The sequence below is a fragment of the Chryseobacterium amylolyticum genome (genome assembly GCF_051011775.1).
Lineage (GTDB): Bacteria > Bacteroidota > Bacteroidia > Flavobacteriales > Weeksellaceae > Chryseobacterium.
On record NZ_JBPCHX010000008.1, the window covers coordinates 1 to 226,864 of the forward strand.

At 37.8% G+C, this 226,864-nt stretch carries 196 protein-coding genes, 2 tRNA genes, 1 pseudogene and 3 riboswitches; of the genes and pseudogenes, 79 read left to right on the forward strand and 120 right to left on the reverse strand.

Annotated elements, in window-relative coordinates; translation table 11 throughout:
- Positions 1 to 377 precede the first annotated feature (377 nt).
- The 18 genes from ACR1PO_RS19895 to ACR1PO_RS19980 form a co-directional block, all read right to left on the reverse strand.
- Positions 378 to 1,058: a hypothetical protein gene (locus ACR1PO_RS19895; RefSeq protein ID WP_332385569.1), complete on the reverse strand. Its 681-nt coding sequence runs from the start codon at positions 1,056 to 1,058 to the stop codon at positions 378 to 380.
- An 8-nt stretch (positions 1,059 to 1,066) separates the two neighbouring features.
- A complete protein-coding gene (gene rfbD / locus ACR1PO_RS19900; RefSeq protein WP_433988048.1) occupies positions 1,067 to 1,945 on the reverse strand; it encodes a dTDP-4-dehydrorhamnose reductase in 879 nt (292 codons plus the stop codon).
- 29 nt (positions 1,946 to 1,974) lie between these two features.
- Positions 1,975 to 2,460 (reverse strand): acyl-CoA thioesterase, encoded by a 486-nt coding sequence (locus ACR1PO_RS19905; RefSeq protein ID WP_002983678.1) that lies wholly within the window; start codon positions 2,458 to 2,460, stop codon positions 1,975 to 1,977.
- Positions 2,461 to 2,530: 70 nt separating this feature from the next.
- On the reverse strand, positions 2,531 to 3,034 hold the full coding sequence (locus tag ACR1PO_RS19910; protein ID WP_002983679.1) for an OmpH/Skp family outer membrane protein: 504 nt from the start codon (positions 3,032 to 3,034) through the stop codon (positions 2,531 to 2,533).
- 65 nt (positions 3,035 to 3,099) lie between these two features.
- Positions 3,100 to 3,654: an OmpH/Skp family outer membrane protein gene (locus ACR1PO_RS19915; RefSeq protein WP_110009822.1), complete on the reverse strand. Its 555-nt coding sequence runs from the start codon at positions 3,652 to 3,654 to the stop codon at positions 3,100 to 3,102.
- Between the two features lie 8 nt (positions 3,655 to 3,662).
- The gene (gene bamA, locus ACR1PO_RS19920) at positions 3,663 to 6,197 is read right to left on the reverse strand and encodes an outer membrane protein assembly factor BamA (RefSeq protein ID WP_332385567.1); all 2,535 of its coding nucleotides are present in this window, start codon (positions 6,195 to 6,197) and stop codon (positions 3,663 to 3,665) included.
- Between the two features lie 28 nt (positions 6,198 to 6,225).
- Positions 6,226 to 6,975: an undecaprenyl pyrophosphate synthase gene (gene uppS, locus ACR1PO_RS19925; RefSeq protein WP_041462081.1), complete on the reverse strand. Its 750-nt coding sequence runs from the start codon at positions 6,973 to 6,975 to the stop codon at positions 6,226 to 6,228.
- A gap of 1 nt (position 6,976) precedes the next feature.
- Positions 6,977 to 7,867, reverse strand: a complete 891-nt coding sequence (gene porG, locus ACR1PO_RS19930) for a type IX secretion system protein PorG (RefSeq protein WP_332385566.1) — start codon at positions 7,865 to 7,867, stop codon at positions 6,977 to 6,979.
- A 213-nt stretch (positions 7,868 to 8,080) separates the two neighbouring features.
- A complete protein-coding gene (locus tag ACR1PO_RS19935) occupies positions 8,081 to 10,585 on the reverse strand; it encodes a polysaccharide biosynthesis tyrosine autokinase (RefSeq protein ID WP_433987931.1) in 2,505 nt (834 codons plus the stop codon).
- A gap of 2 nt (positions 10,586 to 10,587) precedes the next feature.
- Positions 10,588 to 11,466: a polysaccharide biosynthesis/export family protein gene (locus ACR1PO_RS19940; protein WP_332385565.1), complete on the reverse strand. Its 879-nt coding sequence runs from the start codon at positions 11,464 to 11,466 to the stop codon at positions 10,588 to 10,590.
- Between the two features lie 34 nt (positions 11,467 to 11,500).
- Positions 11,501 to 12,619 carry a glycosyltransferase family 4 protein gene (locus tag ACR1PO_RS19945; RefSeq protein ID WP_332385564.1) on the reverse strand — a complete coding sequence of 373 codons (1,119 nt, stop codon included), beginning with the start codon at positions 12,617 to 12,619 and terminating at the stop codon, positions 11,501 to 11,503.
- 112 nt (positions 12,620 to 12,731) lie between these two features.
- Entirely contained in the window at positions 12,732 to 13,733 is a 1,002-nt protein-coding gene (locus tag ACR1PO_RS19950; RefSeq protein ID WP_433987932.1) for a glycosyltransferase family 2 protein, read from the reverse strand.
- A gap of 3 nt (positions 13,734 to 13,736) precedes the next feature.
- Positions 13,737 to 14,807 carry a formimidoylglutamase gene (locus ACR1PO_RS19955; RefSeq protein WP_374464567.1) on the reverse strand — a complete coding sequence of 357 codons (1,071 nt, stop codon included), beginning with the start codon at positions 14,805 to 14,807 and terminating at the stop codon, positions 13,737 to 13,739.
- Between the two features lie 143 nt (positions 14,808 to 14,950).
- The gene (topA, locus tag ACR1PO_RS19960) at positions 14,951 to 17,512 is read right to left on the reverse strand and encodes a type I DNA topoisomerase (RefSeq protein WP_433987933.1); all 2,562 of its coding nucleotides are present in this window, start codon (positions 17,510 to 17,512) and stop codon (positions 14,951 to 14,953) included.
- Positions 17,513 to 17,581: 69 nt separating this feature from the next.
- A complete protein-coding gene (locus tag ACR1PO_RS19965; RefSeq protein WP_332385561.1) occupies positions 17,582 to 17,758 on the reverse strand; it encodes a hypothetical protein in 177 nt (58 codons plus the stop codon).
- A 27-nt stretch (positions 17,759 to 17,785) separates the two neighbouring features.
- Positions 17,786 to 21,205 (reverse strand): T9SS type A sorting domain-containing protein, encoded by a 3,420-nt coding sequence (locus tag ACR1PO_RS19970; RefSeq protein ID WP_433987934.1) that lies wholly within the window; start codon positions 21,203 to 21,205, stop codon positions 17,786 to 17,788.
- Between the two features lie 211 nt (positions 21,206 to 21,416).
- On the reverse strand, positions 21,417 to 22,556 hold the full coding sequence (locus tag ACR1PO_RS19975) for an EpsG family protein (protein WP_433987935.1): 1,140 nt from the start codon (positions 22,554 to 22,556) through the stop codon (positions 21,417 to 21,419).
- Between the two features lies 1 nt (position 22,557).
- Positions 22,558 to 23,565, reverse strand: a complete 1,008-nt coding sequence (locus tag ACR1PO_RS19980) for a hypothetical protein (RefSeq protein ID WP_433987936.1) — start codon at positions 23,563 to 23,565, stop codon at positions 22,558 to 22,560.
- A 192-nt stretch (positions 23,566 to 23,757) separates the two neighbouring features.
- On the opposite strand from ACR1PO_RS19980, the gene ACR1PO_RS19985 reads away from it, so the two are divergent.
- The 21 genes from ACR1PO_RS19985 (at position 23,758) to ACR1PO_RS20085 (ending at position 43,428) form a co-directional block, all read left to right on the forward strand.
- Positions 23,758 to 27,411, forward strand: a complete 3,654-nt coding sequence (locus ACR1PO_RS19985; RefSeq protein ID WP_433987937.1) for an MMPL family transporter — start codon at positions 23,758 to 23,760, stop codon at positions 27,409 to 27,411.
- Positions 27,412 to 27,453: 42 nt separating this feature from the next.
- Entirely contained in the window at positions 27,454 to 28,368 is a 915-nt protein-coding gene (locus tag ACR1PO_RS19990; protein WP_433987938.1) for a dialkylrecorsinol condensing enzyme DarA, read from the forward strand.
- Between the two features lies 1 nt (position 28,369).
- Entirely contained in the window at positions 28,370 to 29,509 is a 1,140-nt protein-coding gene (gene darB, locus ACR1PO_RS19995) for a dialkylresorcinol biosynthesis protein DarB (protein ID WP_433987939.1), read from the forward strand.
- Positions 29,509 to 29,940 (forward strand): hotdog family protein, encoded by a 432-nt coding sequence (locus tag ACR1PO_RS20000; RefSeq protein WP_332385552.1) that lies wholly within the window; start codon positions 29,509 to 29,511, stop codon positions 29,938 to 29,940. Before darB ends, ACR1PO_RS20000 begins: the two co-directional genes overlap by 1 nt.
- 6 nt (positions 29,941 to 29,946) lie before the next feature.
- Positions 29,947 to 30,390, forward strand: coding sequence for a hotdog family protein (locus tag ACR1PO_RS20005; protein WP_232723087.1), 444 nt, complete (start codon positions 29,947 to 29,949; stop codon positions 30,388 to 30,390).
- Between the two features lie 474 nt (positions 30,391 to 30,864).
- A complete protein-coding gene (DarG, locus tag ACR1PO_RS20010; RefSeq protein WP_332385551.1) occupies positions 30,865 to 31,269 on the forward strand; it encodes a flexirubin biosynthesis protein DarG in 405 nt (134 codons plus the stop codon).
- A 46-nt stretch (positions 31,270 to 31,315) separates the two neighbouring features.
- A complete protein-coding gene (gene darH / locus ACR1PO_RS20015; protein ID WP_332385550.1) occupies positions 31,316 to 32,311 on the forward strand; it encodes a BtrH-related acyltransferase DarH in 996 nt (331 codons plus the stop codon).
- A gap of 13 nt (positions 32,312 to 32,324) precedes the next feature.
- The gene (locus ACR1PO_RS20020) at positions 32,325 to 33,071 is read left to right on the forward strand and encodes an ABC transporter ATP-binding protein (protein WP_228445866.1); all 747 of its coding nucleotides are present in this window, start codon (positions 32,325 to 32,327) and stop codon (positions 33,069 to 33,071) included.
- Positions 33,058 to 34,326: an ABC transporter permease gene (locus tag ACR1PO_RS20025; RefSeq protein ID WP_433987940.1), complete on the forward strand. Its 1,269-nt coding sequence runs from the start codon at positions 33,058 to 33,060 to the stop codon at positions 34,324 to 34,326. The genes ACR1PO_RS20020 and ACR1PO_RS20025 overlap by 14 nt, the downstream gene beginning before the upstream one ends.
- Complete coding sequence (locus ACR1PO_RS20030; protein WP_332385549.1) at positions 34,316 to 34,744, forward strand: acyl-CoA thioesterase; 429 nt, start codon at positions 34,316 to 34,318, stop codon at positions 34,742 to 34,744. The genes ACR1PO_RS20025 and ACR1PO_RS20030 overlap by 11 nt, the downstream gene beginning before the upstream one ends.
- The gene (locus tag ACR1PO_RS20035; RefSeq protein WP_433987941.1) at positions 34,741 to 35,916 is read left to right on the forward strand and encodes a beta-ketoacyl synthase N-terminal-like domain-containing protein; all 1,176 of its coding nucleotides are present in this window, start codon (positions 34,741 to 34,743) and stop codon (positions 35,914 to 35,916) included. Before ACR1PO_RS20030 ends, ACR1PO_RS20035 begins: the two co-directional genes overlap by 4 nt.
- 10 nt (positions 35,917 to 35,926) lie before the next feature.
- Positions 35,927 to 36,466 (forward strand): 3-oxoacyl-ACP synthase, encoded by a 540-nt coding sequence (locus ACR1PO_RS20040; protein WP_332385814.1) that lies wholly within the window; start codon positions 35,927 to 35,929, stop codon positions 36,464 to 36,466.
- 99 nt (positions 36,467 to 36,565) lie between these two features.
- On the forward strand, positions 36,566 to 36,823 hold the full coding sequence (locus tag ACR1PO_RS20045) for a phosphopantetheine-binding protein (RefSeq protein ID WP_002983724.1): 258 nt from the start codon (positions 36,566 to 36,568) through the stop codon (positions 36,821 to 36,823).
- 82 nt (positions 36,824 to 36,905) lie between these two features.
- The gene (locus ACR1PO_RS20050; RefSeq protein WP_433987942.1) at positions 36,906 to 38,105 is read left to right on the forward strand and encodes a beta-ketoacyl-[acyl-carrier-protein] synthase family protein; all 1,200 of its coding nucleotides are present in this window, start codon (positions 36,906 to 36,908) and stop codon (positions 38,103 to 38,105) included.
- Positions 38,102 to 39,163, forward strand: coding sequence for a beta-ketoacyl synthase N-terminal-like domain-containing protein (locus ACR1PO_RS20055; protein WP_433987943.1), 1,062 nt, complete (start codon positions 38,102 to 38,104; stop codon positions 39,161 to 39,163). Before ACR1PO_RS20050 ends, ACR1PO_RS20055 begins: the two co-directional genes overlap by 4 nt.
- A gap of 178 nt (positions 39,164 to 39,341) precedes the next feature.
- Positions 39,342 to 40,097 carry a polysaccharide deacetylase family protein gene (locus tag ACR1PO_RS20060; RefSeq protein WP_433987944.1) on the forward strand — a complete coding sequence of 252 codons (756 nt, stop codon included), beginning with the start codon at positions 39,342 to 39,344 and terminating at the stop codon, positions 40,095 to 40,097.
- Positions 40,090 to 40,716: a flexirubin biosynthesis/transport protein LolA2 gene (gene lolA2, locus ACR1PO_RS20065; protein WP_332385544.1), complete on the forward strand. Its 627-nt coding sequence runs from the start codon at positions 40,090 to 40,092 to the stop codon at positions 40,714 to 40,716. The genes ACR1PO_RS20060 and lolA2 overlap by 8 nt, the downstream gene beginning before the upstream one ends.
- Entirely contained in the window at positions 40,682 to 41,317 is a 636-nt protein-coding gene (gene lolB2, locus ACR1PO_RS20070) for a flexirubin biosynthesis protein LolB2 (protein WP_433987945.1), read from the forward strand. Before lolA2 ends, lolB2 begins: the two co-directional genes overlap by 35 nt.
- An 80-nt stretch (positions 41,318 to 41,397) precedes the next feature.
- Complete coding sequence (locus ACR1PO_RS20075; protein WP_332385542.1) at positions 41,398 to 41,778, forward strand: ApeI family dehydratase; 381 nt, start codon at positions 41,398 to 41,400, stop codon at positions 41,776 to 41,778.
- Positions 41,775 to 42,251: a hypothetical protein gene (locus ACR1PO_RS20080; protein ID WP_433987946.1), complete on the forward strand. Its 477-nt coding sequence runs from the start codon at positions 41,775 to 41,777 to the stop codon at positions 42,249 to 42,251. The genes ACR1PO_RS20075 and ACR1PO_RS20080 overlap by 4 nt, the downstream gene beginning before the upstream one ends.
- 4 nt (positions 42,252 to 42,255) lie before the next feature.
- Complete coding sequence (locus ACR1PO_RS20085; protein WP_433987947.1) at positions 42,256 to 43,428, forward strand: DUF2062 domain-containing protein; 1,173 nt, start codon at positions 42,256 to 42,258, stop codon at positions 43,426 to 43,428.
- A 52-nt stretch (positions 43,429 to 43,480) separates the two neighbouring features.
- On the opposite strand, the gene ACR1PO_RS20090 is transcribed toward ACR1PO_RS20085, so the two are convergent.
- The 9 genes from ACR1PO_RS20090 to flxA all read right to left on the reverse strand — a co-directional run bounded on the left by ACR1PO_RS20090 (position 43,481) and on the right by flxA (position 53,411).
- On the reverse strand, positions 43,481 to 44,734 hold the full coding sequence (locus tag ACR1PO_RS20090; protein ID WP_433987948.1) for an alpha/beta hydrolase: 1,254 nt from the start codon (positions 44,732 to 44,734) through the stop codon (positions 43,481 to 43,483).
- Between the two features lie 7 nt (positions 44,735 to 44,741).
- The gene (locus ACR1PO_RS20095) at positions 44,742 to 45,107 is read right to left on the reverse strand and encodes a hypothetical protein (RefSeq protein ID WP_433987949.1); all 366 of its coding nucleotides are present in this window, start codon (positions 45,105 to 45,107) and stop codon (positions 44,742 to 44,744) included.
- Positions 45,104 to 46,792, reverse strand: a complete 1,689-nt coding sequence (locus ACR1PO_RS20100; RefSeq protein WP_433987950.1) for a C45 family autoproteolytic acyltransferase/hydrolase — start codon at positions 46,790 to 46,792, stop codon at positions 45,104 to 45,106. The genes ACR1PO_RS20095 and ACR1PO_RS20100 overlap by 4 nt, the downstream gene beginning before the upstream one ends.
- Positions 46,793 to 46,794: 2 nt before the next feature.
- Positions 46,795 to 48,321, reverse strand: a complete 1,527-nt coding sequence (locus tag ACR1PO_RS20105; RefSeq protein WP_433987951.1) for a phytoene desaturase family protein — start codon at positions 48,319 to 48,321, stop codon at positions 46,795 to 46,797.
- 171 nt (positions 48,322 to 48,492) lie between these two features.
- On the reverse strand, positions 48,493 to 49,377 hold the full coding sequence (locus ACR1PO_RS20110; protein WP_433987952.1) for a lysophospholipid acyltransferase family protein: 885 nt from the start codon (positions 49,375 to 49,377) through the stop codon (positions 48,493 to 48,495).
- A gap of 115 nt (positions 49,378 to 49,492) precedes the next feature.
- Positions 49,493 to 49,747, reverse strand: coding sequence for an acyl carrier protein (locus tag ACR1PO_RS20115; RefSeq protein ID WP_034692469.1), 255 nt, complete (start codon positions 49,745 to 49,747; stop codon positions 49,493 to 49,495).
- A gap of 4 nt (positions 49,748 to 49,751) precedes the next feature.
- Positions 49,752 to 50,972 carry a beta-ketoacyl-[acyl-carrier-protein] synthase family protein gene (locus ACR1PO_RS20120; protein ID WP_433987953.1) on the reverse strand — a complete coding sequence of 407 codons (1,221 nt, stop codon included), beginning with the start codon at positions 50,970 to 50,972 and terminating at the stop codon, positions 49,752 to 49,754.
- Between the two features lie 106 nt (positions 50,973 to 51,078).
- Complete coding sequence (gene flxB, locus ACR1PO_RS20125; protein ID WP_332385534.1) at positions 51,079 to 51,810, reverse strand: flexirubin biosynthesis SDR family reductase FlxB; 732 nt, start codon at positions 51,808 to 51,810, stop codon at positions 51,079 to 51,081.
- A gap of 80 nt (positions 51,811 to 51,890) precedes the next feature.
- On the reverse strand, positions 51,891 to 53,411 hold the full coding sequence (gene flxA / locus ACR1PO_RS20130) for a flexirubin biosynthesis tyrosine ammonia-lyase FlxA (protein ID WP_433987954.1): 1,521 nt from the start codon (positions 53,409 to 53,411) through the stop codon (positions 51,891 to 51,893).
- 98 nt (positions 53,412 to 53,509) lie between these two features.
- Between flxA and ACR1PO_RS20135 the strand changes: the two genes are divergently transcribed.
- A complete protein-coding gene (locus ACR1PO_RS20135) occupies positions 53,510 to 54,766 on the forward strand; it encodes an NAD(P)/FAD-dependent oxidoreductase (protein WP_233334154.1) in 1,257 nt (418 codons plus the stop codon).
- 32 nt (positions 54,767 to 54,798) lie between these two features.
- Here the strand turns inward: ACR1PO_RS20135 and ACR1PO_RS20140 are convergent, their stop codons facing one another.
- The 3 genes from ACR1PO_RS20140 to ACR1PO_RS20150 form a co-directional block, all read right to left on the reverse strand.
- The gene (locus ACR1PO_RS20140; protein WP_332385532.1) at positions 54,799 to 55,407 is read right to left on the reverse strand and encodes a hypothetical protein; all 609 of its coding nucleotides are present in this window, start codon (positions 55,405 to 55,407) and stop codon (positions 54,799 to 54,801) included.
- 73 nt (positions 55,408 to 55,480) lie between these two features.
- Positions 55,481 to 56,773 carry a flexirubin biosynthesis putative acyl-CoA ligase FlxY gene (flxY, locus tag ACR1PO_RS20145; protein WP_433987955.1) on the reverse strand — a complete coding sequence of 431 codons (1,293 nt, stop codon included), beginning with the start codon at positions 56,771 to 56,773 and terminating at the stop codon, positions 55,481 to 55,483.
- A gap of 92 nt (positions 56,774 to 56,865) precedes the next feature.
- Positions 56,866 to 58,554 carry a M23 family metallopeptidase gene (locus ACR1PO_RS20150; protein ID WP_433987956.1) on the reverse strand — a complete coding sequence of 563 codons (1,689 nt, stop codon included), beginning with the start codon at positions 58,552 to 58,554 and terminating at the stop codon, positions 56,866 to 56,868.
- Positions 58,555 to 58,929: 375 nt separating this feature from the next.
- Here ACR1PO_RS20150 and ileS point away from each other — a divergent pair, with 375 nt between their 5' ends.
- The 7 genes from ileS to trpS all read left to right on the forward strand — a co-directional run bounded on the left by ileS (position 58,930) and on the right by trpS (position 65,893).
- Complete coding sequence (ileS, locus tag ACR1PO_RS20155) at positions 58,930 to 62,325, forward strand: isoleucine--tRNA ligase (protein WP_433987957.1); 3,396 nt, start codon at positions 58,930 to 58,932, stop codon at positions 62,323 to 62,325.
- Between the two features lie 58 nt (positions 62,326 to 62,383).
- Positions 62,384 to 62,764, forward strand: a complete 381-nt coding sequence (locus ACR1PO_RS20160; RefSeq protein WP_002983772.1) for a TraR/DksA family transcriptional regulator — start codon at positions 62,384 to 62,386, stop codon at positions 62,762 to 62,764.
- A gap of 78 nt (positions 62,765 to 62,842) precedes the next feature.
- Positions 62,843 to 63,088, forward strand: a complete 246-nt coding sequence (locus ACR1PO_RS20165; protein WP_433987958.1) for a DUF6576 domain-containing protein — start codon at positions 62,843 to 62,845, stop codon at positions 63,086 to 63,088.
- Positions 63,089 to 63,104: 16 nt separating this feature from the next.
- Positions 63,105 to 63,299 carry a DUF2683 family protein gene (locus ACR1PO_RS20170; RefSeq protein ID WP_002983775.1) on the forward strand — a complete coding sequence of 65 codons (195 nt, stop codon included), beginning with the start codon at positions 63,105 to 63,107 and terminating at the stop codon, positions 63,297 to 63,299.
- On the forward strand, positions 63,299 to 63,937 hold the full coding sequence (locus ACR1PO_RS20175; RefSeq protein WP_002983777.1) for a lipoprotein signal peptidase: 639 nt from the start codon (positions 63,299 to 63,301) through the stop codon (positions 63,935 to 63,937). Before ACR1PO_RS20170 ends, ACR1PO_RS20175 begins: the two co-directional genes overlap by 1 nt.
- A gap of 16 nt (positions 63,938 to 63,953) precedes the next feature.
- The gene (locus ACR1PO_RS20180; RefSeq protein ID WP_433987959.1) at positions 63,954 to 64,598 is read left to right on the forward strand and encodes a SanA/YdcF family protein; all 645 of its coding nucleotides are present in this window, start codon (positions 63,954 to 63,956) and stop codon (positions 64,596 to 64,598) included.
- A 326-nt stretch (positions 64,599 to 64,924) separates the two neighbouring features.
- Positions 64,925 to 65,893: a tryptophan--tRNA ligase gene (gene trpS, locus ACR1PO_RS20185; RefSeq protein WP_433987960.1), complete on the forward strand. Its 969-nt coding sequence runs from the start codon at positions 64,925 to 64,927 to the stop codon at positions 65,891 to 65,893.
- 47 nt (positions 65,894 to 65,940) lie between these two features.
- Here trpS and ACR1PO_RS20190 read toward each other — a convergent pair whose 3' ends face one another.
- The 9 genes from ACR1PO_RS20190 to ACR1PO_RS20230 all read right to left on the reverse strand — a co-directional run bounded on the left by ACR1PO_RS20190 (position 65,941) and on the right by ACR1PO_RS20230 (position 73,680).
- Positions 65,941 to 67,236, reverse strand: a complete 1,296-nt coding sequence (locus ACR1PO_RS20190; protein ID WP_433987961.1) for a sensor histidine kinase — start codon at positions 67,234 to 67,236, stop codon at positions 65,941 to 65,943.
- Entirely contained in the window at positions 67,236 to 67,907 is a 672-nt protein-coding gene (locus tag ACR1PO_RS20195; protein WP_433987962.1) for a response regulator transcription factor, read from the reverse strand. The genes ACR1PO_RS20190 and ACR1PO_RS20195 overlap by 1 nt, the downstream gene beginning before the upstream one ends.
- Before the next feature lie 122 nt (positions 67,908 to 68,029).
- Positions 68,030 to 68,245, reverse strand: coding sequence for a PepSY-like domain-containing protein (locus ACR1PO_RS20200; RefSeq protein ID WP_433987963.1), 216 nt, complete (start codon positions 68,243 to 68,245; stop codon positions 68,030 to 68,032).
- Between the two features lie 25 nt (positions 68,246 to 68,270).
- Positions 68,271 to 68,720, reverse strand: a complete 450-nt coding sequence (locus ACR1PO_RS20205; protein ID WP_433987964.1) for a PepSY-like domain-containing protein — start codon at positions 68,718 to 68,720, stop codon at positions 68,271 to 68,273.
- Between the two features lie 231 nt (positions 68,721 to 68,951).
- A complete protein-coding gene (locus ACR1PO_RS20210; protein ID WP_433987965.1) occupies positions 68,952 to 69,647 on the reverse strand; it encodes a YjjG family noncanonical pyrimidine nucleotidase in 696 nt (231 codons plus the stop codon).
- 204 nt (positions 69,648 to 69,851) lie between these two features.
- Positions 69,852 to 70,442 carry an RNA polymerase sigma factor gene (locus tag ACR1PO_RS20215; RefSeq protein WP_002983793.1) on the reverse strand — a complete coding sequence of 197 codons (591 nt, stop codon included), beginning with the start codon at positions 70,440 to 70,442 and terminating at the stop codon, positions 69,852 to 69,854.
- A gap of 194 nt (positions 70,443 to 70,636) precedes the next feature.
- The gene (locus tag ACR1PO_RS20220; protein ID WP_433987966.1) at positions 70,637 to 71,128 is read right to left on the reverse strand and encodes a hypothetical protein; all 492 of its coding nucleotides are present in this window, start codon (positions 71,126 to 71,128) and stop codon (positions 70,637 to 70,639) included.
- A gap of 84 nt (positions 71,129 to 71,212) precedes the next feature.
- On the reverse strand, positions 71,213 to 72,493 hold the full coding sequence (gene metK / locus ACR1PO_RS20225) for a methionine adenosyltransferase (RefSeq protein WP_433987967.1): 1,281 nt from the start codon (positions 72,491 to 72,493) through the stop codon (positions 71,213 to 71,215).
- Positions 72,494 to 72,729: 236 nt separating this feature from the next.
- On the reverse strand, positions 72,730 to 73,680 hold the full coding sequence (locus ACR1PO_RS20230; RefSeq protein WP_193546727.1) for a LysR substrate-binding domain-containing protein: 951 nt from the start codon (positions 73,678 to 73,680) through the stop codon (positions 72,730 to 72,732).
- A gap of 132 nt (positions 73,681 to 73,812) precedes the next feature.
- Here ACR1PO_RS20230 and ACR1PO_RS20235 point away from each other — a divergent pair, with 132 nt between their 5' ends.
- From ACR1PO_RS20235 to ACR1PO_RS20255, 5 genes are all read left to right on the forward strand, one after another.
- Positions 73,813 to 75,300: a catalase gene (locus ACR1PO_RS20235; RefSeq protein WP_332388986.1), complete on the forward strand. Its 1,488-nt coding sequence runs from the start codon at positions 73,813 to 73,815 to the stop codon at positions 75,298 to 75,300.
- Positions 75,301 to 75,405: 105 nt separating this feature from the next.
- Positions 75,406 to 76,173 (forward strand): enoyl-CoA hydratase/isomerase family protein, encoded by a 768-nt coding sequence (locus ACR1PO_RS20240; protein WP_433987968.1) that lies wholly within the window; start codon positions 75,406 to 75,408, stop codon positions 76,171 to 76,173.
- 53 nt (positions 76,174 to 76,226) lie between these two features.
- Positions 76,227 to 76,649 (forward strand): deoxycytidylate deaminase, encoded by a 423-nt coding sequence (locus tag ACR1PO_RS20245; RefSeq protein ID WP_002983800.1) that lies wholly within the window; start codon positions 76,227 to 76,229, stop codon positions 76,647 to 76,649.
- Between the two features lie 6 nt (positions 76,650 to 76,655).
- Positions 76,656 to 77,570, forward strand: coding sequence for a site-specific tyrosine recombinase XerD (xerD, locus tag ACR1PO_RS20250; protein ID WP_002983801.1), 915 nt, complete (start codon positions 76,656 to 76,658; stop codon positions 77,568 to 77,570).
- Positions 77,567 to 78,079 (forward strand): NUDIX hydrolase, encoded by a 513-nt coding sequence (locus ACR1PO_RS20255; RefSeq protein ID WP_433987969.1) that lies wholly within the window; start codon positions 77,567 to 77,569, stop codon positions 78,077 to 78,079. The genes xerD and ACR1PO_RS20255 overlap by 4 nt, the downstream gene beginning before the upstream one ends.
- Positions 78,080 to 78,171: 92 nt before the next feature.
- On the opposite strand, the gene ACR1PO_RS20260 is transcribed toward ACR1PO_RS20255, so the two are convergent.
- The 8 genes from ACR1PO_RS20260 to ACR1PO_RS20295 all read right to left on the reverse strand — a co-directional run bounded on the left by ACR1PO_RS20260 (position 78,172) and on the right by ACR1PO_RS20295 (position 87,705).
- On the reverse strand, positions 78,172 to 78,630 hold the full coding sequence (locus ACR1PO_RS20260; RefSeq protein WP_433987970.1) for a heme-binding domain-containing protein: 459 nt from the start codon (positions 78,628 to 78,630) through the stop codon (positions 78,172 to 78,174).
- A gap of 3 nt (positions 78,631 to 78,633) precedes the next feature.
- The gene (locus tag ACR1PO_RS20265) at positions 78,634 to 80,448 is read right to left on the reverse strand and encodes an Ig-like domain-containing domain (RefSeq protein ID WP_433987971.1); all 1,815 of its coding nucleotides are present in this window, start codon (positions 80,446 to 80,448) and stop codon (positions 78,634 to 78,636) included.
- A 25-nt stretch (positions 80,449 to 80,473) separates the two neighbouring features.
- Entirely contained in the window at positions 80,474 to 81,736 is a 1,263-nt protein-coding gene (locus ACR1PO_RS20270) for a serine hydrolase domain-containing protein (protein WP_433987972.1), read from the reverse strand.
- Between the two features lie 169 nt (positions 81,737 to 81,905).
- On the reverse strand, positions 81,906 to 82,835 hold the full coding sequence (locus tag ACR1PO_RS20275; RefSeq protein WP_332388981.1) for a 2-hydroxyacid dehydrogenase: 930 nt from the start codon (positions 82,833 to 82,835) through the stop codon (positions 81,906 to 81,908).
- Between the two features lie 164 nt (positions 82,836 to 82,999).
- Complete coding sequence (locus ACR1PO_RS20280; RefSeq protein ID WP_002983813.1) at positions 83,000 to 83,542, reverse strand: acyl-CoA thioesterase; 543 nt, start codon at positions 83,540 to 83,542, stop codon at positions 83,000 to 83,002.
- Entirely contained in the window at positions 83,530 to 84,282 is a 753-nt protein-coding gene (locus ACR1PO_RS20285; protein ID WP_433987973.1) for a hypothetical protein, read from the reverse strand. The genes ACR1PO_RS20280 and ACR1PO_RS20285 overlap by 13 nt, the downstream gene beginning before the upstream one ends.
- 216 nt (positions 84,283 to 84,498) lie before the next feature.
- On the reverse strand, positions 84,499 to 86,616 hold the full coding sequence (locus tag ACR1PO_RS20290) for a TonB-dependent receptor (RefSeq protein ID WP_433987974.1): 2,118 nt from the start codon (positions 86,614 to 86,616) through the stop codon (positions 84,499 to 84,501).
- A gap of 318 nt (positions 86,617 to 86,934) precedes the next feature.
- Positions 86,935 to 87,705, reverse strand: a complete 771-nt coding sequence (locus ACR1PO_RS20295) for a WG repeat-containing protein (RefSeq protein WP_433987975.1) — start codon at positions 87,703 to 87,705, stop codon at positions 86,935 to 86,937.
- 287 nt (positions 87,706 to 87,992) lie between these two features.
- Here ACR1PO_RS20295 and ACR1PO_RS20300 point away from each other — a divergent pair, with 287 nt between their 5' ends.
- Both ACR1PO_RS20300 and ACR1PO_RS20305 read left to right on the forward strand, forming a co-directional pair.
- Positions 87,993 to 90,776, forward strand: a complete 2,784-nt coding sequence (locus ACR1PO_RS20300) for a bifunctional aconitate hydratase 2/2-methylisocitrate dehydratase (RefSeq protein ID WP_433987976.1) — start codon at positions 87,993 to 87,995, stop codon at positions 90,774 to 90,776.
- A 316-nt stretch (positions 90,777 to 91,092) separates the two neighbouring features.
- On the forward strand, positions 91,093 to 93,360 hold the full coding sequence (locus tag ACR1PO_RS20305; protein WP_002983822.1) for an aconitate hydratase: 2,268 nt from the start codon (positions 91,093 to 91,095) through the stop codon (positions 93,358 to 93,360).
- 148 nt (positions 93,361 to 93,508) lie between these two features.
- On the opposite strand, the gene ACR1PO_RS20310 is transcribed toward ACR1PO_RS20305, so the two are convergent.
- On the reverse strand, positions 93,509 to 94,186 hold the full coding sequence (locus ACR1PO_RS20310) for a LytR/AlgR family response regulator transcription factor (RefSeq protein ID WP_433987977.1): 678 nt from the start codon (positions 94,184 to 94,186) through the stop codon (positions 93,509 to 93,511).
- Positions 94,179 to 95,198: a sensor histidine kinase gene (locus ACR1PO_RS20315; RefSeq protein ID WP_433987978.1), complete on the reverse strand. Its 1,020-nt coding sequence runs from the start codon at positions 95,196 to 95,198 to the stop codon at positions 94,179 to 94,181. Before ACR1PO_RS20315 ends, ACR1PO_RS20310 begins: the two co-directional genes overlap by 8 nt.
- Before the next feature lie 188 nt (positions 95,199 to 95,386).
- On the opposite strand from ACR1PO_RS20315, the gene ACR1PO_RS20320 reads away from it, so the two are divergent.
- Positions 95,387 to 97,510 (forward strand): TonB-dependent receptor domain-containing protein, encoded by a 2,124-nt coding sequence (locus ACR1PO_RS20320; RefSeq protein WP_433987979.1) that lies wholly within the window; start codon positions 95,387 to 95,389, stop codon positions 97,508 to 97,510.
- A gap of 32 nt (positions 97,511 to 97,542) precedes the next feature.
- Positions 97,543 to 98,382, forward strand: a complete 840-nt coding sequence (locus ACR1PO_RS20325; RefSeq protein WP_433987980.1) for a DUF5694 domain-containing protein — start codon at positions 97,543 to 97,545, stop codon at positions 98,380 to 98,382.
- 57 nt (positions 98,383 to 98,439) lie between these two features.
- Here the strand turns inward: ACR1PO_RS20325 and ACR1PO_RS20330 are convergent, their stop codons facing one another.
- On the reverse strand, positions 98,440 to 101,184 hold the full coding sequence (locus tag ACR1PO_RS20330) for a TonB-dependent receptor plug domain-containing protein (protein WP_433987981.1): 2,745 nt from the start codon (positions 101,182 to 101,184) through the stop codon (positions 98,440 to 98,442).
- Between the two features lie 295 nt (positions 101,185 to 101,479).
- Positions 101,480 to 101,577, reverse strand: a riboswitch (SAM-I-IV-variant riboswitch).
- Positions 101,578 to 101,696: 119 nt separating this feature from the next.
- Here ACR1PO_RS20330 and ACR1PO_RS20335 point away from each other — a divergent pair.
- Positions 101,697 to 103,922 carry an outer membrane beta-barrel protein gene (locus ACR1PO_RS20335; protein ID WP_433987982.1) on the forward strand — a complete coding sequence of 742 codons (2,226 nt, stop codon included), beginning with the start codon at positions 101,697 to 101,699 and terminating at the stop codon, positions 103,920 to 103,922.
- Positions 103,923 to 104,138: 216 nt separating this feature from the next.
- Here the strand turns inward: ACR1PO_RS20335 and ACR1PO_RS20340 are convergent, their stop codons facing one another.
- The 13 genes from ACR1PO_RS20340 to ACR1PO_RS20400 form a co-directional block, all read right to left on the reverse strand.
- Positions 104,139 to 104,849: a HesA/MoeB/ThiF family protein gene (locus ACR1PO_RS20340; RefSeq protein WP_433987983.1), complete on the reverse strand. Its 711-nt coding sequence runs from the start codon at positions 104,847 to 104,849 to the stop codon at positions 104,139 to 104,141.
- Positions 104,850 to 104,993: 144 nt separating this feature from the next.
- Positions 104,994 to 106,112, reverse strand: a complete 1,119-nt coding sequence (gene thiH, locus ACR1PO_RS20345; RefSeq protein ID WP_433987984.1) for a 2-iminoacetate synthase ThiH — start codon at positions 106,110 to 106,112, stop codon at positions 104,994 to 104,996.
- 9 nt (positions 106,113 to 106,121) lie between these two features.
- On the reverse strand, positions 106,122 to 106,898 hold the full coding sequence (locus tag ACR1PO_RS20350; protein ID WP_332388969.1) for a thiazole synthase: 777 nt from the start codon (positions 106,896 to 106,898) through the stop codon (positions 106,122 to 106,124).
- The gene (locus ACR1PO_RS20355; protein WP_433987985.1) at positions 106,895 to 107,509 is read right to left on the reverse strand and encodes a thiamine phosphate synthase; all 615 of its coding nucleotides are present in this window, start codon (positions 107,507 to 107,509) and stop codon (positions 106,895 to 106,897) included. The genes ACR1PO_RS20350 and ACR1PO_RS20355 overlap by 4 nt, the downstream gene beginning before the upstream one ends.
- Positions 107,510 to 107,514: 5 nt before the next feature.
- Positions 107,515 to 108,252 (reverse strand): hydroxymethylpyrimidine/phosphomethylpyrimidine kinase, encoded by a 738-nt coding sequence (locus ACR1PO_RS20360; protein ID WP_433987986.1) that lies wholly within the window; start codon positions 108,250 to 108,252, stop codon positions 107,515 to 107,517.
- On the reverse strand, positions 108,228 to 108,815 hold the full coding sequence (locus ACR1PO_RS20365; RefSeq protein ID WP_332388966.1) for a thiamine phosphate synthase: 588 nt from the start codon (positions 108,813 to 108,815) through the stop codon (positions 108,228 to 108,230). Before ACR1PO_RS20365 ends, ACR1PO_RS20360 begins: the two co-directional genes overlap by 25 nt.
- Positions 108,812 to 110,623 (reverse strand): phosphomethylpyrimidine synthase ThiC, encoded by a 1,812-nt coding sequence (gene thiC / locus ACR1PO_RS20370; protein WP_332388965.1) that lies wholly within the window; start codon positions 110,621 to 110,623, stop codon positions 108,812 to 108,814. The genes ACR1PO_RS20365 and thiC overlap by 4 nt, the downstream gene beginning before the upstream one ends.
- A 24-nt stretch (positions 110,624 to 110,647) precedes the next feature.
- The gene (gene thiS, locus ACR1PO_RS20375; RefSeq protein WP_332388964.1) at positions 110,648 to 110,854 is read right to left on the reverse strand and encodes a sulfur carrier protein ThiS; all 207 of its coding nucleotides are present in this window, start codon (positions 110,852 to 110,854) and stop codon (positions 110,648 to 110,650) included.
- A gap of 57 nt (positions 110,855 to 110,911) precedes the next feature.
- Positions 110,912 to 111,008, reverse strand: a riboswitch (TPP riboswitch).
- A 109-nt stretch (positions 111,009 to 111,117) separates the two neighbouring features.
- On the reverse strand, positions 111,118 to 113,172 hold the full coding sequence (locus ACR1PO_RS20380) for an Ig-like domain-containing protein (protein WP_332388963.1): 2,055 nt from the start codon (positions 113,170 to 113,172) through the stop codon (positions 111,118 to 111,120).
- 277 nt (positions 113,173 to 113,449) lie between these two features.
- Positions 113,450 to 114,127, reverse strand: coding sequence for an RluA family pseudouridine synthase (locus ACR1PO_RS20385; RefSeq protein ID WP_332388962.1), 678 nt, complete (start codon positions 114,125 to 114,127; stop codon positions 113,450 to 113,452).
- Positions 114,128 to 114,139: 12 nt separating this feature from the next.
- Complete coding sequence (locus ACR1PO_RS20390; protein WP_332388961.1) at positions 114,140 to 114,454, reverse strand: hypothetical protein; 315 nt, start codon at positions 114,452 to 114,454, stop codon at positions 114,140 to 114,142.
- Between the two features lie 3 nt (positions 114,455 to 114,457).
- A complete protein-coding gene (gene panB / locus ACR1PO_RS20395) occupies positions 114,458 to 115,273 on the reverse strand; it encodes a 3-methyl-2-oxobutanoate hydroxymethyltransferase (RefSeq protein WP_332388960.1) in 816 nt (271 codons plus the stop codon).
- A gap of 62 nt (positions 115,274 to 115,335) precedes the next feature.
- Complete coding sequence (locus ACR1PO_RS20400; protein WP_332388959.1) at positions 115,336 to 116,049, reverse strand: Crp/Fnr family transcriptional regulator; 714 nt, start codon at positions 116,047 to 116,049, stop codon at positions 115,336 to 115,338.
- An 89-nt stretch (positions 116,050 to 116,138) separates the two neighbouring features.
- Between ACR1PO_RS20400 and ACR1PO_RS20405 the strand changes: the two genes are divergently transcribed.
- The 9 genes from ACR1PO_RS20405 to ACR1PO_RS20445 all read left to right on the forward strand — a co-directional run bounded on the left by ACR1PO_RS20405 (position 116,139) and on the right by ACR1PO_RS20445 (position 125,714).
- On the forward strand, positions 116,139 to 118,517 hold the full coding sequence (locus ACR1PO_RS20405; RefSeq protein ID WP_433987987.1) for a heavy metal translocating P-type ATPase: 2,379 nt from the start codon (positions 116,139 to 116,141) through the stop codon (positions 118,515 to 118,517).
- A 109-nt stretch (positions 118,518 to 118,626) separates the two neighbouring features.
- Entirely contained in the window at positions 118,627 to 118,839 is a 213-nt protein-coding gene (gene ccoS / locus ACR1PO_RS20410) for a cbb3-type cytochrome oxidase assembly protein CcoS (protein WP_002983864.1), read from the forward strand.
- Between the two features lie 21 nt (positions 118,840 to 118,860).
- Entirely contained in the window at positions 118,861 to 121,122 is a 2,262-nt protein-coding gene (gene ccoN / locus ACR1PO_RS20415) for a cytochrome-c oxidase, cbb3-type subunit I (protein ID WP_433987988.1), read from the forward strand.
- A 15-nt stretch (positions 121,123 to 121,137) separates the two neighbouring features.
- Complete coding sequence (locus tag ACR1PO_RS20420) at positions 121,138 to 121,338, forward strand: cbb3-type cytochrome oxidase subunit 3 (protein ID WP_002983870.1); 201 nt, start codon at positions 121,138 to 121,140, stop codon at positions 121,336 to 121,338.
- A gap of 10 nt (positions 121,339 to 121,348) precedes the next feature.
- Positions 121,349 to 122,230, forward strand: a complete 882-nt coding sequence (locus ACR1PO_RS20425) for a cbb3-type cytochrome c oxidase N-terminal domain-containing protein (RefSeq protein ID WP_002983871.1) — start codon at positions 121,349 to 121,351, stop codon at positions 122,228 to 122,230.
- Between the two features lie 94 nt (positions 122,231 to 122,324).
- Positions 122,325 to 123,779 (forward strand): cytochrome c oxidase accessory protein CcoG, encoded by a 1,455-nt coding sequence (gene ccoG, locus ACR1PO_RS20430; protein ID WP_433987989.1) that lies wholly within the window; start codon positions 122,325 to 122,327, stop codon positions 123,777 to 123,779.
- Between the two features lie 9 nt (positions 123,780 to 123,788).
- Positions 123,789 to 124,241, forward strand: a complete 453-nt coding sequence (locus tag ACR1PO_RS20435; RefSeq protein WP_433987990.1) for a FixH family protein — start codon at positions 123,789 to 123,791, stop codon at positions 124,239 to 124,241.
- Positions 124,232 to 124,957 (forward strand): sulfite exporter TauE/SafE family protein, encoded by a 726-nt coding sequence (locus tag ACR1PO_RS20440; RefSeq protein WP_332388957.1) that lies wholly within the window; start codon positions 124,232 to 124,234, stop codon positions 124,955 to 124,957. Before ACR1PO_RS20435 ends, ACR1PO_RS20440 begins: the two co-directional genes overlap by 10 nt.
- A 19-nt stretch (positions 124,958 to 124,976) precedes the next feature.
- The gene (locus ACR1PO_RS20445; RefSeq protein WP_433987991.1) at positions 124,977 to 125,714 is read left to right on the forward strand and encodes a hypothetical protein; all 738 of its coding nucleotides are present in this window, start codon (positions 124,977 to 124,979) and stop codon (positions 125,712 to 125,714) included.
- Positions 125,715 to 125,769: 55 nt separating this feature from the next.
- Here ACR1PO_RS20445 and ACR1PO_RS20450 read toward each other — a convergent pair.
- Positions 125,770 to 126,407: pseudogene (locus tag ACR1PO_RS20450) on the reverse strand (aminoacyl--tRNA ligase-related protein); the annotation flags it as partial.
- 295 nt (positions 126,408 to 126,702) lie between these two features.
- Between ACR1PO_RS20450 and ACR1PO_RS20455 the strand changes: the two are divergent.
- A complete protein-coding gene (locus ACR1PO_RS20455) occupies positions 126,703 to 127,260 on the forward strand; it encodes a DUF6705 family protein (RefSeq protein ID WP_433987992.1) in 558 nt (185 codons plus the stop codon).
- 93 nt (positions 127,261 to 127,353) lie between these two features.
- On the opposite strand, the gene serS is transcribed toward ACR1PO_RS20455, so the two are convergent.
- From serS to ACR1PO_RS20505, 10 genes are all read right to left on the reverse strand, one after another.
- Complete coding sequence (serS, locus tag ACR1PO_RS20460) at positions 127,354 to 128,622, reverse strand: serine--tRNA ligase (protein WP_131436545.1); 1,269 nt, start codon at positions 128,620 to 128,622, stop codon at positions 127,354 to 127,356.
- Positions 128,623 to 128,688: 66 nt separating this feature from the next.
- Positions 128,689 to 129,207: a hypothetical protein gene (locus ACR1PO_RS20465; RefSeq protein WP_433987993.1), complete on the reverse strand. Its 519-nt coding sequence runs from the start codon at positions 129,205 to 129,207 to the stop codon at positions 128,689 to 128,691.
- A gap of 38 nt (positions 129,208 to 129,245) precedes the next feature.
- A complete protein-coding gene (gene asnB / locus ACR1PO_RS20470) occupies positions 129,246 to 131,144 on the reverse strand; it encodes an asparagine synthase (glutamine-hydrolyzing) (RefSeq protein WP_433987994.1) in 1,899 nt (632 codons plus the stop codon).
- Between the two features lie 65 nt (positions 131,145 to 131,209).
- Positions 131,210 to 132,463 carry a lipopolysaccharide biosynthesis protein gene (locus tag ACR1PO_RS20475; protein ID WP_433987995.1) on the reverse strand — a complete coding sequence of 418 codons (1,254 nt, stop codon included), beginning with the start codon at positions 132,461 to 132,463 and terminating at the stop codon, positions 131,210 to 131,212.
- Between the two features lie 5 nt (positions 132,464 to 132,468).
- Positions 132,469 to 133,602, reverse strand: a complete 1,134-nt coding sequence (locus ACR1PO_RS20480; protein ID WP_433987996.1) for a glycosyltransferase — start codon at positions 133,600 to 133,602, stop codon at positions 132,469 to 132,471.
- A 98-nt stretch (positions 133,603 to 133,700) separates the two neighbouring features.
- The gene (locus tag ACR1PO_RS20485; protein WP_002983890.1) at positions 133,701 to 134,189 is read right to left on the reverse strand and encodes a hypothetical protein; all 489 of its coding nucleotides are present in this window, start codon (positions 134,187 to 134,189) and stop codon (positions 133,701 to 133,703) included.
- Positions 134,190 to 134,290: 101 nt separating this feature from the next.
- Positions 134,291 to 135,076: a (Fe-S)-binding protein gene (locus ACR1PO_RS20490; protein ID WP_002983894.1), complete on the reverse strand. Its 786-nt coding sequence runs from the start codon at positions 135,074 to 135,076 to the stop codon at positions 134,291 to 134,293.
- A gap of 78 nt (positions 135,077 to 135,154) precedes the next feature.
- Positions 135,155 to 136,492, reverse strand: a complete 1,338-nt coding sequence (locus ACR1PO_RS20495) for a 4Fe-4S dicluster domain-containing protein (protein ID WP_433987997.1) — start codon at positions 136,490 to 136,492, stop codon at positions 135,155 to 135,157.
- An 8-nt stretch (positions 136,493 to 136,500) separates the two neighbouring features.
- Entirely contained in the window at positions 136,501 to 137,451 is a 951-nt protein-coding gene (locus tag ACR1PO_RS20500) for an MlaD family protein (RefSeq protein ID WP_002983898.1), read from the reverse strand.
- A gap of 128 nt (positions 137,452 to 137,579) precedes the next feature.
- Complete coding sequence (locus ACR1PO_RS20505) at positions 137,580 to 139,733, reverse strand: SurA N-terminal domain-containing protein (RefSeq protein ID WP_433987998.1); 2,154 nt, start codon at positions 139,731 to 139,733, stop codon at positions 137,580 to 137,582.
- Positions 139,734 to 139,993: 260 nt separating this feature from the next.
- Here ACR1PO_RS20505 and lon point away from each other — a divergent pair, with 260 nt between their 5' ends.
- The gene (gene lon / locus ACR1PO_RS20510) at positions 139,994 to 142,399 is read left to right on the forward strand and encodes an endopeptidase La (RefSeq protein ID WP_433987999.1); all 2,406 of its coding nucleotides are present in this window, start codon (positions 139,994 to 139,996) and stop codon (positions 142,397 to 142,399) included.
- A gap of 207 nt (positions 142,400 to 142,606) precedes the next feature.
- On the forward strand, positions 142,607 to 143,719 hold the full coding sequence (locus ACR1PO_RS20515) for an AI-2E family transporter (protein WP_332388947.1): 1,113 nt from the start codon (positions 142,607 to 142,609) through the stop codon (positions 143,717 to 143,719).
- Positions 143,720 to 143,827: 108 nt separating this feature from the next.
- On the opposite strand, the gene ACR1PO_RS20520 is transcribed toward ACR1PO_RS20515, so the two are convergent.
- The gene (locus tag ACR1PO_RS20520) at positions 143,828 to 144,070 is read right to left on the reverse strand and encodes a bacteriocin-like protein (protein ID WP_433988000.1); all 243 of its coding nucleotides are present in this window, start codon (positions 144,068 to 144,070) and stop codon (positions 143,828 to 143,830) included.
- Positions 144,071 to 144,222: 152 nt separating this feature from the next.
- On the opposite strand from ACR1PO_RS20520, the gene ACR1PO_RS20525 reads away from it, so the two are divergent.
- Positions 144,223 to 144,600 carry a DoxX family protein gene (locus ACR1PO_RS20525; protein ID WP_332388946.1) on the forward strand — a complete coding sequence of 126 codons (378 nt, stop codon included), beginning with the start codon at positions 144,223 to 144,225 and terminating at the stop codon, positions 144,598 to 144,600.
- A gap of 115 nt (positions 144,601 to 144,715) precedes the next feature.
- On the opposite strand, the gene ACR1PO_RS20530 is transcribed toward ACR1PO_RS20525, so the two are convergent.
- Positions 144,716 to 146,074 (reverse strand): acyl-CoA dehydrogenase family protein, encoded by a 1,359-nt coding sequence (locus ACR1PO_RS20530; protein WP_433988001.1) that lies wholly within the window; start codon positions 146,072 to 146,074, stop codon positions 144,716 to 144,718.
- Positions 146,075 to 146,281: 207 nt separating this feature from the next.
- Between ACR1PO_RS20530 and ACR1PO_RS20535 the strand changes: the two genes are divergently transcribed.
- The 10 genes from ACR1PO_RS20535 (at position 146,282) to ACR1PO_RS20580 (ending at position 155,645) form a co-directional block, all read left to right on the forward strand.
- Positions 146,282 to 147,193 (forward strand): DUF4349 domain-containing protein, encoded by a 912-nt coding sequence (locus ACR1PO_RS20535; RefSeq protein WP_433988002.1) that lies wholly within the window; start codon positions 146,282 to 146,284, stop codon positions 147,191 to 147,193.
- A gap of 251 nt (positions 147,194 to 147,444) precedes the next feature.
- A complete protein-coding gene (locus ACR1PO_RS20540; protein ID WP_433988003.1) occupies positions 147,445 to 147,954 on the forward strand; it encodes an RNA polymerase sigma factor in 510 nt (169 codons plus the stop codon).
- Positions 147,944 to 148,549 carry a hypothetical protein gene (locus tag ACR1PO_RS20545; RefSeq protein ID WP_433988004.1) on the forward strand — a complete coding sequence of 202 codons (606 nt, stop codon included), beginning with the start codon at positions 147,944 to 147,946 and terminating at the stop codon, positions 148,547 to 148,549. The genes ACR1PO_RS20540 and ACR1PO_RS20545 overlap by 11 nt, the downstream gene beginning before the upstream one ends.
- A 204-nt stretch (positions 148,550 to 148,753) precedes the next feature.
- Positions 148,754 to 150,394, forward strand: a complete 1,641-nt coding sequence (pgi, locus tag ACR1PO_RS20550) for a glucose-6-phosphate isomerase (RefSeq protein ID WP_433988005.1) — start codon at positions 148,754 to 148,756, stop codon at positions 150,392 to 150,394.
- 48 nt (positions 150,395 to 150,442) lie between these two features.
- A complete protein-coding gene (locus ACR1PO_RS20555) occupies positions 150,443 to 151,327 on the forward strand; it encodes a bifunctional 5,10-methylenetetrahydrofolate dehydrogenase/5,10-methenyltetrahydrofolate cyclohydrolase (RefSeq protein WP_002983915.1) in 885 nt (294 codons plus the stop codon).
- A gap of 7 nt (positions 151,328 to 151,334) precedes the next feature.
- Positions 151,335 to 151,964 carry a 7-carboxy-7-deazaguanine synthase QueE gene (locus tag ACR1PO_RS20560; RefSeq protein WP_002983917.1) on the forward strand — a complete coding sequence of 210 codons (630 nt, stop codon included), beginning with the start codon at positions 151,335 to 151,337 and terminating at the stop codon, positions 151,962 to 151,964.
- 43 nt (positions 151,965 to 152,007) lie between these two features.
- The gene (locus ACR1PO_RS20565) at positions 152,008 to 153,378 is read left to right on the forward strand and encodes an exopolysaccharide biosynthesis polyprenyl glycosylphosphotransferase (protein ID WP_433988006.1); all 1,371 of its coding nucleotides are present in this window, start codon (positions 152,008 to 152,010) and stop codon (positions 153,376 to 153,378) included.
- Positions 153,379 to 153,482: 104 nt separating this feature from the next.
- Positions 153,483 to 154,235: an MlaE family ABC transporter permease gene (locus tag ACR1PO_RS20570; protein ID WP_002983919.1), complete on the forward strand. Its 753-nt coding sequence runs from the start codon at positions 153,483 to 153,485 to the stop codon at positions 154,233 to 154,235.
- Positions 154,235 to 155,050: an ABC transporter ATP-binding protein gene (locus tag ACR1PO_RS20575; RefSeq protein ID WP_002983922.1), complete on the forward strand. Its 816-nt coding sequence runs from the start codon at positions 154,235 to 154,237 to the stop codon at positions 155,048 to 155,050. Before ACR1PO_RS20570 ends, ACR1PO_RS20575 begins: the two co-directional genes overlap by 1 nt.
- Complete coding sequence (locus tag ACR1PO_RS20580; RefSeq protein ID WP_332388938.1) at positions 155,034 to 155,645, forward strand: outer membrane beta-barrel protein; 612 nt, start codon at positions 155,034 to 155,036, stop codon at positions 155,643 to 155,645. Before ACR1PO_RS20575 ends, ACR1PO_RS20580 begins: the two co-directional genes overlap by 17 nt.
- 37 nt (positions 155,646 to 155,682) lie before the next feature.
- On the opposite strand, the gene ACR1PO_RS20585 is transcribed toward ACR1PO_RS20580, so the two are convergent.
- On the reverse strand, positions 155,683 to 155,994 hold the full coding sequence (locus tag ACR1PO_RS20585) for a hypothetical protein (protein WP_332388937.1): 312 nt from the start codon (positions 155,992 to 155,994) through the stop codon (positions 155,683 to 155,685).
- Positions 155,995 to 156,080: 86 nt separating this feature from the next.
- Positions 156,081 to 156,887 (reverse strand): M48 family metallopeptidase, encoded by an 807-nt coding sequence (locus ACR1PO_RS20590; protein ID WP_433988007.1) that lies wholly within the window; start codon positions 156,885 to 156,887, stop codon positions 156,081 to 156,083.
- Positions 156,888 to 156,992: 105 nt separating this feature from the next.
- On the opposite strand from ACR1PO_RS20590, the gene ACR1PO_RS20595 reads away from it, so the two are divergent.
- On the forward strand, positions 156,993 to 157,541 hold the full coding sequence (locus ACR1PO_RS20595) for a DUF4251 domain-containing protein (RefSeq protein WP_433988008.1): 549 nt from the start codon (positions 156,993 to 156,995) through the stop codon (positions 157,539 to 157,541).
- Here the strand turns inward: ACR1PO_RS20595 and meaB are convergent.
- Positions 157,538 to 158,530 (reverse strand): methylmalonyl Co-A mutase-associated GTPase MeaB, encoded by a 993-nt coding sequence (gene meaB, locus ACR1PO_RS20600; protein ID WP_433988009.1) that lies wholly within the window; start codon positions 158,528 to 158,530, stop codon positions 157,538 to 157,540. The two genes, ACR1PO_RS20595 and meaB, sit on opposite strands and share 4 nt — an antisense overlap.
- Before the next feature lie 195 nt (positions 158,531 to 158,725).
- Here meaB and ACR1PO_RS20605 point away from each other — a divergent pair, with 195 nt between their 5' ends.
- Both ACR1PO_RS20605 and ACR1PO_RS20610 read left to right on the forward strand, forming a co-directional pair.
- Entirely contained in the window at positions 158,726 to 159,019 is a 294-nt protein-coding gene (locus ACR1PO_RS20605) for a c-type cytochrome (RefSeq protein WP_433988010.1), read from the forward strand.
- An 18-nt stretch (positions 159,020 to 159,037) separates the two neighbouring features.
- Positions 159,038 to 159,325, forward strand: coding sequence for a c-type cytochrome (locus tag ACR1PO_RS20610; RefSeq protein ID WP_227942672.1), 288 nt, complete (start codon positions 159,038 to 159,040; stop codon positions 159,323 to 159,325).
- Positions 159,326 to 159,369: 44 nt separating this feature from the next.
- Here ACR1PO_RS20610 and ACR1PO_RS20615 read toward each other — a convergent pair whose 3' ends face one another.
- The 14 genes from ACR1PO_RS20615 to ACR1PO_RS20680 form a co-directional block, all read right to left on the reverse strand.
- On the reverse strand, positions 159,370 to 159,876 hold the full coding sequence (locus tag ACR1PO_RS20615; RefSeq protein WP_433988011.1) for a tetratricopeptide repeat protein: 507 nt from the start codon (positions 159,874 to 159,876) through the stop codon (positions 159,370 to 159,372).
- Positions 159,863 to 160,561: a peptide chain release factor H gene (gene prfH / locus ACR1PO_RS20620; protein ID WP_433988012.1), complete on the reverse strand. Its 699-nt coding sequence runs from the start codon at positions 160,559 to 160,561 to the stop codon at positions 159,863 to 159,865. Before prfH ends, ACR1PO_RS20615 begins: the two co-directional genes overlap by 14 nt.
- A 2-nt stretch (positions 160,562 to 160,563) precedes the next feature.
- Positions 160,564 to 161,109: a nucleotidyltransferase family protein gene (locus ACR1PO_RS20625; RefSeq protein WP_433988013.1), complete on the reverse strand. Its 546-nt coding sequence runs from the start codon at positions 161,107 to 161,109 to the stop codon at positions 160,564 to 160,566.
- A 75-nt stretch (positions 161,110 to 161,184) separates the two neighbouring features.
- Positions 161,185 to 162,576: an RtcB family protein gene (locus ACR1PO_RS20630; protein WP_433988014.1), complete on the reverse strand. Its 1,392-nt coding sequence runs from the start codon at positions 162,574 to 162,576 to the stop codon at positions 161,185 to 161,187.
- Between the two features lie 27 nt (positions 162,577 to 162,603).
- Entirely contained in the window at positions 162,604 to 163,338 is a 735-nt protein-coding gene (locus ACR1PO_RS20635) for a hypothetical protein (RefSeq protein WP_433988015.1), read from the reverse strand.
- A 451-nt stretch (positions 163,339 to 163,789) separates the two neighbouring features.
- Positions 163,790 to 164,287 carry a hypothetical protein gene (locus ACR1PO_RS20640; protein ID WP_433988016.1) on the reverse strand — a complete coding sequence of 166 codons (498 nt, stop codon included), beginning with the start codon at positions 164,285 to 164,287 and terminating at the stop codon, positions 163,790 to 163,792.
- A gap of 56 nt (positions 164,288 to 164,343) precedes the next feature.
- Positions 164,344 to 166,461 carry a methylmalonyl-CoA mutase gene (gene scpA / locus ACR1PO_RS20645; RefSeq protein WP_433988017.1) on the reverse strand — a complete coding sequence of 706 codons (2,118 nt, stop codon included), beginning with the start codon at positions 166,459 to 166,461 and terminating at the stop codon, positions 164,344 to 164,346.
- A 142-nt stretch (positions 166,462 to 166,603) separates the two neighbouring features.
- The gene (locus ACR1PO_RS20650) at positions 166,604 to 168,706 is read right to left on the reverse strand and encodes a prolyl oligopeptidase family serine peptidase (RefSeq protein ID WP_433988018.1); all 2,103 of its coding nucleotides are present in this window, start codon (positions 168,704 to 168,706) and stop codon (positions 166,604 to 166,606) included.
- A gap of 91 nt (positions 168,707 to 168,797) precedes the next feature.
- The gene (locus ACR1PO_RS20655; protein ID WP_332388924.1) at positions 168,798 to 169,475 is read right to left on the reverse strand and encodes a hypothetical protein; all 678 of its coding nucleotides are present in this window, start codon (positions 169,473 to 169,475) and stop codon (positions 168,798 to 168,800) included.
- A gap of 74 nt (positions 169,476 to 169,549) precedes the next feature.
- The gene (gene prfA / locus ACR1PO_RS20660) at positions 169,550 to 170,635 is read right to left on the reverse strand and encodes a peptide chain release factor 1 (protein WP_002983952.1); all 1,086 of its coding nucleotides are present in this window, start codon (positions 170,633 to 170,635) and stop codon (positions 169,550 to 169,552) included.
- A gap of 159 nt (positions 170,636 to 170,794) precedes the next feature.
- Positions 170,795 to 172,093: an APC family permease gene (locus tag ACR1PO_RS20665; protein WP_433988019.1), complete on the reverse strand. Its 1,299-nt coding sequence runs from the start codon at positions 172,091 to 172,093 to the stop codon at positions 170,795 to 170,797.
- Positions 172,094 to 172,100: 7 nt separating this feature from the next.
- Complete coding sequence (locus ACR1PO_RS20670; protein ID WP_433988020.1) at positions 172,101 to 174,533, reverse strand: TonB-dependent receptor plug domain-containing protein; 2,433 nt, start codon at positions 174,531 to 174,533, stop codon at positions 172,101 to 172,103.
- A 92-nt stretch (positions 174,534 to 174,625) separates the two neighbouring features.
- A riboswitch (SAM riboswitch) is annotated at positions 174,626 to 174,730 on the reverse strand.
- A 264-nt stretch (positions 174,731 to 174,994) separates the two neighbouring features.
- Positions 174,995 to 177,832: an alpha-amylase family glycosyl hydrolase gene (locus ACR1PO_RS20675; protein ID WP_433988021.1), complete on the reverse strand. Its 2,838-nt coding sequence runs from the start codon at positions 177,830 to 177,832 to the stop codon at positions 174,995 to 174,997.
- Positions 177,833 to 178,024: 192 nt separating this feature from the next.
- Positions 178,025 to 180,103 carry a T9SS type A sorting domain-containing protein gene (locus tag ACR1PO_RS20680; RefSeq protein ID WP_433988022.1) on the reverse strand — a complete coding sequence of 693 codons (2,079 nt, stop codon included), beginning with the start codon at positions 180,101 to 180,103 and terminating at the stop codon, positions 178,025 to 178,027.
- A 154-nt stretch (positions 180,104 to 180,257) separates the two neighbouring features.
- On the opposite strand from ACR1PO_RS20680, the gene ACR1PO_RS20685 reads away from it, so the two are divergent.
- The gene (locus ACR1PO_RS20685) at positions 180,258 to 181,130 is read left to right on the forward strand and encodes a helix-turn-helix transcriptional regulator (protein ID WP_433988023.1); all 873 of its coding nucleotides are present in this window, start codon (positions 180,258 to 180,260) and stop codon (positions 181,128 to 181,130) included.
- 93 nt (positions 181,131 to 181,223) lie between these two features.
- On the opposite strand, the gene ACR1PO_RS20690 is transcribed toward ACR1PO_RS20685, so the two are convergent.
- Positions 181,224 to 181,505 carry a hypothetical protein gene (locus ACR1PO_RS20690; protein ID WP_332388915.1) on the reverse strand — a complete coding sequence of 94 codons (282 nt, stop codon included), beginning with the start codon at positions 181,503 to 181,505 and terminating at the stop codon, positions 181,224 to 181,226.
- A gap of 93 nt (positions 181,506 to 181,598) precedes the next feature.
- Complete coding sequence (locus tag ACR1PO_RS20695) at positions 181,599 to 183,206, reverse strand: fumarate hydratase (protein ID WP_433988024.1); 1,608 nt, start codon at positions 183,204 to 183,206, stop codon at positions 181,599 to 181,601.
- 225 nt (positions 183,207 to 183,431) lie between these two features.
- Between ACR1PO_RS20695 and fumC the strand changes: the two genes are divergently transcribed.
- Positions 183,432 to 184,826: a class II fumarate hydratase gene (fumC, locus tag ACR1PO_RS20700; RefSeq protein ID WP_232722991.1), complete on the forward strand. Its 1,395-nt coding sequence runs from the start codon at positions 183,432 to 183,434 to the stop codon at positions 184,824 to 184,826.
- 75 nt (positions 184,827 to 184,901) lie between these two features.
- On the opposite strand, the gene ACR1PO_RS20705 is transcribed toward fumC, so the two are convergent.
- The 12 genes from ACR1PO_RS20705 to ACR1PO_RS20760 all read right to left on the reverse strand — a co-directional run bounded on the left by ACR1PO_RS20705 (position 184,902) and on the right by ACR1PO_RS20760 (position 196,663).
- A complete protein-coding gene (locus ACR1PO_RS20705) occupies positions 184,902 to 185,942 on the reverse strand; it encodes a porin family protein (RefSeq protein ID WP_433988025.1) in 1,041 nt (346 codons plus the stop codon).
- Between the two features lie 28 nt (positions 185,943 to 185,970).
- Complete coding sequence (locus tag ACR1PO_RS20710) at positions 185,971 to 186,582, reverse strand: hypothetical protein (protein WP_433988026.1); 612 nt, start codon at positions 186,580 to 186,582, stop codon at positions 185,971 to 185,973.
- The gene (locus tag ACR1PO_RS20715; protein WP_433988027.1) at positions 186,569 to 187,129 is read right to left on the reverse strand and encodes an RNA polymerase sigma factor; all 561 of its coding nucleotides are present in this window, start codon (positions 187,127 to 187,129) and stop codon (positions 186,569 to 186,571) included. Before ACR1PO_RS20715 ends, ACR1PO_RS20710 begins: the two co-directional genes overlap by 14 nt.
- Before the next feature lie 173 nt (positions 187,130 to 187,302).
- Complete coding sequence (locus ACR1PO_RS20720) at positions 187,303 to 188,241, reverse strand: Dyp-type peroxidase (RefSeq protein ID WP_433988028.1); 939 nt, start codon at positions 188,239 to 188,241, stop codon at positions 187,303 to 187,305.
- An 18-nt stretch (positions 188,242 to 188,259) separates the two neighbouring features.
- Positions 188,260 to 188,976, reverse strand: a complete 717-nt coding sequence (locus ACR1PO_RS20725; protein ID WP_232722987.1) for an ABC transporter ATP-binding protein — start codon at positions 188,974 to 188,976, stop codon at positions 188,260 to 188,262.
- A gap of 3 nt (positions 188,977 to 188,979) precedes the next feature.
- Complete coding sequence (locus ACR1PO_RS20730) at positions 188,980 to 190,446, reverse strand: DUF5687 family protein (protein WP_433988029.1); 1,467 nt, start codon at positions 190,444 to 190,446, stop codon at positions 188,980 to 188,982.
- Between the two features lie 75 nt (positions 190,447 to 190,521).
- A complete protein-coding gene (locus ACR1PO_RS20735; RefSeq protein WP_433988030.1) occupies positions 190,522 to 192,171 on the reverse strand; it encodes a DNA repair protein RecN in 1,650 nt (549 codons plus the stop codon).
- 126 nt (positions 192,172 to 192,297) lie between these two features.
- A complete protein-coding gene (porD, locus tag ACR1PO_RS20740; RefSeq protein ID WP_332388906.1) occupies positions 192,298 to 193,203 on the reverse strand; it encodes a type IX secretion system protein PorD in 906 nt (301 codons plus the stop codon).
- 36 nt (positions 193,204 to 193,239) lie between these two features.
- The gene (gene coaBC / locus ACR1PO_RS20745; protein WP_433988031.1) at positions 193,240 to 194,445 is read right to left on the reverse strand and encodes a bifunctional phosphopantothenoylcysteine decarboxylase/phosphopantothenate--cysteine ligase CoaBC; all 1,206 of its coding nucleotides are present in this window, start codon (positions 194,443 to 194,445) and stop codon (positions 193,240 to 193,242) included.
- Between the two features lie 123 nt (positions 194,446 to 194,568).
- Complete coding sequence (locus tag ACR1PO_RS20750; RefSeq protein WP_332388904.1) at positions 194,569 to 194,892, reverse strand: DNA-directed RNA polymerase subunit omega; 324 nt, start codon at positions 194,890 to 194,892, stop codon at positions 194,569 to 194,571.
- A 42-nt stretch (positions 194,893 to 194,934) separates the two neighbouring features.
- Positions 194,935 to 195,930, reverse strand: coding sequence for an outer membrane protein assembly factor BamD (locus tag ACR1PO_RS20755; RefSeq protein ID WP_002983983.1), 996 nt, complete (start codon positions 195,928 to 195,930; stop codon positions 194,935 to 194,937).
- 103 nt (positions 195,931 to 196,033) lie between these two features.
- Entirely contained in the window at positions 196,034 to 196,663 is a 630-nt protein-coding gene (locus tag ACR1PO_RS20760; RefSeq protein WP_002983985.1) for a TetR/AcrR family transcriptional regulator, read from the reverse strand.
- 96 nt (positions 196,664 to 196,759) lie between these two features.
- Between ACR1PO_RS20760 and ACR1PO_RS20765 the strand changes: the two genes are divergently transcribed.
- From ACR1PO_RS20765 to ACR1PO_RS20780, 4 genes are all read left to right on the forward strand, one after another.
- Positions 196,760 to 197,386, forward strand: coding sequence for a TatD family hydrolase (locus ACR1PO_RS20765; RefSeq protein WP_433988032.1), 627 nt, complete (start codon positions 196,760 to 196,762; stop codon positions 197,384 to 197,386).
- Positions 197,379 to 198,107, forward strand: coding sequence for a tRNA threonylcarbamoyladenosine dehydratase (locus tag ACR1PO_RS20770; protein WP_433988033.1), 729 nt, complete (start codon positions 197,379 to 197,381; stop codon positions 198,105 to 198,107). The genes ACR1PO_RS20765 and ACR1PO_RS20770 overlap by 8 nt, the downstream gene beginning before the upstream one ends.
- On the forward strand, positions 198,107 to 198,478 hold the full coding sequence (rnpA, locus tag ACR1PO_RS20775; protein ID WP_433988034.1) for a ribonuclease P protein component: 372 nt from the start codon (positions 198,107 to 198,109) through the stop codon (positions 198,476 to 198,478). The genes ACR1PO_RS20770 and rnpA overlap by 1 nt, the downstream gene beginning before the upstream one ends.
- Positions 198,479 to 198,696: 218 nt before the next feature.
- Positions 198,697 to 199,305, forward strand: coding sequence for a DUF4126 domain-containing protein (locus tag ACR1PO_RS20780; RefSeq protein ID WP_332388901.1), 609 nt, complete (start codon positions 198,697 to 198,699; stop codon positions 199,303 to 199,305).
- 37 nt (positions 199,306 to 199,342) lie between these two features.
- On the opposite strand, the gene ACR1PO_RS20785 is transcribed toward ACR1PO_RS20780, so the two are convergent.
- From ACR1PO_RS20785 to ACR1PO_RS20840, 12 genes are all read right to left on the reverse strand, one after another.
- Positions 199,343 to 201,397 carry a DUF8458 domain-containing protein gene (locus ACR1PO_RS20785; RefSeq protein WP_433988035.1) on the reverse strand — a complete coding sequence of 685 codons (2,055 nt, stop codon included), beginning with the start codon at positions 201,395 to 201,397 and terminating at the stop codon, positions 199,343 to 199,345.
- Between the two features lies 1 nt (position 201,398).
- Complete coding sequence (locus ACR1PO_RS20790; protein WP_002983999.1) at positions 201,399 to 201,950, reverse strand: LptE family protein; 552 nt, start codon at positions 201,948 to 201,950, stop codon at positions 201,399 to 201,401.
- Between the two features lie 49 nt (positions 201,951 to 201,999).
- Positions 202,000 to 203,289, reverse strand: coding sequence for a sigma-54 interaction domain-containing protein (locus ACR1PO_RS20795; RefSeq protein ID WP_433988036.1), 1,290 nt, complete (start codon positions 203,287 to 203,289; stop codon positions 202,000 to 202,002).
- Positions 203,290 to 203,325: 36 nt separating this feature from the next.
- Positions 203,326 to 204,123, reverse strand: coding sequence for a tetratricopeptide repeat protein (locus ACR1PO_RS20800; RefSeq protein ID WP_433988037.1), 798 nt, complete (start codon positions 204,121 to 204,123; stop codon positions 203,326 to 203,328).
- Entirely contained in the window at positions 204,095 to 204,571 is a 477-nt protein-coding gene (locus ACR1PO_RS20805) for a hypothetical protein (RefSeq protein ID WP_433988038.1), read from the reverse strand. The genes ACR1PO_RS20800 and ACR1PO_RS20805 overlap by 29 nt, the downstream gene beginning before the upstream one ends.
- A 50-nt stretch (positions 204,572 to 204,621) precedes the next feature.
- Complete coding sequence (gene miaB, locus ACR1PO_RS20810) at positions 204,622 to 206,058, reverse strand: tRNA (N6-isopentenyl adenosine(37)-C2)-methylthiotransferase MiaB (protein WP_433988039.1); 1,437 nt, start codon at positions 206,056 to 206,058, stop codon at positions 204,622 to 204,624.
- 85 nt (positions 206,059 to 206,143) lie between these two features.
- Complete coding sequence (locus ACR1PO_RS20815) at positions 206,144 to 206,923, reverse strand: hypothetical protein (RefSeq protein WP_433988040.1); 780 nt, start codon at positions 206,921 to 206,923, stop codon at positions 206,144 to 206,146.
- 146 nt (positions 206,924 to 207,069) lie between these two features.
- Positions 207,070 to 207,552 (reverse strand): hypothetical protein, encoded by a 483-nt coding sequence (locus ACR1PO_RS20820; RefSeq protein WP_433988041.1) that lies wholly within the window; start codon positions 207,550 to 207,552, stop codon positions 207,070 to 207,072.
- Between the two features lie 132 nt (positions 207,553 to 207,684).
- Complete coding sequence (locus ACR1PO_RS20825; RefSeq protein WP_332388892.1) at positions 207,685 to 209,418, reverse strand: thiamine pyrophosphate-dependent enzyme; 1,734 nt, start codon at positions 209,416 to 209,418, stop codon at positions 207,685 to 207,687.
- A 284-nt stretch (positions 209,419 to 209,702) separates the two neighbouring features.
- Positions 209,703 to 210,905 (reverse strand): diaminopimelate decarboxylase, encoded by a 1,203-nt coding sequence (gene lysA, locus ACR1PO_RS20830; protein ID WP_433988042.1) that lies wholly within the window; start codon positions 210,903 to 210,905, stop codon positions 209,703 to 209,705.
- Between the two features lie 260 nt (positions 210,906 to 211,165).
- On the reverse strand, positions 211,166 to 212,389 hold the full coding sequence (locus tag ACR1PO_RS20835; RefSeq protein ID WP_433988043.1) for a 3'-5' exonuclease: 1,224 nt from the start codon (positions 212,387 to 212,389) through the stop codon (positions 211,166 to 211,168).
- 146 nt (positions 212,390 to 212,535) lie between these two features.
- On the reverse strand, positions 212,536 to 214,062 hold the full coding sequence (locus tag ACR1PO_RS20840; RefSeq protein ID WP_332388889.1) for a helicase HerA-like domain-containing protein: 1,527 nt from the start codon (positions 214,060 to 214,062) through the stop codon (positions 212,536 to 212,538).
- 1,153 nt (positions 214,063 to 215,215) lie between these two features.
- Between ACR1PO_RS20840 and ACR1PO_RS20845 the strand changes: the two genes are divergently transcribed.
- Positions 215,216 to 216,625 carry an MBL fold metallo-hydrolase gene (locus ACR1PO_RS20845; RefSeq protein WP_433988044.1) on the forward strand — a complete coding sequence of 470 codons (1,410 nt, stop codon included), beginning with the start codon at positions 215,216 to 215,218 and terminating at the stop codon, positions 216,623 to 216,625.
- An 18-nt stretch (positions 216,626 to 216,643) separates the two neighbouring features.
- Positions 216,644 to 216,943: a thioredoxin family protein gene (locus tag ACR1PO_RS20850; protein ID WP_002984022.1), complete on the forward strand. Its 300-nt coding sequence runs from the start codon at positions 216,644 to 216,646 to the stop codon at positions 216,941 to 216,943.
- Positions 216,944 to 217,044: 101 nt separating this feature from the next.
- On the opposite strand, the gene ACR1PO_RS20855 is transcribed toward ACR1PO_RS20850, so the two are convergent.
- Positions 217,045 to 217,797, reverse strand: coding sequence for a nitrilase-related carbon-nitrogen hydrolase (locus ACR1PO_RS20855; protein WP_332388888.1), 753 nt, complete (start codon positions 217,795 to 217,797; stop codon positions 217,045 to 217,047).
- 222 nt (positions 217,798 to 218,019) lie between these two features.
- Here ACR1PO_RS20855 and ACR1PO_RS20860 point away from each other — a divergent pair, with 222 nt between their 5' ends.
- The 6 genes from ACR1PO_RS20860 (at position 218,020) to ACR1PO_RS20885 (ending at position 226,810) form a co-directional block, all read left to right on the forward strand.
- Positions 218,020 to 218,460, forward strand: coding sequence for a DUF6646 family protein (locus tag ACR1PO_RS20860; RefSeq protein ID WP_002984025.1), 441 nt, complete (start codon positions 218,020 to 218,022; stop codon positions 218,458 to 218,460).
- Positions 218,461 to 218,566: 106 nt separating this feature from the next.
- Entirely contained in the window at positions 218,567 to 220,057 is a 1,491-nt protein-coding gene (gene rseP, locus ACR1PO_RS20865) for an RIP metalloprotease RseP (RefSeq protein WP_433988045.1), read from the forward strand.
- Between the two features lie 80 nt (positions 220,058 to 220,137).
- Positions 220,138 to 220,211: transfer RNA gene (locus tag ACR1PO_RS20870), tRNA-Asn, on the forward strand.
- A gap of 282 nt (positions 220,212 to 220,493) precedes the next feature.
- On the forward strand, positions 220,494 to 223,682 hold the full coding sequence (locus ACR1PO_RS20875; protein WP_433988046.1) for a S41 family peptidase: 3,189 nt from the start codon (positions 220,494 to 220,496) through the stop codon (positions 223,680 to 223,682).
- A 249-nt stretch (positions 223,683 to 223,931) separates the two neighbouring features.
- Positions 223,932 to 224,005 (forward strand) — tRNA-Asn (locus ACR1PO_RS20880).
- 273 nt (positions 224,006 to 224,278) lie between these two features.
- The gene (locus tag ACR1PO_RS20885; RefSeq protein WP_433988047.1) at positions 224,279 to 226,810 is read left to right on the forward strand and encodes a DUF5686 family protein; all 2,532 of its coding nucleotides are present in this window, start codon (positions 224,279 to 224,281) and stop codon (positions 226,808 to 226,810) included.
- Positions 226,811 to 226,864 lie beyond the last annotated feature (54 nt).

Below are 226,864 nucleotides of genomic sequence, written 5' to 3' on the forward strand. Positions count from 1 at the left end.
TTAATCCTTACCCAACATCTCAATCACCCTGCTCCTGCGCTCCGATTTATTCGGACTGCAAAGATACAAACTCTTTTTTATCCCGCAACTCTTTTTACAAAAAGTTTTGAAGTTTTTTTTCGTCTGTTTCTTTTCGGAGTCATAATGTCTCTGCCTATCCAAAGGCTCTTCTGCGCTTACTGATCTACTCTCGTTTTCAGTGGGGCAAAGATAGTAACTTCTTACAACGCAAAACAAGTTTATTTAACTTAAATTTTACCGTTTCGTAATATTTGCTCTTAAAGCGCTGGCAGGCAGGTAGAAAAATTTTAAACAAAAAAAATTATAGAATAGTTATTTTTTAAGATAAATCCTAAAATAACTCTTATCATTGATTTTTATGGGTTATTCTCTTTATAAATTACGCTTAAAAATTCCGCATAAGACTTTTCCAGACCAATAATATCTCCGGATTTCAGATTCAGACCTCCCACTCCTGTATTATCTGACTTTACTTTCAAAGATGAAACCTGGAAATAAAGATTATCATCATTGGCTTTTGGCTGAACTTTTACTGTAGAGCCTAACAATTTTTTTGTTGAGATGGTATAGATTTCTCCCGGGACAACTTTTAATTTTAAAAATGTTCTTGGCGGAATGGTATAGTCTTTACGGTTGATGTTTATTTTCTGATCTTTTTCAGAGGATGCAAATATATACATCTCTCCATGCTTAGTCCCCAATTTTTCTTTAGGTGTATAATATAAAGCAACTTTATAATTGGCAGCATTGAATGGCTGAGGCGTACCGTCAACATTCTCGAAAGGTTTTAACTGAAATGTGTTGGCACCGATCTCTTTTGCTTTTTTATATACGAGAGAAAATACAAGTGCATCATCTTTTGAAAATCCCTGTACTTCTACTTCTCCTAAATAAACAGCATCTGTGGCAGTGTCCTCTTTTCTGTAAAAGAATTTATCTGAGTTGTCATTTGTTTTTTCAACTCTGGTCATATAAACATTCTGGGCGCTCCACAGCTGGATCCATAACATGGAAAAGATGATTGCAATATTCTTCATATTATCTATTATTGGTGTGCAAGTATTTCAACACATTCTTCAAGACTGTTTTCCCAATGTTTGGGTTCTATTTTGTATGTCTCTTCAATTTTATCCAAAGACATAGTGCTTCTTACAGGCCTTTTGGCCGGAGTAGGATACTGTTCGGTGGTTATGGCATTTAATTTTACCGGTGATTTTGAAAACTCAGCAATTTTTTTGGCGAATTCAAACCAGGTTGTCTCCGGGTAGTTTGAGAAGTGGAAGATTCCATAGGTTTTTTGCGGAGCCTGGATGATCTGCATAATTGCTTCTGCCAAATCGTTCGCATTGGTAGGCTGCCCAAACTGATCAGCCACGATTCCCAACTCATCTTTCTGAGAGAAAAGGTTCAGCATGGTTTTCACAAAGTTCTTATTGAATTCAGAGTACAGCCATGAGGTTCTCAGAATAATCGTTTTTGGGTTGATTTCCAAAGCAAGCTCTTCTCCTTTTCTTTTTGATTCTCCATACACCCCTACCGGATTGGTAAAATCATCTTCGGAATACGGAAGATTGGTAGTACCATCAAAAACATAATCCGTAGAAACATGAATCAAAATGGATTTATATTCTGCACATGCCTGAGCAAGATGGGCTACTCCATCAGCATTTACAGCAAAAGCTTTATCTTTTTCCTTCTCTGCCAGATCCACCGCTGTATATGCAGAAGCATTGATGCAGTAATCAGGTTTGTTTTCATAAAAGAAATCGTTCACCTGTTCTTCACTGGTAACATCTAATGTAGAGGAATCGGTAAATAAGAATTCATATTGATGCTCAAAGTCAGGAGCTATCTTTTTTATGCAGTTGCCTAATTGTCCGTTGCTACCTATTACTGCTATTTTTTTCATTTGTTTATTATTAATTTCTAAATTGGAACCTTTAAGAAATAAGATTAAGAGTTTTTGGCATTCTGGCTCCTTAAGAACTTCACTCTTGACTGGAAGTCTTTCTGGATCAGATCTACATAGAATTTATCAAAAATTCCTTTGATCTCTTCAGGATGGACTTCAGATTTTCTTGTTTTGACATTAAAATAAATAACAGTCACCCAAAGTACGGCATGGATTGTTTTTTCATCCAGGCTTTTCATCAGAATTTCGACTTTTGCCGTTCTATCCTGAACGTCGATGGTTTTACTGCTGATTACTACCTGCGTATTGTATCTTACTTCTTTTAAATAGGCTATTTCATTTTGAATGGCAATCCAGGTACAGCCGGTTTTCTTGGTATATTCTTCGTAAGTGAATCCATAAAATGTTTCTACATGATCTTCTCTGGCATTGAACATATAATCCAGATATTTTACATTATTCAAATGTCCTATCGGATCGCAATCACTAAACCTAACCTTGACCGTTGTTGATACTTCTTTTTCCATTCCGCAAAAATAAAAAAACCACCTCTAAAAGAGGCGGTTGGTTTTATAAATCTTTGTTAATTTGCTGAAATTATTGAATTCCTAATTCTTTTTTTACAGCTGGAGTTGCATCCGGTCCTGCTTTATAAAGGAATGCTGTTGAGTTTGCATCCATAATATAATCGTATCCGTTAGCTTTAGCTACTTTTTCTACTGCATCATTTAATTTTTTCTCAATAGGTCCGAAAGCTACATCTTGCTTAGCCTGCAGGTCTTTTTGAGCTTTTTCCTGCATTTGCTGAATTTCATCAGCTAGTTTTTTCATCTCCTCTTCTCTGGCTTTGTTTTCATCAGCTGTTTTTTTAGGAGCTTCTGTCTGATATTGCTGATATTTAGTCTGAGCTGCGTCTGCTTTTTTCTTAATCTCAGCTTGTTTAGTATCTAAGAATGTTTTAAGATCAGCATCTGCTTTCTTTTTCTCCGGCATTGCGTTAAGAACTCCCATTACATCTAAAGTAGCAATTTTTTGAGCTTTTGCCATACCTACAGATACAACCATCATTACTGCTGCAAATAATACACTTAATTTTTTCATAACTGGTAAATAAATAATTTAATTTGTTTTTAGATTTTAAAATATAGCAAAAGTTAATTCTATCGTTATTTTTTGCCTTTGCTGTTTGTTTTTTCCTTCTTGTCTGTTCCTTTCAACAGAATAGACAATACTTTCTCGGTGTAATCATACTTTGACTGAAGGAAAATAACACTAATGTTATTGCTTTTATCAAGAACTATGCCCAAGCCATTTTTTTCGGACATTGTTTTGATGGCTCCCCAGATCTGATCCTGAAAAGGCTGGACCAGATTTGTTCTCAGTTTTGTAATTTCACCGTTAGCTCCAAAACGTAAGCTTGTTGTCGTTTTAATATTTTTATCAAGGTCTGTAACTTCTTTTTCCCGAAGTTTAAGCTGATCGCCTATCAATAATACTTTTTCACTTTCAAAAGCAGCTTTTTTTCTTTCGTATTCAGACTGAAGATTCTGAAGTTCAGACTCCCAGGTGTCGATCTGAGAATTTAATCTTGCTTCAGCTTCTTTATACTGAGGTAATTTATTCAGAATTTCGTTGGTATCCACTACTCCTATTTTCTGGGCATTGTTTAACCCGAAAAGCAAAAGTAATGCGAATGTGAAGATTATTTTAAAGTGCTTCATATCTGTAATTATAATGTTTGGTTCATCAAGAAGTGGTTTCTCCATCCGGACTTATCACCTGATAATGTCTTATCAAGACCTAATGCAAAATCAAATCCGATCAATCCAAATGCTCCCATATAAACTCTTACACCAATCCCCACTGATCTTTTCAGCTGGAACGGGCTGTAAGTGCTCCATGAATTCCATACGTTACCTCCTTCAGCAAATGTTAATGCATAGATTTTTGCAGTCTGGCTCATTGAGATCGGGTATCTTAATTCCAGAGTAAATCTGTTGTAGATTGTACCTCCTCCCTTCTGAGTAATATCTTCTGCCTGGCCTCCTTCTGTAGTGGCATTTTCATAACCTCTTAAAGGAATCAATTCTCTACCATCATATCTACCCCCGAAAAGACCTGTACCTCCCATATAGAACCTTTCAAATGGCGGAGCTCCCAACTGGTTGTTGTATCCATCCATGAATCCCATTTCAGCAGAAGACCTTAAGACAAGTTTCCCAATGATCTCATTGTAAACGTCTGCTTTAAATTTGATTTTGTAGAATTCCATCCACTTGTACTTGTCAATGGCTGACATTGATGAGTAGTCTTTTTTCTTAAACAATGAGTATGGAGGAGTCAGTTTTGCTGAAAGCTCTATATTGGATCCCATTGTCGGGAAAATCGGGTCGATACCTGCTGAATTTCTGCTCAATCCTAAATTGACACTAAAGTTATTGGCGGTACCATTATATTCTGTAGTTTCACCAAACTGGAACGGATAATTGTTGAAGTCATACTTCTGGAACTGTAATCCTGTATACAATGAGAAGTAATCATCAGGCCAGTTCAATAATCTGTTCAATCCTGCTGAAGCAGAGAAAATATTCAATTTTTGGGCACTTCCATATTGATCTGTATATCTTACTCTGGAGTTGTTCAAACTTACAGAAAGGGCTGTTGCTCTTGTACCAAATAACCAAGGCTCTGTGAATGATATTCCATAGTTCTGGAAGTATTGGCCGGCCTGCACCTGAATAGAGAATGTTTGTCCATCTCCCTGTGGTACCGGTTTGAAATCTTTAAATTTAAGGAAGTTCTTTAATGAGAAGTTATTAAATGTCAATCCTAAAGTTCCGATAAAGCTGTTACCACCGTAACCTGCCTGCAGCTGAACCTGAGAAGATCCTTTTTCTACAAGCTTCCAGTTAATATCAACAGTATTATCCACCTGGTTTGGCTGAATATCCTGACCGATCTGCTGAGGGTCAAAGAATGACATCCCTGCCAAATCGAAATACGTTCTCTTAATTTCTGTTTTCTTGAAAAGTTCTCCGGGTTTTGTTCTTAGTGCTCTAAGAATCACGTGGTCATGGGTTGTGGTATTCCCCTGCCATGTTACTTTGTTCCATGTAGCCTGCTCTCCTTCATTAATTCTTACTTCAAGGTTTACCGCATCTCCTGACACTGATTTTTCAACAGGGGTTACATTAGAGAAAAGGTAACCGTTATTCATGTAAACAGATTTGATATCTGAATCATCTTCTTTACCTCCGTCTTCTCCAACTTTTTTGTTGAATCCTACTGCATCGTAAATATCCCCTTTCTTATATCCTAATAATCTTTGTAAGTATTCTGTAGAATATACCGTATTACCCGTGAACGTAACGTCTCCAATGTAATATTTTTTACCCTCATTAAGTTTTACATTGATTTCGTAGTTATTTCTTTTGTTTCTCCATACTGAGTCTGAAACGATTTTCGCGTCTCTATACCCCAGAGAGTTATAATAACTGATAAGATTCTGTTTATCTTCCTGATATTTATCTTCAATGAATTTTGAGGATTTTAAAATACCTCCGATCCCGAAACGCTTTTGTTTAGTTTCTTTGAAAGCTTTGTTTCTAAGTTTTCTGTCGGTTACATTTTCGTTTCCTTCAAATTCAATATGGTCAATTTTAATTCTTTTACCCTTATCTACATTGATCGTCCAGTCTACCAAAGCAGGGTCTCCTGCATTTACTTTATCCTGAATCGTGATTTTGGCATCTGCAAAACCTTTTTTAATATAGTCTTTAGGGACATTGGTTTTAAGGCTTGAAACCAGGTTCTGAGTAATTTTGGTTCCCGGTTTAAGGTTATTATCCTTCGCCAGCTTTTCGCTTTTAGATTTACCGATTCCTTTCCCTGCAAATTTCACTTCTCCGAGTTCTTTCAGATCCTGTAGGTAAAATTTCAGGACGATAGTCTGTCCTTCAATGCTTTGAACATAAACTTCCACTTCAGAAAAAGATTGGGTATCCCAAAGTTTTTTTACAGCGTTGCTGATTTTCTGCCCCGGAATGTCTACACTTTCTCCTTTAGTAAGGCCCGTGAATCTCAAGATCTGAGCTGGTGTATATTTTTTTACCCCATCTACAACGATGTCTTTAAGTGTATAGGTTCCTGCCTCATTTTCTGCATGTACAGCATTATTTACTTTTGTGCTGTCTTGTGGAGTTACTTGTCCATAAAAATGTGCAGAAGCAGCAAACATAATGATGGGTAATAGTCTAAACTTCATTTTATCGAGTCTTTCTTTTCTTAAAATTTTATTGGCCTTTTACTTGCTCACCGGTTAAACCGTATCTTCTTTCTTTGTTTTGATAATCTACAATACATTGGAAGAAAATATCTTTGGTGAAGTCCGGCCACAGAACATTTAAAAACTGTAATTCTGCATAAGCAATCTGCCAAAGCAGGAAGTTGCTTATCCTTATTTCACCGCTGGTTCTGATCAGTAAATCTACAGGAGGAAAATCTTTTGTGTACAGATAGCTTTCGAATAAACTTTCGTTTATATTTTCTATCTCAACTTTTCCTTCTTTTACATCAGAGCTTATATTTTTTACGGCTTCCAGTATTTCATTTTGTGAGCCATAGCTTATAGCCAATACAAGGTTTCCTTTTGTGTTTTCTTTTGTGAGTTCTACCACACGTTCCAACTGCTCTCTTACCAATGGAGGCAGCTTGTCCAGATTTCCTATAACATGCATCCTTAAGCCTTTGCTGAAAATCTCTTCTGCTTCAAGCAGTAAGGTTTCTACCAACAGGTTCATAAGGGTATTCACTTCTTCAGCCGGACGACTCCAGTTTTCTGATGAGAAGGTATACAATGTTAAATAGGGGATATTGATCTCATTACAGGCATTAATGGCATTTCTTACAGCATTAATGGCATTTTTGTGACCGAAAGTTCTTTCTTCGCCACGAGATTTTGCCCATCTTCCATTACCATCCATAATGATGGCTACGTGTTTCGGTAAATTCTCAGAATTTATTTTATCTTTAATCAACGACATATTATTCACAATAACATGGAGGTCTTCCGAATGAATAAGTAAGTCCTAAGCTGAACGTATTTATCCAATCATTAGATCTGGTATCTCCAATATTTCTCTTTTTAATAAACTCTGCTTCTCTTTCTTTAGAAACTGCATAGTAATTTCCTGACTGTAATAATGAACCTCCCGTAGCAGGGTCCAGAATATCAGCATTAAAAGAACTTTTTACATCTTTGGAAAGGATTTTACTGTAATCCAGCTGATCCGTCAATGTATATCTGAATGTAGCTTCTGCAAATACAGCCCATGAGTGGTTGAATTTATACTTCAAACCTACACCAAAAGGGATATGCATGGTTACTTTTTTCCCTAATGAATAATTGGTTGTAGTGGTAAAATCCAATTCATTGATCGGAGCCTGTGCCACACCATCCGCATCTCTTCTGAAATCATTCACAAGAGTAGCCTTGGGAGCATCAAACATCAAAGCTCCTACCCCTCCAAAGATGTAAGGGCTTAACATGCTGATCTGCTCATTATTAACAGGAAAAAAGTTATATTCAAACATTAAACTCGCCTCATACACGTTATTTTTTCCGTATGAGTTTCTATTTCTTCTATAATCTTCTTTTGCCGCTTTATCACTAAACTGGATCTGGTTATATCCTAAATCCAATCTAACAGTCTGATGCGGGTTAAAATTAAATCTATATAATAAACCACCATAAAACGGGACACCCCAATCTGACGTTCTGCTTAAATCCAACGGCTTTTGTAAAATATAATTTGTCCTTCCTACATCTCCCACTAGGTTACTCATACCTAGACGAACTCCCAATTCGTTTCTTTGTGCTTTAACACCTACCACTCCAAGGAAGGCAAGGAAGCTAAACAATAATTTTTTATTCATAAAAGAATATGGATTTATGGTTATTTTAAAATTTAATTTTTGCAAATATAAAACATTTTTATATTAATGATAATCTTAATGTTTAGTTAAAAATAAACAAAAAAACATAATTTGTTATAAAGTAAACGGCAAAGTGGCAAAAATATTCTTTTTTTCATAGAATGAAAATACCGTATATATGAAAAAACCCCCATTAAATGAGGGTTTAATGCTTTATTTTTTATTAAATAATACCTGTACTCTATTTCTGATTCTTATCAATAACGGCTCTTTATAATTTTTATCTTCATCAAAATAGCCATAACCGTAACCATATCCGTAGCCATAACCATATCCGTAGCCATACCCCTGTTTCGTATTGTAGTCGTTATAAACAAGTCCCAAATTATCAATTTCATTATTGTGATACTTTTCGGTAATCATTTTCAGCATATACTTTTCTGTGTATTCATGGCGCACAACATAGAGGTTTGCATCAGAATACTTCATCAGTTCATATGAATCTGCCACTAATCCTACCGGAGGTGAATCTATTATAATGAAATCGTATTTTTCTTTAAGTTCTTCTATAAATTTGATATTTCTCTGGCTCATTAAAAGCTCAGATGGATTTGGAGGGATAGGTCCTGAAGTGGCAACATCAAGATTAGGAATTCTCGTTTTATTGATAATCTGATCTATTCCTACTTCTCCGGTCAGGTAGTTTGAGATACCATATTTATTATCAATCTTAAAATCACCAAAGATTTTTGGTTTTCTAAGGTCCATACCCAACAGGATTGTTTTTTTATCACTTAATCCTATAACAGACGCCAAATTGATAGAAATATAGGTTTTTCCTTCTCCTCCAATGGATGATGTGATCAAAATAACTTTTCCTTTTTTATTTTCATTATCCATCAGGAATCTCATATTTGCTCTTATTCCCCTGAAGGCTTCTGAAACAGATGATTTTGGCTGATCCAGCACGGTAAGCATATTTTCATTGCTGTTATTCCCGATCACTCCAAGAAGCGGGATTTTGGTAGCACTCAGAAGTTCTTTGATATTTCTGATTTTATTATCAAACGCTTCACCAATAAAGATAAACAATAACGGAAGCAGCAGCATTCCTGAGATAATAGCTGTCTTAGCCAGCTTTACATTAGGTCCGATAGGCCTCTGTCCCAGATTTTTAGCAGGGTCAATCACTGTAATATCGGATTGATTGGTAGCCATTCTCATCTGAGTATCACTCTGTCTGCCCAGTAAGCTGTTGTATGTGGCCTCAATCATATTATATCCTCTCTCTGCATCGAGATATTTTCTTTCTTTTTCAGGATAAGAAGCTAAATCTGAGTTGGCTCCTGAAATCTCACGGTCAATTTTATTAATTTCGTCGTAATATCTGTTATAATAGCCTCTTAAACTATTGGATGAGCCCATTCTTGCTTCATCAATCAGTCTGTTGATTTCTCTCATAGGCTCTGATGAAGGCTTATAAATGGTAGCCATTTCCGCTTTTTTGGCATATAAAGCTTTAAGCTCTGAAACCGTTGCGGAGAATATTCCATCTTCAAAACCGGCAGCATTGGTTCCAATCATTTTATCAAAATTCTGAGACTGCAGTGTGTTCTTGATATTGTTCAGGGAATTGATTTTGCTTATAATATCTGCTTTCTTAGCTTCCAGCTCTTTTATTTTTTCAAGAGATTTTTCATCCCTGTCCTTAATATTATAAAGCTTTTCTGAAGTTTTCAAATAATTCAGCACATTCGCACTTGAATCAAGTTTTTTACGAATGTTGGCAAGATTTTCTTTTAAAAAGATATCTGTATTCTTATTGACAACATTTTTGTCAGCCAATCTCTTTTTTTGTAGTTCTGCAACAGACTTATTAAGGAAATTAACTGTACTGTTAAGGTTATACCCTTGTTTAGTAATAATCATGATAGACCTGATTTCTTTATCAAAATCCACTCCTGTAGTAGAGATAATCTCATTCACACTCTCATTTACTGAGTTCAAACTTACAATGATATTGTCCAGCTGAATTTTAGTAGGAACAGGATTTTGGAGCAGCCTGAATCTCAGGTTAGGAGCATTGTACCACTCATTGACTTTAATAATTTTATCAGCCGGCCTGCTATAAGAGTTGATACTCTGAAAGCCTTCAACTTCATAATTATATAAATTGGTAGATTCTCCTTCTTCCGGTAAAACCACCTGATATGCCCCATTACCTTTTGGTATCAGGGTAATAGGATAATTGATCTGCTGAAGGTGTTTTTTATCAATCTGAAGAAAAACAGGTGAATCATTTTTATCCAGATAGGTAGATTTTATAAGTCCCTTTGTAGAATAGTTTACAAAAAGGTCTAGTTCTTTTACCAGAAATTCGTTATGTGTTCTGGATAAAAGCATTTTCTTCAGATAAAGACCATCCTGATTTCCGGTGTCTCCCCAAATAAAATTGATGGATTGGTTAGACTGTGTTGGTAGGAACTCAGAACCTTTACTGGAAGTACTTAAAGACAAATCAGATGCATAAATGTTCTGTGCATAGTATTTACTGTAAATCCATGCAATGGCATAGCCGATAAAAAACATGAGTACAAACCAGTACCAGTTTTTAAGGATTCTTCTTAAAAAGTGCTCTAAATCAAATAATGCAAACGACCCATACTTTTCTTTCTGAGAATTGCTCTTCTCTGCAGCGGTTACTCTTTCTGGAATCATGGCTAAAGATTTTTAAGAAGTAAATAAATAGACAATGCTGTAGTAATTACCGAAACTCCCGTAGTTAAAGTCTGAATAGGATCTTTTCCGAATCCATTCAAGCTTTTTGCTCTTGTGTTCAGATAGATTTCATCTCCGTTCTGTACATAATAGAAAGGAGAGTTCATAAGATCTTCACGGGTAAGGTCTATTTTAGCAATTTTGATTCCTTCCGGAAGTTTTCTGTGAATAACGATTTCTTTTCTGTCTATCGTTCTGTTCAGCCCACCATTAATGGCTAAAGCTTCGGTAATGGTTAGTGTATTTTTGTGAACTACTTTTTCTCCTGAAAGACCGGTAGTTTCCACATCACCAAGGATATAAAACGTAATACCATCTGTATTCAGACGTACTTCAGATTTACCTTCCTGGAAATTTTCATTTACTTTTTCCTGAATTTCTTTAGTAATATCATCTAATGTTCTTCCTTCGGCTTTTACATATCCGATACCAAAAACATTGATTTCACCATTGGCGTCAACTTTCAGACCATTGAAATAAAAATTTATATTCCCACCTCTGCTTCCTCCGCCATTTCCGCTCACTCCTGTTGCACTACCTCCAGTTATTGCAGGGCTGGCTGCACCTCCACCTCCAATACCTCCGGAGGTATTGTAAGAGGAGTAAAATTGTGCGGCATCTCCTTTGGGAGTGGTCACAATATTAAGGTTAAGGATATCGTTTTTGGTAATCCTGTACACAGGGATGTTGTAGGGAACAAGACCTTCTTCATTAATTACAAGACTCTCACTCGGCTGCAAGTATCTTACATCCTTTGTGGTAATACATGAGGTAACTAAAAGAGGGAATATTAAAAATAAATATTTAAAGTTTTTCATCATATATAATATTATTTACAAAAGTAATATTTAATTGTTAATTTTTGTTATTTCTCAGTCGATATAGCAAATCCGGCAGATAAGCGCCCAAAAAGCCCAGTGAAAGCACTACCAATAATAAAATATTGACATTAATGTGTCTCAGATAATACGCTACGGCAACAATCATCAGATAGTAAAGAATAATATAAAAAGTAGACCTTCTGTGGGTAAGATTCAGCTTCAGCAGCTTATGGTGAATATGGTTTTTATCAGCATCAAACGGTGATTTTTTGTTGTAAAGCCTGATCATAATCACATTTAATGTATCTACAATCGGAAGGATGAGAATGGCAACTGCAACCACCGGAGCAGACTGAAGGTGATACCTTGGTACATCCACCAGATTTTTATCGATGAAAATATCTATAAAACAAATAGAGGTAAAGGCCAGCAAAAAGCCAAGCAGCATAGATCCGGTGTCACCCATAAATATTTTACGGGTCCGGTAATTTGACAAATTATAGTATAAAAATGCCAGTACAGTCCCGATAATAACAACAGACAGCACTACCAGCGGATAATTATATTCTCCTAAACGGTAGTAGCTTATTCCAAACAAAGCGCTGCAGATGACAGAATATCCGCCTGCCAGGCCGTCTATCCCGTCAATCAGGTTGAAAGCATTAATCAGGATAATAAACGTTATGATACTGAAGATCACACTTACAAAATATTCCAGCTCATACACTCCCAATATCCCAAATAAGCTTCTAATTCTGATATCTGATCCGATAACGATCAATGCAGATACAACAATCTGCGCTACAAGCTTTTTGTAAGCCCTCATAACCACAATATCATCCATTACTCCGACATAAAGCAGAATAATTAGTGAGGCAAACAAAAACTTATAGAGATCAAATAACTCATAAGCAAAAATGGAAGCACAGATTCCTATGGAATAAAAAATGGCGATTCCTCCCAGATTGGGAATCTCTCTGAGATGCGAACTTCTTATTCCAGGCTCATCCATCAGGTTTTTTCTTCTGGAGATCTTGACAATGGTAGGAATAGAGAAAAATGTAATTAAAAAGGAGAAAACGAAACCCAGCCCTATTTTTACGTAGAAAATAGGTATTCCCGATCCGCTTAAGAACAATTCAAAGTTTTTCATTCTTTTCTTATTCAGCACTTGCATTTCTTCAATAAAACTTATAATGCAGGACTTATAAGGTCTTCATTATCATTTCTACTGGGCGAAATAACAGTACTTACATTTGTGTTTACTAAATTAATTTTCTTATCAACCTTTTCTGTCCGGCAAAAAATAACAGATAAAAAATCTTTTTCTTCAACGGCAAAGATAAAAGATAATTCTTACCAAAACGACTATACTTCAATATATCTTGAATTTTTATTTGTCTTTCCTTCATAAAAAGGGCCAATTGATCAGACATATTATAAAATATTCCTTCTTCTTTCACAAACGCCAGATAGGCCAGAAACGAATAAACCCCTTCAAAAATCTGAAAATTTTTCAATTCTTCTTTTTTATGGGAATATGAGGATTCTCTGAATACCTTTTCTACGTCGGAGACTGCTTTAAGCATGTCAAGCCCTTTTTCCGTATGGGTTTTTGTAATGGAATCGGTACGTTCAAGGTACTGATAATGGAAATTCTGGGTTTGTGCTATGGTTTCACATTCCAGCAAAAGTTGCGGAATAAGCTGGATGTCTTCAAAATGAACGCCTTTTTTAAATCTTTTCTGTTTAAAAAGTTCTTTTTTGAACAGCTTGTTGCATGCAAAATAACTGATATCTGCAAATACTGAAAAGTTCTCTTCAAGAGCTATCTTTTCAGGCATATTGGGAAGCTGAGTGAGCTTTTGGACAACCTTGCCGTTCTCATCCACTTTCTGGATATTTGCGATCACCATTTTAGCATTATGCTTTTCTGCTAAAAGAAGCATTTCCTCAAACATGGTTTCAGTAACATAATCATCACTGTCTACAAAACCTATGTAATCACCTGTTGCTCTGTCGATCCCGAAATTACGGGCATCGCTTAAACCTCCGTTTTCTTTGGCATACGCTTTTATTTTCTCCGGATACTTTTGCGCATATCCTTCAATAATTTTTTCAGAGTTATCCTTACTTCCATCGTTCACTACAATAATTTCAATATCCGGAAGGCTCTGCTTCACCAGAGAGTCAAGACATTTTGTCAAATAATTTTCGACATTGTAAACGGGAACGATAATGGATACTCTTGAGGGAACATTTGTCATACATTAAATTTTCGTCAGTCTTGCATTCAGCCATCCTTTTTTAGCTTCATCAAAATCTTTTCTGGAACAGGGAATACAGTTTTCTATATTTTCATCATCACCAAAATACCATAAATTACTGAAAGTATCACGCTTGAATGCATATTGCCTGTCATCTATCAACACATAGAACAGCTCATAGTTCCTTTCTTTCGGATGGGAATGCTGGATATTGATCCCTTCAATCAGATACCATAACATTTGTGCTAAAAGCTGGTGATTCAGCTGGTTTTCCGAATAAATATTATAATTAAAAATTCCTACGGACTTCAGATTTTCACTCAATCCTATTTCTTTCATGTAGGCGCAGATTTCCCTTCTGTTCAATCCATTTACCTGCGGATTCATTGAGAAAGGTTCGCTAAAGCTTTCGATAGCGTCACAGTTTACAGTTACCAGATCTGCTTTTCTGAAGAAAGGCTCTGTCTTTTCTGTGGAATTCATCATTTCAGCCAGTCTGATAATATCAAATTCTACTTCTTTGATCAGCCTTACGGAATCCATTTCGTTCAGATGTTTCTGATAACCTAAGTGATGATAATTTTTAATGGAGAAATTTTTGGCTCCGAAAATTTTGCTTAAAAAAGTATGTTCATTGATCGCTTCTCCCTGCTGAAGGGAAATGATGTTGCTGATCTGGGTATAATTGAGACTTTTCTTGTGAAAATTCAATGCTGAAAATAGTGAAAAGGCAAAATCGTTGGACCCACCGATAATCACCGGAATAGCTCTTTTATAATGACATGCCGACAGAACTTCCTGTAAGATGTAATGGGTATCCTGAACAGACTTCCCGGATACCAGATCTCCAAGATCTACCACAGGAATTTCGAAATCCATCTGTGAAAGCTTATAAAATTCTTTTCTCACAGCCGTAAAATCCTGAACCTCAGCATCACCTCCGGCACCTCTGTAATCTGACACAAACAGAAGAACAATACTGTCTTCTCTGATATCTTTAGTAATCCGACTTCCTATCTGCCAGCTTTCGGTTTTGAAATTTCTTGGTGAAATGATAAAGTCTTCGAAATCCATATTTTAATTTGAATGTAATAATTGATTAATTGCTTGATGAAACAAACATACAAAAAACATAGAAACTGAGTAAGACATGGATGCTTTTGTTCATAAAAAAAGCCGTCAACTGATGTTAACGGCTTTATATCATTATTTTACATTTACTTTTTCTTGGCTGCCGGCTTTTTGGCAGCAGTTGTCTTCTTCGCAGCGGTTGCTTTTTTGGCAGCTGGTTTTTTCTTTTCGGCAAAGGCTTTCGGATCCTGATCTGTAATCCATTTTTTCACCTCATCTAAAGAAAGTTCTTTCAATTCCTCAGCTTCATATTTTGTATCGTCTGCTTTTTTCGGAATTTTGAACATGGCTTTTCCAAATTTGATGAATGGCCCCCATCTTCCGTTTTCAATGGAAATTTTTTCTTTTTCCCACTGCTGGATGTATCGGTTGGCTTCTTTTTCAAGCTTGGCATCAATCAGTTCATTGATATCGCTTTGAGAAAGATTTTCAAAATCGTATTTCTTCGGAACATTCACGAAAATATCCCTGTACTTGATAAATGGTCCGAATCTTCCTGTTCCTTTTGTTACAGGTTCACCTTTATAAGTAGCAATAGGAGCATCAGCAATTTTCTTTTCACTGATAATTTCCTCAGCACGCTTCTGATCTACAGAAAGCGGATCTTCACCTTTAGGGATACTGATATACGTTTCTCCCCATTTTACATAAGGTCCAAATCTGCCTACCCCTACAGAAACCGGCTGTCCGTCAACTGCATTTAAATCGAAAGGTAATTTAAACAGTTCCAGAGCCTCTTCAAAAGTAATGGTTGCAATATTCTGACCTGCCATCAGGGATGCGAAGATCGGCTTTTCCTCATCATCCGTTTCTCCGATCTGGATCATCGCCCCGAATCTTCCGATTCTTGCATGTACATTTTTACCGGTCTTAGGATCTACTCCCAATAGCCTGTCTCCTGTTGCACGGTCTGCATTTTCTTCTACATCTTCAATCCTCGGGTGGAATTTTGAGTAGAAATTCGTCATCATTTCTTTCCACTTCTGATCACCACTGGCAATTTCGTCAAAGCTTTCTTCAACTCTTGCCGTGAAGCCGTAATCAAGGATTTCCCTGAAATTATCCGTAAGGAAGTCATTAACAACTTCACCGATATCTGTAGGAACGAATTTATTTTTATCGCCTCCGAATTTTTCCTCAAGAACTACTTTTTTGATCTTGTCTTTTACCAAAGACATTTTGATCACTTCACGGGTCTGTGGCTCGATTTCTCTTTTATCCACATACTCCCTGTTCTGGATAGTCTGAATAGTAGGCGCATAGGTAGATGGTCTACCAATCCCTAATTCTTCAAGTTTTCTTACCAATCCGGCTTCAGTATATCTTGCACTCGGTCTTGTGAACTTTTCAGTAGCAGTAATGGTTTTGTAGCTTAATACTTCTCCTACGCTTACTTTCGGCAGCAACTTATCGTTATTTTCTTCATCATCATCTTCAGTCTTCACAATTCCGTACGCTTTCAGGAAACCGTCAAATATAATCACCTCTCCCTGTGCCTCAAAATGATGTGGTAAAGATGTATTTCCAATTTCAATTACTGTCTTCTCGATCTTGGCGTTGGCCATCTGAGAAGCAAGTGTCCTTCTGTATATTAACTGATACAGCTTATTCAGCTGAGCATCTCCTATGCTTTTCACTCCAAAATCTGTAGGGCGGATGGCTTCGTGCGCTTCCTGTGCTGAAGCAGATTTTGTAGTATAGTTTCTTGGAGAAGAATATTCTGATCCGTATTCTGAGATAATTTGTTTTTTAGCGCCTTCAATAGCTTCCTGAGAAAGGTTTACTGAGTCTGTTCTCATATAGGTAATAAACCCTTCTTCATACAGCCTCTGCGCCAGACGCATGGTATTGGTCACGTTATATCCAAGCCTTGAAGAAGCTTCCTGCTGTAATGTAGAGGTTGTGAAAGGTGCTGAAGCAGAACGTGTACCCGGTTTGGTTTCAACATTCAGAACTTTAAATTCTGTGGTTTTTGCCTGCTCCAGGAATTTTTCTGCTTCTTCTTCTTTTTCAAAATCTTTCTTCAGCTTGGCAGCAATTTCCTGCTCTGTTTTATTTAAAAAGATACCGTCAAGTTTAAAGCTTGCTTTCGGAATGAATTCACGGATCTCTTTTTCTCTTTCAACAATTAATCTTACGGCTACAGATTGTACTCTACCTGCAGACAGTCCTGGTTTTACTTTTTTCCATAAAACGGGTGACATTTCAAAACCTACGATCCTGTCCAGCACACGTCTTGCCTGCTGTGCATTTACCAGGTTCTGATCAATATCTCTCGGATTGTCAATTGCTTTTAGAATGGCGTTTTTGGTAATCTCATGGAAAACAATTCTTTTTCTGTTTTCAGGCTTTAGTTTCAGCTCATCCGCAAGATGCCATGCAATAGCTTCTCCCTCGCGGTCCTCATCGGAAGCGAGCCATACCATATCCGCTTTCTTTACGGCAGCTTTTAATTCGGTTACCAATTTCTTTTTGTCTGCTGAAACTTCGTAATCAGGACTGAAAGTAGCAAGGTCTATCCCCATTCCTTTTTTAGGGAGATCCCGGATATGCCCGAAACTGGATTTCACTTCAAAATCCTTTCCTAAATATTTCTGAATAGTTTTTGCTTTTGCCGGGGACTCTACGATTACTAAATTTTTCGACATTCTAACTAAAAATTTTTGCAAAAGTAAAGCTTTTTTATTATATACTTTTTGTTAAACGGGTTTAATTTACTAATCCGAATGCTTTACACCTTCTTTTAATACCTGTTTTCTGAAGAAATAAGTCTTTTGTAGTATAGGTTTTAGACTATTATACAAATCTCTGCAGATCATGATATAGAATTTTTCACCAGCCGTAATAGACGTAAGAAATATCTTCGTGGTGGCAACAAGCGGAACAAAAGGCATTGTCCCCCTTTTTATTTATTTAAAACCTTATCGTTTTATAATTTTAACAGTTGCTTCTGAATTATTGATTCTTATCAGATATACGCCTGCATTTAAAGATGAAAGATCTGTCTGGTTATTGATAAACTGTCCTGATTTTACAAGCTGTCCCAGGGCATTAAAAATTTGAAAATCGTACTCTTTATTTTCTGTCGCTTTTATATAAAGAATATTGGACACAGGGCTGGGATACAGGGAGATCTTGTTATCGGCAGTTTTAAGTACGGCATTTTCAGTACTTAATGTAGGGCCGTTTGGTATGACGGTAGTCCTTGAAGCCGGTCCTTCTTCATTGCCATTGGCATCATATTCTATTTTTACACATCGGCATCCTGTTCCGAAATAGGGGTCATTATTGTCATGAAAAACTATCAGTCTATTGGTTGTAGGAGCCGCATCAAATAAAACATTGACTGATCTTCCCAGATAATTGGAATTTAAAGCGGCCGTCCAGACAGCCGGATATTGATAGTTGAGCACATTAAATGTTCCCTGTGCTGACTGATTTGCCGTCACACTTCTGAATCCTCTTGATCCGGAATCAGGATAATTTCCTAAAGGATATGCTGGATTATTAAAAATATATCCTACTGTAGCATTGGCAGCGTTTTTCACCCTTGTCCCCAGGTAATCAGTGGCAATACTGTATGACGTTGCTACATTTTTATCTTTTTTATACCAGGGAGTCTGTCCGAAATCTGCACCTGAAACCAAAGCCACATTGGTAAGGTCAGGAATTCTCCATCCTTCAGGGCAAGGATCAAAAGGGGATTTTTTACCTCCTCTGCCCCATCTGTCCGGCGCTAAGTTAGGTTCTGTTGCAAGCCAGTCTGTTCCGCTGGTATAATTAGGTGTCGTGCTGTTATAAGGTGCAAAAGTACTGGGAATCATGTACACCAAAGGGTTTTTCACAGAATAGGATAATATTCTGGAGATTTTGTCTACCGGTTTATCGGCAGCCTGTACATTTGATGCTGCAGCATAGATATTGTAAGGGACAATATAACTTCCTGAAAGATTATTATAGTCAGTCGGATTAAGCGTACTGTATGTAACCGTTCCATTGTCTGCAGCTGCTCCTAAAAACACATTGTAGAAGCTTCTGTTATCTGCATACTGAAACACAGGAATAGGGTCTTTTCTTCCCCATTGATAATGCAAACCGGTAGAGGCACGTATTTTTAAAAGTTCATCAGCGGTAGGAGCCTGCGGGTTGGCAACAGCAGGAAAAACATCTACAGCTCCGAGATTCCGATCCATAAAAGTCGTCTGGAAAACCACATCAGCTTTATTTACATAATTTACATAGTTTGTAACTGCTGCCGGGGCCTCGGTAGTATAGGTGTAAGATCCCACAGGAGAATCCGTCACCCAGATATGCCAGCTCCAATATACAGGTGATGATATACTTCCGTTATGGAGTGTTACAACCGCATTTCCACTTTCATTGGGGGCAATTTCCACAGCTATTTTAGAATTGGCAATATCCTGCAGCGATGAAGGTGAAGGATTCACCACTGTAATTTTACTGACAAGGCCTGGATTGGTAGTCCAAAGGACATTCCCTTTTAAACTATTAAAACTTGAAGGATTTAATATTTCAGCGTTATTCAGTAATTGACTTTGTACAGAGAAGGCCTTGCTGACCGGAATCACGACAGTAGTAACAGTTCCGCTTTTTACAATCTGGTACGTATTCGGATTATTGAATCCTTCTTTATATTCTGTAGCTGCAGGCAGATATTCCGTTGGAAAATCATAGTCATTGATCGTGTAAAGAGGATCTTTTATACATCTGCAGCCATTTGCATCCGAAGTGTACATTATGGACATAGGAAAGTAATAATAGCGTCCTTTAATATTAGGATAGTTTGCATCCGGGATATCAGGCTGTGTTTTATCCGGAATCATGGAAAGTCCTCTGACAGTAACGGCCGGAGAGGCATCAAACTGCCGGGCCATGGTAGCCGTCCAAAGTGCAGTGTGATGCTGGTCAGTATACTGGCCCTGGTGGGCTCCTCTGATAAGCTGTCCGTTTCCCGGAAAGATCCCCATATTGTATCCTCCGACAGCTGAAAGATCAAAACCCCAGTTGGGATAAATTTTAAATCCCGTCATGAAGGCAGGAACTCCTGCATTGGTAGGTTTTATAATGTGGTATTTATTGGTCTCAAAAACATTTTTCGCCATATTGGTCCTCACTCCGAAAGGTGAAAAGTCTATTCTGATATCGTCCACATAGGATGAAGAAGCCAGGTTGGCAACCAGCATAGAAGGGATTCGCCATCCGTTGGGACACGGGTCATAAGGAGATTTATCCCTGTAAGGTTTTGCTTTGTCATCAGTATTGTAAACGGCTTCTATTTTCCCCTGTGCATTATCAGACCAGAGATTAAGTTCTGAAAGCCTGTTGGTGGGTAAGGCTGTGGATTTTCCAAACCAATTGACAGGAAGGTTGAGATTATTGTTGTAGTACGCCTGGCCGGAGTTGTCATCTTTGTTCACATAAATAAGGCTTAAAGGATTTTTTACAGAAAGCCTTATATTATTGGTTACTTCCGCTGCAGAAAGCAGAACGAATTTCCTGAGATCATCAATACTTACAGCATTGGTCATATTCTTTGCTCCTCTATGTCTTATTCTGCCTATAGATCCTGAAGCTTCATAAAAATCATTTCCTCTTGTAACTAAGGGAGGAATAGGATCTTTTCTTCCCCACTGATAAAGAAGTCCAATGCTTCGGTTCCAGTCTGATGCAGTGATCGAACTTGTAACTGCTCCAAGGTTTCTATCCATCCATTTCCAGTCGGAATCTGGAATAACTTCAGTGGTTCCGTCTGATTTCATTCTCTTAATATTACTGAAACTTCTGTAAGTGGAACCGTTTGTAGGATCATCAGTCACCCAGATATGCCAGCTCCAATAAATTTCTCCATTTACTTTGAAAGCAATGACCGCATTTCCTTTTTTTGTTTTATTGACCGGGACTTTTATTTTGGCTTCCTGCCCGGTTCCAGTTATTTCCAGCATATAGTTTACTCCCGATTTTATAAGTCCATGAACATCTTCCCATAAAACATCCGCTGTTACAACACCAGCCGGAATACCGCTCCCGTTAAGGTATCCGCCGCCTTCCCACATTGCATACGCTTTTTTTACAGGAACCAGCAATCCCTCACTGTTCTGACCGGGGTCAAAAATGTAACTGTTAGGAGCTTTTTTCCAATCCGGAAGGAATAATTTTGTCAATTCGGGTAACGGTCTGGCGAGTGAGTCCGTATTTTTAGCCATCCATACTGCTTTAATATGCCCAGTTGAGGAAAGGCTTTCTCTGACATTCCCTTTAGAACAGATTCCCAATGATATCAGACAGAAGACTGCCGCTAATTTTTCAGCTAACCTTTTCATACCTTATAATTTAGTGTTATTACCCAAATACAATTTTTAAGCCTATTTCAATAAAAAGAGATTTATTTTATAAATAAAAATAACATATTTAAATTATGTTGTTAATAATTCAAAACAAAACTAGCAAACAGTACAAACATGAACAAGCCTTTCACAAAAAAAGACAGCCTAATGACTGTCTTTGTAATTAATATATTTTAATTTTCAAATTCTATGGAAGGACATAGTTCTGATAACGCTCTATTGAAAATCGTCCTGCTTTGATATTGTTAAAGATAGCAAAGACGACAAAATTGAACACGACCAGTGAAATAATAAATGCATAAATCATGTTTTTTACTTTTCCTGAAACCACATACATTGCATTTGGAATAATAACATAGGCGAATCCGATGAAAGCTCCCGCAAGTCTTGACGAGAATATAGGGTTATTTCTGAAGATAAAGTAAAGGCAGATTCCGGCTACAGCATAGTTTCTATGATATTCGTAATAAGGATACAGCTCTTTCATCTTGGTATCAAAAGCGAAAAGGAAGAAAGTAAGAATAGCCATCATCACCTCAGGAATTCCGATACCTCCGTTCAATCGTTCTACCGTCTGATCCATATATCCGTTAAATCCTTCTACCAGGGTACTGTCGGAAGCCATTCCATCTAAGAAACTACCAAAACTTCTGTATATCTCAAATGGAGATAAAAAGACAGAGCCTACAATCATAATCAGCATCACTGTCTTATTAATCGGAACACGTGCCAGCCAATACATAGGGAGGAATAAATAACACACACTGTGTATACCTGATCCTATGAATATAAAAAATAAGTAATGCCAGAGTCTCCTTTCTTTAATATACCGTATGGCAAAGTAAACGATAAAAGTACCTAAATTCTGTCTGATCTGCCCGCTTTCTCCAATAAAGAAGTTGGGAATAAACATAAAAAGGGTAAAGGTAAAAGGATAAAAAGTATTATCTTCCGTATACTCTACTTTAAAGATCATTGCAAAAATAGCAATGACCAGCGTAAGCATATAAAAAGGAGCATCAAAGATATTCAGAAGAATTTTATTAATCAGGGTATACAGCCATTCCACATCCAGGGTTTCCGTTCCTTCCATATGGAGCATCTTCATAAAGATACTGTAATAGCTTTTGGTATCAGAGTAAATATAAATTCCTTTATAACTTCCGTAATCCGGGCCCACATCTTTTCTAAGACCAACAATAATGATAAAATAAACAGCAAGGAACCAGAACCATTTTTTATCAACCTTCTTACCATACACTTCCTGAACACTGAAGAACAGCATATAGAGGATTGCAACTAAATAATATGGATGTAGTAAACTCATGCTAAATCTCTGATGTTTTTTTAAACTGATGATATGCTGTGATTATCCCGGTCAGAATTAAAGGCAGAAACAGCCTCACCTCCCAATACAGTCCTACTAAAGTAATCATAAGAAGATAAGGAATGGAGAAGAAAAAATACTTCCCGAAAACACTCCTGTTCTCCGGTGCTGTACAAAGCTTATATATAAAATAAATCACAACTAATGCAAACACCAATCCCGCAAGGTTGAAAGGGCTGGAAAAGTTTCTGTTGATATAAAAACCTTCCACAAATGTAGTCTCCTCCTGCACAAGTACAGCCCTCAATCCCAGATAAGGAATCAGAAAAGCAACGACCAATGGTATTATTTTCCGGATAATCTGATAGTTCCCTTTTTTCAGCTCGTCAATTTGAAAAAAAACAGCAGCAAAAAAAGCAATATTCAGACAGGCAGTTTCTCTTACCAGGGTAGAGATTGCAATTAAGCCGATAAGAATAAAAAAGAAAATATTTTTTCCGGTATCTGAATATTTCAGGGTCAGATAAACACCTGCAAGATAACAGAAGAGCGCTATAGTATCACAGTTTGTAGGGGCATACTGTGTTATTACAATAAAAAAAACAGATAGAAGATGGATGATTCTTCTTGCATTAAGATTCAGAAGAAGACCTGTTGATTTCAGCTGAAAAACAGCATTCAAAATCAAGGAACATAAAATAAAGAAAACACTATTCATCAGGAAGAGGCCATGATAAAAGGGCGTTCCATTCTTTGACAGAAAATCTTTAAAAAAAGAAAGAGGGCCGTTGATGAGGCAGTACATCAGATCCGTCATCTGGACACTCAGATAATTGGGAATCACTCTGTAAGCATATACCGAGGAAAACAAAAAGTCAGGCGTTTTTTCTGATGTTTTCAGTCTTGTATAAGAGGATTCAAATCCATAATAAGACATCGCAAACAACAGAAGCGGAAGTACTATTACAAATAGAAATCCGTTTATTTTTTCATCATTTCTTTTCAACATATCTAAAACAGATTCTTATTTTTTAATAATAATTGTGGTTTAAAAATACATTTTTCAAAAGGGAACTTTTGCAAAAGTAGAATATTTTTTGAATCTTCCTAGAATATTTTATTGATTTTCAGTCAAAACTTATTGCTAAATATTTTGAACTAATGCTTAAAAAATTAAATTTGCAGACTTGATTTAAATGCAATGCATCGCTTTTTTATATTTTTATATTATCTGATTTCCAAAAATAAAATTCTATCTGTACTGACAGCCATAGGAATTGCCGTTTTGTGCATTTTCTTTGCGTCAAAGATCAATTTTGAAGAGGATATCAATCAGATCATTCCTAAAAATGAAAAGTCGGATCTTACAGCAAAGGTTCTTAAACAGCTTAATTTTTCTGATAAGATTATTGTCATTATCGAGAACAAATCCAGCGAAGACAGCTTCCAGCTTTCTGAAACGGCAGATACTTTTCTGAAAAAAATTGAGCCTTTACAGAAATACATCGGTTCTGTTCAGGGCAAAGTGAATGATAATGAGATTTCAGAGACCTTTGATTTTGTCAATCAGAACCTTCCGCTCTTCCTTAATGAAAATGACTATAAGGAGATTAATCAGAAACTACAAAAAGACAGCATTGCCAAACAGGTAGAGAATAATTACATCTCACTGGTTTCTCCCACAAGTCTTGTCACTAAAGAGTTTATTAAAAAAGATCCTTTGGGACTTACTTTTTTAGGAATTAAAAAATTAAATGCTTTAAACATCAGCAAAGACTTCAAACTTGAAGACAGCTATATTGTAACCAAAGACGGCAAAAATCTCCTGCTTTTCATTGATCCTAAAAACAAAAGCAATAATACGAAAGCCAATGAAGCATTTGTAGATCAGCTCAACTCTATTAAAGACGGCATCAATAAGCAGTTCAAAGGAAAAACAGAAACCAGCTATTTCGGCTCTCCTGTAATTGCAGTGGCCAATGCAAAACAGATCAAAAAAGACATCCAGAATACAGTTGTCATTTCTATGACAGTTCTTTTGATTCTTCTGATCTATTATTTCAGGAATTTCTTTACTCCCATTATTGTATTTCTGCCCACCGTATTTTCTGTACTGCTGGCCTTATTGGTTCTTTATTTCATTAAGGACAAAATCTCAGCCATCTCATTAAGTGTGGGAGCCATTCTGATCGGGATCACGATAGATTACGCCCTGCATATTCTTACTCATTACAAGCATAACAATAATATTGAAGAGCTTTATAAAGAGATTACCCAACCGATCATATTAAGCAGTGCAACAACAGCCGTTTCATTCTTATGCCTGGTTTTTGTACGTTCTGAAGCATTGAAGGACTTGGGACTTTTTGCAGCCATTACCGTTATTCTTTCTTCAGTTACAGCATTGATTATCGTTCCCCAGCTTTATAAACCAAAAGAAAAGGGAGAGCATCCGAATACCAACTTTATTGACAAGATCGGCTCTTATCCGTACGAGAAAAACAAGCCTTTGATCATAGGGTGCTCTGTTATTATTCTGGCCTGCCTGTTTGGATTCAGACATGTAGGATTTAATGAAGACATTGGTGATCTGAATTACATTCCGAAAGAATTAAAAATCAGTGAAGCAAAGCTGCAGAAGCTTTCCGACATCACTTCAAAATCTATTTATACGATTTCTTACGGAAATTCTGAAGAAGATGCATTAAGCAGAAACTCAGAACTAAGCAGCTTCCTTGAAAAAGAGAAGAAAGAAGGCAAGATTTTAAGCTATAATTCGATCGGAAGTGTTGTCCTTTCAGAAAAAGATCAACAGAAAAAGATTGATGAATGGAATCGTTTCTGGAATGAGGAAAAGAAAAGCCGGGCCATTTCTGAACTGATCAGTAACGGAAATAAATTGGGTTTCAACAGTTCTGCATTTGACAATTTCAATGAAGTTCTGCATAAAGATTATTCCGTATTAAACCTGAAGGATTACCAAAAAGTGAAAGCGCTTCAGATTTCAGAATTCATGAGCAGCGAAAATGGTTTTTATACCGTTTCGAATGTTGTAAAAGTAAACGAAAATAAAAGGGATGCTTTTATCAAAGATATCGAAAAGAAGCATGATGCTATTGCTATTGACCGCCAGCAGATGAATGAAAATTTCCTTGGACTGCTGAAAAGAGATTTCAATACCCTGATCAATTATTCTCTTCTTGCGATCATTTTAACCATTATTGTTTTTTTCAGAAATTTTGAATTAACAGTGCTTACCATGTTCCCGATTGTTTTAACAGGGGTTGTAACAGCCGGAATACTTTATTTTCTGGGACTGGAGCTGAATATTTTCAGCACTGTAGTGTGCACACTGGTTTTTGGGGTTGGTGATGACTTTAGTATTTTCCTTACCCAGGCCATGCAGAAAGAACACACCACAGGAAAAAATGAACTGCCCACCTATAGAATTTCTATTATCCTTGCCGTTTTCACAACCATCCTTTCCATTGGCTCCCTGATTTTCGCCAAACATCCGGCCCTGCATTCCCTGGCTTTGGTTGCTTTAATCGGAATGTTCTCAGTTATCATTATTACCTCTACCCTATATCCGTTCTGGTTCAGACTGCTGATTACCAACAGAGCCCAAAAAGGACTTTCACCGATTACTTTCAGGCTGTTCATATGGTCTGTATTCTCATTCCTGTATTACGGAATTGGCGGATTGCTGTTTTCCGCTTTCGGCAGCGTCTTTGTCAAAAATTCCAAAGGAAAGACCCTGAATATTATCAAAATTATTTTAGCCAGATTTTTAACTTCTGTTCTTTATTCTAATCCTTTTGTAAAGAAGAAGGTCATTAAAAATCCGTCAGAAAATTTCAGTAATCCGGCCGTGATCATTGCCAACCATACATCCTTCCTGGATACACTGGCCATTGCAATGACGACCCATAAAATCATCTATCTGGTAAATGACTGGGTGTACCAGTCTCCTATTTTTGGAAAGCTGGTAAGAGCTCTTGGATTTTACCCCGTTTCACAGGGAATTGAAAATGGAATGGAAAAGCTGAAGGAAAAAGTTGAACAAGGATATTCATTAGTGGTTTTCCCCGAAGCAGAACGTTCTTATACCAATGACATCAAAAGATTTCATAAAGGAGCATTTTACCTTGCAGAACAGTTCGGCCTGGATATTCTTCCCATCTACATTCACGGAAACTCTGAAGTTCTGCCAAAAGGAGACTTTATTATCTATGATGGCAGCATCACGGTAAAAGTAGGCAACAGAATCAGCAAAGATGATATGAGTTTTGGTAAAAACTATTCTGAAAGAACCAAAAAAATCAATGCTTACTTTAGAGAAGAGTTTGCGAAACTTCGGGAAGAGATTGAGGATGAAAATTATTTTAAGAAGAAATTATTCCTGAGTTACCTGTACAAAGACAGTGAAGTGGTAAAAGAAGTAAAAGAGGATTTCAATACCAACAAATCGGTATATTTTGAACTTAACAAGCATATTTCCAATGACGCCAGCATCCTTCATATGACTGATGATTTTGGACAAAAAGATGTTTTATTAACATTGTATCAGGCAGGCAGAAGAATTTTCTCTATGATCCGGAATGATGAAAAGAGGGAAACCGCCGCACACAGCTATCTGGTAAAAAAAAGAAAAATACATTATATAAAAGACCTTTCTGAGATCAATAAGAAAATTGACATTCTTCTTATATCAGATGAACATTTTACAATGAATGACCTTCCGGAACTTCCTGAAACCATCATTTTTGTAAATACAAAAAACACCTGGTCAGGAAGTGAAAATTATACACTGAAATTCAGTTCCGAATCCATAAAAGTATTTAAATCTACCTAATAAATATGAAAAACATATTTTTGTAAACCCTAAAGAAAACTAATGAAGAAAAATATACTTGTCATATATTATTCACAAACCGGCCAACTCGAAGATATTGTGAAAAACATCGCCAGGCCTTTTGAAGCTCAAAAGGAGAAATATGATGTTACCTATTATAATATTAAGCTGAAGGAAGACTTTCCGTTTCCCTGGCCAAGTGATGTTTTTTTCAACACTTTCCCCGAATCCTATCTGCAGATTCCAAAAGAAATCTATCCTCCTTCAGAAGAAGTCCTCAATAAAAAGTATGATCTTATCCTGTTCGGGTATCAGGTATGGTATCTCACACCATCCATTCCTGTTATTTCATTCTTAAAAAGCGGGTACGCAGGCCGTATCCTTAGAGATACTCCTGTTGTAACCATTTCCGGAACCAGAAATATGTGGATGCTTTCCCAGGAAAAACTAAAAGTATACTTAAGAGATCTGCAGGCAAAACTTGTCGGAAATATAGCACTGGTAGACAGACATGACAATTATACCAGCGTGCTGACCATTCTCAGATGGCTTACCACAGGCCAGAAAGAAAAATCAGGAATGCTTCCGGCAGCCGGTGTTTCTGATGAAGAAATTGCAGGTTCTGTAAAGTATGGCGAGATTATTGAAAGACACTTCAATAACAATGATCTGATTAATCTGCAGCCGGATCTTGTTAAAAACGGAGCCATTGAGATCCGTGCGTTCCTGGTGCGTGTAGAGAAGGTAGGAAACAAAATTTTCACAGTATGGTCTAATCTGATTATCAAGAAAAAAGAGAAACGTCCATTGCTGATAAAATTCTTTAAGGTATATTTGATGGCCGCGATATGGATTATCTCACCTGTCGTTTTGGTATTACACCTTCTTACAACCCCTATATTTTGGTTTAAAAGACAAAAACAAAAAAGATATTTACAAGGAATTAATTTAAAATAGAATGTACGACGTATTTATAACAAAAGCATCAAAATACTTACCCAATGAGCCGGTAGCGAATGATGAAATGGAGACTTATCTTGGGCTTATCAATGATGCGCCATCCAAAGCAAAATCACTTATCCTAAGAAATAATAAAATCACAACAAGATACTACGCTTTAGATAAGGAAGGAAATCCTACACACACTAATGCGCAGCTTACAGCAAAAGCAATCGAAGGCCTTTTTGATGAAAATTTCAAGAAGGAAAACATGAAGTTATTATCCGTAGGAACCACTTCACCAGACCAGATCCAGCCATCACACGCTTCTATGGTTCATGGTGAACTGAACATCGGAAAATCTATTGAAATTAATACTTCAACAGGTCTTTGCAACTCAGGAATGAATGCTCTGAATTATGGATTCCTTTCTGTAAAAGCAGGTGTACAGGAAAATGCCGTATGTGCAGGTTCCGAAAGAATGTCTGCATGGATGACTGCTGATAAATTCAACCACGAGGCTGAAAATTTAAAACTGCTCGAAGAAAGACCTATCATCGCTTTCAAAAGAGAATTCCTGAGATGGATGCTTTCCGATGGAGCGGGAGCTTTCCTGCTGGAAAATAAGCCAAGAGAAAACAGCACTTCCTTAAAGATAGAATTCATTGATTTCTATTCATATGCACATGAAATTGAGGCATGCATGTATGCCGGATGTGATAAGCTTGAAGACGGAAGCCTGAAATCATGGGCAGATTACCCATCTGATGAATGGCTGAAGCAATCTATTTTTGCCATCAAACAGGACACTAAAATTCTGGATAAATATATTCTTGTAAAAGGAGCTGAAAGTTTAAGATCTTCTTTTGACAAACATAATTTGGATCCTGAAAAAATTGACCACGTACTGGCTCATATTTCTTCAGGATATTTCAAAGACGGACTGAAAGAAGAATTTGCTAAAAAAGGAATGGACTTCCCTGCAGAAAAATGGTTCTACAACCTTTCAGAGGTAGGAAACATCGGTGCAGGATCTATCTTTATCGCCCTTGAAGAACTGATGAACTCCGGGAAACTGAAAAAAGGAGAAAAAGTACTTCTTTGTGTTCCTGAAAGCGGAAGATTCGCCTATTCTTGTGCCTTATTAACAGTTTGCTAATGGAAAACAGACTCCCCACATCGGACAAAGATTTTGTAGAAAGCCTGATTCCACAAAGACATCCTTTTGTGATGGTACATGAATTGACTGAGTATTCTGAAAATCATCTCCTGTCAGGTTTTGAAATCAAAGAAGATAACCTCTTTATCCAGGATGGATTATTTCAGGCATCAGGACTTATTGAGCATCAGGCCCAAAGCGTTGCTTTACATACAGGATATAAATATTACCTTCTTGGAAAAGACGCTCCTACCGGATATATAGGAGCCATCAAGTCTTTTGAAGCTGAAAAACTGCCTAAAATTGGCGATCAGCTGAAGTCTGAAGTAACGATCCTTAATGAAGTAATGGGAGTAACCCTTGTAGATATTGTGACCAAACTGAACGGTGAAGTGATTGCAAAATCTCAAATGAAAACCGCTGTAAAATAAACTGTAATGGAAATAAAGGAAGAAAATATCATCAATATACACAACTTTTTACCGCATCGTGAACCGATGCTTATGGCAGATTATATCCTGGAGCTGACCAAAGAAAAGGTAGTGACTTCCTTTGAAATCAAAGAAGATAATATATTTGTTCACAATAATGAATTTGTTGAAGCCGGATTAATTGAAAACCTGGCCCAAACCTGCTCATCGATCCTTGGACAAAGCTTCTTTGAAAATCCTGAAGCAGATACAAAAGTGATCGGGTTCATTACCAATATCAAGAAGATTGAGGTCTTTGCTCTTCCAAAGGTGAATGACAAAATTATCTCCAAGGCCTCACTTATATCGCAGTTTGAGAATATCTGCCACATATTCTGTGAAACATTCAATCATGATGAATTATTGATCAGAGCAGAAATCAACCTGTTTATTCAGGAAGTAAAGTCGTAAATTACATTCCAATATATAATATAAAGCTGTACAAAACGTACAGCTTTTTTAGAATGGTCTATGGTTAAATTTCATTTTTTTAATTTGTGAATATTTGAGCAATTCATGTAGGGCATTAGTGTTTAAAAATCAATACCTTTCATTGAAGTAATTATAAAATCTTACATTAAAAATATTCATTATTATTTATTTCAACCCCAACAAAAACACACTCAAAACCACTGATAATCAAATCAATACCATTCATTAAATATCATCGGGAAATGAATTATTTCACGTGAAACATTTTATAAATCCGTGGAACACTTATTGCTAAAAGATTTCTAATACATACTCTGATCAGAGGGAATAACCCCTTCAGATTTAATATGATTTACATATAATGTATTTTCACTATTTTAGCCACCTGATTAAAAGAATCAAAAAACAGGTGAACCATTTCTCATCTGGAATCTAAAAAATAACATTATTTAGATGAAAAAACAAGACCTGCCTCAAGACGAAAGTAACCTGAAATCCGCCAACATGACTGAAGTCCTGTATGTGACGGATGAAAATGACAATTACACGACAGCAAACAGTACAGGCTGGGATGCCAAGAAAGCTGCTCTGGATGAATCGATGGAACTTATTCATGAAAGAATTGAGGAAGCAAAGAAAAATGTTGCCAATAATACTGTAAGCCCCATTGTTTATTTCATGGAACTGAATAAAATGGATATTGCCGTTCTTGCTTCATATGCAGGAATGTGGCAATGGAGGGTAAAAAGACATTTTAAACCAAAAGTATTTAAAACACTAAGCGAAACTGCACTGAAAAAATATGCCGATGCATTCGGAATTTCAGTGGATGAATTAAAAAACTTCGACGGGAAATAATGAAGCAAGGCTTCGTTTCACCTATGAAAAAGATACGATCAGCAAAATGAAATTAAACTTTGAACACCATCAGACTGCACATTGCGAAAACGGTGTTGCTTCTAATCTACTGCTCAACAAAGGCCTTAAACTAAGTGAACCCATGATCTTCGGGATCGGTTCCGGACTGTTTTTTGTCTATCTTCCTTTTTTAAAGGTAAATTTTGCTCCGGGCTTCAGCTACCGCCCAATGCCGGGTGCCATTTTCAGTAAAGCAGCCAAAAGATTAGGAATTAAAATTAAAAGAGAAAAATTCTCAAACCCTAAGGATGCCCAGAAAGCGCTCGAAAGAAATCTGGAACAAAATATACCTACAGGGCTTCAGGTAGGTGTTTTCAATCTTACATACTTTCCTGAAGAATATAAATTCCACTTCAATGCCCACAACCTGGTGGTTTATGGAAAAGAAGACGGAAAATTCCTGATCAGCGACCCGGTAATGGATTATACGACATCCCTTTCCGAGGCAGAACTGGAAAAAGTAAGATACGCAAAAGGAGCGCTTCCTCCGAAAGGGCACATGTACTACCCTGTTTATATCCCTGAAAATGTGAATCTTGAAGAAGCCATTAAAAAGGGAATCAAAGACACCTGCAAAAATATGCTGGCTCCGGTACCGCTTATCGGGGTAAAGGCTATGAGATGGGTAGCGAAAAGCATCCCGAAATGGGCAGAAAAGAAAGGAACAAAAGTAACCAACCATTATCTGGGACAGCTGATCAGAATGCAGGAAGAAATCGGAACCGGAGGTGGCGGGTTTAGATTTATCTATGGGGCATTCCTTCAGGAAGCTGCTGTTATTCTTAAAAATGATGAGTTAAAAGAGCTATCCAAAGAAATAACTGCTATTGGTGACCTTTGGAGAGATTTTGCCGTAGATATTGCACGTGTTTATAAAAACAGAAACTCGAAAAGCAATATCTACAATGAACTTTCAAAAACAATGCTGCATATTGCAGACCTGGAAGAAGCTTTCTATAAAAAACTGAGAAAAGCGATCTGATATGGCGGAAAATATGATTGAAATCAAAAACTTATATAAGAAATACAAGAATTCTGAAGATTTTTCTGTAAATGATATCACATTGAATATCAGCAAAAATGAAATCTATGGAATTCTGGGGCCTAACGGTGCCGGGAAAACAACATTAATTTCCATGCTTTCCGGACTGATAAAGCCTACATCAGGCCAGTTTACCATTAACGGACTGTCTCCGCAGAAAGATGGTTTCAAAATCAGACAGATCATAGGAATTGTTCCACAGGAATATGCATTATATCCTACGCTTACCGCAAAAGAAAATCTGATGTTCTTCGGAAGCCTTTATGGTTTAAAGCATAATCAGCTCAAAAAAGCGATTGATGAGTCTTTGGAAATTATGGGACTTTCAAAATTTGCCAACAAGCAGGTAGGACAATTCTCAGGTGGAATGAAACGCCGCTGCAACCTCATCGCAGGAACGCTTCACAATCCCAAGGTTCTCTTTCTTGATGAACCGACTGTAGGGGTTGATGTTCAGTCAAAAAAAGCGATTATTGATTATCTTCTAGATTTAAATAAACAGGGAACGTGTATCATCTATACTTCTCACCACCTTTCAGAAGCGGAAGAATTCTGTACTAAGATTGCCATCATTGATCATGGAAAAATCCACGCTGTAGGAACACCTGAAGAACTGGTGAACAGAGTCGCAAGCGCTGAAAACCTTGAAGATGTTTTCATTTCATTAACCGGAAAAGAACTAAGAGATGTTGTTGTATAAACTGTGGAGAAGCTTTATCAAAGAAATCCTTCTGCTGAAAAGAGATATCGGAGGTATCGTCATCATTTTTGTGATGCCGCTGCTTTTGATTGTAACCATTACCCTTATTCAGGATTCTACCTTTAAAAACCTTGAAGGATCAAAGATTCCGATCATTTTTATTGATAATGACAAGTCTGAAGTTTCAAAGAATATCAAAGCAGAACTGGAAAACAGTAAGACATTCCAGCTGCTGACTAACTTCAATGAAAAATCTGCACAGGATGCCGTTTTTTCAGGGGACTATCAGATGGCGATCGTCATTCCTGATCATTTAACGAAAGATTTAAATTCCAATATTGATTCTAAGGTTCAGACCATTGTAAGCTCGTTCGGGCTCGAAGGAGATTCTGCAAAGGTAAAAACTGCTGCTCCTAAGGCTAAAGAAATTCACTTATACTTTGACCCGGCAACCAATGCAGGATTTAAAAACTCAGTGATGAATTCCGTCAACAAAATGGTTTTCGAAATTGAAAATAAAAAGATTTATAAAGCATTTCAGGACCAGCTGGGAACTACGGAAAATCTTGACGAAAATAAAAACCTGATCAGCTTTAAAGAAATCACCCCGAAAAAAGGCGAAATGGATGTTATGCCAAATTCCGTTCAGCACAACGTTCCTGCCTGGACTCTTTTTGCGATATTCTTTATTGTAGTTCCTTTATCCATCAATCTGGTAAAAGAAAAAAGCCAGGGAACAAGCGTAAGAGCAAGAATAAGCCCTACTCCGTATTTTGTACATATTTTAGGAAAAACATGTACTTATCTTATTATCTGTATCATTCAGTTTTTACTGATGGTGGCCGTAGGAATTTATCTTTTTCCTTATATGGATCTTCCGGCCTTTGATGTATCCGGAAAAATGTTTCAGCTTATTATTGTAACATTGTTTGCCGGATTGGCAGCTATCGGATTCGGTGTGCTGTTGGGAACGATTGCAGATACACAGGAGCAGTCTGCCCCTTTCGGAGCAACTTCCGTAGTGGTTCTTGCCGCCGTAGGAGGAATCTGGGTTCCCGTATTTTTAATGCCGGAATTCATGCAGACCATAGCGAAATTTTCTCCTATGAACTGGGGACTGAATGCTTACTATGATATTATTTTAAGAAACAGCGGCATCGGTGGAATTGCCAAAGAACTGGTCTTACTGTTCTTATTTTACCTTGCTACAGTAGCTGTTTCCCTATTTTACGAAAAGAAACAAAATGCAGTCTAAAGAAAATATATTAACCTGTACTGAAGAAGTAAGAGTCCGGTTCAATGAGACAGATCCGCTGGGAATAGTCTGGCATGGGCATTATATCGTATATTTTGAAGACGGAAGAGAAGCTTTCGGCCGTCAGCATGGCCTTACCTATCTTGATATTCAGAATGCCGGATATGTAACACCGATTGTAAAAAGTACCTGCGAGCATTTTCTTCCTTTAAAATACGGGGAAACATTCAGAATTGTGACCACTTTTATCAATTCTGTTTCAGCCAAGCTGATCTACAGGTATGAGCTTTTCAACCAGGAAGACCAATTGGTGTGCAGTGGTGAAACCATCCAGGTATTTCTTGACAGCAACGGAAACTTATGCCTGTATAATCCGGAATTTTTTCAAAACTGGAAAGATAAAATGGGGCTATTATGAGGAAGGATATTTATATCACAGATTACAATTGTGTAACCCCTTTAGGATTCAATGTAGATTCCAACTGGGATGCACTTGTGGAAGGAAAATCAGGCGTTGCTTTACATAAAATCACAGGCAGTCAGGATGCTTTTTATACTTCCATGATAGATTCTGATCAACTTCATGAAGAGTTCAGCAGAATCTTCGGCGACGCTCAGAATAACAATCACAATTTTACAAGACTGGAAAAAATGCTTCTTTTAAGCCTGCAGCCTCTTGTTGAAAAACATACCTTATCAGAAGACACGGCTTTTATCCTTTCTACAACAAAAGGAAATATCAGCCTGCTAAAAAACCAGTCTGAGTTGCCGGAAGGCGTTTACTTATCAAAACTGGCACAAAAAATAGCCAATTTTTTCGGATTCAAAACGAAACCTGTGGTGGTTTCCAATGCCTGTGTTTCAGGAGTAATGGCCATTGCAACAGCTAAAAATATGATTCAGGCAGGAAAGTATAAAGATGCTTTTGTAATTGCGGGAGATGAACTTTCTGAATTTGTTATTTCAGGATTCAACTCGTTTCAGGCCATTGGTTCCGGGCCATGTAAGCCTTATGATAAAAACAGGGATGGAATCAACATCGGTGAAGCGGCAGCAGCTGTGTATATCACTTCATGTCTTTACGAAGAACAGAGTAACGAAGCAATCTCACAAAACGAAAAATTCAGGTTTAAAATTCTGGGGGATTCTGCAGTCAATGATGCCAATCATATTTCCGGGCCTTCAAGAACAGGAGATGGCTTATATGCCAGTATTAAAAATGCTATGACAGAAGCAAATGTTTCGGCTGAACAGATTGATTTTATTTCTGCTCACGGAACAGCGACTTTATATAACGATGAAATGGAGGCCATTGCCTTTAACAGAATGGGACTTCAAAACATTCCTCTCAACAGTATGAAAGGCTATTACGGACATTGTCTGGGTGCATCAGGTCTCCTTGAAAGCATTATTTCTATGGAAAGTGCCCTTCACAGCACCTTACTTCCATCAAAGAACTTTGAGGAAACGGGAATAACCAAACCTTTGAATATTATCAAGGAAAACCAGACTGCAGAAGTAAAATACATACTGAAGACAGCTTCAGGGTTCGGTGGCTGTAACGCAGCTGTTGTGCTGGAAAAATGTTAAATTGAACATGATGAAGAAAACAAACATCTGTACCATAGAACATTCAAAAATAACCGTTGACGGAAATATTATTTTTGAAAGCCAAAGCGAAACCTTTCAGGAATTTGCCAAAGAAGCCTACAGAAGCTTAGACCTCAGCTATCCGAAATTTCACAAAATGGATAACCTGAGTAAGCTGGCTTTTCTTTCTGCTGAAAATATTCTGAAAGAGGATGACCACACCAGAACAGCTATTGTTTTTGCCAACAGATCTTCCAGTCTGGACACCGATTTCAAATACCAGGAAAGCATCAACGACGCTGACAACTACTATCCGAGTCCTGCCGTTTTTGTATATACTTTACCTAACATCTGTGTTGGTGAAATCAGCATTAAACATAAAATGCAGACGGAAAATGCTTTTTTCGTTTTGGACGAATTTGATGAAAATTTTTTAAACGATTACTCCGAACAGATTCTCAGATCCGGAAAGGCTGACAAAGTATTGTGCGGCTGGGTAGAATTGTATCAGGAAAATTACAAAGCTTTTGTATATTTGCTCACATTATAATTTAACAATGTACCAATCTGAAAATGTACCAATGCTAAAGGCAATAACAACTATTGGTAAACTGGTACATTGATATATTGTTACATTAAAATAATATTTATGGAAAACTTAAAAACGGAATTGAAGCACAAAATTATCGAAGTTCTTAATCTTGAAGACGTATCTGTGGAAGAAATCAAAGATGCTGATCCATTATTCGGAGGCGGATTGGGACTGGATTCTATTGATGCTTTGGAACTGATCGTTCTTCTTGATAAAGATTACGGAATAAAATTAGCTGATCCTAAAAAAGGAAAGGAAATTTTCCAATCTATCGATACGATGGCTGCATTCATCGAGAACAACAGAACAAAATAAATGAATGTAACAATCTAACAGGGTATCAATATAGCAATTATTGGTATTGTTAGATTGTTGCATTGTTATATGATTTAATACCATGAGTCAAAAAATTGCCATAACGGGAATGGGCATCATTTCCTCCATCGGAAACAATGTGGAGGAAAATTTTATTTCATTACAATCCGCAAAACATGGGATTTCAGATATCGAAATGTTTGAAACCCGTCACGCCGGATTCATTAAAACGGGTGAAATAAAATTATCCAATGAAGAGCTTGTACAGAAACTCCATCTTGATGAAGACAACAACGTCACAAGAACTTCTTTACTGGGTATGATTGCTGCGAAAGAAGCTGTAGAAAGTGCAGGAATTTCAGATATCAATGGTTACAGAACCGGCTTGATTTCGTCTACCAGTGTAGGCGGGATGGATATCACTGAAAAGTACTTCTACTCTTACGAAGACTTCCCCGAAAAGCAAAAATATATTGACGCACACGATGCCGGAAATTCCTCATTGGCCATTGCCGGTTACTTAGGATTAAAAGGCATGGTTTCTACCATCAGTACTGCCTGCTCATCAGCTGCCAATGCTATTATGATGGGTGCAAAACTGATTAAAAGCGGTGTATTGGACCGTGTGATTGTTGGCGGAGCAGATTCTCTTTCAAAGTTTACGTTGAATGGTTTCAATACCCTGATGATTCTTACAGATTCCTACAATACTCCTTTTGACAACAACAGAAAAGGACTGAACCTTGGAGAAGCAGCAGCTTTCTTAGTGCTTGAGTCCGAAGAAGTGGTCAGAAAAGAAAATAAAAAAGTCCTGGCTTATCTTTCAGGATATGGAAATGCCAATGATGCCCACCATCAGACCGCTTCTTCAGAAAACGGACAGGGTGCATTTTTAGCTATGCAGCAGGCTTTGAAAATCTCCGGTCTGGAAAAAGAAAATATAGACTATATCAACGTTCACGGAACAGCAACTCCTAATAATGATTTATCAGAAGGTATTGCCATGATCAGAATCTTTGGAGAAAACATGGTTCCTGAATTCAGCTCTACAAAAGCATTTACAGGACATACCCTGGCTGCTGCAGCAGGAATTGAAGCTGTATTTTCAATTTTAGCCCTGCAGAACAACGTTATCTTCCCTAACCTGAATTTTAAAACGAAAATGGAAGAGTTTGATCTTACTCCGGTAACCGAACTGAAAGAAAAGAACATTAATCATGTACTTTCCAATTCATTCGGATTCGGAGGAAACTGTTCCACACTAATTTTTTCAAAATCATGAGTACAGTATACATCAACAGTGCATCCTGTATCTCCGTTCAGGACACTTTAAACGAAAATATCCTTCAGAACCTTCAACCTGAGAATTCTTCAAACGTCCTTAAGGCTATAGAACCCAATTACAGGGAGTTTATTCCGCCTGCCATGATCAGAAGAATGTCCAAAACAGTAAAAATGAGTTCTGTAGCCTCACATTATGCACTGAAAGAAGCCGGAATTGAAAAGCCGGATGCCATTATTGTAGGAACCGGAATGGGCTGCTCACAGGATTCCGAAAAGTTCCTGAAAAACGTGATTGACAATCATGAAGAGTTTCTTACTCCTACTTTTTTCATCCAGTCTACCCATAACACGGTAGCAGGACAGATTGCTCTGGGCTTACAATGTCATGCTTACAACTTCACCTATGTAAATACTTCTTCTTCGCTGGAGTTTTCATTACTGGATGCCAAACTTCAGATTAATGACGGAGAAGCAGAAAATGTTCTTGTAGGTTCTACAGATGAGCAGACTGACAGAACAATGGAGCTTTACTGTTTAAATAACACCATAAAAAAAGAAGCAGATCTTCCCGCTGATTATCTGCATTCCACCACCAACGGAGTGATCTGGGGTGAAGGAGCCAGCTTTTTTGTTATAGGTAAAGATAAAACTGAAAATTCTTATGCCCAGCTTAAGAATATCCATATCAGCAACAAAGTTGAATTGAATGAAGTACAGGATTTTATCCGGAATTTTTTAGCCAAGAACAGCCTTTCAATTAATGATATTGATGCTGTTATTTTAGGATTCAGCGGGGATGCAGATTCAGATACTTACTATACAAAAGCGATGGATATCTTTCCGGATTCCGCACAGCTGTATTACAAGCATCTGAGTGGAGAGTTCAATACCGCAAGTGGTTTTTCAATCTTTATGGCCTGTCATATCCTTAAAGAACAGCAGATTCCGGAAGTGATGATGGTTAACGCAAAGAAAAAAGAAAACGTAAAGAACGTTCTTCTTTATAATCATCTGGGAGGTGATGATCACAGTCTGGTATTATTGGAAAAGGCATAATTGTTGAAATTGAAATTATACGGTCTATTTGTCATTCAGAGCACAGACAAAAGGTCTGCGAACAAGGTTCTGAAGTGAAGCGTGGAATCTAAATTAGAAATTAGTGTGGACTCCTACGGAGTGACAATGGTATACAATAAATATTACGGCTATAAAACTTGTAATAAAACAACCGGCAATGAAACACTATCCATTCATCCTGTTCTATCTTTTCTGTAACGTTTTTATTTATGCGTTCCATGGGAGTTTTTGGGTATATCTTTTTTGCTTTTTTGCTTTTTCTGCAGTAGTCGTCTGGGGTTCTTTTGATATTGAACTGGGATATTTTGTTAACAGTATCACCCATAAACGTACCCGAATTAAGGAAATTGCCCTTACTTTTGATGACGGACCTACTGAATTTACCCCTAAGTTTTTAGACCTGCTTAAAGAACATCAGGTAAAAGCCACCTTTTTCTGTATCGGGAAACAGATTGAAAAATATCCTGAGACATTTCAGAGAATTATTGCAGAAGGCCATACAATTGGAAATCATACCCTTTCACATTCCGGTTCCACAGGCTTTTTATCCACATCAAAAATGATTGAGGAAATTAAACGATGTGATGAAGTTATGAAAAATGCAGGCAATATCAGCACTGACCTTTACAGGCCACCATTCGGAGTGACCAATCCCAATATTGCGAAAGCGATCAGGAGAACCCGTAAAGTAAGCATCGGATGGAATGTACGTTCTCTGGACACCATCATTGACGATGAAAAGAAAATCTACAACAGAATAACCAAAGGCCTGAAAAAAGGCAGTATTATCCTCCTTCATGACAATTCGGAAAAGACCTTTCGCGTGCTGGCCAATTTATTAGTATTTTTGGAGGATAAAAAATATTCAACTTTTACTGTTGATACAGTTTTAAATTCAAATAGAAATGATTAAAAATATTGCTTTCGGAGCATTTTTACTGGTTTCAGGATTCTTTTCTGCCCAGAATACGGCAATGTCAGGAGCTGAAGCTAAAGCATTTGTGTCGAAGGTTTCTTCAGACACCAAAGAGATTAAAACTTTACAGAGTGATTTTACCCAGACCAAAAAGATGGATTTTCTGGATAAAAGTATTGTGACCTACGGCCGAATGTCGCTGCAGACACCCAATATGCTGAGCTGGAAGTATACAAAACCCTATCAGTACAGTATTGTTTTTAAAAGCAATAAGATCTACATCAATGATCAGGGGAAAAAGTCGTCTGTAGATGCGAAGAGCAAAACATTTGAAAAAATCAATAAGCTGATAGTGGGAAGTTCCAACGGAACGATGTTCAATGATCCTGAGTTTACCGTAACCTATTTTAAGAATGGGAATTACAATGTGGCGAAGTTTGTTCCTAAAACAACCCAATTGCTGAAATACATCAAACAGATCGAGCTGTATTTCCCTAAAAGCCAGTCTACAGTTTCCCAGGTAAATATGACTGAAGCTTCCGGAGATACCACAAATATTGTCTTCAAAAATACCAAGATCAATGCCTCCATTCCTGCGTCAGAGTTTTCTTTATAGCCTGATTCTGATCCTGGCTGTTTCCTGTAAAACCTATAGGTTAACAGAAGCAAAACCTGTTTCATCTTCTGAAAGAATGGTGGAAAACTTATATTTCTCTTCCGGTGAAGATTACGTGTATAAATGCCAGATGGATATTTATAAAAACCATGTGAGCGGTATTCTGATTATCAAAAAGCTGAATGAAACGACGCATCGTGTTGCTTTAACGTCAGATTTTGGGAATAAGCTGATTGATTTTGAAGTTTCAGACCATGATTTCAAACTGAATTATGTACTTCCTGATCTGGATAAAAAAATTGTCATCAACTTTCTGAAAAATGATTTCCAGCAGCTGCTGAAAAGACAATATCCGGTAAGCGAAAGCTTTGAGAATGGAAATGCTAAGATTTATCTTTCCAAAACTGATAATAAAATCTACTATTTATTCTTTAACAAAGAAAATAATTTGCTAAAACAGATTGTTTACACGAAAAATAACAATGAAAAAATCGATTTTACTTTTGATGCAAAAAAACCTATCTTCGCGGATAGCTTACAGCTGCAGCACAAGGACTTTAAAATCAATATAAAACTATTTCAAATAACTGAAACGGAATAATTTCCTCAGGAAAACTGCCCAAAATGAATGTAGCTTTCCGGAAAGAAACTGATGATATATTTAATCTTAAAAATAAGATCATGCAAACCATTCTTACAGACTTTTATACTTTAACATCATACGAGAAGACAGAGGACGGAAAGTTTACTGCTCATATCCATCTTAATAAAGACCACGATATTTTCAAAGGTCATTTCCCTGGAAATCCTGTCACTCCCGGTGTTTGTATGATGCAGATCATCAAAGAACTTACGGAGGAATTTACCGGTTCAAAATTATTCTTAAAAACAGCATCGAATGTAAAATTCATGGCAATCATCAATCCTTTTGAAACTCCGGATTTACAGCTCCAGCTTGATATTAATGAAGATAATGAGGATGTTAAAGTAAAAAACACAACTTCTTTTGGCGAGACTATTGCATTGAAATTGTCTGTAAGCTACAAAAAAATATCATCATGAAACTAATCCTATCATTCATAGCAGCATTTGTTTTTTTCTTTCAATCTGACCTTGAAACGCTGAGAAACAGCTATGCTAAGGCGAACGAATCCAATACCAATACCCAAAACTTTATTGATACTGCGGAAAAACAATCCGGTTCTGATGCTGTAACTGCCGGATATAAAGCAGCAGCAAAGATTATGGAGGCGAAAATTGCCAAAAGCAACAGAAAAGCTCTGGTAAAGACAGGCGCTACAAGTCTTGAAGGCATTATTAAAAGTAATCCTAACAATGCAGAGCTTCGTCTGATCAGAATGAGTGTTCAGGAAAATATTCCAAAGATCGTAGGATACCGCGGGAGCCTGAAGGATGATAAAGCTTTCCTGCTGAATAATTACAGCAAACAGAATACAGCTCTGAAGGGCTATATCAAAAGGTTTGCAATGCAGTCTAAAACTATTACAGAGGCTGAAAGAGCCACTTTAAAATAAAAAAATGTCCCTTGCTGAAGTACAAAATGCAATTTCTGAAAAGAAAATATGTGTTTTAATACCTACCTACAATAATGAAAAAACCCTGAAGAGGGTAATTGACGGTGTTCTTAACTACACCGAAAGTATTATTGTGGTCAATGATGGCTCCACGGATTCTACGCCACACATTCTTGCTCAATATCCTCAGATTACGGTAATCTCTTTACCGGAGAACAAAGGAAAAGGAAACGGGCTTAAAACAGGCTTCAGGGCCGCAAAGAAGTCAGGGTTTGATTATGCCATTACCATTGATTCCGACGGACAGCATTATCCGGATGATATTCCGGTATTTGTAGAAGCTCTTCTTCAGGAAAAAGAAGACGTTCTCCTGATTGGAAACAGGAATATGTCTCAGGATGGCATTCCAAAGAAAAGCAGTTTCGGAAACCGTTTTTCGAACTTCTGGTTCTGGTTTGAGACCGGTATAAAGCTGGAAGACACGCAGTCCGGCTACAGGCTTTATCCTTTGCATAACATTCCAAATAAATATTTTACCCCTAAGTTTGAATTTGAAATCGAAATCATTGTAAGAACTGCATGGAGGCATGTTCCGGTAAAGAATGTTCCGATCAGGGTTTTGTATGACCCTTCAGAACGGGTTTCCCATTTCAGGCCTTTCAAAGATTTTACCAGAATCAGTATTCTGAATACAATTCTGGTGACGATTACTTTATTTTATATTATTCCGAGAAACTTCGTGAATAATTTCAAAAAAAAAAGCTTTAAAAGATTCATACAGGAAGATGTCTTAGAAAGTGACGGGAGCAACCGTACAAAAGCATTTTCCATTGCATTGGGAGTATTTATAGGGCTTTCTCCATTCTGGGGATTCCAGACCCTTCTTGTGATCAGTTTGTCTGTGCTTTTCAAGCTCAATAAAGTCCTTGCATTTGTAGCCTCCAATGTGAGCCTTCCTCCTTTTATTCCTTTTATTATTGCCGCCTCTCTGTTTCTGGGGGCTCCATTTGTGAGTGGAGACAGTGATATCTTAAACCAGGATTTAAATTTCGAGCTGATCAAAAACAATCTGCTGCAATACGTTATCGGCAGTTTTATCTTAAGCACTACTTTTTCTGCGATTGCAGGAATAACTTCTTTTTTATTTTTGAATAAAGTAAGCCCGGAAAGCAATTAAAAAGCCTGAAACAAAATTCCAGGCTCATAAGATCAATGATCCAATTTTATATTTATTTGAGGATAAAATCTGTCAGGTCTCCCAAAAACTGCTCATCTACTTTTCCTTTTATTTCGTAGTCTTTTGGAGAAGGTTTACCGGAGCCTGCAATAAACAGATGGCTTAATTCAGGATAAAATTTAAAAACTGCTGCCTTGTTATTTTTCAGGGTTTGTTTCCAAAGATTGAAATCTTTCTCAGTTACCTGGTAATCTCTTCCTCCCTGTACAAACAGCATGGGTGCCTTGATTTTTTTCACTTCATTAAGTTGATTGTAATCCTTCAAATATTTCCAATACGCTGCAGACTGACCTAAAGGAAGTTCTGATGTAGGTGATTTAAAATTAAATTGGGATGAGTTTAAAAAGGCAACCTGCTTTTTTATTTCCTGAACAGCTTCTGCCGGAACATTCGCCTGGTCCAGAGAGTGAAGGTATTCGTACTGCTCCACTAACAGATCCTGCAAGGGTCTTGCATTCCCGGCCATAAAAACATATTTCGAAACCTGAGCCTTTTCTGCAATTTTTGGCATCAGATAGGCTCCCTGGCTGTGTCCAAGGATAACAATCTCATATCCTTTATACTCAGGATTATTTTTGAAATAAAGAGCAGCATTTACCGCATCATTAATGGTTTCATCTTCTACCGTAGATTTCTCGTTGAATGTTTCAGGGGAGGAATAGATCCTTTTATCATACCGGTAAGAAGCAATTCCGTGGTTGAAAAGATATTCGGCGATATCTTTAAAAGGTTTGTTTTCTCCTATTGTTTCGTCTCTGTCATGGGATCCCGAACCATGCACAAAAATCACCAGTCTCTTTTTATTATTGGAAGGGGGAACCAGAAGTGTCCCCTTAAGTTCAACAGCATCACTCTTTATCCTGAACTCTGTTTTCTCATCTCGTTTTTCAAATGTTTTATGAGGAACCAGGAAGAAACCCAGCAGTTTATTGTTCTCTCCAAAGGTAAGCTGGATATCCAGTTTTGTCTTTTCAAATTCGGTGTAGTAATAATAAATATTCCCTTCGTTATTCACTTCAAGGATATTTTTCAGTCCTCCAACCTGGCCCTGAAGCTGTTCCGGAATCGCTTTAAGCTGCTCCACAGGAATCTGGCCCGCTACCGAAGGATCAAAATAAGAATGTGCTTTTTCTATATTTTTATCCACCAGTAAAGCTTTAATAAAAGTATTTCCAATCTCTTTTCTGTCCTGAGAAAAAGAGAATAAAAAGCATACGACAAAGAACAGGGTCAAAAATTTTTTCATAAATTAATTATTTAAAAACCACATCCGAAAATGAAAGTGGCGTCATCATTATGGTAACAAATATCGCAATAATTACCAGAGCCAGCTGTGTGATATGATATGTTTTTTCTCTTTCATTTTCATTGATTTCAAAAGTAAACTTTATCTTATCCGGCCTTCTGATAATCAACCAGATAAAAATAAGGACAGCCAGGTTCATCAGCACCGGAAATACCAGAAATATTTTACTTCCGTAGTTGTCTTTCATATTTCCATACCCATGAATTGGAATGGTGGCAGGTATCGAATTGTAGACTGTACACAGGTACGCGGAATAGCAGATGATAATGACAAAAGGAACGCAGAACAGCAGCTTTATATATTTTGGGATCATTTCAGTTTGTTTAAAGTTTTCTTCAGGTATTTTTCTACATTTTTCCTGTCCGGAACCGTTGTAATTTCTTTCGTCAATGCTTTTTCAAATGCAATTTTTGCCTGTGAATATTCTTTTTTGCTAAAATAATATTTTCCGGATTGATAATACACCAACCAAAAGTCAGGATTCATGGCCTGATAGGAAGGAATAACATCATCTCCCAACAGTGTATTTTTATCATCGGCAGCCTCATTGATTTCTTTCCCATACATTTTAGACAGCTCATAGTTTTGGAATTCCTCAGAATCTGAGAAGGGATCTCTTTTAATATTGAGTTCTGTTTTAGCCCGGAGACTTTGCGGTAACGGATTTCCTGAAAAAATTTCATTCAGGTCATAGCAGACAAATTCCCCCAGCTGATAGGGACTGGAAGAAACCCAGACCAGTCTTTTCTGAGGCGAAAAGATAACAGCATGATGTGCCAGAAGCTGATTGAGTGCTTTTTCATTGCCATAACCAATCGGTTTATCTTTTAAGCCCGATCTGTTCCTTAAAATGGAAGCCATTTTTTCCGGAGTGATCTTTTTCTCCTCCTGCAAAAGTTCCTGCAGTTTTTCATACCTGTATTTTGAATGGCTTTCTTCGATATGTTTCTGATTTCTTTTGTCATCCTTATAGGCATCCGACTGAAAATGATTGGTGCAGAGAACCCTGCTGGTATTCTTCACTTTGTATACTCCGAAATTTTTAGGTGAGACCTCAATAATTACGGCATTTTTGTCTGCAGCACTTCCAACAAGAATAGATTCTGAAACGAAAACTTTCCTTTTTTTAGCAATATCAATCGCTTCATCTATATTTTTAGCATACTGAAGAATTTCTCTTGTAACAAGGGAGATAGGAGTCTTTGCCGTCAAAGGAATTTTTGATTTTCCGGCATTAATCGTTACGGTGATGCCTTCTTTATTCATCCCGGAAACCACACCGATCATTCCCGGCCAGCTTACCGACATGTAAGGAATTCCTTCTTCCGGCTGAACAAATTCTACCAGTTTATTTTTTGCAAAATCATCTCCCACATAAAAATCGAAATTTCTTCCAATCAGAAGATCTCCGTCCTCCGTATTTTCATTCCATACAGCAAGAGACGTACAGCCTACCATGGCCAGATCCTGCATGGCATGCCCGATATCGTGGGCTCCGTGCAGGTAAAGGTTTCTTAAATATTTGGGAGCAATAAAATCATACCGGTCAGATGAGTATTGTGACAAGCCGTATAATTCGGCCTGATAATCTTCTCTTACATTGAGGTACATTTTTCTGTTGTACCATTTTAAAAAGCCCCTTAATAGTCTTTGTTTAAATTTTGATGGAACGAATCCTTCCACTTTTGAGAAAAAGATTTCTTCCTGCTTCTGCATCAGCCTCTGCGTCAGTGCACCATTATTATAGCCAAGTTGCAAAGGATTTCCTTTGATGTAAAGCTCCCAGAGCTGCTGCTTATTTTTGGTAAGATAATTTTGATTGTAACTGAAAGTGCTGTCGTTGATTCTGTTTACTTCAGGAACCTCTAATGAGTATTGCTTTACTTCAGGAATATGATGAACAGACTTTGAAATTCCGCAGGATGTAAGTGAAAAACAAAGGGTAAGATAAAGAAGCGTTCTTTTACAGGATGAATATATGGTATTAGTTTTTTTCACTTTTAGTTTTTATTAATCATTTGTGCCAACCTCATATCTATTGTATCTTTTCCAAGAATCTCCGCACAGGTATTAAAAGCTCCGATGGTTACTCCTAAAATCCCGTGCATATTAACAGACTGTCCTGTCAGAAACAGATTATCAATTTTGGTACGGGGGGAAACCATTGTTTTAAGAGGATTTTCAGAACTTTTCATGTATCCGTACATATTTCCTTCAAAGTTTCCTATATAGTCCCTGTAAGATAACGGAGAAGAAGTGTATATTGTTTTGATGGCATGCCTTATGTTAGGAATTTTCTTTTCCAGCGCATCCAGCATTTTCTCGGTCTTTTCAAGCTTAAATTTTTCATAAGCTTCACCTCTTTCATGTTCATCTGCTACGGTATTGAAAGTATTTTCCCATTCTTTCACCTCCTCAAAATCCATATAGGAAATAGCGGTGAGGCTTTCTGCAAAATCAGGGTAATGTTTTGAAGGCGTGGATGAGAGCATATAGGTTTCCGGCCATGATTCTTTTTGGTATTGGCATGCATTCCACACCAGGTCTTCTGATGAGTAGTGATATCTGTTGTAATTAAAATTCGGAAGGCTGTGAGGTTTTAAAACCAGATAAACACTAAAGCAGGATGAAACCGGTTTCCAGCTTAAAACTCTGTTCAGAAAGGATTTCTTTAATCTTTCTTCGCCTATCAGCTTAATGGTGGAACGGATCTCAATATTGGAAATAAATTGTTTTGCGGCATATTCTTTTCCTGTCTTTGTTTTTACGGACGTCAATGCATTATTTTCATTAAAGACAAATTCAGAAACCTCAGAATGTTTGTGTACTTCTGCCCCATATTCGCGAAGTTTTCTGATCAGAAGCTTAGAAATCTGGCTGCCTCCTTTTACACATTTGTAGGCACTCTGGATATAAGAGTTTACTGTTAAGGCATGTACATAAAAAGGTACATTTTCAGAGTCTCCGGCATATAAAAAATTGGAACCCAGCAGAACCGACTGAAGTTTTTTGTTATGGGTAACAGATTCAATGAATCTTTTGGTATTGAGGTGCAGGATTTCTTCGTTGTAATGGTCTTTCCCTACCACATGATATCTTGGAAACTGGCTGCAGACATATTGAATCTCTTCGCAGTAGTTCTCAAGGTTTTCTTTTTCTTCGGGAAAGTATCTGGAAAGCTGCTCCACAAAATTCTGATAGCCCTGTGCGTGCGGATATTCTGTTTCATCATCACCGAAACTGATCCTGTCATACCCGTCTTCATCCATCAGCTGAAGCTCAAGATGATCCATAATTTCCAGGTAGGAAAAGAACTGATTCAGATTCTGCCCTTTGGATAAGCCTCCGAGATAATGGACTCCTGTATCAAAAATAAGCTTATCTCTTGAAAAGGTCTGCAGATTTCCTCCGTATTGGTTATTTTTCTCAAGAACGCATACTTTCATACCTTCTTTCGCCAAAATAAGAGCCGAAACAAGACCTCCCAATCCGCTGCCGATTACAAGTATGTCATATTCTTTCTTCAAAAGAGAATGTGCTTTAATATAATTAAGAAACAGGGAATTTAAGATATTTAAAGCTTACTTTGTCTTGTAAGCAAAGAAAATTTTCGGAAATATTTTTTAATCATCTTAATTCTCGGTACATCTTAATGGTTTTAGTTTTTCGTTAGTTTTTACGGGATAAAAATAGAAAAATTAATCAACATCATCCCAAAAATCAAAATAATTGAACCATTGAAGGGGGTATTTTTTCACCATAGCTTCAAGATTCTGTACATAAGACTGTAAAAGCCCCTGCGAATCACGGTTTTTGATATTCTGAGCAATCCTGGCGTAAAGATGATAATGAAGATTATTTTCTTTCATCACATAAACATAGACAACAGGCACTCCCAATCTTGAGGCAATCAAAAACGGGCCAGCCGGAAATTTTGCGTTTTTCCCCAAGAGTTCTGCTTCCAGATATTTGGATCCCTCAAAATACCGGTCTCCGGTAAAACAGATCAGTTCATTTTCGGATAAAGCCTTGTTGATCTCAAAGATATGCGACATATCGTCTTTAACATAAATGAACTTGATGTTACTCTTCTTTACAGCAACACTTTCCAGATATTCTTTTATCACCGTCACTTCCTGATCTGTGGTCACCAGATTGATCTGGCAGTCGAAGTCGATATCCGCAAAGAAGTGTTCTGCAATTTCAAAATTACCGATATGCGCACTGATCAGTACGCCTCCTTTTTTAGCTGCTAAAAGGTTTCTGAGGTTTTCAATACCGTCAAATTCATAGGTGTATTTTTCTCTGAGTCCGGCAGAGATCGCTGTTTTATCAATCAGAACTTTTCCGAAGGTAAAATAGCTTTTAAAGATGGAAGCTTTAGATTTCCAGTATCCGTAATTCAGCCTTTTCCGGAAGTAATAAAGAATATATTGGTTGCTTTTTTTCTGAAACAGAGAATAATAAGCTGCTACAAAATAAAGCACTCCGTATGAACTTCTGATTCCGATATTTCTAATACACCAGACGAATATCCTGTATCCGAGCACTGTTCCTTTAGATTTACCTTTCCACTTGTTCATAATCCAGTTTAATATAACAGAGAACCAATGTAATCATACCTTGTTGTGTTCATTACTGAAGCACTGTGATATTATTACATTGGCACATTTTATAGAATAAAGATTGACTCAATAACTAAGCGTTTTTTTCAGCAATCTTGTGTTCAATCGTTGTATAGAAATCATCAAATGTTACCATTTTCTTGAAATCTGCTTCTCCTAATTTCACCCCGAAATTGGATTCGATCACGACTACCATGTCGATATAATCCAGGCTGTCCAAGCCCAGTGTATTTTTAAGGTTGGCATCATTACTGATTTCGTCTCCGTCTACCTCGAATTCGTTTACCAGAAAATCATTAACGATAGCAACAATTTTTTCCCTTTCCATGTTTTTAATCAAATTTTTTAACTATTAGTGCAGAATTGGTTCCCCCAAACCCAAAAGAATTCGACAAAAATACATCAATTTTTTGATTTTTTGTTTTTGTGACCAAATTTATCTTTTGTGCCTCATTATCAGGATTTTCCAGATTAATATTCGGAGCAACGAAATCATTCTGCATCATCAGAATGGAGTAGATAACTTCACTTGCACCCGCCATCCAGCATTCATGTCCGGTCATGGATTTGGTAGAACTTACCGGAACCTCGCTACCGAAAATTTCATAAATAGCTTTTGCTTCATTGGCATCACCAATCGGGGTAGAAGTTGCATGAGCATTGATATAATCGATATCTGAAGCGTTTAATCCTGACTGCTTTAATGCTCTGTCCATGGCCAGAGCAGGGCCGTCTACATTCGGTGTGGAGATATGACCTCCATTTGAAGAAAAACCATAACCGATAATTTCAGCAATAACGGGTACTCCTCTTCTTTGAGCGGATTCCAAGCTTTCCACAATCAGGGTGGCTGCACCTCCGCTTGGAATCAGCCCGTCTCTTCCTGAATCGAAAGGTCTGGAAGCTTTTGCAGGCTCATCTTCTCTGACTGAGAATACTCCCAGTCCGTCAAAGCTCGCCATGGAATATTTGTTGGTTTCCTGAGCTCCTCCACAGATGATCATGTCCTGAAAACCATTTTTGATCATCATATAAGCCAGTCCCAATGAGTGCGAACCGCTTGCACACGCTGCACTGATGGTAAGATTGATCCCTTTCAGCTTAAAGATCGTAGAAAGGTTCATGGTTACCGTTGAGTTCATTGATTTAAAGATCGCTCCCGATCCCATCAATGTTGTATCTTTTTTTTCCCTTGCAATATCGATAGATTCTACAACAGCCTGGGAAACGCTGTCATTTCCGTATAAGATTCCCACTTCATGGGCATCCAGGAATTCTTCGTCCAGATTCGCCTGCTTCAATGCATCAATGGTAGCCAGATAGGCATATTCGCTTTCTTCTCCCATGCTGACACGCTGGCGCCTGTTCAAAAGATTTTTAAGATCCGGTTTTGGAACCACACCAGTAAGACCTGATCTGAAACCAAATTCTTTTCTGTCCTGATCTAAAACAATACCGGATTTTCCTTGATATAGGGATTCCCTGACCTCTTCTAAAGACGTCCCGATGCAGGAATAAATTCCCATCCCGGTAATTACAACCCTATTTTCCATTTGTTTATATTGAATTTAACAATGTATCAGTCTAGCCATGTAACAATATTTTCATTAACATCAATCAACATTGGTACACCGATACATTGGCATATTGTTAGATTATTTATGAGTAAATTCCTCCGTTAATATTAATCACTTCCCCTGTAATGTAGGATGATTTTTTAGATGCTAAAAATGCGACAAGATCTGCCACTTCTTCTGCTTCTCCGAATCTGTTGGCCGGGATCATTGCTTTCAGCTCTTCTTCATTGAATTCCTGAGTCATATCTGTTTTGATAAAACCTGGAGCTACCGCATTTACGGTAACATTTCTTTTGGCAACTTCCTGTGCAAGGGCTTTTGTAGCACCTACCAAAGCCCCTTTTGCGGCCGAGTAATTCGTCTGGCCGGCTGTTCCTTTTACTCCGGATACTGAAACCATATTGATGATTCGTCCGTATTTGTTGCGAAGCAGCTTTTGGATAAAGAAATTGGTCACATTGAAAAATCCGTCCAGACTGGTATTGATTACACTGTTCCAGTCTTCTTTCTGCATCCACATAAAGAGACCGTCTCTTGTGATTCCCGCATTATTGACAATCACTTCTACTACTGCATCAGGATTTCTCTCCTGCCATGCTGTTAAAACAGCCTGTGTTTCTTCGGTATTCCCTACATCAAATTTAAGGATTTCTCCCGTAGCCCCAAGTTCTTCCACTTTAGCCAATGTTTCTTTGGCTGCGGTTTCGTTTGAAGCGTAGTTGATAAGGATGTGATAGTTTTTCTCTTCAGCCAGTTTTATACAGATTGCCCTCCCGATCCCTCTGGAGCCTCCTGTTACAATTGCACATTTCATGCGTTAGTGTTTATATCGTTTTTAGTTTTTTTAATTGATGCCGGATATCTATTTTAGAGACAATCCATAACAGCTAATAGTTACATTCCTTTCAGATATTCCTTTACTTCTTCCAGATACGGATACATCACCATATCGTCTGAGAAGGCAGGAATAATTTTTCTGATTTCGTCATACAATTCTTTTGTAGATGATGAAACCTTATCCTGGAATCCAAGATATTCAATAGCCTGAATGATGGTAATCGCTTCAATGGCCAATACTTCAAAAGCATTTTCAATTACTTTTCTGCAAATCACTGCTGCATTGGTTCCCATACTAACGATATCCTGATTATCATTATTGTTCGGAATACTGTGAACATACATAGAATTTGACAGCATCTGACTTTCTGCCGTAGTGGAAGTTGCTGTAAACTGCACGCCCTGCATCCCGAAATTGAAACCTAATTTACCCAAATTTACAAAAGGCGGCAAAATTTCATTGATCTTGGCATTCAGAAGATAGTTCAACTGTCTCTCAGCGAGCATTGTCAATTTGGTAACCACAATTTTAAGCTTGTCCATTTCCAGGGAAATGTAATCTCCATGGAAGTTTCCTCCATGGTAAACATGCTGATCTTCAACATTGATAATCGGGTTATCATTCGCTGAATTGATCTCATTTTCAAGAACTTTTTCCGTATATTCCAGCGTGTCCAGTACCGGACCTAAGATCTGAGGAACACATCTTAAAGAATAATATTCCTGAACTTTCTCCTTAAATACTTTTTCCTGCTCTTCAAAGTGTGTATAAAGATGATCTTCTCTTTTTCTGATCAGTTTACTGTCCGCCAGATGAGCACGCATTCTTTCTGCCACTTTCTGCTGGCCGTAATGCCTTTTTGTTCCGTTCAATGCTTCTGACAGGTGATCATCATAAGCCTGTACAATTTCATTGATTGCACACGAAAGTCTGAGGGAAATATCTGTCAGCTGATTGGCTTTATAAGCATTTACAATACCGATTCCGGACATTACGGAAGTTCCGTTCATCAAAGCAAGACCTTCCCGGATCTCTACTTTTATCGGTTCTAAGCCTTCTGTTTCAAAGACCTCTTTGGTTGATTTTTTTTCTCCTTTATAAAATACTTCTCCTTCTCCGATCAGGACCAAAGCCAGATGGGCAAGCTGAACAAGGTCTCCGCTTGCTCCTACCCCTCCGTGTTCAAATATCAACGGAATAATATCCCTGTTGATGAGCTCCTGAAGAAGGTAAATTACAGACTGGTGTACTCCTGAATTTCCCAGTGACAAGGTATTCAGTCTCGCCAGCATACATGCTTTTACCTCTTCCGCAGGTAAAGGATTTCCGATACCTGAAGAATGGCTTCTGATCAGGTTATACTGGAGCTGGTGTGTATCTTCGTCACTGATCTTGAACTGAGCCATCGGGCCGAAGCCAGTGTTCACACCGTATATTACTTTATTTTTTGAAAACTCTTTTAAAAACTGAAAACTTTTATCCACTCTTGATAAAAGCGATTCATCCAGTTCTATTTTTTCATTCTCAATGATAATTTTTTGAAAGTCTTTCAGTTCTAAAAAGTTATTTATTTTCATCAATTAAAAGTAATAGTTGATAATTTTGTAAAATATTAATTATTTGTCACTAATTTTGCGGCAAAGATAAAAGTTATTATTAAAATAAAAAATCAAAGATGAGCAAAGAATTTGTTGACGTTCTTGTAATCGGAGCCGGACCTTCCGGATGCGTGTCTTCTTCATACTTAAAGAAGAATAACGTCAACGTGAAAGTAGTCGAAAAAACAAAATTTCCCAGACTGGTAGTGGGAGAAAGCTTAATTCCGAGGGTAATGGACCACTTTGACGAGGCCGGACTTTTCCCTGCATTGGACAAAATGGGCTTTGAAAAGAAGCTTGGTGCGCGTTTTCTTCGCGGTGACGAAATCTGCATTTTTGATTTCAGCAACAAATTCGGGGAAGGCTGGGACTGGACATGGCAGGTTCCCAGAGCTGATTTTGACAATACGCTTGCTCAGGAAGTGATTAATAAAGGAATTGATCTTGAATTTGAGACTGAAGTTATTGATATTAAGTTTGACGGAACAGATTCTGTGACTACAGTAAGAAATAAAGATGGAGAAACGAAAGAGATCCACGCTAAATTTGTTATCGATTCCAGCGGTTATGGAAGAGTATTGCCCCGTTTACTGGACCTTGAAAAACCTTCAAAACTATCTCCCCACTCTGCTATTTTCTCTCATGTACATGACATTAACAGGGAGCCTGGAGAGGAAGGAACTTTAATTTCTTTTGACATCATCGAAACAGAAGTATGGCTTTGGGTCATTCCTTTTTCTAACGGAAACACAAGTTTAGGGATTGTAGGCCCTACTGAATATATTGACAAGTTATCTGAAAACGGAGATACCACTGAAGCCTTAAAAAAAGCAATCTCTCTTTCCGATTATTATGTAAAGCGTTTCGGGAATGTAGATTTCCTTTTTGAACCAAGACATTTGAAAGATTATTCCTGCTCGGTAAAAAGTTTATTTGGAGACGGATTTGCTTTAACGGGAAATGCATCTGAATTCCTTGATCCTGTTTTCTCTTCAGGAATGGCTTTTGCCACAGAATCAGGAATGCTGGCCGCCAAACTTGCCTTGAGACAGCTTAATGGAGAAAAAATTGACTGGCAGAAGGAATACACAGACTATATTTTATATGGAGTGGATGTTTTCACTACCTATGTAAAAGAGTGGTATACCGGAAATCTTCAGGAGTTATTCTTTCATCAGCCGGAAAATCCTGATGTAAAGAAAAAGATATGTGCAGTTTTAGCGGGTTATGTCTGGAACAAAGACAATCCTTTCGTAAAGAAACATGATACAGTGATTAAAAATCTTGCGAACCTCATCAAGCTGGAAAAACAGGAACAACAAAATCAAGCATAAAAAAACGGTCTGAAAATTCAGACCGTTTTTTGTTATTTTAAAGATTTTTTGATTTCTCTTCCCAAATACCTTCCGGCAGATTCATAAGCTGATGCTATTCTTCCATACTCCATTACAAATTCTTTATTTTGCACAAATTTATCAAACTTTTTAAGTTCTATTTCAGCTAAAACTGTAGAAGGATTATTGGTTTCCACCAGTTTTATTTTCCCGGTTATTTCGGCAGTCATTGCTGTAATTCCGGCATGCCAGCCAGGAAAAATCCAATTTGTCTCTACCAACAGGGTATATTTTGCGGCTGCATCTTTTTTAAATGAAATATTTTTGTAAGTTTTATTCAGTCCTTTTGCGAAATAATCCACATAATATTCCTTTTTGTATTTTTCCCATTCTTCAATCCATTTTTTCCAGGCTTCTTCGCCTCTTTTAGGATTTTCAATAACTTGTTTTTTTCTGTTTTCAAGGTACTGAGCTTCTGTAATATTTTCTTTCATAAATAATACATTCTCAAATTTTACCTCAACATTTACTTCGGTCTGATCTTTCAAAACCCCCAGACTTCCGGCAACTATTTTCATTTTCTCCTGTCCGAAAGCTGTTGTCATTATAACTAAAAAGACCAGCAATAATAATTTTTTCATAGGGTATTAGCTTTTATTTTAAGAACCCAAAGATATTATAAAAGAAAGTTCTATTGACTCTTTATTTTAAATTTTATCTCAAATCAATAAAAGTAATAGGTTTCCTGCTGCTTGGATTAAAAACTGTTTTAGACAGAATATCAAAATCAATAATTTCAATTTTCGGGCTTACTCTTAGTTTGGCCCGGAAGTGATCTCTTACTTCATTTACAAAGGTTTCATGCTCTTCTTCTGTGCTTAATTTGATGATAATTTCATCTAGTCCAATTTCGTTGGCCTGAATAACAATCTGATAGCATAAGATATTGTTGAAATCATTCAGGATATCATTCATTGCCGGTGGATACAATGTTGTTCCCTTATATTTGATCATCTGCTGTTTCCTTCCTATCACAGGTCCTAACCTCATCGTATTTCTTCCGCACTGACATGGCTCATGGTGAGCTTTTACAATATCTCCTGTTTTAAATCTTAATAAAGGAATGGCTTCCACCCCTAAAGTTGTAATGGTAAGCTCCCCGCTCTCTCCTTCTTTTATGGGATTGCCTTCATCATCCAGAATTTCTGTGATGATCAGCTCCGGATGGTGATGTCCTCCGATCTGGAACTCACATTCTGTAAAAGCGGTGCTCATCTCGGTAGAAGCATAGGTGGAAAAAAGTTTGATATCCCACTTTTCTTTGATCTTCTGTGAAAGGATATTATCTGTAAAATCCTGATTTTTGATACTTTCTCCAATACATACGGCTCCATACACGCTTGAATTTTTATAATCCAACCCATGTTTTTCGGCATAGTCAATCATTTTCAAAAGAAAAGAAGGCACTGTAATCAGGTATTTCGGTTTGTATCTGAAAATAGAATCCCACTGCAGTTCAGGAATTCCCGGTCCCATTCTCACCACGCTTGCCCCCATTTTTCTTAAGCCTAAAAAATAAGCAAGTCCTGCCATAAAACGTTTGTCGATGGTTGTAATCATCTGCACAACATCTCCTTTCTGAATTCCTGCACAGGCAAATGATATGGCTTCATTGTAAGCAAGTCTTTCAAGATCACCATCAGACAATCCGAATGTCACAGGATCTCCCAATGTTCCGGAAGTGGTACTGTAATCAACAATTTTATCAGGTGCTATGCAGAAAAAATCATGATTATGCTGCTGAAGATCATTCTTTGTGGTGGTAGGAATCTTCTGAAGATCTTCCAACGTAAGAATATCGGCAATATTAATATTATTTTCTTTAAACAGCTTCTGATAAAAAGGCGAATGGCTTTCCAGGTAAACCAAAAGCTCATGAAGTTTTACTTCCTGAAATTTTTTGATTTCCTGAATCCCTGCTTTCTCAATTGACGGATGAAATTCCAATGATTTTAATTTTTAAAAAGCAAATTTATTTAAAATTACATGATTGTAAGATGTATTCATGTAAAATGTATTCAAGATTTCTACCATAGCTTTTATCTCCGGAAGGCAAAGGTCTGTATGTTTGTATTTCCAGCAGTATTGATGGTGGTTACTTTTAAAGTATGAGAACCGGACCCTTTTGGACATTTTTCATCAAAGACATACACAAAATCATCTTTTACACGGGCAAATCTCAGCCATATTCCGTCCAGTTCAGCCCGGAATGAAACAATATCTCCCACTTTTGCGGTTCCCTTTAGTCTCAAAGAGCTGCTGCTGATCAAAGCACCCTCATTCCAACCTGGCGAAACGGATGGCAAAGTATTATCAATCACCAACTGCGCTGTACCCAATCTGTTGAACTGTCCTTCTGCCCGGTCAGCATTCCATTTTGCTTTTACGAAATCTTTATCACTCCCGTAATCAAGAATAATAACAGCTTTGTCTTTTTCTGTATTGGATAATTTTCTGTTGGGATTTATTTTCAAAATATATTCATCATGAACCGGAATATATGGATTATGTAAAACAATACTGTTCGAAGCCGCATCCGGATGAGCGGATGTTTTTTCATAGGCATTGAAATTTACAGCATCATAGAACGCATTTTTACTGAAAATGATTTCTGCATTTTCGGTTGTAAGCATTTTTCCTTCATTAGGCACAACTGTTTTACCTGAAGATGCAATTCCTGTTCGTGCATTGCTCAACTGGACTTTGGTGGCTAGCCTGCTGGTATTACCTTTTACATCCTTTACAACAATTTCGATATTGTGAACATCTTCATCCTGAAGATTGATAATTCCTGAAAGATCAGACACACTATAATTTTGCAGTTTCATCCCCGGCAAAGCAGACAAATGCTGAATCCCCATTTTGTCTCTGATGAATTTCGTATAATCGATACAACCGTTGATATATCGGGTATCATCATAATGTACTTTATCAATTTTAAAACTGTACATCAGCTTACCATCCATCAATAGTTCTGCATTATAAATCCCAAGATTAAATCCCTGATTGGCTTTATCCACAGCCTTAATTCCGAAACTTATCTTCGGTGAACTGACTCTTATAACATCTGCAGTGTAAATACCCCCTACTTTTTTCACTGCAATTCCGTTCGCTCCTGGCTCATATGTACTGAATCTGCGGTCATACCAATACAATCCACTGATAATGGGAGCTACAGAATCCGGAATATTAAATCCAAACAATAAAGGGTTAAGACATTCTTCCGTTTTGGTATCTCTTATTTCGAAATGCAGGTGCGGACCAGCAGATCCTCCGGTATTTCCACTCAATGCAATCTGTTGTCCTTTTTCTACCGGAAACTGTCCGGGCTGAAAAGTAATATCCTGTTCCCACTTTTCGTCTTTGTACTGCTTTTCCTTTACAAATTCATCGAGCTTACCAAAGTATTTATTCAGGTGAGCATATACTGTGGTATAACCGTTGGGATGAGTGATGTATATTGCATTACCGAAACCATATCTTTCTACCTTTATCCTGCTTACATAGCCTTCTGCCGCAGCTAGAACCGGTAAATTTTCCTGACTGTTGGTTCTTAAGTCCAGCCCCATATGAAAATGGTTCGTCCTGATAGCACCAAAATTAGCCGCCAACTGCATGGGAATATTCAGCGGGTTACGGAAATAGTTTTGAGGGTAATTATTCTGGGCGTTTATGATGATTGTACAGATAAAACAGATAGCAGCCATCAGTTTGGAAAAGATTTTCATACAGCATTTGGGTTTATAGGTCTACTTAAATGTACAAAATTCCGGCCAATAAGAGGTTGCTGCACCAGCATTCTTAAGATCTTTGTGAACTTTGCGCAATCATTAGGCTTTGGCTAAAGCCGTTGGATTTGCCTTTTATTATTTAAGCGGGCTAAAGCCCGCTCCTATTGAATACATTACGCTAAATTTTATATAAAAAACACCCAGAAAAATTCACATATTCACCATTCACCATTCACTTTTACCTTACATTTTATTTATATTTCTGAAATTGAACTTTTTAATAGATGATATCAAAATAAAACATATATTATAAACCGACAAATTTTAGTAAATTTGCAGACTTAATTAATCAACGATATTGAGATATTTACAATGAGCCAATTTAAAGAATACAAAAACCTCAACCTTATTGACGTAGCAGAGAATGTAGCGGAATTTTGGAAACAAAATAAAACTTTCAATAAGAGTGTTGAGATTCGTCAGGGAAATCCTGAGTTTGTTTTTTATGAAGGTCCGCCTTCAGCAAACGGTATGCCCGGAATTCACCACGTAATGGCAAGAGCATTGAAAGATATTTTCTGCCGTTACCAGACCCAAAACGGGAAACAGGTTTTCCGTAAAGCAGGCTGGGATACGCATGGTCTTCCTGTGGAACTGGGTGTAGAAAAAGAATTAGGAATCACGAAAGAAGATATTGGCAAAAAAATCTCTATTGAAGACTATAACAAAGCTTGTCGTGAAGCCGTAATGCGTTATACCGATGTCTGGAATAACCTTACGGAAAAAATCGGATATTGGGTAGACCTTGATGATCCGTACATCACGTACAAGTCAAAATATATGGAAACGGTTTGGTGGCTGTTGAAGCAATTGTATGATAAAAACTTATTGTACAAAGGTTACACGATCCAGCCTTACTCTCCAAAAGCGGGAACAGGACTTTCTTCTCACGAGCTTAACCAGCCTGGGACATATCGTGATGTTTCGGACACAACGGTTGTGGCTCAGTTTAAAGTGAAAAAAGACTCTTCAGCATTGTTCAACGATGTTGACGGGGATGTTCATATCCTTGCATGGACGACAACTCCGTGGACACTTCCATCCAATACTGCTCTTACTGTAGGAAGAGATATTGAATATGTTTTGGTTAAAACCTTCAATCAATATACATTTGAACCTGTAACTGTAGTTTTATCAAGCGTTCTTTTACCTAAAGTCTTCGGTAAAAAATATGCAGAAGGTACAGATGAGGATTTTGCCAACTATACTCCGGAAACCAAAGTAATTCCTTTCAGAATATTAAAAGAATTTACAGGGGAAAAACTTGTTGATACGAGATATGAGCAGTTAGTTCCTTGGTTTACACCTAATGACAATCCTGAGAATGCATTCAGAGTAATCTTAGGGGATTTCGTAACGACAGAGGACGGTACCGGTATCGTACACACAGCGCCTACTTTTGGTGCGGATGATGCGAGAGTTGCTAAAATGGCTCAGCCTGAGATTCCTCCCATGTTGGTAAAAGATGAAAATGACAACCTTGTACCATTGGTAGATTTACAGGGTAGATTCATCAAAGGGGAAAATGTTCCAGAGGTGTTTTCAGGAAAATATATCAAAAACGAATATTACGATGAAGGAACAGCGCCTGAGAAATCATGGGATGTGGAACTTGCGATCCTGTTGAAAACGGAGAACAAGGCCTTCAAAGTAGAAAAATATGTCCACTCTTATCCACACTGCTGGAGAACAGATAAACCGGTATTGTACTATCCGCTGGATTCATGGTTTGTGAAAATGACCGCTGTAAAAGACAGACTGGTTAACCTGAACAAAGAAATCAACTGGAAACCCAAAGCTACCGGAGAAGGACGTTTTGCCAACTGGCTGGAAAATGTAAACGACTGGAACTTATCCCGTTCAAGATATTGGGGTATCCCGTTACCGATCTGGAGAACAGATGATCTGAAAGAAGAAAAAATCATAGGTTCTGTAGAAGAACTTTATAACGAAATCGAGAAATCAATTGCAGCAGGACTGATGGCCGAAAACCCGTTCAAAGGTTTCATCATCGGAAATATGGCAGAGTCTAACTATGAGCTTGTAGATCTTCACAAAAACGTGGTTGACAAAGTGGTATTGGTTTCTGACTCAGGAAAAGCAATGAAGCGTGAAAGCGACCTGATCGACGTTTGGTTCGATTCAGGGTCTATGCCTTATGCACAGTTGCATTATCCTTTTGAAAACAAAGAATTAATTGACAATAATAAAGCATTCCCGGCTGACTTCATTGCGGAAGGTGTTGACCAGACCCGTGGATGGTTCTATACGCTTCACGCGATCGGAACTGCAGTGTTTGATTCAGTTGCTTACAAAAATGTAATGAGTAACGGTCTTGTTCTGGATAAGAACGGGCAAAAGATGTCAAAACGTTTAGGAAATGCTGTAGATCCATTCGAAACACTTGCAGTTTACGGACCGGATGCTACCCGTTGGTATATGATCTCCAATGCCAACCCTTGGGAAAACCTGAAGTTTGATATTGAAGGAATCGATGAAGTAAGAAGAAAGTTCTTTGGAACCCTTTACAATACGTATTCATTCTTTGCTCTGTATGCAAATGTTGACGGATTCAATTATTCGGAAAAAGAAGTGGAAAACCGTCCTGAAATCGACAGATGGATCCTTTCTGAGCTGAACCTTCTGATCAAGGAAGTAAAAGCATTCTATGAAGACTATGAACCGACAAGAGTAGCAAGAGCAATCAGCACTTTTGTGAATGACAACCTGAGTAACTGGTACGTAAGACTGTGCAGAAGACGTTTCTGGAAAGGAGAATATTCTGATGACAAAATCTCTGCTTATCAGACTTTATACACTTGTCTTGAAACAGTAGCCAAGCTTTCCGCTCCTATTGCTCCGTTCTTTATGGATCAATTGTATCAGGACCTGAATAAAGTAACAGGAAAAGAAAACTGTGAATCTGTACACCTTACAGATTTTCCGGTAGCTGATGAAAGCTTAATCGATCAGGATCTGGTTGAAAAAACACATCTGGCTCAGAACATTACAAGCATGGTCTTCTCTCTGAGAAAGAAAGAGAATGTAAAAGTTCGTCAGCCGCTACAGAAAGTATTGGTTCCTGTATTGGATTCTAAAACAGAAGAACAGATTCTAGCTGTTGCAGACCTGATCAAGCAGGAAGTGAACGTAAAAGAATTACAGTTAATCAATGCGGAAGAAGCATCGCATTTAATTGTTAAACAGATAAAACCCAACTTCAAAGCGCTTGGTCCTAAATTAGGAAAAGACATGAAGCTGGTAGGTGCAGAGATTGCTAATCTTAGTGCAGAACAGATTGCCGTTCTTGAAAAGGAAGGAAAAACAGATGTTCAGGGATATGAAATTACCCTTGATGATGTAGAGATTTCTACCAAAGATATCCCGGGATGGACAGTAACTTCTGACGGAAAAACAACTGTGGCATTAGATTTGACGTTAACCGATGAGTTAAAATCTGAAGGAATCGCAAGAGAGTTCATCAACAGAATTCAAAACCTGCGAAAAGACAAAGACTTTGAACTGACAGACAAAATTTCAATTGCATTGGAAGAAAGCTCTCCTTTCTTGAATGATATTAAGAAAAATGAGGAATATATTTCTTCTGAAGTCTTGTCAAATAAAATAGAAATTGTATCTTCACTTTCAAATTTTAACGAAATCGAAATAGATGAGGTTAATTTTAAGATAAATATTGAAAAAAATTAACATGTAGTTATTGTATTTCAAATTCCATTTCATAATTTTATTAAAAAAGAGAAAGAATATGTCAGACGAAAGAGTTAGATACAGCGATGCTGATTTACAGGAATTTAAAGCGATCATTAAAGAAAAAATAGAAAAAGCAGAAAAAGATCTTCAGCTTATCCGAGAAAGTTTCATCAACGACCAGAATAACGGAACGGATGATACGTCTCCTACTTTCAAGGCTTTTGAAGAAGGAGCAGAAACGTTAAGCAAAGAGCAGAATTCTATTTTGGCAGGAAGACAGGAAAAATTCGTGCGTGACCTTAAAAATGCTTTGATCAGAATCGAAAACAAAACGTACGGTGTTTGCAGAGTGACAGGAAAATTGATTCCTAAGGAAAGACTTCTGGCTGTTCCTCATGCTACGCTGAGCATCGAAGCGAAAAATATGCAGAAATAGCCGTAAGGTTTGTAAAATAATATTGGGTTTATATTGTATTCAAGGATACTTTATAAACCTAATTTTTAATGTATACCCATGAGCGAATTATTAATTTTGGGCGTTATCATCGCAGCAGTATTGTTGTTTGTCAACAGGACATGGATCAAAAACAGATTTTTTCCTGATCCGCAGAAAAACTATACTATTGATGACAAATTCAATGCTGATAAACGTGAACGGGAGAAAGAAATCGACAGACTTCTGAGCAAAATGGGCAAAAACGGAGTGAATGATCTCTCTGAAAAAGACAGAAAGAGACTCGATGAGCTGTCTAAAATGTAACAATTAAATAAAAGAAATGGAATCTATCATAGTACATCCTAAAAATTCTATGGAACTGAGTGCACTGAAAAGTGTTCTGAAGGAAATGGGCATTAAATTTGAAAAAGCTCACGTTAAAAGCTCGTTTAACGGACAGAAAGTAGTCAAGAAAGCAAGCGACAACAAAAATGTAAAGCCGGCAGCAAAGCCTTCAAAACCTAAAGGACAGTAATGAAAAAGATTTTAGCGATAACCTTTTTAGTGTTGTTAATTGACCAGGCTTCAAAAATTTATATTAAAACTCATTTTGGGCTAGGTGACAGTGTTTCTGTTTTTCCGGGTTTCAAACTTACTTTTGTTGAGAATCCAGGAATGGCTTACGGATTTCATTTCGGAGGTATTATCGGAAAATATTTTCTTGTTATCCTAAGAATTTTCCTGATCGGAGGAATGCTGTATATGTTTAAAAAATGGTTAAAAGAAGGAGCATCCAACTACCTTCTGATTCCAATGGCCATCATTTTTGCAGGGGCTATCGGAAACCTTATTGACGGAATGTTTTACGGAATGATCTTCGACAGCGGAAGTATCTATGATGCAAGTGTTGACAGATGGCTTGATTACGGTGGAGTTTCTAAACTTGTTCCTTTTGGACATGGATATTCTTCGTTTATGAAAGGATGTGTAGTAGATATGCTGCACTTCCCGCTGGTAGACTGGTATGTTCCTGAAAGCTGGCCTTTGATAGGCGGAAAACACATTGAGTTCTTCAAGTATATTTTCAATGTTGCCGATTCTGCGATTACCGTGGGAGCAGCATTCTTATTGATATTCAGAAAAAAAGCTTTCCCGAACGGTCTGGAGTTTTAAAATGACATATTTTCGGATGAAAAAAATAATCAAAAATATTTTTAAAATTTTCCTGCTTCTTCTGGTTGCAGGAATTATTTTTATTGCCTGGGCAAATTACAGCATTAAAAAAGACAGCGAATCCTTCATTTCTTATAATATTGCTGATCTGCCTGAAGCAAAAACAGGTTTATTGCTGGGAACCGGGAAACTCCTGAACAACGGACAGCCAAATGCTTATTTCTACAACAGAATAAAAGCTGCAGGTGATGTATACAAAAGCGGAAAAATACAATACATTATTGTCAGTGGTGATAACAGTACCAAGGATTATAATGAACCTGAAGATATGCAGCTTGCCTTGATACAGGAAGGAGTTCCAAAGGATAAAATTATTTTGGACCATGCGGGATTCAGGACACTGGATTCTGTAGTAAGAGCCAAGGATATTTTCAGCCAGACCAGACTCATCATCATTTCTCAGAAGTTCCATAATGAAAGAGCCGTTTTTCTGGCCAGAAAAAATGGGATGGAAGCCTTTGGGTACAATGCAGCTGATGTAAATAAATATGCAGGGTTAAAGACTAATATGAGAGAGTATGCAGCCAAAGCTAAGGCCTATTGGGATCTGCTTTTCGGAGTAGAACCGAAATTCGGAGGGGAGAAGATTATGATTCCTTGATTTTTTCCCACAGATTGCAGAAATCGTCACAGATGATTGAGAAAAGAGAGATGATTATTCCGGATGGATAGATTTTGGCTAAAGGCAATGGATGGATGTTGAATTGTAAGCTGGCCGGGCTGAGCCCACCCCTATTGAATTTTAATAACAACATCTTTTATCTTTTATCTTTTATCTTTTATCTTTTATCTTTTATCTTTTATCTTTTATCTTTTATCTTTTATCTTTTATCTTTTATCTTTTATCTTTTATCTTTTATCTTCGTTATTCCCGGCAAACCTCGTAAATTTGCTATTCATTAATTTTTAAATATAAATTGTAAACAAATGTCAAGAATTCTTACCGGCATTCAAGCCACCGGAACACCCCATCTTGGAAATTTATTAGGGGCTATTATTCCTGCGATCGAACTATCCAAGCAGGAAGGAAATGAATCATTTTTATTTATTGCGAATCTTCACACACTTACACAGATTAAGGATGCGCAGACTTTAAGACAAAATACCTACGAGATTGCTGCGGCTTGGCTTGCTTGTGGGCTGGATACTGAAAAAACATATTTCTACAGACAAAGCGATATCGCTGAAACCTGTGAACTTTCTTGGCATTTATCATGTTTTTTTCCTTATCAAAGATTAACATTGGCCCATTCATTCAAGGATAAGGCAGACAGGCTTCAGGATGTGAATGCAGGTTTGTTTACTTACCCTATTCTGATGGCTGCGGATATTTTGCTGTATGATGCAGAGATTGTTCCTGTTGGAAAAGACCAGCTTCAGCACCTGGAGTTCGCCAGAGATGTCGCGTCAAGATTCAACAATCAGATGGGTGAAGTTCTTGTATTGCCACAGTCTGAACTTCAGGAAGACACCAAATATGTTCCCGGGACAGACGGTCAGAAAATGTCAAAATCCAGAGGAAATATCATCAATATTTTCTTACCGGAAAAGGAACTTAAAAAACAGGTGATGAGCATTGAAACGGATTCAAAAGCTTTAGAAGACCCTAAAGATCCTGAAACGGATAAAGTTTTTGCTATTTACCAGCTGATTGCTACTCCTGAACAAACCGAGGAATTAAGAGCCAAATATCTTGCCGGAAACTTCGGATACGGACATGCTAAAAAGGAATTGCTGGATCTGATTCTGGTACGTTTTGAGAAGGAAAGAGAAACGTTCAATTATTATATGAATAATCTTGATGAGCTTGAAGCAAAGCTTCAGCAGGGCGCTGAGAAAACCAGACCTATTGCTCTGGAAACCCTTAAAAGAGTAAGAACAAGCTTAGGATTTTAATGCTAAGTTTTTTATCATAAGAAAGCCTTTCGTTTTGAAAGGCTTTTCTATATAATATAGCTGCTGTTATTTTTAGTGAGAATAAAGTAATGCATATGATCTGCATATTCATACTTAATTTCCCATCCCGGATACTGCCTGATAATAGTTTTAACGATAGACAGCCCCAATCCGGTAGAAGTATGATCTGACCCCTGCTTATAGAACCTGTTAAATATCCTTGCCGAATCCAGCGGCACAGAGCTTCCGCTGTTTTGAAATGTTATTCTGTTATTTTCAACGATAATATTTAGGGTTCCTTCTTCATTATTGTATTTGACTGCATTCTTAAGAAGATTAGACAACAGAATATCCGCCAGATCCTGATTGAAACCGGCTATAAATTTTCCTTTTTCAATAATACTGACCTCTACTTTTTTAAAAGCAATAAAATCTTCATAATTCTGAACCAGCCGGGTAATCATTCCGTTAAAATCAACGTCTGAAGTTTTGTTAAACTGGCTGTTTTCAATTTTGGAAAGCATTAATAATGATTTGTTTAAGCCTACCATTCTTCGCAGATCATTCTTAACTTCGGTAAGAAAGGCCAGATTTTTTTTATCAAGGTCATCATTCTGAATCAGAAGATCAATCTTATTAATCACGATAGCCAAAGGAGTCTGAAGTTCATGAGACGCATTTTCAATAAATTGTTTCTGCTGATAGAAAACAAGCTCATTACGTTCAACCATTTCATTGATTTCCTTATTTAATTCTTCAAACTCGGTGATTTTGTAACTGTACTTTTCCCGGGAAAAAGGAATCCCAAACTGATATTTTTTAAGCTTATCCAGAATCTGATAGAAAGGCCCCATCGCCTTATTCAGCAGATATCCATTGACTACCACAATACTTATCACCAAAAGGATATAAAGTACGATTAAAGCAGTAGTAAGATCGTATATCAATTCGTCTTCCTCCACCGTTGAAGTTCTTATAACAAGCCGCTGATGACCTTTGAACTGATCGATAAAGTCTGCTTCCAGAACCCTGTAAGGCTGGTCTTTATCATCATACTCCATGTAGTACATCTTGTTGTAAAGCCTGCTTTTGTTTTGATATTCTTCAGCTTTAATCGGATTGATTTTAAATTCATTGAATCCAAATTCGTTATTCTTCAACAGCTGCGGATTAAGATAAACAGCTTTGATAATCTGTATTTTCCGGTCCCTTAAACCATCATCTACATTGTCATGCACTTCATCCAGGATATACGCATAAAAAAGACCTGCCCATACGGCTATAATCAGCAGCAGGATCATGATCAGGTATTTTATGGTGTAATATTTTAATGAGGTCTTCATCAGATCAATTTATATCCTATTCCGTATACAGCCTGGAAATCCGCTTCTGCATGTAGGGTTTTCAATTTTTTACGAAGATTTTTAATCTGGGAATAAATGAAATCCAGACTGTCTGCCTGATCGATATAATCTCCCCAAATGGCTTCAGCCAATGTTGTTTTCTGTAAAGTTTTCTGCGGATGAATCACAAAGTAATACAAAAGATCATATTCTTTACGGTTGAGGGCAAGCTCTTCATTCCCTACTTTCACAATTCTGTTCTCCGGATCAATGCTTATATTTTTGTAGCGGATGATATTTTCTCCGTCCTGATTTTTTCTTCTGATCACGGATTTGATTCTCGCCATGAGCTCTGCAAGGTGAAAAGGCTTTGCCAGATAATCATCAGCTCCTATTTCCAATCCTGCCACCTTATCATCCACAGAGTCTTTGGCAGAAAGGATGATCACCGGATCTTTCTTATGCATTTTCTTGATCTCCTTCAACAGATCTATCCCATTTCCGTCAGGCAGCATAATATCGAGTAAAATACAGTCATATTCGTAAGAAATAATTTTTTCCAGCCCGCCACTGTAATTCTCTGCGTATTCCACAATGAAATGCTCTGCTTCCAGAAATTTCTGTACGGTATCTTTCAGTTCGGGTTCATCTTCTATTATTAAAATCTTCATATTTCTGGATCTATTTACTCTGCTGCATGGTTAACTTATATCAAATATAGGAAATTAAAAGCTGGAAGATTGAAGTGAGAAGCCGGAAGTTATTCAGGCTCCATCAATCTATGCAGTTTCATTTAACTTCCGGATTCCTTACTTAACAAAGCGCCGTCTGCATCAAAGACAAGACACAGACCATTCATCAAATGAATTTTGTAAGCATTGTATTTTTTTTCAATAGAATCAATGATGCTGCAGGGATGATTCCTTGTCATAAATGAAACTATATTCTTTCTGATCTGAGCAGAAGAAATCTTTCTTCCGTTATTGTTTATTATATTCCAGTTGACCATAATATTAAAATTTAGTGTGTTAGTGTTAATCATCAATTTTTTTGAAGTTCCCGTTCCTGTCGAACTCAAGCTCAAGCCCGTTGGACAGTTCGGCTTTATAAGACCATCTTTTCTTTTCTATTTTGGTGATGTAAGTATTCGGAAAGTTCTTCGTACTGTAATTTCTGATTGATACAGGAATAAAACCATATGGAATTTTCTGGTGCTTGCCATCTACTTCTTTCCAGTTTCCGCTGCCGTCGAACTCCATTTTCATTCCATTGGTCAGATATACTTTGTATTCATCCACTCCATAGATCTCCCTGTCTTCTATGGCTGAGTTTACAGGTATGCCTTTGAAATGGGCAGCAAGAAAGTTTTTTGCTGTTTTTGGCAATTGGTTGGGAGAGATTGCTCTATCCTGTGCAGCAATAAAACTTCCCATCAATAAAAACATGATCATCAATACCCCTGTGATTTTCTTTACATTTTCCATACTATTACATTTTTGTTGTTATTCTGGAGCAAAGTTCATCATCAATTTGGGAAAGAATTGGGAAAATTATTCCGATAAAAAAATAAATAATTTGATGATTAAGTTTAACTTCAGATTTTCACGGATGATCACAGATGGTTGGATTGATTCTTAGAGAACATTCAAAAACAAAAAAGCCACTAAGATGATCTTAATGGCTTTTTATACTGTAGACTTTTATTGTCTTACCCTTTATAAGTATTCCTTAATCTGCTGAAGGTGGGTGATGGCTTTTAATCCTTCTTTCTGCTTATCTTCTTTATATACATCGAAAAAAATAGCGTCCATCCCGAAATCTGTAGCACCCATTGCATCTGCAATCCAGTCGTCACCGATCAGGATACTTTCCTCTTTTCTTGCTTCAGAAAGTCCCAGCGAATATTCAAAAATCCTTGGATTAGGTTTTCTTACCCCTACAGAATCTGCACTGGTAATTGTTTTGAAATAAGGGGCGATTCCGGAAAGGGTACATTTCCTTTCCGTCACCTCCTGAAATCCGTTGGAAATGATGTGTAATGTATAATTCTTGGCTTTCAGATATTCCAGAACATCTTCTGCTCCATCTACCAGTTCATTATAACTCACAATATTATCAAGGAAGTTTTCTTCAAAATAAAGGGCAAGCTCTTTATTATCTATTCCGAAATGTTTAAATGAATCATAAAAACGGTGTTCTCTCAAATACTCTTTGCCAATAATCCCGTCTCTGATCTTCTCCCATAATTCTTCGTTGATATCATGATAAACAGAATGAAATTCTTCAAAGTCAATATGATACTTCGAATTGATTTCCTGTTTTTCAAAAAGGTCTTTGATGGTAAGATAGGCATTTCTGCGATGATCCCAGAGCGTATTGTCCAGGTCAAAAAAAACGTGCTGCATTTTCATACAGCACAAAGTTAGTAATTTTAATTTTTCGAGACAGGGTAATTCTTGCTCTTGCTTTTGACAATTTCAAGGCTTTTAGAAAAGTTGAGCAAAAAATCGATTGTTTGTTTCTTAGGTTTCAAAGTTTTCACTTTTAAAGAATCATTTTTTTTCATAGGCGAAGTATGTTTTTCTTTAAAACGTGAATTTATTTGAAATATTATTCTACCTGGTCAATATTATATTATTTTCATCCATGATTTTTCTCAGGTTTATCAAAGCATATCTTACTCTGCCTAAAGTTGTATTAATGCTCATCTCCGTATGGTCTGCAATTTCTTTGAAACTCAAACCATCAAAAAACCTCAGTTTGATTACCTCCTGCTGGTTTTGGGGCAGAAACTGTAACATCTTCAGAAGGTCCTCCTGAATCTGGTTGGTCACAAGCTGATCTTCAATATTCTCTGAAGGTTCTCTGATTAAATCAAAGATAGAATACTCATCTGTTTCAAAAGTAGTTTCTGAAACTTTGATATTCTTGGCTTTTGACCTGAAATGATCGATGATTAAATTGTGGGAAATTCTTTTCGCCCAAAGAATAAATTTACCTTCTTCGTTATAGCGCCCTTCTTTTAGCATCACAATAATCTTCATGAATGTATCCTGAAAGATATCATTGGCTAAATCTTCATCATTAATTTTGTAAAAAATGAATGTAAACAGCTCTCTCTGATGTCGGTGAATGAGGGTTGATAATGCGCCCTCGTCTCCTTTTTGGTAAAGGGAAATTAGTAAACTATCCGATTTTGATTTCATAACTCTTCTCAATATAAATAATTCGCAGACAGGCATTCCTCCAGATATTTCATCTGGCCTTTGCTGTATCAACAAAACAGTTCTAGAGTAGAGTCTATTCTATAGGCGGTACAAATTATTATGATGTAAATATAATAATTTTTTAATAACTGTTAACCTATTATTAAATTTTATAGAGAAAAATCTAAAAAAAATCATTTAAACATGTCATGAATAAACACGGTAGGGATATTTAATGTAAAATTAATATTAAGTCCTTTCATCTCTTTCCCATTCAATCGGGTATCTCCGATAGGAAAAGCATATCCGCCTGTAAGGTCAAGCATCCCAAATAAGGTAACTCCGATTTTGGGAGCAATGTATTTACTGGTTCCTTCAACTCCTGCTAAAAAGTAATATGAGTGATAGAAATCTACATTTTTTTCAAAATTAAGCAGGACATCAGCCTGCAGTTTCGGCATGATGGCAAATTTGGAACCCACAGATCCCATCAATGCAGAACCTCCCAATCTGTATATCACATCATCATTTTTAAGAAAAAGCAATTTACCTCCTACTTCACCAAAACTCTGATTCTGGTAGGTATATCCCACACTGATCATTTTATGCATGGTATATTGAGCTTTAACAGCCGTACTCAGTAAAAACAAAGACAGGATGGCAACTACAGTTCTAAAATTCATCATCTTTTTATATTATAAGGTGTAAAATTAAAAAAAACTGCCTTATCCAAAGATAAAGCAGTTCATTTATTATTGTTTAAAGAGAAATTAAATTCCAAAAGCGGCTTTAATCTCCTCTACTTTGTCAAGTTTCTCCCAGGTGAAGAATTCAAGATCTTTCAATGTAAGCTCGTTTTTATGTCCTTTATTGAACGTTTTATCTGCTACATAATGCTCTTTACCCATATGCCCGTAAGAAGCTGTTTCCTGATAAATAGGATTTCTTAATTTTAAGTTCTGCTCAATAGCATAAGGTCTTAAATCAAAAATAGCAGAAACTTTTTTCGCGATATCTCCATCATGCAGATCTACTTTTGCCGTTCCATAAGTATTGATGTATAAACCACAAGGTTCAGCTACTCCAATGGCATAAGAAACCTGTACCAAAACTTCGTCTGCAACTCCTGCTGCCACTAAGTTTTTAGCAATATGTCTTGTTGCATACGCAGCACTTCTGTCTACTTTAGAAGGGTCTTTTCCAGAGAAGGCACCACCACCGTGAGCTCCTTTACCTCCGTAAGTATCCACGATGATTTTTCTTCCGGTAAGACCGGTATCTCCGTGAGGTCCTCCGATTACAAATTTCCCTGTAGGATTGATATGATATTTGATCTGATCGTTAAATAAAGCTTTGATTTCTTCAGTTTGCTGTGCAACAACTCTTGGAACTAAAATATTTTTGATATCCTCACGGATCTTGTTCAGCATTTCTTCTTCAGTTCCAAAGTCATCATGCTGGGTAGAAACTACGATAGAATCAATTCTGATAGGTTTGTGGTCATCAGAATATTCAATAGTAACCTGGCTTTTCGCATCAGGACGAAGATAAGTGATCTCTTTATTTTCTCTTCTGATGGCAGAAAGTTCTTTCAGGATTGTGTGGGCAAGATCCAGTGCTAGAGGCATATAGTTTGCCGTTTCATTAGTTGCATATCCGAACATCATTCCCTGGTCTCCGGCACCCTGAGCATTTGCTTTAGCTTCGAAAGACTCATCATTTACAGCTCTGTCAACTCCCTGGTTGATATCAGGTGACTGTTCATGGATGGCAGAGATCACTCCGCACGAATCTCCATTGAACATATATTCTCCTTTTGTATAACCGATTCCGTTGATTACTTCTCTGGCAATGGTCTGTACATCAAGGTAAGCATCTGATTTTACTTCTCCTGCCAATACCACCTGTCCGGTAGTTACAAGAGTTTCACATGCTACTTTTGAATCTTTATCATATGCTAAGAAATGGTCGATTAATGCATCGGAAATTTGATCGGCAATTTTATCCGGATGTCCTTCTGAAACTGATTCAGATGTAAATAAATAAGACATATAATTCTTTTGTTTTTAAAGATTTAAAATAGTGTTTGCGAAAAATATGAATGAAATTGCCCAGAAAAAAGAATACTGTTTTAGCATTTTTTTATAGAGGTTGCAATCAGGTCAAATTTTTCCTCGTAATAAACGTCAGCAAATTTAAGTACTATTTTCGTAATACTCAAAAATTTTGTTTATTAATTACACTTTTATTTAAATTGATGATTTCTATCACTTTAAGGCATTTCCTGTTACTGAGGCTTAATGCTTACAAATTCTTTCGGACTTTCGTGATAATTCAGTTTAAGTTCCAAAGAACTCTTGATAGAATGTGATAATTCATCAATGATTTTTTGCTTGAAAGTAGGCTTATAATAAATAATACTGATCTCGCGATATGGGAAAGGTTTTTTGAATCTGAAAACATTTTTCTTCTGCTCTTCGGAAAGCTGGCTTAGTGCAAGCTCCGGCAGAATACTGATCCCTCCTACTTTATCCACCATATGCACCAAAGTCTGAATATTGGAAGCTAAAAAGTCTAAATTCTTAGGCTTTAATGTATTTTCTTTCAGGTGGCAGATATTTTCAAACTGATTTCTCAGACAGTTTCCTTCCTCCAGCAGCCATACTTTTTCTACATTCAGATCTTCCGGAATGATGTATGAATTTTTCTTATTGGCTTCTGTGTTGGAACTGTAGATCATCAGCTCTTCGTTGAACAGGAAATCCTGATAAAACTCATCAGCAGTATCATAAGGAGTAGAGATAATTCCCGCATCCAGTTCTCCTGCTTTCAAAGCTTTAATAATATTATCAGTGGTCATTTCTTTTACATTCATCTGGATCTTTGGATTATCCTCCAGGAATTTGAAAATTTCCGTTGGCAGAATGAAAGAAGAAACAGTAGGGATGATCCCCAGATTAATGGTTCCTCCCAGAATATTATTCAAAAGGTTTGCTTTATTCTTCAGCTCATTCACAGACTCGATAATTACTTTTGCCTGATCGATAATCTGAAGGCCAACATCCGTAGTACGAATCGGATGAGTTGTCCTGTCGAAAACCTTCACATCCAGTTCATCCTCAAATTTCTGTATCATGGCACTTAACGTAGGTTGGGTAATAAAACACGCCTGAGCGGCTTTACCAAAATGTTTATACTTATCAACAGCGATAAGATACTCCAGTTGCTGAATGTTCATTTGATTAATATTATCTATTACAAAGATATAACGTTTTTGCTATTAGCAATTAAAAATTCAAGTAAATTTGATATTCACTACCTTTACACTTGGATTTAGAAAAGAAAAACAATTATTCAAATCATCAATTATATGGATTCTAAAAAATTAACGTTAAGTAACGGAGCGCCTTATTATGAGCATCAGGATTCCCAGACGGTAGGACCAAGAGGCCCGGTATTGCTGCAGGACTTTATTCTCCAGGAAAATCTTGCACACTTCGTTAGGGAAAGAATTCCTGAAAGGATTGTGCATGCCAAAGGAAGCGGAGCTTATGGAACTTTCACTGTAACACACGATATCAGCCAGTATACCAAAGCAAAACTGTTTTCAAAAGTAGGAAACTCTTGCAGAATGTTTGCCAGATTTTCTACAGTAGGAGGCGAAAAAGGAAGTGCAGATACAGCAAGAGATCCAAGAGGTTTTGCTTTAAAATTTTACACTGAAGACGGAAACTGGGACCTTGTTGGAAACAACACGCCTGTTTTCTTTATTAAAGATGCCAAAAAATTCCCTGATTTTATTCATACCCAGAAAAGAGTTCCGAAAACCAATTTAAAAAGTGCCACCATGATGTGGGATTTCTGGAGTTTAAACCCTGAATCTCTTCACCAGGTCCTCATATTAATGTCAGACAGAGGAACTCCTTATGGATACAGGCATATGCATGGTTTCGGGTCTCATACCTTTTCTATGATCAATGACAAAAATGAGAGAGTATGGGTAAAATTCCATTTCAAAACAAAGCAGGGCGTAAAAAATTTCACAGATGAAGAAGCTGTAAAAATGGCCGGTGAAAACCCGGATTTTGCACAGGAAGATCTTTGCAATGCTATTGAAAACGGTAATTTCCCGAAATGGACGATGTACATTCAGGTGATGACAGAAGAACAGGCAAAAGATTTCAGATGGAATCCGTTTGATGTAACAAAAGTGTGGTTCCATGATGATTTTCCTCTGATTGAGGTAGGAGAAATGGAACTTAATGAAATTCCTGTCAATTATTTTGCCCATGTGGAACAATCTACTTTTTCACCAAGCAGCCTGATCAACGGAATCAGTTTTTCCCCGGACAAAATGCTGCAGGGAAGATTATTCTCTTATCCTGATGCGCACCGTTACAGAGTGGGCGTAAACGCTCACCAGCTGGAAGTAAACAGATGCCCTTTCGCTGTTAATAATTATCAGAGGGATGGTTATATGGCGGACTCAAGCCACTATCAGGACAAACCGAATTATCACCCGAACAGCTTTGATGATATTAAGCCTGACCCTTCTTATAAAAACTACGAATATGAGTTAGACAGTGCTCATGTTGCCAGCTACAACAGAAATGATAATGACAGTGACCACTATACCCAACCGGGACTTTTGTACTCAAAAGCAATGAATGCGGAGGACAGAGATCATCTGATCAAAAACATCGTGGGTAGTATGAACGGTATCAGCGGGCCTAAAAGAGACGAGATTATCAACCGTCAGCTATGTCACTTTTTCCGTGCCAACATTGAGCTTGGCATGAAAGTAGCTTCTCAGCTAAATGTCAATATAGATGCAAATATGATGAATCATTCCAAATAATCATATTGAATAATAAATTAAAAAAAAGGAAAAAAAAATAATATTTTTTCCTTTTTTTTGTAAAAAATTCATAATTTGCAAAGGATGATATTTTAAAGTGGAAAAATGAGTTACGAGAATATATTATTAAAAAAAGAAGATAAATTATCTATTATTACCATAAACAGACCTGAGAGTTTAAATGCTTTAAATGCAAAAACCATTCAGGAAATCAGTACCGCACTGGATGAGCTTAATGCTGATACTTCCTGCAGGGTAATTATCCTTACCGGAAGTGGAGAAAAATCTTTTGTAGCGGGAGCTGACATCAAGGAATTCAGCGAATTCGGACAGGAAAGAGCGGAAGAACTTGCAAGAAACGGACAAAATACATTGTTCAACAAAATTGAAAATATGTCCAAGCCTGTGATTGCTGCCGTTAACGGTTTTGCATTAGGAGGAGGTTTGGAGCTTGCCATGGCATGCCACATCAGATATGCATCTGAAAACGCCAGATTAGGGCTTCCTGAAGTAACTCTCGGTTTAATCCCGGGTTATGGAGGAACTCAAAGGCTTCCTAAGCTTGTAGGAAAAGGTATTGCCAACGAAATGATCTTCTCGGCCAAAATGATCCCTGCCCAAAAAGCAAAAGAGATCGGACTGGTGAATGAAGTATACCCTATTGGAGAATTATTAACCAAAACAAAAGAATTAGCAAACACTATTGCCTACAATTCACCAATGGCAATATCAAAGGCAATAAATGCCGTGAATCTGTCTGACACGGAGAAAGGTTTTGAAACTGAAATTAAATATTTCGGAGAACTTTTTGAAATGGAAGATAAGAAAGAAGGAGTTACTGCGTTTCTAGAGAAGAGAAAGCCGAACTTCTAATCTTTCTAAAAGACTTTAATCCAAATTATTTCGAAAAAAAACAATGCTGCGGTATGAATAAGTTTGATAAAGCTTATCTAAAAATGGCTCAGGAATGGGCAAAACTCTCCTACTGTAAGAGAAAACAGGTGGGAGCTCTTATCGTAAAAGATAGGATGATTATTTCAGATGGTTACAACGGAACTCCTTCGGGATTCGAAAACTGCTGTGAAGATGAAGAAGGGAAGACACACTGGTATGTATTGCATGCTGAAGCCAATGCTATATTAAAGCTGGCCGCTTCTACTCAATCTGCAAAAGGGGCAACGTTATATCTGACGCTGTCTCCCTGTAAAGAATGCAGCAAGCTGATCTTACAGGCAGGAATTACAAGACTGGTGTATATTAATGAGTATTCGGATGACGATGGAATATCGTTCCTGAGAAACCATAACATTGAAATAGAACAAATATCGGACTGTGAACTAAAAAAATAAGCACAAATGACTTGGGATGAAAAGATCAAAGATTTTGAAATATTTCTTCGTTTCGAAAGAAATTTTTCAGAAAACACGCTCGACGCCTACGTTCGGGACATTAAAAAATTAAAAGATTACGCAGAAGAGGATCTGGAAAACGTCGGTCCGGACTCTATCGCCTACGAAAACCTGCAGGAATACATTTTCAATCTTTCCAAACAGAAATTCAGTGAGAGATCACAGGCAAGATGGATATCCTCTATCAAGGCCTTTTTCAAATTTCTGCTTGAGGATGAATACCGCGAAGATAACCCTGCGGCGCTGCTTGAAGGCCCTAAACTGGGATTATATCTGCCTGATACTTTAAGCCTTCCTGATATCAACAAAATTATTGCTGCTATTGAGGTCAATACAGATCTCGGAAAAAGAAACCAATGCATCATAGAGGTATTATATGGCTGCGGGCTTCGTGTTTCTGAACTTATTGATCTGAAGATCTCCAATATCAACTTCAAAGAGCAGTACATCAAGGTACACGGAAAGGGAAACAAAACCCGTTTTGTTCCTTTAGCCGACTATACTGCGGATCTGCTTGACAGTTATATCAAAGAAGTACGTTCTAAAGGTAAAATCAATAAGAAATATGAAGACACCCTGTTTTTAAACAGCCGTGGAACATCCATGTCCAGAGTGATTGTATTTCTTATTATTAAAGAACTTACAGATAAAGCAGGGGTTAACAAAAAAATATCTCCACATACTTTCAGACATTCATTTGCAACCCATTTATTACAGAATGGGGCAGATTTGCGTTATATCCAGGAAATGCTGGGACATTCCAGCATTACGACAACGGAGATCTATACGCATCTGAAAACTGAAGAATTGAGGGATGTTATTTTGAGTTATCACCCGAGAAACATTAATATTACTCAATGAAAATATTGAAATATTGCCCGAGCTGCGGCAAGGAGTCCTTACACTGGGATGGCGAAAAAAAATGGAGCTGCCCGGAATGCGGTTTTACTTTGTACAATAATGTGGCAGGCGCTGTAGCCGTTGTCATCAGATGTGGAGACGAAATATACCTTACCCGAAGAAACAGGGATCCCAAAAAAGGAAAACTCGATCTTGCAGGAGGATTCGTAGACCCTAAAGAAAGTGCAGAGGAAACCTGTAAAAGGGAACTTTTTGAAGAACTTCAGCTTGATATCGATATTTCCAACCTGAAATACCTTACCAGCCTTCCTAATGTATATCAATACAAAGAAATTGATTATAATACGATTGATCTCTTTTATGAATACAATGTTTCGGAAAAGTTTGAGGTAAGCCTTGAACTCTCCGAGATCTCGGAAGCCATCTGGGTTCCTGTACAGGATCTTGATCTTGAAGATATCGCTTTTGATTCTCAGAAGAGATTTTTCAAGAGCTATTTAGAAAAATAATTTTTGTAAAAATCCTCCCGCAGATTTTACAGATCAGGCAGAATATAATATGCTTAGTTTGTAAAATCTGCGGGAGTTTTTTATTGCAGAGCCTAATAAGTTTTGGTTTTCAGCATTTCTTCAAAATACTGAGTCAGTAATGCTCTTTCCGCTTCTGAAAGACCGGCTTCTTTATGATAGACTATGTAACCAGGCATTGGCATCGTCCTGTTGCGGATTGTCTGGATAGATTGGGTAAGCATATTCTCTTTCAAATCTTTGTTATATGTTCCCCAGACAGAAAAATTAAGATGTTCCCTGCCTTCATTCACGTGACTTTTCACAGACCATGAAACGGGAGCTATAAAAGCATATTTCGGATAAACCGTCTCATTGGAATGACAGTCATAACAGGCATTTTTAAGCAGTGTCCTGACCTTTTCCGGAGTTTTCCTTGCATCAACAAAGTTAACAGCAGCATCAACAGGTTTATTGGTCCTGTCAATAGGAAAAAACTGAATCAGTGCAAATGCAACCAATGTCCAGAATAGTATTTTCTTAGCGGTCTTCATTGCTTACTTAGCTGGAGTTAAAACGGCATTACCTGATTTAAATTCTTTTTTCAATACGGGTTTGGCTGCCTTAGATTCAGCAGGTACCGTGGTTTCCGGCACGGAAGCTGGAGCAGGTGTTGGAGCTGGTGTTGCAGGCGTTGGTACTGATGTCGATGATTTCGGGCTATCAAGTGTTCTCGTATCTTTCAGATCCCAATCTTCTCTTGTTTCCCATAATCCTCTTACGATCACTTTTTTATAGAAGATATAAGCATCTTCAGCAAAAATGTCATTGGCGAAATCTGCTTCATCCCAATATTTATTTCCGTTATTATCTACAAGAATTCTTACGATATATTCTCCGGGTCTCAGAATATCAAACTTTATCCTATCTCCTTTTGTGTATTTCTGATAGGCTACCTTATCTGAAGAATCGATCAGCTGTATCCAATAGTTGGCTTCAGGAGCATTCGAAATGGAAAATTCAACACTTCCGAACTGGTCTACTTTGGCAACATCAAAATCGAAACGTTTTGACTGGGAATTTTTTGCAAAGAATGAAGATACAGTTTCTTTAGGGACAGTAAGCTCATAGCTTTTCCCCATTACAAAATCGGATTGAACTAAGATCTGGTAAGGGTTTGTTTCTGAGATTTTAGCATTAAACGGTATTGTTGTCAAACTGTCTCCTTTAGCTCTTAAAGTCCATTTTGAAGGGTCAATTTTATCAATAATATAGTTAGATGCAATTTTTAAATCTGCCTTTGGAGCAATTGAAGTACCATCGTTATCACTGAAGACATCCATGGCGTTTTTCTTATTATATCTGTAAAACAAAGAAACGCTGTAGGCACTGTCTTTTTTCGGACCTTTGTTGTGGGTGAAAATCAGTTTTTCATTAGCATCCTGCCCTACATTATCTTTTACGGCATCAAACCATATTCTGACAGAATCGGATTTCGGATGATGTGTTATTTTGACATCTTTCAGTTTTTCGTTCAGTGACTGTACTTTCACTTCATCAGGATTACCTTCGAACGTCATTAAAACTCCTCCGGCAATTTCTTTCATTTCTACATATTTCACCGGTTTTCTGGAAGGATAAACTTTTAGATTTAACCCTGAAATTGATTTCTCAACATTGACAGGATCTTTCTGGAAGCCTACTTTTTCTTTGCCCGGATCATACATGGAATTACCGTTCTCATCTTCAAAGGCTATAATTTTATATTTCCCGGGAGTCAGATAGTTTAATTCATAATATCCGTCTTCATCTACCTTTGTAATATAGTAAGGCTTTTTCTTGTAATCCATTGTATCTTTCACCTGATACAATCCAACTACCAGTTTATTTTCAGTAGTTGTACCGGCTTTCTTTTTGGTATCCAACGCGTCTTTTACTTCACCACTGATGTAAAGATCATCCAGTTTATCCCCTGTAGAAAAGGCAAAATTGAAATATCTCAGAACATTAGACTCATTATTATCAACAATTGAGTTCCCGAAATTGAAATTGTAGGTAGTGTTGGCCTGGAGGGTATCCGTCCACTGAATCAGCACAAATTTGTTGGCTATATTCGAAGGAAGGATTCTCGTTATTCCCTTAATCGGGGGTGAAATAATCAGATTTTTATTGATATCCTTCAATGTCACATATTCGTCAAAATCCAGACGGAGTTCACGGATATCTCTTTTGACATTAATTCTTGTGGTATCAATGTTTGAGCTTAAAAACTTCGGTGCCAGAGTATCTTTAGGCCCACCAACAGGTGATCCTACTCTTGCACATGAGTGTACAAGAAAACAGATAACAAATAATAAAAGAAACCTTTTCATGAAAATGTTTAAGCAAAAGTAAACATTATTCTCCAAAAACTTCCTGTCCGGAATTCAAAGAATCTTTATTATCATTCATCACTGTATGAAGCTTATCTTTCTGCAAAGGGAAATCTTCGAATAATCCTGATAAAGCAAGGGCTGTATACACTTTGTTTGAATATTTGTTTCCAATGGCCACAATGGTCACTTTAGATTTTAAAAGATGGGCAAATACAGAGTTTGTACCGTGCCACCATCCATTGTGATAAGTCAGTTTTTCACCATTGTCAAATATTTTCATTCTGAATCCTAATCCATAGTTATTCATTCCTGCTTTTTCATTGCTGTAAGGGGTGAATACCATCTGCATCAGTTCCGGCTTCAGGAAGTTCTTTGAAAACATTGCTTTTGAGAAGTTGTACAAATCTCTTGGTGTTGTGTACACATTTTTATCTCCGTAGATAAGATCCAGCCTGTCTAAAGGATAAAGTTTATTTCCTCCGTAATAGAAAGACTGTGAAGCGGTAGGAATATCTTTTTCCTGGAAAATGTAAGTATTATTCATTTTCAATGGTGTGAAGACCATTTCTTTCATTGCCTGGGGAAAAGGAGTTTTGGTCACTTTTTCAATTAACAGGGCTAATAAAGCAAAGTTTGTATTACAGTACATAAATCCTGTATCCGTATCTCTTGCCAGATCAGGTTTGTATTTGATAATCATATTCAATACATCCTGATTGGTAATGAACGGTTTGGAAAGCTCTGCCGGAGCCGGCTGTATTTTGGTGATAAAGTACTCATATTTCGGAAGGCCGCTTCTTTGATCCAGTAAAGTTTGTACAGTAACATTCGGGTATGGAAATCCCGGGAAAAACCCGGTAAGGTGATCCGTAAGTTTTATCTTTCCGGCCTCTATCAGCTTCATCATCGCCATTGCTGTCAGGGTCTTTGAAACGGAAGCTACATGCAGAGGGGTATTTTTATCAATCGGCATCTGGTTTCCTTCTCTTCCGAATCCTCTGTAATTTTCATATAAAATTTCATCACCCTTGGCAACAAGAATTCCGCCACTCAGATCAGCTCCTTCCCATACTTTTTTGTAATACTGATCTATATAATTTACCGTGGTCTGTCTGTTCAGAAGCTGTCCGTCACCCTTCGTGAAAACATTTCCAAGATCTACATTTCCGTAATTAGGGAGATTGGTGGTATTTTCTGCTGAAACTTCTTTAGCTTCAGACTTTTTTTTACAGGAAAACAGAGATAATAAAACAGTTAAGATAAGTACTAAATTACGCGTCGTCATGAGATTCAAAAATGAGCGGCAATTTAATAAAACTCAAAATAAATAATAAACATGAGCCGGATATTATGAATTATTTAACATACATGAATGGAGAGTTGCAAAAATAAAAAAGACGAATTCACTCTTTTGCAAATCCGCCTTTTACCTTTTATTGCTTCACAATACTTGTCTAGCAATGCGAAGCTACAATTTTATCTACAATAAACTGAGCCAGTTTTTCTTTACTCTGGTGTGTCCAGCCGGCAATGTGCGGTGTTACAATGGCTTTTTCAGATTCGAGAAGATACTTTAAATCTTCATTTTCCGCTTCCAGATGTTCGAAAGAAGACTTTTCATATTCCAATACATCCAGACATGCGCCTTTTACTTTTCCGCTTTTCAACGCTTCTACTAAATCTTTAGTTTTCACGTTTTTTCCTCTTGCTGTATTGACAAAGTAAAAGTCGTTTTTCATTTCTGCAATGAAGGTTTCATCAATAAGGTAATGCGTTTCCGAAGTCAGAGGAATATGTAAGCTTACAACTTCCGCAGACTGTTTCAGCTCATCCAGTGAAACCTGTGTTGCAAATTCATCTGAAAGTCCCGGAAGGATATCGTGGAAAATCACTTTACATCCGAATCCGGAAAGCCTTTTGGCAGTTGCTTTACCCATATTTCCATATCCGATCAGCCCGACTGTTTTTCCTAACAATTCATCACCTCTGTTTTCTTCACGCTTCCAGATCCCGCTTTTCACTTCCTGAGAGGCGATAAAAAGCCTGTTCATGATAACAAGCAACATCCCCACCACGTGTTCGGCTACCGAATCTCTGTTTCCTTCCGGAGAATTGATCAGTTGAATTCCCAGCCTTTCAGCGACAGGAATATCTATATTTTCCATTCCGGCTCCTACTCTGGCGATAAACTTCAGGTTCTTCCCTTTTTCCAGAAAGTTCTGATCTAATGGAATACGGCTTCTGATGATAATTCCGTCATAGTTTTCAATTTTATTACAAACCTCATCGTACGACGATGTAAAATCCTCTTCCAGTATGAAATTTTTAGCAAGCAGCTGTTCTGTGATAAGAGGATGGTTTTTATCTAAAAGAAGTATTTTCATTTTGTATAAATGATTTTAGAGATAGGAACAGATTCCTAAATGATTACAATTTTATTATACCGCTAAGTTCGAAATTTCTGAAAAAACAAATGCTTTTAAGCTCGCAAAGGCGTTAGCACTCAGCAAAGTTTAAAAGCATTTCTATTGATAAAGTATATAAGTTTTTACTTTTTATCTTTCTTAGACTCCTGCGGCTCTTGGAATAACTTTTTAAGTTCTACAGATTCCAAAGGTTTCATTCTTCCGGAAAGGATCAGTGAAAGTTCTTTTCTACGGAATGCAGCAGCAAATCTTTCTTTTTCCTCATCTGTTTCAGGAATCATTTCAGGAATAGGAATCGGACGGTTGAACTCATCCACCGCAACGAAAGTATAAATCCCTGCATTGGTGTGTACTTTCTTCTGATTGATCGGGTCATCCAACCATACATCCACATATACTTCCATCGAAGTAGAGAATGCTCTGGAAACTTTAGACTCCAAAACCACTACACCACCCTCCGGAATCGGATGATTAAAGGATACGTGATTTACGGAAGCTGTTACTACTCTTCGCTCACAGTGTCTTGCTGCAGAAATAGACGCACAACGGTCCATTTTTGCCAGAAGCTCACCACCGAAAAGGTTTCTTAAAGAATTGGTTTCGTTCGGAAGAACGATATTGGTCATAATAGTCAGGGATTCTGACGCTTTTTTTATTTTTGCCATCTAGTCTTAGTGTTGTTTTGGACAGCCGGAGCAGATTGTTTTACTTTTCCAGCGGGTTTTACTAATGAATCTTTTTTCAAAGAATCTGAAACGGGTGTTTCCGGGGTATGTGCCATCACTTTCACCGTATCTTTTACAATTCTGTGGGTAGAGGTCTGTACGGAAACATTATTAAAAGATTTTTTTCCAAAAAGAAGTTCCTGCTGGGTAAATGCCAGGTATAAAATTCCCAGAACCGGAATAATCAGAAGGAAAATCCAGAGAATTGTTTTTTTGAATTTAAAATCTTTCTCGCGGTTAACTGTAGTATTTACTTTTTCCCCGTTATTGATATCTGAAAACCGGATCTCTTCCAGTCCGTAAAAATCCGGCCGGCCGGATTCTATTCTTTTTCCTTTGAAATGAGTATGCCCTTCTTCAATGAAAACGGTTCCAAGGTTTTGAATTTCAAGAACCTGCTCAGCCTGAAGTTTTTTCTTCCAGAAATCAGTCTGGATTTTAAGATCACTCCTTGAAGCTTCCAGGGACATCTGTTTCTGTTCTGCGATAAAAGCAGTAAGATCTTCGGCCTGTAATTCATAGTCTATGGTAAATTCTATCTGACTGGCCGGAGGTAAGATGCTCCCGTTTTCGGAATTGATAATTGCCTTAGAATTTTTCAGTGAAAACACCCCAAAGCCTGGAACTGTGGCAGTTCCAAATTGTTTTAAGTATTCTAAAATGTATGCTGAAATATTCATTTGGCAGCAAATTTATAACTTTTTCATGACTTTTTGTAATATTTAACGGATATAAAAAAGACTGCCGAAACAGTCCTTTGATTATTCTGTATTAAAACAGATATACGGTTATTTAAACTTCTTTTTTTAAGCTTAAAAAGGGTAAATCTGCTAAAAGGCAAAAAGGCCGATTGTAAATTTAAATATCTTTATATCCGGTCTTTGCAATTTTACCAGTTACTGAATTTTCCAGCTCACCCCAAACATGAAATTCGTTCCTGCCTGTGAAAAATAATAAGGCTGTCCTTCATAAACTGATCCGTTGTTGACATATTTTTTGTTGAACAGGTTATTCACCAGAAGTTTTAAGGCAATTTCATTATTGGCAATTTTAAACTGGTACTGCGCATTGAAATCTGTCAGGAAATAATCTTTAAGCTGAAGATTTGAATCTTCCGTATTGTCAAGATATTGCTTTCCCACATACTGATTCATTAAGGCAAACTGGAAGTTCTTTGCAGGGCTGAATTTTAAGCCTAAATTGGCTATCACATTCGGTGAGAAAGAAATCTGGGTATTCCCGAGACTTTTAGGCACATCTCCATTCTGAATATTAAAATCCTGGTTTCTGTTCTGGCTCAATGTGACGTTACCGGAAACTTCCCATTGCCTGGATAGTTTTGCCAAAGCACCAACCTCAATACCTCTTCTGTAGCTCTTCCCTGAGTTTGTTCTGATAAATGCTCCTACATTATTCAATTCTCCATTCAAAACCAACTGATTAACATAATACATGTAATAGACATTCGCAGTCAATGACACTATTCCGAACTGTTTTTCAAAACCGGCTTCAACATCGTGGAGCTTTTCTGCTTTCACATCATTATTGGCCATCAGATCATCTCTGTTCGGCTCACGGTGAGCATGAGCGTATGAAAGGAATATTTTACCGCCGTCAATTCTGTAATTCACTCCGGCTTTTGGATTAAAGAACAGCCAGTTTTTGCTTAAATCTGCTCCTTCATCATCACCTGCTGTCAGGATTTTGGTATTGTAGTTGATTTTCCTAAGCTGTAAATCACCAAAAAATTCGAAATTATCCAGTCTGAATAATGCCTTTGCAAAGCCTGAAACCTCATTTTTCACAGAACGGTTTCTGTAGTATTCACTTTCATCAATCTGAGGAAAGAAAACACCGGTAACATTTCCATAATGCCTTCCATAATATTGATTGGCTACAGCACCAAAGTTCAGGTCCAGATTTTCGAACTTCCCGTACAATGTGGAAACAATTCCGTAAAAATCGTTATTCAGCCATTTTTTTCTGATGAAATCTGAATATTTTACTGTTTCTCCCCCTTCAGTAATGTCCGGCAGATTGTATCTTGAGAAAGGATCTCCCTGTTTGTAATTTTCGTAATATCCTTTTCCTTTTGTATAATGAAATGTGGTTTCAAGATTCCAACGGTCATTGAATTTCTGTTCCCAAAGTAACTGATAATGGTTTTGTCTGTAATTATCGGTTTCGTTGTCGTAGAAGCCTACAATATTTTCCCAGCTGGCATCATATATTGCTCCCGAAATATTGAATTTCGGATCGGTTTCCCACGTTTTACGGTCAATCCCGTTCCATGCCTGATAGGTTTTCTCTTTTCCTCCGAAGGCCATTAGGCGCAGTTTTGTATTTCCTTCCTCAAATAAAGCCGTAAAATTATAGGAATGTAAATTGGAAGAAGCCCTGTCAATATAGCCGTCAGAATGAATATGCGTATATCTTCCCATTACGGAAAGACGGTTTTTCCAGAATTTCCCGGAACCTATTTCTGCTGAATATTTGTAAGTATTAAATGAGCCGTAGCTGTCATCTGTTTTAAAGTAAAACTTCTCTTCAGGGTCTTTAGAAAGCACATTAATACTAGCCCCGAAGGCAGAAACACCATTATTGGAAGTTCCGACCCCTCTCTGAATCACAATTTGTGAAGCAGAACTGGTTAAATCCGGAACGTTGACAAAAAAGGTTCCCTGGCTTTCTGAATCATTGTATGGAACACCATTCATCATTACATTGATTGCACTTCCCGAGACACCACGGATTCTGAACCCGGTATATCCTACTCCGTTCCCTGCATCTGAAGTAGAAATAATGGAAGTTTGATTTTTCAAAAGAATAGGGAGATCCTGTCCCAGGTTTTTCCCGTCCAGATCTTTCTGCACGTTGATGATTTCCTTCGCTACCGGCAGTCTTTTGGTAAAGTTGACCGCTTCAATTTCCCTTATTTTCAGGGAATCTTTATCCTGAGCCTGGATAAATGCTACAGAGCCTATACTAAGCCCTAAAAAAAATAATCCTTTCATTCTATAAATCTTGACATTTAATGAATAAAAGGGGCGGATTAAATAATGCAGCAATTTTATTAATTTAACAGTCTAGCAATGAGAATGGGTACATTGTTATCCTGTTCATTGGTACATTTTCAAAATTCCCTAAACAGCATTACCTGTTCCAGGTTCATTGGGTATAATCTCAGCCTGTTAAAGCACCCCTTTATTTCAGGTGCAAAATTACAAAAAATATATGAGATCGAGGTGCGCGGTGCGGGATATTGGGCTGCGGGATAAAAATACCATGAAAAAACAGGAATTATCAGATGTATCAATTATCATTTATATTTCCTAGTACGTTTTATTATTGGCATCAATATAATAGTAATTCTGTCCGTCTTTTGTCACTTCAAACATCTTGCCCAGTTTCCAGCTGAAATTTCTTTTAATATTGGCATATTCAAATGGAATGATGATTTTATTGTTAACATCAATAACCCCGAATTTATCATTATGGGAAGCTACAATCATAGGATTAGTAACATCATCTCCTTCCAGGATAAAGAGATACTGATATTGAGGATAGATCTGATATTGCCTGTAATCCGCTGCATTCACGAATTTTGATTTTTCTATGATTCCGTAAAAACCATTGAGAATATAGGCCTGGAATAACTGCTGCTTATATTCTTCGAATTTACATTTTCCAAAGTCTGCTTCTTTAAATTGATACACTCTCTTTCCTGACTGGTCTATCCTGTAAGAAACCATATCTTTTTCTACGGTTGCATAATTTTTTGTCCCGAATTTTCTCACTTTTTCGTTGGGTGAATTCAGAAGGTTGCAGTCTTCATAAAAAAATACAGCAATATGATATTCCGGCTGAATGATGAATTTTCCGTTTTGGTTTACATACCCAAACTGGTCGCCTTTCTTTTTAGGGATCAAAACAGGGAGATCCTTATTAATGATCACCAGATCGGGATTCGGTTTATTGGCTGCACCGGCTTTTTTAGCCGTAGTTTTTGTACTTTTTTTCACACCCGTTTTCTTCACAGATTTTGTCTGCGAGAAAACGAAAAACGAAATAAAAACACACAAAACATTCAGGAAATTTTTCATATTCTCCATTTGTTAACAAAAATACGGCCAAAAATAGATATTATAAAATTCATATTTATAAAGAATCTAAATAATTTCACTCTTATAAAATACTAAAATTTCGTAATTTTGGGAACATTTTGAAATGTTTGATAATTTTAAAAAACTTTTAAAAAAAGTGTAGATTATGCTGACTTTATTCGGTTAATGTTGCGTCAAATGCGAGAACTCAAAATGTCATTAAACTGTATTTATACAGACCGGTAAAGAAAAGGCAGGCTACCTTTAATTTTGAAAGACCTTCTATTATGAGTATTTATAAGGATTACATCAAAGAAATTGAAGAAAGAAAAACCCAGGGGCTGCATCCAAAGCCTATTGATGGTGCTGAATTACTAAGCGAAATCATTACACAAATTAAAGACTCAGGTAATCCTGACCGACCGGATTCTCTTAAATTTTTTATTTATAACACACTACCCGGAACAACAAGTGCAGCGGGAGTAAAAGCTAAATTTTTAAAAGAAATTATTCTGGGGGAATCCGTAGTAGAAGAAATTTCTCCGGCATTTGCTTTTGAATTATTATCCCATATGAAAGGCGGGCCTTCTATTGAAGTGCTTCTGGACCTTGCTTTGGGTAATGATCCTGCTATTGCTAAAGAAGCAGCTAATGTTCTTAAAACGCAGGTTTTCCTTTATGAAGCAGATACAAACCGTCTGAAAGAAGCCTTCAACAGCGGTAACGAAATTGCAAAAGAAATCATCGAAAGCTATGCAAAAGCTGAATTCTTCACTCAACTTCCTGAAGTTGCCGAAGAAATCAAAGTAGTAACCTATATCGCTGGTGAAGGAGATATCTCTACAGATTTACTTTCTCCGGGTAACCAGGCTCATTCAAGATCAGACCGTGAACTTCATGGTAAATGCATGATCACTCCTCAGGCTCAGGAGGAAATTAAAGCTTTACAGGCAAAACATCCTGATGCAAGCGTTATGCTTATTGCTGAAAAAGGCACAATGGGTGTAGGCTCATCAAGAATGTCAGGAGTAAATAACGTTGCTCTCTGGACAGGAAAACAAGCCAGCCCTTATGTACCTTTCGTAAACATCGCTCCAATCGTAGGAGGGACAAACGGTATTTCTCCAATCTTCCTTACCACAGTAGACGTTACCGGAGGTATTGGGATCGACCTTAAAAACTGGATAAAGAAAGTAGATGAGAACGGAAACCCTGTTCTTAACGAAAACGGTGAACCCATTCTTGAAGAAGCTTATTCTGTAGCAACAGGAACAGTTTTAACAATCAATACAAAAGAAAAAAAATTATACAACGGAGATAAGGAGCTTATCGACCTTACAAAGTCTTTCACTCCGCAGAAGATGGAATTCATCAGAGCGGGTGGTTCTTATGCCATTGTATTCGGTAAGAAACTACAGACATTTGCAGCTCAGCTTTTAGGAATTGAAGCGCCTGCTGTTTTTGCTCCATCAAAAGAAATTTCTCATGAAGGACAAGGGCTTACTGCTGTAGAAAAGATCTTCAACAGAAACGCTGTTGGAGTAACTCCAGGAAAAGTATTACACGCAGGTTCAGATGTTCGTGTAAAAGTGAATATCGTAGGCTCACAGGATACCACGGGTCTTATGACTGCTCAGGAACTTGAATCTATGGCCGCAACCGTAATCTCCCCTACTGTAGATGGTGCTTACCAGTCGGGATGCCACACGGCTTCTGTTTGGGACAAAAAAGCACAGGCAAATATTCCGAAGCTGATGAAATTCATGAACGAGTTCGGTCTGATTACAGCCCGTGACCCGAAAGGTGAATACCATGCCATGACTGACGTTATCCACAAAGTTCTTAACGATATCACTGTAGACGAGTGGGCTATCATTATTGGTGGTGACTCTCACACAAGAATGTCAAAAGGAGTCGCTTTCGGAGCTGACTCAGGAACTGTTGCCCTTGCATTAGCTACCGGTGAAGCATCTATGCCGATCCCTGAATCTGTAAAAGTAACCTTCAAAGGTACTATGAAAGAACACATGGATTTCCGTGATGTGGTTCATGCAACGCAGGCTCAGATGCTGAAGCAGTTTGGAGGAGAGAACGTATTCCAGGGAAGAATCATTGAGGTTCACATCGGGACACTTCCTGCTGACCAGGCATTTACATTTACAGACTGGACTGCTGAGATGAAGGCAAAAGCTTCTATCAACATTTCCGAAGATAATACATTAATCGAATCACTGGAAATCGCCAAAAACAGAATCCAGATCATGATCGATAAGGGTATGGATAACCACAATAAAGTTCTTCAGGGATTAATTGATAAAGCCAACAAGAGAATTGCAGAGATCAGATCAGGAGAAAAACCTGCCCTGACTCCGGATGCAAACGCTAAATATTATGCTGAAGTAGTTGTAGATCTTGATGCTATCGTTGAACCAATGATTGCTGACCCGGATGTAAACAATGAAGATGTTTCCAAAAGATATACCCACGATACCATCAGAGATCTTTCTTACTATGGAGGTGAGAAAAAAGTAGACCTTGGTTTCGTTGGATCCTGCATGGTTCACAAAGGAGACCTTAAGATCGTTTCCCAAATGCTTAGAAACCTTGAAAAACAACAGGGAAAAGTAGAATTTAATGCTCCGCTTGTGGTGGCAGCTCCTACCTATAATATCATTGATGAATTAAAAGCAGAAGGAGACTGGGAATTATTAGAAAAATATTCCGGATTTGAATTTGACGACAATGCTCCAAAAGGAGAAGCGCGTACAGAATATAAAAATGTAATGTACCTTGAGCGCCCGGGATGTAACCTTTGTATGGGTAACCAGGAAAAAGCAGCTAAAGGAGATACCGTTTTAGCAACTTCTACCCGTCTTTTCCAGGGAAGAGTTGTTGAAGATTCTGAACGTAAGAAAGGAGAATCCCTGCTTGCATCTACTCCGGTTGTGGTATTATCTGCAATTATCGGTAGGATTCCTAGCATCGATGAGTATAAAGCAGCCGTTGAAGGCATTGATCTTACAACGTTTGTACCTTCTATTAAAGAACTGACAAGTACAAGCGCTCACTAAGAAAATTAACAAATAAGTCGCAAGACTTTTGAAAACTATACAATTGAAAGATTTTAGTCCTTTGGGATTTAAGATCTTTCAATTTTTTGTTTAGAATGTTTCTATTTTAAGTTAAATACGATTTTTTTTCAATACAACCTGAAAACGAAATCTATTTTTTCTTAAATTGAAAGTTATAAAATCTCTTGATTTTATAGTCAAAATCATTCCTATTAATGGACAATAGGAACGTTTTTTGATGTGTAAAGAAATAGTTTTTTCTTTTTCACCATCAGAGAAAGAAGCTTTAACAGACAAGAACAAAATTAAATACGATATGACTTTTGATATTGATATGATCAAAAAGGTGTATGAGCGTTATCCCGAAAGAATTGCAGCAGCAAGACAAATCGTGGGAAAACCTCTTACCCTTTCAGAAAAAATCCTTTACACCCACCTTTGGGAAGGAAATGCTACACAGGCACATGAAAGAGGTAACTCTTATGTAGACTTCGCGCCAGACAGAGTAGCGATGCAGGACGCCACAGCACAGATGGCACTTTTACAATTCATGCAGGCAGGAAAGGCTAAAGTAGCTGTTCCTTCTACTGCGCACGCAGATCACCTTATCCAGGCAAAAGTAGGTGCTGATAAAGACTTACAGGAAGGGATCAACAAAAACTCCGAGGTATTTAATTTCTTAAGCTCTGTATGTGATAAATACGGAATCGGGTTCTGGAAACCGGGTGCAGGGATCATTCACCAGGTAGTATTGGAAAATTATGCTTTCCCCGGAGGTATGATGATCGGTACAGACTCTCACACAGTAAATGCGGGAGGACTTGGAATGGTAGCCATTGGTGTAGGAGGTGCTGATGCTGTAGACGTAATGGCAGGAATGCCGTGGGAGCTTAAAATGCCTAAACTTATCGGAGTAAAATTGACCGGTAAAATGAACGGATGGACTTCTGCAAAAGATGTCATCTTAAAAGTAGCAGGGATCCTTACGGTAAAAGGAGGTACAGGATGTATCGTAGAATATTTCGGGGAAGGAGCAGAATCTCTTTCAGCAACCGGTAAAGGGACTATCTGTAATATGGGTGCTGAAATCGGGGCTACAACTTCTACTTTCGGGTATGATGATTCTATGAGAAGATATCTTGCCGCTACCGGAAGACAGGATGTAGTAGATGCAGCGGATAAAATTGCTGAACATTTAACAGGTGATGCTGAAGTATATGCTAACCCTGAACAATATTTCGATCAGTTAATAGAAATCAACCTTTCTGAACTGACTCCTCACTTAAACGGGCCTTTCACTCCGGACTTAGCGACTCCTGTTGCCGAATTCAGAGCTAAAGCCGAAGCTAACGGATGGCCTTTAGAAGTTGAATGGGCTCTTATCGGTTCTTGTACCAACTCTTCTTATGAAGACTTATCAAGAGCGGCTTCAATTGTTGAGGATGCTGTTTCAAAAGGAGTTAAACCTAAAGCTATCCTGGGAATCAACCCTGGTTCTGAGCAGGTGAAATTTACTGCAGAAAGAGATGGTTTCTTAGATTCTTTCAGAAAATTTGAAAACGCAAGAATCTTTACCAATGCTTGTGGGCCATGTATCGGACAGTGGGACAGAGAAGGCGCTGAAAAAGGTGAGAAAAACTCTATTATCCACTCTTTCAACAGAAACTTTGCCAAAAGAGCTGACGGTAACCCGAATACCCATGCCTTTGTAGCTTCTCCGGAAATGGTTGCTGCAGTTGCGATATCAGGCAGACTTGACTTTAACCCAATTACAGATACTTTAACTAACGAAGCTGGTGAGCAGGTAAAGCTTGATGAGCCTAAAGGTTATGAGCTTCCTTCAAAAGGATTTGCAGTAGATGACAACGGATATCAGGCTCCATCAGAAGACGGATCTAAAGTTGTTGTTAATGTAAGCCCAACTTCAGACAGACTTCAGTTATTGGAAGAGTTCCCGGCCTGGGACGGTAAAAACATTACAGGGGCAAGAGTACTGATCAAAGCTTTCGGAAAATGTACTACCGACCACATTTCTATGGCTGGACCATGGCTGAAATACAGAGGTCACTTAGATAATATCTCAAACAACATGTTGATTGGAGCTGTGAATGCTTACAACATGGAAACCAATAAAGTTAAAAATGAATTAACCGGTGAATACGGTGAAGTTCCGGCTGTACAAAGAGCTTATAAAGCTGCCGGGATCCCAACAATCGTTGTAGGAGACCAGAACTATGGTGAAGGTTCTTCAAGAGAACATGCTGCGATGGAACCGAGACACCTTGGCGTGAAAGCGGTACTGGTAAAATCATTTGCGAGAATCCACGAAACCAACCTTAAAAAACAAGGGATGCTTGGAATCACTTTCGCAAACGAAGCAGATTACGACAAAATCCAGGAAGACGATATCGTTAATTTCTTAGATCTTGATCAGTTTGCTCCGGGAAAACAGCTGACTTTAGAATTTATCCATACAGACGGAACTAAAGACATTATCATGGCTAACCATACTTACAACGATCAGCAAATTGATTGGTTTAAGGCCGGTTCTGCCCTGAACCTGATCAAACAACAGGAAAAATAAGATTAATTGTTAGATTAATTAATATAAAGGCGGCTTCAATTGAAGTCGTCTTTTTTATTTAACTTTAAATTTCCTTTGCTGAACTTTGGTAAATATTCCAAAACCTTACAGGTTTAGAAACCTGTAAAGTTGAGCTCTCATATGAACATTATGATATTCTATCCAGAAGACCCGCCCTGTAGCTTTCACCGATAGGAATTTCATAATCAGGAAGAATAATTTTTTTTGCCCCGATGCTTTTGATTTTATCCAGATTGATAATAAAAGATTTATGTACCCGTACAAATTTTTCAGAAAGCTGGCTTTCCATAGATTTAAGCGTATCCAGAACAATATATTCATCATTTTCCGTACGGATATTGACATAGTCTTTGATGCTTTCGATATACAGGATTTCATTGAAACCTATGCGATGTCTCTGCCCTGAGGACTTTACAAAAAAATGGGTATTTTCTTCCTGTGGAAAAGAAAACCGTTCCCGGGCTTTTAATACACTTTTCTGAAACCTGTCGAAAGAAATAGGTTTCAGAAGATAATCAACAACATTATGCTCATATCCTTCCAGTGCATACTCCGAATAAGCGGTTGTTACAATATATTTTTGATCTGCCCCTACAATCTTCATAAAATTGATCCCTGTAAGTTCCGGCATCTGGATATCCAGAAAGATAAGATCAGAATCATTTTTCTGCAGATATTCCAAAGCCTGAATCGGATTCTCTGTAGAGAAAACCAGTTCCAGGAAAGGAATTTTTTCTGCATAATGTTCCAGAAGGGAAATTGCCAGGGGCTCATCATCAACGATAATGCACTTTATCTTATTCATTCTTTAAATCAATTTTTAAATCTACAACAAATTCCGTTTCCGAATCTTTAATCTCAAGCTGATGTTTGGGGTACAATATTTCCAGTCTTTTTTTCACATTCTGAATTCCGATTCCGGAAACAACATCTTTCATTTTCCGGGTTTTATAATTAAAAAGATAAAAATGCAAGACCTCATCAGGATCTGAGATTTTCATTTCAAAACCTTTATCCCGGAAATCACCATGCTTGAAAGCATTTTCCACAAAAGGAACCAGCAGCATCGGAGAAATCTTCAGGTGAGGATGCTGAATATTTTTCTCTATGATCAGCAGTTCCGGGTTTCTGATCCTTAGCTTCTCCAGCGCTATCAGACTGTCAATATATCCAATTTCCTTATCCAGAGAAATGGTATCTTTTTCAAGATCTTTTGTGCTGTATCTCAGCAGCTGCCCAAGCTCTTCAATAGCGGGAAGCGCCTTATCCGATTTCTGATAGACAAGTGAATAGATATTATTTAATGAATTAAAAATAAAATGAGGGTTGATCTGGGTTTTCAATGCCTGAAGTTCTGCCTGTTTCTTGTCTATCAGGAGCTGCTTTTTATCATTTTCAGCCACTCCATATTTTTCCAATATCCACAAAATCCCTGCTATGAAAGTAGGGAGCGAGCTATTGTAAATATTATCAAAAAAATAAAAGAAAAGTTCTGTACCTTCACCATAATTCCTGAATCCTAATGTTTCCGGAAGCATAATTTCCTCAATGATATAACGCAATCCGGCAAAGAACAGAAAAGCCAATATAAAAACGAAAACGGCGGAATACAGTTTGTCTATTTTAAAAACTTTAGGAAAAACAATGAAATAGGCAAAGTAGAAAGTAAGAATCTTCACAAGGAAGAATGTAATTCTGAGAACATGCATATTAAATTTATTAGTCTCCGGAAAAAAATAATTCGGAGTGATCACTGTTCCTATAAAATTAAAGCTCCAATAGATAATCTGAAGCCAAATAATTTGCTTTCTTTTCATATTCAAATATACCTTGTGCAGTTTTATTTTTGCATTATTTTTCGACAAAAACCTATTTTTTTCCGACGAAATTTATTTGATACACAGAATTCTGCACTTCATCTAAAAACTGTTTTGCCAATAGTCTTCATCCTATATTTTTGCCAGAGAAATGTAATATAATCATCATTTAATCTGTCATTTATAATATGAAAAAACATATTTTACTTATTGCTACCCTGATGTGTTCTTTTTCAGCAGCTCAAACCAAAGACACCGCCAATGTCAACAAAATAGAGGCGGTTACCGTGAATGGTAAAAAGGTTCTGGTAGAACGTAAAGTGGATCGTCTTGTTTACAATATCCAGAATTCCATGCTTTCACAGGGAAGCTCGGGAACTGAAGTTTTGGCCGGTACCCCTTTATTACAGGTGGATGAAAATAAAGGACTGCTTTCTATTGCCGGAAAAAACGGCGTTTCTGTGATGGTCAATGACCGGATGCTGAATCTTTCCGGATCTGAGCTGATGAACTACCTCCGAAACCTTCGTTCGGAAAACATATTGAAAATTGAAGTAATCACGACTCCTCCCGCCAAATATGAAGCTCAGGGAAACAGCGGAATTATCAATATTATTCTTAAAAAAAATCAGAATCTTGGATGGAATGGTTACATGAATACCAGTTATACACAAAAAACATATGCGGCGTTCAATAGTGCAGCAGGCGTAAATTATCAGAATGAAAAAGTGAAAGCCTCAATAAAACTTCAGGGATATGACGGAGACAAAAGATCGGTAGAAAATTATAAGATAATCGGCCAAAGTTCTTCCGTCAGCAGGGATGAAAGACGGGATATGAATGACGGATTGGGATTGAATGTTAATGTTGATTATTCTCTTTCCAAAAATTCCAATATCGGATTGGTATATGATATTTTGAAGGGACATTCCAATATGGATATCAACTCGAAGCAAAACTATTTTACTGACAATATCCTCACTTTACAAACAGATACGGATTCCAGGCATCGTTCTTCTTTTACTTCACAAATGCTGAATTTATATTTTGATCAGAAATTCGGGGAACATAAGCTAAGCCTGGGAGCCAATTATTATGGAAATCTTCCGGATACAGAGGTAAATTTTATCACAAAAAATGTTACCAGCAATTCAGCACAGGTGGTAAGAAACCTTTCATCAGTGGATTATAAAATATATTCAGGGCAGGCAGATTTAACTTTAAACTTCAAAAAAATACAGCTGGAAACCGGAGCAAAATACAGCCAGTTTTCTAATAATTCGGACATCGGATATTTTAATTTCATCAATGGTGATTACATTATAGATCCTTCGAAAAGCAATCTTTTTGATTATAATGAAAAAAATTATGCAGCCTATCTGAGTGCCAGTAAAAGCCTTGGAGAAAAATGGTCTGTAAAGGCAGGACTCCGTTATGAATATACACAAACCAACGGATTTTCCCCTGCTACACAATCTCAGTCCGAAAATAATTATGGCAAGTTCTTCCCAACAGCCTATCTTTCTTATAAAGCCAATCAGGATAATCAGTTTAGTATTAATTATTCCAGAAGAATCAACCGTCCTTATTTCCGGGCTCTGGATCCCTTCCGCTGGTATTCCAATCCGAACACTTATTATTCAGGAAACCCAAGCCTGCAGCCTTCTTTCAATCATAATATAGAGCTCAACTATATGTTTAAAAATAAATTTTCTGCCAATCTTTATTATCAGAGAACAACAAATAATTTTGATCAGATCACATTCCTGACCGGGATTAACCGCGTTAGTACATTTGAGAATTACTATAATCAGGATAATTATGGTATCAATCTGAATTACACGGATACTTTCTTCAAAATATGGGAAAGTAATATTTCAACTTCTTTCAGTTATAATGAGACTCAGATTACAAGGTTCAATCTGGTTCCTAAAAACGGACAATCTTTTTATTATTCTTTCAATAATACATTCCAGCTGAATAAGGCCAAAACGTTCATGTTATTTCTGAACTACTGGCATAATCTTCCTTCCCGTGACGGATACACTGCTGTAAGGAACAGAGCCAGCCTTGATGCAGGAATAAAGATGAGTTTTGTGGAAAAAGCACTCCAGATAAATCTTTCGGTGAGTGATATTTTTAAACAGTCCGGATATAAGGGAGATCTGTATTTTACAGATAATACACAGTCATTCAACAACTATTGGGATGCCAGAAGAATGATACTCAGCATCACTTATAATTTTGGAAACCAGAAAATTGAATCGAATAACAGAGCGGTGAATTTCGAAGAGAAAAACCGCGCACAATAATAATTTAACAGTAACTTTAAAAAAATAAACTCATGAAAACTTTTATTTATATCCTTTTTATATGCCTTTCTACATCAGTATTCGCTCAAAAAAAACCGTCAGATTTTTTTACAAATTCAAAGACGAAAGTTTTGGTAGTCGGATCATTTCATTTTGACTACCCTAATCTGGATGCTCATAAAATCAATAAAGAAGATCAGATAGATGTACTTTCTCCTAAAACAGCAAAAGAAGTTACTGAACTTGTAGAATATATCAAAAGATTTAAGCCGACCAAGATTGCAATTGAGGCCTGGCCAAGCTGGAATGCCAATCAAAAGCTGGGAGAATACAATGAAGGTAAACACCGTGACAAAAGAGATGAGCGTTATCAGCTTGCTATGCGACTAGCCAGTGAGCTTAAAATAAACGAATTGTTCAGCATTGATGCAGAATCTGTTCTGGATGATCTTGAAAAACACTTCGGTAAAACTGATTCTGCATTTTTTAAAAATCTCAGTAAAGATTATGATTTCAGGAGTGATGACCCTATCTCCCAACAGTTTATTGCTTTCTACAAGAGTTCTGAGCCTAAAAATTTTAAATCTCTTCTGGACACTTTTACTTATATGAATTCCAAAGAAAGCCATCAATACGGATACGGAGCCTATCTGAGCGGCGACTTTAAACTGAGAGAACATGACGGTGCGGATATGCTTGCGCTTTACTGGTACAGCAGAAACCTGAGAATGTTCCGTAATATTCAAAACATTCCTCACAACAGTGAAGACAGAATTCTTGTAATTGCCGGAAATGGCCATGCCGCCGTATTAAGACAGCTTTTTACCTCATCCGCAGAATATGATTTCATTGAATTTTCTTCACTGAAATAAATAAAAAGACAGAGATTCGGTCTCTGTCTTTTTTTCAAAACTTCTGAACGCTCTATATCAGAAATTGAATTCAATTCTTGCAAATAAGAACCTCCCGCCTATACCATACTGGGAAACCTGTCTGGAATACACAAACTGGTTATCTGCTGTTAATGAACTTATGGCAGGGCTTTTAGAAGGTAATATATTTAAGATATTATTGCTTCCTACTGTTGCTGAAATATTTTTATTAAAGCTATAACCTACAGATAAATCTGTTACCAAACGGCTGTTAAGGACGAAATGCTCGGTACTTCCCGTTATTCCGTCAAAGTTGGCATCTACCACATCTGCATCGGTCACTTTACCAAAGAAAGAATTACGCAGTACGAAAGTAAAGCCGGAAACTCTTACTGTGTTACCCAATGTGGCTTTTACACGGGGTACAGCTTCTTCAAAATAGATTCTGTTGGGTTCCGAGAAATAATTATTAATCTGGCTTACCAGTTTAGGAGACGCATGGATGTCCCCGATTCTTTTGGTTTGATTAAAGTTGATTCCCAGGTTATTCTCCAAACTAACCGCTGATGAGATTTTTGAGTTCTGGGAAATGGTAATATCCAGACCTTTCGTCTGAGAATCCACTGCATTGGCAAAGAAATTGGCAGCGCTTGCCCTTGCCAGATCAAAAGCATCCTGTAGAACGGCCTGATCTGAACCTGGAGAGAAACTACCATCAGGGCGGTAGAAAAGATCGGTCAGTACTACCCTGTCTTTAATCCTGATTAAATAAGCATCTGCTGTGAAAGTCAGGTTTAAGGCCGGAACCTTCCATGTAATTCCTGTGCTGTAGGATTGTGAGGTTTCCTGTTTTAATTTTGGAATCCCTAATGCCTGTGCAGCCTCAGAATTATTTCTGAAAGTACCCACCTGGGTTGTTTTTCCCTGCTGAATCAACGTAGAAGTAGAGCTGTAATAAATTTGTGCCAGTGAAGGCGCTCTGAACCCCGTAGAAACAGCACCTCTCCAGTTGAGATTGGAAGCCAGCTTTACATTGGTTGCCACCTTATAATTGAATGTAGATCCGAAGTCTGAATAATTCTCATACCGTACAGCTCCTTCCAACAGCCATCGGTCTGTAATTTCCAGTTCTGTATCAAAATAAGCCGCAATACTGTTTCTGTTCCCGGAAACTGCATTTTCAGGACTGAATCCCGGAAAAACCTGAGCTCCGGCAGGTCTTACATGTCCAAAAAAATCGGTTACTTTTTCATTTTCAGGGGTTTTCGCTGTCACTACCCGGCCATAGATATCATAAGAAGCATAAGAGTTTTCTTTTCCGGCATTTACTTTATAATTCTCGTGTCGGTATTCACCTCCAAAGGCAATGTTCAATCCTTTCAGGACATCATATTTTTTAGAGAAATCCAGGTTGACTGTATTTTGTGAAAATTCAGAACCTCCGGCATCAAAAGTCCTTGGAGAACCGTCTGTAAGCGAAGCATTAAAAGTATTGACAACGCCAAAGCCAAAAACGTTTTTCCCAAATGTATTACTGAAATCGATATTCCAGCCATCCCATTTTCCTTTGATTCCGGCAGCAAGGGAATAATCGTTCACAGTGGCTTCAATCTGCGGAAGATACCCGTTGGGTGTAACAGCATTGATGTTTCTTTCATTGTTCGGAAGCCTGTAAAATCCTCCGGCATTCCCAAGACGATAGCTGTAACCTCCAAAAGAATAAACTTTCCATTCTTCATTAACAGGAATTTCAGAGTTGAAAAAAAGCTGCCCTGACTGCAGTTTAGATTGCCCGGCTCTCAGGCTGAAATCCTTTCTCTCCAGCCCTCTGTAATTAAGTTCCTGAGAGGTAAAATCTTTGCCCAGTATATTCTGAAGATCAGAAATACTGTTTGCCCCTGAGATCTGAGTTTGAAAATCATTCCCAAAATAATCTACCTTAGTCGCATATTGCTTAATGGTATTGATAATCTGCTGAGTATTGGGAGTATTGGTAATATTTTTATATAACCCATCAATATTAACGCCATCCTGTAATGCTCTGTAATTAATTGCGTTATAGGCATTGAAGATATCACCTTCCCGCACTCCGGCTCTGGAATAAGGATCACGGTATTGGGCAGAACCTGTCACATTAAAAAATCCGGTTTTCCCTATTTTAGCTCCGTAATTAAGATCTACGGAAATAGTCTGCCCATCTGCTCCGCCGGAGAAATTATTGGTAACGGGAGAAGCATATCCTCCTAAAAATACCTGCCCTGAAAGTCCCAATCTTTTTTTCAGCCCAAGGTTTATTACTCCTGCAATTGCATCAGAACCATACTGGGCAGCAGCTCCGTCCCTTAAAACCTCTATTTTTTCCAATGCATAGGCAGGAATAGCATTAAGGTCGGTTCCCACAGAACCTCTTCCCGGCGTAAGGGTAACATTTATCAGTGAAGACTGGTATCTTCTTTTTCCGTTTACCAGAACCAAAACCTGATCCGGACCAAGTCCTCTCAGGAGCGCAGGATCTACAAAATCGGTTCCGTCATTAACGGTGTGAGAGGTGGATGAGAATGAGGGTACAATATAATTTAAGGCCTGACTGATACTGTTAGACGGGCTTTGTTTTAAAATTTTTGAGATATTAATGATATCTACCGGAACGGGGGTCTCCGTCAATGATCTTCCGGAACCCCGTGTTCCAAGGATGACCACATCATCTATTTTCTTAGATTGTAAGGTATCCGTCTGTGCATAGTAAAATGTGGAGATAAGTGCGACAGAAGGAACAAAGAATCTTTTTTTGAAATTATGCATGTTTGTTGTGTACTTTTTGTTGATAAAATTGTTTTTTTAAGCAATACAAATCCTGTAACCCTAAATTGTAAGGTTACCACAGAATCCGAAATGTTTGTATTATTTTTTAGAAAAAGAAAAGGCTAGAAACAACAACACATGCGCATGTAGAAATGGCATGAGAACATATCAGAATAATGAAGGTTCACTTCATGATCTGAAGAATAAAAAATTACTGATGTTGGGTGATTTCCCTTGTCTTTAAACATTTGATTTTAACTTTAAAACAAAAATTCAAGATGGGAGTAATGATAGAATGATAAACATTTTTTCCGGAAGATCCGGCTTATCGATTGCAGCACCTTGCTTGTTTTTGCAGGTTGCTATCCCATCTAGAGATTCTTGATAATTACCTGGCAAAGATATAATTATTTCGGAAATAAAAAAATATTTAGTCTAAATTTTCGGTTTTCAAACATTTACCGTAACAAATGATCTTTTTCTGCGTCTAACCGGATAACAGTAAAACCATTATGAAAAAAACAATTTTCGCTTTATCCTTGCTAGGCTCTGTTTTTGTTTTTTCGCAGGAAAAAAATAATAAACCTCAGGAAAAGCAAATTGAAGGCGTAGTCATTACCAAAACTAAAAAGGCCGTTGAACAAAAAGCAGACCGAACTATTTTCGATTTTTCTGAGCAGCCTCAGCTGAATAACGGAAACGTTCTGGAAGGAATAAAAAAACTTCCGGGGCTTGTATCTACCGATATCGCAGGAATGATGTATCAGGGGAAAATGCTGGAAGTGTACCTTAACGGAAGACCTCTGAACATTACCTCAAATGAATTGAATTCTTTTCTGGAAGGTATGCCCGCCAACTCTGTAGAAAGAATTGAAGTGATCACCCAGCCAGGTGCCGAATTTCCAGCTACTTCCGGAGGTGCGATCATGAATATCATCACCAATAAAAATGCAAATAAATATTTAACGGCTACTTATTCAGGGAATTATTCTTTCACGAATTATGACCAATACAGAAGCAGAACTACGAATTCCGTTAATTTAAATGCAAGAAATAAATATTTCGGATGGCAGCTTAATGTTGGGCAGAATTACCGTGAAAGTATGCTGAACGGCCAGCAGGATGAGCTTTTAAACAGCCATACCGACAGATACGGGCGCGGATATTTTGCAAAATCCGGGTTAACTTTTGATCTGGGGCAGGACAGATTATTATTAAACTACGATATTTATCACAACAATAACGACAACTACACTTTAAGCAACGGCCACGGAGATTTGCCTTTCAGGAGAAATCCGGAGGATTTAAAAGAGGCTTTTTATACTTCTTCAGATGTTGCCCATACCAATAACCTGAGACAGGAGGCCGTTGTAACCTATCAGAAGCGTTTTGCTGACAAATCTCAAAAACTGGACTTCCAGTTTGGCTATACAAGATCAGACAGCAAGTTTTCCCAGGATAATTACTTCCAGGATGGGACATTTGTAGCTTATCCCACGGAGCCTCTTGATAGCCCTACCAATGGATTAAAAGATATTCTGAATAATAAATCTGTGATGAATATTGCCAACTTTAAGGTAGATTACGCCCAGCCTATCAAGCTTCTTGATGGTGGAAAGGTAAGCTTTGGAGGATTGTATGAAAAGCAGGATTATGACACGGAAAGCTTTGGCTTAACCAACCTTGAATACCAGAGACAGACAGCTTCTACCTATCTGGAATTCCAGGCTAAGCTGAAAAAGTTTGATTTCACATTGGGTTCCCGTGCTGAAAACTATGATATTTCCGGGATAACAAGATATATTGATAAGAATAAAAAACTGGTTGAAGCCGATCTGATTCCTTTCAATAAATTTAAGTTTTTCCCGAACGCGAGCGTACAGTATAACATGATGAACCAGGTGTATATTGCTGCGAATTACAACAGGAAAATCAGTCTGCCAAGCATTTCTGCCCTGAATCCGAATAACGTAACGTTCTCCGGACCAAGTACGGAGGTAAACGGTAACCCGAACCTTCAGCCTACTATTTTTGATAATTATGAAATAAAAGTATCTGCTTTTGATTATGCATTTATTGGGTATAGCGTAAGCTCGGCAAGCAATCAGGTGGCACAGATCATCCGAAAAGACGGAAGAAAACTCTTCAATGAGCAGGTGAATATTTCAAATATGAGAATTCATAACTTTAATGTAGGGTTACCGGTTCCTTTTATGATTTTCAGTAAGCCGATGAGTGAGATTATGAAATTTAATTTTAATCCGGATAAAATTAACTTCATGTACCTGTATGCCGGTTATCAGAAACATGAAATTGACAATCTGAACAATAAAGGGTTCTGGATCTTCAATATCATGACACAGATTATTTTGCCGAAAGATATTAAACTGACAGCCAACTACAGCTATCTGACCCCAAAGGCGGGATATTTCTACTTCACGGCAGAGAAACCATTCAACAACTCGTTTGATCTTACGCTGACGAAGAAGTTTATGAATAACCGTCTGACACTTTCTGTTTTTGCGAATGATATTTTCAACGGACAGGTAATGCAGGTGCGTTCTAATCCGCCGTCAGGAAATCCGGTGATGATCAGCAGCAAATATGATACGAGAAACTTCGGACTTTCCATCAATTATAAAATTCCGACGAGAAATAAACTGGCGAAAGAGGATCCGAATATCTTAAATCAAACCAAAAAAGAAGATACCGGAGGTGTAATGCAGCAGGCACAATAATTCTTTTACAATAGAAATAAAACAGGTGGTAATCATTTTTACCGCCTGTTTTTTTATAGGGTTTTGGCTAAAGCCAGTGGAAGAATATTAAAAAGTAAACGGGCTAAAGCCCGTTCCTATCGATATATAACTTTGTATAATTGCTTTACTCTGTTTCTATTGCCCGTAAAAAAGTGTTATTTGTGAAAACATCAGTGATATTAGTGTTTCTTTGAATCAAAAATCTACCGTCTGAAATCTCCAGTTCAGCGTATCTACCAATGTCAGCTGATTAACACATACCGGAAGATCTGTGATAATTTTCAAGGTCTGAAGAGCCATCATGCTGCCTATTATCCCAGGAAGAGCGCCCAAAACGCCAAGGCTGTCACAATCCGGTACATCATCATCGAAAGGCGGTTCCGGGAAAATATCTCTGAGATCTTTACTTCCGTTATGATTAAATACAGCTACCTGTCCGGAAAATCCCAGAATACTTCCGTAGACCAAAGTTTTTTTCAATTTTACGCAGGTATCATTTACCAGATATCTTGTTGAAAAATTGTCTGAGCCGTCAATAATAACATCGTACTGCGAAATAATATCCTCAGCATTCCCATCATTGATTTTCTCTTCAATTCCTTTGAATGTAACCTGATGATTGAGTTCTTTTACATAGACTTCTGCACTCCTCACTTTGGATAATCCTACTCTGTTTTCGGTATGGATAACCTGCCGGTTCAGATTATGAAGTTCAACCTCATCAAAATCTGCAACTCCTAAATTTCCTATTCCTGCGGCAGTCAGATATTGTATAACCGGACTTCCCAGACCTCCTCCTCCAATAACAAGGACTTTGGCAGCCATTATTTTCTTTTGTCCTTCCAGTCCTATTTCTTCAATAAATATCTGCCGGCTGTACCGTGAAAAACGATCTTCTTTTTTCATACTTTATAATAGTTGAACCATTAAGATTCTTTAAATTTTAAGAAGAGTTAAGCTGAGCTTTGATTTAAAGGATGCTATCTTAAAAATCTCCGGTTTTTCTTAATTAAACTTCACTTCTTCAAAGTCCTTACTGGTTTAAAAGTTTTAATATCCACTGTACACAGAATCCCAGTCTTTCATCACAGGATCGTAGCCTGCTTTTCTGATCATGGTTTTGATCTCTTCCATACTCCGTTCATCACTGGTTTCAAACTGTTCCAGAGATTCTTTATCTACGGCATAGCCTCCCGGATTGGTCTTTGACCCTGCACTCATCGCAGTTGCTCCCAGAGACACAATATTATTTCTGAACACTTCATTTTCTCTGGTAGATATGGAAATTTCAAGGTCTTCATTCCAGATTCTGTAGGCACAAATCAACTGAAGAAGATCTCTGTCTTCCATGATAAAATTGGGTTCAATGATGCCTTCAGCAGGTCTGAGCCTTGGAAAGGAAACCGAAAATTTGCTTTTCCAGTATTGTTTCTGAAGATAATCAATGTGCAAAGCATTGAAAAAACTGTCCACCCTCCAATCTTCCAGTCCAAGCAGGACTCCCAGTCCTATCTTATGAATTCCTGCTCTCCCGATCCGATCCGGTGTTTCCAGACGAAAATGGAAGTTTGATTTTTTACCTTTCGGATGGTATTCCCTGTAGACATCCTGATGATAGGTTTCCTGATAGACTAATACGGAATATACTCCTTCTTCATGAAGCAGTTTATATTCATCTTCCATGAGCGGCTGAACTTCGATGGAAATATTGGAAAAATGAGGTTTTAGCTTACGGACAGCATTTTGAAAATAAGGTACACCTACTATTTTATTGGCTTCACCGCTTACCAGCAGTACATGATTCACACCCATTGATTTCAGGACTGATGCTTCAATCATCAGCTCCGTATCGGAAAGTGTTTTTCTTTTCAGATGATTGTCAAGGCTGAAACCGCAATAGGTACAGATATTCTGGCATTCATTACTGAGATACAGCGGTGCATAGAGCTGAATGGTTTTACCAAACCGTTTCTGGGTAATTGCCCGTGTCATCACTGCCATCACCTCCAGTTCCTGAGAAGCTGCTGGTGAAAGGAAATTAAGAAAATCCTCAATTGTTTTGTTTTTCTTCTGAAGACTGTATCTTACATCAGCCAGACTTACCTTTTCAAGCTTAGATTTTATTTCATCCCATCGGTAGTTTTCAAAAACCTCTTTAAAGCTTTTCATAATCCTGATTTATTCAAACAAAAACGAAGTAAGCGGACTTGAAGCTTCGGCATGACTGGAAATAGCTCCCAAACCTGATTCAAAAGCCCTTCTCCCGGCAATAACTCCTTCTTTAAAAGCGACAGCCATATTCAATGGATTTCTCGCAACAGCGATCGCAGTATTCACCAAAACGGCATCAGCCCCCATTTCCATGGCTTTTGCAGCATCTGATGGTGCCCCGATTCCCGCATCCACCACCACAGGGACATTGCTCTGACTGATGATTATTTCCAGAAAATCCTGTGTTTTTAATCCTTTATTCGTTCCAATAGGTGCCCCCAAAGGCATTACTACAGCTGTTCCGGCGTCTTCAAGCCGTTTGCACAAAACAGGATCAGCATGAATGTAAGGCATGACCACGAATCCTAATTTAGCGAGTTCTTCAGTAGCATATAAAGTTTCAATGGGATCCGGCAGTAAATATTTCGGATCCGGGTGGATTTCCAGCTTTACCCAGTTGGTTTCCAGCGCTTCTCTGGCTAGTTGCGCTGCCAATACAGCTTCTTTAGCAGTTCTGGCTCCGGATGTATTTGGAAGAAGATGAACATGGGTTTCCTTCAGGGAATCAAGCAGATCATCTTCATGGGATTGCGCATCGATTCTCTTTAACGCCATTGTTACCATATCGGTTTCTGATGCGATAACAGATTGGACCATATCTCTCATGCTTCCGAACTTTCCTGTTCCCAAAAACAGCCTTGATTCAAAAGTTCTTCCTGCTATTTCTAATTTCTGATGGTTCATATCATTACTTTTTTTAGTTCATTAATTATCGCAGGCTGCTTTGTAATGAGGCCTGAAACGGCAACACCGTAAATTCCAATTTCCTGCAAGGGTAGGATATCTTCAAAAGCAACACTTCCGATTGCAAATATTTTAGGAACAGCAAAGGATTGTTCTCTTACTCCATCTACGATTTTCTGATATCCTTCAAACCCAAGAACAGGGCTTAGTTTTTCTTTGGTCGTGGTAAATCTCAATGGTCCCAAACCAATGTAATCACAAGCTTCACTGATTCTCCGGATGACATCAGAAAGAGTATTGGCTGTTCCTCCAATAATTTTATTTTCACCTAAAATCAGCCTTGCATCTTCAACAGCAGTGTCATTTAATCCTACATGCACACCATCTGCATCAATTTCTTTAGCCAGATGTACATGATCATTGATGATACAAACCGACTGATATTCTAAGCAAAGTTGTTTTGAAATTTCACAAAGACTGATTAATTCATTTTCAGGAGCATTTTTCCATCTCACCTGCACCCATTTGATTCCGTTATCCAGAGCTTTACGGATATGAAGTTCCTGTTCCTGCCTGGTATTTCCCTGTGATATGTATTGTAATTTTTCCATATTTTCTATGAATGTGTTCCCAGTAAAGAGGGATTGCTTTTTAAAAATTTTCCGATATATAATTTCCCGTTCCGGCAGGCCGTTTCCATATTTTCCCCTTTCGCAAGTTCTGCTGTAATGGCTGACGATAATACACAGCCCGAGCCATGTTTAGGAAAATATATTGTATTGTTTCCGGCTGGAACTAATAGAATTTCTGTTTCCTTTTCAACTAAAATATCCGTTCCTAAATGATCTTCCCTATGCCCTCCTTTGATTAATAATGAACATTGATGTGTATCCGGCAAAAGATTATTTTCCTTTAAAACACTGTATTCATTATAATTGGGAGTTATTAAACTGAGCTTATTAATGGTATTTTTTAATTGAGGAAGTGTCTCAAGATCAAAAAAAGTGAATTCGGAGGTACTTTTCAGGACAGGATCCCAAACGATTTTAACTTCAGAATTATTCTTTTGAACCGTTTCTACAATTTTGCTTAAAAAATCTGCATCTTTCACAATTCCGATTTTCACTGCTGATACGGGATAGTTTTCCATCAGGACCTGTATGGTTCCAGTCACTTCCTCCACAGGACGCCATTCAAGGCTCATACATTGGGAAGCTGTTTGCAGTGTTAATGCGGTACATACCCCCAAGCCCATCACTTTGGATTGCTCAAAGGTTTTAATGTCTGATAATAAGCCCGCTCCACCACTGGGATCAAAGCCCGCAATGCTTATGACATAAGGACGTTCCTGCATTTTTTGAATACTTTTAAAGGTTCTTCACTTTCCCAAACTGCTCCTAACAGAGCTGCTCCGTCTGCACCCGATCCGAAAACTTCATGAATATTATCCTGATCAATTCCTCCAAGGGCAATTAATTTCACATCCGGATTGTTCCGAGATTGTATTTCTTCTTTAATAGTAGAATCTGCTCCATACCCTTTTTTGGATATACTTGGAAAGAACGGGCTTATAAAAGCATATTCCCATTCTTTATCCAAAGTATTGTATGTTCTGATATCATGTACTGAAGTTGAAATAATATTTTCCGGCAAAAAGGGTTTGCATTTTCCTTGCTCACGGTCAGTCTCCCTGAAATGAAATCTTGAAATATGATATTCTTTCCCAAGGTCATAATGTCTATGAAGCACCAGCTGCGAACGAAAAGATTCGTCAATTTGGGTGATGAATTCAATCATTTCATTACGGCTGATCCACGGTTTGCGGATATGGAGCAGATCAAGACCTTCATAAAACATCTGATTAATACTATCAGGTTCGTTCGGAACAATCAATTCAGGAGTGATAACCAGGATCATATATAGATTTCTTTTCCTTTTTCGATAAATTCCTGTGACTTATCCAGCATTCCTTTTTCTGCAGATTCCCGAATTTCCTGAGTGATTTTCATGGAGCAGAACTTCGGTCCGCACATAGAACAGAAATGGGCAATTTTTGCGCCCTCTGCAGGAAGGGTTTCATCGTGATACGCTCTTGCCGTTTCAGGATCTAACGAAAGGTTAAACTGATCTTCCCATCTGAATTCAAATCTCGCTTTACTTAAGGCATTGTCTCTGTATTGCGCGCCAGGATGTCCTTTTGCCAGATCTGCCGCATGGGCTGCCAGTTTATAGGTGATTACCCCAACTTTCACATCTTCTTTATTCGGAAGTCCTAAATGTTCCTTAGGTGTTACATAGCAAAGCATGGCACAACCAAACCAACCGATCATGGCTGCTCCGATTCCGGAAGTGATATGATCATAACCCGGTGCAATATCCGTGGTTAAAGGGCCTAAGGTATAAAACGGAGCTTCATGGCATTCCTTCAGCTGTTTATCCATATTTTCTTTGATCATATGCATCGGAACGTGTCCCGGACCTTCAATCATTACCTGTACATTATGCTTCCAGGCAATTTTGGTCAGTTCACCTAAAGTTTCCAGTTCTGCAAACTGAGCTGCATCATTGGCATCTGCAATAGATCCCGGACGAAGCCCATCTCCCAAAGAGAAAGCCACGTCATATTTCTTCATGATTTCGCAAATCTCTTCAAAATGGGTATAGAGAAAGCTTTCTTTATGATGGAACAGACACCATTTTGCCATAATTGATCCACCTCGGGAAACAATTCCGGTTACTCTGTTCGCTGTTAAATGGATATATCTCAGTAAGACTCCTGCGTGGATGGTAAAATAGGAAACTCCCTGTTCTGCCTGTTCAATCAGGGTATCTCTGAAGATTTCCCATGTCAGGTCTTCAGGAACACCTTTTACTTTTTCCAGTGCCTGATAGATTGGAACGGTACCAATCGGAACCGGACTGTTCCTGATGATCCATTCTCTGGTTTCGTGAATATTTTTCCCTGTAGAAAGATCCATAATGGTATCTGCTCCCCATCGGCAGGCCCATACCGCTTTTTCCACTTCTTCTTCAATACTGGATGAAACAGCACTGTTTCCAATATTGGCATTGATTTTCACCAGGAAATTTCTCCCGATGATCATCGGTTCACTCTCCGGATGGTTGATATTATTGGGAATAATCGCTCTTCCGGCAGCAATTTCGTCTCTTACAAACTCCGGAGTGATCTTACCTTTCGGAGTATTCGCTCCAAAGCTGTGTCCGGCATGCTGAAAAGCCATTTCTTTCGATACGGAATCAAGCTGCTCTATTTTTTGGTTTTCCCTGATGGCCACATATTCCATTTCCGGGGTGATGATACCCTGTTTTGCATAATAAAGCTGGGTAAGTTCTTTTCCTTCTTTGGCAACTTTAGGTTTATGATCGTAGGAAAACCTCAGTTCATCAAGGCGGGGATCTGCCAAACGTGCTTTTCCGTATTCAGACGTAATTCCGTCCAGGATATTCACATCATTCCTGTCCAGAATCCATTGTTCTCTGATTCTCGGAAGTCCTTTCTGAATATCAATAACGGCATTTTCATCGGTGTAAGGTCCTGAAGTATCATAAATCGTGACCGGGGCATTATGTTCAAAGCCACCATTGGTCAATTTGGTTGGGCTAAGCTGTATTTCACGCATGGCTACATTGATAGGATGTAGTTTTCCTTCAACATAGATTTTCTTTGAGTTCGGAAATGGCGAACATGTAATGGAGTGAGCCATAAGTATTGGTTTTTAATATGAAAATTAACCGCCCTGAGTGGCAGTAATGATTAAAATTGAATCGTTATTGTTGAGGATGGTTTCCGCCCAGACGGACAGCGGAATAATGCGATTATTGAGGGCTACTGCAATGCCTTTCTTTTTTCCGGGCAGCTCCATAGCCAGTAATGCTTCCAGATTTTCAGGAAGTACATCGAATGTTTTTCGGGTGTGGTTGATTATAAGTTCCATTCCTAAATAATTTAAATCACTTCAGGAATGGCCATTATTGTACAATAGAATGTACAGCAAAAGTCATCTACTTTTCCCTACGCTGGTATGATCCAGATCAGGTTCAAAGGGTAAAGTCTCAGTCTGTTGATAACAGACACCCCTAAAGTCTGGGACGAAGTTAGTTATTTTTTCAGAATGGGCAAAATCTGATTTTTTTGAGCATAAAAAAGGCCGGAGACTATTACATCTCCGGCCCTTACTGATTGAATTACAATAAATTATTATTTTTTAATCACTTTTTTATGTTCCAGAGAACCATCTTTCATCTCCAGAACCAGCATATACATTCCCTGCGAAAGATCGCTAAATCTCAGTACAGAGTCCGGGTTATCAATCGTTCTGATCAGTTTTCCGGTAACATGTGTTACTTTTATTGATTTTACAAGTTCCGGTCTGCTGATGTTAATATAATCAGAGAAAGGATTCGGATGTACTTTTATTGTTTCTTTCGTTTGAGCTTCTGAAGTACTTAAACAGTTTACCGTAGCTGTTACCATTGTCCTGTCTGATTCACAAATTCCACTTACTTTCCAATTGTACAGGTAATAATAATAATTCGAACTGGGATTTGAACCGAATCTCGCCGCTTTTATACTGCATACTCCCGATAATATATACGGATAAGAAAAACCTGATAAAATTTCTCTGCGCAAGTTGGATATTCCTGATGCTCCATCTACAACAAGCCTATAATCACTTCCGGCTGCCGGCACATTAAAGTCAAGTGCAACCGTATTCAGTACACCCGCTGTAGTTACATTCACATTCATTGTTTTAGTAGCCAGAATAGTACCGCCTGAGTTTTTCAGATTAATGGTAACGGTTCCTGTTGTACCGTTTCCCATAGGATATATATCAACTTCTTTTATTACCATTGGAGAGTAAGCATCAAATACCAACCCATAATCAGCAAATCCAGAATTCCCGCCGGTAGAAGTTGGAGAGTCTTTACCTACATATGAATCAGCTCCTATAGTTGCCGCTGAAACCCAATAATTGGTGGTTGAAGCAAGCGGAGGCGTAATATATGACGTCCCTGTACCTACATTATTTCCATTCGTACCGGCATCATACCATAGAAGCACAGACCCACTACCCGTTGTTGCTGATAATGTTGCACTCTGCCCGGGACATACCATAGCTCCGGAAGATGTAATGACTGAAGGAGGCTGACATTGCGTTCCAATTTGTAAAGGCTGAAGAGACCATATACTTGTATTGCCTGAACCACAGTTCGATCTTATCCAAATATTATAAACGGTGGAAGGAGTTAAAGAATTCAAAGTAGCTGACAAACCTGATACCGGAGGTACACTTGGTGGTGTAGAAGCGGTAGGAGCTGTGTTGCTTGTACTATAATAAATATCATATGCTCCGGGAACAGAAGGTGAAGCACTCCATGATAACGCAGCAGTATTAGCAGTTGTTGCTCCGGCTGATATTCCTGCCGGAGCGTAGCAAGATGGTGGCGTCCAGGTATAAGTAAATCCGGGAGGCGGCATTCCGGGAACCGAATTTACTGTATTGAAGGCCTGGGTACTGCTACTAGCCATTCCCGACGTAGAGTTCACGAATTCTGATGTGGCGGCATTCAGCCGGGTATTAAAATCGGCAGCGGTATTCCCTCTCAAACCAATCTGAGCAGTTCCGGAAACACCGGTTGTTCCGGCTAGATACGTTCCGTTATTATAAACCATCCGGATCACATTAGAAGTTTCCTTTAAGCGGATCTGAAAGGAAAAGGCATACACAGCGGTTGTGGAAGTACTGCTGTTTGGTCTGAAATTTTTCCATTGAATGACCACTTCCCGGTTAGGAGCTGCGCCTGTAGTTTCCCAACTGATATCTCCGGTTACACCATTAATATCAAAAATACTGCTCAGGTCTCTTCCAAACACAGAGATCGCCCCTTCATAAGCCGTTATTCCGGATATGGGTGCCGTATATATTGTAGAAGGGGCTGTAGCTCCGAATGTAACGAAACCGTTAGTTGATACATTTAATGAATTATATGATACTCCATTAAATACAAAACCAAAAGGCAATGTCAAAGGATAAACATTACTGTTAAGATTAGTAGATGTGGTATTTCCTGTAGCAGCCTCCAGTACGGTTCCTGTAATTGGAGTATAAGTTCCTGTGGTCTGCCCAAAGCTATAAGCGCTTACCTGGGCCATAACGGCAGAAGATGCTGTAAGCAATGCAAGCGCCAGCGTTCTTTTCAGATGCTTTTTATTCTTTTCGTAATTAAAGAATACTTTATAAAATTGTTTCATATAAAAATAGATTAGATGTTGGCTAATTTACAATTGTTTTAACAATAATTAAATAAAACTCAATTTTTATTACAAAACAAATAATACAATCATTAAAATGTAATGAATTTAATATAATAACAAGGAAATAAAAGAGAAATTAGAAAAATATTAATACAAACCACTTATCAATGTGATTTTTTATTCTTCACAGGCTCGAAATCATAAGACAAAGAAAAAGACTACCTCAAAAAAGATAGTCTTTCATTTTAACCGGAAATATTTTTAATAAAATAGTTTATTCTTCACAAGCTCTCCAGATCGCATCATTCTGTGGAACAGGCGCTGTAATTTCAATTTTTTCTTTGGTCACCGGATGAATAAACTCCAGCTTTCTCGCATGAAGATTGATTCCTCCATCCGCATTGGAGCGTGGAGCACCATATTTAAGGTCTCCTTTGATCGGAATTCCGGTTTTTGATAACTGGGCACGGATCTGATGATGTCTTCCTGTTTCAAGATCAATTTCAAGAAGCAGGTAATTATCCAAAGTTTTGATCACATTATAGGTGAGAATAGCTTCTTTTGCCCCTTCGGTTGCCTTCGGAAAAACGATGGCTTTGTTATTTTTTTCGTTTTTCTTCAGATAATGAACCAGTCTCTGGCTCTGCGGGATCATTTCTTTACCAACAACTGCCCAATATGTTTTTTTCACCTCACGGTTTTTTACCATCTGTGTAAGACGGGAAAGCGCTTTGGAAGTTTTGGCATAGATCACCAGCCCGGAAGTAGGCCTGTCTATACGATGCACCAGGCCGAGAAAAACATTTCCCGGCTTAGCATCTCTTATTTTTATAAAGTTTTTGATGGATTCCAATAGTGATTCATCACCGGTCTTATCACCCTGAACAAGCTGCCCAACCTTTTTATTAATCACCAGAAGATGATTGTCCTCATATATAATCTGCTCCTTCATACCTTTTTAAGTCTATCTTCTTCTATTGGATAGCGACAGGATAATTCCTGCAAGAAGCCCAACCGTTTTAATGACTGAAAGTTTTGAGTCTTCCGGAATGAATGCTCCGAATACACAGATAGCTGCAGCAGCGTACATTGCATAGACAAAGTTCTTATTGGTAAGTAACGGAGCCTGAATAAAGAAACTCACTCCTATCAGAATATAAAAAACTTTTCTTGAAAGCAAATGATTAATTTCCGGAGAGAATAGATTAAACCATCCCACAGCAAGACAAATCAATGCTGCGATAGATAATATTCCCTGGACAGATTGTTGATTTTGCATGGATTAATAGCTTTCGTTTTCGTTTGGAAACTCTACACTTTTCACATCTTTTACATACTGGGAAACCGCTCCTGTAATTTCTGTGTAAAGGTCAAGGTATCTCCTTAAGAATTTCGGACTGAAACCTTTGTTCATTCCTACCATATCGTGGTATACCAAAACCTGTCCGTCGCAATGTGATCCTGCCCCGATTCCGATGGTTGGAATAGAAATACTCTCTGTCACTTTCTTTGCCAGATCTGCAGGAATTTTTTCCAACACAATCGAGAAACAGCCCAGCTCTTCCAGAAGCTGCGCATCAGCAATCAGCTTTTCAGCTTCTGCCTCCTCTTTAGCTCTTACTTTATACGTCCCGAATTTATAGATCGACTGTGGTGTTAATCCCAAATGCCCCATTACCGGAATTCCGGCATTGATGATTTTCTTAATTGATTTCGAAATTTCTTTCCCTCCTTCGATTTTAACAGCATGTGCACCGCCTTCCTTCATCATTCTTACCGCAGACTCCAATGCTTTTTCAGGATTACTCTGGTACGTTCCGAAAGGTAAATCTGCTACCACTAAAGCCCTGTCGGTTCCTCTTACCACACTTTGGGCATGATAGATCATCTGATCCAGCGTAATCGGCAGTGTAGTTTCAAAACCAGCCATTACATTCGCTGCAGAGTCTCCAATCAAAATAGCATCTACTCCGCCGGCATCTACCATCTTTGCGGTAGTGAAATCATAGGCAGTAAGCATTGTTATTTTTTCCTTGTCGAATTTCATTTTACGCAAGGTTTCAGTCGTAACTTTTTTAATTTCAGAATGAACAGACATAATTTATCTATTTTTAAAAGTTAAAAAGTCGGCCCTGAGCCGACTTAAGTTTTGTATGATTTTTATAAAACTACGTGACCGAGTTTCATGAGTTTATCGTGATTTAGGATCTTGATATTTCTTCCGTCCACTTCAATCAGGCTGTCCTGTTTGAATTCCGAGATGAGACGGATGGCACTTTCTGTAGCAGTACCGATAATGTTCGCAATTTCTTCTCTCGTCAATGAGATCTTGATGAATCCCTCAGGATCTACTCCCAGTTTCTGTTCCAGAAGCAAAAGAATTTCTGCCAGTCTTTCTCTTACTGTTTTCTGAGCAAGGAAAGTAATGGTATTGGATGATTCTCCCAACTCGTAAGAAATTTTCTGGAGCATAACAAAAGAAAGCTGTGGATCTACTTCCAGAAGATACATAAAAATATCGGCAGGTAAAAAGACACATTCAATATCTGTCATGGCTTCTGCTTTAGCCTGGAAGTTTTCCCCGCAAAGCAAAGAACGATAGCCGATGATATCTCCTTCTTTGATAAATCTTAAAATCTGATCTTTCCCGAATGCTCCAGATTTTGAAAGTTTGGCAGCACCTTTTTCCAGGACATACACTCCTTTTGGAGTCTCCCCATCCTCGAAAATGGTTTCATGTTTCTGAAAACTCAGTTTCTTTTTGCCATTAATATATTTTTCAAAATCTGCGCTAGAAAGTCTTTCCTTAAATGATTTATCATTAAAAACTCTGGCGAACCTCTCTTCAATTGCTATCTGTTGTTCCTGCGGCATTTTATATGATATTTATCACAAAAATAGAACTTTTTAACGCGATAAACAAAAAAAAATGTTATAATTTTGTAGTTCAATATTTTATGGTGGTGAGCGAGAACTGTTTTCATTGTGGTCAAGGTATAGAAAAAGAGAGAATTTTATTTGACGAAAAGACTTTCTGTTGCAATGGCTGCAAGTCTGTTTATGAAATTCTAAATACGAACAACCTAAGCAATTTTTATCAGCTTAACAAAGGGGCAGGAATTCGTCCAAGTGATGAAAATTCTTCCCAGTTTGACTATTTGGACACGCCGGAGATTTTTGAAAAAGTAACTGATTTCTCTGAAGGAAACACCAGTCTTGTCACATTCAAAATCCCTGTAATTCACTGTTCTTCCTGTATCTGGCTGTTGGAAAGCCTCCATACTTTAAATCAGCACATCAAATATTCCCAGGTTAACTTTACAAGGAAAACCTTACAGATCTCATTCAATCATAACGATATGAAATTAAGCGAACTAGCTAATTTCTTAACCAATCTGGGATACAAACCTGTTATCAGTCTTGAAACTGCTGAGAAAAACGTTGACCATCTTGATAAATCACTTCTTGTAAAATTTGCGATCGCCGGTTTTGCATTTGGAAACGGAATGTTCCTGGCATTTCCGGAATATGTAGGAGGGGAAGATTACTGGATGGAACATTATAAAGGTCTTTTCAGAACCCTGATGTTCCTGCTGGCCTGCCCGGTTGTATTTTACTCAGCTTCCGACTATTACAAATCCGCGTGGTATGGATTAAAAAATAAAATTGTCAACATTGATGTTCCTATCGTACTGGGAATTTTTGTTCTCTTCGGCAGAAGTATCTATGAAGTGGTAACGGATTACGGCCCGGGATATTTTGATACGCTTTGCGGACTGCTTTTCTTCATGCTGATGGGGAAAATTTTCCAGAAAAGAACGTACAGTGCTCTTTCTTACGACAGAGATTACAAATCATTCTACCCTATTGCGGTAACCAAAGTAGATTTTGAAGGCAAACAGGAGAATATCCTTCTTTCTGAAGTAAAAGTAGGAGACAGAATTTTAGTTAGAAACCAGGAAATCATCCCGGTAGACGCCATACTGATCAACGGAGAGGGAAACATCGACAACAGCTTTATCACTGGAGAAAGCGAAAGCATCAGCAAGCAGCCTGGTGATAAGATTTTTGCCGGAGGTAAGCAGATCGGATCGTCACTGGAACTGGAAGTGATCAAAGATGTGGATCAGAGTTATCTTACCCAGCTTTGGAATAAGGAAGCGTTCAAAAAGCATGAAACCGGACTCGACACCTTAACCAACAGCATCAGTAAATACTTTACATTCATTATTTTAGGTATTGCTCTGGTTTCCGGAATTTATTGGTCATTTATTGATTTAGAAAAAATGTTCCAGGTTATTTCAGCCATCCTGATCATTGCATGCCCGTGTGCGCTTGCATTGTCTGCACCGTTCACTTTCGGGCACATTATGAGGATTTTAGGACGAAATAAGTTTTATGTAAAAGATACGTTAACGATTGAAAAAATCGCGAAGCTGGATACGATTGTTTTCGATAAAACAGGAACAATTACGCACAGAAAAAAATCAAACATCAAATATGAAGGAGGTGAGATTAATGAATTTGATTCCCTGAATATCAAAACATTATTAAAAAACTCCAACCATCCGCTTTCAAAGTCACTGTATGAGTTTATTGATGTAAACGATGATTATTTCCCTGTAGAGAACTTCGCTGAAATCTCAGGAAAAGGATACGAAGCCAGTGTAAGGGGAAATCTTTATAAAATTGGTTCTGCCCGTTATAATAATCAGGAGCCTAAGAATCTTGAGACCGCAGTTTATATCAGTAAAAATGGTGAATATCTTGGTAAATTCATCTTTAAAAATGAATACCGCCCGAAACTGAGAGAGCTTTTCACAAAATTAACCCACTACAAAATATTTATTCTGAGCGGCGACAATTCCTCAGAGGAAAACCAGCTTAAAGAGCTTATTCCCAACTACAAAGGAATGGCCTTTAATCAGAGCCCGGAGGATAAATTGAATTATATTAAAAACCTTCAGGATCAGCACATGAAAGTAGCGATGCTTGGAGACGGACTGAATGATGCAGGAGCTTTAAAACAAAGTAATGTAGGAATTGCTATTGCTGATGATACAAACAGTTTTACTCCTTCTTCAGATGTTATTATGAATGGTGAAAAAGTGGTTACACTTGACCACTACCTGAATGTCTGTAAGGGCTCTATCACTATTGTGAAAATGACATTTATAATCAGTTTCCTATACAATATTGTGGGTTTAAGTTACGCTGTTACAGGACATATGCATCCGCTGTTTGCTGCAATCATTATGCCAATCAGCTCGATCACAGTGGTTACCTTTACAACACTTTCAACCTGGATTTTAGGTCGGAAATATTTCAAAAAACAGGCGTAAAAGCCCTTATTTAGACTGATTTTAAATTAGCTGAAATCGGCATTTCGTGATGAATGTCATTATTTTTCACTAAATTTGAACCCCGAAAATAGGTTAATTTTGTTGTCCAATGGATATTCTATATTTAATGATCCTCTGCAGTGTTTCTTTAGCTGCGATTTTCTTGGTCGTATTTATAGTGTATGCCCGAAAAGGACAGTTTGAAGATGATGAATCTCCTGCTGTCAGAATCCTTTTTGATGATGAAAAAGTCAAAGAAAATGATGAAACCGGCGACAAAAGTAAAGACGAAAAAGAAATAGGAGAAAATAATAAAAATTGAGAAAAATAGTGAATAGTTGATATGGAAACACAAAAGTTTAGTTATGACAACAGTATTGTCCGTGCGTTCCTATATGCGACCATTGTCTTTGGTCTTATAGGGTTCACATTCGGGCTTACGGCGGCATTAATGCTTTTCTACCCAGAGTTACCTGAATTCTTTTTCGGGACAGATGATACGACCATTAAAAGTTTGGCATCGGGTAATATTCAAGGGTTAATAAACACACATGGTGCATTTGGTTTTGGTAGAATCAGAATGCTGCACACCAATACCGTAATCTTTGCATTCGTTTGTAACATTGTTTACACGGGTATTTATTACTCATTACAAAGATTATTAAAAACAAGAATGTACAGTGATACATTGTCATGGCTACATTTCTGGACTTGGCAGTTTATGATCGTTGCTACGTTCATTACATTCTTTATGGGAATCAATACCTCTAAAGAATATGCTGAACACGAGTGGCCGATCGACATATTGATCGCATTCTCATGGATCATTTTCGGTATCAATATGTTCCTGACTATTTCGAAGAGAAGAGTGAGACACCTTTATGTAGCCATATGGTTCTACATTGGTACCTGGATTGCAGTAGCAATGCTTCATATCTTCAACAATCTTGAAGTACCTTTATCTTTCACAGGCTGGAAATCTTATTCAGCGTATGCAGGGGTAAAAGATGCTATTGTACAATGGTGGTATGGACATAATGCGGTTGCATTCGTACTGACAACTCCGGTTTTAGGTTTAATGTATTACTTCCTTCCGAAGGCTGCAGACAGACCGGTATTCTCTTATAAACTGTCTATTATTCACTTCTGGTCATTAATTTTCGTATATATCTGGGCTGGTCCTCACCACCTTCAGTATACAGCTCTTCCGGCTTGGGCTCAGGCGGTAGGAACAGGGTTCTCTATCATGCTTATTGCACCATCATGGGGAGGTATGTTAAATGGTCTTCTTACGTTAAGAGGAGCTTGGGACAAGGTAAGAGAAAATCCTATCCTTAAGTTCTTTGTAGTAGCTGTTACCTGCTATGGTATGGCAACATTTGAAGGACCGCTTTTGGCAACTAAAAACATCAACAAAATTGGTCACTTTACAGACTGGGTTATCGGTCACGTACACTTGGGAGCTCTTGGATGGAATGGCTTCATGGCATTCGGGGTTATCTATTACCTGGTACCAATTATGTGGAGAACAAAACTTTGGTCTGTAAAATTAGCTAACTGGCATTTCTGGTTAGGTACTTTAGGAATCATCTTCTATGCAGTACCAATGTATATTTCAGGATTTACACAAGGTTTAATGTGGAAACAATTCAATCCGGACGGAACCCTATTATGGAAAAACTGGCTGGATACTGTAACTGCAATTATCCCTTATTTCAAAATGAGATTCTTAGGAGGTGTATTCTATATTTCAGGAGCCATCTTAATGATCGTAAACGTAATCGCTACGGTAAGAAAAGGATCATTCCAGAAAGATGTTCCTGCTGAAGCTCCTGCACTGGCAAACATCAGTAAGAACAGAAAAGAAGGAGAGGGTACTCACCTTTGGTTAGAAAGAACACCTGTATTATTAGGAATTCTGTCTTTCATCACAATATCTATCGGTAGTTCAATTGAAATTATCCCTACACTATCCCTTAAGAAAAGTGTTCCTACCATTTCTGCAGTGAAACCTTATTCACCGCTTGAACTTGAAGGTAGAGACATCTATATCCGTGAAGGATGTAACGCTTGCCACTCTCAGATGGTAAGACCGTTCAGAGATGAGATCGTTAGGTTTAACGGTAAAAACGGACAATACTCCAAAGCCGGAGAATTCGTATATGACAGACCATTCCTATGGGGTTCTAAGAGAACAGGACCGGATTTACATAGAGAAGGAGGTAAAAACCCAAGTTCTTGGCATTATAAACACATGTATAACCCAAGATCTACTTCTGCAGGTTCCATTATGCCTCGTTACCCTTGGTTAATTGCTACTGATTTAGACAGAACCAAGATGGTAGACAAAATGAAGCTGATGAAGAATGTATTCGATGTACCTTATACCAAGGCTGAAATCGACTCTGCAGACAAATGGGCTAACAACCAATCAGCAAAAATTGTAAAAGATATCTTCTCTGAAGCAAATGACCTTAAACAGGCTTATGCTAAGAGACCTCAGGGAGAACTAGAGAAAAAAGAAATTGTAGCTCTTATTTCTTATCTTCAGAGATTAGGTACAGATATCAAAACAACTGAAATCAAAACAGCAAGTAATAACTAACATTAAAAGGTTCATATGATTCCTCAGAACTTTAAAGATATATTATCCAATACAGAAAATGCTGGCTTTTACCAGACACTGGCTCTGATTTTCTTTATGCTGTTCTTCATAGCTTTAGTAATCTATGTTTTTAGCAGGCCTAAAAAATATTACAAAGAAGAAGAAGAGGCACCTCTTGGGGATGATGAAGATGACGATTTTAATTTAAAAAATTAAACTATTTTTTATGAAACAAAGAACACCTGTTGTTATAAACATCTTAATAATAATCGGACTTTTAATAGTTTTTTATTATTTATTTGTACAGAGCTACGCGTTCCTTTCTTCACCTTACTTCTGGGGAACTGTTGTGATCGCTGGTATCCTTGCTTACATTCATGGAGCTATCGGAGACCTGATTGAAAACAACAAATTCAAGAAATTGTCTCCTGAAGAGAAAGCGGCTTATTTAGCTGAAAAGAAAGTACCTTACTTCAAAAGATTATATCAAAGCGCATTCAAAAAGCAATCTGCTTCCGAAGAAAAAGATATCCTTATCGACCACGGGTTCGATGGAATCATGGAGCTGGATAACCAATTACCAAAATGGTGGGTAGGTTTATTCTATTTTGGGACCGCTTTTTGTATTGTATATATTGCAGCATACTCTTTCACAGACTTCGCTCACCCGTTAAGCGAGTATGAAAAAGAATATAAGGAGCAGTTGGCAAGTATTGAAGAATACCAGAAATCACAGCCTCCTGTAACGATTGAAACAGCTAAATATTCAGCAGATAATATCGCAGAAGGTAAAGAATTATTTAAAACAAACTGTGCATCTTGTCACAAGGAAGACGGTAGTGGAGGTATTGGTCCAAACCTTACTGATAACTACTGGATCAACCAGCCTGAGAAGACACTATTCAAAAACGTATTCCATATGGACTGGAATGGTTCTCCTACTAACCCTGCGATGAGACCTTTCGGTAAAAACGGAGAAGTTTCAGGTGCAGAGATTGAAAAGATTGCTGCCTATGTATATCACATCAATCAGGAACAACCACCAGTGACTCCGGCTCAGGGAGGAGCAGCTCCTCAAGGAACTGAAGCACATTGGGAAAAAGAATAATTTAAAAAATTAGAAACATATGAAAAAAACATAATTTGTTATTAGATTAAAATAGTAACGAATTATGTTTTTTCTTTTTTAAAACCTATTACATATGTCAGACATAGAAGAAATAGAAGTACGAGGCGGACAGGGACAGGTTCTGGACCCTGAAACTTACAGAGATTCTATAGGGACAATGGAGCAATCCGGAAAAAGGAAATGGGTATTTCCAAGAAAACCTAAAGGAAAATATACCAACTATAGAAATATTGTAAGCTATTTACTGTTAATTATTTATTTTACATTACCGTTCATCAAAATCAATGGTAACCCATTATTGATGTTCAATGTTATAGACAGGGAGTTTTTCATCTTTGGACAGCCTTTCTATCCACAGGACTTTTTTATCCTTACTTTAGGTACTATCGCATCTTTAATCTTTATTATTGTTTTTACGATTGCATTCGGAAGAATTTTCTGCGGGTGGATTTGCCCTCAGACAATTTTTATGGAATCTATCTTCCGTAAAATAGAATACCTGATTGAAGGTGACAGAAATAAGCAAATGAAGCTGGACAGACAGGAGTGGAACAGTGAGAAAATCTGGAAAAGAAGTTTAAAATGGACGGTTTATATCATCATATCACTGATCATCACCCACTTTATGTTCATGTACATTGTTGGATATGAAGAGGTATTTAAGATTGTTGGAGAAGGGCCATTTGCCCATCCTACCAATTTCATTGTGATGATCCTTCTTACTGCGGCATTCTATTTTGTATTTGCGTGGTTCAGAGAGCAGGTTTGTACACTGGTATGTCCTTATGGAAGACTTCAGGGAGTATTGATTGACAAAGACACCATCAACGTTTTTTACGATTTCAAAAGAGGTGAAAACAGAGCGAAATGGAGAAAAGGGGAAGACCGGAAAGCAGCTGGAAAGGGTGATTGTATTGATTGCCATCAGTGTGTAGTGGTATGCCCTACCGGAATTGACATCAGAGACGGGCAGCAGCTGGAATGTATCAACTGTACAGCTTGTATTGACGCCTGTGATGAAGTCATGGAGAAAGTAGGCCTTCCGAAAGGATTGATCAGATATGCTTCTGAGAACGAAATTGAAAAAGAAACTCAGTTTAGGTTTACAGGAAGGATGAAAGGTTTCTCCATATTCTTATTCCTTCTTGTAGGGTTCTTAGGATATCTTCTGTACAGCCGTGGCGAAATGGAAGCTAAATTCATAAAACCGGCGGGAAGCACATTCTTTGTAAGAGACGGTAAAATTACCAATACCTATAATTATACTTTCCTTAATAAAACGAATGATAAGAAAATTGTTACCATCAAAGTAATAGATCCGGCGCATGGTGAAATTACTTACAGTGCATCCAGTAAGATTCAGGTTGACAGAGATAAAATTTCCAAGGGAACAATCAATATCAGCTTCCCGGAAGATGAAATGAAGCTCTCTAAACAAAATATCACCATTGGTGTATACGATATGAAAGGTAAACTTATTGATTCTTATCAGACTTATTTTGAAGGACCATTCAAACTGCAATTTTAATTAGAAAAAATGAAGAACTTTAGTTGGGGACACGGTGTTGTAATTGCATTATTTGCATTCATAGTTTTTATATTATCCATGATGTTCCTGTTTCCGAACGGACAGAAGAACTCTGAAATGGTAACCGATAATTATTATGAAGAGGAATTAAAATACCAGGATGTAATTGATGCGAAGAAAAAAGCTGATGAATTACAGGAAAAACCTGTTTACAGCCAGGATACCAAAGGAATTAAAATTACTTTCCCAAAAGATTATAACAACTCAAATACTACGGTAAAATTTGTTTTAAACAGAACCGACGACCAGAATTTAGATATCAAAAAATCTGTACAGCTTGACGCCGGGCAGTCTTTCACAATTCCTGCACAAGTATTGAAAGTGGGAAATTATACATTAAGGCTGAGCTGGACGAAAGATAAAACAGACTACAGAATGGATTATGATGTGATATGGAAATAGGACTTATTGTGTCGGCTATTGCATTAGGCTTTGCTTCCGGCTTTCATTGCATCGGAATGTGCGGACCTATTGCCTTGTCGATGGGATTAACCAAAAAACAGGCTGCCAATTTCTATCTTCAGAACCTTACCTATCAGTTTGGAAGAATTTTCACCTATTCTTTATTAGGTGCGCTTCTGGGAATCATCGGACAAGGATTTGAAATGGCAGGCTTCCAGAAATACCTGACCATTACTGCCGGAATTCTTCTCATTATTATGGCTGTATTTTCATTCGGAGGAAAAGATTTTGCTTCAAAAATTCCTTTTCTTTCTAAATTCCTGTACAGCGTAAAAATGAATCTGGGAAGACTGCTTCAGAAGGCAGATTACCGTTCAAGATTTACCACAGGGCTTCTTAATGGCTTCTTACCATGCGGAATGGTCTATATGGCCCTTACTGCCAGCCTCGCAGGAGGAGGAATATGGCAGGGAGCGTTATATATGGCACTATTTGGTCTTGGAACCCTTCCGTTTATGTTTGCCATTGTTTTGGCTGGAAATCTCATGAATCAGGCTTTCAGGATAAAAGTTTTGAAAGCTGTTCCGGTAATTATGATTATTCTGGGAGGATTATTCATTCTGAGAGGTCTTGAACTGGGAATTCCTTACGTTTCTCCGAAAGCAGAAGCTATGACAATTGTTAAAGATCCCAACGGAGCTGTTAACTGCCATTAAATTTGTATTTATATAAACCATGAAGAAAACTATTGTCTTATTTTTAATAAGCCTTTTTATGCTGCAATCCTGCAGTGTGAATTCTGAAATTGTCTATCACAAGGATGCCGCTTCTACTTCTGTTACCGATATCGATACAAGAGAGTTTATGGCAGAAATGATGGCTATGACGCCGGACTCACTGAAACAAAAAGAATTTGGAGAAGTGGATAAGCTTCCAACAACCTGGACAAGCATGTATGACCTTGCCAAAAAGGAAGGAAAATTAAAAACTGAAAATCCGGATTCAGTCAGGATCATGAAAAAGATTTTCATGAAGTCTGCGAAAGAAGACAATAAACTGGCTGGTTTTTCTTTTAAAATGGAACACTTTGCACCGGACGATTATAAAGCATTGAAAAACTTTACAAAAACCGAAAAAATTCCTCTGGATCAGAATATTTATAGCAGCTGGGACGGAAAGACCCTCACCATTGATACTGAGAATTTAAATCTAAAAAGTATTGAAGAAGCGATCAAAACCAAAAGCTCAAAGGAAGAATCTGAAAAAATAGCCGGTATGATGGTTATGTTTTTCAAAGAGATCGGGACTACATTAAAATTTGAGAATCCTATAAAATCAATTTCAGGAAAACATGATTGGGTGAAGCAGATTGATGGTCATTCCATAAGAATAGAATATGATCTGAAAGCCATTTATGATAAGGATACAAAACTTAAAAATGCTGATAAAAAGATTATTATCGTTACAGAATAAAGTAAAAACCACCGGTTTCCGGTGGTTTTTATTATATACTCAATCAAAGATTCTTTTAGTTAATCACATCAAACCTTGCATATTCTGCAATCTTCTTCGGAAGTTTAATTCCATCCGCTGTCTGATTGTTTTCCAGCAATGCTGCCATAATTCTTGGTAATGCCATTGCAGAACCATTCAGGGTGTGAACCAATTGAGATTTACCATCAGCTTTGTAACGGCACTTCAGCCTGTTAGCCTGGAATGTCTTGAAGTTAGACACAGAGCTTACTTCCAGCCACATTTCCTGAGCAGCACTCCACACTTCAAAATCATATGTCATTGCAGATGCAAAACCTGTATCACCACACAAAGTCTTAAAACTCTGAACGGAAGCTCCAGATCTGTAAGGATTTCTTTGATGTGTTCTACCATTTCTTCCAGCACAGCATAAGAATTTTCCGGTTTCTCAATTCTTACGATTTCTACCTTTTCGAACTGGTGAAGACGGTTCAGCCCTCTTACGTGGGCTCCATAACTTCCCGCTTCTCTTCTGTAGCATTGAGAGAATGCTGTATTTTTAACCGGAAGATCTTTTTCATCAAACAGAACATCACGGTAAAGGTTGGTCACAGGAACTTCAGCCGTAGGAATAAGGTATAATTTATCTTCATTGATATAATACATCTGTCCTTCTTTATCCGGCAGCTGTCCGGCAGGCCAATACCAGAGATAATTCCGGTGTGGATGCCAGCCCGTGAATCAGCACCACAGAGAAAGAGTTTTATGGATTCTGCTGAAAATTTATCAGTCAGGAAATTTTAATATGTAGTTTTTGGGCTACGTGTCATGCATTTAAAATGACAGTGAGTATAATCAATTTTTACAATATTTTTTTCTGTTATTATTGATTATTGAGATTTTTGCGTACAAAGCTGTTTAAACTTTTTTAAAGAGAGAGTTTCCAGAAAATCAGCAATTTATAGTAAAAAGCTCAGAGAAATACATTATGAAAAATATATTTTTTATTATTTTATCAATTTTCAGCATTTTTTTAAATGCTCAAACAGTTACATTAGAAACAATGTCTCAATACAGTCCTGGATATTATCCTAATGCAGATTATGTTAAAGACAGCAATGGACTTCTTAATAAATATGTAGGAACGTGGAAAGGGACTCTAGATGGGACTACATATGAATTCAACTTTATCAAAAAAGAAAATGTCGCTAGCGAGTTTACAACTACAAAATGGGATATATTAATAGGAAGAGTTAAAATAATTAATTCCAATGGAGTAATAGAATTTAATAACTTCAATAATGTTGATAATCAAGCAAATTTGGGGTATAAACTTCAAAAAAATTTAAAAATGTATTTAATATATTTTTCAGGAGAAAAATTAGGATGTGTTGATTATGGCTATTTATATCTTGATGTAAAATCAGAAACTCCCAATAAAATGTCAATTAATTTCCATCCCAAAAATGACATCGTAACACAGGACTGCAGTAATTTTAAAACTACAATCCCTACTAATAAAATTATACACTTAATCAAACAATAAATTATATTCCTTGATTCAAAATCCGGGATATATGGGATATAAAAAATCTCCCAATCAAATTGAAAAGGAGAAATATTGAATCGGCTTGTTTTTCTAATTAATCACATCAAACCTTGCATATTCTGCAATCTTCTTCGGAAGTTTAATTCCATCCGCTGTCTGATTGTTTTCCAGCAATGCTGCCATAATTCTTGGTAATGCCATTGCAGAACCATTCAGGGTGTGAACCAATTGAGATTTACCATCAGCTTTGTAACGGCACTTCAGCCTGTTAGCCTGGAATGTCTCGAAGTTAGACACAGAGCTTACTTCCAGCCACATTTCCTGAGCAGCACTCCACACTTCAAAATCATATGTCATTGCAGATGCAAAACCTGTATCACCACCACAAAGTCTTAAAACTCTGAACGGAAGCTCCAGATCTGTAAGGATTTCTTTGATGTGTTCTACCATTTCTTCCAGCACAGCATAAGAATTTTCTGGTTTCTCAATTCTTACGATTTCTACCTTTTCGAACTGGTGAAGACGGTTCAGCCCTCTTACGTGGGCTCCATAACTTCCCGCTTCTCTTCTGTAGCATTGAGAGAATGCTGTATTTTTAACCGGAAGATCTTTTTCATCAAACAGAACATCACGGTAAAGGTTGGTCACAGGAACTTCAGCCGTAGGAATAAGGTATAATTTATCTTCATTGATATAATACATCTGTCCTTCTTTATCCGGCAGCTGTCCGGTTCCAAAACCTGAAGCCTCATTCACAACGTGAGGAGGATTCACTTCTGTATATCCTTTTTCTACATTTTTATCTAAGAAATACTGAACCAAAGCTCTCTGTAATCTTGCGCCTTTTCCTAAATAAACAGGAAACCCGGCTCCGGCAATCTTTACCCCCAGTTCAAAATCGATAAGGTTATATTTTTTTGCCAGTTCCCAGTGAGGAATTGCTCCTTCACCAAGCCCTTCTACAGGATGAGACTGGAAAATAATTTCGTTGTCATCAGCTGAAGCACCGCTTTTTACCAGTTCATTTGGAATGTTCGGAAGCTGGTACAGGATATTCAGTAAGTCGTTTTCCTTAACTTCCAGTTGAGATTTCAATTCTGAGCTCGACTCTTTGTATTGTGCTGTTTTAGATTTTGCTGATTCCGCTTCTTCTTTTTTCCCTTCTTTCATCAAAAGTCCGATTTCTTTCGAAATTTTGTTGATTTCGGAAAGCTGGGAATCTAGTTCAAACTGGATTCTTTTTCTTTCGTCGTCGGCAGCGATAGCCTCGTCTACCAACTCAAGATTTTTGAATTGTCTTTTCTTAAGACCTTCTAAAACGCGTTCCTTATTGTCGCGCAAAAAATTGACTTGTAACATTTTATTTAGATGTTAAATATTAGATGGTTAGCTTACAATCAGCTAACAATTGTACAAATTTAAAAATTATTTTGTGATCGTAACGGTATTTATCGAAGTAGGAGCATCTGCATCTTTTGAAAATACCTGAACCCTGTTATACAAAACTTTTGAAACCTGAAATACCGTTGGTGTATTGCGATACTGAACTTCCAAAGTGTCCACAACATTATCACTTGCATTAGTACTTTTTGTAAATGTAATCTGCATTCTCGAATAATATGAATTACCTGTACCCGGATTGTCAGGACTTATAGAGTCCAGACGTCTTCTTTTGGCACCCGCAAGATATTCCATATAAAACAGTGAATCTGTAGTCATTTTCAATGGAATGCTTACCGGAGAATTATCTTTGGCCCCAAAAATATCATTGACGGAAAATCCTGTATAAGATCCTGTTTTCTTGCTGTTCAGCAAATCCTGGCCGGCACTGTTCTTTATGTAGATATTCAGTACCTGATCTATTCTCTGCAAAGAATCATCATCACTTTTGCAACTTATCAGTGCAAAAACCGCAACAAGTATACTCCAAAAATATTTCATCATAGCTACAAAGGTAAAATATTAATCTTTAGGCACCTTCTTTATTTTTCAAAATATTTCTGATACCATAGCTCAAAAGTAACCAGCTGCCATATTTTCACCCAGTCATATTCATGTTCCTGATGATTCCACCACTCATCAATCACTGCAGCATTAAAGAAATTTCTTTTTTTTAAGCTTTCAAGATTTTCAACGATAAAGTCTCTTACTTTTTTTTCGTTTTTAATGAAATAATTGACAGGAAATGAAAATCCTTTTTTAGGCATATTCAGAACTGATCCCGGAAGATATTTCTGTGCGGTTTTCCGTAATAAGGGTTTATTCTGAGCACCATTAAATCTGATATTCTCCGGCAGTGCCGCTACATAATCTATCAGGCTGTTGCTCAGGTAAGGATAACGAAATTCAACACTGTATTTCATTGCACTCAGGTCATCACGAAAAACATGGTGGGATGAAAGTGAATATTTCATATCATATTCAAAATATCCGGAATAGCTTTTTGCTTCTGAAAGGTGATATTTTGAAAGATCCGGATCAATTGTATTATAAATATCCTGTTTTATAAGACTTTTAGCTTCCAAAGGCCTCATACTGATCTGGCTCTGTCTGAAAAAATCAAACATAGCATTCTGAGAAAAATAGTTTTTTACACGCTGTGAAAGCTTATCTTTTGTAAAGATGAAAGGACTTATAAAATTAAAATGCCTCATGAAAAGCCATCTATTCAGCTTCAGTGTATGGGAATACCCTGCAAAAAGCTCATCGGCTCCGTTTCCGCTTAACACGACTTTAAAATTTTTATCATGTGCATATTTTGCCGCATTGATCAGCACTTCAAAACTGCTGTAGGGTTCTTCAAAATGCTGGATATTTTCTTTAAGCTGTTCAAGCGCTTCTTCATCACCCACTTCTTTCACCTCATGTGAAACTCCAAAATGCTTAGCCGCTAAAGCCGCATTTTCCACTTCTTCTTCCGAAAACGGATATGATATGGTGTAGGTGTTAATATCAGTCTTATAAGCTTTTGATTTCGAAGCAATTAAGGTAGAATCTACCCCTCCGCTCATCATCACCGCTACAGGAACATCTGCATATAACTGTTCTGAAATACTTTCAGAAAGAAGCTCATCTATTGTTTTCACAACTTCATCTTCAGCAATATTTCCAGCAGAAGATAAAGGCAGTTTCCAGAACTTCTCTTTGCTGATGTGCTGATTTTTTAAATCAACCGTCATAAAAGAAGCCGGCTCCAGAGAAAAAATATGCTGAAAACAGGTTTGCGGAGCTAAAGTAGTCTGAAAAAGGAAATTGGTATATACTCCATTCCAGTTGATTTCAGGCTTTACAAACTCATTTTTGAGTAATGCTTTTATTTCCGATGCCCAAACCAACCCATTTTCACTCTGATGATAAAATAAAGGTTTCATTCCCACCCTGTCCCTTGCCAGGATAAGTTTTTGCGAGATAATATCCACAATACAAACAGCAAACATTCCATCCAGCTTTTCAAAGGCTGCGGTTCCCCACTCTTCATATGCCTTGAGCATAACTTCAGTATCAGAAGTACTTCGGAAAACATGCCCGAAACTTTCAAGTTCTTTCCTTAACTTTTTAAAATTATAAATCTCACCATTAAACGTAATGATAATATGTTCATTTTCTGAAAGCATGGGCTGATGACCTTTTTCAGAAAGATCAATAATCGATAATCTACGGAAACCCAAAGCGATCTCTGAATCCCCACCCTTTAAAACCGGAAACTGTTCTTTAATTTTTTGTGTGGAATCATTTCCTGAAAAAGAAACTCCCCGGCCATCTTTACAGAGCCAGAACCCTTCATCGTCCGGCCCGCGGTGCTTAATAGCCTGATTCATTTCCAGAATATTTGTAGAGGAAATACTTTTATGAAATGAATAATAGCCGCTGATTCCGCACATAGTAAACTTAATAGATTTGTAAAAATAGGGAAATGACTTTATTTTTCCGTATGGGTATAGAATAATTATTTTTTCAAAAACTTCTCTCTGAAAAGCAGTATTTCTTCTTTTGAAACCATATAATCTTTAAAGCTGAATGCGGTAGCACTATAAAATCTTCTGAACAGCAGAAAAGCGGAAACCAAATAGGATGATGTAGTGGCAATACATGCCCCCAAAATTCCCCATCTGGGTATCATCATGAAAGACAGTACCACCGTAACCACCAGACCCACAATTGATTTGATATTAAGGATTTTAAGCTCGCGCATTCCTGAAAAGTAATGCCCTGCCATATCACTTACAGCAATGGCAAAAATTCCTGGAGATAAAAGAAGCATAATTTCTTTGGTATCCCTGAATTCTTTCCCGAAAATCATTTCATAAACCTGTGCCGGAATGATAATAATTCCCAGAACGAAACCTATCATCAAAATAAAAGTCAGTTTTAAAGACTCCTTAGTTCTGTCTATAGATTCTTCCCGGCTTTTACTGTTAACTACATCTGAGTATAAAACAACAGCAATACTGCGGGTAATGGTCCATATGGCCTCCGAAAAAGTAACGCCGATGGAAAAAATCCCTACGCTGGCAATGCCTTCAAAATGTTCTAAAAAATAAAACGAGAGCCTGTAATTGAGAAACTGGACAAAAGCACTCAGCTGCGTTTTCCAGCCATATTCAAACATATTCCTGCCTACATCTTTACAGAATGATATTTCGGAAATCTTACACTTTTTGATAATTTGAAAAAAACTCGTCAGGAAAAGGAGTGCCAGGCAACCGATCTGGGCAAGAAAATATACGGATACATCTTTCTTTCCGAACATATAAACCAATATTCCAATAAATATAATATGTACCAGTTGTTGCAGAACAGTATATGCATTGAACTTTTTAATATCCTGTGTTCCAATAAATAAACTGATATTCGTAGATAAAAGCGAAGAGAACACTGAGATTCCGATAAGATAGAAAAGATATTCGCCCTGAATAGAAGCCAGACTGAATAAAAAAGGGATTAAAAGCCCTGTCAGAACCGACCAGAGATAGGCATAGAGTAAGACTTTTTCTATTTTAAATCTTGAAGCAAAATAAGAAGCGCTGCTCCCTGAAAAAATATTACTGAAGAAACTCACTGCAGCTGCATTGGCAATTACGATGGAAATAGTTCCCTTACCTTCACTTCCCCACATATTCGTAGAATAGATCACCAGTCCGAAACTGAGGATCAGAATAAGAAAACGTGAGACAAATGTTTTAATGATAGTAAGCTGCATAGTGATTATTTATCAATGGATTTTTTCACAAAATCAACGAAAGAATCCTTTATCATCTCCCAATTGTATTTTTCTTTAAATTCTTTTACAGCATTGAGCGCATGAGCGTGATACAACTCAGGATTCCTGATATAATCAATAATAATATCCGAGATCCCATCAGCATTATGAGGATCTGCCAAGCTCCCAAAAGAAAGTTCTCCCATATGTTTCCGGATCCCTTTCAGATCTGAATAAATTACCGGTTTTCCCGCTCCCATAAAATAAAACAGCTTTATCGGCAGAGAATGGTTGTTTTCAAAGTTGATTTCCCGAAGATCAAAACAAAGATCTGCATCAGCCAATTCTTCTGTAAACTGTTCAAAAACCGTTGGTTTTCTTATCTCAATATCGTCGAAATTATATTTCTTCAGTAGCGCTGAGAAATAAAGCTTATCCCTTTCTTCTACAGCGGACCCGATGATCAGGATTCTGATATGAAGCGAAGAAGCTTTTTGACGGAGTTTATCTACAGCCTTAAAAAAATTATCAATTCCTTTATCTTTAGAAATCCGACCGGTATAGCAAAGGGTAATTCTACCCTGTTTAAGCTGTTTAACACTTTCTCTGATGTAATGAGTATCCGGATAATAAGGAAGAACCATCTGCTTTTTAAATCCGAAAAAATAGGCTAAAGGGAACTTTTTTGTCGTTTCTCCAAAAATAAAACGGGTACTCAAAAATCCTGCATACAGCTGAATAAAAGTAAATTTCACGGCCTGAAAAATTTTAACAGGAAACCGGTACTTCTGGAGCATTGACATGGAAGGATACCATTCTGTAACATCATAAATACAAGCTGCTTTATGCTGCTTTACAAATTTTCTTACTGCTACCACTGCAAGAGGTTCGGAGCAAATGATACACTGAGGCTGAAACGTATGGCAAACCTTTCTGAAAGTTTCCATTTTCTTGTCAATATTTTCTTCCAGTACAGCATAAGATTCTATGTCAATGCCATCAATACTACCGCTGTAATCTGTATATAAACTGCATATTTTTACTTCGCACCCCTTATCTCTAAGAGCTTTTGCCTGATGATAGAAAATACGGTCATCATTATAGCTATGGGATGTCGTTAAAAAAAGTACTTTAGGCATTAGTCTCTACTCGAATCTACACAAAGATACATTAAAACAAAAAAGTGGAAATATATTTTCCACTTTATGATTATTCTGCTGTATTGGCTTTACAGCGGTTATTTTATAGAGGCCGCCCAGCTTTTCTCCAAAGGAAGAAGGAAGTGGCTCAAAAAATCCAGATAAGTATTTTTAGAGAAGTCAAAAACCTGGATATCATCTGAAAGCTCTCCGTTTCTCAGCTTTGTCTTGAAATCCATTAATTTTAAAGTTTTTACTTCACCATTCTCCACAAAACTTGCTTTCATTCTGTCGAAAAGACCTAATTGATATTCTTCATCAATTTCTCTCATTACTTTTCCTAAGGCATCAATACTGCATCCCGAGGCCATTTCTTTTTCTTCGTCTACGCAAACGATGATAAATTGATTTTTTTCAATTTTAAATGAAGAAGAAAGTGGTTTTCCATGCGCTGCCCATGTTGCAAGGAAATCAAATAATTTTTCAGTAATGGCTTTTGCTTCTTTGGTTTCAAAAGGTCTTGAAGCCGGATATATAATGACTCTGTAGTCGTTGGTTTCTACAATATTAGATTCTTCGATTTTCATATCCTTCAATTTAGATGATAAAATTACGATTTTTTCTCCAGAGTAAATAAAAACAATAAACTCAGGATGGCTCCTGAGTTTAAATCTATATGTAAAATTGATTACAAGTCTTCTGCTTCAGCAAGAAGTTCTACGATATCTTTTACGGCAACTTCAGTGTTTTTATTAAAGTGTTTTACCCCGTCTGTCATCATGGTGTTACAGAATGGGCATCCTGTAGCAATTACTTTAGGTTCAAAAGATAAAGCTTCTTCTGTTCTTTCAATATTGATGTCTTTATTTCCTTTTTCAGGTTCTTTAAACATCTGGGCACCTCCTGCTCCACAGCAAAGCCCATTGGTTTTGCAGCGTTTCATTTCTACAAGCTCTGCATCCAGTTTTTCAAGAAGCATTCTTGGGGCTTCATATTCGTCATTGGCACGTCCTAAATAACATGGGTCATGGAAGGTAATCTTTTTTCCTCTGAATGCGCCTCCTTCAATTTTCAGTCTTCCTTCTTCCATCAGGCTTTTAAGGAACTGAGTATGGTGAACCACTTCAAAGTGCCCGCCTAAACTTGGATATTCGTTTTTAAGAGTATTAAAACAATGCGGGCAAGCCGTTACGATTTTTTTTACTTCGTAAGCATTCAATACTTCAATATTGGTAAGAGCCATCATCTGGAAAACGAATTCGTTTCCTGCTCTTTTCGCAGGATCTCCGGTACAGCTTTCTTCCTGTCCCAGAACAGCAAATTCAACTCCTATTTTATTTAATATCTTACAGAATGCTTTTGTAATTTTCTTTGCACGGTCGTCAAAACTTCCCGCACATCCAACCCAAAATAAAACTTCAGGGGCTTTTCCTTCGGCAGCATATTCTGCCATTGTTTTTATATTGAAATCCATCTTTTCAAATTTATCAATATGCTAATGTACCAATTTACCAATGATTGCTACATTGCTGCATTATTTTACTTTGTTACATTAATTTTCATTGGCCCAGTTCAGACGGTCGGCTTGATTGTACTGCCAAGGAGCAGCATTGTTTTCCACGTTGGTCATCATCAGGTTCAGTTCCTGCGGAGCAGCTGACTGTTCCATCACGAGGAATCTTCTCATTTCAAAAATAATGGAAAGCGGGTCAAGCAATACCGGACAGGCTTCTGTACAGGCATTACATGTTGTACAAGCCCAAAGCTCTTCTTTTGTAATATAATCGTTTAACAACTTTTTACCGTCGTCTACAAATTTTCCGTTTTTATCAATGTTTCTTCCTACTTCTTCCAATCGGTCTCTGGTTTTCATCAGGATCAGTCTCGGAGAAAGTTTTTTACCGGTAATATTGGCCGGGCACACTGAAGTACAACGTCCGCATTCTGTACATGAATAGGCATTAAGCAATTGTACCTGATTCAGATCAAAAATATCTTCTGCTCCGAATTTTGAAGGCACATCAGCTTCAGCACCTTCAGCCGGGGCAGCGTAAGGATCTGCATTTGGATCCATCATTAATTTGATCTCCTTTGTTACGGACTCAAGATTGTTGAATTTTCCTTTTTTCTCAAGATTGGCATACCATGTACTCGGAAACGCAAGAATGATGTGTAAATGTTTTGAATAATACAGATAATTCATGAAGAAAAGAATCCCCACAAAGTGGAACCACCAGGCAGCTTTCTCTGTGAACATCAAAAATCCGTTATCAAAATTGAATATTTCCAAAAACGGGACAAATGTCATTTCACTGATCGGGAAACTTCCATGTACCGGTAAAACACCTCTCGACTGTAAAATAAAATCTGAAGCATTCATTTTAAAGAAAGCCATCATCAGGGCAAATTCAATGATAAGAATCCAGTTGGCATCTTCTTTTGGCCATCCGAAAAGCTCTTTCATTGTTAATCTTTTAACCCCGTAAAAGTTTCTTCTGATGAAAAATATAACGACACCAATCACAACCAGAAGTGCCAGGACTTCTAAGGTAGCTGTAAAGAAACTGTAGAATCCGTGTCCCAAAACCGAGGCCAGAAAACGGTGAGTTCCAAACAGTCCATCAACAATTATTTCAATGAGTTCTATATTAATGATAATAAAACCAACATAGACAAAAATGTGTAAAATCCCTGCAACAGGGCGCTTTACCATCTTACTCTGTCCCATAGCTACATTAGCCATGGTGCTCCAGCGCTCAGATTTTCTGTCATTTCTATTGATTTCACGACCCAGCCTGATATTTCTGTAGATCTTCTGCAGGCTTTTGGCAAACAGCCCGAATCCGGCTACTAATAAAATCAGGAAAATAATGTTATCGATGTACTGCATAAGGCGTATTAGTCTTTGTTATTTTTACCGAAAACCGAGAAGTTGATGTATCTCTTCGGATTCGCTTTCATATCTTCGATTAATGTATTCAGATTGGAAGAGGCTGAATTCAGGTTGTTGTAAAGCTGATCATCCTTCATCAGTTTACCTAAACTTCCTTCTCCTTTATCAATACCTCCAATCACCTGATTCAATTTTCCTACTGTAGCATCTAAACTTGCAATGGTAGCATTCAACTGTTTAGTGTCAATACTTTCTGCAAGATGTCCGTATTTATCTAATGTTACTTTTCCGCTCTGCATGGTAAGGCTTGCATCATCCAGCACCTTTTGCAGCTTTGGATCATTATGTCCTACCAGATTGTTTACACTTCCTGCTGTAGCCTGTAATGCACCAACCGTTTTGTTAAGGTTAGCTAACAAAGCTTTAATTTCAGCTCTGTTCTGAGCATCAAAAACCTGGTTTGCATTGGCCATCAGGGAGTCTACTCTATGAAGAACCACCTGTAACTGATCTTTTACAGGGCCTACCTGAGAAGAAAGGCTTCCCAGCGTTCCCAGTTTGAAAGCTCCTTTTAATGTATCACCGTCTTTTGCAGTCGGCCCTCCATACATAAGGTTTACTCTCATTTCTTTACCGGACATTAATCCCGGCTCAAAGATCTCCAGTGATGAGTTTTTTGAAAATTCAAATTTATTGTCGACAGTAACTTTTACAACAAAATTAATTTTTCCATCTTTTGAGGTGATAGGAATAATCTTGTCTACCTGCCCCACTTTAAGACCATTGATAGAAACTGCCGCAGACTGCGCCAGACCTTCTACATTGTCATATTTTGCGTAAAATATATTGTCGGTAGTAAAAAGGCTTTTCCCTTTCATAAACTGAAACAATACCACAAAGCCTACGATAGCTAGAAGTGCAATCACACCAGCTTTTAATTCTTTACTGAACTTCACTTGCTAATTTTTTTCTAATAAGCAAATATAATACATTTTAAATAAATCTTTTCCTTTATTATTCTGCGTTAAATACAAAAAAAGCGACAAAAAAATTTGTCGCTTTTTATATCATTGAAATGAATTTCTTATTGTTGCTGATTTCCCAGCTTGTTCCAGATCTCGATTCTGTAATCTTCGATATCTGCATTGTCCTGAAGACTCTTCATCCAAGCCTGTCCGAACATTCCTGCACTTCTCTGTGTAAGAGATTCTGTAAACTGCTTAAGATCTCCAGGCTGTTTGTTTACTGTTTCTGATTTTTTGATCAGAACATAAACGCCTGTTCCTCCTTCAACCGGATTAGAAAGTTTACCTTTTGCAACACCGAATGCTGCACCGGCAACTTTAGGCTCCATGGCACCAGCTACTGAAGGGTTCAATAGATTCACCTGAGCTGATTGTTTTGGAGCTGCAAATAATTTAGCAATCTGATCTAAGCTTGAAGCTTTTGCTGCTGCAATTTTTTCAGAAATTTGTTTTGCGGCCAATTTATTTTTAACGATAACTTCAATCTGATCTCTTACAGATTCAGGATCAGCAAGACCTGCCTCCTGTTTTCCGTTCAGATAAACTACAATTTTATCACCTGTTCCGTCTACTGTAAATAATTCAGTATCTCCTTTTGTTCTTTTCTTATCGAAAGCCCATGTAAGGATATCTGCATCTTTTTCAGTACCTAAGCCCTGAAGCTGGCCTTCAAATCTTTTAGCCGCTTTCGGATTAGAGAACTGGTAATTATTTTTCTTGGCAATATTCACGAAATCGTTGAAAGATTTCCCCTGAACCTGCTGAATGAATTTTCTTGATTTTTTGTCTGTTTCAGCCTCGGTAGCATCTGAAGGTTTGATTGCTTTTACAAGGTTAGCAACTTTATACCCCATTGATCCTGATTTTTTATCTTCAATATTGATGATATGATAACCGAACTGAGTTTCTACCACCCCTGTTGCTCCTTTAGGATTGTTGGCAAGGTAGGTAAGGAATTCAGGAACGAAAGGTGTTTCCGGAGTTGTCCATCCAAGGCTACCACCCTGAGCTGCAGAATTCGGATCGCTGGAAAGCTTAAGGAATTCTGTAAATTTAGCAGGAGTAGCTTTTACAATAGCACCAATAGAGTCTGCCAATTTCTTAGCCTGCTCTTTGGTTCTTGTCACCCCTTCCCCTGCAGGGCTTCCTTTGAATGCAATAAGGATATGTCTTGATAATGTAGAATCTGAAGGTCTTTTACCTACCAGTTTAGATACTACATAAACATCTTGTTCTTTATAAGGACCAAAAGTCTGGCCTACTGCTGCTGAAGTAATCTGATCTTTGATCGTTGGAGGCAATTGAGCAGGATTCAAATACTGAGGGTTGAATGGCGCATCAGAGTTTGCGGTTACAAACATTGAGTCGTTTTTAGTATTCTGGAAGTTTTCAGTACCTCCGCTTGCATCCGTACCTCCTGAATATAATTTTGTAATTTCTTTCAAGGCTGTTGCATCATCTGCTGCGCTAGGCTTGGAAGGGAAAAATACGATACCGATATTTCTGCTTGGCTCAGCTTTGAACATTACAGGGTGCTGTTTGATGTAGTCAGCAAGATCCTGTGTAGTCACATTGATCTTTGTTTTTTGAAGATATGCCGCATAATCCACTTTCACGAAGTCGATATCTGCAAGCTGATCTCTCTGCTTCATCAGCTCCTCAGCCTCTTTCTTACCTGTAGTGATACCTGCTGAAAGATTAGTAAACACCTGTCTCGCCATCAGTCTGTACTCAATTGTTTTTCTGGTTTTCAGCCATTGAGCATATCCCTGGGGGTTGGTGTTTTGTAATGTTTCAATTTCTTTTTTAAGCTCTTGAGTTTTAAAGTTACCTTTCTCATCAAAGAACTGCTGATTCTGAGCGAACATCTGATCATACTGGATCTGATTCCAGAAATAATCATCAGTCATTTCAAAGCCCAGTTTTTCAAACTGTTGTTTGATAAGCTTAGATTGTACAAGTAACTGCCATGCCTGCTCTTCAAGACCGTTTTTCGGACGACCTTGCTGCTCAGCCTGCTGCTGCAACACGAAAAGCTGATCATTGAACTCTTCGCGGGTGATTTTCTCACCATTTACTTTTCCTAAAACATCAGGATTCTTACCAAAAACCTTGTCGATACTATCCGGGTTCACCAAAAACGCTAAAAGCGCTAAGGCTATTACTCCCATTAAAAGCCAAGGCTTACTCCTAATCTGTCCTAAAATTGCCATTTTATAAATTATAGTTTTTTATCAGTTTGCGAAAATACACATTTTTAAGAAATTACAGAAACAGAACTGCTTTATTTTGATTTTTAATGCAAAGATTATCTGAAAAAGGAAATTTTGACCGTATTTTTAAGTAAAAAACAAATGGCATAAGTATTGTGCGTTTTTAGAATATTATAATATGCCACACGTTTTCAGCGCATATTGTAAAAATTCCCTTTAACGATAAAAAACGAAAATGACAATTTGTCATTCGATTGACTATGACAGAATTTGAAGATATTAGTTTAGAAGAAATGATTAGTGACGGATTTGATATCGTGACTGAAGAAATCAATCTTTCAGATTTCGCAGAGACTGATAAAAATTCCGAACAAAAAATATTCCCTATCCTTCCTGTAAGAAATATGGTAATGTTTCCCAACGTGGTAATTCCTATTACCGCAGGAAGAAAGACATCAATACAGCTTCTTGAGGAAGCACAGAAGAACGGAGATTTCATTGGAATTGTAAGCCAGAAAAACTCTGATCTGGAACAACCTTCCGAAAAAGACATTTATACTGTCGGAACATTAGCAAAAATCATTAAGATTATTAAGCTCCCGGAAGGCAATATTACTGCTATAACCAAAGGTTTTCACAGGTTTAAGATCAAGAAAATTGTTGACAACCGCCCTTATTTCAAAGCAGAAATATCAAAATTAAAGGATACCCGTCCTAAAGATCAGGAAGAATACGAAGCATTGCTGGAGAACATCAAGGACCTTGCTTTAAAAATCATTGAGCTGGATCCTAATATTCCTAATGCAGCCAATTTCGCGATCAAAAATATTAACAATAATGATGATCTTCTGAATTTCATCTGCACCAACGCCAATTTTTCTTCGGTAGCAAAGCAAAAACTTCTTGAAGAGAAAAGTCTGATGACCAGGGCTAACCAGTGTTATGAAATGATGCATGAAGATTTCAGAAAGCTGGAACTGAGAAACCAGATTCACCAGAAAACTTCAAAAGATCTGGATAAACAGCAAAGAGAATATTTTCTGAATCAGCAGATCAGAACCATTCAGGAAGAACTGGGCGGAGGACCTGAAAGTGATGTTGAAGATCTTCTTGCAAAAGCTAAAACCAAAAAATGGAGCAAGGAAGTAGAAGAACATTTCCAAAAAGAAATCAGCAGACTTCAGCGTCAGAATCCTAATTCTCCGGACTATAACGTACAGAGAAATTACCTGGATTTCTTTACAGATCTTCCGTGGGAAACTTATACAAAAGATATTTTTGACATCGCAAAAGCTGAAAAAGTACTTGATAAAGCCCATTTCGGACTGGAAGACATCAAGAAAAGAATCCTGGAGCACATGGCTGTTTTAAAATTGAAAAACAACATGAAGTCTCCTATTCTGTTATTGGTAGGTCCTCCGGGTGTTGGTAAAACGTCTTTAGGGAAATCTATTGCAGACGCTTTAGGAAGAAAATATGTAAGGTTATCATTAGGAGGACTTCACGACGAGAGTGAAATACGCGGACACAGAAAGACCTATATTGGAGCTATGGCGGGCAGGATTTTACAGTCTATCAAAAAATCCGGTACTTCAAATCCGGTAATCGTTCTTGATGAGATAGATAAAATCGGACAGGGACTTCATGGGGACCCAAGCTCCGCACTACTGGAAGTCCTTGATCCTGAACAAAACAAATCATTCTATGACAACTTCCTGGAAATGGGTTACGATTTGTCAAAAGTAATGTTCATTGCTACAGCCAACTCACTTTCAACAATACAGACTCCTCTTCTGGACAGAACGGAGATCATTCAGATTGCCGGTTATACGCTGGAGGAAAAGATTGAGATCGCCAAAAGACATTTGATCAAAAAGCAACAGGATGAAAACGGTCTGGATGCAAAATCATTTAAACTCGGAAATGCAGAGCTTAAACATATTATTGAAGCGCACACTTCAGAAAGCGGAGTAAGAACACTGGAGAAGAGAATTGCTGCCGTTGCAAGATGGGTAGCGCTGCAGACCGCTTTGCTAAAAGAATATGACCCAAAAATTTCAGTTGAAAAAATAGATGAGATCCTTGGGGTACCAAGACCGAAAAGCTTATCTGAAATCACTGGTGTTCCAGGTGTTGTAACAGGGCTTGCCTGGACAAGTGTGGGCGGAGATATTCTTTATATTGAAAGCATCCTGAGCAATGGTAAAGGAGCTTTAACAATGACCGGAAACCTTGGAACGGTAATGAAAGAATCGGCTACCATTGCCCTGGAATATATTAAAGCAAAGCATGACGAACTGGGCATTCCACAGGAAGATCTGGATAAGAAAAACATTCACGTACACGTTCCTGAAGGTGCAACGCCTAAAGACGGACCCTCTGCCGGTATTGCCATGCTGACTTCAATGGTTTCTTCATTTAAAAACAAGAAGGTAAAACCTCACCTTGCCATGACCGGAGAAATTACATTGAGAGGCAAAGTGCTTCCTGTAGGAGGGATAAAAGAAAAACTCCTTGCAGCAACAAGAGCAGGAATTAAAGACGTCATTCTTTGCGAAGCCAACAGAAAGGATGTAGAAGAAATCAAAAAAGATTATCTGAAAAACCTGAGAGTACATTACGTCAACAGAATGGAGGAAGTCATTGACATCGCCATTGAAGAATAAAACAACTTATAACATATCAACTTCTCAATATGAAACACGCTCTGAATATCAGAGCGTGTTTCTGTTTTGGGTGTAAAAAGTATAACATTCCCGGCCAGCTGGAATAAAATTTGCTTCAATACAAGAAAAATCCCTTAGAATTGAATAAAATTTTCAATTTACACAGGTTTTTTCTTATTTTTATTCCACACTGCAGACTTATAGATTATGAATTTTCTTAGACTTCCTTTCCTTGTCAAGCTTACACTTGTGGTGGTTTCCATCATCGGGCTTGGCTATCTTCTGGCATTGGGACAGAGTATTTTAGCTCCGTTTTTCCTGGCATTCCTTATGGCTATGTTGTTTTTACCGGCAGCCACTTTTATGGAAAGAAAGTTAAAATTTCCAAGATCAATGTCTACAATGACCTCAGTGTTCATTATGCTGATGATTTTAGGCGGTATTATCTACTTCTTTACCAATCAGCTGTCTGATTTCAGTAAAGATCTTCCCCACCTTCAGGAACAGTTTACCACTGTTTTTAACAACCTTCAGCATTGGGTTTCCAAAACTTTCAATGTAAAAGTGGATGAACAGGTGGATTATATCAACCAGGCATTGAATAAACTGTTATCTTCTTCAGGAGTAATTTTAGGATTTACCTTCGGAATTTTTTCAACGGGATTTGGATTTATAATATTTTTCACGCTGTTTTTTATCTTCATTTTAAATTACAGAAGACTTTTAAATAATTTCATCGTTACGGTTTTTAATGAGAGACACAAAGCAAGCGTACAGGAAGCGGTAAATGAGATCCGTATCATGACCAAGAAATACATCTTCGGGCTTTTTCTCCAGGTGGTCATTGTTTCTATTTTAACATCTATTCTCCTTACCATCCTGGGAGTAAAGTATGCTATTCTCCTAGGAGTTCTTACGGGATTACTAAATGTTATTCCGTATCTGGGAATTTTTATTTCACTTTTAATTTCCTGCTTTATAGCTTTTGCCACTTCTACTCCTTCAACGTGTATTTATGTTGCTTTGGGCTATATTGCCATTCATGCTGTAGATGGAAACATCGTTCTGCCATTTGTTGTGGGTTCTAAAGTCAAGATCAATGCCTTATTTTCCTTTATCGGTATTCTTCTGGGAGAGCATCTTTGGGGAATTGCAGGAATGTTTCTGTGTATCCCGGCGATTGCTATTATTAAGATTATCTGTGAAAGAGTAGATGACCTTAAACCGTGGGGCAGATTACTCGGTGAAGAACAGAAGCCTGATAAGAAAAAGAAAAGTTATAAGATTTCCAAGAATATTACGCTTAAGGAAATGGACTAAGCATGAGTAATGAGTAATAGGCAATAAGTAATAATTGCCATACTCCTGCCGATGAATTTAGATTTTAAATAAGAAGACTGCCTTTTCGAGACAGTCTTTTTTATTGTATTATGGAAGAGGGCACAACGGGCTCGTTCCATTTGGACAAGTTTCTGTACAGAGGATATAAGATGGGTTATCCGGGCAGTATCCATAAGCCGGGCCTTCAGGATTTCCTCCGGGACCTCCTAAACAAGGATCTCCAGGTGGAATCTTACACGGACATCCTATTGGTCCTATATCACATTTTTCAACTCCTCCATGGATTTCTCTTAAACTTGTACGGTTTAATTTTTTAAGATTTTTTAGCATTTATTATTAGTTTAGTTTGTCCTCTAAGATACAGAATAAAATTACATATAAACCATTAACCAACACAAATAAACAATCGATTTCATATTTTATGTTAAATAAATAACAAAATATTCTATTTTTATTTTACATTTGATATAAAATCATCAATCATGAAAGTAATAAAATTTATCTTATGCTTACTTTTCGGACTTATGTTTATTAATGCCGGATTAAACAAGTTCTTTAATTATATGCCAATGGAGAAACCTACTCCTGAGCAGATGAAACTTTTCGCTGCTTTTGGAGAAATAAGCTGGCTGATGCCACTGGTAGGTACTGTAGAAGTAATTGGCGGATTATTGTTTATTTTCCCAAAAACAAGAGCACTGGGAGCGATTATCATTTTACCTGTTATGGTAGGAATTGTGGCTCACGTTTTCACATTGGACAAATCTCCAATGGGAATGGGTATTGCCGGAGTAATGTTCCTGATCAACCTTTGGATGATTATAGACAATAAAGAAAAATACAAACATTTAGTTTCGTAAGTGACAGATAATGGATTTCAGGTAATAGGCTGCAGGTGGCAGTACCAGTAAACTTCAAACGCTACTTTACTACCTACAACCTATTACCTGCTACCTATTACCTGCTACCTGCTACCTATACAAAAGCACTGAAACCTGTAATCGATCGTCCAACGATGAGCGAATTGATTTCTTTTGTTCCTTCATAGGAATAAATGGCTTCTGCGTCAGCAACAAATCTGGCTACATCATACTCCAGCAGAATTCCGTTTCCGCCCATCACTTCTCTGGCTCTGGAAACAATATCTCTTGTTCTGAGTGTACAGAAAACTTTTGCCAGTGAAGCATGTTCATCTTTTAAAATTCCTTCATCCTGCATTTCAGATAATCTGAATACCATGGTCTGCATGGCAGTAAGATTAGACAACATTTCCACCAGATGCCCCTGAATCATCTGAAACGACGCGATAGGCCTTCCAAACTGTTCTCTTTTTCTGGTATAATCCAGTGCACTTTCATAAGCTCCTCTTGCACAGCCTGTAGCCATCCATGCCACTCCGGCTCTTGTCATTCTCAGTACTTTTCCTGTATCTTTGAAGGAATTGGCATTCTGCAGGCGGTTTTCTTCGGTGACCAGACAGTCTTTTAAAGTGATCAATCCGTTCTGGACAATCCTTAAAGCCATTTTCCCTTTGATTTTTTCCACAGAATATCCGGGATTATCTTTTTCCACAATAAATCCTTTTACTTCTCCGCTATCCAGATCTCTTGCCCAGATAATGATCAGGTCAGCAAAAGTGGCATTACCGATCCATTTTTTCTGACCGTTAAGCACCCAGCCTTCGGGTGTTTTTCTGCAGGTTACCGTAAGTCCGCCTGCTGCTCCTGAACCTACTTCCGGTTCTGTAAGCCCGAAAGCTCCTATCTTTTCAAATTTCTGCATCTGCGGAAGCCATTTTTGCTTCTGCTCTTCTGACCCGCAGATATAAATGGATCCCATTGCCAATCCTGACTGTACTCCAAAAAAAGTAGCAATTGAAGCATCAATTCTGGCCATTTCCATTGCGATGACACCTTCCATAAGGAAAGGCATTCCCGGGCAGCCATATCCCTGATAAGTAACTCCACAGATATCAAGCTTCTGAAACTTCGGGATCAGTTCAAAAGGGAATTCATCCCTGAGCCAGTAATGATTGACAAGAGGTTTGACTTCTTTTTCCATGAAAGCTCTTACTTTAAGCTGAATTTCACGCTGTTCGGGCGTCAGTGTATGGTAGATGTCATAGAAATCGCCATCAACAGGAGGAAGCTCTTTCTTTTTCTTATCCGGATCAAGCATTTTCATCAGCCCGGAAAGCTGTTTATCATCCAGTTTTGAAAAATTATGCATCAGTTTTGGCAGATCCACTTTTTGAGAAATGGCGCTCAACTGATCAAAATCTATGGATGTGAATAACCCTATTGCGTTTCTGATTTTGGAAAAAGTATTTGACATAGTGATAGATTGTAGTTTTGGTTTGTAAAAGATAAGCAAAAACTGCTCCGAAAGCAATGGCTGAAGCCCTAGCCTGTTTTACAAAACCCTAAATTTCAATTCATTAAAACTGAAAATATTATTTACAACCTTTTTACTTTTGATTTTCAAGCGTTACAAAAGATCCTGACTGAACTTTGACTCAAGCAAACATTTAAAATCAACGCTATGAAAACCACTTACATTACATTATCTCTATCTGCAGCTCTTTTATTAGGAACTTATTCATGTAAAAAAGGAGAAGCTGCCATCTCAGATCCTGAAGCTTATGCTACTGCCGATTCAGCCACCACTATTGTTTCAGACAGTATATCATCTGCAGCCGGTATGAAGGTAAAGGATAAGCAGTTTATCAAGACCGCTGATGTGAATATGGAAGTAAAAGATGTGTATAATGCAACGATTGCTATTGAAAAATCCGTACAGGAATTTGGTGGTTTTGTTACTAAAAGCAACCTTCAGAGTAATGTGGTTTCTGAAAACACTTATAATACTTCCGACGATGAAGCTATGCTGGTAAAAAAGTACCAAACGGAAAATACAATGCAGGTCCGTATTCCTACTGAAAAACTGGGTGAACTTTTAACAGCCATCAATACGAACAAATTGTTTCTTAATTCAAGATCCATCAACGCGGAAGATGTGACTGCCAACATCAAATATTCTGAACTGGAAGGAAAAAGAAATCAAAAAACCTCTGAAAATATCAGCAAGCTGAAAACAAATAAAGATAAAGTGAATCTGGATGACGGGAATATGTCTGAAGGGAATGCCCAAAAGCTGGCAAGTATGAATATGGCAGACAATCTGAAATACAGCACTATTGATATCTACATCAAAGAACCCCAGCTGCGTATTGCTGAAATAGCAGTGACCAATACCACAAGCATCGACAATAAATACAGGTACAATTTTATCTATGACGCTAAAGATGGTTTTGTGTACGGATTCTATCTGATTCAGAGGATTATAGTCGCCCTTATCAACATCTGGCCTATCTTATTAATTGCTGCAGCAATGGTCTATTTTTTAAGAAAAAGAAAAGTTTCAAAACCGGAACATTCAAAAGTACAGGAATAATAAAGCAATCCTAACCAATTGGTTATCACCATAATTTTAGATTTTACGGCCTCCTTTCCCGGGAGGTTTTTATTTTTTTGAAAATAAACTGTAACGTTTACCATATTTGTTTTACCAACCTTTTAAAAGAACAGAAAATCAAAACATGAATACTATGAAAATTTTAATAAATTGGGGTTCTCAGCAGTAGTCAAAAGGCTATACCGTAAAACCCGCACCATACTTAACAGTAACCCAACCATGAACCCATTGTGAGTAACCCAACTGAAACTACTTTTTTAAAGCTTGTTAACCGGCATAAAGGCATTTTATATAAAGCCTCACGGATCTATGCTGATTCTGTAGAAGACCGGGAAGACCTTCAGCAGGAAATTCTTATCCAGCTTTGGAAATCCTATCAGAATTTCAAAGGAAACAGTGAGTTTTCTACCTGGATGTACCGGGTGGCCATCAATACCGCTATTACTTATTTAAAAAAGGAAAAACAGAGGTCCCGTAATCATACTGATGTCCCTCATCACTTTGAAGTACAGCAGGAGGATTACAATCCTACCAGAGACAGGCAGCTGGAAATTTTCTACAGTGCTGTTCAGGAGCTGAATCCCCTGGAAAAAGCCGTTATATTCTATTTCATGGAAGGAATGTCACATAAAGAAATCGGAAACAATCTGGGACTCAGTGAAGGCAATGCCCGCGTGAAACTCAACAGAACAAAAGAAAAAATACAGCAAATCATAAAAAAATCAGGCTATGAATTTTGATGAATTAAAAGAACAGTGGAATAAAGAAGACAGCAATGTCCGTATTCCTGATACCATAGAGCAATTAAAGGAAAGCAAACACCCGATAGAAAAAATCCAGAGAAATATGAAAAGGGAATTTCCCATGCAGATTCTTGCCATCATTCTCATCGCCTTGTTCCCTATTCAGTTCCAGTTTCCGTCTTCACAGTACATCATTTATTATGTATCCTATACGGTAATGGTTGTCATATCATCTTACTATCTGTCTGGGTTTTATAAGTTTTACAGGCAGACAGAGCTTTATACCGGAAACACTAAAAACAGCCTTTGGAAAATATATCATGAACTGCGTCTGAATATGGAACGATACCAGTCATTCGGGTTCTTACTGCTCCCTCATTTTCTGGTAACGGCAGGCCTGATCATCTATAATGCGATGGAAAAACAGGGAAAATCATTGGCAGAGCTTACTTCTTCTCATCAGCAGGGGCTTATCATCTTAGTGCTGATCGGAACTTTGGCAATCATCACAAGCATTGTTCTATGGACAAAATACATCTATGGAAGAAGCGCTAAACAACTGGAAAATATTCTGAATGAAATGGATGAATAATATCTCAGCTCCCATTATAAAAGACTTGTCACAAAATCTCAGAGTAGCTCCGGGGTTTTGTTTTTTTAAAAAATTGTTATTTATCATCTTCAAATTTATCTGAGGTTTTATTTTTCCGTAAATTTGCAAATCAGAAATAAATGATTATGGATTGTCAGCCCTATCATCCATATATGATTTTCTGAATGATAAAAATTCTGTAATATGCTATCAAAAATAAATCCAACACAAACCAACAGCTGGAAAGCACTTGACGAGCACTTCGGTGGAAATGACTTTGACCTTAGAACTCTTTTCCAGTATAACCCGAGCCGTTTTAATGAGTTTTCCCTGCAAAAGGACAACTATCTTTTTGATTATTCTAAAAATTTAATTGACTCAAAAACAAAAGATCTTTTATTACAGCTGGCAGAAGAATGCCAGCTAAAAGATGCTATTTCCAAAATGTTCTCCGGTGATAAAATCAATGAAACAGAAGGAAGAGCGGTTTTACACACAGCATTGAGAGACTTTTCTGACCGTGAAATCCTTGTGGATGGAGAAAATATCAAACCACAGATCAAAAGGGTTCTTGAGCACATGAAATCTTTTTCTGAAAAAATTATTTCAGGAGAGCATAAAGGTTTCAGCGGAAAAGAGATCACAGATGTAGTAAACATTGGGATCGGCGGATCAGATTTAGGACCTGTGATGGTTTGTTCAGCTTTAAAGCATTTTAAAACAAGATTAAACGCTCACTTTGTTTCCAATGTGGACGGGAATCATATCGCAGAAGTGGTGAAAAATCTGAATCCTGAGACCACTTTATTCATCATTGCTTCCAAAACTTTTACAACCCAGGAAACGATGACGAATGCACATTCAGCCAAAGACTGGTTCCTGAAGGCAGGAAAACAGGAAGATGTGGCGAAGCATTTTGTTGCCTTATCTACTAATATTGAAGAAGTTAAAAAGTTCGGAATCGCAGAAGAAAACATTTTTGAATTCTGGGATTGGGTTGGCGGAAGATATTCTCTTTGGAGCGCTATCGGATTGAGTATTGTTCTTTCTGTAGGATACGAAAACTTTGAACAGCTTCTGAGAGGTGCTTATGATACTGACCAGCACTTCCAGACAGCAGAATTCTCTGAAAATATTCCGGTATTAATGGGTCTTTTGGGAATCTGGTACCGTAACTTTTATGCTGCCACTACTTACGCAATTCTCCCTTATTCTCAGTATCTTGACAGATTTGCAGCGTATTTCCAGCAGGGAGATATGGAAAGTAACGGAAAATGTGTTGACAGAAACGGTGAATTCGTAGAATATGAAACGGGACCTATTATCTGGGGAGAACCGGGGACAAATGGCCAGCACGCATTCTATCAATTGATTCACCAGGGAACAGAATTGATTCCGGCGGATTTTATTGCTTATGCTAAAAGCCCGAATCATGTTTCTGATCACCAGGATAAATTATTAGCCAACTTTTTCGCTCAGACTGAAGCACTTGCCTTCGGAAAACTGGAAGAAGAAGTTGAGGAAGAACTTAGAAATGCAGGAAAATCTGATGAAGAAATAGACAGGCTCATCAATTTCAAAGTCTTCCACGGAAATACTCCGACTAACTCTATATTATTCAAAGAGTTAACCCCTTATTCACTAGGACAGCTGATTGCTTTATATGAACATAAAATTTTTGTTCAGGGTGTGATCTGGAATATTTTCAGCTTTGACCAGTTTGGAGTGGAATTAGGAAAAGTATTAGCCAATAAAATCCTTCCTGAACTTGAGAACAATGAAACCATAAGTTCTCACGACAGTTCTACCAACGGATTGATCAATTACTATAAGGAAAACAAATAGTAAGTAAAAAAGAAAGTAAAAGTAAATCTATAAAGTAAAAAAGTAAAAATGGCAGAAATTCTTGACGGACTTAAAGTATCCAAGGAAATTAAAGCGGAGATCAAGGTTGAAGTAGAAAAGATTCTGGAAAGCAAAAGAAGAGCACCGCATCTGGTGGCTATTCTTGTAGGAAATAACGGAGCAAGCAAAGCTTATGTAAACTCCAAAGTGAAAGACTGTGAAGAAGTAGGATTTCAATCCAGCTTAATCAAATTTCCAAGCACAGTTTCTGAATCTGAACTATTGGAAAAGATTGACGAGCTTAACAAGTCTAAAGCAGTAGACGGGTTTATCGTTCAGCTGCCTTTACCGGATCAGATTGATCAGGAGAAGATCATCAATGCAATTGATCCGAGAAAAGATGTGGATGGTTTCCATCCTGAAAATTTCGGAAAAATGGCCCTTGAGATGGATACTTTCTTACCGGCAACACCTTTCGGAATTTTAACATTATTGGAAAGATATAATATTGAAACGAAAGGGAAAGACTGTGTAATTATCGGAAGAAGTAAAATTGTAGGAAGACCGATGAGTATTCTAATGGGAAGAAAAGATTTTCCTGGGAACTCTACCGTTACCCTTACACACTCATATACAAAAGACATCGAAGAATACACCAAAAAAGCAGATATCGTTATTACCGCTTTAGGAGATCCTCACTTCTTAAAAGGAGACATGATCAAAGAAGGAGCCGTAATTATTGATGTGGGTATTACAAGAGTAGACAACGACTCTCCAAAAGGATATTACCTTGCAGGTGATGTGGATTTTGACAGCTGTGCCGCAAAAGCAAGCTGGATCACTCCGGTACCTGGAGGTGTAGGCCCAATGACGAGAGCAATGTTGATGAAAAATACCATCATTGCTTACAAAACTTCGGTCTATAACGACTAATTTTAAAATGAATAAAGAAGAAGATATTTTATTAAAAGAAGGTAAAATGCTCCCTGTGATGGAGCATTTTTACACTTTACAGGGAGAAGGGGCACATACCGGAAAAGCCGCCTATTTTATCAGGCTGGGAGGCTGTGATGTAGGATGCCACTGGTGTGATGTAAAAGAAAGCTGGGACCCTGAACTTCACCCTCTTATGAATGCAGAAGAAATTGCAGAAACAGCTGCCAGACACTGTAAAACAATTGTGCTGACCGGTGGTGAACCTTTAATGTGGAATTTAGACATCCTGACATCCAAACTGAAAGAGCTGGGATGTACCATCCATATTGAAACTTCCGGGGCCTATCCTATGAGCGGACATCTGGATTGGATTACTCTTTCGCCTAAGAAAACAGGGCTTCCGAAAGAAGAAATTTATCAAAAAGCCAATGAGCTTAAAGTAATCATTTTCAATCATCATGATTTTACGTTTGCCCAGGAGCAGGCAGCAAAAGTTTCTGAAAACTGTAAGCTTTATCTTCAGAGTGAATGGAGCAAGAGAAATGACATGTATCCGAAGATCACAGATTTCATTCTGGAACACCCTGAATGGCAGGCATCTGTTCAGACTCATAAATATCTGAATATCCCGTAAAAAAGTGTAAATTAGCTGGTGTTATTCGCTATAATACCGATAGATGCAGAGAATTCGATACTCTAGATACCTGAAATCGATCATTATGTTGCTTGACCTCATGGTTATTGCATCTATCTTCATATTCTTTTTTATAACCAGAAACGAAAATTTAAAATACCATAGAGAAACCTGGTATCAGAATATTTTTTCTCTGATTCTGTTGTTTTTATTCTGGGTGCTTCTGAGCGGCAGAACAAAAATATACAATATCCCGAGGAACCTTACCTATACCTTGTTTCTTGAACGTCTTTTAATTCATTTCCTTTTTTTTATACTTGGTGTTCTGCTTATAGGAAAGGTAAGTAAAAATGTATTTTTCAATTCGGATATTTACTGGCTTTCACTATACCTTTTTATTTTCATTTTTTTGGTGAAGTCATTGATCTATTTCGCCATCAAGTATTTACGATCGCTTGGAGCCAATTACAGGAATGTTATGTTTTTGGGAGACAGCCATTCCACAGAAATTCTGAAGAATATTTTTACAGAACGTAAAGATTATGGATACAGAATATTTGAATACGGAAATTCTGAGCTCAGCCTCAATGAATTAGTCGCCTTCTGGAAAAAAAACGGAATTCATACCTTGTTTTTATCAATGGAGAACTCATATGATGAAAACATGGAAAATGAAATTTTCAAACTGGCAGAAGATAACAAGATTCATATTTCACTCATACCAAGTATTACTCAAAGCGATTTTTTCCTTTATGATCTTGGTTACATCCAGACTCAGCCGGTACTTAACCAGGCACGGTATCCGCTGGATTATTATTCTAATTATCTGATGAAAAGAACGTTCGATATTTTCTTTTCTGTCATTATATTAGTTTTCATCTGTTCATGGCTTTTCCCTATCATTGCCATTTTAATCAGAACGACTTCCAAAGGACCTGTTTTCTTCCTTCAGAAAAGATATGGTTTTCATGAAGAGGTTTTTAATTGTATCAAATTCAGAACAATGGTTGTCAATGATGAGTCTACCACCAAAACCACATCATTGAATGATTCCAGGATCACCAGAGTGGGAAGGTTTTTAAGAAAAACCAGCCTTGATGAGCTTCCCCAGTTTATTAACGTGTTGAAAGGAGAAATGTCTGTGGTAGGCCCTCGCCCGCACATGTTGTCGGTTGACAATTATTACAAGCCAAAAATCGGAAGATACAGCTTAAGAAGTATGGTTAATCCAGGTATTACGGGGCTGGCACAGGTAAACGGACTGCGTGGTGACTTCGGAGATGTGGAAGTAGAAATGAAGAAAAGAGTCCTGGCCGATGCCTTTTATGTAAGAAACTGGAGTTTTGTACTCGATCTGGTCATTATTTTAAAAACCATTTTTTTGGTTATCGGAGGAGATAAAAATGCAAAATAAAAAAACGGGCAAGGTTATCACTGAAATAAATTTTAACACAAAACCAGGCTTCAGTCTTATCCCTGACTCTAGCCCAATTAAATAAAAAAGTCTAATTTAGCAGTATGTTAAAAAAGTTTTTCACAGCGGTAGGGGAATACATTATCCTCTTAGGAAAATCCCTGCAGAAACCTCAGAAAATGAGGGTTTTCTGGAAGCTGTTCATGAGAGAAATTAATGATTTGGGAGTAAATTCTTTCGGGCTTGTAGTCTTCACATCAATATTTGTGGGGGCTGTAGTGGCCATTCAAATGTTCAATAACTTTGACGCTTCATCATTTCCTATTCCTACTTCATTTGTAGGATATGCTACAAAAGCAGTATTGGTACTGGAGTTTTCGCCAACCATTATCAGTCTCATTCTGGCAGGTAAGGTAGGTTCCTATATTGCATCCAGTATCGGGACAATGAGGGTTTCCGAACAGATTGATGCCCTGGATATCATGGGTGTGAACTCACCAAATTTTTTAATTTTCCCCAAAATCGTTGCTTGTGTTCTCTTTAACCCCCTTCTAATTGCCATCAGTATCGTATTTGGTATCGGAGGAGGATATATTGCCGGAATCTTAACAGGAAACTGGACCGAGAACGACTATATTGTGGGAATTCAAATGTATATGCCCAATCTGTTCATTTATTATGCATTTATCAAAACGACTGTTTTTGCCTTCATCATTGCCACTGTACCTTCCTATTTTGGATATAATGTAAAAGGGGGATCGCTGGAAGTAGGTAGAGCCAGTACGCAGGCGGTAGTGTGGACAATGGTATTCATTATCATTTCCGAATTAATTTTAACCCAATTAATATTAAGCTGATGATTGAGGTAAAAGATCTTAAGAAAAGTTTTGGAGACGTTGAAGTACTTAAGGGAATTTCAACTTCATTTGATAAAGGAAAGGTAAACCTGATCATCGGGCAGAGTGGCTCAGGAAAAACTGTTTTTCTTAAAAGTTTATTGAATGTATATATGCCTTCATCAGGAGAAATCCTGTTTGACGGAAAGGATATCAATACCATGACAAGAGATGAAAAACAGCACCTTCGTTCAGAAATCGGGACCGTGTTCCAGGGGAGTGCATTATTTGACTCTTTAACTGTTGAAGAAAACATTATGTTTCCTCTTGACATGTTTACCAATCTTACCTACAGAGAGAAAAAGAAAAGGGTTTTTGAAGTAATAGGAAGGGTACATCTTGATAAAGCTGAAAAGAAATACCCTTCTGAAATTTCAGGGGGAATGCAGAAAAGGGTTGCTATTGCAAGAGCTATTGTAAACAATCCCAAATATCTGTTCTGTGATGAACCCAATTCCGGACTTGATCCCTATACTTCAAAAGTAATAGATGATCTTCTTTACGAGATCACAAAAGAATACAACACCACAACCATCGTCAATACCCACGATATGAACTCTGTAATGACGATTGGCGAGAAAATTGTATATCTAAGACTGGGAATCAAAGAATGGGAAGGCAACAAAGACATTCTGATTACCGCAGGCAATAAAAATCTGATTGACTTCGTTTATTCTTCAGAACTGTTTAAGGAACTGAGAGAATATTTACTTGAGAATAATAAAACGATTGAAACGACAAATACAAAAATAGACGATAATGAAAAAGGTACTTAGTATAGCGTTATTAGGGTTTTCAATGTGGGCATCTGCACAGATTTCACTGGCAGGTAAAGCTAACTTAATTTTTCCTACAGGGTCTCCTTCATGGTCCAATATCAAAGGAACAGTGAATGATGCGATTGAAGGAACAGGTAAAAATAATGTAGGATTTAATGTGGGACTTTCATTAAAAGTGGGTCTTCCTACTTCGCTGTTCGTGATGCCGGAAATCTATTATACTCATTTCAAAAATGAATTTACTACGGAGAATACTACTTTTGATGTAAAAAGCAACCGTATTGACGTTCCGGTTCTTTTAGGGTATAATCTTCTGGGAAATATGCTGGGCGTTTTTGCAGGACCTGTTGGAAGTTTTAACCTGAATAAAGACAATACTTACAACGATTTTAAAGAAAATGCCAAGAATGACTTTACAGTAGGATACCAGTTTGGTGCGCAGCTTGAAATCAAAAAGCTTATTGTAAATGCAAGATACGAAGGTGCTTTCAGTAAAGATCAGAGAAATTTTATCAACAAGGTTTCCGGTTCGGAAATCAGATATGACAACAGACCTAATCTGTTTATGGTAGGTTTAGGATATAAATTTTAATTTGATATCGAAAATAACAACTTTAAACCCTCAGATTTTATATTTGAGGGTTTTTATTTTGTTCTTCGAGTTCAGCCTGGCGTTTTGCAATTTCTGCAGCCTGTTTTTCAAGCTCTTCTTTGTCTTTCTGCAGCTGCTTGAATTCTTTTTTCTTCTGTTCCGCTTTAATAGCGCTTCCCTTACTTACATATCCAACCATTCCCCCGATGATAAGCCCGATACCGACACCAGCCATCATTCCCATAATGTGGGAAATTTTTATCTGCTCTACGGCAAAATCGGTTGTTAAATAGAAAAGTAATGCGGAAACAGCCAAAAGTATAAGTCCGGTAATTGATAAACTCTTCATAATATTGTGTTTAGGTGGTTATATAAAAAAGCCTTACCAAATTTACTAAAAATTTAATAAGGCCTTACTCAAGATTAAAATTCTAATTATAATTTTCCTCCCGCAGCCTTATAATATTCCAAAGCTTTCGGAAGATCTTTATTGATATCTGAAATTCTTGTTTCCGGGCTTGGGTGGGTAGATAAGAATTCAGGCTGTCTTGCTCCTGAAGAAGCTGCTTCCATTCTGTTCCAGAAAGGAATGGCTGCTCTCGGGTCATATCCGGCCATAGACATCAGATAAAGCCCCATTTCATCTGCTTCAGATTCCTGCCCTCTTCCATATTTCAGTAAAGCCACTTGTGAACCGATAGGATATACCTTCTGGAAAACACTGGCCCATTGTGCATTGGAGATGGTTCCTCCCAGGATAGCACCTCCGTACTGAGCTACCATTGCCTGAGAAATTCTTTCATTTCCGTGACCTGCCAGTGCGTGGGAAACCTCATGTCCCATTACCACTGCAAGACCGTTATCGTCTTTTGTTATCGGTAATATTCCGGTATAAACCGCTACTTTACCGCCAGGCATACACCAGGCATTCAGCTCGTTGCTCTGCAACAGATTAAATTCCCAGCTGTAGTTGGCAAGATCTGCTGATCTTCCTATACTCTGATAATATCTTTCTGCTGCACTTTTAATTCTGTTTCCTACATTTACCACTCTCTTTGCATCTGCCGTACCGGTAATTACCTTACCTTTAGACAATGTCGTTCTGTATTCCTGCGAAGACATTGTTAAAATTTCCGAATTGTTGGCCAGCTGTAAAGAAGACCTTCCTGTAATCGGGTTTGTAGTACAGGCAACAGCCGACAGAGCAATAGCTCCTATTCCAAATAGATGTGTAACTTTCATAGTTTGAGTGTTAATAATTCAACCTTAACAATTTTTATTCCAAAATATTTTGGAAAGAATATATTTGCATACATTTTGCTGTTTAAATTTAATAATTATCTCATTATGAAAAAGTATATTTCCTTACTGATGATTTTTGGATTTCTGTTTCTCTTTCAGAGCTGTGCATCACAAGGAGCTTCAGATCCGAAAACGGTGAGCGCTTTGGTAGATTCCCAGGAGTTTACTTTCTATGCACAAAGAGCTAATCCTACCAATTATGATGTTATCAATGTCATGAATTCAATGCCTAATGCCACTGCAACCAGAATACTTAATCTGAATGGGGATTATACCATTGATGTCAGTAAAAATACGCTTGATGTAGTTCTGCCTTATTTCGGAAGACTGTTTAATCCAACTTATGGAAATACAAGTGATAACAGCTACCGATTTACTTCAAAAGATTTTACAGTAACTAAAACTCAGAATAAAAAGGGAAAATGGACTTTAAAATTCAAGCCGAAAGACGTAAGAACCGTTGATGAAATCAATATTGAGATCTTTAAAAACGGTAAAGCTTTCGTTTCTATGAGAAGTAATGACAGACAGCCGATTAGTTATGACGGCTACATTTCTAAAACTGAGGTTAAACAGGAAAAGGGCAAACCTTAGTTTCTGTTTTCGTCAGATAAAAATTTTTCAACAAATAATTTTGCTTCAGTACTTGGATTGGAAACCATTGCTGAAGCATTTTTTTTGTGCATATGGTAAGCTTCTTCTATGGCATTGCTTTTTTTCATGAGTGATAAAATATATTCCTGCACCCAATATTCGAATCGCTTTTCAGCCTGCTGAACACGGATTTCTTCAAAACGGCCGCTCTTCTTTTTCAGATCAATAAATTCAAAGATTTTATCATAGACTTCCTGCAATCCTTCATTGTGGAGGGCAGAACCTAACAAAACAGGGATTTTCCATCCTTTTTCTTTAGGCGGAATAAAATCGAGCGCTCTTTTTAATTCAAGTCTTGTATTTTTTGCTTTCTGAAGATTGTCCTGATCCACCTTATTGATAAAGATAAGATCTACCATTTCCATAATTCCTCTTTTTATACCCTGGAGCTCGTCTCCGCCTCCAATGATTTTAAGGAATAAAAAAACATCGGTAATATCAGCTACCAATACTTCTGACTGCCCTACTCCAACGGTTTCTATTAAAATATAATCATATCCTGCGGCCTCGCAGATCATCATGGTTTCAAAGGTAGTATTGGCTACTCCGCCCAGAAAGCCTGAGCTTGGGGAAGGACGTATGAAGGCCTTTTCTTCTTTAGCAAGCTCTTCCATTCTGGTTTTATCCCCTAAAATACTTCCTTTGTTGATTGCCGAACTGGGATCAATAGCCAAAACCGCTACTTTTTTTCCCTGAGCAATAACCAATCTTCCGAAATTTTCTATAAAAGTGGATTTTCCGGCTCCCGGAACACCGGTTACTCCTACCCTCACAGAGTTTCCGGTAAAGGGCATAATCTTCTTCAGCAGCTCCTCTGCCTGTAGCCTGTGTTCAGCTTTTTTACTTTCAACCAATGTAATAGCTTTTGCAATCAGGCGTTTGTTTCCTGATCGTATTCCTTCTATTAGCTCTTCTGTAGAAAATTTCATTGATTCAAAATTAATAATTAAAATGGGAATGATCAATAGCTGCCTCATAATGACGGGACAAAAGGCATAAATTGCCTGATCTTATACGGACAATTCTCTATCATTTAATTTTTATTTCTTCTAAATTAAAACTACAAAGCCCTATATCAACGGCTTAAGGAATTTATTACATTTGTTATATATCAAAAAAGAAACATGAAAAAACTTATTGCTGCGGCTTCGTTAACTGCTATTCTGCTGGTTTCCTGTACGCCGAAAGCTGCTACATCCACTGCTACTGCAGGCGCTTCAATATCTACTGCCGAACAGATCGCTCAGGGGAAAACTATTTTTGAAAATTCCTGCGGAAGATGCCATAAACTACCGGATCCTGCTTCACATAACCCTGTACAATGGGTAGGAATCATGAATTCTATGGCTCCCAAAGCTAAACTGACGGATGAACAGCATCAATGGGTCTATGATTATATTGTTTCTGTGAAGAAGTAATCATCAAACAAAAATAGTATGAAAAAATTCATCTTAACCGGTATTGCAGCATCAGCATTTCTGGTGTCTTGCGGACCAAAAAGCGTGGCTGTAACAGGGCCTAAGTATACCTCATCTGAGCAATTGGCACAGGGAAAAACAATTTTTGAAAATTCCTGTGCAAAATGTCATAAGCTGCCGGAACCTACCAAGCATGATGACAAAGGATGGATCAATACGTTAAGCAGAATGGCTCCAAAAGCCAAGCTGACGGATGACCAACATCAAATGGTATATGATTACCTGATTTCTGTCAATAAAAAATAAGCTTTCATTAGAAAGCTTATTTTTTTAGTATGAAGTCCGGCCGATTATTCTGTCTTCTTTACTGTTCTCGACCGTGTTACTTTTCCTTTGACCAATTTTTCTCTTTCTTCAATTGTTTCAAGCGCTGCCCTGCTGTAAGCAAATTTTTTAGCTTCTTTAAGAGTTCCCAAAGCCTGCTTATACTCAAAATTTCTTTCCTGTAAAAGCGAGAGACAGTTCAGAATTTCTGATTTGTCAATTCCTTTTATTTTTATAGCAAATGCGATCAGCTTTTCAGCTTCTTTATAATCTTCGTTATTCAAGAGGCATTCGATATAATATTTAGGCGTATTGATATTCCCGATGTTATTCTGCATGGCTTCATCAAAGTACTTCTTTGCCGTTTCATAATCTTTTAATTCTTCGGAATATACTCTTCCCATCAGACAGAGACTGTCTGCATCTTCAGGCTCATAAGATAATGCATAGTTCAGTGCATCCATACATTCAGAAAGATTGAATGGAAAGTAGTCTAATGCTTCAAAATAATATTTACTTTTAGTTAAGGTCATTTCTATAGTTTTTGAGTTCATTTTTCAAGGCATTCCTTTGTTTTTTGAATGTCCTGTCTTCATAATTCTTTTTAAAATCCGTCCCGGAAAATGTACGGACCGGATTTCCGCGTTCTACCTGCATCTGAAGGGACCATGTATCTTTCATCTTTCTTTCCAGCTGCCGGATATAAACGGCCATTACCTTTTCTTTAAGTCTGATAACGGATCGCTTTTTGTTCTCCAGCTGCGAGCGGGAATCCTGTACAAAGACCGTTTCATTAGTAGGAATATGGGTGGCTCGCACAGCGGTATTTACCTTGTTTACATTTTGTCCTCCGCTCCCCTGGCTTCTCGCTGTCTGAAACCGGATATCTTTTTCATTGAACTCAATCATTTTTACATCATCAAGTTCAAAGATCCCGATAAACCAGTTACTTCTTTTATGCAGTTTTCTGAATGTACTTTTTCCTGTCCAGCAAACAGTTCCCAACCAGTTCTTTAAGAAAAGATTCATCTCTTTTCCTTTCAAAAGGATAGTCACAGATTTTAATGTCAGATTTTCATCACCGTTTTCACGATGAATGATTTCGTATTCTATTGTATTTTGTTTGGCCTCTTCAAGAAAGGTCTTCAGAACCTTGGCGGCTACCCACTGACATTCCAAAGGACCTCTTCCTGAAGTGATCTGTATTAATTTTTCCATTTTTATACAGGCATTTTGCTTAATAAAGGGTGTCCAACAGGATCTGTTCCCTTTTGTAATAAATCTTTTGCAGCCATCACTGCCCAGCACTTGTCACTGGAGTGGATATTTCTGTAAAATGAAAGTAAAATATCAGGACTCACAACGGTAAAACCATTAACCTCTATGGTTTCAAGATCATTTCTTTCAAAGAAGTCTATGGTAATTCTGTGGAATGTATCATTTTCAAGCTCTACCGTTTTTTCATACCTGCGGAAGTTCTCTTCACTGGGCAGATGATCATACCGGGTCCAGACTTTCTGAAAGCCTTCCTGCTGAAGGATGATAACAACATCTGCTACATTTTCTTTTTTTACAAAAACATCAATATCCTTATGGTCATGAGCATGCTTATATTCTGTATGTCCTGTTTCAGACATAAAATGCCATGCCCAGCCGCCTGATATAATGACTTTATCTTTTAATTTACCTAAAATTTCGAGTCCGGACCGGATTCTGAATTCCGGCCAGACTTCACCGTATCTTTTTATGTTATGTGGTGCTCCCATTCTTTTGTTTTAAGTATTTCTTTATTAAACCTTACAGGTTTTTGAAACCTGTAAGGTTGTAAAATATCAGGCTGACTACCTATCCATTCTCACGATTCGCGGCTGGAAAGTTCCCAGGATATCTACCAGTCCGCTCTGTGCATTCATCACTTCATTGATATCTTTATAGGCCATTGGTGCTTCTTCTGCATTTCCGCCCATCAGGGTGACATTTTTCAGCTTCAGCTCTTTTTTAATATCATGCTGGGTAAAAAGGCTTCTGCACTCTCCTCTGGAATATGCTCTTCCTGCTCCATGTGATGCTGAATTCAGGGATTCCGCGTTTCCTTTTCCACGCACAATAAAGCCTTTCGCTGTCATGGATCCCGGAATCATTCCCAATTCATTTTCGTTGGCAGGCGTTGCTCCTTTGCGGTGAACAATCACTTCTTTTCCATTATGGATTTCTTTCCATGCAAAATTGTGATGGTTCTCAATCCTGGCCTTTACTCTTCCACCAACCGCTTTAACGAGCCTTCTGTGAATATCGTCATGGCAGGCTGAAGCATAATCTCCTGCAAGATTCATGGCTGTCCAGTATTCCAGTCCCAGATGGGTGCTCAGATCAAGCCAGGCGAAGTGTTGAGCTTCTTTTGGCAACGGGCACTGTTCTGCAGCCATTCTTGAGTAATATTGGGCAATCTCTGCTCCCAATCCTCTTGAGCCGCTGTGAGAAAGAATCCCCAGATATTTTCCTTTTGGCAGGCCAATTTGTTCGTCTTCTTCAGTGATTTCCACTTCCCCGAATTCTACAAAGTGATTTCCGCCGCCTGAGGATCCCATCTGTTTGACCGCTTTTCCTTTTAATCTTCTTAAGATCGGGATCATATCAAATGTATCTCTGTCGAAAATCTCATGATCTATATGAGATTTATGTGTTTCATACATTCCGAATTTGGTATGCTCAGCAAGCGCTTTTTCATATTTATCCCTTGCTCCTTCAAGATATGAAACGGGTGTATCCAAAATACTGAGACTCATTCTGCAGCCAATGTCCATTCCAACTCCGTAAGGGATTACTGCATTTTCTGCTGCAAGAACGCCTCCTATCGGAAGACCATAACCACTGTGGGCATCCGGCATTAATGCGCCCTGAGTAGAAATTGGCAGTTTCAAAGCAGTGTACAACTGATTTTTTGCCTCTTCCGAAATATTGTTTCCAAAAATCTGAAACGGGGCACGCTGTGAATTCAGCATTCTCTTTTCAGTTTTTTTGGATGAAAGCAGGGTTTCTGCAATTTGCCCGAAGGTGAGATCTTTTTCAAAGCTCTCCGGATTCAGCAGGATTTCCTTTAAAAGAGATTTTACATGGTGAATATTTTTGGTTGCAAAATTTCTTTTCATGACTTCCAATGCTACGTTTACGCTTTGGTTATTTGGATAGCCCAGTTTTAATATATCTTTTCCTTTTAGTTTTAAATTTCCCATTGTTTTTGTTTTAAATAACAGTCGGACTTATACGTCCTGTAAGCTTTCTGCAATCTCTGTTGCAGACATTTTGTAGTGAAAATATTTTGTACTTTCATTTTGATCAGATTTGTATTTCATCTTCCATGAACTAGGCTTTCCATATATTGTTTTATGGATAATCCCGGCAACCTTATGCTGTCTCAAATAGGACTCCAGCTCTGCATATTCTTTTTCAAGTTCGAAATCTACAGGCTTATAATGGGTAATCATATTGGGTTTTATTCTAAGAATAAACCTCCATGGTTCAATGAATTCGTAGTAAATCTCATACTTCTTCCTTATAGGACAGTATTCTTCCTTTTGTAAAAAATACTGTCTCTCCATTGGTGTAAGTCCGAATTTAGGATCATTCCAGGCATATGCTGAAACTCTATTGAGCTTCTGTTCTCTTTCCACATAGATTCTTCTTCCGGATTTTCTTTTCTTTTTAAGAAATTTTCTGCTTTCAGAATACATGTATGTATTGATTTTCTTCAGAATTCCTTCAAAGAACTCTCCGTATTGGGATCTCATTACATCTTCCCTTACTACAAAGAATCTTACAAATCCTCTTTGATAAGGTTTATCCAAAGGAATCCATGGGATATTTCGTCTGATTTCCCAAAGTTCTTTACTACGTTGATATTTTTTTCTGATCTGTTTTTCTACATCTTTTCTAATTGTTCTTTTTCTGCTTCTTATGCTTCTCAGCCTGGAACACAGAAAGTTATCATTTTCCATTGTTTACAGAAGTCTGATACGAGATTTTGCATTCAGCTAATTATCTCACACAGCTTTTAATCAACTAAAACATTAGTTGAATGGATTAATAATAGACGATTACAGTATGATGATATAATTCACCTGATTCGTCTGTAATGACACTAAAAAAGATTTCGGGTAAACCTGGGAGTTTGAAATATTGCGCAATAAAAAACCCGAAATCTCTACGACTTCGGGTTTTGATATTTCATTGTACTGTTATTCTAAGAATGTACCAAACCACGAAGCCTTACCACCATAAGTGGCAATCCAACTGTAGAATTCTGTTTAGTTCTGAACATTGCTTCGTTGTCTTTTATTGGTTAAACTTGATTTTCAGGTGCAAATATATAAATTTTTCTGATAATCAAAATTATTTTAGTAAAAAAGCTGATTAAAAAATAACCAGCCTTATAATTTATCGTGAAAATTAATCTTTTGAGCCTAAACTATCCATTTCGTCATCCATTCCTTTTACCTGATTGGAATGATAGACTCTTTCTGATCCGAGAAAGTAGATGTCATGTCTTGCTTTGGCAATGATTCCATTATATTCATGCTCAGTCATACCATCCGGAATGCTGTCTCTTCTTTCCGAAGGTCTGCGATAAACTTCAAGAGCACCATATTCATTTAATACTTCTTTGGCTGTTTTTGCCTGTTCAAGATCATCGGTATAAACGATAACATTGCTTCTGCCTACACTGTGCTTGCGGTAAGCGTCCAACATTTCCGCATCGTGAGCGAAAACATAGTCAAAAAAATCCTGTGTCTGTTTATCTTCCTGGTACTGATCAGACATTCCACTTTCTACTCTGGACTTTGAAATAATAATGTTTGCTTCGTCAAAGCCTTTTTGTTTTAATCCTTTTTTAATTTCCTCTGTATCTACAGTCACCGGAAATACTGAAATTACTGTATAAGCCATAATGAAATTTTTCATTAAACTATACAAAAGCCATGCAAGTTATTCTTTATAAGGGATTAATTTAGAAATCTTTTCAGAATTTCCACGGCACATTTCGGAAGATTGGTTCCGGGTCCGAAAATAAAGTCTGCACCGTTGGCATACAGAAATTCATAGTCCTGTTGCGGGATTACTCCTCCTACAACGATGGTAATATCGTCTGCTCCCAGTTTAGCCAGTTCTTCCACAACTTGCGGAACTAATGTTTTGTGTCCTGCTGCCAATGAAGAGACTCCTAGAATGTGAATATCATTTTCCACGGCCTGTTTAGCGACTTCTTCCGGTGTCTGGAATAATGGAGCGACATCGACGTCAAATCCCATATCGGCAAATGCTGTTGCTACTACTTTTGCACCTCTGTCGTGGCCATCCTGACCCATTTTGGCAACCATTAGCCTTGGGCGTCGTCCTTCTTCTTCTTCAAATTTCTGAGTCAGTTGAAGCGCTTTTTCAAAGTATTCATTTTTACCGGCATTCATTGCGTATACACCAGAGATTGTTTTAATATTTGCTTTATATCTTCCAAAGGTTTCTTCCATGGCATCACTCATTTCACCAAGGGTAACTCTTCTTCTCGCCGCTTCGATGCATAATGCCAGAAGGTTTCCTTTTCCTGTTTTGGCGCTTTCGCGGATTTCATTCAGGATCTGCTCAACAGCCTGGGTATTTCTTTCTGCTTTAATCGTATTCAGCCTTTCGATCTGTTTTCTGCGGACTTCTGTATTATCAATGTCCAGGATTTCTATCTGGTCCTGTTTTAATGAAGATTTGAATGAATTCACACCAATGATGAATTCTTCACCACTGTCGATCTTAGCTTGTTTTTTGGCAGCAGCTTCCTCAATTCTCATTTTTGGAATTCCGGCTTCGATGGCTTTGGTCATTCCTCCTTCCTGTTCTACCTCATCAATATACCGCATCGCTTCTTCAATCATCTGCTGGGTAAGGCTTTCTACAAGATTGCTTCCTCCCATCGGATCTACAACATCACATATTCCGCTTTCCTGCTGAAGAATGATCTGTGTGTTTCTTGCAATTTTTGCTGAATAATCTGTGGGAAGGGCAATGGCTTCATCCAGGGCATTGGTGTGGAGAGACTGCGTTCCTCCTAATGCTGAAGACAAGGCTTCAATAGCTGTTCTTGTGATATTATTAAAAGGTTCCTGTTCTGTCAGGGACCATCCGGAAGTTTGAGAATGGGTTCTCAATGCCAGAGATTTCGGATTCTGAGGGTTAAACTGTTTTAAAAGCGTTGCCCAGATGTATCTTGCGGCACGCATTTTAGCAATTTCCATGAAATGATTCATCCCGATGGCCCAGAAGAATGATAACCTTGGCGCGAAATCATCAACATTCATTCCTGCTTTGATTCCTGTTCTTACATATTCAAGGCCGTCTGCCAATGTGTAAGCCATTTCCAGGACGGGAGTGGCTCCGGCTTCCTGCATATGGTAACCGGAAATAGAGATAGAATTGAATTTTGGAATGTTTTGCGAAGTATATTCAAAAATATCTGCAATGATCTTCATGGAAGGAGCCGGCGGATAGATGTAGGTATTTCTTACCATGAATTCCTTTAGAATATCATTCTGAATGGTTCCTGAAAGCTGTTCCTGTTTTACGCCCTGCTCTTCTGCGGCTACAATGTAGAAAGACAAGATAGGGAGCACGGCACCGTTCATGGTCATGGATACTGAAATCTGATCTAACGGAATTTCATTGAAAAGGATTTTCATATCTTCCACAGAATCTATGGCAACACCTGCCTTTCCTACGTCTCCTACGACTCTTGAGTGATCAGAGTCGTATCCTCTGTGCGTTGCTAGGTCAAATGCTACTGAAAGTCCTTTCTGACCTGCAGCAAGGTTTCTTCTGTAAAAAGCGTTGGACTCTTCAGCGGTAGAAAATCCTGCATACTGGCGGATTGTCCACGGTTTCTGTACATACATCGTAGAATACGGTCCTCTCAGGTAAGGTTCAATTCCCGGAGAAGTCTGTGTTAATGATTCATCTTTTACATCTTTTTTCTCATAGGATGATTTGAGTTCAAGCCCGTCTTTTTCAAAGTTGTAAATCTCTTTTTCCTGAGGTGATACACCAAAATCCGGTTTTTTCACAGAAATTGTCTTTCGCATTCCAATTATTTTTGTCCCGTAAAGTTAATTTTTTTGAACGAAACATGAAACTTCTGTTAACCTTCTGTTTTTCTTCTGTTTAGTGAAATAAAAAAGGCCGGGCAAATGCCCGGCCTTTTTTATTGGAATACTTGTAAAAAATCTATTTCATTATTCCCATTTCATACAAAGCAAATGATATAAGATCTGCATTTTCACTGATTACCTGATCTGTTGATCTTCCTGCTCCATGACCTGCGTTCTTTTCAATCCTCAGCAAAATAGGATTTTTACATGCCTGTTTTTCCTGAAGCTCGGCTCCGAATTTGAAGGAATGCGCCGGCACTACCCTGTCATCATGATCACTAGTAATAATCATTGTTGATGGATAACAAGTTCCTGCTTTTACATTATGTACCGGAGAATATGATTTAAGGTATTCAAACATTTCTTTACTGTCTTCTGCAGTACCATAATCGTAAGACCAGCCTGCTCCGGCCGTAAATTTATTATATCTCAGCATATCCAAAACGCCTACTCCAGGGAAGGCTACTCTGGCCAGATCAGGACGCATTGTCATGGTTGCCCCTACCAGCAATCCTCCGTTTGATCTTCCTGAAAGTGCCATATATTGTTTTGAGGTGTACCCTTTATTCTGAAGGTATTCTCCGGCAGCGATGAAATCTTCAAAAACATTTTTCTTCTGTTGTTTTGTTCCGGCATCATGCCATTTCTTACCATACTCACCTCCTCCGCGGATGTTTGGAACGGCATAGATACCACCATTTTCCATCCAGATCGCATTTACTACAGAGAATGAAGGCTGTAAACTGATGTTAAAACCTCCGTAAGAGTATAAGATAGTAGGATTTTTACCGTCAAGTTTAGTTCCTTTTTTATAATTGATCATCATAGGAACTTTTGTACCGTCTTTTGAGGTGTAGAATACCTGTTCTGAAACATAATCGTCCGGATTAAACTTCACTTTAGGCTTTTGATACACTTCAGATTTTCCTGAGTCTACATTGAATTTATAAGTGGTTCCCGGTGTAATATAATTACTGAAAGAAAAGTAAACATCTTTCTCTTTTTCTTTTCCTCCAAACCCTGAAACATTGCCTTTACCGGGAAGTGTAATTTCTCTGATCAGTTTTCCGGTTTTATCAAATTGCTTCACCTGGTCTATTGCATCAATCATATAGGTTGCAAAGAAATACCCTCCCCCGGAAGAAATTCCCAATACATTTTCAGTCTGCGGAATCACATCTTTCCATGTTGACGGAGCAGGGTTGCTTATCGTAGTTTTTACCAGACGCATATTCGGAGCATCTTTATCGGTAAAAATAAAAAGATCATCACCTTGTGTATCTACAATGCTTGCGTTGATATCAAATCCGCTTACAACCTGTACAAAATCTCCTCCTTTTTTCAGGTCTTTAATATACAGTTCGTTGCCATTGGTAGCATTAGCAGCAGAAATGATAAGATACCTCTGATCTTCAGAAACTCCTGCGCTCAGATATCTTCTTGGTGTTTTATCACCTCCGAAAATTAATTTATCTTCAGACTGTTTTGTCCCCAGCTTATGGAAGAACACCTTATGTTTATCTGTCATTCCGGAAAGTACGGTTCCTTCTTTTGGTTTGTCATAACTTGAGTAATAGAACCCTTCATCTCCCTGCCAAGAAATCCCACTGAATTTCACATCCAGCAATGTTTCGTCAATCTGTTTTTTGGTAACTGCATCAATGATAATAATCTTATTCCAGTCACTTCCTCCTTCTGAAATGGAATAAGCCGCAAGATTTCCTTTTTTATTGAAAGAAAGATTGGAAAGAGAAGTGGTTCCTTTTTCCGAAAATTTATTGGGATCTAAAAATACTTCTGTAGCATTGGTTTTGTTATGGGTTCTGTACAGCACAGACTGAGCCTGCAAACCATCATTTTTATAATAATAGGTATAATCTCCTTCTTTGAAAGGGGCTGAAATTTTTTCGTAATTCCAGATATCTTTCAGCTGATTTTTAATTTTTTCCCTGAACGGAATTTTAGAAAGGTAATTCTGGCTGTAGGCAACTTCTTCATCTACCCATTTTTTAGTAGCTTCAGAATCATTTTCCAGATCTCTGAAAGGGTCAGAAACAGCGGTTCCGAAATAGGTATCTGTCTGGCTTCCTTTTAATGCTTTAGGATAATTCATTTTCTGAGAATAAAAAGATGCTGAAAACAATACTCCAGCAGTTAGCAATATAGGTTTAAAATTCATACTGAACGGTTTTCTCAAAAATACGTAAAGTATATGAAATAAAAAAAGTCCCTTCAGACGGGACTTTTGCTCTTTATAACTGTGTTTTCTACTATTCGTTTGCTCCGAAGCTTTCAAAATAGAAATCGGTGAGGTTGGTAACAATCTCATCCGGGCTGCCGTTCCAATAGTATATTTTACCGCCTTCCTTCAATTCGTAAAGATTAAAATTCTGCTCAGTAGTTACAGTTTTATCCGCATTTTTGAAGTCCTGAGTTGCCTGAATCAAATATTTTTTCAGTTCTTCCGGTTTTATTTTATTGAGGTCACCTTTTGGTCCTGATGTTAATTTTGACGGAACAAGGAAACTCACGGAATAACTTATTTCTGCTATTTTTTCGTCTTTGAGATATTCATTCGGGACTACTTTTACATTTTTAACCGTCAGCTTTCCGGTTTTAAAATTCCCAAACATGGCAGTGAAATAGTCTTCTGCCTCTTTTTTGCAAGCCGCAGCGGTAGCTTTGGGGAAAGCAGCAAGGAAATTCTCCACACTGCCGTTCATCATTTCTTTGGAAGTTTCTTTAAAATCTACCTGGTAAGCATTCTGCCCTTCAACGGTAGGCTTCAGATAGTCATTAAGCTTATTCAAAGCTGCTTCATCATTGTTGACAAAAGTTCCGAAGAACAATTCAAAAGCTTCTTTTGGTTTCTTTACTTCCGTCTGAGCAAACACATTCTGCCCGATCATCGTAAGCAGCAACAACAAAATAATTTTGTAATTTTTCATAGTTTATATTTATGTTTTGGTATTAAAAACAAAGCCCCTGAAGGATCAGAGGCTTTGCTTATCTATTATAATTTTTAATAATTTTCTTCTTCCCCTTTCATTTTCTCTGCATTTTCTGCCATGATTACCGCATCAATCATTTCAGAAATATCACCATTCATGTAAGCATCAAGGTTGTACATAGACTTGTTGATTCTGTGGTCTGTTACTCTTCCCTGAGGATAGTTGTACGTTTTAATTTTTGCAGAACGGTCTCCTGTAGATACCATAGTTTTTCTCTGAGCTGCAATATCTCCCTGAACTTCCTGAAGTTTGATATCATATAACTTGGCACGAAGCATTTCCATTGCCAGCTCACGGTTAGCCAGCTGAGAACGGGCCTGCTGGCAAACTACTACAAGCCCTGAAGGTTTGTGGGTAAGCTGAACTTTCGTTTCAACCTTGTTTACGTTCTGACCTCCGGCACCTCCTGAACGTGAAGTCTGCATTTCAATATCAGCAGGGTTGATCTCTACATCTACCTCTTCAGCTTCCGGTAAAACCGCTACTGTAATCGCAGAGGTATGTACTCTTCCCTGAGATTCTGTTTCAGGAACACGCTGTACACGGTGCACTCCCGATTCGAATTTCATGATTCCGTAAACACCTTCACCTTCCACTTTCATGATCAGTTCCTTGTATCCTTTTGCTGCTTCGTTGGAATCTGTTACTTCATGTCTCCATCCCTTGGCTTTGAAGTACATGGTATACATTCTGTAGATGTCTTCTACAAAAATAGCCGCTTCATCACCTCCGGTTCCCGCACGTAATTCTACGATAACGTTTTTATCATCAGCAGGATCTTTAGGAATCAGTAATACTTTCAGCTCTTCTTCCAGTCCCGGAATTTTAGCCTGGGCTTCCAGCTTTTCTTCTTTAGCCAAATCTACAAGGTCTCTGTCTGAACCATCGGCAATGATTTCTTCAGATTCTGCGATACTGTCCAAAGCCCCTTTATACTGATCGTAAACTCTTACAATTTTCCCCAAATCACTGTATTCTTTGTTTAAAGAAGAATATCTTTTTTGGTCTGAAATGACATCAGGCTGTATAATAAGGTCTGCAACCTCATTATATCTTTGTTTTATAGCTTCTAATTTTGGAATTAATGATTTAGACATTGTAGAAATTTTGTGGGTGCAAAGATAAGAATTATTAATTCAAAATTAAAATTCCGAATCAGCATAAATTTTTGAGCTTTAGGGATAAAGGGAGCAAAATGGCAAAAAGGGTGTATTCTAAATTTGTTTATCCGGGCTTATCTGGTGCAGAAACCGGCTCTAGTATCTTTTAGAAAGTCTTCTGTCAATAAGATATAAAACAATTCCTACTGCGATAATTCCCAGTCCTATAAGACTTTCTTTAGGATTATGAATAAATGTAAAATAGAGAATATACATACTGAACAGCAGAAAAACGGCCGGGAAAATGTGGAAGGCATTCGATTTAAAGATTTTTCTGTCCTTTTTCTTCAGGAAGAATACAGTAGAAATAGCCAGACTTGCAAAAAGCTGTAAAATAAAAGCAGTGTAAACAAAGATCTCTTTGAAACTTCCTGTTAAAATAATAACAGCAGCAATCACAGCATGAGCAAAAATGGCTCTTACCGGAATTCCTTTTGCATTTCCAACTGATAGCGGTTTCCAGATAGAGGTATGTTTCGCAAAAGCCTGGGTTAATCTTGACCCTACCCATAAATATCCGCTTATCGTTGCAATCAGCTGCAAAGCAATAAAAATGTTAACGATTTTTCCAAAAGCAGGACCAAGCATATTGACCGCTGCTTCTCCCATGACGTCTTCTTTTCCTGCCAACTGGCCTACGGGAGCATGTTTCAGCATAATATAATTCACCAGAATATAGCTTACCGTCACAAAAACAGTTCCTATAATGAGTGATTTGGGAAGGTTTTTCTGAACATCCTTAATTTCTCCTGCGATATAGGAAGCTGAATTCCAGCCTGTATAGGAATAGGTTACAAATACCAGCGAAGTAGCAAAAGCAGGGAGCATGATCTCATTCTGCCAGCTGTCACTGAAATTCAAACTGCTGCCGATCTGTGGTGAATCTGAAAGCCCCACTCCCAGAATAACCAGTACAATAATAAAAGCTATTTTAATGAAAGTGAAAAAGTTATGAAACCGGCTGGATGTTTTCAAACTGAATGACAAAGTAACCGCGATCAGAAAAATGGCGGCAATCGCAAACCCGTTTCCGAAAGAATAATTAAATACGGAAAGATATTTCGACATAGCCAATGCAGCTAAAGCAACAGGAGAGGAAAATCCGATAATCAGCGAAATCCAGCTTATAAGATACCCGAATAACGGATGATAGGTTTCTTTCAGATAAATAAAGTCGCCTCCGTTTCCTTTGAAATGTGAGCCTAACTCTGCATAGCAAAAAGCACCAAACAGAGCCAGGATGCCTCCAATGATCCACAGCAGGAAAATACTGTAGGTGTTGGTAATATCGGATAGCTGAAATCCCAGGGTGGTAAAAATCCCTGTTCCGATCATATTGGAAACAACAATTGCAGCAGCTGTTTTCCAGCCAATCTGATGTGAGGTAGTACTCATTTAATGATTAAAAGTTAAAATTAAGTCTTCCGAAGAAATAATTCCCCAGCGTTCCCATCTGCACCGGCGCATACTTGAATACCCCATAGTATGAATTTCTGTAAATCTGGCGATCCGGGAAAACATCAAAAATATTATTGGCACCTGCTGTAAAGTTGATACTTTTTGTAATATCATATCCAACACTGATATCAGTAACGACTTTTGGAGAGAACTCCTGCACTTCTCCAAACGGATAGCCATCTCTTATGACTTTGCCAAAATAGGTATTTCTTACGAGAAAATTGAACTTCCCGATTCCGTAATTTAATCCTAATGAAGCTTTTGTTTTGGGAGACAGTGTTTCAATGATATTGATCTGATCCGGGCCAAAAAACTGTTCCTGAGGCGTTCCTAAATTTTCCGGAAAATGGAAATCTGTGATTTTTGTCTCCGTATAATTTCCGGCAAGATTCATATTTAATTTTCCGTTGCCAAGAATCCAGTCATAGGTGACCACTACATCTACCCCTTTTGTTTCTGTATCAATGGCATTGGCGAAAAATCTTCCGCTTTCAACCTTAAACTGATCTAGCCTTGTGTCGGTAATATTACTGGTGATCACAATTCTGTCTTTCACTTTAATCCAGTATCCATCTATAGTGATGGTCAGATTGTTTAAAGGTTTCAGGGTAAATCCGGCACTTGCATTGACTGAAGTTTCCTGCCTGAGCTTATCAAATCCAAGAATTGCTGCGGCTTTGCTATCATTACTAAAGATTCCTTTGGTAACAATTTTCTCGCCGGAAGTAGAAATATCCGCATAGGAGTTATTAAAATACTGCTGCTGAAGGGAAGGAGCCCTGAATCCTGTACCCACAGCTGCTCTTACTGCATAATTTTTTACAAATTCATATCGTACAGCAAGCTTTCCATTCAATGTATTTCCGAAATCTGAATAGTTTTCAAATCTTGCAGCCGCATCAATGTTTAACTTTTTATCCAGATCATAGGAAACATCTGCATATACCGCTGTGGAATGCCTGTCCTTTTTCAGTGCATTATCCGGAGAAAATCCGATAAAGGACTGAGATCCGCCTGCACCAAGCACTGTTGAACCTTCGGTGGCGATATTACCGTTGGCATCATACTGGGCATAAGAAGCTTCATCACCAGCTTTGATCTGATATTGTTCAAATCTGAATTCTCCCCCGAAGGCAATATTGAAACGGTTTATATTTCTGGAAACATCAAGATTAATGGTGTTTTGTAGGAAGCTGTGTGCTCCGGCGTAGAAACTTGTTGGGGATTTTGCTCCTAATGAAGCATTATTCGTATTGTTTACATTGTAATTGAAAGTATTGCTTCCCAATGTATTACTAAGATCCAGAAGCCAGTCACTGATATTATATTTTGCTCCAACAGCATAAGAAATATCGTATATCTGGGATGCCAGCGTTGCCTGAAACCCATTCGGGTAAATGGATGAAACTACGTTAGATTTTTCACTCGGGAGCCTTCTGAAGCCAAAACCTTTTCCTTCCTTAATGCTGAAACCTCCGAAAGAATACAGTTTAAAATGGTCATTAAAAGGATATTCTGCATTGAAAAATAACTGTCCCTGTCTGATCTGTGCATCCCCGATCTGAAAATTAAAATCGTCACGTGTTAGTCCTCTTTTTTGAATTTCTGCATCATCCGCAGCTCTGGCAGCTTTTACGGCTTCATCATCACCTGCAAATTCATAAGCAAAATTATCCCCGAAAATATCCAGATCATGATTTTGTGTTCTTGTTGTTTTCCCTCTGTGGCTTAGCTGCAGTGAAAGATTGATGTAACCGTCTTTCTTTCCTAATGAAGCACCGTAATTCGCTCCTGCCTGATATGTATCGCCATCATTTCTGCCGCTTATACCGTAAGTAAGGCTTGCTGATGCCCCGGCATTCTTTTTAAGAATAATATTGATGACTCCTGCAATGGCGTCAGATCCGTACTGTGCGGCTGCCCCGTCTCTCAGAACTTCAATTCTGTCAATGGCAATCACCGGAATGGTACTTAGATCTGTTCCCACAGAACCATTCCCTACTGTATTCTGATAATTTACCAAAGATGTTGTATGTCTTCTTTTTCCGTTCAGCAATACCAGAACCTGATCCGGACCCATTCCTCTTAAGGTAACAGGGTCAATATGCTCTGTGCCGTCTGAAGCGGATTGCCTTACTGCATTAAATGACGGAATCACATAGTTCAGCAGATCCTGGGCAGTCATTTGCGGAGCACTCTTCTGAATTTTGTCGATATTAATAACATCTACCGGAACCGGTGTCTCCAGCTTTGTCCTTTTGACATTACGGTTTCCAACAATGATAATATCTTCAATTTCTTTCTCTTTATTCCCGCTCTCCTGAGCAGCCACCCAGATTGCTCCAAGCAATAATACAGCTGTACTTATTTTTTTCATTTTGTTCTTCCCAATTGATCATAACTTATTCGGCGGTTTTTTCCGCAGATACATAAGACTTCAAGAAATGGGATTCATATAGGCAGTCATTTCACTTATCTTCCCCTCGGGTTGGAATTAGCACCTTCGCACTTCCGGAACCGTGCAGGTTGCTAAGGTTTCACCGGGCCAAATCCCTCCACCTTTCTTGATAAATCTACTGCAAAAGTAGACTATTTTTTTAAATGAACAAAAAGGCAGATCTGCTGTCTGCAAATCTGCCTTTATTTTATAGAAATTGTTTAAACTTTTATTTTTGAACCATTAAGATGTAATAAGAGTTTAAGAGTATTAAGACAAGCTTGGCTTTAAGCTTAAAAATCAGAATGATTCACCTTAACTATACTTTATTTCTCAAATCCTTCTTAATGGTTTTAATAAATCAACATTTTTATCAGTCTAAACAACTTCATAATCTGTTTTTATTTAATCATCATCTTTTGAATGGCGGTTCCTGTGTCTGACTTCAGCTGTACCAGATAGGTTCCTGCCGGATAGTTCACTTTCACTTCATAGGTTCCGGCTTCTTTATCCAGTTTGAATGAATTCAACCTTTTACCGGTCATATCAAAAATGGAAATTTCCCCGTTTTTCACTTTATTAAAAATTAATTTTGCCGTTTCGTTTTGTACCGGATTATCCGCAATCCGAAGCGATAGTTTGTTGTCTGCATTTACATCTGCTGCAGACAAAGCACCTGCATAATTTCCAAAGATTCTGAATTCTCCCGGCTGCAAAGTAATCGGAGCCGTTGTAGAAGCCACATCCGAAATACTGTCATCCATAAGGTTCTGCCATTGGCCTGTATAAGGAAAATAAGGAACCACATTTTGTGCAGTAGTTGTATAATTGGCCAATACCACCACATTCTTTATTCCTGTAGTAATAGCCGTATCGTAAAGGTAAATTCTGGTGATCAGCCCATTAGGGTCATTCGTAAGGTTATTGGACTCTATGCTGTATGTTTTGGTTTTGAAAATCTGATGGGCATTTCTGATGGTAATGATTTTTGCCCATGTATCATATACTGCTTTTCTGCTTGCATTGGTATCATATCCCAGTGTGAATGCGACAGGTTTCTCATCGGTTCTGCAACCACTGTTGATGGTACCGTCCGCACATCTGTTAATACTGAATTCATAGCCTAATTCTCCAAACTGCCAGATCATTTTCGGGCCGGGAATGGTAAAGAAAGTTGCACCGAAAGTTTTCATTCTGTCAAGAGCAGTATTCAGGTTTTTAACATCATAACTTCCGTTTACTGCACCGTAAGCAAGGTTTTTAAACATCAGCCTTTCCTCATCATGACTTTCTCCGTAGCCTACAGCACTCATGTTGGTAAAACCGTGAAGGCTGTGGTTCATACGGTCATAATTGCTGTTTTCCTTATATCCCATCGTATTCTGATTATAAGGATCTGTCTGTTTATTCCAAAGCATAACACCTTTTCCTTCTGCTATTCTGTAGTTGGCCCACTGCTGTTCTTCCGCATCTGTTCCCAGGTGTTCAAAAATCATGTATGAATTCGGATCGATTGCCCACTGTCTGTCTGCATAATGTTTCATAATATCTACTCTGTCCTGCTGATAGGCATTGGTGCAGGTTTCATCATTTTCAGAACAGCTCTGAGTGAATCCTTTGGTTAAATCCCAGCGGAATCCGTCTATGTGATATTCTGTCAGCCATTGCTGAAGGCATCTTTCAACGTAATATTGCGTTGAAGGGCTTGTATGGTTAAAGTCATTGAATACATTGTATGAATGTTTCGGAACCTGATTAAAGTAAGGATTGTCCGGAGCTACATTTCCATAACCGTCGCCATCCGGATCTATATTCCAAAGTCTCACCAAAGGTGAACGTCCTGTAGCATGATTAAATGCGACATCGAGAATCACTGCAATTCCGTTCTGATGGCACAGGTCTACAAATTCTTTGAATTTTTCAGGAGTTCCGTAGGCTTTATCCAATGCATAATGGAATGAGGTATTGTATCCCCATGAAAGGTTTCCGTCAAATTCCATGATGGGGAGCAGTTCTATCGCATTGATTTTTAAATTCTTCAGATAAGAAATTTTATTGATCAATGACTGCCAGTTCTTTTCCTGTGTAAAGTCCCTTAATAATAATTCATAGACTACCAGGTTTTCTTTTGCCGGCCTTTGAAAGTTGGTCACCTGCCAGTTATAAGCAGTCTGCCCGGTTTTAAATGTTGAAACTTCAAAACCCTGCCCGGCCGGAAATGCAGGTAAATTCGGATAAGTGGCAGCCGAAATCCACTGATCATCATATGAAGACAGGATTTGTGGTGAATAGGGGTCTGCTACTTTTCTCAGGTCATTGGTTCTGTATTGAAAAGTATAAAGCTGCTGTGGAGTCAGTCCAATCAGTTCAATCCAGTAAAGATCAGGATTGGTGGTATCTCTTTTCATTAAATACGTATCATTCACTACCCAGTTGTTAAAGCTTCCGATAACATGGACGAAATTTTTACCCGGCGCATATAAAGCCAATCCTACTTTAGTCTGATCTGTCGGGTGATAATTGATTCCTTGTTTTATCCAGTTCGGTATTGCTTCAGAAACCACATTTCTCGGAACCTGCAGAATAAATGCAGCGTTTTTTGAACTGGATCCCTGCGTCGCAACGAGCTCCATATTGGCATCCTGGGTAACGGTATAACTGTAAGAATAGGACTGTGAAGGTGTTGTCGTAGTGTTGACAACCGTTCCGTTGGCTTTTAACTGAAATGTTGCGTTGACATTGGTTGTAGCAGTAATATTGATGGAATTACCAACCGGAACAGAAGTCAGGCTATTCACCAATGGGTTTGTAAGGTTTAGGCTTAAAGTCCCCACATTTACAAAAATATCTGGTGAGGTCTGGTGTGACCCTGTTTTATCTTTTAATAAAAACCCGAACCTTCCGATTCCTGTTCGCCCGAAGAAAGCAGTTGGAGTAAAGGTAAGTGAATAACTGTCCGTTGCTGCATTATAATTCAACTTATTCAGGTCGTTGGAATTGTTCCAGCTTCCATTGGTAGGACAATCCTGACTGTTCTGATAATTGGTATCAAAAGACCAGCTCCAGATATAAATGGCATTATTGGAAACTCCCCAGGCAGATTCATCAATCTGATCTCCGGGAACTGTAAGCGTAATGGCGTCTGTTTCATTAAACGGATTGGGGGAAATTGTATAACTGATCTGCCCCAATACACACATGGCAATCAGCAGAAAAGCAACAGAATAAAATTTTCTCATGTCCTATTTTTTTATCGAATATAGGATTAATTTTTATTCATATTGCCTGTTTTTATTAAGTTCCCGGTAATATTGCCGTTTTCAGAGAAAAAATAAATAAAAAAAGACTCATGAAATCTCATGAGCCTCCCAATAAAAAGTAATTGTAATGAACTATTTTTTATATGGCGAATATCTTACCAATCAATTGGATTAATCTTTTATAATCTTTTTAGAAACGATCTGTCCGTTCTTTAATTTTAATTCTACGAGGTATAACCCTGAAGGAAATTCTACCATGTTAATCTGATTATTTGAACATTGTACATTCATTCTTTGCCCTACCGCATTGATAATATTTACTTTTTCAATCTCTGAATCAGATTTAATCGTAAGAAATCCTTTTGTAGGGTTAGGATACATTCCCGCCACAGCATTTTTAAGTTTAATTTCTGATGTACTCAAAGAAGATGTAGGTTTGATGCATCTTACTGATGCCCCCTGCCCTCTCATGGCACCAGCAGATGGATTGGCAATCGTTGATCCGATATAAAGATATTTTCCTCCTAAGCTTGATGTATCAGAGCTCCAGAAATACCCTCTTTGTCCTACGAAAGTAAAGTCTCCATTACTTGAGCCTCTGTACCCTCCCGCCGGTAGTTTCAGATTACTGCTGTAAGCAGTTGCAGGACTAAAAATTCCTTCAGCACCTACTAAAGTTGTCCAGTCTGCCTGAGAAGGCATCTTCCAATCCTGTCCTATTGCTTTACAAGGATCTGCTCCAACTGATGCATTAATCTCCGCAACTGATGCTCCAGTCCAGGCATCTCCACCTGAAAAACCAGCCCACCAAGCCGGAGAACCTGCTATATAACCACCTCCGGTAGTACTTATTCCTTCCGGTGTATTAGGGAATGGCGCCTGTACAATCTGGGAATTTCTAAGCTGATGGCCATCATCCCATCTTCCCCACTGGAAGAGATCTCCATATGAATTGGCATCAGCCACTGAGGAAGCAACCTGTGCGCTTCCCAGGTTCTGCTGAAGCCATATTTTTCCATCTGCTCCCCTTACAGTGGTATAAGCAACCTGCTGGCCGCGATACATAAAACTTACACAGCCTATATCACCCGTATTGGCACCAGGGTCTGTATTGCTGCATGTTTGTGGATTTAGATCCAGGGAAATTCTTTTAACTTTTGTTGTATCGCCGGAATACGCCAGAACCAGGTAATTTTGTGACTTATCTATGGCCAGATCATTATATTTTGCTTCACCATCTGAAACAAAGTCTCCTCCAAAAGGAATCCAGTTTTGTGAATCGTCTAATTTATAAACGGTATTTCTCAGGAAATTATCATTTTCAAAACGGCTGGCCACTACATATGGTTTTCCGGATTCTGTTACTGCTAATGCAATATGCTGCACCTTTCCATTGGAGAAATTAGCATTTCCAACCTGAATCCAGGAGTTCCCGTCAAACTTTTTAACATTCAGTTTTCTTCCTTCTCCTGAACCTGAAACATAAGCTACATAAATCATATTGGATCCGTCCAAAGCGATATCAGCATTGTACTGTTCACCCGATGAAGCAGCATCTGCAGCAGTTCCGCCCACCAGGCTCCAGTTTTGTGCTGAGCTGGCATCAGTACTGTTCTGATACACATTTATACCTCCGGAAACATTACATGTATAGATCATATTATTGGTTCCGATAACCATTTCAGCAAATTCAGCGCCACCCGAAAAGCCAGTATTGCCTACCTGCTCCCATGCTCCGCCGGAATATCTTTTAACTGTTCCAGAACCATAAGATCCATAAGTGAATAGGATATTATCAGAAGATACTGCTGAAGCCTGATAGTTCACAGCACTATCTGTAGCATTAGGAAGCTGAGACCATAAAGATCCTGTGAACAGACGTACTTCCATTCCGGAACCCGGGTAACTCAGCTGATTGGTGTAATAAATACTATTTCCGCCTGGGTTTACAGATAATGAATTGTAAGTGGCTATTCCTGTAGTTACTCCAGCAACACCTCCTAAGTAAGACCATGAATTTCCGTTAAATTTCTGAACAGAACCTTTAGTTACAGAAACATCATAATATGACAGATAATAGTTCCCTGAGTTGTCAATAACAAGATTATTAAAACTACTTCCGCCTGCAGATACATCCTGAACACCTCCTACATTTTCCCATTGCTGGGCATACATATAGCTTCCGGCAACGGTTAACAGTGCTAATCCTGTTCTGATTTTCTTTACAGCAAAATGTAAATCTTTAAACATATACAATATTATTTTTAATTATTCTAAATTTAATTTAATTTTGCGCAAAAGTACCTCTCATTATTAACGCCGGGTTATCATTTCCGAACTTTTGGTTATCCTGCGAAGGACTTTCAATTTAAGAAGTTGTACCATAGCTGTAAAAATGTGCTGTATGAGGAAAACATCCGAAAGCGGACTGCTGTTCAGCTCCGAAGACATCAAAATCATCATGCAGGAAAACCTGTGCCCTGACCATTCATTCAGATCTCATATACGGGAAGGAAAATCAAGCTTTAATCTTATTTTCCTGCTGAGTGATGGCATCTACTTAGAAGCTCCTGATTGCGGAACGAAGTTTCTGTTCAGAAAAAGCCAATATATCCTTCATTATTCTCCGAAGGAAAGTATGGCTGAACTTTGGACAGTAAACCAGGAAATACTGAAATACCTTCAGATTCAGATCAATTATCAGTATATTTTTAACCTCATCAATCCAGGACTTCATCGTGATAATGCTGAAATTCTTGAAAATATGATCCGTAATAATTTTATATTCCTGCATAAAGAAACACCACCGGATATGACGGTTGAAATGCATATGATCGTAAGGGAAATTCTGGGCTGTACCAAACGGGGAATTATGCAGAAACTATTCATAGAAGCCAAAATTATCAAACTTCTTATTCTGATCTTTGAGCAGTTCAATGAGAAAAACACACTGGAATCTACCCCAAAGACGCCTGAAATGATCAGAAAATTTATTGATGAAAATTACCACAGAAATATAAAAGCTGAAGAGATAGGAAAGTATATCGGGATGAATCAAAGTATCATCAGAAAGGAATTCAAATCTCGATATCATACAACAATAGCTCTTTATATTTCGGAACTCAGGATGCTGAAAGCTAAAAAGTTAATCACCAATAAAGAAATAATGATCAAAGAAATCGCAATAGAATGCGGTTACGAATATCTTCAGAACTTTACACGGGCATTCAAAAGGAAGTTTGGCATCTCTCCTGAAAGGATGAGGAATAATAAATAGAAAAACCGCTTAAAAAAATTAAGCGGTTCATATATGTTGTTTTGCTTTGATATTACTTTTTCAGAATTCAGGTGAAAAAGCAATGACAATCAATTAATGATGTCCGTGATCGTGAATGAAAGGTCCGTTTCCTTTAGGCTCGTTATAAATAACCTCTACACCTTCCTGCTCAGTAATAAGCTTTCTTCTGATGTCTTCAGGATTGAAAGGTTTTACTTTTCCGAAATACTCTTTCAAACCTTCAGTTAGCCACATTGGGATTACTAATCCGAAGAACATAAAAATACACCAGAATCCTACTAAGAACATAGTAATAAAGAAAATAGTCCACAGGAACTGGTAGAACGGCCAAAATGCTGATAAAATCGTTATCATTCTCTTAAAGATTTTAGGCAAAAATAGAACTTTTTTCCTTTTTACACAAAAGATCAGCGTTCTATTTTGTTATTTATTTTAATTTTAAACTAATTAATGGGCAAGATCTGCGAAGAAATCGTTGCCTTTATCATCGGTAATGATGAATGCGGGGAAGTCTTTTACTTCGATTTTTCTTACGGCTTCCATACCTAATTCAGGGAAGTCTACAACGTCTACAGACACAATATTATCCTTGGCAAGGATGGCGGCCGGTCCTCCGATAGATCCAAGATAGAAACCTCCGTATTTGTTACATGCATTGGTAACATCTTTACTTCTGTTTCCTTTTGCCAGCATAATCATACTTCCGCCATGGCTCTGGAATTCATCTACATAAACATCCATTCTTCCTGCAGTAGTAGGCCCGAAGCTTCCTGAAGCCATTCCTTCCGGAGTTTTTGCTGGTCCTGCATAATAGATCGGGTGATTTTTGAAATACTCCGGCATTGGTTTACCGCTGTCAATAATTTCTTTGATTTTTGCGTGAGCGATATCTCTTGCCACGATCAATGTTCCGTTCAGCTTCAGTCTCGTTTTGATCGGATATTTAGAAAGTTCCGCAAGGATTTCCGGCATTGGCTTATTCAGATTGATCTCAACAGCTTCTTCCAGGTGCGGAGGTGTATCAGGCAAGAACCTTTTCGGATCCTGTTCAAGTTGCTCAAGGAAAATTCCTTCTTTGGTAATTTTTCCTTTGATATTTCTGTCTGCAGAACAGGAAACTCCCATTCCTACAGGACAGGATGCGGCATGTCTCGGAAGTCTGATTACTCTTACGTCATGAGTAAGGTATTTTCCACCAAACTGAGCTCCAATGGCACTTTCCTGACAGATTTTCTGAACTCTGGCTTCCCATTCAAGATCTCTGAATGCCTGTCCGGCTTCATTTCCTTCTGTCGGAAGATTATCGTAATATTTTGCTGATGCTTTTTTAACAGCCGCAAGGTTGGCTTCTGCTGATGTACCTCCGATTACCAATGCCAGGTGATACGGCGGGCAGGCAGCTGTTCCAAGGTCTGAAATCTTTTCTTTGATGAATTCTTCAAGAGATTTTTCGTTCAGTAAAGATTTTGTTTTCTGGTATAAGAATGTTTTGTTGGCTGAACCTCCACCTTTTGTCAAAAATAAAAATTCGTAGTAATCTCCTTTTTTAGCATAGATATCAATCTGTGCCGGAAGGTTAGATCCGGAATTCTTTTCATCAAACATCGTTAAAGGTACGACCTGAGAATATCTTAAGTTTCTTTTCTGGTAGGTATTGAAGATTCCTTTGCTCAGGTATTCTCCATCGTCTACTCCTGTATATACATTTTCACCTTTTTTTCCCATTACAATTGCGGTACCTGTATCCTGGCATGAAGGAAGAGCTCCCTCAACAGCTACTGCAGCGTTCTGCAAAAGATTGTAAGCAACGAATCTGTCATTATCTGTAGCTTCAGGATCATCAATGATTCTTCTAAGGCTTTCCAGGTGTGAGGAACGAAGCATGAAAGACACATCTGCCATGGCCTCTTCTGCCAGTAACTCCAATCCTTTCGGGTCTACTGTTAAGATTTCTCTGTCACCCAGTTTTTCAACCTTTACATAGTCTGATGTAAGTTTCTTGTACACCGTATCATCTTTCTGAATAGGATACGGATCCTGATATCTAAAATCCATTCAATTTTTGTTTGTACAAAAATACGCCTCCTTAAAAAAATATGAGTAAAATCAGTCAGTTAAATTGATATTTATAATGATTATAAATTGTGGGTTTCTGAGTTTATAAGTACCTTTATAGAAGATAAATAAATTAAGCCAAAGCATTATTTTTTTTCATTACAAATTAATAATGTCAAAATTTCATGGCCTTTAAATCAACAGATCATACAAATTTCAACCACTATGAATTACAGAATAGAAAAAGACACTATGGGGGAAGTGCAGGTTCCTGCAGATAAATTCTGGGGTGCACAGACAGAACGTTCCAGAAACAACTTCAAAATAGGGCCTGAAGGCTCGATGCCGCATGAAATCATTGAAGCTTTTGCTTATCTTAAAAAAGCAGCAGCCTATGCCAATACTGACCTGGGAGTGCTTCCTGCTGAAAAAAGGGATATGATAGCGAAAGTATGTGATGAAATACTGGAAGGAAAATTGAATGACCAGTTTCCTTTAGTGATCTGGCAGACAGGCTCCGGAACACAGTCGAATATGAATGTCAATGAAGTCATTTCAAACAGGGCTCATGTGAATAACGGAGGAACATTAGGTGAAAAGTCTGAAATTCACCCGAATGATGATGTGAACAAATCCCAGTCTTCGAACGATACTTATCCTACAGCCATGCACATCGCTGCTTATACAAAAGTGGTGGAAGTAACGATTCCCGCAGTGGAAAAATTAAAAAATACACTGGCTGAAAAATCGAAAGCTTTCAAAGATATTGTCAAAATCGGAAGGACCCATCTGATGGATGCTACCCCACTTACTCTTGGACAGGAATTTTCCGGTTATGTAGCCCAACTGGAATTCGGATTGAGAGCTTTAAAAAATACATTACCTCATCTTTCCGAGCTGGCACTAGGAGGAACTGCTGTAGGAACGGGTCTGAATACCCCTAACGGTTATGATGTAAAAGTAGCAGAATACATTGCTCAATTTACAAAACATCCTTTCGTTACGGCTGAAAATAAATTTGAAGCTCTTGCCGCCCACGATGCCATTGTTGAAAGCCACGGTGCACTAAAACAGCTGGCTGTATCTCTGTTTAAAATCGCTCAGGATATCAGGCTCATGGCTTCAGGGCCGCGTTCAGGAATCGGGGAAATCCATATTCCTGAGAATGAACCGGGATCTTCTATTATGCCGGGAAAAGTAAATCCAACTCAAAATGAAGCAATGACCATGGTGTGTGCACAGGTTTTAGGAAATGATACCACGATTTCGTTTGCCGGAACTCAGGGGAATTACGAGCTGAATGTTTTCAAGCCGGTAATGGCTTTTAATTTCTTACAGTCTGCCCAATTGATTGCTGATGCATGCATTTCCTTCAACGACCATTGTGCCGTAGGTATTGAACCTAATCATGAAAGGATTAAAGAGCTTGTAGACAAATCTTTGATGCTTGTTACAGCTTTAAATACCCACATCGGATACGAAAACGCCGCTAAGATCGCTAAAACAGCTCATAAAAATGGTACGACATTAAAAGAGGAAGCCATCAATCTTGGTCTGTTAACTGCTGAACAGTTTGATGAATGGGTAAAACCTGAAGATATGGTAGGAAGCTTAAAATAATGATTATATAACTGATACAATGTAAAACTCCGGGAGCAGGTCTTCCGGAGTTTTTGTTTTGCAATCAAAATATATTTAATCCAATCCGATGGCTAAGCCGAATATCAGCGCTTTATCATTTTTAAAATAGCCGTCCTTAAAGAAGTTGCTGAAGTCTTTTTTTACAAATATGCTGAAGCCGTTATAAGAAAGAGTAAGCTGTGCCCCATACACAAAAGGATTTACCTGATAATTTCCGCGGTCTCTTCTTTCTCCGTCACCGTCTTTCACAATATTATTCGTAGACATTTTCACCCCTCCATATACATTCGCTCCTATTTTAAATCCGGTATAGTAACTACGGTACTGGATATCCATGCCGGCATTTTTAAGTTTGGAGAAGTTATACTGTATTCCAAGAGGAACGATAATATATCCCGTTCTCAGTTTACTTTTATCCAGATTTTGATTGGCCTGAACCAAAGCAACTCCCTGGTCTGCACTTTTTGCAAAGTACATATTATTATCTGTTCTGACGGTTCTCCAGGAAAACCCTAATCCTGAAGTAACCGCCCAGGGGCTGGTTCTGCTGAGCTGATAATTCAGTTTCAGCCCAAATTCCAGATTATTCGCATATCCGATGTTCTTATCCAGTTCGTTATCCTGAGAGCTGTTTGTCAGTGTCATAATTCCGTAGGAGAAATATCCCGTAAAGCTTCTGGTAGGACGGAATTTTTTCAGCAGTTTTTCTTTAAGCTCTTCATTGGAAGTCACATCAGTATTCAAAAGAGAATATCTTACCTGCTTCTGAATCACATCATCCAGATCAAATCCCAGTTCTTCAATTCTTTTATCCATTTTCTCGGAATAGCGATCTGCAATCAGGGCCTTTTCTCTGTCGAATTCAGCCTTGTCCAGATTCCTGGCCTGCAACACCTTAAGCTCTTCTTCCATGAGCTTTTTTTCTTCCTGGATAATGGCATTGATCTTAGCAGCATATTCTTCCACTTTTTCTTTGACAATCGGGCTTACCTCAGTATCTTTTTTGGAAGACAGGTTAATATTGAAGGTCTTTTGTGCATGGAAAGATGCTGAAACAAAGCATAGCAATCCCATTACGATTAATTTCTTGATCATATTATTAATTTTTAAATTTTCGGATGGATTATCTGGCATTCAGGTCAATAGTAGTAGCAACGTTGCTACCATCCTTCGTTTTTTCGATAACGTCTTTATGCTCTACTGAAAAAAGGAGCGTGGACGGGTCTACATATTTCTTTTTTTTGACCGGAGTTTTTAAAGAATCGGCTTTTGCCATGAGCTTAGGAGTGGAAATCTGGATAAATTCCGCTTTCTTTGCAGGGACAGTTTCTTTAGGAATCATCTTCTCTGATCCTATTGCCACAGCAGAAACCACCTCTTCCTTATCCTGAGCAGGTATTTTTTGTATGTCTTTTTTATCATTATTCTCGGCTGCCAGCGGAATGCTGTTCTGTACCGGATCTTTTACGATATTGTCAGCAGTAATTTTTTCTGTTTTCTTTACAGTTTCAGGATGAATTTCCGCAGGCTGATTAAGAAAAAACAGAACGGCACCTAAACCAAAGGTCAACATTAAACATGCAGCTATTAAAACCCATTTCATTTGTAACCTTGGTGAACGATTACTGTTATTATGGAACTCTATTTCAGACCACAGATCACGGGACGGAGTGATCTCTCTTTCGTCAATCTGCTTTTTGATCTGATATTCAATATTATCTTTAACCGTTTTCATTTTTCACTTTTTTTTGTTGTTGAAAGTAGACCTTTCTTAATTTTTCTTTTGCCCTGAAAAGTTGTGTTTTACTCACGGCAATTGAAATCTGCAAAGTATCGGCAATTTCCTGATGAGAATATTCTTCCAGTACATACAGGTTAAAGACCATTCTGTAGGCATCCGGAAGCTGATCCAAAAGTTCCTGCGCATTAAAATCACAGTCAATCTCCGTTTCGTGGATATCTTCATGAAAAGATTGGTTGATCTCATCCAGATAGAAAACTGTTTTATGACTTTTGATAAAATTCAGGCATTCATTGACCACAATTCTTCTTGCCCAGCTTTCCAGGTTCGACTCTCCTCTGAAGCTTTCTATATGCTTAAAAATTTTACAGAATGCTTTAATGAGACAATCTTCTGCCTGGTACAAATCGCTTACATAGCTTTTGCTTATACTCAGAAATTTCTTTACATTCTGTTCATAGAAAATCTTCTGTGCCGCCGGATCCTGTTTTTTCAGGAGGCTCAACAAATCATTCTTTTTATTTCCGAACAAGAGTTTCATGCTTATGCTGTTTCTATACTAAAGACAATGAAAACAAAAAAAGGTTACACGTTTTAAAAAAAAAATTATTTACAATCTGTTGTAAACTTTTCAGAATCATTTAATTCCGAATAACAAAAAATTTAAACAGTTTCTATATTAAAAAAGCTGCCTTGAAAGAGGCAGCCTTGCATTTATCCTGAGAATTCATCAAGCATATTTCTGGTAGGAACAAAGAAAAGCGTTCCGGTAACGGCTGTGCTGAAGTCTAAAATCCTGTCATAATTTCCCGGCGGGTTACCTATAAACATATTGGTCAGCATCTTTCTGGTTGTTGTAAATGTGCTTGCATAAGAAATAAAATAGGTCCCAAAGTCATTAGTAGAAGGGCTTCCGAAAGGCATATTATCCCTGACAATTTTCAATTCTTCCCCATTTTCACCTTCAATATTGGCTAAGGCAATGTGAGAATTGGAAGGTTTTACATCATCAGACATTTCAATATCATTTTCTTTTGATCTTCCGATTACTTTTTCCTGCTCTTCTGTGGATAATCCTTTCCATGCATCCATATTATGAAGGTATTTCTGTACAAAAAGATAGCTTCCGCCTTTATACTGAAGATCTTCATCTCCGATTTTTGCAAAGTAATCACGGTCGTCCCCATGCGGATTTTCAGTTCCGTCTACAAAACCAAGAATAGAACGTGCATCCCAGTATTTGAATCCGTGAATCTCCAGAATACTTTCGCCTACCGGGCTCAGCAGTTTGGATATTTCCACAGCCATATCAAAGATCAGGCTTTTGTTATCTGCTCTCAGGTGAAAATGGAGATCTCCGGGAGTGGAAACAGCGGTATGTTTTATTCCTTTTATTTCTTCAAAACTGACTAATTCCTTTGGAGGAGGTGTCGGAAGTTCCAGTTTTCTCCATGCCTCGGCACCAATTCCCATCACACAGCTTGCCCTGCTGTCCGGAAAACGGTTGAAAACCGAATTATTAAGATTTAAAACCAAAGCGCTTAGCCTCTGAAAAACATCCTTCAGCTGTGGACTTTCATTAAGTTTCCAGACCATAAAAATAGTATTGCTATTTGGATAATCTGTTACGTTCTGTGATTCTATCGTATTCATACCTCTTTTTTTGTGGTATTAAATATCCGAAACAGAAACCTGATCTGCAAAATATTGCTCAAGATCTTTCAGGGTTTCCGGGTTGGTCTGAATATCTTTTACCAAAAGACCTTTATTCACCACCACAATTCTGTTACACACTTCTGTGGTGTGAGAAAGATCATGGCTCGATATCAGGAAAGTAACTCCATCCTGTTTAGACAGTTCTTTGATCAGGTTTTTGAGCTTGATCTGCGTAGACGGATCCAGATTGGCAAACGGTTCGTCAAGAATAATAATCTCAGGATTTCCAATGATGGCCCCTACAATTCCCACTTTTTTCTGATTCCCTTTTGAAAGGTCACGGATATATTTGCCGGATTTAAGGATCTCCCCATTGAAAAAATCATGGAAAGGTTTCAGGAATTCATCTACAGATGCCTTGTTCTGGCCTCTCAGCTCCCCGATGAAGTAAAAATATTCTTCAGGAGTAAGATAACCGATGAGGAATGTATCATCCACAAAAGCTGAAACTTTATTCTTCCACGCTTCGGATTCGTTAACTTTAATGCCATCAATACTTACATACCCTGTAGAAGCCTGGATCAAATCCAGCATCAGGCTGAAAAGCGTTGTTTTTCCCGCCCCGTTATTTCCTACAAGACCAAATGTTTCCCCATTTGGAATTTCAAGATGTTCGATATTAAGAACAGTTGCTGTTCCGTATGTTTTGGATAAATTATGGATGTTGATCATGGCTTAACTTTTATTTTTAAATGCATCAAGTGTGCTGTATTTTTCTTTCTTATAATGTTTTACGATGATATCGAAGATCTTTTCTCTCAGGAAAAACCCGATAATTCCAATAACGGCAATACTTATTACTCCTGCGGTAATACCGGAAAAATATTTTGCCACCGCAAATACTCCCATTGGAAGAAGCATTTTTGGAATCAGCAGAAGCATTGCCACAAGATTGAAACTTCCTTTTTGCCCCATTCTTTTTTCTTTTGAATTCAGATCAATCTGGGTTTTGTTGAAGGCGCCAGACCATAAGGTAAACTGGGAGTTCACTCCAATATTGTATAATCCGGCTGCAAAAAAGGTAATGTAAACTTCCCAGCCAAAATACGCATAACAAAGAGCTATAATCACAGAAGCTGCTGTTACAATATTCATCAGCCACCATTTTGCTTTCAGATATTCTTTGTAAGGAACGTTCAGGGTCATCATCAACGGATAATATGAACTGTCAAAAGCCGGTACTCTCTGCCCGAACAGAAACTGGAAGCCTCCTGTTACAAAAAGCCCCATAAACATCATCATTGCCGGAGTTTTATACAGTGAGGAGGTAAACATCAGTAATCCGTAGAATAAGAACATAAAGCTGCCCAGCAAAATGCCTTTGGTCACCTTATTACGTCTCAGCATTTTTATATCATTATTGATAAATGTACCGGTAACTCCATACTTGTTTAGGAACGCTATATTTTCTGTTTTTCCAACGGTTTTCTTCGCTTCAAGTCCCTGATCAAGATAAAATTCGTTACGAAGGTAGCGGAAGCATATCCACCACAATATTACGAACAAAGCAATAGGAATCAGGGCAAAGTAAGGTTTTTCATAAAAGCTGAAGAAAACAGACTCAGAATAAGACAAAACCGGAATCATATTGTAATATCCCAACGCTCCTATTGTCAGGAAGCATATACCAATGATCACTGCCAGGGTCTCCTTACCGTTGAAGAAAATATTGATGAAATTATTCAGATAGAGTAATGAAATCACCCCTATAAGCCAGAGTACGATCCCGGGAATACTATATCCGTTGAATACAGCAATGAGTGAAAATGTAATGAAGAACAAAGAGCTCAACCAGCTGAATGCTGAAAGAAAAGTTTTAGCCAGCATATAATTGACCAATGTATTCTTCCTGATATTCAGGGTGAGAAACGGCTTGATATTCTGTGTAGGAATTTCCTGCCAGAGGTATTTGAGGGCAAGATCAATGATCCAGCCAACAATCAGAAATTTCGAAACCACTTTTAAAGGATTCTGGTGCATTTCCTCCTGCACGTAGAAAAAAGCAATAAAAGCTCCTCCTACCAGACAGCCCATGAAATAAAGTATTCCGATAAACCGGAGTATTTTCATGGTTAAATTGATCCCTAAAGATGTACCACGGAAAAAGCTTTTGATTTCAAGCCTAAGGAACTTTAGAAACATATGTTAGTTTTTTTACATTAGTAAATATAATGTAAAATATGTTACAAATTTTTCAGTAAAAGTATGATTTTGCCACTATCCGATAAGCTCTTTCGCCTGGGCTAAAGCAGCTTCCGTAATTTTACTTCCGGAAAGAAGCTGGGCAATTTCATTCAGCTTTTCTTCGCTGTTCAAAGGAATAATTGTAGATTGTGTTCTGCCGGAAATATCCTGTTTCACCACTTTATAATTGTCATTACCTTTAGCGGCAACCTGTGCAAGGTGAGAAATAACAATGAGCTGCATGTCTTCAGACATTTCACGCATAAGGTTTCCGATTTCTTCTGCTACTTTTCCTGACACTCCGGTGTCAATTTCGTCAAGAATCAAAGTGGGAAGCTCGTCGCTTTCTGCAATAATTTTTTTTACAGCAAGCATCACTCTTGATCTTTCTCCTCCTGAAATAGCTGTCTGGATCGGCTTTAAAGGAAAACCGGAATTGGCCTGGAACAACAGCTGGATATTTTCCTTTCCAAACTGATTGAATTCATCAGCATCCTGCAGTTCAATATCAACTTTTGCTTTTTCAAGCCCTAATTTTTTCAGAAGACTTTCCGCTTTTTTAATAAAAACAGAAATATTCTTATGTCTGTTCTTTGAAAGTTTGGAAGCAAGACTTAGAAGTGTTTTTTCTTTTTGAGAAATATTTTCTTCTGTTTCTTCAATCTGTGATTCCAGTTCTGAAGCTCCTTTCTGATCTCCTGCAAGCTGGTTTCGGATTTCTATCAGCTCATTCAGATCCGAAACATTATGTTTAAGGAACAGGGTATTGATTTTATTATTCAGATCGGTAAGGTATACGAGATTTTCCGGATTAATCTCTACTCTTTCCGCTTGATGTTCAAGTTCAGAAATAATGTCTTTAAGTTCAACAAAAGAGGTTTCCAGCCTTTCATCCAATTCTGCGAAACCGGCAGAAACTTCGGAAATTTTTGAAAGCTTATTGGTTGCCTCATTAAAGAAGGACAGAATTCCTATTTCCTCCTGATGAAACCTGGATAAGATCTGCCCAAGATTTTCAGAGATCATCCCTGCATTTTCCTGGACGGAAAGCTGGTTCCGGATATCTTCATAATCCACGTCATCAAGCTTCAGCTCTTCCAATTCGTTCAGTAAAAATTCTTTGTAATCACTTTCTTTATTGGTTTCAGAAAGTTGCGTTTTCAGTTTTTTCAGCTGCAGTTTAAGATTTTGAAAATCAGAAAATTCCTGCTGATATTCTTCAATGATCTTTTTATTTTCAGATAATCCGTCGATAATTTTAAACTGATATTCAGAGGTGAAAAGATTGGAAGTTTCAAACTGGGAATGGATATCGATCAGTTGAGAAGAAAGCTCTTTAAGAATATCCAATGTTACCGGCACATCATTAATGAATGCACGTGACTTCCCTGAAGGAAGAATCTCTCTTCGGATAATGGTCTGAAGCTCGTAATCCAGATCGTTTTCTATAAAGAATTTCTTAAACTGGTTATTGAGTGAAAATTCAGTTTCCACCACACTTTTTTCTTCAGTTTTAGCGATAGATTTTACATCTGCCCTCTCTCCTAAAATAAGCCGGAGAGCACCTAAAATAATAGATTTTCCAGCTCCTGTTTCTCCGGTAATAACCTGTAAACCATTTTTCAATGATACTTCAAGGGTATCAATCAGGGCAAAGTTTTTAATGTAAATTCTCGAAAGCATTGATAATCCGGGTTATAATCCAATTTCAGTTTGAAATGTAAAAATAAGTTTTTTTTTAATGAATTGAGAAAATGTTTTTTCACTCCGCTCACCAATAATGTTGAGTATTTAACTTATCCGGAATTTCTAGACTTTCCACTTATTCCATTTATTGTCTATATTTTTTGGCGAAAGGATGATCATTGTTTGTTTTAGATCATTGAGAATCAAGCCTCCGTTATTTCCGGAATTGAAAATATTGAAGATTTCATCACTTTTGGTATCCATGAACAGGTTAAAGAAAAATGCCTGCTGAAAACTGTTCTCATACATTTTCAATTGCATCAGGGCATCAAAAATCACTTTTTTTCCAGGCGTCTGGTCCTGATTGAAAAGATTATCCAGTCCTGCTCTGTGGTAGGTATAAATGGTAGAACGTAACTGACTCCAGTTAGGGTTCATGATTTCGTTAATCAAAATAGAACGGCTTCTGGGCTCGTTGATGGTATTCCATCCCTCATAGTTTCTGTTTTGGGAATTCTGGGCAATCTGTTGTGCTTTTGCATACCATTGCGATCCTCCCATAGACTGAAAGCTGTCTGCATCCATCCCCAGAATCACATAAATATAGAAACTGATTACATCTGTAAGGTTTTTTCCTGAAAATTGTCTTTCATTAAAAATAAGGCTCTCATTCTCAATATATTCAAAAGCAAATCTCTGATCCTGAAGATTCAGCAGGGGAGATTCATAGGTAGTATTATAAACAGGCCTTACTGCCTGGATAACAATAGATCCCTTGAACTTGTTAACATCCCTTTCCGAAATAACAATGGAAAAACCACATTTTATTTTTTCAAAATTCTGAAGTTTTTTGCCTGTCCAGCTGGTATTATTGATAAAGTCTCTGAGACTTTTCTCCAATGCCTTATACGCCTGCTGGTTACTTCCTCCCAACTGCTGGGAGTTTACCTGCACCGTTGCCAGCAGCTCCTGGGAAAAACTTTGGGTGTATAGAAAAAACAGAAAAAATAAACTTATAATTTTTTTCATTGTCTATTAAAAATTGAGAACGGAAATTTATTAAAATTATTTTAAAAGTTGAGACTCAACAAAATCGAGAATATCTTTTGCCACATCATCTTTGGATTTCAGGTTGAATTCCTTCTTTTCTGTTTTGGTAAATATCCTGATTTTATTGGTGTCATTTTTAAACCCGGCTCCTTCGTCACGCAAAGAGTTCAGAACAATCATATCCAGATTTTTCTTTTCTAACTTCCCTTTTGCGTTTTCCTCTTCATTTTGGGTTTCAAGCGCAAATCCTACCAGAAACTGATGGGTTTTCTTTTCTCCCATCGTTTTAAGGATATCCGGATTCTTAATCAGTTCTATGGTAAGGTTTTCATCATTCTTTTTGATTTTTTCCTTAGCCACCTCTTTGGGGGCATAGTCTGCTACGGCAGCACTTGCAATTCCGATATCTATCCTGTCGTAAAATTCAAAAACTTTTGCCAGCATTTCTTTTGCAGAAGTCACTTTATGAAGCTCAACATTCGGGTCGTTAATAGTTTGAGAACTTGGACCGGAAATCAGAATAACTTTTGCTCCTCTTTTTGAAGCTTCCCCTGCAAGAGAAAACCCCATTTTTCCAGAGGAATGGTTCCCGATGAATCTTACCGGATCGATAGCTTCGTAGGTAGGTCCGGCTGTAATTAAAACTGTTTTCCCCTCCAGGCTTCCGGAATGGTTTTCTGAAGTAAAATAATGTTCAACAGTATTAAAGATCGTAGCCGGCTCAGCCATTCTTCCCTGACCGATCAGTCCGCTTGCCAGCTCTCCGTTCTCTGCAGGTATAATGATATGCCCGAAGCTTTCTGCCAGCGACAGATTATTTTTAGTGGAAGGATGCGCATACATATCAAGATCCATGGCAGGAGCAATGAACACCGGGCATTTTGCAGACATATAAGTTGCAATAACCAGATTATCACACATCCCGTTGACCATTTTGGCTAAGGTATTGGCTGTACAGGGAGCTACAATCATGATATCTGCCCATAAAGCCATTTCCACATGGCTGTTCCATGTTCCGTTATCTCCATAAAAATCTGAATACACCGGCTTTCTGGATAATGTAGACAGGCTTAATTTTGTTACAAAATTTTCTGCATCAGGAGTCATTATTGTCTGTACTTCGGCACCATTCTTCACAAAATCCCTGATCAGGAAGTGAATTTTATAAGCCGCAATTCCTCCGGAAACAGCGATAAGTATTTTTTTACCGGAAACACTCATTTAGTTCTAATTTTTTGAAATACTAAAGTACTTATTTTTTCCCACACAATGAGGCTTTAAAACAACAAAGGTCATAAAAGAAGTGAATTCCTTTATGACCTTGATTTATTAAAACACAGACGATTACTTTCTCTCTTCTGTTTTTCTGAAATAGACTTCATCGTTTAACCATTCTTCAATAGCAATTGAAGTAGGCTTTGGAAGCTTTTCGTAATGTTTAGAGATCTCAATTTGTTCTCTGTTTTCGAAAACCTCTTCTAATGTAGAATTGTGAACAGCAAATTCATCCAGTTTATTGTGAAGTTCCGTACGGATCTCCGCATTAATCTGCTCTGCTCTCTTTCCCATGATAACAATAGCTTCATAGATTGAACCTACTTTATCTTCAATCTTATCTTTATCGTAAGTAATTGTATTTACTTCTGCTTTTGTATCTTTTACACTCATTTTGAGAAAATTATTTTTATTTTAAGATGGCAAATTTACGAATTATCTTTGAATTTTGAAAGTCGCTGCCGGAGGAGGGGTCTTAAGTGCTGCACTGTCCCTCTGTAACTGCATTGCTTTCTTTTCATTGCTGATCTGATCTTTAATCTGCTGCTCGGTTTTATCTTTATCTGCCAGTTTTTCAGCTTCTTTTTTCTGTCTTGCTGTTAAGGCTGCCATTCTCGCTTCAGTCTGTTTTTTAACAACAGCAAAGTTCTGTTTTTCCTTTTCCAGTTTTCCTCTCAGATCTACAGCAGTTTTAGAATATTCCGTATCCGGAAGTTCTTTTTCTACCAGTTTTGTATAGGTTAAAGCACTCTCAATACGTTCTTCTTTAAGATTATACACGGATTTCATTGCCAGCTCGTAACGGGACTTCATGATATAATCATAAATTTTTGAACGAAGTTTTGTACTTGGAAAATCTTCCAGAACATTATCAAATGCTACATTTGCTGCTTTATATTCACCCATTTTGTAGTATTGTCTTGCATTTTCATAAGCCTTAAATTCCAGCTTATAAGACAATTCATCAATTAACTGGCTGATGTTCTTAGATCTTTCAGAGTTAGGATAATTGTTCAGAAAGTCCTGAAGCTCATTGATTGCCAATTCTGTACTTGACTGATCCAGGTTGTAATCCATAGATCCTTCATAATAGCATAATGCAGACATATATGCTGCCTCTTCTGCTCTCGGGTCTTTGGGAAAACTTACTGCGAAATTTTTAAACTGATGTCCTGCCAGCTTATAACTTTTGTCATAATAGTTGGCGTACGCTGTATTGAAACCTACGTTAGGGAAATCATCTGTTCCCGCCACAAGATTAGCAAGTCTGTCATAAAGAGCCAATGCATTTTTCCACTTTTTCTTGGCGAAGTTTTCATTAGCAGCTTTTAAGATAAAATCTTTATCAGCACTCCTCATTGCTCTTTCCTGCTGGCTTACACAAGACGTAACCACCGCTACAGCAAAAAGACCTAAAATATATTTTTTCATATAAAAAATTCAACAGTTTTCGGATTATACAGCCGATTTACTAATTTGCAAAAATATAACTTTTTTGTCAATAGATTTTTTTTTATGAATATTTAACGTAATTTTAGTCTGCAGCGTATCCCAAAATTGCAAAAACACTTAATAAAAGATTCATTCTCACCTTTTTCTCAGCTTCTTTTGCATAGGTTTCTTCATTTTTACTGGGAACATACAGTTCGTAAAAGTTTTTATTCCTGATCACAAATAAAGTAGAGCCTATGATCATCGTAAGAATATCCTCAGGCTTGGGAGTAAATGTAAAAACACCTGACGCAACTCCTTTTTTAATGACATCATCCAGCTTTTTTACAAACAGCTGATAGAAATCAAGCAGCTCATCCTTCAGGTTTTCTGTATGACGGAGCTCCTGGGTCACAAACCCATGGAAATAATTATACTTGAAAAGCTGGGCAACGATATACTTAATCATCTCGCGAAGCTGCATTTCCGGTTTGCCGTCTTTGATGGTATCTGCAAATTCTGAAAAGTTCTCTCTGGTCTTCAAAACCCTGTACTGATAGAGATAGGACATCATTTTCTCTTTAGAACCGAAGTAATAAGAGATCATGGCGACGTTGATATTTGCTTTAGAACAAATATCTCTTACAGAAGTTCCCTCGTATCCTTTTTTTGCAATCAGCTCTTCTGCAATATCCAGTATGTGAATCTGTTTTTCTGTAAATTTTTTTTTCATGAAGTGTACTTTGAGTAAAGTTAAGAAATTTTTAACACATTTATAAACGATCGTTTAATAATTTTAGATTAAATCTGAAATTACTTATTTTTGAATATGGATTTTTTTGATTTTCATCATCATAAGAAATATATCAGAAACGGAATTTATAACCTGGAGATCGGCCAGATGCCACCTGATTTTCCTTATTCTATCGGAATTCACCCGCAGGATATTGACGTTAACAATATAGAGGAGCAGTTTTCCCGGATGAAAAGCACGATATTCCAAAACTGTTTTGCCATTGGTGAATGTGGTTTGGATTCTTTGGTTTCTGTGGACCAGAAAATCCAGGAGGAAGTTTTTTTAAGACAGATAAAGATCGCCAATGAAGTAAAAAAACCTCTGATTATTCATTGTGTAAGAAAATTTTATGAGGTCATTTCATTTAAAAAGAGGACGGAACAGCCTATGATCATCCATGGTTTTAATAAAAAGCGTCAAATTGCGGAAGATCTTCTTTCCAATAATTTTTACCTGAGTTTTGGAAAAGCTGTTTTGTATAATTTATCTTTGCAGGATATTTTGAAAAACACTCCATCAGACAAGATCTTTTTAGAAACTGACAATGAAGATTTTAACATCGAAGAATTGTACCATAAGGTTTCGGAAATAAAAGGAATTTCTTTGGAACAACTCAATGAACAAATTTTAGAAAATTTACACACAATAAAAAATGGATAAATACTGGCTGGAAAGAACTGAACTTTTGATAAAGGAAGATGGATTGGATAAACTGACCAAAGCCAATGTACTTGTTGTAGGCTTAGGCGGGGTAGGTTCTTTTGCCGCAGAATTTCTGGCAAGAGCCGGTGTAGGGAATATGACCATTGTGGATGGTGATACGGTAGATATTACAAACATCAACAGACAGCTTCCTGCACTACACTCTACAGTTGGAAAGCATAAAGTAGAAGTGGTAGCTGAAAGGCTTCTTGACATCAACCCGGAGCTTCATTTAACCAAAATCAACGAATTCCTGAATCCGGAAAGGATGGATGAAGTGCTTGATTCCGGAAAGTTCGATTATGTCCTTGACTGTATCGACAGCGTAACGCCGAAAATCTGTTTGATAAAAGCTGCAAGAAGAAGAAAAATCAAGATTGTAAGCTCAATGGGCGCAGGAGGGAAAACCGACCCAAGCATGGTAATGGTAAGGGACATCAGTAAAACCCACAACTGTTTCCTTGCAAAACAGGTGAGAAAAAGGCTGAAGAAAGAAAAAATCAATAAAGGGTTCAGATGTGTATTCTCCAATGAAATCCAGAAAGAGGAAAGCCTTAAGATGACTGACGGGAGTAATTTCAAAAAGTCATTCTACGGTACTATCAGTTTTATTCCTGCCATTTTCGGGTTGTATGCTGCAGCTGAAGTAATTAATCATTTAGTGAAGAAAAAAGATTAATGCAGAATTCCAAATATCCCAGAGCGGAAAAGCTCAAAAAAAATACGGAGATCAGTTTGCTTTTTGAGAAAGGCAAATGGAGAACCAGCGGAAATCTGAGAATTATCATTCTGAAAGACAAGCCCGGTCTTCCTGTATCATCAGGAAAATTTGGTGTTTCTGTATCTAAAAGATATTTTAAACGGGCTGTTCACAGGAACCGTATCAAGAGATTGCTGAGAGAATGCTACAGGCTGAATAAAGAACTGTTTAAACAATCTTTCGGAAAGAAAACAATGGCTATGCTGTTTTGGGTTTCTTCTGAGATGCCCCCAAAATTCCAGGATGTGGAGGCTCAGTTTATCAAACTTTGTGAAGCGCAGAAAAAATAATCTGTTTTCAATGATCTGATATTAATAAAATTCTGCTGAAGTTTATTTTTCCACGGATGACACGGGTAAATACAGATGATTGCACCTATGCTTTGTTTTTTTATTCAAGAACAGTAAAGTTCACATCACACATCACTGGGCCCCGGCTTAAAAATTAGCAGCACTTAATATCATATAGTTTTTGTAATTTAGGGAAAACAATAAATCTGAAAATTAACATGTTAGACAATGTTCCCTATTTTTCTTATATCATCAGTGCATTTATCGGCATTGGACTCGCTGCAGCTACGGGCTTCCGGGTGTTTCTCCCTATGTTTATTGTAAGTATTTCCTCTTATTTCAACTGGATCCCTATGAATGAGCATTTTGAATGGCTTGCGGGCCTGCCAACGCTTATTACCACCGGAATAGCCACCATTGTTGAGATTCTGGCTTATTATATCCCTTTTATTGATCATTTGCTGGACACCGTATCTATTCCTATGGCAACGGTTGCCGGCTCTATATTATTTGCCAGCCAGTTTACTGAGCTCGGAACCTTTCCGCAATGGGCATTGGCTTTAATAGCCGGTGGAGGTACAGCAGCTACCATCAGTTCCGGGTTTGCAGGAATACGGGCCGCCTCTACAGCCACTACCGGAGGATTGGGGAATTCTGTGGTAGGAACAACAGAAACTGCAGGTGCAGGTCTTATGTCTGTTCTCGCAATGGCCGCTCCTGTTATTGCTGCAATCTTCGCCGTAATTACATTAATTCTTGTTATTGTATTTGGACGGAAGGCCTGGAAAAAGCTGAAAGGAAGTAAAAACGATTCCCAGAGTTTATAAAAATAAAAGGTACTGTTCTGATCAGTACCTTTTATTTTTAATTTTTACTTCTGAAATCCTTAATATCCTGAATTCTGGATTCAAAATATTCTTTTTTCTCAGGAGTCTTTTTGATTAATATTTCAAACGCCTTTATTGCTTTTGTATATAATTTCTGTTCAAAATAAAGATTAGCCAGTGTTTCTGTCATCAGATGCGAGATATCGTCATTCTTTTCTTTTACTACATATGTACTTTCTTCTTTTAACTGACTGATTCTCGGATTATTTTCAATAAAGGTTTCAATAGCCTTTTCTTTAATTACCGACTTTTCCTTTTCGATTTCCTGCTTTCTGTCTATCTTCAGCCAGCTTTGCCATGTATTGATAAAACCGGGAACATTGCTGTCTATTGGTGACTGAGTCGTATTCTTCATAGTTACCTCCTGTACTTTTTCCACAGGCTCTTCTTTCTTTTCCTCCTGCTTGTCTTCAACTTTAAGTGTAGAAATATCGGTTCCGAAGAATGAAACATTCATTACAGGAACATCTTCTTTTAAGGTTTCTGTTTCAGTTTTTTCTTCTTCAACGGCTTCAGTTGATACAGATTCTTCCTGAGTTTCTGCTGACTGCGGAACTTCTTCCTGAGCAGCTGTCTTAACATCTTCAACGGCCTCAGCATGCTGTGCCTCTTCTATAACAGCTTTGCGTTCCACAACAGGAGTTACTTCTTCTGCCGGAGCTTTTATTTCTGGAACTGATACTTTTTCAGATTTATTGATTAAAGAATCCGGCAAATTAGATTCTACACTCATTGGTTTCCATGCTGACTGAACTTCAGGTACTTTTTCTCCTTTTTCTTCTGCAGCTTCAACGACAACATTTTCATCTACAGGCAATTGGTTTTCAATAATTTCTTCCTGTACCGGCTCTTCTTTGATTTGCTCAGGTTTTTCTTCGCTTGTTGACCAAAAATGAAAACTCTGGGTCTCAGCAAAGCTAATTTCATGATCTTCAACGGATTCAGGCTCTGTTTTTTCTTCTTGCGAAACAGACTTAGTCTCCTTCATCTTTTTTTCAACCTCTTCGATCAGACGTCTCATTTCCTCTTCATGTTTATTAACATTCGGCTGGGAAATTTCAACGGTCTCAATAGTTTCCTCATTATTTGCCTGGATTTTAACGTCCGGCATAAATGAATCGGTACCATGGAAGCTTACTTCAGCATCAGATATATCTGCGGAATGCGTTTCTTCATTACTATTTCCTTCTTTTGAAATCTGATCTTCATCAATAATGATTTCCGGTGTAAAGCTTTCTCCTGCATGTTCTGCTTTTTGCTGAGCAGGTTTTTCTGCTATTTTATTTTCAATGTCTTCTTCAGGCAATAAAGGTACTACTCCATGGAAGCTTGTATTTTCGTTTTCTTCAATTTTTTCTTCTTCTTTCTCTGAAGATATCTGATTTTCATGAATGATCGTTTCCGGAGTAAAGTTTTCTCCTGCCTTTTCCTCTGTTTCAGCCTGTATTTCTTCTTTTGATTTCTGAACAGGTTGTTCTGCTGGCTCAGCCTTTTGCGTCACCAGAGTTCCTGATTCCAGAGTGGATTCAATATCTATTGTTTCAGAATTCTGTTCATTCAGGAAATTTTCTTCTCCTTCAAATAAAATCCTGTTTCGCTCACCATTTACATAAATATGCTTAACCTCATGTGCAATGGGTAAAACACCTGCTTTTTCCTTCTCTTCTGCCAGTTTCTCTGCCGCAACTTCTTCTTCTCTTTTAATAGGAAAAGACTTCGTTTTCGGGGCCAGTTGTGCAGGCTTTTCAACTGTTTTAGATGGTTTCTTTTCTTCAGCAATTTCAGCTTTTGGTTCCTGCCTGATCTTTCCGTTGATCAGCTGATACAGAATTTTTTTATCTGTAGTATAGGCCGCTGTTGTAGAAAGCTCTTTCTGATAGTTCTCTTTTTCGTACAGGTGCACTCCATACAGATGGAGCGCCCTGATATTCTGGATATAAGGAAAAGTGTGAATCTCTTCTTTCAAAAGACCAAGGTCTTCCAACTGAATATTTTTCGGATTTTTTATTAATTCTAAAACTCTCGGATTCATCTTACCAATTCGCTACAATGTCGTTAAATATCTTATTAATAATTCTATCTGTCACCAGCTTTACCTGCTGGTCTTCGATCTGGCTTAGAGATACATCACTGTTGAATGCAGCTTCATCAGAATACGTTCTGTCAAAACTCGCATCCGGATGAATTTTATTTTCATAATGTACCTTTACTGTAATCGTAAGTTTATTCTGTGCCTGCTGAACTACTCCGCCCGAAGGATTTGTCTGGGTATTGGAGCTGATTGTGGTAGGGGTAATGGAATAGTCCGTAATTTCACCTTCAATCAGGATATCAGGATTTTCTTTTGTTCCCTTTAAAGTTGTTCTCTGAAGGAATCTGTTTTGTATTGCCGTAGAAAACTGCTGTGATAATGCAGGGTTTACAAGAGGTGCATTATTGGGAAATTCATTGATCTGAACTGTTTTCTCGTCTGTAAGAGATGATCCCGTAAAACTGTAGCATGAATTTAAAACTCCCAGCAATGCAAAAAGCATTACCGTTAGCAGCGACTGTTTCAGGCTGATATTTTTAATCCTGATATTCATTTTTGTGGTATTTCCTGTTATTTAAAATCTTAAATCTTCATTTTTGATTTTAATCTTCCAGATTATATTGTTTTATTTTTCTGTATAAAGTTCTTTGTGAAATTCCCAATTCATCTGCCGCTCTGTTCCTGCGTCCCTTATGCTTCTCCAATGCTTTGATAATCAAATCTTTTTCATTATTCTGAAGAGAAAGAGATTCCGGTCTGTTTTCTTCAATTTCAATATCTTCAACATCTTCGTAACTGTCTTCAGGATTTGAAATAATTGTAGGAGTCTGAACTGCCGGTGTATCATTATTGTTCTCAAAATATAATAACGATCCGGAATTCATCTGCGACTGACTTTCAGGGGTATAAATCCTGTTAATAAGGTTTTTCTCATGATTACTCAGATCTGCAGTTCCTCTGTTCTTGATCAGTTCCGAAGTTAAGGATTTTAAATCATTAATATCATTCCTCATATCAAACAGAATTTTATACATAATTTCCCTTTCGCTTCCGAAATCATTCTGCTTTGAGGTGCTCTGGTTATTTACCACCATTGGAAGATGTGTTTCCATTGGAATATATTCAGCAAGCTTCTCTGCAGTGATATTCCGGTTTCTTTCCACAACGGTCATCTGTTCCACTAAATTTCTTAGCTGACGGATATTTCCCGGGAAAGAATAGCTTTCTATGTAATGAACTGCACTCGGCTCCAATTCAAGCTCAGGCATTCTGTATTTCTCAGCAAAATCTATTGCAAATTTTCTGAATAACAAATGAATATCCCCTTTTCTTTCTCTTAAAGGCGGCATATCAATCTGAACAGTATTCAGACGGTAATACAAATCTTCACGGAATCTTCCGTCGTGGATGGCCTTCATCATATTAACGTTGGTGGCTGCCACAATTCTTACATTGGTTTTCTGAACCTGTGAAGAACCTACTTTCATAAATTCACCGCTTTCCAGCACTCTTAAAAGACGAACCTGGGTCTGCAGAGGAAGTTCCCCTACCTCATCCAGAAAGATGGTTCCGCCATCTGCCACTTCAAAATAACCTTTTCTTGTAGCTGTAGCTCCTGTAAAGGCTCCTTTTTCGTGTCCGAAAAGCTCAGAATCTATGGTTCCTTCCGGAATTGCCCCGCAGTTTACGACGATATAAGGCTGATGCTTTCTTCTGGATTCTGAATGAATGATTTTCGGAATAAACTCTTTTCCCACTCCACTTTCTCCGATCACCAGTACAGAAATGTCTGTAGGTGCAACCTGGATAGATTTTTCCAGGGCACGGTTGAGTGCAGGAAAGTTTCCGATAATTCCGAAACGGTTTTTTATGTTTTGTAGCTCGTTGCTCATAAGTAAATTTTTGATTATTGATTTAATGTTAATCTTCTACAGCGCTTCAATCTGTTGTCTGTAGACTTTGTTAAAGTGATGAGTGTAGACATCTTTCATGGTCTTTCCTTCATCATACGTTTGTAAGGCTAACTTTTTTAAATCCAAATAATCTTTATTTCTGATCTTAGAAACTTTACTTTTAAAGTATATATTCTCAGCAAAGTCGTATTCTTTGCTTTGTTTTTCAAAATTTTCCAGGGCTCTGTCATATCTTCCCAGCTCGAAATCGGTAACTCCCAGCTGATAATGATCAAACATTCCTTTCACATAACCTCTGGTAGCCAGAAGCCTTTCTATAATCCCTGCGGCTTTTTCTTTCTCCCCTAGCGCACTATAAGACATGGCTCTTACCACATCCAGATTATAATCGCCATTCTGGGATCTTCCAGGGTCCCCCGGGTAATATTTTTTTAATTGTTCTAAATCCTGAACAGCTCCTTTATAGTCTCTTAAAAACTGAAACTTTGTCCAGCCTCTGTAACCAAGGTACGTTTTGGGATCTAAGGCAACTGCTTTATCAATCAGAATCTTCCAGGTTACGAAATCCCCGTTTTTAAGATATGGAACTGCCTTTTCCATATAAGCATGGGAGAAATCAGGGTAAAGTTCAATAGCTTTATCAAAGCCTTCCTGGGATTCTGCGAAACCTTGTAAATCTGAAGCCCAGTTGTATAACCCGCACGCTTTTTTGCAGTTCTCACCCTCTACTGCATTACAGTTGACCTGTGCAATAGTATTGGTGTAAACTATAAGTAGCAAAAAGCTAAGGTAATACCTCTGAAACTTTTCCATTTTCAATTTTATAGGTTAAATACTGATAATAATCTACTTTTAAACCTTGTATCTCTTTCGGCATCCAGCCACCGAGTGATTTTGTAAACTGCAGCAATTTTTTTTCCAATTCTTCATCCGGCACAGAATCTTTCAGATCCGGACTCATATGCCGTAATCTGAACAGGCCTGTCTTTCCTTCACAATTTACTAAAAATCTTACGGTAATATAACCGTTGATGTTTTTTTCTGAATATATATTTTCTTTTTTAAGTTTTTCAGTGATTGCGATCTTTTCTCCTCTGTAGCTAAATTGCTTTGCACCCTGATAGTGCTGAAAGCTGACGCGTCCCCATTTTTCTGAACCGCACTTTTTAAAGTCAGGATCATCCTGTCTTTTATCAAACTCAATATCACCTACGGTATCAGGATACTTTTTCAGTTTGTTTTCTGTCTGGCAGGAAGCCATAACAAAGCAAACAGGGCAAAAAGATAAACCGCTTTAATCAAAACTTACATTTATTCCGCTGTTCTCCCTAAAAGTGTGCCCTGCGTATTGTCATACACAAAAACGTTCACAATGTCACCTATTTTCTGTCCTTCAAGCTTATCAAAGACACATACGGCATTCTGAGAGTTTCTTCCCTTCCATTGGTTTTTATTCTTCTTTGAGATACCTTCTATCAGAATCTGATGTACTCTTCCCACATAGGATTTCATTCTCTGTTTGGAGAGCTCACCCTGAAGAGCAATTACCTCTGCAAGGCGTCTCTGCTTTACATCAGCAGGAATATTGTCTTCCATTTTTTTATGTGCAGGGGTTCCCGGTCTTTCTGAGTAAGCAAACATATAACCGTAGTCATATTCCACTTCTCTCATCAGGCTTAGGGTATCCTGGTGATCTTCTTCTGTTTCGTTACAGAATCCCACAATCATATCCTGTGAAAATGCTACTTCCGGAACAATTTCTTTTGCTTTTCTGATCAGATCAAGGTATTCTTCACGGGTATGCTGTCTGTTCATCGCTGCCAGCATATTATTGCTTCCGCTTTGTACGGGAAGGTGTACATATTTGCAGATGTTGTCATGTTTTGCCATCATTCTGAACACCTCAAGACTCATATCCTGTGGATTTGAAGTAGAGAACCTGATTCTCAGTTCAGGAACAGCTTTAGCTACGAGATCAAGCAACTGGGCAAAATTAACAGCTGTTGCTTTCTGCATTTCAGATGCCTTGGCAAAATCTTTTTTAGGACCGCCACCATACCAAAGGTAAGAGTCTACGTTTTGTCCTAAAAGGGTAATTTCTTTGTATCCGTTATTGGCAAGATCTTTACACTCTTCAATAATAGAGTGCGGATCACGGCTTCTTTCTCTTCCTCTGGTAAAAGGAACCACGCAGAATGTACACATATTGTCACAGCCTCTTGTAATGGTAACAAAAGCAGTCACTCCGTTCCCTCCTAAACGAACGGGATTGATATCTGCATAGGTTTCTTCTTTGGAAAGAATTACATTGATGGCATCTCTGCCGTCATCCGTTTCTTTTAAAAGATTAGGCAAGTCCCGGTAAGCATCCGGGCCAACTACAAGGTCAACCAGTTGTTCTTCTTCCAGGAATTTAGTTTTCAATCTTTCCGCCATACATCCCAAAACTCCTACCGTCATATTCGGTCTCTCTTTTTTGAGATTTTTGAACTGGGAAAGACGCATTCTTACCGTTTGTTCTGCCTTTTCACGGATAGAGCATGTGTTTAATAGAATCAGATCAGCTTCTTCCACTTTCATCGTTGTATTGTATCCCTGTTCGTTAAGAATGGATGCAACAATCTCAGAGTCAGAGAAGTTCATCTGACAACCATAGCTTTCTAAAAACAGCTTTTTAGAATTTTCCGGTCTTTCGGCAATAGCAAAAGCTTCGCCCTGCTTTGTTTCGTCTATATATTTTTCCTGCACGATAATCAATTTAAAGCCCGCAATAGTAAATTACGAACAGATAAGTTTGCAAAGATACAAAATATTGTGACAGAATGTCAGGAGATTATCTGTATCTGTTGTTATGAAAATTTTGATCCATTATTTTATTCTGATCTTCCAACTCTATCTGAAGATCAAATTGTTGAAAAATTGGTTGACTAATTTTAGCTCTAATTGGAATATTATTAAATGTAGCAGGATTCCATTTTCCTTTTATTTTAGATAGACTATTGATGATATCTTTCTTTTCATAGTCAAAAAAATCACCTTCAATTTTGAAATCCTCCATTTCACCATTCTCATTGACAACAAATGTCAACAAAGCTCTTTTGTCCTCATTTTTCTTTATGTAGCTTTCAAAAATGGACTTAATCTCAAATCTAAAAGCTTTTATTCCTTTTTTAAAAGTTGGGTTTTTCTTTTCGTTTTTACTTGGATCATCTTTGGAATTAACTAAATAAAAAGGATTTATTTCAATTTTGGTAATTGCTCCAGTAAATTTCTCGTTCACTTTTGCCGGCATCCATCTTTTGAGATGAGGAATAATTTTACGACTGAAATCAAATGCACATTTATTTTTTTGAATATCTACAGTATCAAAATCTTTAACATAGTTGATAGTTGAATTTGCATAGACAAGAATCTGTACATTATACCGTTCTTCACTTTTTTCACAAGGCAACAGCTTTTGTTCTTTAACAACCTTTACCATTTCCTTAGTTAATTGATTTAGCCCACCCGCATAAAAATCTTGGCCATAAGGATATTTATCCAAGACTACATTTTGAGCAAAAATTAATTTTATTGTAAAGAAAGTGATAAGCAGCAAAAATTTCTTAATCATGATCATAGGCATTGTTAATAGAACTGATTTTCATTTATTGTTTTTAGAATCACTGAAACTCCTTTTTGATATTGGATTTTCATTTGATTTTTATTTTATCTCTTTAATAAATATCTCCTTAAATTGTGAAAAGAAAACCTTCACATCTAATTGATATCCAAAGACATTGAAGAAAAATTCATTTTAACTTTAATCTGTGAAGCCACAGGCTGCCCGTTACAGGAAGCCGGAGACCAGTTTTTTTTGATTCGCCTTACTACATACTGCATGTCGTCAAAGAAAACTTCGCTGTTGGCCACTTTAGGCATTCCCTTCACATCCACTACTTTTCCTTTATCATCAAGCACCAGAGTAAACGTAAAATCACCTGTAAGGGCATAGAAGTCAGAATTCAGATATGCATACATATATTTGTTCAGGATATCTTTATAGGCTGCAACGCCTCCTTCATAAGCTGCCGGTTTAAAATCAGTACATTTCACGGCAACCTGCATAAAAGGTTCTTTGATATCTATTTTTAAAAGATTTTTATTGCTTTCCCGGATAAAAGAGTCATCACGTTCTTCCTGATCCTGTGCAAAAGAAAAATTCACCGCACATAAGGCCAAAAATAAAAGTATCGTTCTCATAATTTACTAATAATAAACAAAGGTAAATATTTAGCCCTGTTATAAAAAAGAAAAACTTCATACAATGTATGAAGTTCTGTAATATGAATATCCTGAGTTCAGAATGTATTTTGAAATAAATACCCTTAGACCTTACAGCAGACCTTTAATATGCTTGTAATTGGTTTTTACCGTCTCAAAAACCTCATCCATTTTACCTCCCAGCATCAGCTGTGCCATAGATTTGGTCATTCCCATAATTTGGTCAAATTCAATCTTCGGAGGAAGGGCCAGCGCATTAGGATTCGTAAAAATATTCAGAAGATAGGGTCCGTTGTAATCCAGGCATTCTTTGATAGCGCTTTCTACATCTTCCGGCAGATGAACGTTTTTACCCGGATACCCCATTGCATGAGCCACCATCGCAAAGTCAGGATTAATCATATCTGTTTCATTATCGGGCATACCGCCAACTTCCATTTCCAGCTTTACCATTCCCAGAGCTCTGTTGTTGAAAACAATCAGTTTTACGGGTAATTTATATTGAAAAATTGTTGCCATATCACCTAATAACATGGATAATCCGCCATCACCACACATTGCAATAACCTGCTTTTCAGGATGAGCCAAAGCCGCCCCGATAGCCATTGGCATCGCATTGGCCATTGAGCCATGATTAAATGATCCCAGCATTTTCCTTTCACCGGTTCCTGTAATGAATCTTGCCCCCCAAACACAGCACATCCCTGTATCTACTGTAAAAACAGCATCATGCTTAGCCAGTTTATCTAAAGTATAGGCAACGTATTCCGGCTGGATTGCATTTTCTTTTCCCGAATCTTTTACATACTCCAGCTGGCTTTCTTTTACTTTTTCGTAAAATGCAAGCTGTTCATTCAGAAAATGGTCATCTGTTTTTTCTTCCAGCAGAGGAAGCAATGCTTTAATTGTTTCTTTGACATCGCCGGTAAGTCCCAATTCCAGCTTTGCTCTTCTTCCTAATCTTTCGGGGCTTTCATCGATCTGTACTATTTTATTTTTTACAGGCATGAATTTCTGATACGGGAAATCTGTACCCAGAAGAATCACCAGGTCAGCTTCATGCATGGCATGATAGGCAGAAGGAAAGCCCAGCAGCCCTGTAAGCCCCACTTCATTGGGATTATTCGGCTGAATAGCCATTTTCCCACGGAATGAATATCCTACAGGTGCTTTTAAATGCTTTGATAATGCAATGACTTCCTCACTTGCTTCAGCAGCACCGATTCCGCAATATAAAGTCACTTTTTTACTATTGTTTATAAGCGATGACAAGCTTTTTAACTCTCCGTCCGAAGGCCTTATTACAGGATTGGTTTTAAAGATCTGCGCTGAAGTAGTTCCTTCTTCTGCTTCCAGTTCCGATACGTCTCCCGGAAGGCCTATCACAGCAACTCCCTTTTTGGAAATGGCATGCTGAATAGCCGTCTGAACGGTTCTCTGTACCTGTTCCGGCCTTGTAATCATTTGATTATAATAGCTGCAGTCATCAAACAGCTTTATTGTATTGGTTTCCTGAAAGTAATCCATTCCCATTTCATCACTGGGAATTGTAGAAGCAATAACCAGCATCGGAACATGAGAGCGGTGAGCCTCATAAACCCCATTGATCAGATGAACGTGTCCCGGTCCGCAGCTTCCTGCACATACAGCCAGGCCATCCAGCTCAGCTTCTGCAGCTGCCGCATAAGCACCTACCTCTTCGTGGCGTACATGAATCCATTGGATACTGCTTTTTTTAACAGCAATATTCAGATGGTTGAGGCTGTCGCCGGTTACTGCATAAATTCTTTTCACATTGGCATTTTCGAGCATTTCAACAATCTGCTCTGCTATGTTTTTGGCCATAATTACTCTGTTTTGGTGGTTGTTCTTTTATGAAAAATAAGAATTGTAATGGGTATAAGCCCCTACTTCTATCAAATTTAGCTAATAAAGTTGGAACTATCACCCCGTTTCAATGTTAAAACTTTGTAATTTGTGGTGGAAGCTTATTGTTTATTTTTATTTTCACTCAAACCCTATAGGTTTTAAAAACCTATAAGGTTTAGAATATCAACAAATCATACACAGGCTCAATTAAAACAAAACAGCCACCCAAAATGGCGGCTGTCATATATTATATTTGAGAATTACATCACTATTTCGATCTGATTTCTCAGCAGGTCTTCAAACTCATCTCTTTTACGGATAAGATGAGCTTTTCCGTCCAGGAATAAAACTTCAGCAGGTTTTAATCTTGAATTGAAGTTGGAACTCATTTCAAAGCCGTAGGCTCCTGCATTATGGAAGGCAAGAATATCTCCTTCTCTTACCTCATTCAGTTTTCTGTCCCAGGCGAATGTATCTGTTTCGCAGATATTTCCTACTACTGTATAAATTCTTTCTGCTCCTTTTGGATTGGATAAATTCTCTATCAAATGGTAAGAATCGTAGAACATCGGACGGATAAGATGATTGAATCCTGAATTTACGCCTACAAATACGGTAGCGGTCGTCTGCTTGATTACATTAGCTTTCACCAGTAAATATCCGCTTTTTCCCACCAGGAATTTCCCTGGCTCAAACCATAATTCAAATTTTTTACCGGTAGATTTTGAAAACTCAGAAATTACTTTTTCTACTTTTTTGCCTAATGTTTTCACATCCGTTTCTTCCTCACTGTCCTGATAAGGAATTTTAAAACCACTTCCCATATCCAGGTATTTCAGGTTCGGGAAATGCTCAGAAAGCTCCAGCATAATATCCAGAGCCTGCAGGAATACATCCGGATCTTTAATTTCACTTCCTGTATGCATGTGAAGTCCTTCCACATTAAGATTCGTGCTTTTCATCACTCTTTCGATATGACGAACCTGATGAATGGAAATACCGAACTTACTGTCGATATGCCCTGTTGAAATTTTATAGTTACCCCCGGCAAAAATATGCGGGTTTATTCTTACCAGAATAGGATATGTATTACCATACTTATTCCCAAACTGCTCAAGAATAGAAATGTTATCAATGTTGATATGAACTCCAAAAGTCATTGCTTCTTCTATTTCAGCCAGGTCAACACAATTGGGAGTAAACAATATTTTTTCTTTCGGAAAACCTGCTTTTAACCCAAGTTTAACTTCGTTAATAGATACACAATCCAAAGATGCTCCCAGGTTCTTGACGTACTTAAGGATATTGATATTTGTCAAAGCCTTCGCTGCGTAGAAGAACTTAGTATGTTTTAAAAATGAAGAGGTAAGTTTTTCGTATTGAATTTTGATGGACTCAGCATCATAAACATACACCGGGGTGCCAAACTCATGGGCAATCTTTAATAATTCTTTTGAATTCATAATTTCATTTTAACATAAAAAAAGGCAGATTCTTCGGAAAAGAGCCTGCCACAATGATTATTTTTTATGCAAGACAACTCTTTTAAATATTCCAAACCTTAGAGAACTTTACAGCTCCCTTTTTTCCAGTTTTATTTTGTTTAAAATTTTGCATTGCTTCTATTTATTTTTCTGCAAAAATACTATTTATTTTTTTATTCTCAGAAAATGATTTGAGCTGCCATTCTTCTGAATAAAACGGTAAAGGGTTAATTTTTATATTATTTTGGCAGCGGTAAGGTTTCAAAATCGCCGCGAAGTAAAGCCAGCTGTAATTCATTATTCAGATCTGTGGAGGATAACTGGAGATCGATTTTCAGCTTCGCCAGCTTACTCAAAGTCTGAATCTGCGTAAACAGCTCATAAAAGCCGAAAGAAACTACTTTTCCGTTTTCTATAATTAAAAATAATTTTTCACCAAGCTTTCTTCCCGGTCCCAGCCAAAGCTCATTCCTTTTTCTGAATTCAATTTTCTGTCTCAATACGGAAAAATCATTAAACTCTTCCTGAGAGCCAATAAACTGAACAGCCTTTGTTCCCTGGGTAAACGATCTGAATTTTAAAACCGGTTTTTCAGTTTTATTGAGCTTATTTTTTTCAACAATATATTTATTGTTTCTGAAATAAAGCCCGAATGGTAATATTTCTTTCTTTCTGATATTCTTTGAATTCAGAATCAGTTTTGCAATAATATCTGTTCCGGTAAGCTCAAAATTGATCTGCTCAACATCTTTCTGAATCTGCTCCCATTTTTTTGATTTGGAGTTGAAAACCTTTTTTGAAAATTTGTTGATATCCTGAACATAATCCGAGAACATGATACGTCCTGCCTCATCCTGAAAGTATACAAAGCCTTTATCATTCGGAAGATCCTGAGTAAGCTCCTTGATTTTATTGATGTAGGTTTTGGCATTAGACTCTTCATGCTGCTTCTGAATAATTTCATTTTCAGTATCCTTGGAAATCAGTAATTTAAAGAGTTCCAAGGTGGCTCTTGCATCACCTTCTGCCCTGTGATGGTTGGTCAAAGGAATTCCCAGCGATTTTACCAGCTTTCCCAATGAATAGCTTACCTCATCCGGTATCAGTTTTTTTGCTAACGGAATTGTATCTAAAGTGTTGATTTTAAAATCATAACCAAGCCTCTTAAATGATTGGCGAAGCATTCTGTAATCAAAATCAATATTATGCCCTACCAATGTCGTATTTTGAGTTATTTCGATGACTCTTTTGGCAATTTCATGAAATTTCGGAGCCGTTTTGACCATTTTCGGGGTAATGCTGGTCAGTTTCTGCACAAAAGGAGTGATATCACCTTCAGGATTTACCAGCGATATAAACTGGTCGGTAATTTTCTGACCATCATATCTGTAAATGGCAATATCTATAATGCATTCATTTCTATAACCTGCACCATTACTTTCTATATCTATAATCGAATACATTGAATGTGTGTTAACTGCTGTTTGTCGTTCGTATTTAAACCCGATGTATTATTCCCCAATAAACCTGGTTTTAGTATTAATGTTATAAAGATAACCTGCTAAAATAACAAAAAATATATCAAAGCAAGGCAGGTTATCCTTCAAAATTATCTTCTCCTGCCTCCTAAACCAAACATTCCGAGGATAGCTTTTGCTCCTTCTCTCATTAATGTATTGGTAAAGGTACGGCCTGCTTTACTCTGTAATACCTGCTCAAACATTCCCGGCTCTTCTTTTACCGGTTTTGTTTTTTGTGTTGGTAATGGATTTTGCGCGGCCTGCTCCATTCTGTTCGTAAGCATTTCGTAAGCAGATTCTCTGTCAACAGCCTGCTCATACTTGGCAACAAGAGCTGACCGAGCTGTAAGTTCAGAGATTTCGGCTTCGCTCAGGACATCCATTCTTGACTCCGGAGAGATCAGGTAGGTATGAACCAATGGTGTAGGTATTCCTTTTTCATCCAAAGCCGTTACAAATGCCTCTCCAATTCCTAAATTCTGGATAAGGCTGGAAGCATCATAATATTGTGTTGTAGGGTAGTTCTCAACAGCTTTGGTGATTTCTTTTTTATCTTTTGCTGTAAAGCCTCTCAGCGCATGCTGTATTTTCAGTCCTAACTGAGAAAGCACATTTTCAGGTACATCTCCGGGAATCTGAGTAATAAAGTAGATCCCTACTCCTTTGGAACGGATCAGCTTTACCATCGTTTCAATTTGTGAAAGAAGAGCTTTTGAAGCTTCATCAAAAATCAGGTGCGCTTCATCAATGAATAACACCAGCTTTGGTTTTCCACTGTCTCCTTCTTCCGGGAAAGTCATATAAATCTCCGCAAAAAGCGAAAGCATAAATGTTGAAAAAAGCTGCGGCTTATTCTGAATATCTGATACTCTTAAAATATTGACAACTCCTTTTCCGTCTCTTGTTTCCAGCAAATCCTGAACATCGAAGCTTAGTTCTCCGAAGAACCCTGCCGCTCCCTGCTGTTCCAGAGCGACAATTGACCTTAAAATCGCTCCGAGAGAAGCCGGTGCGATAGATCCGTAATTGGCAGCAAGCTCTGCTTTTCCCTGTGCATTATCCGTTACATACTGCAATACTTTCTTCAAGTCATTAAGGTCAATCAAAGGAAGCCCTTTATCATCACAGTATTTAAAGACAATAGACATAATGCTTTGCTGAGTATCATTAAGCTCAAGGATTTTGCTTAATAAAACAGGACCGAATTCTGTAACGGTAGCTCTCAACTTTACGCCTTTCCCTCCTGAAATACTCATCAGCTCTACCGGAAATCCCTGCGGATTGTAAGGCAACTGGGTTTTAGCATACCTTTCTTCAATAACTGGATTCATTTGTCCCGCTTCTGCAATTCCGGAGAAGTCACCTTTAATATCAAGGACCAATGAGGGAATTCCTGCATGGGAAAGCTGTTCTGCAAATACCTGTAACGTCTTTGTCTTACCGGTTCCTGTTGCTCCGGCAATAAGACCATGGCGGTTAATTGTTTTCAAAGGGATTGTTACATTCACTTCAGGAACCACTTGTCCGTCAAGCATTCCTTTTCCTAATATAATGTGTTCTCCTTTCGGAGTGTATCTTGCGTTGAGTTCTTCAATAAATTGTGTTTTGTCTGCCATCTGATCGCTTTTTAACTTATAAATATAAAATTTTTACAGAATATTTAAAGATATTTTCCAATGAACTTATCTTTATTCCACGAAAGAATAAATTTTATACTGCATAAGCAAATTTTAAACCAGATACAGTATGAAGCTTTTTAACCTTTAATAATGCAGACGTTATGAGCTAAATCCACCGGGAATACAGGAATAGACCCGCTACACCCGACACTGACGCGTTGCCGGAACTCAGATCCAGCATCTAAGGATTTCTACTCCAAAGGGGAGCCCCTTACTTCTCCAGCCTTACCGTCACCGCTTTATGCCCACGCTGCCGGAATGACAGTGTATAATACAGCAACAGTAAATAGCTTGTCCCCAGGGCTATATCTGAGTGACAATTCCGGTGTGGATGCTACAACGCGCAACCAGTTTCAGGTAGGGATCTGCGATTCAAACGGATACAGGGGGGATGACGGCCGGTCTGTAGGATTTGTTATTGTCGGATAGTAAAGCAATCCCGGTTCAGACGGAGAGGTATTGGACTCCGGATTTTCATTCCCATGTGTTTCCTGAAATATAAGTGAACGGCGAAGTATTGGTCTGTGGGGCCATCATTTAATACCTTTTGGAAGAACGACCGGAACAAATAGAGATAGCAGCCAGCCCGAAATCAGCACCACAAAGAGTTTTATGGATTCTGCTGAAAATTTATCAGTCGGGAAATTTTAATATGTAGTTTTTGGGCTACATGTCATGTATTTAAAATGACAGTGAGTATTATCAATTTTTACAATATTTTTTTTTCTGTTATTATTGATTATTGAGATATTTGCGTACAAAGATGTTTAAACTTCTTTAAAGAAAGAGTTTCCAGAAAATCAGCAATTAATAGCAAAGAAAATCCACGTAATGGAATTTGGCTTTATTGTTTTGTTTCCCAGGAAAATAAAAGTTTAAACAAGTTTTATATTAACTGAATTCCAAACTTGTTAAACTAAGCAAACATGATAAAAAACAGCATTTGCAAATTGGCAGGTCGTAAGGCATTCTTTTTGCTGAAAAGCATGTGCATTTTAACAAGTATTGAAAGAAACTATCAATGGAATTTAACATTTCATTTAGAATTTATCTAATACTTCGTATCTTTAACTCATTAAAAAAAGACCCAATGAAAATTGAACAAATATATACGGGCTGTCTGGCTCAGGGTGCCTATTATATTGTATCAGAGAATGAAGCTGCCATTATTGATCCTTTAAGAGAAGTAAAACCTTACCTGGATCGTCTGGAAAAAGACAATGTCACTTTAAAATATATTTTTGAAACCCACTTTCATGCAGATTTTGTATCGGGACATCTTGATTTAAGTAAGAAAACCGGCGCTCCGATTGTATACGGACCTACAGCAGCTCCTGAATTTGAAGCCATTATTGCAGAAGATAATCAGGTTTTTGAAATTGGGAAAGTAAAAATAAAGGTTTTGCACACTCCGGGTCACACCATGGAAAGCAGCACTTACCTTTTAATAGATGAAAATGGTGTTGAAACGGCAATCTTTACAGGTGACACGCTGTTTTTAGGTGATGTCGGAAGACCTGATCTGGCGCAAAAGGCAACCAACCTTACCCAGGAAGATCTTGCGGGTATTCTGTATGACAGCCTTCAGAACAAAATCATGCCACTGGATGACAGTATTACGGTTTATCCGGCTCACGGGGCCGGTTCTGCCTGCGGAAAGAATATGCAGAAGGAAACGGTAGATATCTTAGGAAACCAAAAGAAGACCAACTACGCTCTTAATCAACCGGACAAAGCTTCTTTCATCAGAGAAGTTCTTGATGGCTTAACAGCACCCCCGAAATATTTCGGAATGAATGTCGCATTAAACAAAGGAGGTTATGAAAGCCTTGATGTTGTCATGAAGAAAGGACTGCACCCTGTTGCACCGGAAGATTTTGAAGCCGTAGCAGAAGAGACAGGAGCATTAATTTTAGATACAAGAGGAGCTGCAGACTTTCACAAAGGCTTCGTTCCCAATTCTATCAATATAGGACTGAAAGGAGACTTCGCTCCATGGGTAGGAACTCTTATTGTTGACGTAAAACACCCTCTATTACTGGTAACAGATGAAGGAACTGAAGAAGAAGTTATTACCAGACTAAGCAGAGTAGGATTTGATAATGTGGTAGGTTATCTGAAAGGAGGATTTGAAAGCTGGAAAAATGCAGGGAAGGAAACAGATGAGATCAGAAGAATTTCCCCGTCTGAATTTGCAGAACAGTTTACTGAAGATGCTACGGTAATTGATGTAAGAAAACTGACTGAATACTCAGCTGAACACATTGATAACGCATACAATAAGCCATTGGATACCATCAGTGACTGGGCGCGCACTATTGACGACTCTGAACATTTCTTCCTTCACTGTGCAGGCGGATACAGAAGTATGATTGCAGCAAGCATTCTTAACTCTCACGGAATCAGGAATTTTACTGAAATAGAAGGAGGTTTCAACGGGATCAAAAAAACGGAAAAATTCCCTACTTCGGATTTTGTATGCCAGTCTAAAACTTCTTAAGATCATAAAAACTAAACTATGTCACAAAAATTCCAGGAAATCATTGATTCTGAAAGACCCGTACTTATCGATTTTTTCGCCACATGGTGCCAGCCTTGTAAAGTGCAGTCTTCGGTACTCAATACAGTAAAAGAAAATATCGGTGAGGGTGCCAGAATCATAAAGGTGGATGTTGATCAATATCCTGCCTTAGCCGCTCAATATGGTGTACGTGGAGTACCTACACTGGCTATTTTCAAAAAAGGAGAATTATTATGGAAGGAAAGTGGTGTTCATGATGTGAATACACTCACAAAACTTTTACAAGAATATGCTTAAACTGTGATTTTTCACAGTTTTTGTTTTTTTAATTCCCACAGATCACCCGAATCTCTACAGCTGTGAATGTTATTAACACCTGCGAAATCTGTGGGAAAATCTTAAAATTCAATAGAAAAAGAATCCCGGTCATTCAGAAACTGGAAATGTGTTCTGAAATCTTTCAATTCATCCATATTTAATTCTGCGAACACAAGATTACCTTGCTTTTCGGAAATTTCTTTTCCGTCAGCAAAGAAGCAGTGGGAGCTTTCCTGATAAAACAGATTATTTCCATCTGTTCCGATTCTGTTTAAGCCAAATACAAAAGACAAATTTTCAATGGCTCTTGCTTTCAACAGATGTTCCCATGCTCCTACCCTTTTCTCAGGCCAGTTGGCAACATACAAAACAGCATCATAATCATCATTATTTCTTGCAAAAACAGGAAAACGCAGATCATAGCACACCTGAAGTAAAAACCGGATCCCCTGATATTCAACAATTACCCTTTCTTTTCCCGGTGTATACACTTTATCTTCTCCCGAAAAGGAAAACAAATGTCTTTTATCGTAAAAACACATTTCACCGTCAGGTCTTACAAAATACATTCTGTTATAAAACTTCCCGTTCTGTTCTACAGGAGCACTTCCACAGAATGCAGCATTTTTTTCTTTCGAGATCTTTTTCAGAAATTCAAATGATTCCTCATTTCTGTCTGACACTTCAGAAGCATCCATGCAAAAGCCCGTCGAAAACATTTCAGGCAGAAGAAACAGATCAGCTTCAATATGCTGAAGCCCGTTTTCTATGAGTTTAAAATTTTCAGTTTTATTTTTCCAGATGATATCTAAATTAAGCCCTGCAACTTTCATCTTTTATTCTTTTTAAGTTATTCCGAATCTGACGTATAAAAATACAGCTTTTATCATTACAAAAGAAGAATTAAACTGCTGAAAGAAGAGGTTCTTCCCTGAAAACAGGGCTATATTTCTTAATAATTTATTAAAGTCAGCCTTTTTTAGAATACTCACATTCTTTCGGTTTCATTTTTGATAGAGATATTTTTTATTAAAATCCTTAAAAATTTAAAATTTATGAAGAAATTGTTTTTTATGGTAATGATCTTCTTTTTTGGTGCAATGGCTAATGCCCAGGCATGGACAGGTAAAGGGGATCAGAAAATACAGCTGGGGCTGAGCGCCTGGGGATATGGAACCGGAATAACGGGAACTTATGACTACGGACTCAATCAACTTATTTCAGTAGGAGCCGGGATCAATGGCTACTTCGACAATTATAAAAACAACGATAAGGATAATCGCGTTTTTGTTTTCGGAAGACTGAACTTTCATTTGCAGGAAGCCTTGAATCTGCCTTCAAAATGGGATATTTACCCGGGAGTAGACCTTGGAGTTGTTGGAAAAGATTTCGGAGTAGGTGCTCACATCGGAGCCCGATACTTCTTCACGGATAAAATAGGAGTGTTTGCCGAGGTAGGTAATAACGGCAGCCTTGGGGTTTCTTTCAATTTATAAACAAATCGTCTTTAAATATGACAAAGCTTCCCGAAACGGGAAGCTTTTTTATTTGGCATAGTTTTGATAATTGTTACCTTTGCAAATTAAAATCTAAAATTTATTAATGGAAATAGCAATCAAACTTTTTCAGTTCATTCTGAGCATCTCTATACTTGTGCTTCTTCATGAGCTTGGGCATTTTTTACCGGCAATATGGTTCAAGACCAGAGCAGAGAAGTTTTTCCTGTTTTTTGATCCTTACTTCTCCATATTCTCCATGAAGAAAATCAACGGAAAATGGCAGTATAAGTTTTTATCAAAGAACCTGCCGGATTCTGAAGTAATAGAGGTCAACGGAAAGAAGGAAGAAGTTCCTATCGATATATCTAAACTTCCGGACAATGACTGGAGAAAACATCCAGAACAAACCAAATACGGTATCGGATGGCTTCCTTTCGGAGGATATGTAAAAATTGCGGGGATGGTGGATGAAAGCATGGATACTGCCCAAATGAAAAAACCGGCAGAGCCATGGGAATTCAGATCAAAACCAGCATGGCAGAGGCTTATTATTATGTTGGGTGGAGTTACCGTTAACTTTTTCCTTGCATGGTTAATCTATAGCTGTCTTTCATTCTTCAACGGTGAAACGTACACAGATATTACAAAATTCAGCAACGGTATTGAAGCTACTGCCGCAGGAAAGAAAATGGGCTTCCAGAATGGTGACAAAATCATCAGCGTAGATGGAAAGCCGGCAGAAAGACTTGAAAACACATCAATCAACATTCTTTTGGGAGATCATGTTACTGTACTGAGAAATGGCCAGGAAGTTACATTCCCGGTAAATGCTGATGGTGTAGCTGATGTTCTTAAACAAAGAGAGGCAAAACTGTACATCACACCAAGAGTTTCTATGGTTATTGATTCATTGGCGACTCCTTCTTCTCAGGCTTCAGGATTAGCAAAAGGAGATAAAATCGTAGGAATCAATGGTAAAAAGGCCGTATTCTTTGATGAAGTAAGCACTCTTCTGAATGAAAATAAAGGAAAAACAGTTTCTGTTGACGTTGAAAGAAACGGAGCTTTACAGACATTACCGGCAGTTTCTGTTGACAAAAACGGAAAATTAGGTATCGCCATTGATACAAAAAGTATTGCAAAATCTATCGTAACCAATAAAAAATATTCTTTCGGAGAGGCTATTCCAAGAGGATTTACGAGAACTATTGAGGCATTAACTACTCAGGTTAAGCAGTTCAAGATTATGTTTAACTCTAAAGTTCAGGGGTATAAGAATGTCGGAGGCCCTATTGCGATTGTAAAGAATATGCCTGTAGATAAAGACGCTGACGGAAGCTTTAAAATCAACTGGGTAGCTTTCTGGAGCTTTACTGCAATGTTCTCCGTATGGCTGGCATTTCTGAACCTGATTCCTATCCCGGGGCTTGATGGCGGACACGTTTTATTTACGTTATACGAAATTATTGTAGGCAAACCGGTTCCTCAGAAAGTTTTGGAAAACGCACAGATGATTGGGGTTATCTTCCTGTTAGGATTGATGTTACTAATCTTTGGAAGCGACATCTTCAAGGTATTTACAGGGAAATTATAATTTTTTTAAAATTTTTCTAAAAAATATTTGTAGGGTATAAATATTCGTCCTATATTTGCACCACTTAAAACAAAGGACATTCCTCCTTAGCTCAGTTGGTTAGAGCATCTGACTGTTAATCAGAGGGTCGCTGGTTCGAGCCCAGCAGGAGGAGCAGAAAGACTTACAGAAATGTAAGTCTTTTTTTGTTTTTATATCCTTACTTTAATTTAAAAAAGACAGATATTTGTAATTTATCTCAACCCTTATGAATTATTTATCTGTTTTACTGAATATTATTCTCCTTCTCAGGTATTTTACATGTAACGATTCCTTTAATAATCCGACTATTCTTTTAAGAAGTATATGGGTTTGAAAAATCTGCGTCCCATCAATACTTTACAACCAAAAGCATAAAAAATCAATATTATACTATTGCATCATATCAAGTTATACCATGAAGAAAACTATTATTTCGTTACTCACAGCATTTTCTATGATCGGGATTTCGGCACAGGAAAAATCCTATTTCTTATCAAGTCCTTCGTTGAGCCCTGATGGCAGGACGGCTTATTTTTCTTACGACGGCGACATCTGGAAAGTCGATTCCAACGGTGGAAGTGCCTCAAGGATTACCGCTCTGGACGGCGAAGAAATTAACCCCCGCCTTTCTCCGGATGGAAAATGGCTTGCATTCAGTTCCAATCAGTACGGAAATTATGACCTTTATATAATGCCTTCAGAAGGAGGAACGATCAAGCAGCTGACGTTCCATACCGGAAAAGACGAAATGGAAAGCTGGTCCTGGGATAGCAAAACAATTTACTTTACTTCAAGCAGAAATAATAATTTCGGAAGTTTTAAAACCACAATTGAAGGAAAAACTCCACAAAAGCTTTTCAGCAATTATTTTAACAATACGAATGGCCTGGCAGAAACTCCGGCAGGAGAATATCTTTTCACAAGTTCATCTGAAAGCGCATATCAGGTACAGCGTAAGCGCTATAAAGGAGAAAACAATCCCGATATTTTAGGATACAATCCAAAAAATAATACGTTTAAGCAGTACACCAACTATGAAGGAAAGGATTTTAATCCAAGTGTAGATAAAAACGGTATTATTTATTTTATTTCTGATGAAAATAACGGAGAATACAATCTTTATAAAATTGAGAATGGTAAAAAAACGGCTTTGACCCAATTTGACACTTCTATTAAAAAACCTTTTGTATCCGCAGACGGCTCTAAAGTTATTTTTGAAAAAGACTATCAGCTTTATACTTACGATGTAGCTTCAAAAAACACAAGGCTTCTTAACGTTAATCTGAATACCAATAAAACACTGGAGAAAGAACAAAACTTCAATGTGGAAAATAATATTTCCTATTATGATGTATCCCCGGATGGTAAGAAAATGGCATTTATAAGCCGGGGTATTTTATTTGTTTCTGATGTAGAAGGAAAATTTGCACAGCAGGTTACCGATGGAAAAGAACGTGCTATGGAAGTAAAATGGCTGAAAGATAACCGCACTTTGCTTTATAATCAGACTTATAACGGATATCAGAACTGGTTCACTGTTTCTGCAGATGGAAAAGGCCGGCCCAAACAGCTCACTCAGGATTTAAGAAACAACCGAAGCATTACGCTTAACAACGATCTTTCAAAGGCGGTTTACTTAAGCGGCCGTGATGAAGTAAGATTACTGGACTTGAAAAGCTTTAACTCAACAACCATTGTAAAAGATGAGATCTGGGCATTCCAAAACTCAAGACCCTCTTTTTCTCCCAATAATGAATATGTCTTGTTTTCAGCGAAACGAAATTTTGAGCTTGACATCTTCATCTATAACATCAAAAAAGAGCAGACTCTCAACCTTACCAATACCGGTGTTTCAGAAGAAGATCCTGTTTGGTCGCCTAATGGCAGGTACATTTATTTCGCCAGTGACAGAACCAATCCGTCCTATCCTTTAGGAATGCAGAAGTCTAATATTTACAGGATGGCTTTGGATTGGTTTGACGAACCTTTTAAATCTGAAAAATTCGACAGCCTTTTCACTGAAGAAGAAAAGGAAACAAAAACTGATACAGCCAAAGATACCAAAGGCAAAAAGAGTAAAAAAGAGGAAGACAAGAACAAGGAGAAAAAGGAAGAGAAAGAAAAAGAGCCGGTAATAAAAGAATTGAAAGTCAATCCTGAAGATACACTGGACAGAATTGAACTGGTTACCGACCGTTATGGATATCAGGACGACCCTGCGGTTTTTGCAGACGATAAAAAGGAGATCCTTTTATTTAACTCTAACCAGGATAACGGAAAAAGACAGCTTTTCAAAAAGGTATTTACTGATTTTGAACCCGCCAAATCTGAAAAAGTTTTTGATAAAGCGGCTTATTATCTGACTAAAAATGATAAAAATCTATTTGCCCTGATTGAAGGAAATATTTATAAAACAACTGTATCAGCTTTAAAACCTGAAAAAATAAACATCCAATATAGTTTTGATAAGGATTTAGCATCCGAATTTACCCAGATGTATGCTGAAGCATGGACGGGTGTTGAGGAAAACTTCTATGATGAAAAATTTCATGGAATTGACTGGAAAGCAAAAAAAGAACAGTATGCAAAATATCTTCCGTACGTACACAACAGAAATGATCTGCGAATTTTACTCAATGATCTTTTAGGTGAACTTAATTCTTCCCATACAGGATTTTCTTCATCCGGAAAAGAAGAAGCAATGTTCCTGAACTATTTTACCAACGAAACGGGGATTATCTTCAAAAAAGACCAGCCTTATGTAGTAGAAAGTATCCTAAGGAAATCTCCCGCCTTCCGCACCGGTGTTGATATTAAACCAGGAGACCAGCTGATTGCAGTGAACGGAAGAAAGGTTGATCCTGATGAAAACCGCGAAACTTATTTTACCACTCCTAAAAAGCAGGAGGAGATCGTTCTTACATTCAGCCGTGGTGGTAAAAATATAACAGCCAAAGTACATCCTATTTCAAATATTGAATTAAAATCATTGCTTTACGATGATTGGATCTACAATAACCATCAGCGTGTAGACAAGCTCAGCAATAACCGCATTGCTTATTCATGCATGAAAAATATGTCTACTGATGAGCTGGACCGTTTCCTTCTGGATATGGTAGAGCAGGAAAACAGAAAAGACGCTGTTATTCTTGATTTACGTTATAATACGGGCGGAAATGTTCATGATAAAGTACTGAATTTTCTTTCTCAAAGGCCTTATCTGCAATGGAAATACCGTGAAGGAAAAGTAACAACACAGCCTAATTTTGCCCCTTCAGGAAAACCTATTGTTCTCCTGATTAATGAAGCCTCATTAAGCGATGCTGAGATGACAGCAGCCGGATTCAAGGCGCTTAAGCTGGGTAAAATTATTGGCCAGGATACCTATCGCTGGATTATTTTTACATCAGCAAAAGGTCTGGTAGACGGCTCTTCTTACAGGCTGCCTGCATGGGGAACTTATACTCTGGACGGACAAAACCTTGAAAAAACCGGTGTAAAACCTGATATTTATGTAAAAAACACTTTTATGGACCGTCTTCAGGACAATGATCCTCAATTGGAAAGAGCTGTTCAGGAAATCCTTAAAGATTTAAAGAAATAACATATTGTTTTAATATCCGGCCCTGAAATAACGTTACTTAATCATTTATGTCAGGGCCGGATTAAAATAGGATATATTAGCACAACCAGCATAGCTTATTTCCTCTATCTGCCGGGACTGACTGAAAAAAGATAAAATATTTCTTATTGAAATTCAATACATTTAGTTAAAAATCTTTAAGAATAAAGGATAAAACTTGCTTGGTACCAATATTCATATTATATTTGCACCACTTAAAACAAAGGACATTCCTCCTTAGCTCAGTTGGTTAGAGCATCTGACTGTTAATCAGAGGGTCGCTGGTTCGAGCCCAGCAGGAGGAGCAGAAAGACTTACAGCAATGTAGGTCTTTTTTTATTTTTCTAATTCCTTAAAAGTATCGGAACCGACTTATAAAGACAGTTGCATTATCTATTTATTAATCCTCTGATTATTATCCTTTAAGCGTTAAATTTCCTATTATTTTTTCAATAGTACTTATATTATTTTCGTTACTTTTGTCGTTTTATAGGGTAGAATAAAAATATTTTATTTTTTTACCTTTTTTATAAATAAACTGCATGCTTTTTGTTTATGCTAATTGCCTGAAGAAACCAATGATGTTAAACAATAACTCCAAAAAACACTATCTTTTATTTTTTTTCCTGATTATCTCCGGTTCCGTATGCGCTCAAAACAAGGCCAGCGGCAAGGTGGTTGACGAAAAGAACAATAAAGAACTGAATAAAGTTGATATTTTCATCAACAATAATACTACCCCTTCCCTGACGACAACTTCAGGCAGTTTCACCGTTCAGTCAGACAGCATTATTCATCAGTTAAGATTTTCCAGAAAAAACTATGTTACGGAAACCCTTGATATTACTCCCGAAAATGCTGAAAATATTTTCGTACAGCTTTCACAGGCCAAAGTAAGTGATATCCAGGAGATTGTCCTCCAAAGCGGCAAACCAAAATACAAGAATAAAAAAGAAAACCCGGCTTATGCCATTATGCAGAAAGTCTGGGCGCAAAAAAGAAATAACGGATTAGAAAAATTCGATACCTATTCCTACAAAGAATATGAAAAAACGCAGTTTGACCTGAATAATCTGGACAGTGCGTTCATGAAGAAAAAGATTTTCAATAAACTGGATTTCATTTTCAGTTATGCGGATTCTACTGCGAGTGGAAGACTTGGTCTCCCTATCTTCCTGAACGAAGCCGTTTATGAAAATTATGGTAAAAACAAGCCGGATAAGGATAGCAAAAGAACTTTGGTTGCTCAAAAGACTTCGGGTTTCCAGGACAATCAGGTAATTACCGTTTCAGCTAAAAACCTGTATCGTGATATTAATATTTACGATAATACCCTGAATTATTTTGACATTGGATTCCAGAGCCCTGTAGGAACAGATGGTTTCAGTACCTACGATTACAGCCTTATGGATACCATTACGATCCGTGGGGAAAAAGCATTCCAGATAAGATACCAACCCAAAAGGAAAGATATCCTTGCATTCCAGGGAAATCTTTATATTGATACAGATACTTATGCTGTATTAGGAGCAACATTGAAGTCAACACAGAAAATCAATGTCAACTTTGTCAACAGTGTCTATACTCAGGTAGAATATGACAATCCTGATGATGCTACTTTTCTTCCTAAAAAACTGGTTACTGAATTTGAAATGAGTCCTTTTTCAAAAAAGAAAGGAGCCAAAAGCATCATCGCCAAAAGATCTGTAGATTATTCCGATTATCAGTTTAATCAACCTCTAGATCCAAAGGTTTTCAAACGTACTGAAGAAGAGTATGAAGACCAATTTACCAATAAAGATGAAGCCTATTGGACCAAAGTCCGACCTGACACTTTATCCAAGGCAGAGCAGGGCGTTTACAACATGCTTGACCAGCTTCAGCAGACTCCGAAATTCAACCGGATGGTAAAACTGTTTGAAACCCTGGGTTCGCGTTATTATAATGCCTTCAAAGGAATAGATATTGGTCCCATATTTTCAATTTACGGAAGAAATGAAGTAGAAGGAGACAGAATACGATTGGGAGCAAGAACCTATTTCGGATTGAATGATACGTGGAGAGCCCAGTTTTATACAGCCTATGGATTCAAAGACCAGCAGTTTAAATATGGCGTTGAAGCAAGGTATATGTTCAATAAGCTGAACCGTTTTATGATTGGGGCAGGAACCAGCAGGGATATTGTTCAGCTCGGAGGACAGCTCACATCCGGTGATGGTGTTACGCCACAATCTTCATCTACCAGTACCTTTTTTGCAAGAGGAGAAAATATTTCTTTAAGCTCTGTTAATAAAACAAGTGTTTTTGCAGCTATTGAACCGTGGAAAAACTTTCAGATAAGAATAGATGGAGTGATGCAGAGTATTAAATCTGCAATTCCTGAAAAATTCAATCTGATGTATTATAAAGACGGCCAGCTAAGAAAGACTGTTAACGATTCACATGTTACCATCAGTTTAATCGCAAAACCCGGCGCTAAGTTTTCCCAAACCGGGATTGATCGTTACCAGGCCAGAAACCTGGCACCAACTATTGTTTTAAGATATACCAGAGGTATTGAAGGTTTATTCAATGCTGATTTTAATTATGACAAGCTTCAGTTTATGCTTTATAAACCGTTTTTGATTGGAAGCATGGGAAAACTGGTTGTCAATTTCGAAGCAGGAAAGAATTTCAGCACTGTTCCTTTGGCATTACAGAATATTATCCCTGCCAATCTTTCCTATGGTTTGGCACCCAATACATTCTCACAGCTTAATTATTATGAGTTTGTTACAGATGCTTATACCACCCTTCAATTAGAACACCATTTTAACGGTAAGATCCTTTCTTACATTCCTTTGATTAAAAAACTGAAGCTTAGAGAAGTCGCATTTATCAGAGGTGCATACGGAACTTTAAGTGATGCATCCAAGGCTATCAATGTGGAAGGGTTTAAATATTCTGCACCTAGCGAACATATTTATTATGAATACGGATTCGGGATTGAAAATATAGGAATCGGAAATCTCAGAATTTTCAGAGTGGATTTTAACTGGAGAGGAAATTATCTTGACAAACCGGATATCTCAAAATTCGGTGTTAAAGCAGGATTCCAGGTAGGATTCTAAATAATATAAAAACAGTTTCGGGGGGGGGGGAGAGGAGGGAAAAAAGGCGGGCTG

Bases quoted from the DNA above. Each gene is read 5' to 3' on its own strand.
- ACR1PO_RS19895 (WP_332385569.1), bottom strand. From the start codon at position 1,058: ATGAAGAATATTGCAATCATCTTTTCCATGTTATGGATCCAGCTGTGG.
- ACR1PO_RS19905 (WP_002983678.1), bottom strand. From the start codon at position 2,460: ATGGAAAAAGAAGTATCAACAACGGTCAAGGTTAGGTTTAGTGATTGC.
- ACR1PO_RS19910 (WP_002983679.1), bottom strand. From the start codon at position 3,034: ATGAAAAAATTAAGTGTATTATTTGCAGCAGTAATGATGGTTGTATCT.
- ACR1PO_RS19915 (WP_110009822.1), bottom strand. From the start codon at position 3,654: ATGAAGCACTTTAAAATAATCTTCACATTCGCATTACTTTTGCTTTTC.
- bamA (WP_332385567.1), bottom strand. From the start codon at position 6,197: ATGAAGTTTAGACTATTACCCATCATTATGTTTGCTGCTTCTGCACAT.
- uppS (WP_041462081.1), bottom strand. From the start codon at position 6,975: ATGTCGTTGATTAAAGATAAAATAAATTCTGAGAATTTACCGAAACAC.
- porG (WP_332385566.1), bottom strand. From the start codon at position 7,867: ATGAATAAAAAATTATTGTTTAGCTTCCTTGCCTTCCTTGGAGTGGTA.
- ACR1PO_RS19935 (WP_433987931.1), bottom strand. From the start codon at position 10,585: ATGATTCCAGAAAGAGTAACCGCTGCAGAGAAGAGCAATTCTCAGAAA.
- ACR1PO_RS19940 (WP_332385565.1), bottom strand. From the start codon at position 11,466: ATGATGAAAAACTTTAAATATTTATTTTTAATATTCCCTCTTTTAGTT.
- ACR1PO_RS19945 (WP_332385564.1), bottom strand. From the start codon at position 12,619: ATGAAAAACTTTGAATTGTTCTTAAGCGGATCGGGAATACCTATTTTC.
- ACR1PO_RS19950 (WP_433987932.1), bottom strand. From the start codon at position 13,733: ATGACAAATGTTCCCTCAAGAGTATCCATTATCGTTCCCGTTTACAAT.
- ACR1PO_RS19955 (WP_374464567.1), bottom strand. From the start codon at position 14,807: ATGGATTTCGAAGACTTTATCATTTCACCAAGAAATTTCAAAACCGAA.
- topA (WP_433987933.1), bottom strand. From the start codon at position 17,512: ATGTCGAAAAATTTAGTAATCGTAGAGTCCCCGGCAAAAGCAAAAACT.
- ACR1PO_RS19965 (WP_332385561.1), bottom strand. From the start codon at position 17,758: ATGCCTTTTGTTCCGCTTGTTGCCACCACGAAGATATTTCTTACGTCT.
- ACR1PO_RS19970 (WP_433987934.1), bottom strand. From the start codon at position 21,205: ATGAAAAGGTTAGCTGAAAAATTAGCGGCAGTCTTCTGTCTGATATCA.
- ACR1PO_RS19975 (WP_433987935.1), bottom strand. From the start codon at position 22,556: ATGAGTTTACTACATCCATATTATTTAGTTGCAATCCTCTATATGCTG.
- ACR1PO_RS19980 (WP_433987936.1), bottom strand. From the start codon at position 23,565: ATGTTGAAAAGAAATGATGAAAAAATAAACGGATTTCTATTTGTAATA.
- ACR1PO_RS19985 (WP_433987937.1), top strand. From the start codon at position 23,758: ATGCATCGCTTTTTTATATTTTTATATTATCTGATTTCCAAAAATAAA.
- ACR1PO_RS19990 (WP_433987938.1), top strand. From the start codon at position 27,454: ATGAAGAAAAATATACTTGTCATATATTATTCACAAACCGGCCAACTC.
- darB (WP_433987939.1), top strand. From the start codon at position 28,370: ATGTACGACGTATTTATAACAAAAGCATCAAAATACTTACCCAATGAG.
- ACR1PO_RS20000 (WP_332385552.1), top strand. From the start codon at position 29,509: ATGGAAAACAGACTCCCCACATCGGACAAAGATTTTGTAGAAAGCCTG.
- ACR1PO_RS20005 (WP_232723087.1), top strand. From the start codon at position 29,947: ATGGAAATAAAGGAAGAAAATATCATCAATATACACAACTTTTTACCG.
- DarG (WP_332385551.1), top strand. From the start codon at position 30,865: ATGAAAAAACAAGACCTGCCTCAAGACGAAAGTAACCTGAAATCCGCC.
- darH (WP_332385550.1), top strand. From the start codon at position 31,316: ATGAAATTAAACTTTGAACACCATCAGACTGCACATTGCGAAAACGGT.
- ACR1PO_RS20020 (WP_228445866.1), top strand. From the start codon at position 32,325: ATGATTGAAATCAAAAACTTATATAAGAAATACAAGAATTCTGAAGAT.
- ACR1PO_RS20025 (WP_433987940.1), top strand. From the start codon at position 33,058: ATGTTGTTGTATAAACTGTGGAGAAGCTTTATCAAAGAAATCCTTCTG.
- ACR1PO_RS20030 (WP_332385549.1), top strand. From the start codon at position 34,316: ATGCAGTCTAAAGAAAATATATTAACCTGTACTGAAGAAGTAAGAGTC.
- ACR1PO_RS20035 (WP_433987941.1), top strand. From the start codon at position 34,741: ATGAGGAAGGATATTTATATCACAGATTACAATTGTGTAACCCCTTTA.
- ACR1PO_RS20040 (WP_332385814.1), top strand. From the start codon at position 35,927: ATGAAGAAAACAAACATCTGTACCATAGAACATTCAAAAATAACCGTT.
- ACR1PO_RS20045 (WP_002983724.1), top strand. From the start codon at position 36,566: ATGGAAAACTTAAAAACGGAATTGAAGCACAAAATTATCGAAGTTCTT.
- ACR1PO_RS20050 (WP_433987942.1), top strand. From the start codon at position 36,906: ATGAGTCAAAAAATTGCCATAACGGGAATGGGCATCATTTCCTCCATC.
- ACR1PO_RS20055 (WP_433987943.1), top strand. From the start codon at position 38,102: ATGAGTACAGTATACATCAACAGTGCATCCTGTATCTCCGTTCAGGAC.
- ACR1PO_RS20060 (WP_433987944.1), top strand. From the start codon at position 39,342: ATGAAACACTATCCATTCATCCTGTTCTATCTTTTCTGTAACGTTTTT.
- lolA2 (WP_332385544.1), top strand. From the start codon at position 40,090: ATGATTAAAAATATTGCTTTCGGAGCATTTTTACTGGTTTCAGGATTC.
- lolB2 (WP_433987945.1), top strand. From the start codon at position 40,682: ATGCCTCCATTCCTGCGTCAGAGTTTTCTTTATAGCCTGATTCTGATC.
- ACR1PO_RS20075 (WP_332385542.1), top strand. From the start codon at position 41,398: ATGCAAACCATTCTTACAGACTTTTATACTTTAACATCATACGAGAAG.
- ACR1PO_RS20080 (WP_433987946.1), top strand. From the start codon at position 41,775: ATGAAACTAATCCTATCATTCATAGCAGCATTTGTTTTTTTCTTTCAA.
- ACR1PO_RS20085 (WP_433987947.1), top strand. From the start codon at position 42,256: ATGTCCCTTGCTGAAGTACAAAATGCAATTTCTGAAAAGAAAATATGT.
- ACR1PO_RS20090 (WP_433987948.1), bottom strand. From the start codon at position 44,734: ATGAAAAAATTTTTGACCCTGTTCTTTGTCGTATGCTTTTTATTCTCT.
- ACR1PO_RS20095 (WP_433987949.1), bottom strand. From the start codon at position 45,107: ATGATCCCAAAATATATAAAGCTGCTGTTCTGCGTTCCTTTTGTCATT.
- ACR1PO_RS20110 (WP_433987952.1), bottom strand. From the start codon at position 49,377: ATGAACAAGTGGAAAGGTAAATCTAAAGGAACAGTGCTCGGATACAGG.
- ACR1PO_RS20115 (WP_034692469.1), bottom strand. From the start codon at position 49,747: ATGGAAAGGGAAAAAATTGTTGCTATCGTTAATGATTTTCTGGTAAAC.
- ACR1PO_RS20120 (WP_433987953.1), bottom strand. From the start codon at position 50,972: ATGGAAAATAGGGTTGTAATTACCGGGATGGGAATTTATTCCTGCATC.
- flxB (WP_332385534.1), bottom strand. From the start codon at position 51,810: ATGAAATGTGCAATTGTAACAGGAGGCTCCAGAGGGATCGGGAGGGCA.
- flxA (WP_433987954.1), bottom strand. From the start codon at position 53,411: ATGAAAATAAATAACTTTTTAGAACTGAAAGACTTTCAAAAAATTATC.
- ACR1PO_RS20135 (WP_233334154.1), top strand. From the start codon at position 53,510: ATGAGCAAAGAATTTGTTGACGTTCTTGTAATCGGAGCCGGACCTTCC.
- ACR1PO_RS20140 (WP_332385532.1), bottom strand. From the start codon at position 55,407: ATGAAAAAATTATTATTGCTGGTCTTTTTAGTTATAATGACAACAGCT.
- ACR1PO_RS20150 (WP_433987956.1), bottom strand. From the start codon at position 58,554: ATGAAAATCTTTTCCAAACTGATGGCTGCTATCTGTTTTATCTGTACA.
- ileS (WP_433987957.1), top strand. From the start codon at position 58,930: ATGAGCCAATTTAAAGAATACAAAAACCTCAACCTTATTGACGTAGCA.
- ACR1PO_RS20160 (WP_002983772.1), top strand. From the start codon at position 62,384: ATGTCAGACGAAAGAGTTAGATACAGCGATGCTGATTTACAGGAATTT.
- ACR1PO_RS20165 (WP_433987958.1), top strand. From the start codon at position 62,843: ATGAGCGAATTATTAATTTTGGGCGTTATCATCGCAGCAGTATTGTTG.
- ACR1PO_RS20170 (WP_002983775.1), top strand. From the start codon at position 63,105: ATGGAATCTATCATAGTACATCCTAAAAATTCTATGGAACTGAGTGCA.
- ACR1PO_RS20175 (WP_002983777.1), top strand. From the start codon at position 63,299: ATGAAAAAGATTTTAGCGATAACCTTTTTAGTGTTGTTAATTGACCAG.
- ACR1PO_RS20180 (WP_433987959.1), top strand. From the start codon at position 63,954: ATGAAAAAAATAATCAAAAATATTTTTAAAATTTTCCTGCTTCTTCTG.
- trpS (WP_433987960.1), top strand. From the start codon at position 64,925: ATGTCAAGAATTCTTACCGGCATTCAAGCCACCGGAACACCCCATCTT.
- ACR1PO_RS20190 (WP_433987961.1), bottom strand. From the start codon at position 67,236: ATGAAGACCTCATTAAAATATTACACCATAAAATACCTGATCATGATC.
- ACR1PO_RS20195 (WP_433987962.1), bottom strand. From the start codon at position 67,907: ATGAAGATTTTAATAATAGAAGATGAACCCGAACTGAAAGATACCGTA.
- ACR1PO_RS20200 (WP_433987963.1), bottom strand. From the start codon at position 68,245: ATGGTCAACTGGAATATAATAAACAATAACGGAAGAAAGATTTCTTCT.
- ACR1PO_RS20205 (WP_433987964.1), bottom strand. From the start codon at position 68,720: ATGGAAAATGTAAAGAAAATCACAGGGGTATTGATGATCATGTTTTTA.
- ACR1PO_RS20210 (WP_433987965.1), bottom strand. From the start codon at position 69,647: ATGAAAATGCAGCACGTTTTTTTTGACCTGGACAATACGCTCTGGGAT.
- ACR1PO_RS20215 (WP_002983793.1), bottom strand. From the start codon at position 70,442: ATGAAATCAAAATCGGATAGTTTACTAATTTCCCTTTACCAAAAAGGA.
- ACR1PO_RS20220 (WP_433987966.1), bottom strand. From the start codon at position 71,128: ATGATGAATTTTAGAACTGTAGTTGCCATCCTGTCTTTGTTTTTACTG.
- metK (WP_433987967.1), bottom strand. From the start codon at position 72,493: ATGTCTTATTTATTTACATCTGAATCAGTTTCAGAAGGACATCCGGAT.
- ACR1PO_RS20230 (WP_193546727.1), bottom strand. From the start codon at position 73,680: ATGAACATTCAGCAACTGGAGTATCTTATCGCTGTTGATAAGTATAAA.
- ACR1PO_RS20235 (WP_332388986.1), top strand. From the start codon at position 73,813: ATGGATTCTAAAAAATTAACGTTAAGTAACGGAGCGCCTTATTATGAG.
- ACR1PO_RS20240 (WP_433987968.1), top strand. From the start codon at position 75,406: ATGAGTTACGAGAATATATTATTAAAAAAAGAAGATAAATTATCTATT.
- ACR1PO_RS20245 (WP_002983800.1), top strand. From the start codon at position 76,227: ATGAATAAGTTTGATAAAGCTTATCTAAAAATGGCTCAGGAATGGGCA.
- xerD (WP_002983801.1), top strand. From the start codon at position 76,656: ATGACTTGGGATGAAAAGATCAAAGATTTTGAAATATTTCTTCGTTTC.
- ACR1PO_RS20255 (WP_433987969.1), top strand. From the start codon at position 77,567: ATGAAAATATTGAAATATTGCCCGAGCTGCGGCAAGGAGTCCTTACAC.
- ACR1PO_RS20260 (WP_433987970.1), bottom strand. From the start codon at position 78,630: ATGAAGACCGCTAAGAAAATACTATTCTGGACATTGGTTGCATTTGCA.
- ACR1PO_RS20265 (WP_433987971.1), bottom strand. From the start codon at position 80,448: ATGAAAAGGTTTCTTTTATTATTTGTTATCTGTTTTCTTGTACACTCA.
- ACR1PO_RS20270 (WP_433987972.1), bottom strand. From the start codon at position 81,736: ATGACGACGCGTAATTTAGTACTTATCTTAACTGTTTTATTATCTCTG.
- ACR1PO_RS20275 (WP_332388981.1), bottom strand. From the start codon at position 82,835: ATGAAAATACTTCTTTTAGATAAAAACCATCCTCTTATCACAGAACAG.
- ACR1PO_RS20280 (WP_002983813.1), bottom strand. From the start codon at position 83,542: ATGGCAAAAATAAAAAAAGCGTCAGAATCCCTGACTATTATGACCAAT.
- ACR1PO_RS20285 (WP_433987973.1), bottom strand. From the start codon at position 84,282: ATGAATATTTCAGCATACATTTTAGAATACTTAAAACAATTTGGAACT.
- ACR1PO_RS20290 (WP_433987974.1), bottom strand. From the start codon at position 86,616: ATGAAAGGATTATTTTTTTTAGGGCTTAGTATAGGCTCTGTAGCATTT.
- ACR1PO_RS20295 (WP_433987975.1), bottom strand. From the start codon at position 87,705: ATGAAAAATTTCCTGAATGTTTTGTGTGTTTTTATTTCGTTTTTCGTT.
- ACR1PO_RS20300 (WP_433987976.1), top strand. From the start codon at position 87,993: ATGAGTATTTATAAGGATTACATCAAAGAAATTGAAGAAAGAAAAACC.
- ACR1PO_RS20305 (WP_002983822.1), top strand. From the start codon at position 91,093: ATGACTTTTGATATTGATATGATCAAAAAGGTGTATGAGCGTTATCCC.
- ACR1PO_RS20310 (WP_433987977.1), bottom strand. From the start codon at position 94,186: ATGAATAAGATAAAGTGCATTATCGTTGATGATGAGCCCCTGGCAATT.
- ACR1PO_RS20315 (WP_433987978.1), bottom strand. From the start codon at position 95,198: ATGAAAAGAAAGCAAATTATTTGGCTTCAGATTATCTATTGGAGCTTT.
- ACR1PO_RS20320 (WP_433987979.1), top strand. From the start codon at position 95,387: ATGAAAAAACATATTTTACTTATTGCTACCCTGATGTGTTCTTTTTCA.
- ACR1PO_RS20325 (WP_433987980.1), top strand. From the start codon at position 97,543: ATGAAAACTTTTATTTATATCCTTTTTATATGCCTTTCTACATCAGTA.
- ACR1PO_RS20330 (WP_433987981.1), bottom strand. From the start codon at position 101,184: ATGCATAATTTCAAAAAAAGATTCTTTGTTCCTTCTGTCGCACTTATC.
- ACR1PO_RS20335 (WP_433987982.1), top strand. From the start codon at position 101,697: ATGAAAAAAACAATTTTCGCTTTATCCTTGCTAGGCTCTGTTTTTGTT.
- ACR1PO_RS20340 (WP_433987983.1), bottom strand. From the start codon at position 104,849: ATGAAAAAAGAAGATCGTTTTTCACGGTACAGCCGGCAGATATTTATT.
- thiH (WP_433987984.1), bottom strand. From the start codon at position 106,112: ATGAAAAGCTTTAAAGAGGTTTTTGAAAACTACCGATGGGATGAAATA.
- ACR1PO_RS20350 (WP_332388969.1), bottom strand. From the start codon at position 106,898: ATGAACCATCAGAAATTAGAAATAGCAGGAAGAACTTTTGAATCAAGG.
- ACR1PO_RS20355 (WP_433987985.1), bottom strand. From the start codon at position 107,509: ATGGAAAAATTACAATACATATCACAGGGAAATACCAGGCAGGAACAG.
- ACR1PO_RS20360 (WP_433987986.1), bottom strand. From the start codon at position 108,252: ATGCAGGAACGTCCTTATGTCATAAGCATTGCGGGCTTTGATCCCAGT.
- ACR1PO_RS20365 (WP_332388966.1), bottom strand. From the start codon at position 108,815: ATGATCCTGGTTATCACTCCTGAATTGATTGTTCCGAACGAACCTGAT.
- thiC (WP_332388965.1), bottom strand. From the start codon at position 110,623: ATGGCTCACTCCATTACATGTTCGCCATTTCCGAACTCAAAGAAAATC.
- thiS (WP_332388964.1), bottom strand. From the start codon at position 110,854: ATGGAACTTATAATCAACCACACCCGAAAAACATTCGATGTACTTCCT.
- ACR1PO_RS20380 (WP_332388963.1), bottom strand. From the start codon at position 113,172: ATGAAACAATTTTATAAAGTATTCTTTAATTACGAAAAGAATAAAAAG.
- ACR1PO_RS20385 (WP_332388962.1), bottom strand. From the start codon at position 114,127: ATGAAGGAGCAGATTATATATGAGGACAATCATCTTCTGGTGATTAAT.
- ACR1PO_RS20390 (WP_332388961.1), bottom strand. From the start codon at position 114,454: ATGCAAAATCAACAATCTGTCCAGGGAATATTATCTATCGCAGCATTG.
- panB (WP_332388960.1), bottom strand. From the start codon at position 115,273: ATGTCTGTTCATTCTGAAATTAAAAAAGTTACGACTGAAACCTTGCGT.
- ACR1PO_RS20400 (WP_332388959.1), bottom strand. From the start codon at position 116,049: ATGCCGCAGGAACAACAGATAGCAATTGAAGAGAGGTTCGCCAGAGTT.
- ccoS (WP_002983864.1), top strand. From the start codon at position 118,627: ATGGATATTCTATATTTAATGATCCTCTGCAGTGTTTCTTTAGCTGCG.
- ccoN (WP_433987988.1), top strand. From the start codon at position 118,861: ATGGAAACACAAAAGTTTAGTTATGACAACAGTATTGTCCGTGCGTTC.
- ACR1PO_RS20420 (WP_002983870.1), top strand. From the start codon at position 121,138: ATGATTCCTCAGAACTTTAAAGATATATTATCCAATACAGAAAATGCT.
- ACR1PO_RS20425 (WP_002983871.1), top strand. From the start codon at position 121,349: ATGAAACAAAGAACACCTGTTGTTATAAACATCTTAATAATAATCGGA.
- ccoG (WP_433987989.1), top strand. From the start codon at position 122,325: ATGTCAGACATAGAAGAAATAGAAGTACGAGGCGGACAGGGACAGGTT.
- ACR1PO_RS20435 (WP_433987990.1), top strand. From the start codon at position 123,789: ATGAAGAACTTTAGTTGGGGACACGGTGTTGTAATTGCATTATTTGCA.
- ACR1PO_RS20440 (WP_332388957.1), top strand. From the start codon at position 124,232: ATGGAAATAGGACTTATTGTGTCGGCTATTGCATTAGGCTTTGCTTCC.
- ACR1PO_RS20445 (WP_433987991.1), top strand. From the start codon at position 124,977: ATGAAGAAAACTATTGTCTTATTTTTAATAAGCCTTTTTATGCTGCAA.
- ACR1PO_RS20455 (WP_433987992.1), top strand. From the start codon at position 126,703: ATGAAAAATATATTTTTTATTATTTTATCAATTTTCAGCATTTTTTTA.
- serS (WP_131436545.1), bottom strand. From the start codon at position 128,622: ATGTTACAAGTCAATTTTTTGCGCGACAATAAGGAACGCGTTTTAGAA.
- ACR1PO_RS20465 (WP_433987993.1), bottom strand. From the start codon at position 129,207: ATGATGAAATATTTTTGGAGTATACTTGTTGCGGTTTTTGCACTGATA.
- asnB (WP_433987994.1), bottom strand. From the start codon at position 131,144: ATGTGCGGAATCAGCGGCTATTATTCATTTCATAAAAGTATTTCCTCT.
- ACR1PO_RS20475 (WP_433987995.1), bottom strand. From the start codon at position 132,463: ATGCAGCTTACTATCATTAAAACATTTGTCTCACGTTTTCTTATTCTG.
- ACR1PO_RS20480 (WP_433987996.1), bottom strand. From the start codon at position 133,602: ATGCCTAAAGTACTTTTTTTAACGACATCCCATAGCTATAATGATGAC.
- ACR1PO_RS20485 (WP_002983890.1), bottom strand. From the start codon at position 134,189: ATGAAAATCGAAGAATCTAATATTGTAGAAACCAACGACTACAGAGTC.
- ACR1PO_RS20490 (WP_002983894.1), bottom strand. From the start codon at position 135,076: ATGGATTTCAATATAAAAACAATGGCAGAATATGCTGCCGAAGGAAAA.
- ACR1PO_RS20495 (WP_433987997.1), bottom strand. From the start codon at position 136,492: ATGCAGTACATCGATAACATTATTTTCCTGATTTTATTAGTAGCCGGA.
- ACR1PO_RS20505 (WP_433987998.1), bottom strand. From the start codon at position 139,733: ATGGCAATTTTAGGACAGATTAGGAGTAAGCCTTGGCTTTTAATGGGA.
- lon (WP_433987999.1), top strand. From the start codon at position 139,994: ATGACAGAATTTGAAGATATTAGTTTAGAAGAAATGATTAGTGACGGA.
- ACR1PO_RS20515 (WP_332388947.1), top strand. From the start codon at position 142,607: ATGAATTTTCTTAGACTTCCTTTCCTTGTCAAGCTTACACTTGTGGTG.
- ACR1PO_RS20520 (WP_433988000.1), bottom strand. From the start codon at position 144,070: ATGCTAAAAAATCTTAAAAAATTAAACCGTACAAGTTTAAGAGAAATC.
- ACR1PO_RS20525 (WP_332388946.1), top strand. From the start codon at position 144,223: ATGAAAGTAATAAAATTTATCTTATGCTTACTTTTCGGACTTATGTTT.
- ACR1PO_RS20530 (WP_433988001.1), bottom strand. From the start codon at position 146,074: ATGTCAAATACTTTTTCCAAAATCAGAAACGCAATAGGGTTATTCACA.
- ACR1PO_RS20535 (WP_433988002.1), top strand. From the start codon at position 146,282: ATGAAAACCACTTACATTACATTATCTCTATCTGCAGCTCTTTTATTA.
- ACR1PO_RS20545 (WP_433988004.1), top strand. From the start codon at position 147,944: ATGAATTTTGATGAATTAAAAGAACAGTGGAATAAAGAAGACAGCAAT.
- pgi (WP_433988005.1), top strand. From the start codon at position 148,754: ATGCTATCAAAAATAAATCCAACACAAACCAACAGCTGGAAAGCACTT.
- ACR1PO_RS20555 (WP_002983915.1), top strand. From the start codon at position 150,443: ATGGCAGAAATTCTTGACGGACTTAAAGTATCCAAGGAAATTAAAGCG.
- ACR1PO_RS20560 (WP_002983917.1), top strand. From the start codon at position 151,335: ATGAATAAAGAAGAAGATATTTTATTAAAAGAAGGTAAAATGCTCCCT.
- ACR1PO_RS20565 (WP_433988006.1), top strand. From the start codon at position 152,008: ATGCAGAGAATTCGATACTCTAGATACCTGAAATCGATCATTATGTTG.
- ACR1PO_RS20570 (WP_002983919.1), top strand. From the start codon at position 153,483: ATGTTAAAAAAGTTTTTCACAGCGGTAGGGGAATACATTATCCTCTTA.
- ACR1PO_RS20575 (WP_002983922.1), top strand. From the start codon at position 154,235: ATGATTGAGGTAAAAGATCTTAAGAAAAGTTTTGGAGACGTTGAAGTA.
- ACR1PO_RS20580 (WP_332388938.1), top strand. From the start codon at position 155,034: ATGAAAAAGGTACTTAGTATAGCGTTATTAGGGTTTTCAATGTGGGCA.
- ACR1PO_RS20585 (WP_332388937.1), bottom strand. From the start codon at position 155,994: ATGAAGAGTTTATCAATTACCGGACTTATACTTTTGGCTGTTTCCGCA.
- ACR1PO_RS20590 (WP_433988007.1), bottom strand. From the start codon at position 156,887: ATGAAAGTTACACATCTATTTGGAATAGGAGCTATTGCTCTGTCGGCT.
- ACR1PO_RS20595 (WP_433988008.1), top strand. From the start codon at position 156,993: ATGAAAAAGTATATTTCCTTACTGATGATTTTTGGATTTCTGTTTCTC.
- meaB (WP_433988009.1), bottom strand. From the start codon at position 158,530: ATGAAATTTTCTACAGAAGAGCTAATAGAAGGAATACGATCAGGAAAC.
- ACR1PO_RS20605 (WP_433988010.1), top strand. From the start codon at position 158,726: ATGAAAAAACTTATTGCTGCGGCTTCGTTAACTGCTATTCTGCTGGTT.
- ACR1PO_RS20610 (WP_227942672.1), top strand. From the start codon at position 159,038: ATGAAAAAATTCATCTTAACCGGTATTGCAGCATCAGCATTTCTGGTG.
- ACR1PO_RS20615 (WP_433988011.1), bottom strand. From the start codon at position 159,876: ATGACCTTAACTAAAAGTAAATATTATTTTGAAGCATTAGACTACTTT.
- prfH (WP_433988012.1), bottom strand. From the start codon at position 160,561: ATGGAAAAATTAATACAGATCACTTCAGGAAGAGGTCCTTTGGAATGT.
- ACR1PO_RS20625 (WP_433988013.1), bottom strand. From the start codon at position 161,109: ATGGGAGCACCACATAACATAAAAAGATACGGTGAAGTCTGGCCGGAA.
- ACR1PO_RS20630 (WP_433988014.1), bottom strand. From the start codon at position 162,576: ATGGGAAATTTAAAACTAAAAGGAAAAGATATATTAAAACTGGGCTAT.
- ACR1PO_RS20635 (WP_433988015.1), bottom strand. From the start codon at position 163,338: ATGGAAAATGATAACTTTCTGTGTTCCAGGCTGAGAAGCATAAGAAGC.
- ACR1PO_RS20640 (WP_433988016.1), bottom strand. From the start codon at position 164,287: ATGGCTTATACAGTAATTTCAGTATTTCCGGTGACTGTAGATACAGAG.
- scpA (WP_433988017.1), bottom strand. From the start codon at position 166,461: ATGCGAAAGACAATTTCTGTGAAAAAACCGGATTTTGGTGTATCACCT.
- ACR1PO_RS20650 (WP_433988018.1), bottom strand. From the start codon at position 168,706: ATGAATTTTAAACCTATATTGCTAACTGCTGGAGTATTGTTTTCAGCA.
- ACR1PO_RS20655 (WP_332388924.1), bottom strand. From the start codon at position 169,475: ATGAAAAATTACAAAATTATTTTGTTGTTGCTGCTTACGATGATCGGG.
- prfA (WP_002983952.1), bottom strand. From the start codon at position 170,635: ATGTCTAAATCATTAATTCCAAAATTAGAAGCTATAAAACAAAGATAT.
- ACR1PO_RS20665 (WP_433988019.1), bottom strand. From the start codon at position 172,093: ATGAGTACTACCTCACATCAGATTGGCTGGAAAACAGCTGCTGCAATT.
- ACR1PO_RS20670 (WP_433988020.1), bottom strand. From the start codon at position 174,533: ATGAAAAAAATAAGTACAGCTGTATTATTGCTTGGAGCAATCTGGGTG.
- ACR1PO_RS20675 (WP_433988021.1), bottom strand. From the start codon at position 177,832: ATGAGAAAATTTTATTCTGTTGCTTTTCTGCTGATTGCCATGTGTGTA.
- ACR1PO_RS20680 (WP_433988022.1), bottom strand. From the start codon at position 180,103: ATGTTTAAAGATTTACATTTTGCTGTAAAGAAAATCAGAACAGGATTA.
- ACR1PO_RS20685 (WP_433988023.1), top strand. From the start codon at position 180,258: ATGAGGAAAACATCCGAAAGCGGACTGCTGTTCAGCTCCGAAGACATC.
- ACR1PO_RS20690 (WP_332388915.1), bottom strand. From the start codon at position 181,505: ATGATAACGATTTTATCAGCATTTTGGCCGTTCTACCAGTTCCTGTGG.
- ACR1PO_RS20695 (WP_433988024.1), bottom strand. From the start codon at position 183,206: ATGGATTTTAGATATCAGGATCCGTATCCTATTCAGAAAGATGATACG.
- fumC (WP_232722991.1), top strand. From the start codon at position 183,432: ATGAATTACAGAATAGAAAAAGACACTATGGGGGAAGTGCAGGTTCCT.
- ACR1PO_RS20705 (WP_433988025.1), bottom strand. From the start codon at position 185,942: ATGATCAAGAAATTAATCGTAATGGGATTGCTATGCTTTGTTTCAGCA.
- ACR1PO_RS20710 (WP_433988026.1), bottom strand. From the start codon at position 186,582: ATGAAAACGGTTAAAGATAATATTGAATATCAGATCAAAAAGCAGATT.
- ACR1PO_RS20715 (WP_433988027.1), bottom strand. From the start codon at position 187,129: ATGAAACTCTTGTTCGGAAATAAAAAGAATGATTTGTTGAGCCTCCTG.
- ACR1PO_RS20720 (WP_433988028.1), bottom strand. From the start codon at position 188,241: ATGAATACGATAGAATCACAGAACGTAACAGATTATCCAAATAGCAAT.
- ACR1PO_RS20725 (WP_232722987.1), bottom strand. From the start codon at position 188,976: ATGATCAACATCCATAATTTATCCAAAACATACGGAACAGCAACTGTT.
- ACR1PO_RS20730 (WP_433988029.1), bottom strand. From the start codon at position 190,446: ATGTTTCTAAAGTTCCTTAGGCTTGAAATCAAAAGCTTTTTCCGTGGT.
- ACR1PO_RS20735 (WP_433988030.1), bottom strand. From the start codon at position 192,171: ATGCTTTCGAGAATTTACATTAAAAACTTTGCCCTGATTGATACCCTT.
- porD (WP_332388906.1), bottom strand. From the start codon at position 193,203: ATGAAAAAAATTATAAGTTTATTTTTTCTGTTTTTTCTATACACCCAA.
- coaBC (WP_433988031.1), bottom strand. From the start codon at position 194,445: ATGAGTGTTTCCGGTAAAAAAATACTTATCGCTGTTTCCGGAGGAATT.
- ACR1PO_RS20750 (WP_332388904.1), bottom strand. From the start codon at position 194,892: ATGAGTGTAAAAGATACAAAAGCAGAAGTAAATACAATTACTTACGAT.
- ACR1PO_RS20755 (WP_002983983.1), bottom strand. From the start codon at position 195,930: ATGAAAAAATATATTTTAGGTCTTTTTGCTGTAGCGGTGGTTACGTCT.
- ACR1PO_RS20760 (WP_002983985.1), bottom strand. From the start codon at position 196,663: ATGAAAAAAAAATTTACAGAAAAACAGATTCACATACTGGATATTGCA.
- ACR1PO_RS20765 (WP_433988032.1), top strand. From the start codon at position 196,760: ATGGATTTTTTTGATTTTCATCATCATAAGAAATATATCAGAAACGGA.
- ACR1PO_RS20770 (WP_433988033.1), top strand. From the start codon at position 197,379: ATGGATAAATACTGGCTGGAAAGAACTGAACTTTTGATAAAGGAAGAT.
- rnpA (WP_433988034.1), top strand. From the start codon at position 198,107: ATGCAGAATTCCAAATATCCCAGAGCGGAAAAGCTCAAAAAAAATACG.
- ACR1PO_RS20780 (WP_332388901.1), top strand. From the start codon at position 198,697: ATGTTAGACAATGTTCCCTATTTTTCTTATATCATCAGTGCATTTATC.
- ACR1PO_RS20785 (WP_433988035.1), bottom strand. From the start codon at position 201,397: ATGAATCCGAGAGTTTTAGAATTAATAAAAAATCCGAAAAATATTCAG.
- ACR1PO_RS20790 (WP_002983999.1), bottom strand. From the start codon at position 201,950: ATGAATATCAGGATTAAAAATATCAGCCTGAAACAGTCGCTGCTAACG.
- ACR1PO_RS20795 (WP_433988036.1), bottom strand. From the start codon at position 203,289: ATGAGCAACGAGCTACAAAACATAAAAAACCGTTTCGGAATTATCGGA.
- ACR1PO_RS20800 (WP_433988037.1), bottom strand. From the start codon at position 204,123: ATGGAAAAGTTTCAGAGGTATTACCTTAGCTTTTTGCTACTTATAGTT.
- ACR1PO_RS20805 (WP_433988038.1), bottom strand. From the start codon at position 204,571: ATGGCTTCCTGCCAGACAGAAAACAAACTGAAAAAGTATCCTGATACC.
- ACR1PO_RS20815 (WP_433988040.1), bottom strand. From the start codon at position 206,923: ATGATTAAGAAATTTTTGCTGCTTATCACTTTCTTTACAATAAAATTA.
- ACR1PO_RS20820 (WP_433988041.1), bottom strand. From the start codon at position 207,552: ATGAGAACGATACTTTTATTTTTGGCCTTATGTGCGGTGAATTTTTCT.
- ACR1PO_RS20825 (WP_332388892.1), bottom strand. From the start codon at position 209,418: ATGGCCAAAAACATAGCAGAGCAGATTGTTGAAATGCTCGAAAATGCC.
- lysA (WP_433988042.1), bottom strand. From the start codon at position 210,905: ATGAATTCAAAAGAATTATTAAAGATTGCCCATGAGTTTGGCACCCCG.
- ACR1PO_RS20835 (WP_433988043.1), bottom strand. From the start codon at position 212,389: ATGTATTCGATTATAGATATAGAAAGTAATGGTGCAGGTTATAGAAAT.
- ACR1PO_RS20840 (WP_332388889.1), bottom strand. From the start codon at position 214,062: ATGGCAGACAAAACACAATTTATTGAAGAACTCAACGCAAGATACACT.
- ACR1PO_RS20845 (WP_433988044.1), top strand. From the start codon at position 215,216: ATGAAAATTGAACAAATATATACGGGCTGTCTGGCTCAGGGTGCCTAT.
- ACR1PO_RS20850 (WP_002984022.1), top strand. From the start codon at position 216,644: ATGTCACAAAAATTCCAGGAAATCATTGATTCTGAAAGACCCGTACTT.
- ACR1PO_RS20855 (WP_332388888.1), bottom strand. From the start codon at position 217,797: ATGAAAGTTGCAGGGCTTAATTTAGATATCATCTGGAAAAATAAAACT.
- ACR1PO_RS20860 (WP_002984025.1), top strand. From the start codon at position 218,020: ATGAAGAAATTGTTTTTTATGGTAATGATCTTCTTTTTTGGTGCAATG.
- rseP (WP_433988045.1), top strand. From the start codon at position 218,567: ATGGAAATAGCAATCAAACTTTTTCAGTTCATTCTGAGCATCTCTATA.
- ACR1PO_RS20875 (WP_433988046.1), top strand. From the start codon at position 220,494: ATGAAGAAAACTATTATTTCGTTACTCACAGCATTTTCTATGATCGGG.
- ACR1PO_RS20885 (WP_433988047.1), top strand. From the start codon at position 224,279: ATGATGTTAAACAATAACTCCAAAAAACACTATCTTTTATTTTTTTTC.